This window comes from Clostridium sp. LS3 (genome assembly GCF_055330225.1).
This window is the reverse complement of sequence record NZ_CM143921.1, coordinates 3232099-3462784: the sequence shown is the minus strand read 5'-3', so window position 1 is coordinate 3462784 and position 230686 is coordinate 3232099. Positions and strand designations below refer to the sequence as shown.

Below are 230686 nucleotides of genomic sequence, written 5' to 3'. Positions count from 1 at the left end.
TATGTCGTTTTTTTCTTTTTTTTCAATACATAATATGACATGAGGAAAGTGTTTTAAGTGATAAAATTATTGTAACAAGCTTGTTATAACAATTTAGTTGCCGACTCAATATTAATATAAAAATATTAGTAGAGGTGAGAATGTGAATAGAAGGAAAATATTAAATCAATTAATTTCAACTTCTGTAATTTTTACAATGTGTTTGTCAGCAGTACCCACTATGCATGCTAAAGCTAGTACAAATATATATGTAAATCCAGCAGCTCAATATCAAACTATGGAAGGTTGGGGAACAGCTTTAGCATGGTGGGCAGACATTGTTGGAGGCTGGTCACAACCGAATAAAGATGCAATTATGGATACACTATATGATGCTAATAAAGGACTAGGTTTTAATATTGCAAGGTATAACATAGGAGGAGGGGAGAATCCTAATCACCAGCATATGAGAGCAGGAGGAGAAGTACCTGGTTCTCAACCAGAAAATGGGGTATGGGATTGGAATGCAGATGACAGACAAAAAAGTATTTTATTAGAAGCAAATAAGAGAGGGGCTAACATACTTGAAGCATTTTCTAATTCACCACCATATTGGATGACAAAGAGCGGTTGTACTTCAGGTAAAGGATTAGCACCTATATTTGGAGTTAATAATCTTCAAGATTCTAAGTACACAGACTTCGCTGATTATTTAACAGAAGTTGTAAAGCATTTTAGGGACTATGATGGAATTAATTTTACTACCTTATCACCTATAAATGAGCCTAATTCTCCTGCTTGGTGTTATAATGGTGCACAAGAGGGATGTCATTGGGATAGAAGTAATCAAAATACTATCATGAAAGAAGTTGGAAAAAAGATAGAAGAAAAAAATCTTGATACAATACTTTCTGGACCAGAAGAGAATACTATTGATGAAACTATAGATTCATATAATTATTATGATAATACAGCAAAGTCATATATTTCTCAAATAAATACTCATTCTTATGCTGGTAGTAAACGTTATGAACTTAAAGAACTCGCAGCAAGAGAAAATAAAAATTTATGGATGTCAGAGTATGGATGTGGAGGAGATTGGAGAGAACCTATAAGTTCTCATGATCATTCTTCTATGAAGTGGCCATTGAGGCTTGCAAATACAATAACCAGTGATATAAATGATATGGGAGTTCCTTCATGGGTTTATTGGCAGGCTGTAGAAGGTGAAGAAGGAGCTGTATCAGGAAAACATTCATGGGGACTAATTCACGCAACCTTTGAAGGTGGAAAAGAAGAATATTGGTATACTAATCAATATTACGTAATGGGTAATTACAGCAAGTTTATAAGACCAGGTGCTAAGATTATAAATTCAGGTAATAATAAGACTGTTGCAGCTTATGATGAAAATAATAATACATTAGTGTTAGTTGTGACAAATGATACAACTTCAGCACAAGAATATAATTTTGATTTATCAGCATTTAATACTTTAGGAACAAGTGCTAATGTATACAGAACATCTTTTAGTGAAGCTTTAAGTAAGGTTAATGATGTAAATATTCAAAATAAAGCTTTGAGTGTTACAGCAAACCCTGAGTCAGTTACAACGTATGTAATTTCAAATGTTAATTATAATGGTATGAAAAGTATAAATGATACTATTGTTGGAAATCAGCAAGAAAAATTCAACTATGTGGAAAACTGGAATTACAAAGCAGGTATATCAGCTTTTTCCAATGACTGTCATTGGACTGAGACAGCAGATAGTTATTTTGAAAGCAAATTTACAGGAACTCAAGTATCTCTATATGGAGAAAAGAATACTTACCATGGCATAGCAGCAATATCTATAGATGGTGGGCCAGAGGTTAAAGTAAATTGTTATGCTCCAACTAGGACAGATAACACTTTATTATATACAAGTCCTCTATTAGAATCAGGGGAGCATACTATAAAAGTAAGAGCAACTGGAGAAAAGGATCCTAATTCAACGAGTATAGTATTAACAGCAGATAGATTAGATGTGTATAATGATGGTTTAAGGAACCCGATAAATTTAGCATTAGGAAAACAAGCTACAGCAGATAGTGTAGAAGGCCGAAAAAAACATTACGCTAATAATGCCACTGATGGTCTTACAAATACGGAATGGATTGCTAATGATGGATATTGGACTCACTGGTTACAGGTGGATCTTGGTGATATTTATAGTGTGGATTCAACTGAGATAAATAGAGAATCTAATGGAAGCCCATATAAATATTACATTGAAACATCTACAGATGGAGTTAATTGGGCGATTATAAGTGATAAACGACAAAATATGAATGCAGACAATATGCAAGCTGATAAATTTAATGCTATACAAGCTAGATATGTAAGAATACAATTTACTGAAGTAAATGGATGGGTTAGCTTAAGAGAATTTAAGGTTTTTGGATATTAATAGATAAAGAGAAGTATATTTAATTAATAAAGCTATGTTTTAGGTTAATTTTAAATACGAGTTTAAATTGTAAAACCTAGATAATTACAAAGCTTTTAAAGACATAAACTTTAGATGAAAATCTTAAGTTTATGTCTTTTTATTTTTAAATGATTAGTGACAAAAGAGTACTCATACCTGTTTTAGTTATGGTTGGTGTCAAGAAGTAATATTCACTTAGATGCAACACTAAAAGGAGAATGGTGTTAGTAAGATAATAGAGTTATTGTATATTTAGAAGATGTTGTTGAGGAATTATGGCTTATGTTTAGAAAACAATATATAATAATATATTAAGCGGTGAGAATATGAAAATTAAGTAAATTAAAAGTAGAGCTGTATGCCTTCTATATAGTACAAGAATCTTTTGGATTTTATTTATTTTTAAATTTGATACTTTTTTATTAAAAGTAGATGGACAAGTACTATCTTTAGAGTAACAATATTTGAAAGTACAGTCATTTGCTAATCTATTTAGTATGATATATAATCTTTATTTGAGCTTTTAGTAATCCCAATATAGAATCGATTATTATTAGTTTATAGGTTAGGGTTAATGATGTATAAAGATATAAACATCTATAAATTATTTTTAAGCATTTATTTGTTCGCGAAATATAATTATAAACATAAGATAAAATGATTGGAGGGGAAATATGAATTTACTTAAAGAACTTTTTAGAAGTAATCCGGATAGATATGTATTCGATAATTTTGGATTTATACATATAGTAATTTTGATAATAACATTTAGTGGTTGTTTTATTATTATAAAGAAGAGAAGAGTGTTTAAAGAAAATAGTATTCTCTGTAAAAAAATTAAAAATACTATGATAATAATTATGCTAACACAACAAGTTATTTTATATTTATGGTATATATTATCAAGATATAATACATTAAGCCAGGGGCTACCACTTTATAATTGTAGAGTGGCTATTATATCAATAGCTATAGGGTTATTAATAAATAATAAAGCGTTAAAATCATTAGGAGTATATTGGGGGTCTTTTGGAGCAATTTTTGCACTAGTAATGCCGGGCGTAGATCCATTTAAATTTCCACACTATACTCAAATTTCATATTTTGTAGGTCATATATGTTTATTGTGGTCTATAACGTATATTTTAGTAATTGAAGATTTTAAATTCACAGTTACAAGTTTAAAAGAAATTTTAATATTCACTAATGTTTACCATGGAATAGTTTTTATTATTGATATAGTAATTGGAGCTAATTATTGTTATTTAATAGAGTCACCTATAAGATTATTTATGAACATGCCACAATTATTATATACATTTACTTTTATGATGATATTTAATATAGCTATTTTAGTAAACTATAAAGTTTGTAAATCACTCTTATATAGAATATATAAGAGTGATTTACTCTAATATGAACAACTAAATTCAAATCATTTCTATAATAGCCATTAACAAATATTATGTTTCTATATTTTTTACTAATTATAATAATCTGATTACTATGATACGAAAATACAAATTTATAGTGAGATTCAGAATTTTTTTCATTTTAATTAAACGGTGTAGCTAAAAACTTATCTACAAAATCTAGTTTAAATCTATCTAAATCATATTGAATGTAATAACGCCTTACTCTAGGCCAGGTCTCCTTTTTATTATTTTTATATTTTCCCAATTTACATATTTGATCTTCATGCAATTTAGTAAATATTTAATATGATAAATATAACAATATGTTACAAGAATAAAACAAATTATAAAAAATGATATTTGTTTTATTAATTTATAAAAATAGGTTTTAAATAAAAAAATATTATAAAATTATATTAGGTAAACTAACAAAAATTAATTGATATAGGGGGATTGTTTATGTATAAAGTAGAAATAAATGGAGTTCAAATGAAATTTATAAGAGAATTCTTTGACAATTATGAGGATAACAAGGTTAAGCTTATAGTAAACGATGATAGCAATAGAATAAAAATAGTTTATTCAGCAGAAACAAGCTTAACAGCTAATGAGTTAGAGGCTTACTTAAAATCAGAGTTTAAGACTAAATCAAAATATGGAACAACACTTTATTACACACTTAATGTTAAGTAACATATTAAAATAGAAAATAAGCTTATTTTTATAAATTGGAGGAAAAATAAATGAAGTTTTCAAATGATTTTTTATTTGGAGCAGCATCTGCATCATATCAAATAGAAGGGGCTTGGAATGAGGATGGAAAAGGGCTATCCAATTGGGATGTGTTTTCTAAAATTCCAGGAAAAACTTTTGAAGGTACTAATGGTGATATAGCAATAGATCATTATCATAGATATAAAGAGGATATAAAACTAATGGCAGAAATGGGATTAGAATCTTATAGATTTTCAATTTCATGGCCTAGAATAATACCAAATGGAATAGGAGAAGTAAATCAAAAAGGGATAGAATTTTATAATAATATAATAGATGAATGTTTAAAATATGGGATAGTTCCTTTTGCAACTTTATATCATTGGGATTTGCCACAAGTATTAGAAGAAAAAGGTGGGTGGACAAATAAGGAAACAATTGAATCTTTTGTAAAGTATTCAGAAATTTGTTATAAAGCTTTTGGTGATAGGGTTAAGCATTGGATTACATTTAACGAAACAGTAGTATTTTGTGGATTAGGATATTTGGCAGGGGCACATCCTCCAGCTATAGTAGGGGATATTAATAAGTATTTCCAAGCTACTCACAATGTATTTTTAGCTCATGCAAAATCAGTTGAATTGTACAAAACATTAAAGCAATATGGAGAAATAGGAATTACACATGTATTCTCACCAGCCTTTAGTATAGATGATAAGGAAGAAAATTTATTAGCTGCAGAGCATGTAAATAAAGTAGATATGCATTGGTATTATGATCCAATATTAAAAGGTGAATATCCTAAGTATGTTGTAGATCTTATTAGTAAAAAAGGTATTACTATTGATTGGACCAGTGAAGAATTAGAAATAATAAAAAGAGCAGCAGATAAAAATAATTTTATTGGACTAAATTATTATCAACCTCAAAGAGTAATGAAAAATAATATAGATGAACAGGTTGAAAGAAGTAGGGAAAATTCAACAGGAGCGCCTGGAAATCCGTCTTTCGATGGATTTTATAGAACAGTTAAAATGGATGATAATCAGTACACTAAATGGGGATGGGAAATATCTCCTGAAGCATTTTTAGATGGATTAAGAATGTTAAAAGAAAGATATGGAGATGTGAAGATATATATAACAGAAAATGGATTAGGAGATGAAGATCCTATTATAGAAGGTCAAGTAGTGGATATACCTAGAATTAAGTTTATAGAAACACATTTAAGAGCTGTTAAAAGTGCAATTAAAGAGGGAATAAACTTAAAAGGCTACTATGCATGGTCTGCTATAGATTTGTTAAGTTGGTTAAATGGATTTAAAAAACAATATGGATTTATATATGTTGACCATAAAAATAATTTAAATAGAAAGAAAAAAGCCTCTTTCTACTGGTACAAAAACGTAATAGAGACAAGAGGAGAAGATATTTAGATATAAAATTTAAATATACTTACATTGGCTGAAGTCTTTATTAATATAGATTTCAGCCTTTTATAAATATCTATTTAATAGTATAAAAATTTATTTATATCAAGTTGGTAAGAAGGGTGGAGTAATATGAGTAAATATTTAGGAATTGATATAGGTGGAACGTTTATAAAGTATGCCATTGTTGATGATAACTATAAAATATTAAAGAAGTGGAAAGTTGAATCTATTAAATTTGATACAAAAGAGAAATTTTATGATTATATGTGCCAAAATATCAGCGAATTAGAAATGATAGAAAGCATTGGAGTTAGTGCACCAGGGCTTATAGATGAATATGGAAATGTAAAATCAGATGCTGCTCCAAATGTAAAAATAATGCGTAATTCAAATATTAACGAAGAAATATCAAAAAGAACAGGTAAAAGAGTACTTTCTATAAATGATGCAAAATCAGCAGGGCTTTGTGAACTGAAAATTGGAAATGCAATGGGTAAAAAAAGTTCAGCTTTTCTAATAATAGGTACAGGCACTGGGGGATGCATTTGTGATGAAAATGGTGTTATATATGGAAATGATAGCTTTGCAGGTGAGTTTCATCATTTAACTTATTTTGATAATTTAAATAAAAGGTTTAATAAAATGGGAGATACTGCATCAATAGTTGGATTAATAAATATATATAATGAAAAGGTAAATGAAAGTGATAAAGCTTTATATGGCAGAGATATTATTTTAAAATATCTAAATAAAGAGAAATTAGCTATAGAAAGTATAGAGCAATGGATAAATAATATAGTTGCACAATTAGTGACAATAACAGCATTTTATAACCCTGAAACCATATATATAGGCGGAGGAATATCAGAGGAAGAGTGGCTGATTAATATTATTAATACTAAATATAAAGAAGTGTGCAATAAGAATTTAGGAGAGTATATTAAAACGAAAATAGATAGATGCAAATATAATAACGATGCTAATATACTTGGTGCCATAATAAATGTAAAATGTAATGCTTAAATGAACTTTTATATTGTTAATAGGAATTTTAAGTGGTATAGATATAACTATGTACATTATTTTTAATTTAAGAAAAGGGGACTAGTAATGTTTAGTTATAATAAAATACAAAGTTTGAATGAATTGGAATTATCACTCTATAACTATATAATGAAAAATAGTGAAAAAGTAATTTACATGAGGATAAGAGAATTAGCAAATGAAGCTCACGTATCTACTACAACTATATTAAGATTTTGTAAAAAACTAGATTGTGAGGGCTTTTCTGAATTTAAATTAAAATTCAAAATGTATATAGAAGAAGGTGGAGGAAAGGAATTAACAGATAACACTTCAATGATAATTGACTTTTTAAAAAAAGCACAAACTAAAGACTATAGAGAAAAAATAGATATGGTTTGTGATGAATTAAATAAAGCAAGTACTATAATATTTGTTGGAATAGGCTTTTCAGGAATACTTTCTAAGTATTCAGCAAGGTATATTTCTGCTATAGGAAGAAATGCAATATATATTGATGATCCATTTTATCCGATTAATTTCAAATACACAGAGAATTATGTAACAATTGCCTTTTCTGTTTCGGGAGAAACACCAACTGTAATAGATCATATAAATGGCTTAAAGAGAAAAGGTAGCAAAATAATAAGTATAACTAATAATGAAGATTCAACTTTAGCAAAGATATCTGATATAAATATTGGATATTATGTGCAACAAGAGAAAACAGAAGAAAACGATATTACCACTCAAATTCCAGCATTATATATCATTGAAACTATAGGAAGAAAATTATATAGAAATTATAAGGGTAGATGATTTTTCATCTACCTATTATTTTTTGATAACAATATGTATTTTATAAGATTTTTAAATTTATAGTATTTAATTAAATTATATTATTTTAACTAATACGAGCAGAGAAATAATATAAGAAATATGTTTTGAAGGAAACAATTTGTTACATAAATGTAACAAGTTATAAAGAGTTGAGGTATGTTTTTTTAAGTTTTGAAAATGATTACAAGGGTATTTTTATAAGTTATAATATGAACATCAAGGGAGAAAGGAGGAGGTAATCTTGATTTATGAAAAACTCGATAAATTTAAAGATGGGTTCTTATGGGGAAGCGCTTCTGCAGCATATCAAATTGAAGGATCTTATGATATTGACGGAAAAGGCTTGAGTATTTGGGATAAATTCACTGAGATACCAGGCACAACTTACAAAGGAACTAATGGAAAAGTAGCAGTAGATCACTATCATAGATACAAAGAAGATATAGAATTGATGAAGGAGATGGGATTAAAAGCCTACAGATTTTCAATAGCATGGAGTAGAATTTATCCGAAAGGAAGAGGAGAGGTAAATGAAAAAGGCCTAGAGTTTTATGATAAGTTAATAGATGAACTTATTGCTAATGAAATAAAACCAATTATAACTATATATCATTGGGATCTACCACAACACCTTCAAGAATTATATGGAGGCTGGGAATCTAGAGAAATAATAGAGGATTTTAATAATTATTGCATAACTCTCTATAAAAGATATGGTAAGAAAGTTAAATACTGGATAACTTTAAATGAACAGAATGTATTTATACTTTTAGGATATAAAATTGGAATACATCCTCCTAAGGTACAGGATGATAAAAGGATGCTTAAAGCGAATCACATTGCAAGTTTAGCTAATGCGAAGGCAATAGAATCATTTAGACAATATGTATCAAATGGAATGATAGGACCAAGTTTTGCTTTTACTCCTAATTATGCTTATACATGCAAACCAGAGGATGCTTTAGCTAGAGAAAACGCTGAAGATATGAATTGTCATTGGTGGTTAGATGTATATTGTTTTGGAAACTATCCAGCATTTGCATTAAGTAGATATGAAAAACAAGGGATAGCGCCAGAGATTGAGGATGGAGATTTAGAACTTTTAGAGAGAGGAAAACCTGATTTTATAGGGATAAATTATTATAGAAGTGAAACGGTTGAGGCAAATGCGATAGGTGGACTTAATAATTTTGAAGAAATAAATACATCAGGTAAGAAGGGAACTGCTAAAGATTACGGAATACCTGGTAGCTTTAAGAGTATAAAAAATCCTTATTTAGAGAGAACGAATTGGGATTGGGAAATAGATCCTACAGGACTTAGGATTGGCATTAGAAGGATAAATAGCCGATATAGACTACCTATATTAGTTACAGAAAATGGACTTGGAGAATTTGATAAGCTTGAAGGTGGGGACATAATAAATGATGAATATAGAATAGATTTCATAAGAAATCATATTAAAGCTTGTAAAGAAGCAATAACTGATGGAGTAGAATTATTAGGATATTGTACATGGTCCTTTACAGATTTATTAAGTTGGCTTAATGGATATCAAAAAAGATATGGATTTGTTTATATAAATAGAAATGAAAATGATGAAAAAGACTTAAGGCGTATAAAAAAGAGAAGTTTTTATTGGTATAAAAATGTTATAAGAACTAATGGAGAAGAGCTTTAGTTATATTTTTAAGAATAAATTTTAGGAGGGATTATAATGAAAAATATTTTATTAGTATGTGCAGCAGGAATGTCAACAAGTCTTTTAGTAAATAAAATGAAAGGTGCAGCAAAAGAAAAAGGAATAGAAATAAATATTGAAGCTCTACCAGTTTCAGAATGCTCAAGAGTTATAGATAAGGTAGATATAGTGTTATTAGGACCACAAGTAAGGTTCCAAAAACCACAAGTAGATGCATTAGTTAAAGGAAGAATACCTGTAGAAGTAATAGATATGAGACTATACGGAACTATGAATGGTAAAGCAATTCTAGAAAATGTATTAAAAACACTTGGTTTATAATCAAGATTTTAATAAATAAGTAATATTTATGAGGGGGAATAAATATATGAGCATTATGACGAGATTTGAAAATGGAATAGAAAGATTACTTGTACCTGTAGCAACAAAATTAAATTCACAAAGACATATTTGTGCAATTAGAGACGCATTTATCCTAACATTTCCATTAACAATGGCTGGGTCATTAATGGTATTATTAAACTTTGTTTTATTATCACCAGATGGATTTATAGCTAAATTATTAAAATTAGGCACTTTAATACCTAATTTAGCAGATTATCAAGCAATATTTGCACCTGTATTAAAAGGATCTTTGGATATTTTAGCAATTTTAATAGTGTTTTTAATAGCAAGAAACCTTGCAAGAACCTTAGGTGCAGATGACTTATTAACTGGACTTACTGCTGTTTCAGTTTTCTTTATTATATATCCAGCAGGTAAAGATGGGGCAATTTCAACTCAATATATGGGACCGCAAGGATTATTCGTTGCAATAATTGTTGGCTTATTAGTTGGAGAAATATTATCAAGACTTTCTAAAAGTCCAAAGCTTGAGATAAAAATGCCTGAACAAGTACCACCAGCAGTTGCAAGAACTTTTAAAATATTATTTCCAATAATAATAGTAACAATTAGTTTTTCAGTTGCAAATTTCTTATTATTAAAGGTTACTGATGGTGGTGGAATTCATACATTAGTTTATAATGTATTACAAAAACCATTAACTAAATTAGGAACAAGTGTATTCTCAGTTATTGTATTTGCAGTAGTATCTAACTTGTTATGGATAATGGGAATACATGGACCAAATACAGTTGCAGCTGTAAGAGATACTATGTTTGCTGAAGCTAATGCAGCTAATTTAGCTTATGTACAAGCTAATGGGAGTGCATGGGGAGCGCCTTTTCCAACGACTTGGGCATTAAATGATGCCTTTGCAAATTATGGTGGATCAGGAATGACATTAGGGTTAATAATAGCAATATTTATTTTCTCAAGAATGAAAGATCAAAAAGATATAGCAAAACTATCAATTGCACCTGGATTGTTTAATATTAATGAATCAGTAATATTTGGCTTACCAATAGTATTAAACCCAATATTTATAATTCCATTTCTACTTGTACCAGTAGTAAATATTTTAATTGGTTATGGAGCTATTATGTTAAGAATAATTCCACCAGTAGCATATGGAGTACCGTGGACTACACCAGGACCATTAATTCCATTTTTAGGAACAGGAGCGAATTTTATGGGGCTTGTTGTTGGATTAGTTTGCTTAGCTGTTAGTGTTCTTATATATGCACCATTTGTTATTGCATCTAATAAGGCAGCTGCAAAAATGCAAGGAACTCAGGAGTATTCAGATACAGAAAGTATGTAATAAAAAATAATGCATGCAGAAGACCAATTAATTAGTGCAGAAACTATAAAAGATATAGCGGTAGAACTTGTAGAAATGAGCAAAATATTTAAAAAGAATTAAATATAAATCTTAAATAATAGAGGTAGTATCAGCAAAAAACTGACACTACCTCTAGATTTTTTCTTAATAATTATGAGATAATACTATAGTAATTATATAATAAAATAAAAATGTATATAATTAAAGAATAATAAATCAAAATAAAGAATAAATAACAAATATATTATGTAAAATTTTTAGTGGAGGAAATATGGTATTAAATATAAGTAGCATAGATATAAATATTTTAAGGTTTATAAGTGATAATCTATCAAGTCCAATTATGGATAAAATAATGAGTTTTATAACAGCATTGGGAAATGGTGGGCTTATATGGATAATTATAGGGATAATCTTATTATTTAGTAATAAGTATAGGAAAATAGGAATCACAATGTTAGTAGCCCTTTTGATAACGAGTTTATTTGGAGAGGTAATTATAAAAAATATAGTAAAAAGACCAAGACCTTTTATTACATTTCCTGATATAAAAATTATGATAAAGGCACCACTATCATATTCATTTCCATCAGGACATACAGCGTCTTCATTTGCAGCAGCAGTTGTACTTAGTAATTATATAAAGCAATGGAAATATCTATTTTACTCATTAGCATCACTTATTGCATTTTCTAGACTATATCTTTTGGTGCATTATCCTTCTGATGTGTTAGGAGGAATAATATTAGGAGTTGTATGTGGCTTAATTACTATTAAAATAATTAATAATATTAAATTAGAAAGGCTGTCCAATGAGTGATGGCCTTTTTAAATTATTAATAAATAAGCCTTAAGTAAGCTTTTTGTAAAAAAGTACAAAAAAAATGTTAGCAATTGTGATAAAATACTATTGAATAAAAACGTTTTCAAAAGTATAATTTAAATATAAGATAAAGAAAATATATAAAATAAGAGTTTTAATTTTTAGTTTTTTGGAAACGTTACCTGTTTCATGAATGTTATGAAAACGTTAAAAATTTTATTCGGTGGGTGAAACTTATGTATGAGTTAGAAAACTCTTTTCAAAAAATAAGTGAAGAAATTCAAATTCCCTTCAAAATAAGTAAAAAAGATGGATCTGTAATAGCTGATTTTATGCAAAGAAAAAATTGTAAAGTTATTAGTAGTATTTTAAACATTTCAACTGAAGAATTGCTATTAGAAACATACCATAATTATAGTAATTGTATAAGTTTGTTGAAATACTGTTTAGAACAACAACTAAGCAATGTAGTCAAATCGAAAGAAGAAATAATAGCAGATATAATAAAGGGAAAGGGATTTTCCGACGATGTTCTACAAGAAGTTATTAAGGATAAGCCCTTTAAATTAATACTTATTTATTTGAAGGACAAGCACTTTAAAGCTCTAAAATTAATAGAAAAAAATTATTTAAGAAACGAGAGTATAATTGTACATCATGATGAATATATTCTTATAGTAAGCAAAAATGATATTAGTAAGGAAAAAATTAAAGAATTATACATTGAATTAAAAAAGAATGTAACAGAAGAATGTTGTATAAGTTATTGTAAGATAAATGAATACAATGAATTTAAGGAGAAATTTGAATATCTTAAGGAAAATTTAGAAGTATGTCTAAAGTATAATTTACCATCAGAAATATATACAGAAAATTCATTATTATTAGAAAAAATTATAAAAAATGTAGATGAAAAAGAGATTAACAGAGTATATAAGCAATATAATGAGGTTTTTTCTAAATTGGATGATGGTTTAATAAAAACTATAGAAATATTTTTCAGTGAAGGTCTAAAGATAAGCGAGTCTGCGGACAAGTTATATATTCATAGGAACACTTTATTTTATAGAATTGATAAAATAAAAAAAATAGTTAATTATGATATATCTAATTTTAATGAAGCAATAGAATTTAAAATATTATTTTTACTTTGGAAAGAAGCAAGATTTAAGAATAAAGTTTAAAGTTTTATGGAAACGGTACCGGTAAGGTTACCTATAAATAATATCATTAATTAAGTTAATAAGCCTAAAAAGGTTTATAAATATAAGAGTCTAAAATTAGATTTTGGGAGGAATTTATTATGGTAAAACGTTCAAAATTGTTAGCAGTTTTAATTGCTGGTGTAATTGCAACAACTTCTTTAGTAGGTTGTGGTGGAAAGAGTGGTACAACAGGAAATAAAGGTGGAGAAAAGAAAACATTAACAGTTTGGTCACACTTCACAACTAACGAAGTTAAAGAATTTGAAAAAGTAGCTAAGTCCTGGGGAGAGGAAAACAACGTTGAAGTAAATGTTGTTGAAGACCAAGGAAAATTCCAAGAAATGATCCAAGCTTGCCAAAGTGACAATGGTCCAGATCTTATATTAGGTGTACCACATGATAATTTAGGAACATTCCAGAAGGCGGGAGTTACTGCTGAAGTACCAGCAGGTATGGTTTCTGCTGATAAATATACTTCTCAAGGGATAGTTGATGCTGTAACAATAGGTGGTAAACAATATGCTATACCATTTGCTCAGGAAACAACAGCGATGTTCTATAATAAAGATAAAGTTAAAGAAGTTCCAAAAACAATGGAAGATTTAGTTGCTATGGCAAAAGAAACAGGATTTGAATACAATATAAATGATTTCTTCTTCTCATATGCATTTTTATCTGCTGGTGGAGGATATGTTTATAAGAATAATAACGGAACATTAGACCCAGCAGATATAGGACTTGGAAATGAAGGGTCAGTAGCCGGACTTCAATTTATTTCAGATTTAGTTAGCAAGAATAAGTTAATGGCAGCAGATATAACTGGTGACATAGCTAAAGGAGATTTCACATCAGGTAAAGCTGGATTCTACTTCTCAGGTCCATGGGATGTTGCAGGTGCTAAAGAAGCTGGATTAAACTTTGGTGTAATTCCAATGCCAACTTTAAATGGAAAAGCTCCACAAACATTTTTAGGTGTTCAAACTGCATTTGTTAATGAAAATTCAAAAAACAAAGACATAGCTTGGAAGTTAATGGAGGAATTTGTTAACAAGGGACAAGATATAGTTTATAAAACTGGTAGCAGAATTCCTGTAGCTAAAGGATATACAGTTGATGATGAATATACTAAAGCATTTATGGAACAAGCAAAAGTTGCTATGCCAATGCCAAATATAGTAGAAGTTCAAGCTATGTGGGAACCAGCAGCAAATAATTTAAAGTTATTAACTTCAGGTCAAATAGATGCTAAAACAGCTGGAAAGAATATAGTTGATCAAGTAAAAGAAGGCATTAAACAAATAAAATAGTAGATGCAGATAAATAGAGATAGGTGATTTACCTATCTCTATATAAAATAAAGGGGGATTTAACATGGGCATGAAGAGTAAAAGTCATAAAGCTTACTATTTCTTAGCACCAGCACTTATTTCAATATGTATATTTACGTTACTTCCAGTATTATCAACAATATACTATGCTTTTACTGATTATACTCAGTTTTCAAAAGGCGAAATTAAATTAGTAGGATTAGCTAATTTTATAGAAGTATTAACCGGACCTTTTAAAGAAACATTTTTACCTGTATTTGCATGGACAATGATTTTTGCTATATTATCAACACTTGGATGCTTTTTCTTAGGATTAATAATAGCATTAGTTTTAAATAATCCTAATATAAAAGAAAGAGGATTTTACAAAGGAATACTAATTCTTCCTTGGGCTTTGCCAGCATCTGTTGCAATTTTATCCTTCCAAGGCTTATTTAATGGAAGCTACGGACAAATAAATAATTTACTAATGCAGCTAAATATAATACAAGAACCTATAAAATGGTTAGCAGATCCTAATTTAGCCAGAATGAGTATAATATTAGTTAATATATGGCTTGGGTTTCCATATATGATGAATGTTTGTTTAGGATCATTATCGGCAATACCAGAAGTTTATTATGAAGCAGCTATGGTAGATGGTGCAAGTAAATGGAAGCAATTCACAAGTATTACATTACCATCAATAGCTAAAACTGCTTATCCACTTGTAATATCATCTTTTGCCTTTAATTTTAATAATTTTGGTTCAGCTTTTTTAATAACAGCTGGAGGACCACCAAGATTGACAACGCAATTTGCAGGATATACAGATATATTAGCATCAGTAAATTATAAACTTTCAATGCAATTTGGAAGATTTGATATTGCCTCAGCACTTAGCATAATAATATTTATAATAATTGCATCAATTTCATTTATTCAAATGAAAGCATCTGGCCAGTTTGAGGAGGTTGATTAATAATGCAAACAGAGGTAAATCTAAAGAGTATTTCAACAAAACAAAAAAAGGTAAAATATAAAAAGAAATTAAGACCTGATGAAATTAGAACAGCTTGGTTTGGTAGAATCTTTATATGGATAATGATATTAATAACATTATTTCCTATAGTGGCTGTAGTTTCAGCTTCAATGGCTAAAGGACAAGCGTTTACTCAAACAACATTTTTCCCATCAGAATGGACACTGGAGAATTACAGAAGAGTATTTGAGAAAACAAACTTCTTATTATGGATAAAAAACTCATTAATGATTTGTACAATAGTAGCAACAGTTCAATTGCTATTATCAGTGCCAGCAGCATTTGCTTTTTCAAAATTAAGATTTTGGGGAAGAAAAAATGGATTAATGAGTTTATTAATACTTCAAATGTTTCCAGCAACTATGGCATTACCAGCAATAATGGGAATAGTTTTCACATTAAATTTGACCAATAAACCATGGGTATTAATATTAATACTAGCAGGTGGAAGTGCTTATAATATATGGCTTTTAAAAGGAGCGGTAGATGGAATTCCAGAGGAGTTAGTTGAAGCTGCTTATATAGATGGTGCATCAACATGGAAGGTATTTACTGTAATAATATTACCATTACTTAGAAATATGTTAATAGTTATATTCTTATTTGCCTTTATAGGAGCTTATAGTGAATTTATGTTTACTTCAGCAATATTAAAAAATGCAGAAGTACAAACTATAGTAACAGGACTTCAAAAGTTCATTAAAGATCAATTTTCTGCAAATTGGACAATGTATTCATCAGCAGCAGTAATGGCGGCTTTACCAATAGTAGTAATATTTATGCTTTTACAAAAATATATAGCATCAGGGTTAGTTTCAGGATCAGTAAAAGAGTAAGAAAGTAATCTTAACTTAAGTGTTATGGTACAAAAAATTGAATAATAATGAAGTTTATATCGAATACTTTATCGAAACTTGGAGGGAGTTATGATAAACATAAGAGATATTGCAAGAATAGCAGGGGTAGGGGTTAGTACAGTATCAAGAGTAATTAATGATCATCCAGATGTAAAGGAACAAACTAGAGAACGAGTATTAGAAGTAATAAGAGAAAATAATTATATACCGAACAATAGTGCAAGAAATCTTAAAAAAAATAATACAAATAACATTGGAGTCTTAATAAAAGGAGTTTTTAATCCATTCTTTTCAGAAATGTTAGATTATATAAGTAAAAGGATTTCTAAGGCTGGATACTCTATGATATTAGAACATCATGATTACTTAAGTGATGATGAAATGAATAACCTAATATCTATGATAAAAGAAAAGAGATTACAAGGTGTAATTTGTTTAGGTGGAAACTTTACAGAAGTAAAAAATGATGATTTTAATGATATTGATGTACCTGTAGTATTAACTTCTATAAATCATAAATATGGGAAAGAGTTTTCAAATTTTTCTTCAGTGTCCATAGACAACGAGGAGGCAGCTTATTCTGCTACTAAATATCTAATAGAGTGTGGACATAGGAACATAGCTATAATGCTAGGTGATGAAAATGACTTTGGAATTGGATATCTAAGAGAAGCTGGTTATTTAAAAGCATTAAATGAAAATAGTATTAAGTTTAATGAAGGTTATAGAGTTTTAGGACACTATGATTATAGAGGAGCATACGAAAAAACTAATAGTTTATTAAAATATAATAAAGATATAACAGCTATATTTGCTATATCAGACATAATGGCTGTAGGGTGTGCAAAAGCTATAAAAGATAATGGCTTAGAAGTAGGTAAAGATATTTCAATAATAGGGTTTGATGGGATGGATATTAGCGAATTCTATAATCCTACAATTACAACAGTTGTACAACCTAAAGTAGAGATGGCAAAAATAAGCGTTGATTTATTGTTAGACCTAATAGTAAATAAAACAGATAACAAGCACATAATGCTTAATACTGAACTTGTACAAAGGGAATCAACTAACTTTAATGTGAATAGATAGAAATATTTAGTCAACTCATATAGTAATACCTTTGATGTTATGAGTTGGTTAATATAAATAATATAGATTTAAAATGTATTATTTAAAACTCTCACTAATATTTATAAAAAATCTCTTATGAAAGTAATAAACCTATTATCAAATAACCTTCACGAACATAGTAATTATAATATAGAATAGGCTTTATGAGAAATGAGGTAAAATTTATGGAAAGAAGTAGTGGAATATTAATGCATATTTCATCACTACCAGGAAAATATGGAATAGGAACATTTGGAATAGAAGCCTTTGCCTTTGTAGATTTTTTAAAGAAAAGTAGACAAAAGTATTGGCAGATACTACCTTTAGGACAAACTAGTTATGGTGACTCACCATATCAATGCTTTTCAGCATTTGCAGGTAATCCATATTTTATAGATTTCGAAATATTAGAAGAAGAGGGGTTATTAGAAGAAGAAGATTATTCTAATTTAGATTATGGCTTAGATGAGAATTGTGTAGATTATGCTAAGTTATTTGTAAATAAAAATAAAATACTAAAAAAAGCATACCATAATTCAAAGAATAAATTTAATAATGATATAGAGGATTTCAAAGAAAAAAATAAGCTTTGGTTAAATGATTATTCTCTATATATGGCTGTGAAAAATCATTTTAACTTAGTTAGTTGGCAAAAGTGGGATGATGATATAAGATTAAGAAAAGATGAAGCCATAAATTATTATAAAAAAATGTTAAAAGATGAAATTGATTATTGGGTATTTGTACAATATATGTTTTTTAAACAATGGTATAGTTTGAAGAAATATGCTAATGAAAATGGAATAAAAATAATAGGAGATATTCCAATATATGTTTCAGAAGATAGTGCAGATATTTGGAGCAATCCTAAGTATTTTAAAGTCGATGAAAATATGATTCCAATAACTGTTGCAGGTTGTCCTCCGGATACTTTTTCAGCTACTGGCCAACTATGGGGAAATCCTATTTATAACTGGGATAATTTAGATAGAGATGGATATGGTTGGTGGATTGATAGAGTTAGAGAAAGTTTTAAATTATATGATGTAGTAAGAATAGACCATTTTAGAGGGTTTGAAGCATATTGGGAAATACCATATGGAAACAAAACAGCAGAATTTGGGCAATGGACAAAAGGGCCTGGAATTAAATTATTTAATGCTATAAAAGATAATCTTGGAGACGTGAATATAATAGCAGAAGATTTGGGAATGATGACAGATGACGTAATAGAGCTTAGAGATAAAACAGGATTTCCTGGAATGAAAATTTTACAGTTTGGATTTGGCGGAGAAGATAGTGTAGACTTACCACATAATTATCATGCTAATTGTGTGGCTTACACAGGCACACATGATAACGATACAAATTGTGGATGGTATAATGTAACTGGAAGTAAAAATGAAATAGAAAAAGCTAAAAAATATTTAAATTTAACTTATGATGAAGGAATATCAAGAGGATTAATAAGAGGAGTTTGGGGAAGTCAAGCTTATTTAGCAATAACCACAATGCAAGATTTTTTAGGATTAGGTAATGAAGCTAGAATGAATTTACCTTCTACATTAGGTGGCAATTGGACTTGGAGAGCTTCAAAAAAAGATTTAAACGATAAATTAGCAGAGGAAATATTTGAATTAACTAGATTATATGGTAGATAATTTAATTAAATTATAAATAAATCCCAGATAAAAGTTATAAATAAAGCTCATGGAGAATATTCTCCATGAGCTTTATTTATAATAATATTAAGGTACATAATATTTAAAGAGGTGGTTTAAAATGAGAGTCCTAGTAATGAGTATAAATTTAAGAGCAAGTTGGGTACATTCTTTAAAAGAAAAGAGAATGGTAGTTAGAAGTATAACTCAGAAGTTAAAAAATAAATTCAATATTTCTGTAAGTGAGATAAGTGATCAAGATATTCATCAAAGTATTGTAATTGGAATTTCAGGAATATGTGCAACTAGTGCTCAAGTAGATTCTACTATGGAAAATATAATAAATTTTATAGAAGAAAATACAGATGCAGAGCTTATAAAAATAGATAAAGAAGTAGTAATGTTTTAAAATTTATAAAAATAAATTTTAAAATGTTGTTGACAAATATAATTAATAATCGTATATTAATATCAATATAAAAATTAAATATTTTGATTACGTTTCTTATCAAGAGTGGTGGAGGGACTGGCCCTGTGAAACCCAGCAACCTGTAATAGGATTATAAGATAAGTCTAATTAATGTTGGACTAAAACTATATTCTATTAAGTTTGGTGCTAAATCCTGCAGCTTTAAGCTGATAGATGAGAGAATAAATTAGTATGTGAGTAATTATACGCACTAGAGATTTATTCTCCAGTGCGTTTTTTGTTTTACTTTAAGTTTCTTTAAAGGGGGAATTAATTGTGATAGAAATTAATAACTTAAGTAAAAGCTTTGACAAAGTAGAAGTTATAAAGAATGTTTCGCTTAAGATAGAAGAAGGACAAGTATATGGAATTATAGGACATAGTGGGGCAGGGAAATCAACTTTATTAAGATGTATAAATGGGCTAGAAAGTTATGAAGATGGATCTCTTACAGTAATGGGTAAAGAGGTTAAAGATTTAAGTGGAATTGAACTTAGGGAATTTAGAAAAGATCTTGGTATGATATTTCAAGGGTTCAATTTATTAAATAGAAAAAATGTATTTGAAAATGTAGCATTACCACTAGAGGTTTGGGGATATGAAGAAGAGTATAAGGAATACAAAGAAAAATGCAAGGGAAAAGGGGAGAGTTTTTGTAGTTACAAAAAATTTAGAAAAGAAAAAATATATAATAGAGTAACTGAACTTTTAAAGTTAGTTGGACTTTCAGAAAAAGCAGATGCAAAACCATCTAATTTAAGTGGAGGTCAAAAGCAAAGAGTGGCTATAGCGAGAGCTTTAGCATTAGAGCCTAAAATTTTACTTTGTGATGAAGCTACATCAGCATTAGATCCTAAGATTACAAAGGATATATTAGAACTTCTTTCAAAGATAAATAAAGAGTTAGGAATTACAATAGTTATTGTTACCCACCAAATGGAAGTAGTTAAAGAGGTTTGTGAAAAAGTTGCATTAATAGAAGGGGGCATTTTAAAAGTACAAGGCAATTCAGAAGACTTATTCTTAAAACCAGGAGTATCGCTTAAGAAGTTTTTAGGTGAACAGGATGAAGAGCTACTACCAGCGATAGGGATAAACATAAAATTATTTTTTCCAAGCACATCATCAGAAAATGCACTTATCACGAAAATGTCAAGAGAGTTAAATATAGACTTTTCAATAGTTTGGGGCAAATTAGAAAAGTTTAGAGATGATGTACTTGGAAGCTTAGTAATAAACATAGAAGAGGAAGATAAGGAAAGGGTAATAAATTATTTAGAAAAGAAAAATGTAATATTGGAGGTGCTTAGCTAATGTCAGATATATTATTAAAGGCTCTGGGGCAAACAATTATAATGGTATTTTTCTCAACTGTATTTTCAATAATATTAGGATTTGTACCAGCAATAATCTTAATAGTTACAGAGCCAAATGGATTAAAGCCAAATAAGTTTATTTACAAAATATTAGACACTATAATAAATATCCTAAGAAGTTTTCCATTTATAATATTAATGGTGTTTATGGTACCTTTAACTAGGTTAATAGTAGGAAAATCAACAGGAATACAAGGTGCAATAGTCCCTTTAACTATAGCAGCAGCTCCATTTGTAGCAAGAATAATAGAATCTGCCTTAAAAGAAGTAGATCCAGGTGTAGTAGAAGCAGCAAAATCTTTTGGAGCATCAAATACTCAGCTAATATTTAAGGTTATGCTTAAAGAAGCTGTTCCATCAATAATTTCTGGACTAACTTTAACTGTAATTAGTATAATAGGCTATTCAGCTATGGCAGGAAGTGTAGGTGGTGGCGGACTTGGGGATCTTGCCATAAGATATGGTTATCAAAGATATCAGACAGATGTAATGATTGTAACAGTTTTAATTTTAATAATAATTGTACAAGTGTTGCAATCTTTAGGAAATTACTTATATAAAAAACTATCATAATAAAGTTATGAAAATATAAAAATAAAAGCAATTGATATAGGAGAATAAATTTAATTAAATAAAAATTAAAGAAATTTAAATTGTCTAATTTTAACTGACAATTGTACATTAAAAAAGGGGGCTTTCAATATGAAAAGAAAATCAATATTAACATTATTATTAACAGGGGCTTTAGTAATAAGCTTAGTAGGTTGTGGAGGTAAGGGAAAAGAAACAGGTTCAGCAGCTGAAGATAAAACAATAACAATAGGGGTTACACCGGTTCCTCATAAGGAAATAGTAGAACAAATTGTACCAGATCTTAAAGAAGAGGGGTACACATTAAAAATAGTAGAATTTACAGATTATGTAACGCCAAATACAGCCTTAGCTGAAGGGGAATTAGATGCGAACTATTTTCAACATATTGCATACTTAAATGAGACAAATGAAAGTAAAAAGCTAGATTTAACTTATACTGCAGAAATTCATTTAGAGCCAATAGCAGCATACTCTAAAAAAGTTAAAAGTGTAAATGAAATAAAAGATGGGGCTAGAGTTGCAATTCCAAATGATCCATCAAATGAAGCAAGAGCATTAAGGTTATTAGAAAAACAAGGATTAATTAAACTTAAAGAAGGAGAATTAGTAACGCCTAAGGATATAACAGAAAACAGTAAAAACTTAAAATTTGATGAATTAGAGGCAGCGCAACTACCAAGAGTATTAGAAGAAGTAGATTTAGCTGTTATAAATGGTAACTATGCTATAGAGGCAGGATTAAATCCATCTAAGGATTCATTAGCAATAGAAGATAAAGATGCAGAAGCAGCAAAGGTTTATAGAAACATATTAGCTGTTAAGAAGGGAAATGAAAATAGTGAGAAAATTAAAGCTTTAACAAAAGCTTTAACATCAGATAAAGTTAAGAAATTTATAGAAGAAAAATATAATGGAACAGTAATTCCAACTTTCTAAATTCCATATTCAACTATTAATGTTTAGGTATTAAAGGGATAAGAGTGAGTAGTAGGGTTTTAATAGAAACTCACTACTCACTCTTTAATTTGTATGAAGAATTGATTTAATCCTTTTATGATATAATAGCAAATATATGAAAAGGGATATATTTTATTGTTGAAGAAAAGAATGGATAGGTGAGATAGTATGGAGAAGTTATATTATAAAAATCAATATATAAAGGAGTTTGAAGCAGAGATTATATCTATAAAAAATACAGATAATAAGTATCATGTAGCGCTAGATAAAACAGCATTTTTTCCAGGAGGTGGAGGTCAATCCTGTGATTTAGGAGAGATAGATGGAAAAACTGTAATTGATGTCTATGAAGAAAAAGGAATAGTTTATCATGTTCTTTCAGAAGAAATTATCAATAAAAGATGTATTAAGGGAAAAATAGATTGGAATAGAAGAGAAGATGGTATGCATCAACATTTTGCTCAGCATGTACTTTCGGGTTGCTTCTTTAAATTATTTAATGCAAATACAGTAAGTGTTCATTTAGGAAGAGAAATTAGCACAGTAGATATTTTGGGTTATTTAAATGAAAATCAAATAAGAAAAGCAGAGGAAATAGCAAATGATATCATAAGGCAAAATATATTAGTTGAGTTTATGACACCTGAAGCTAATGAATTAAAAAATCTAAACTTAAGAAGAGACTTACCAAATACTGAAGATGAAATAAGAGTAGTTAAAATAGGAGAGCTTGATATTAATGCTTGTTGTGGAGTACATCCTGCCAAAACATTAGATTTAAGAATGATAAAAATTAAAAAATACGAAAAAAATAAAGGTAATACTAGAATAGAATTTTTAGCAGGAGAAAGAGCAATTAAAGATTCTTTGAGTAAAGATAAAATATTAAGAGATATTTGTGTTTACTTAAGTAGTAGTGAAGAAGAAGCATTAAATAGCATAAAAAACTTAAAAAATAATATAGAAGATTTAATAAAGGAAAAAAAGAAAATAGATGAAGAGCTTATGCAATATGAAATAGATGAGCTACTTTTGAATTCTAATAAACATGGAGAAATCATAATTTTAAAGAAAATATATGAAGAAAGAGATATTAATTATGTTAGAAAGCTTCTTAATAAATTAAATGATAAAGATAATGTAATTAGTTTAATTGCAGTTAAAAATCATAATAAGGTAAATGTATTGTTTGGAGCTTCTAAAAATATAGATTTTGTGAATATGGGTAATTTATTAAAAGAATTAATTAAATTTATAAATGGAAAAGGTGGAGGAAATAAGTTTTTAGCTCAAGGCTATGGAGATAGCATAAATGTAGGTGAATTTTTAAATCATGCCTATGATGAAATAAAAGAAAAGTTAATTTAGTTAAAAAGCTACTTTGAAATATATAAAAATTTCAAAGTAGCTTTTCCTTTTATTAAGATAGTATTACTATATACATAGTAAATGCTATCAATGTATGTGAGATTATTGAATTATAAGTAATATATTAAAGAAGAGACATTGCTAAATTAAACTTTCTAGCATCATCATTATTTGATATAATAAAATTAATAATAAATAATCTTTTTAGTGTTATGCTTTTCGAAATTTTATTATCCCAAAGTTGATGTTTCTTTATTTTATTTATTAAAAGTACAAGCTTTTGCCTTAATATTGATGTGTGAAAGTTGAGTTATATAAATTATAATTTTAAATTGCCATTTTTTTAAAACTTATACAATTTATAATAATGATAATGGGGATATTTTACTTTTTCTATTGTTATTATAATTTCAAAGGAAAGTATTTAGATTCTGTCAAATCTATTATATTTTATTATATCTAGAGTTCAATGTTAATATGACTTAGCAAAACTTTAAATTATACTAGGAGGAATGTAATGAATAATTCTAATATATTATCTTCATTAAAAATTTTATATGTTGAGGATGAGCCAATTACAAGAGATTATGTTTCAAAGTATTTGAAACAACAAGTAGGAAAAGTTATATTAGCAGTGGATGGAAATGACGGTATAAAAAAATTCTCTGAATTTGATCCAGATATAATTATAACAGATTTAGTTCTTCCAGATATGAGTGGAATTGAAATGATGGCAAAAATAAGAGAAAATAAAGTTAAATGTCCTGTTATAATAACTTCAGCATTATGTGATTCACAAACTATTTTAAAGAGTATAGATTTAAAAATAGATAAATATTTAGTAAAACCAATAGACTTGAATATCCTATTGAAAACATTATTAAGTATTTCAGTTCAATTATTAGAGGAGAATCACGGTGTTCTTGTAATAAATGAGGAACTTATTGTTTCAAAGGAAAATAAAGATAAGTTGGAGTTAGATATAAGGAATATATATTCCAAATATTTAAAAAGCGTTACTGGAAAAGGAGCTAAAACCATACAGGTTTTTATAAAAGGAAAAGTAATAGAAATTGTTTCAAAAGAAAATTTAACATTAATTGAAGAAAGTTTACTTAATGCAGGAAGACATAGTAAAGACGTTGAAATTATTAGAAAGGTCATATATGAGAATACAAAGTTACTTATTGAACAGGAATTAGAAAAATTAATTGATAGAAAAGTGGTGATGGATAAAGTCGAAATTTATCCATATGAAAAATACGAAAAGATTAATTTTAATATTAAATAATACAAAAAAGGTTTAATTTAGTTGAAAAGTAATATTTAGTATAAAAAATGCTACTATTAATAGATTAATAGTAGCATTTTTTAGTGTTTTTTTAATTAGGTTTACTTTCAAATTAATTACTACTATAGACAAATTTTTTAAAAAAAGTTAAACAAAATTATAATTTTCATTAAATTTTATTATATAATAAAATTTATAAAAAAATATTTACAAAATATTAACTTATTGATATAATCAAAACATAAAATTAAAGTTTAGAATTATAATTTATATTGCTAAGAAAAGATAGATATATTTTTATAAGCTGTTTTTTTTATATAAATTATAATTGAAATTTAAAATTTAATATTTTATGGACTAGCTTTTTAAAACAATTTTGAAATTGCAATTTATAAAGCCCATAACAAAACTTGAAATAGTTTTTGTTATGGGCTTTTTTTATTAAAAAAATTTATTTTAAAAGGTAGTAAGTATTATAAAGAGAGGATATTACTATGATTAAAAAAATTAATTTATTTGTTCTATTAGCTTTTTTTATGAATATACTTGTTCAGGGTTTAAACTTAAAGAGTGTATCGGCCAATGAAAATGTAAATTTAGAAATTAACCTAAAAAAAGCTATTACAGGAACTGCGCCGTTCAATACTACTGGCATGGGACCGGGGCTACATCCTGGAGATGATTATAGTGATAATGATAATTATGTTCGAACAATGGACATAATTACTTATGAGATTCACTATTCAGTAAATCCAGCAGGAGGAGTAGCAAGCAATACTGTTATAACAAGTACAATACCACTTAATGCTGAAGGAAAAACTGTCGCTGTATGGGAAGATAAGTTAACTACTATGTATCCAGGGCTTATTGTTTCAGATGGCGGAAGAACTTTAACTTATAATATTGGTAATGTGACAGCGGGAAATGCTTATACATTTTCACCTACTGCAAAAGTTTTAACCACTGCAGGAAATGGAGAGGCATTTTCATTATCAGCATCAATCAGTGCTGATAATGCGAATGTAAAAACTACACAACCGTATACAGCTACAGTATCAGCACTCCCGAAGGTTGACTTAAGTAAACAGACAGATGGAAGCTTTGATGCACTAGGGCCTAACGGAGAAAAAGGAAAAGTTTATACCTTTGCCATTGGACTTACGATTGGTGATGGAAAAGGTGGGGAGGCTGTACCAGGTACAATAACTTTTACAGATGATTTGAGTAATTTTGGGTTACCAAATGCAAGATTGTATAACTTTGATGGTAAACCAGCGGTTGGAGTTAATGGAGATGGTAGATGCCTAGTATCTTTACCAAACGGGGGAACTGCTACTACTCAGTACGATGAATTTTCAGTATCAGGAACACCAACAATATCAGCTACTCAATCCTCACCAGGAGCAAATGTAGACATAAGTATTAGAAATATAGATCAAGAAGGGAGATATTTCCCAACAAAAAATGCAAATGGTACGGCTATTTCAGCAGATAAAAAATATATATTTGCAGGATATATATCACTTTGGGTTGATTACAATGATATTCCTGTAGGTTATACCGATGTAATTAACAAATATACAAATTTATCTTTAACTGGAATGAGTGGAACTCAAAATTATGGAGGGCAGCCGGAACCTTTAGACAATAATGTGATTAAATTTAATGTATATAGAGCACCAGAGGGAACAGGAAATTTTTCTGCAAATTACCTTATGTACACCATAAGTGCAGATGAGTATAGGAATTTACCTACTCAAATGGATATTTTATCAGGTGATGGAGTGGTGTATCCAGGGCAGGTATTTGGATTGACTGCAACAAGCGGTAATGGGGGAAATATTCCATTAAATAATTATGAAATGCTTATTAAAATAGATCCAAGCAGGCTTAAGGTTACTGATTTGCAAGGTAAACCAGGTGTTGCATATGTACTTAAAGGTACCCCTGGATTAGATGATATTCTACAAGTACAATATGGAACAGGTACCTATGATAATTTTGATATACAACAAAATGACAATGCTAAAGATGCAACTTGGTATAATAGCACTACAGAAGCTTTAGATTCAGGAAGTGGACCTATAAATAAGGTTAGGCTTATTACAAAGCCAGGAAAAAGCCTACCTGTCGGTGCTGATAATATTATGTTTGGAGTAAATGTTGCAGCTTTAAATAATCCGATTAATACGGTAATACCTTCAGTTATGGCTGTTAGAGCTGACGAAGTAAATAGTGGAAACTGGCAAATGTCGAATTATGACCCAATAAATCATAACAGAAATTTAGGGGATAGGGTATTTATAACAGAAGTATTATCTAGAATACAAAAAGATACAGAGCCATCTGGAATTAAGACTTCTAAAGTTAATAAGGAAGTTACTTTTAAGATAACTCCTACATTAACTACAGATTCTAGATATACAAATGTTACTACAGTAGATAATGTTACTGTAACAGATACATTGCCAAAGGGGCTTACGTATATTCAAGGAAGCGGTAGTTTAGAACCAGACAGCGTAGTTAAAAATCAAGATGGAACCACAACTATTCAATGGACTTTAATAAATGTTAATATAAATGCACCTATTGAACCAATATTATATAAAACCATTGTTGATTTTAATGTTAAAAATGCAACGGTTTTAGAGAATAAAACGGTTATTAGTACACCATTAGACAGCAGTGCAGAAGCATTTAGGACTTCTAAGTATGGATTAAATATTGTAAATTTAAGTGCTTGGGGTATAGGTAAATTTACACCTGAACCTACTGTTGAATTAGGTGATGATTTAACATACACCTTAAAATATGCAGTGTTTAAGGAAGAAGCATTTAGTGATTTTAACCTCATAGATATACTTCCTTATAATGGAGATACAAGAACTCCTGCAAGTAATTTTAACGGCGGATATACAATTAAAGAACTTTCAGGAACTAATGGAGAAACTTTTTATTTTACAACAGATCCTCAAAGTAGTATAAATAGAGATCCTTCATTGAATACAAATACATGGATACCATATACACCTGAGGTAGCTATAGGTAAAAACATTACAGCTATAAAAATTCATGCAAATACTCTTACTTCTACTGATGGAGCAAAAGAAGTTACAGTTAAATTAGCTCCAGCTAATAATAAGGGTGGAGATATATACACAAATAATTTTAGTGGTAGAGTTTCAAATGTAAATGCTATTGTATATTCTAATGATGTTCCTATAACAGTGGTTTCAAGTTCTATAGGCGACTATGTATGGAATGATGCAAATGGTAATGGAGTAAAGGATTCAGGTGAATTAGGAATTCCTAATGTAACAGTACATCTTTTAGATCAACAAGGGAATAAAATAACATCTACTGTAACGAATAGTGAAGGTTATTATAGCTTTAACGAATTACATTCAGGAAGTTATCAAGTGAAAGTTGATGAAAGTACATTACCTAATAATTTGATTCAAACTTATGATTTGGACAAGGTTTTAGATAATTCAACAATAATTCAGCTTGATGCTAATACACAGAATCATGATGTAAATTTTGGATATAAAGAAAAACTAGGAAATCTAGTAGTAAAATACTTGGAGCAGGGAACAAACAAAGAACTTGCACCAGAGGTTATAGATATTCAAAAAGTAGGAACAGATTATACAACAAAAGCAGAAATAATATATGGATATAGCTTAGTAAGCACACCCTCAAATGCAACAGGAAAGTATATAGATGGAACTGTGGAAGTAATATATTATTATACAAAAGCGATACCATGGATACCACTACTGCCAGCTGAAAAATTAGGAGATCTAGTAGTAAAATACTTGGAGCAGGGAACAAACAAGGAACTTGCACCAGAGGTTACAGATAAGGAAAAAGTAGGAACAGATTATACAACAACAGCAGAATCAATAGATGGATATAGTTTAGTAAGCACACCATCAAATGCAGCAGGAAAGTATGTAGATGGAACAGTAGAAGTAATATATTATTATGCAAAAACAATACCATGGACACCGTTAGAGCCAGCTGAAAGGTTAGGAAATCTAGTAGTAAAATACTTGGAGCAGGGAACAAACAAGGAACTTGCACCAGAGGTCACAGGTAAGGAAAAAGTAGGAACAGATTATACAACAAAAGCAGAAGTAATAGATGGATATACTTTAGTAAGCACACCATCAAATACAACAGGACAATATATAGATGGAACAGTAGAAGTAATATATTATTATACAAAAACAATACCATGGACACCATTAGAACCAGCTGAAAAGTTAGGAAATCTAGTAGTAAAATATTTGGAGCAAGGAACGAACAAAGAACTTGCGTTACAAATAGGAGATAAGGGTTTAGTAGGAACAGAATATTTCACAACAGCAAAAGATATTGATGGATATGAGATGGTTGCAGTACCAAGTAATGAAAAAGGAAAGTATATAGATGGAACAGTAGAAGTAATATACTTCTATTCCCCAAAAAAAGTAACTATATCACAAAGTACAGCGCCACAAAACACAGTGCCACAAAAAGTATCACAAGGCATAGTACAACAAGATAAAATTGAAGAAGAAGCACCTTTATTGCCAAAGACTGGTGAAGAAGGTTACATTTTATATTATGTTTTAGGGGCATTGTTTTTAATCGCTGGATTAAGACTAACTTCAAGAAAAAGTAAAAAAATATAGTGTAATTTAATAATTAGGCCTCTATAATGTATTCTATTTAATATATTATAGAGGTTCTTTTTTCAGTTTTAGAGTTTATATAATTTGTATTACATGTTGTATTAAGGAATTGAACTTATACAATAAAAGTAGATTATATGAAATTGTTATTTTATTGAATAATGATATTTCTTTTTGGTATTAGTGAGCTTCAAGAAAGAAGTTTTGTTTGTCTTGTGCTATTAACAATATTTCTATTAAGAAAAATTTTTTCTTAAACTAAATGAATGAATCTAAGTAATTAATTATAAAAAAATTTACTATTTATTAAGATGATATAGCTAAAAAATTTATTGTCGTAAATAGCTAGTACTTTTTTATATTTGTAAAAACAACAGATATAAAAATTAATTTTGTAACCAAGTTTAAATATCTTTAGTATACTAAATTAAGAATTAATATAATAATTGTATATTTATATATCTGCATATTTATATATAAAGAACAGGAGGGATGGAAGTGGCAAAGTGGGTACTAGATGCAGGACATGGTGGCAATGACCCAGGGGCAATAGGTAAACATGGTAGAAGAGAAGCAGACGTAGTTTTAGAAGCAGTGTATGAAGCAAAAAGATTATTAGAAAGAAACGGAGAAATAATATTACTGACTAGAGCATCAGATGTAACGGTAGATTCAAAAGATAGAGCAAGTATAGCTAATAATTGGAATGCAGATTACTTTATTAGCTTCCACATGAATTCCTTTGTTGAAGAGTCAGTAAAGGGAAGTGAAATAGTAATATTCGAAAAAGGCCATAAATCAGAAGAACTAGCAAAATTTATAAAAGATGAGCTACTTGCAAATCTAAAATCTAATGATAGAGGAATAAAAGAAGCTAGCTATACTGTTTTAAGAGAGACAAGTATGCCAGCAGTTATTATAGAAGCTGAATTTATATCTAATGAAGACATAGAAAAAAACTTTAGTAGTATTAAATACGGGTACATGGTAGCCAAAGCTTGTTTAGCTATGGTTGATAAGGTTTTACTAGATGCTCCACCAAAAAAACCTAAAACTCCTACAAGAGAAGGCTGGAGAATTTGTATAGGATATTATCAGGATTATGAAGAGGCAGAAGTAGAATTAATGAAATTAAATAAGAATGGATTAAAAGAAGCTTATATTGTTCCTTATCCAGAAGAAAGTAAATAAGTAGCAGTTTAGAAAATAATTAAGCTGATTTTAATATGTAATTAGTAGAGAGTTTCGAATAGCCTAATTATCTAATTAAATTTTCAAACAAGGATAAGTTTGTTTCATTCTAATATATTTTATTTAAATTTAATTTTAGACATTAATATATAATTTGAAATTAGTATTATAAAAATCAAAAGCTATAATTTCGTATTGATATATGCAAAATTATAGCTTTTTTATATAAGTTTATTCAGAGTAAACAAAAATAAATGATATTAAAAAAATAATGACTCTTAAATGGATTAAAATGTTAATTTTTTATTTTAGTGTGAAATTTTAATTTAGAGAGACTATAAAAATTAACTGTATTATATGGTATAATTTGTATATAAAATAACTTAGGTTAATGAGTAATTGTAATTGACTGTGAAGATAGGTATATTCTAAAAAAGAGTTTTAATGGAGATAATATTTGAATTTTTATGTACTCTATTGATTGAATGATGTTTTGAGGTGATTTCCGGTCAGAAAGTTAATATTGTAAATTAGAAAAATTAATTTAGGTATTATTACACTTTTTTATGTAGGATTAAGTATATTATTTATTATACTTTTGGTTAAAGTTAATAGCATTGTAGCTAAAATGATTTTGGGTTTAGCCATAACATTAATTTTATCAATTCTAATTAAGTTATGGGTAAAGTTATATAAAAACAAAGTATTTTAAGCAATGCATAATTTTAATTTAAGACTAGCTATTTAAATTATTAAAGGTGATGTTTTTGTATTATTAGTTAAAGCAGCTTTTAACTAAATCGATATTATAAAAAATTTTTAATTATTATATGCAGAACATAGGAGTTGATATTATGGAAATTAAATATAAAAATACTATTGAAGACGTTGAAATTTTCTGTAATTACTTTAGTGAGAAGTTCTTAAAAGGATCTTTATATATAGAGAAATTTCTTCTAGTTGCAATACCTTTTTTTAGTGGAATATATTATTCAAATGTAGAAAATACTAGTCTATATTTTTTTACTAATTCTGTAGTAATGACAATAATAGTAATATATATGATATTTAAATTAGAACCTAAATTTAAAAGAAATGTTGCAAAAAAACAAGCAATTAAAATGTTTAATAAGAACAAATATTTTTCTAATGAAAAAACTTTAAGCATAGATAATGAATCAATTATTGTAAAATATGATAATGATAGTTTAGAAATAAAATTAAATAAAGGTATTGTATTAGATGTACTTGATAAATATATAATAATAATAGCTACAAAAAAAATAGGCTATGAAAGAAACTTAATAATTCCTATTAATGTATTTAACAGTGAAGAAGAAAAAAATGAATTTATTGAAAAAATAAAATCAATTATCTATGAAAGGAAATTATTATGAGTATTATAGATGTTATTATTCCTTTAATTTTTATTGTTATAACCCTTGATCAATTTAGATATATAAAGAAATTATTAGTAAGGACAAGAAAAAGCTTTACTGAAATATCTATTGTAGTACTAGGTATATTTATTTTTATAGGTATTACATATTTTTATGCAAGGGCTTGGATTCACTATATAATAGGAGTATTAGGTATTTTTATGTTTATAAGTATGTGGATTAAACAGGGGATTACCTTGAATGGTTTTACATCAATGTACAGGTATAAACCGTGTATACTATGGAGTGAAATTCAAAAAGTTTCGGTGATTTATGGAAAAGATATAAAAGTTAAATTATTTGGTGGCTCTATGGAGCAAGCCTTTCGTTTTAAAAAGGGTGATTATGAGAAAGTTACTGATATTTTAAGAGAAAAGCTACCTACACAAGTACACTTAGATTTGATATATAATGAAGAGTAGTAAAAAAATCCACTGATGTTTCAGTAGATTTTTTTAGAGGAATTTTATAAATTTATCTTTTCTATCATTAAAAGCTTGTATATTTCTTCTTCATCAAGAGTTTCTTCTTCAATAAGATTCATAGCTAACTTATTTAGAGTTTTTTTATTCGCTTTAAGCAATTCTAGTGTTTCTTCATAAAGAGAGTTTACTAGTTCTCTACATTCTTCAACTACTGGATTTCCATAACTATTTGAAAGAGGGCCTAGGCTTGAAAGTTTTAATAGTCCTAAGGTTTTACCCATACCATACTCTGCGATCATAGACATAGCTATTTCTGTAGTTTGGCTTAAGTCACCTTGAGCTCCAGTTGAAATTTTATCAGCTCCAAATATGATTTCTTCAGCTACTCTACCTCCTAAAAGAACCATAATTCTATTTTTAAGGTAATCTAATCTTTGGTAAGAACTATCTTTAGGAATAGTTAGTGTATATCCACCAGCACCCTTAGTAGTTGGAATAATAGTTATTTTTGAAACTTTATCCTCTGGGGTTTTTAATATAGAAACAAGGGCATGTCCAGCTTCGTGATAAGAAGTTAATAGCTTATCTTCTTCAAGATAATGACTTCTTTCTTTTTTTTCATGACCAGCAAGAACAATTGAATAAGCTCTATTTATGTGGTCTTGTCTTAATAATGTTGAATTATCTTTTGCTGCAATTATTGCAGCTTCATTAATCAAATTTTCTAATTTTGCACCAGAGAAATAAGCTGTTTTTCTAGCAATATCCTTTAAGTTCAGTTTATCATGTGGCTTATTTTCTAAGTGTAATGAAATTATTTTTTCTCTTGCACTAATATCAGGTAAGGCTACTTCTATATGCCTATCAAATCTACCGGGTCTTAATAAAGCTGAGTCAAGAGTGTCTAGTCTATTAGTTGCAGCAATAACAACTATACCTTCCTTTTCACTAAAGCCTGACATTTCTGTTAATAAAGCATTTAATGTTTGATCTCTTTCATCATTTCCACTAGAGGAACTTGAGCCACCTCGTTTTTTACCTATTGCATCTATTTCATCTATGAAAATGACAGCTTTACCTTGAGACTTTGCTTTTTTAAATAAATTTCTTATCCTAGCAGCACCAACTCCTACGTAAACTTGTACAAAGTCTGATCCACTTAATGCATAAAATGGGACACTTGCTTCACCTGCAACAGCTTTTGCTAGCAAAGTTTTACCAGTTCCTGGAGAACCATAAAGTATCACACCTTTGGGCATTCTTGCACCATAATTTTTATATTTTTGAGGATTTTTAAGAAAATCAACTATATCCATTAAGCTTTCTTTAGCTTCTTCATTGCCAGCAACTGAATTAAAGTTAAATAAATTATTAGTGTCTTCAGAAAAATCCTTAATATCTAAATTAGTTATACTTGATGCTCCAAGATTTTTTTTCTTTAGAGAAATAAAAACTATTGCAATAACTGATATTAAAAGAATGCTAGAAGAAATTGTTTTAGTAGGACTCATTACATTCGCATCTAGTACTTCTATATTGTTTTTTAATAACTCCTCTTTTAACGTAGGACTATCAGGATTATTAGTTGAATACTTTGATCCATCTTTCAAAAATATAGTTAGATTAGAATTATTATTAATTACTACTTTAGAAATATTATTAAGGGTTATATCTTCTAAAAAGCTTGAATATTGTTTATTATGGTTAGCTTTAGATGCAATGCTTGTATATCCTAAAAATATAGTAGAGAAAATTGCAGTAGCTATTGGTATCCAAATTAAGTTTTTCTTTAGTTTGTTCATCATTACCTCCTAAATAGAAGATGAATTTTCAAGAATATTGTAACACTTTAAAATATTTAGTCTACTTAAAATCATATAATTTTCCAATGTAAGTATTGGTTCATTTGTAAAATCAAAATAAATCTTTTAAGTTTATTATAAATGGAGTATACTTTAAGTAAAATAACTGACTAATTAGACTAATATCTTTAATAAGTAATATAGCAAGGGGAGATTTTATAAAATGATTAACTCAACTGCATTAACATCAGAAGATATTATTGAAATAGTTAATTTAAAATGCAAAGAAAAAGGAATAGAGGTAACCCATATAGAAATAACTAATGGAATAAAATTTTCAGGAAAAATAAATGCTAAAATAAATAGCAGTTTTAATGGTACACTATATATAAGAGAATTTGTTCATAATAAAATAATACTAGAACTAGATAGATTAAATATAACAAGCTTCGGAGTTTTAAAAAAGGCCAGTAATATAATTTTAAAAGCCATGATAAAGCTTCTTGGAGAAGATTATTTAAATATAAAAGGAAACAATATAATTATTAATTTAGAAAAGATAAATAGTGATAGTATTATTTACAATAAATCAAAGATATCAAACACATCAATAACTGATGTATATATTAAGGACAAGTACTTATATATAATTGGTACAAACTTAGATATGTATTTAAATGCATAAATGACTTTTATAATAGGAGGTAATTATGAATATATCAGGAATTAAGGTTTTGTTAACTGGAGATGATTTACTTAGTATAATAAATGATTTTGTAAAAGTAGATGGGTTAAATTTATCAAATATTGAAATTGGAGAAGAAATAAAATTACAGGGAAACTACAAAAAAGGGTTTAACCTAGAATTTATTGCAGGAGTAAAGCTTAAAAGAGTAGAAAATGGAATTATACATGGAGAAGTGTCATCCTTTAAGATAGCAAAAATGAAAATATTCTCTTTAGTAAGAAAAATGGCCTTAAAATATGCACTTAAATCACTAGAAGAAAAAGGTATTCATTATGAAGCTGGTAAGGTAGTAATAAACTTAAAAAGTATATTAAAGAATGTACCATATGTAGATTTAGATATTTCAGATATACATATTAAACAAGATATATTAAATGTAGATGTATCAAATATTAATATTTCCTTAGATGGAAGCATAAAGAAGGAAGAAATAGAAGTTGTAGAAGTAGAAGAAGTAGTTGAAGAAATAAGTGAAGATATAGAAAAAATCAAAGATTGTTATAGTAGTGGTAGAGGATATTTAGAAAATAAATTACCTCAAAAAATAAAGACATATAGTGATTATCTATTTATAATACCTGATATGACAGCTTTGTTATACAGGCTTTTAAAGGATAAGAGGGTACCAGTGAAAACTAAACTAATAATATCAGGTGCAGTTGCATATGTAGCATTCCCAACAGATATTATACCTGACAACATTCCTTTTATAGGTAAAATTGATGAAATAGCAGTAGCATTTTTTGCTTTAGATAGAATTGTAGCTGATGTGTCAATTAATATAATATTAGAAAATTGGGAAGGAAAAAATGATATAATATTAGTTATTAAAAACATACTAGAATATGTAACTAACTTTACTGGAGCAAGAAATGTTGAGAAAGTATATAACTTTGTAGAAGAAGTAATGTCGTTGTAAAATTAGTAGATCTAGTTTTAAGGAGGATAATTTTGAAGTACTATTCAGTTTATAGAGGAAAATCGGAAGTACCTAAAATATTTACAAGCTGGGAAGAATGCAAAAAAGAGGTAATAGGACAAAAAGGAGCCATATATAAAAGTTTTAAAACAGAAAAAGAAGCCATTGAGTTTTTATCTTTAATGGCAAATGGAAGAAGTGGAAGCAAGGAAGTTAGAAAAGAAGAAGAAACTTTAAGTGAAAAGGGTCTTATTATATATGTAGATGGAAGCTTTATGCTTGATAAGGGAAATTTTTCTTATGGATTAGTAGCTATAAATGATGGAGAAGTAATACATAAAGAAAGTGGTGTAGGCTTTGACGAAGAAGCTATACCATTAAGAAATGTTTCTGGAGAAGTTTTAGGTGCTATGAAGGCTGTAGAATTTGCAGATAAAAATAATTTTAAAGAAGTAACAATAGCTTTTGATTATCAAGGTATTGAATGTTGGGCTTTAGGCACATGGAAAAGAAATAATAAGATAACAGCTTCATATCATGAATTTATGAAGGAAAATATGAGAAATATGAAGGTGAAATTTAAAAAAATAAAGGGTCATAGTGGTAATACTTACAATGATATGGCAGATAAGTTAGCAAAGGAAGCACTTATAAAGTAGTTCCATAAATTTCATGGATAAAGACATTAATATTACTAATAATAACTATATCAACTTTAAAATAATTATAGAGGTGATTTATATGTCAAAAATGATGAGAAATATGGCTGCTGGAGCAGTATTAGGTGTGGCAGTAAGTGCAATGATTTTACCACAACTAGATAAAAAGTCTCAAAGAAATATGAAAAGAGCTGGAAGAAGGGCTATGAATATGGCAGGAGACGCATATGACACAATAATGGGTTATATGAAATAAAACATTTAAAAGAGTAGGAAAATCCTGCTCTTTTTTCTTTTAATATTAAAGTTATATTGCAATTTTAAGTAGATTTAATTACAATATTTTTAATTTATTCCATGAATTAAATAAGTTTAATAAATAAAAAATAAAAAAATTATTGCAAAATTTATAATTTGACGAAAAACATCTAATTTATAGAGTGATTTATAATAATAACTATTTAAGTTTGTTAAATTATGATATAATTGAATAAAAACAAGAAAATTATTAATATATAGGAATGAAAAGGAAGAGTATTGATGGAAATTCTTGCATTAGGGGAAAAAATAAAGAGAAGAAGAAAAGAATTAGATATGACTCTTAAGGATTTAGCTGGAGATAGGATTACCCCCGGCCAGATAAGTTTGGTAGAATCAGGTAGATCAAATCCTTCTATGGATTTATTAGAATACTTGGCAGGTGCATTGCAAACTTCAGTAGAGTATTTAATGGAATCTGAAGAAACTCAAGCTGAGAAGATTAGTATTTACTATGAACAAATTGCTCAATCATACATTCTATCAGGAGATTATATAACTGGAGAAAAATATATAGAAAATGCTTTATACTATGTAGAAAAATATAACTTGGAATATAGAAAAGCCAAGATCCTATATCTGCGTGCTCAAATATATGTGGAAAAGAATGAGTTGACTTTGGCTCAGCAATTTTTCTTATCATCAAATGTAATATTCATTAAAAATAATAACTATGAAGAAGTAATAAACACTTTTTTAAATTTGGGAAAAATAACACTACATTTAAAAGCATACTATTCTGCAAGTAGTTATTTAAGACAAGCTGAAAAGGTCTACTTAGATAACAATATAGGAAATGATTCATTACTTGGTGAAATATACTACTATATGGCTAAATCCTATTTTAAGACTGAGAATATAGGAAAGGCTATAGATTATTCTTTTTTAGCAAAAAGTAAGTTTGAACAAGTTCATAATAGAGAAGAATATGCTAAGACACTTCTATTAATATCAGAAGAGTATAATAAAAAAGGTGACTTATCTAATGCTATAAAATATTCTCAAAAGACTTTGGAAGTTTACAAAGAGTTAGAAGAATTAAGCAATATTTCAGAAATAGAAAACAATTTAGGAAAGCTATTTTATGAGTTTGAAAATATAGAAGAATCTTTTAAGCATTATGAAATTTCCAAAGAAATTAGAATAAGAAGAAAAGATACTAAAATAATAGATACATTAATAAATATCTGTGAGAATTATATTAAATTAAAAAACATTCCAAAGTGTGAAGAAGTGTTAGAAGAAATAAGTTATTACTTAGAAGAAGATGATATGGGAAGATTAATAGATTTAAATATATTATGGTACAGAATTTATACTATAAAAGAAATGTCTAAAGAAGCAGAGTATATTTTATTAGATACATATAAATTAGCTAAAGCAAATAATTTGTATAATCAAGCTGGACAATTAGCTATTATGATAGGTAAATTCTATATAGATAATAAAAAAGATTTTGAAGCAGCTAAATATTTAGATGAGGGAGTTAATATTTTTAAGGAAATAGGAATACTTAAAAATTAATTCAAGCGGGGGTTTTAAATGGAAATATTATCAACTGGAGAGAAAATAAAGAGGGCACGAATATATCAGGGGATAACTTTAAAGGAATTATGTGGAGATAAGGTGTCCATATCAAAGATGAGCTGCATTGAAAATGGTAAGATAAAAGCTGATAAAGAGATTTTATACTATATATCTAATAAGCTTGGAATTGATTATGACTATTTAGTTAGAGATGTTGAGGAACAGATAGTTAGCAATCTTGAGTTAATAAGAAACAATTTAGTATCAGAAGATGAAATAGATAATGTAATAAATCATAATTTAAAGTATGCATTAGAATATTCCTATAATGATTTAGCTTTTGAACTTATACATAGACTATTTAATTTTTATGTAGAAAATAATAAGGTTGAAAATATACAGCTAATAATATCACAATATTATGACTTATATCAAAAGAACAATACTCGAGAGAATACAATAATTTATTATATAGATATGGCTACATTTTTTTATAGCATAAAAGAGTACAATGAAGCTGTAAATTATTATAGTAGAACAAAAGATTTTATAAAAGATTCTAAGGATTTTGATAAAATAAAGTACGCTTATATTTGCTATAAAGAAGGAAAGTGTTATGCAAAATTAGCATTTCTAGAAGAAGCATATACTTCATTAAAAGAATCAGTAAAATATATTGATTATGTTACTGATTCTATGGAAAAGGGTGACATATATCATTGTTTTGCTATAGTTAGCATAAGATTAAAGAAAAAAGATGCTGATAAGTATATAAATATGGCTTATGAATATCAAAAAGAAGATTCAATGGTTATGGCAATAGCAAAAGGAAAAAATAGTGAGAGCTATTTTTATGTAAATGAAAGAGAAAAAGCAATTCAAGAAATTAAAGAGGGAATAAGTTTATTTCCATCTAATAATAAGAATAAATATGTTAAGTTTTTAAATAAGTGTATAAGAACACTATATAATAATGAAGAGTATGATTATGCTTATGAAATTTCAGATACAGCCTTAAACTATGCTATTGATACAGATGATATAGTTTTAATAGAAGATGCTTATTACTTAAAGGGAATGATTTTACAAAAAAAAGGCTTATATGTTCAAGCAGAGATGTATATGAACTTGTCTTTAGATTCTCTTTTTAAATTTGGTAATAAAGAAAAGAGATATAAAAGGTACTTGGATATGGCAGAGATGTATTATAAGCTAGGAGAAGTAAAGGATTCATTAAAATACTTTACATTAGCTATGAAGGTAAGTAAAGATTAATAAAAGGTAGTGTAGCACTACCTTTTTAACATTTAAGAATATTTATTTATATGGATGAAAAATTGATGTTAAAATACTTATTAATGAATACTTTGATAAAATACCAGGCATAAAGAATAAGCCTCTCATTGAAAATCAATCCTTTCTAAAATTTGAAAGTTATACTTATAATTAAATTATAATGAAATATAAGTATAAAAGAATTGACTTAAGTGTTAATATTTAAGTACATTTAAGTTATTAAAATTTAAAAAAATAATTTGAAAAAGTACAAAGAAACCATGAAATTTGGTCTCTTTGTACTTTATTTAATATTTTTTATTAAAATTAACTTAGCTGCATATCCTCTAAGTTCTGTTATTATATTTAATATGGTATTTTTCTTTGAGTACTTAAAATCTATTTTAGGGAAAGATGCCTTATGCAAAATTTCTTTTTCTTCCTTGTTTAACCTGTCTGGTGATCCCATAGATAGCCAGTAATTATAAGAAGATCCAACCTTTTCACTAATTTCATAAGTTATTATTCTAGAGGATTTCTTTATATTTTCAATATTTAAAGAAAATTTTCTTTTATATATTTTTCTTTTACCTCTTTTAGTAAATATATCATCATATTTTTGAAGTTCATTTATTTCATCTGTATAAGAATAAAGTAAAATACAGTATTCATCATCTTTTTTTGTAACTATATAGCCGTTTTCCATAGCAACAATTTCATTGCCTAGCTTACTAAGCAAATAATATGCATAATATGAAGGCTTTCTAATTCCCATGTCATTAACAAGTCCTGGAGCACCTATAAATACTTCATTAGTTAAACTAATTTCTTTTTCTAAAACATCAAAAGCTCTTAAAAAGCTTAAGGAGTCTTTATTAAAGATGGTATTATGAATTATATAGGGAAGCATATAAGTTGTATCATAAATTTTGTTTAAATTTTTAGCACATATAAAGTTATCTTCAATTACATCTAAATTACAATCCTCAATAAGGAAGGGTTGTAATGATGTTTTTATATCTGAAGATATAGCAGGAGTAAATTGAAATTTAAATTTAGATATATCAATATAGTCTATTTCTGAGAAATATTCAAAAAAGCTATTTAAAACTTGCTTATATTTATCAGACGTAAAATTAGAGTTATCAATTAATATAATAGGCTTTAAACCTATATAATCTAAAAATTCTATAACACTCTTCGCTTTATTCCAATTATAGAAATCAGCCTTAGGAAAAACCCCCATATCACTATTAAACATATTTTCAAGTCTTGCATAACTAAAATGAAGCTCCTCTTGAATTTCTTCTAGTATATCTTTGTTATCTTCGAGCAATAAATCAAAAGCATCATCTAGATTTATTACTTCACTATAGCTTTTATCAAAGTCTTTTAGGGTTGTATCCATATCTATATGAATTTTCCAAAGTTTATTTTCATAATTAAATCTTTCATAATCTTCTAATTCATATGAAAGATATTCTAGAGCATCTTCTAATTTTAACATTTCAATTGATTTAATTTCTTCAAGTTCAGCATCGGTCAATTTATTTTTTTTCCTAAACTGAAGAGGAGTACAACCGTAATAATTTTTAAAATTTTTATTTAAATATCTAACATGAGAAAACCCAACTTCATCAGATATATCAGAAATACTTAAATCACTATCTAATAATAATTTTACAGATTCCTCAACTCTAGTAAGATTAACTAAGTCAGTAAAGCTATATCCAGTAGCATATTTTATTTCATGTGATAAATAGTGTGGACTTAGAAATTCTTTTTTAGCTATTTCTTGTAATGTAATATTACTATCATAATTATTAAATATATATTTAGAAATTCTATGATATCTAGCAAGTTGTTCTGTTTTTTCTTTTAGCTCTTCTTTTTCATAAGTAAGATAATGAAAATTATTTATAAGATGATAAAGCAAATCAACTAAAATAGATTCTATTTCTTTATCATAATCATCTATTTTTTGAACTGATTCACATAAAAGCTTCACTAGAAAATTTCTAAGTAGGTCGTATTCATCTCCCTCTTGAGCTCCATCATCAGTGGAATTTGTATAAAAGAATATATTATTTATATCTTTATAGTATTTTTCGAAAAAGTAAGGATCTATATGAAATATTAAAACCCTGTTATCCTCATTACTATAGATTCTATGAGATTCATCAACATTTATAATTTCAAGTTCTTTTTCTAATACTTCAAATGAGTCGGTATCTATATTTACATTTATACTTCCTTTTAGAACATATAATATCTCTATTGAGTTGTGCCAATGTATTGGGTATTCTTTGATATTTGCATAGGATATTTTAACTGGAGAATCTAGTGGATAAGTTATATACTCTTTTCTCATAAAATCACCTCTTTTATAACTAAATTAAACTATAATTTAATTATAGCCTATTTTATATAAATAAGAAAATTTTAAGTGGAAAATTCAAAAAATATACTTTGACTTACTTTGACTTTTATATTAATATATAAATATAGAAGGAAATAAAATTAGTAAAAAGGTAAAGATAAGGAGGAGTGAAGCATGAATATTGAGAAAATGACATTAAGAGTACAACAAGCTCTAAATGATGCTAGTTTAGTAGCAGTTAAATATAATCATCAGCAAGTAGAGTTAATACATTTATTTACAGCATTAGTCCAACAAGAAGATGGGCTAATACCTAACATAATAACTAAAATAGGCATTAGAGTTAAATCATTAGAGGAAGATTTAATTAAAATATTAGAAAAGATGCCAAGGGTTTTAGGTGAGGGTGCTAACTCTTCAGGTGTTTATGCAACAAGACAAATAGAAGAAGTTTTAGTAAAAGCAGAAGAGATAGCTAAGAAGTTTGAAGATTCTTATATTAGTGTTGAGCATATAATGCTTTCAATAATTGAAGTAGATAAAGGTGGAGAAGTTAAAAACTTATTAAATAAATATAATATAAATAAAAATACTTTTATGGAAGTTTTAAAAGAAGTTAGAGGCAATCAAAGAGTAGAAACACAAGATCCTGAAGGAACTTATGAGGCTTTAGGAAAGTATGGTACTAACCTTACAGAGCTTGCTAAAAAGCATAAGCTTGATCCTGTTATAGGAAGAGATGATGAAATAAGAAGAACAATAAGAATTCTTTCAAGGAGAACTAAAAATAATCCAGTATTAATTGGAGAACCAGGAGTAGGTAAAACTGCTATAATAGAAGGTTTAGCTGAAAGAATAGTTAAAGGAGATGTACCAGAGGGGTTAAAGAATAAAGTTATTTTCTCTTTAGATATGGGTTCATTAATAGCTGGAGCAAAATATAGAGGTGAGTTTGAAGAAAGACTTAAAGCAGTTTTAAAAGAAGTTCAAAGTAGTGAAGGAAGAATAATATTATTTATAGATGAGATTCATACTATAGTTGGTGCAGGAAAAACTGATGGAGCTATGGATGCTGGTAATTTAATAAAACCATTATTAGCAAGAGGAGAACTTCACTGTATAGGTGCTACAACCTTTGATGAATATAGAAAATATATGGAAAAAGATAAGGCATTAGAAAGAAGATTTCAACCAGTAATTGTAGAAGAACCAACAGTAGAAGATACTATATCTATACTAAGAGGCTTAAAAGAAAGATTTGAAATTCATCATGGGGTAAGAATACATGACTCTTCATTAATAGCAGCTGCAAAGTTATCATATAGATATATTCAAGATAGATATTTACCAGATAAAGCTATAGACTTAATAGATGAAGCTGGAGCTATGATAAGAACAGAAATAGATTCATTACCAACTGAACTTGACAATATAAGGAGAAAACTATTCCAATTAGAGATTGAAAGAGAAGCTCTAACTAAGGAAAGTGATGAAGGTTCTAAGAAAAAACTATCAGTATTAGAAAAAGATATAGCAGAGTTAAAAGCTAAAAATGATGAAATGACAGCAAAATTTGAAAAAGAAAGAGATGCTATAGTAAATCTTAGAGATTTAAAATCTAAACTAGATGGTGCAAGAGGTGATTTAGAAGCAGCTCAAAGAAATTATGATTATAATAAAGCTGCTGAAATACAATATAGTTTAATTCCAGCATTAGAAGAAGAAATAAAGCAAAAGGAAGTAGAAGTAAAAGAAAGCTATGAAGATGCTCTCTTAAAAGAAGAAGTAACAGAAGCAGATGTTTCAAAAATCCTTTCTAGATGGACTGGAATACCTGTTACTAATTTATTAGAAGGTGAAAGAGAAAAGCTATTAAGGTTAGAAAACGAAATGCAAGAAAGAGTAATTGGGCAAGAAGAAGCAATTACAGCAGTGTCTAATGCAATACTAAGAGCTAGAGCAGGATTAAAAGACGCAAATAAACCAATAGGATCATTTATATTTCTAGGACCTACAGGGGTAGGTAAAACAGAACTTGCTAAAACTTTAGCTAGAAATTTATTTGATGCTGAAGAAAATATAATAAGAATTGATATGTCTGAATATATGGAAAAACATTCTGTATCTAGATTAGTTGGAGCTCCTCCAGGATATGTAGGTTATGATGAAGGTGGCCAGCTTACTGAAGCTGTTAGAAGAAATCCGTATAGTGTAATATTATTTGATGAAATAGAAAAAGCACATGAAGATGTATTTAATATTTTCTTGCAAATCTTAGATGATGGTAGATTAACTGATAATAAAGGAAAAACAGTTGACTTTAAGAATGCTATAATAATTATGACATCTAATATAGGAAGTAACTATCTTCTAGAAAATAAAAGCGAAGAAGGCATAGGTGGAAATATAAGAAAACAAGTTATGGATGAAATGAAATTAAGATTTAAGCCAGAGTTCTTAAACAGAGTAGATGACATAATAATGTTTAAGCCTTTATCAGAAAATGGAATTAAAAAGATAATAGATATTTTCTTAAGAGAAGTTTCTAATAAATTAAAAGATAAAAATATTACTTTAGAAGTAACTGATTCTGCGAAGACAATAATGGCAAGAGAAGGCTATGATGTAGTTTACGGAGCAAGACCTTTAAAGAGATATATTCAAAATGCACTTGAAAATAATTTAGCAAGAAAAATTATAAAAGATGAAATAGGTTATGGATCAAATGTTATTGTAGATATTGAGGGTGAAGAAGTAATCATAAAGGCTAATATATAGAAAATTAGAAAAATATAAAAAGTTAAGGATTTCACCTTAACTTTTTATATTTGAATTACTTATATTTAATTTTTAAACAAAAAATTATTGACAAAATACGACTTGATGATGTATCATAAACAACGTAGCAAATTCGCGTGTTTAGCTCAGCTGGATAGAGCAACGCCCTTCTAAGGCGTGGGCCAGGAGTTCGAATCTCTTAACACGCACCATTTAAATTTATGGTTTACTAGCTCAATCGGTAGAGCACTTGACTTTTAATCAAGGTGTACCGGGTTCGATTCCCGGGTAAGCCACCATTTTAAATGATGTTTGTATTAGCGAAAGTGGCTCAATGGTAGAGCGTCACCTTGCAAAGGTGAATGTTTCGGCTTCGAGTCCAGTCTTTCGCTCCATAAAAAAGAGAAGTGTTTATAACTTCTCTTTTTTATTTTATTATTTTATAGTAGACTCATATTGTTGAACCATTCTCTTAACCATTTCTCCACCAACGCTACCGCATTGCTTAGAGCTAAGGTTTCCATTATAGTCAGTGAAAGGTACTCCCATTTCGCCAGCTACTTCATTTTTGAACTTAGCTAATCCATTTTTAGCTTCGGGTACTAATTTCTTTGCCATAATAAATCCCTCCTTAATTTGATACACTGAAATACAGGTTATTTTAATGTAGATTCATATTGTTGAACCATTCTCTTAACCATTTCTCCACCAACGCTACCGCATTGCTTAGAAGAAAGGTTACCGTTGTAATCAGTGAAAGGTACACCCATTTCACTAGCTACTTCGTTTTTAAATTTAGCTAATCCATTCTTAGCTTCAGGTATTAATTTTTTTGCCATAATAAATCCCTCCTTAAAACTTGTAAAAGTTTTGTATTGAGTTTGTTTTACAAAGCTTGTTTAACTTTGTACTATTATATTATGTAAATAAATTCTTAATAAACTATTAAATTTAAGACATTAAAGGGAAATGACTCTTAAGTAAGAAAAAAATGGTACAGACTATAAAAAAGGGTTATTTGAAAGACATTTTCAAATAACCTTTTATAATATTTAATTAGTTCTTTTTTGCATTTTAAATATTGCTATCACAACAGGTATAGAGATTAGAGCTGATAATACTGCTTCTGCAATGCCGTTAGTACCTACTATAGATAATAAGGCAAAGGTGACAGTACCTCTAGAATAGGATGTAATAGAACCTTTTTCCATAAGTATAGAAGCATAATCTTTAAAATAAATTAAGTAAATACTACCAAGAACTCCTATTGTATTAGTTAATGAACCCAAAATAGCAGCAATACCTATAGAGATTTTACGATTTTTAAATTTTGTTTTTAAAAAGCTGTAAATATAATAGGAAACTACTCCTATTAATACTCTAGGAAGTATAGAAACTAATGGGTTATAAAAAAATGGAGACATTGGAGTAGGAGTAGTTATATTTTGATATATTGAAAATAATCCAAAAATAAAACCGATTGCAGCTCCTGCTACAGGTCCTTCTATTATAGCTCCAATTATTACAGGCAAATGTAAAATGGTTAGCTTAAAAAGGGGCAATGGTATAAAGCCAAGTCCTGTTAAGCCTAAAAATAAACAAATACCTGATAGCATTGCAACTACTACCATCTTTCTAACATTTTCACGAGATTTTCCCATCCCTCTGGTGTTTAACATTTTAATTCCTCCGTTCTTATTCCATTTAGGATATAATTCGGCAAAAAATGAATTTTTGCATTAAGTTCAGTTTCCTTAGAATACCGACTACTTTATTTTATCATATATACATAAACTGTAAAGAGAAATATTTAGACTTAAAAAGACTATAAAATAATAAAAGAAAATTTTAAAAGATATTGTAAACTTATTATACTTGTTATAGTATATGTATAACAAGTATAATAAAATTAATGAGAGGGAGAATAGCATGTTAGATATAATAAAATTTTCAAAGTCATATAAAAATGGTAAAAAGGCTGTAAATGATATTTCAATTACTGTAAAGGCTGGAGAGATATTTGGTTTTATAGGTCACAATGGAGCTGGAAAAACAACTACTATTAAATCTGTAGTTGGAATTTTAGAATTTAATGAAGGCGATATATTAATAGATGGAGTATCAATTAAAGAAGAACCGATTAGTTGTAAGAGAAAGATAGCATATATACCAGATAACCCAGATATTTATGAATCTTTAACAGGAATACAATACTTAAATTTTATAGGCGATATATATGAAGTTCCAAAAGAAGAAAGAGAAAATCTAATAAAATTTTATTCGGAAAAATTTGAAATAATGTCAGTATTAGGAGATTTAATATCATCTTATTCACATGGAATGAAGCAAAAATTAGTTATAATTTCTGCTTTAATTCATAAGCCTAAACTTTTAATTTTAGATGAACCATTTGTTGGACTAGACCCGAAAGCATCACATATTTTAAAAGAAGAAATGAGAAAGCTTTGTAATGATGGAGTAGCGATATTTTTCTCTACTCATGTTCTAGAAGTAGCAGAAAAGTTATGCGATAAGGTAGCAATAATAAAAGCTGGAAATATAGTATCTCAAGGTAAGATAGATGAAGTAAAAGGAAATAGTTCATTAGAAGATATATTTATGGAGTTGATAGAGAATGAGTAAATTAGGAAATATTTTAAAAATTAGATTTATTAATTCTAGTGGTATTAATAAGTTTACCAAAGAGAAATCAAAGACAGAAAGAAATAAGGCTATTTTTATAACTGCTACAATTGGATTTTCTATAATTGTATTTTTAGTAATGGCAGTACTATATTCAGAACTTTTAGCTAAGGGATTACAACAATTAGGACTATTAGATATACTTTTAGTTATGGGTTTTATGTTAAGTTCAGCAATGATACTTTTTACATCTATTTATAAGGCTCAAGGAATATTATTTTCATTTAAAGACTATGATTTGCTGATGAGTTTACCAATTAAGAAAAGTGATATTTTAATTTCAAAGATGATGCATCTGCTAGTAATTAATTACTTTTTATTATTATTTACGTTACTACCACCAGCAATAATTTATTTTAAATATACAACAGTATCACCTGTATTCTTTCTAAATTTATTATTAGTATTTTTAGCATTACCACTTATTCCAATAGTTATATCATCTGTGGTTGCTTTCGTGATAAGTTATATTTCATCACGATTAAGGCATAAGAATTTGATTATTACTTTAGGAACTTTAGGTGTTGTATTTATTATATTTATAATATCCTTTAGATCAGGTGACATTATACAAACATTAGTAGCAAATAGTGCATCTATTAGTGATGGAATTTTAAAGATTTATCCACCAGCAATTTTAGCTGTAAAAGGATTAACTAATGGTAGCTTTATAGATATCTTATTATTTTTATTATTATCAATTTTAGTATTTGCATTATTTGTGCTTATATTTAACAAGAGCTTTAAGAGCATAAGTGCAAGACTTCAAGAAAGTTACAAAAGGGCTAATTATAAATTAAAGAAAATGAAAAGTTCTTCTCAATTAATGGCGTTATTTAAAAAAGAAATAAAGAGATATTTTGCTTCACCTATATATGTAGTAAATACCATAATTGGACCATTATTATTATTAGGAGTTTCAATAGCAACTTTATTCTTAGGAGAAGACGTAATTACAACTATATTTGAAGTAGAAGTAATAAAAGAAATTATGCCTTTATTTATTATAGTTATTGTATGTGGAATTTTAGCTATGTCCTGCACAACCAATTCTTCAATATCATTAGAAGGAAAAAACTTATGGATATTGAAGTCAAGTCCTATTAAGCCAGTAGAAATATTTAAGGCTAAGATAATGATGAATTTAATGTTAATTTTACCAAGTGTAGCTATTGCAGATATTATATTTACATTTTCATTAAAACTATCAATAAATCAACTAATATGGCTTATTATTATTTCAACACTATATTCTTTCGTAGTTCCTATACTAGGAATAATAGTTAACTTATATTTCCCCAATTTAAATTGGGTTTCCGAAACTTCTGTAGTAAAGCAAAGCGCAAGTGTTTTAATTCAAATGCTTATATCAGCATCAGTTATAGCAGTTCCTGTAGTTATATTTATATATGGTAATATATCAAATGTTACTATGTTTTTATTAGGTGTTTTAATATATGAAGCATTATTATTAGGAATATTAATGACGCTTTTAAATACTATTTCTGTAAAGTTATTTAATAGACTATAATTAAAAACTGACAATTACTTTTAGTAATTGTCAGTTAAATTTACATTATCTCAGATTTATCAGGCATTATAAGGGCACATCCTAAATAGAATATTAATCCTATAGAAAAAGAACAAAGAATTATTAATAGGGCTAAAACCCTAATTAATGTTACATCAGCATGAATATATTCTGCAAAGCCAGCACATACACCAGCTACTCTTTTTTGAGCAGAAATTTTATAAAGTTTTTTATTCATTATAACCCCTCCTCAATGATTTTATTATAATAAAGGCTATATACTTATATTATACTTTATTATTCTAATATATAATGTAATTATAATACAAATTTTTTCTTAAGTTTTACTTTAGATAAAACTTAAGAAAATCTTAAATTAATTATGGACAAAAGAGGTGATTTAGTGATTTTGAGGATAGACTTCGATTCGGAAGTTCCAATTTATATTCAAATAAAAAATCAAGTCATTGAAGGAATAGCAAGGGGAGAGATTGAAATAGATGAAGAATTACCTTCAGTTAGATCCTTAGCTGAAGATATAGGGGTAAATATGCATACTGTAAATAAGGCTTATACCATGCTTAAAGAAGAAGGATATATAAAGATTGATAGAAGAAAAGGTGCCGTAGTTTCCTTAAGTTTAGAGCAATCCATGGAAAGGTTTAAAGAAGATTTAAATGATAACTTATATTATTATATGGCTCAATGTTTTAATAGAGGTATAAGTAAAGATGAAATTAAAGATTATATATATGAAGTATTTTTAGATTTTAATAAAAAGTAGGTGAGGATTAGTGGAAAAGATAATAATTTTAGGAAGCACTATTTTTGTAAGTATAATTCTATTTTTTTCAACTTTTCTTGTAAATAAGTTTTCTAATAATGGAATCATTTTTGGAGTTAGAGTTCCAAAGGAATATGAAAGAGATGAAGATATAGTTAGTCTAGAAAAAGAGTATAAGAAAAATTATTTAATATTTATTTTACCACTAATTATTATAATTAATATACTTGTATTCTTTACTTCTAAGATTTCTATATTTCTTTTATTAACAATTATTTTAATTATAGTAACTAATATTCCTATATTTATTTATTGGAAAAAAACAATGAGGCTTAAGGAACAAAAAGGCTGGAAAAGCCTTGGTAAGAATGTAGTTCTTGTGGATACTACAATTAGAAAACCAAAAGTAAAAGATGATGATGTTGTAATAAAAACTAAGACTTTTTTATTATTATTAATTATTCCTTTAATAACAGTTATATTAACTCTTATTGCTTATAAAAATGTACCAGATCCTTTTCCAATTCATTATAATGGCGAAGGAATAGCTGATAGTTTTGTAAATAAAGAAGGTTTTAAAGGATTTTTTTACTTAGTTTTATTTCCGACCTTATTTCAAGTTGGAATGATAATTTTTTTAACTGTAATGAACAAATTTGCTATAAATAGTAAAGTTGAAATTAATAGTGGAACATTAGAAGAAATTAAAAAACAAAGAAAAGTTTTTAAAAGAGTTAACTCTATACTTTTATTTATAATTGCTTTAGAAATTTCAATTATGTTTGCATTTATACAATTTTGCACTATTTTTTCTTGGAATGTAAATATTATAAATATAATTTTCTTACCTGTAATATTAATAACGGTAATTATTTTTACAGTTATAAGCTATAAAATAGGCCAAGGTGGAAAAAATGTTAAATTTAATAAAGAAGATAAAGAAATATACAGAGATGATGATAAAAACTGGATATTTGGAAACTTTTATTATAACAAAAAAGATCCAAGCATATTTGTAGAAAAAAGAATAGGTGTTGGATGGGATGTGAATTTAGGAAATCCAATAGGAATGATTTTTATGGGATTACCTATAATTTTAATATTAATAGTAATAATATATTTAGCTGTAAGAGGAATATAATAAAAAGCGAATAAGGGGTGGATTTATTTTGCAAAGCTTTATGATTATATTAACTTCAAATATTATTATAATAACTATGGTTCTTTTATCATATTATTTGAATAGTGCTTCTAATAAGGGGATATATTTTGGAGTTAGAATTCCTAAAAAATATCAGGAGTCAAGTGAAATAAAAGCCTTAGATAAAGACTATAAAAGAAATATACTTTATATATTTGGGGTTTATTTTGTAATAACTAATGTATTTATAATTTCTAATTTCTAATTTGAAAGCTAGTGAGTCTATATTGTCCATAATAATGACAATATCATTAATAGGAGCTCTTTTAATTCACACCATTTTATTTGGTATTTACTATAAAAAAATAAAAGAATTAAAAGAAAATAATAATTTGAATTATAAAACTAATAATGTTGTAGTTGTAGATACGACATTAAGAAAACCAAAGAAAAATGAAAAATATAAAGCACTAAACCAAAAGTTTTTTTTAATTCCAATATTAATTTCTATTATTATTTTAGTATTAACTATATTAAGAAGAGAATATATTTTAAATATGAATCCATATGATATTTATAAGATACCTGTAAATCAAATTATAATGTGTATATCTATATTTGTACTAATTAAGATAACATTAAATTCAAAAGTTGATTTAAATAGTGGAAATATTGAGATAGCAGTAAAAAGAAAAAAGAGGTTTAGAAGACTAATTTCTATATTTATATTTATAACTGAAATTGAAATGTTGTTATTATATTCAACAATACAACTTGGAATAATTTATAAAATTTATACAAAATCATTAGAAGGCGCTATAAATATTGTTATATCAATTAGTATGTTAATATTTATAATTGCATTTATACTAATAGGACAAGGTGGAAGAAATATAAAAGAAGATAATGAGGGAGATGACCTATATAAAGATGATGATGATAAATGGGTATGGGGAATGTTTTATTACAATAAGAATGATCCAGCATTGATGATTGAAAAAAGAGTTGGAATAGGATACACAATTAATTTTGCTAATAAAAAAGCAATAATATTATTAGTTTTACTTATAGTATTAATAATTATTTTTTCTATATATGATTAGAAATTTAATGTTTAAATTTAAGAAGGGGGATTAAATATGGTCAGTATCTTATCAATTACTTTTATGGTATTTAGCTTATTAGTAAGTGTAGGACTACCTATAGGAGGGCTTATATTTTTAAAAAAGAAATATAATGTTAGTATAAAAATATTTTTTATAGGAGCTATAGCATTTTTTGTATCAACACAACTTTTAGAAGCACCAATACATTTTTATTTCTTAAAGTTCAACAATACTACATCAGATTTTTTATTAAATACACCAGTAGCATATATGTTATATGGTGGACTAATGGCTGGAATATTTGAAGAAACAGCAAGGTTTATATCTTTTAAGTTTCTAATAAAAGATAGAGATTTATTAGGAGGAATAACATATGGAGTTGGACATGGTGGAATTGAAGCTATATTGATTGGAGGAATAGGCAGTTTAAACTCAATAGTATACGCTATGTTAATAAATAGAGGTGGATTCGAGTCAATAATGGAAGGAGCATTAGTTCCAAAGGAAGTTATTAGTGCAACTTATAATCAATTTGTAAATAGTAGTCCATTTATATGGGGCGCTCCTGGAATTGAAAGAATATTAGCCATATTAATTCAAATATCATTATCTATTATAGTTTTATATTCAGTAAAAGAAAGAAAATACATTTACTATATAATAGCAATATTATTACATGCAGTAATAAATTTTCCAGCAGTTCTATACCAATTAGGAATAATTAAAAATATATTTATAATTGAAGTTGTTTTGCTAATTGAAGTAATAGCCCTATTAGGATATATATTTAGAATTTTTATAAAAAAGTTTAATAATATTGATGAAATATTATAAAAAAACCGTTATAATATTATTAAATTAGTAAAATTATAGGTGGATTAATAGATTTCTATTTTTATAGGAATCTATTAATTTATATGGAATAATAGGGGGCAAAATTATGAAGGATATTATAATAAGAAAGGCTATAGTTGGAGATGAGCCTAAAATATTGAATTTAGTAAAAGAAGTTTTAAGTTTTTATGGACTAGATTTAAATCCAGAATGTGAAGACTTAGATGTAACAGATATATATAAATATTATTTCAATAATAATGGGGCTTTTGAAGTAATAGAGTTTAAGGGAAACATAATTGGAACATATGGTATTTATAAAATTAATGATGATACTTGTGAATTAAGAAAAATGTATTTAAATCCAAATTTCCAAGGAATGGGATTTGGAAATATAATGATGGAAAATTCTTTTAAATTAGCTAAGGCACTCAATTATAAAAAAATAATACTACAAACAAATTCAGTTTTATATAAAGCGGTAAAGCTTTATATAAAATATGGATTTAAGGACTTTTATGATGATGTATGTTCTAGATGTGATATAGCAATGATAAAGGATATTGTTTAATAAAAAAATTTTTTATGCTATTTAGTTCTATCTAAAAGAAGGGAGAGTTTATGAGATATTACGACACTGATATGGAAAATTTAAAAATAAGAGAGGCTATAGAAGATGATACTCAACTAATATTATCATTAATTAAAGAAATAGCCGAATATGAAAACATGTCTAATGAAGTTATTGCAACAGGGGAAACTTTAAGAGAATCTATTTTTGAAAATAATAGGGCAGAAGTAGTTCTAGTAGATTTAGATAACAAAACTATAGGTTATGCAGTATATTTTTATAATTTCTCAACTTTTATTGGAAGAAACGGATTATATATAGAAGATATATTTATAAAAAAGGAAGCCAGGGGTAAAGGTATAGGTAAGGAAATATTTAAGTTTTTAGGTAAGAAGGCGAAAGAAGAAGGATGTAAAAGAATGGAATGGGCATGTTTAAATTGGAACGAGCCTTCAATAAAATTTTATAAGTCTTTAGGAGCAGTTCCAATGGATGAGTGGACAACTTATAGACTTACTGAAAAAGAAATAGAAAAACTGACTGAACTAAAATAAATATATTAAAAAATTAATAAACGGCTATATTATTGAACAGATAATATAGCTATTTATTTTTTATTATAAATTTAAAATATAATAAGGTTTATATTAAAAGTATTTTAAATTTCTTTTATCAAAATAAACCCCTTTTAAACCAATATGATCCATAAAATTTATTGCAATATCAAAATTTTTAGAGATACTTCTATAATTATGTGCATCTGAGCCAAGAGTAACATATTTGCCGCCTAAATCTTTGTAAAGTTTATATATATCTGTTAAAGAATCTTGTGCTGACTTTATATGAAGTCTACTTGAATTTAACTCTAGAACCTTACCCTTACTTATTAAAGTAGTAAAGATTTCAGAAAGTAAATCTTTAAATTCTGAAACTATAATTTCTTTATTATCAAAGGAACAATATCTACAAGGATAATCTATATGAGATAAGGCATCAAAGTTATTATATAACTTTACACATTTAAGCATATCTTCGAAATAATAAGAAAAAAAATCATGTTTGTTGTAGCCTTGGTTAATAAACTCACCATAAATATCTAAATTTCTAACTGCATGAATAGAGCCTAAAATAAAATCAAAATCATATTTAAAGGCTATAGCTTCATTTTCTAGAAGTTTATTTTCAGTTAATCCAATCTCTATTCCTAATTTAACCTTATCTGATCTATAACTTTCATAATCACTAAAGTATTTAGGTATGTCAAATCTAAACTCATTGTCTAATGGATAATCTAAATCCATATGATCTGTTATTATTATTCCAATATTTTTATTTTCACTAAAAGATATTGCATCTAATATATTCATAGTACTATCTGTAGAAAAACTAGAATGCATATGACTATCAAATATCATAAAATCTCTCCTTCATATTAGCAATTTATTTTAAAATTATAACATATAATTCTTATTGAGTTATTATTATATAAAATCTCCTTGATAAATAGTATTATTAAATATAAAATTAAATCAAAGTAAAAAATATAGATAAAGGTGTGTTATTATGAAGAAATTATTCGAAATAAAAGACTTAGTATTTTACAAAGAAGAATTTTTAGATGATTTAAGTGAATTTGAAGATATAATATCTATAATAGAAGAACTTAGTGGAGAATTAACATATGAGGAAATTGAAGTAGTAGGAATGAATGATTGCTGTGACAAGACAAATAAAAATTATATAGTTGAAATACCAGGATTTTTAGATGAGGATGATGAATTTATAACAAAATCAGAGGCTGAACAATTAATTAATTCTGGTAAAGAGAAAATGTTAGACTTATTTGTAATCAGACTTTATAAATGTGTAAAGTGTAATAAATGGATAATAGATATTTTAGAGTAAAGAGAGTTGAGCGTTTTGGAGAAATTTTATGAATTATTAAAAAAATTAAAAGAGTATGTATCCATTATAAGTAAGGATATTAAAAGTTTAAATTTTAATAATATTAAAGAATTTCTATTTAAAAGAAAAATTTTAATCCTCTTTATTTTTTTGTTTTTTATTCTAATAGGTTTTAGAGTTGGTAGTTACAGAGCATCAAGAGATATAGTACTAAAAAATTTAGAGGTAGCTTTAAAAGAAAACAAGCCCCAAAAAATATATAGAAATATTAGAATTGAAGAGAAAAAGATAAATAAAAAAGACTTAGAGCCATTAACTCAATATTATTCAGAGAATACTACACAAGTTGACAATATAATAAATGAACTAAAAACTAGTGGAAAGAGTGGACTTTTTCTTTTAAAAGAAGATAAAAGGCTATTGGGAAATAATTATATAATAGAAATTGAGTCCGTGGCTATAAAAGTTAATACAAATTTTCATGAAGCTAAAGTTTATTTAGATGATGATATTATAGCTGCAACAAAGATAAAAAGAGGTCTAATTCCCGGGAAATATAAAATAAGAGGAGAGTTAGATACATTGTATGGTAAGATTTCTGAAGAACAAGAAATATTTTTAATAGAAAATAAGGAATTTAATCTAAATTTTAAAGCAGTAAATATAAATTTATCATCAAATTTTGATGATGCAAATGTATTTATAAATGATGTAGATACAAACAAAAAGGTGAAAGATATAAAAAAATATGGGCCTTTACCATTAAATAAAGATATCTATGTACATTTAGAAAGAGAGTTTCCATGGGGATTAATAAAAAGCGAAAAAGTTCCTATAGGGACATTACCTGATATAAAGATAAATATAGATATGGTTAATGATGATTTAATTAAAGATATAGAAAACTTATCAAATAGCTTTTATGAAAGTGTTTTTAATGCTTTAAATTCAAATAATTACTCTTTGATAGAAAATGCAGAAGAAGATGCAAAAAGTAAGATTTATGATAGCATGAGAAGGGAAAGTTTATTCTTAAAAAACAATTATGAGCTTAGTGAGCTAAAAACAGAAATAAAAAGCAGTGAATTTGCTTATGAAAATAATACATATAAAGCTAATATAGTTATAAACCTAAATTATAGTGTAAGTAAAAAGCTTATTCCATTTATTAAAAGTAATGTTGATGAAATGTTTTTAACTCAAATGAAATATGTTAATGGAAAATGGGAAATAACTGATGTACAAAAGTTTAATTTAGAGTAAGGGTAGGTGTAATACTTATGAATAAAAAATTAAGAGCGATAACATTATCAATTGCAATAATTTTTTCTAGTAATACAATTGCATTAGCAGAAAATAGTAGTTCATTACAAGATAAAATAGATCAGAATACAAATGATATTAACAATCTAGAGAACGAAAAGGATAAGGTAAATAGTGAAATAGAAAATCAATCAAATGAGTTACAAGGAATATTAAGCCAAATAAATGAAAAAAGTAAAGATTTAGAAGCAGCAAAGTCTGATGTAAATTCATATCAAGTTAAGATAGATGAAGTTCAAAATGAAATTAATAAAATAAATAATGAAATTGCAATTACTCAGGATGAAATTAAGACTAAAGAAAATCTTATATTACAAAAAGAAGAAGAAGGTAAGAAAATAAAGGAATCATTAGATAAAAGGGTGAGAAGCTATTATAAGATGGATGTAACTTCAAACTACATATATATGTTATTAAAAAGCGAAAGCATAGTGTCTCTTTTTAATAACATAGAAAATATATTTAGAATAATGAATTTAGATAAAGATTTAATAAAGTCAGCTAAAGAACTTCAAAAGCAATTAGAAGAAGAGAAGGTTGAAATTGCAAAAAAATTAGAAAAGATCGAAAGTGATAAGAATGAAGTAGTATTAAAGCAAGAAGAACTAAAAGGTGCACAAAAAGAATTTATAGTTAAAGAAGAATTTCATAAAAATAAAATGGACGAACTCCAAGGCCTAGAATCACAAAAGTCAGGATTAATCTCATCTTTATCAGGTAAGGAAAAGGAAATAGAAGACAAAATTGGAGATTTGGTTTCATATAATAGAGAATTACAACAAGCTTTAGATGATATATTTAATCAAATAAATAATGGAAATAATGGTGGAAATAATTCTGGTGGTAATAACTCGGGAGGAGAGAACTCAGGAGGAGGTAACTCAGGTGGAGATATAACTCCAGGTGATCCAAATAGTGAAAGCTTTTTAAGACCAGGAAATGGTATAGTAACTGATCCATATGGACCAAGAATAAATCCTGTAACAGGTGAATCTGGATTCCATACAGGTGTAGATTTAGGAGATCCTTCTGGAGCACCTGTAGCGGCATCAAAAAGTGGAGTAGTTGCATATTCAGGTTGGATTTCAGGATATGGAAATACAATAATAATAGATCATGGTGGTGGAGTCCAAACTTTATATGGACATAATAATTCATTACTAGTTGATGTTGGACAAACTGTTGCAAGAGGGCAAACTATTGCTTTAGTAGGATCTACAGGAATGAGTACTGGACCTCATATACATTGGGAAATAAGAATTAATGGACAACATACAAATCCAATGGGATATTTATAAAATTAATTTTGAAAAAGACTTCTTTAGTTATTTTTATATACTAAAGAGGTCTTTATTTAAATAAAAATAAAGAACCTGCACAAGAAATTGCACAGGTTAAAGGGTTTTTATGTTCATTTAAGAAAGGGAATAAATGAACATATGTGGGGTTTTATTAAAACTGCTAATAATAAATTACTAACAGTAGTATGGGCTGGTAAATATAATGTTATATAATTAATAAAATAATTGTAAAATTTATATATTTATTATATTATATTTAGTCATAAAATCCAATAGTTTTTATAAAATTTATCGAAAATAAGATTTTTTTAGAAAATATTATCATTTTAGAAAATAAAAATATTTAAAAATATATAAAATATATAGAGATTTACACAAAATAAGTTATATAATATAAATTGAGGTGATTTAAATGATAAGTTTAAAAAATGAAGATATATTAAGGGATACACCTGACTATGAAGATTACACTGAAAATGAAGCTAAGTTATCAGTTGAAGAAATGAGAGAACTTGGCATGCTAAAGTGTGGGGGATGTTGTAGTAGTAAAGGTAGTGGATCAAAATGTGGTTGTAAAAGCAAGAGAAAATAATATCATATAAATGTATTTTATAATAGATAATTGTAAATGCTCTTAATATAAATATAAAGCTATAGGAGGTATTAGGTGTGAGAAAACCTAGCATATTCAGTAGAGATTATGAGAGGAAAATGAGAAAACGAAGAAGAAGAATAGCTATTATTTTAGTAGTAATATTTTTAGTGGTTGGACTTTTATTTATGAGAATAGCTATGAGCAGCATAAATATGGATACACTTAGGAATAAAGTCCAAATGTGGATTGATGAAGATAAAATTTCAGAGTATAAAAACAATACAACTGATAATTTAAATAATAGTGAAAATACTGAAGTAGTTGAAGAAACACCTAAAGAACCGGAAATTAAGCTGATTGAGCTTAAAGTTAATGATAATGCTATACTAAAAGTAGAGTATGAAGAGATAAATGGTGAGTTAAAGTTTAAGGAAGTAAAAGATGTTCCAAATAATATTTATTATTCTATAAGTCAATCTAAAAAACTAATTTTAACTATAGATGAAAAACAAAATATGAAGTTTTTTGATATAAATAAAAAAGAAACAACTTTAACTAAGGATAAGTATATTGCTCCTAATGGAGAAGCATTTAATAAGGATTCAGTATTAGAAACGTATAAAGGATACTTATGGAATGTAGAGGGGAAATTTATAACTGATACAAAAATTGCATATGTAAGTAATGTTCCTTATTTTGGATATGATTTAAATAAATACATATGGGTTATAGACTTAAATAATAATAGTCATACAACATTATGGAACTCTAAAGGAAAAGAACTTAAATTTGGAGATTTAAAAGACAAAGGATTAGAAGTTAAAATTGATGGCAATGTTAAGTATATAAGTCCTAATGGAGAGTTAATTAACTAAAGGAAAAAATTAACCAAACAAATATTTGAAAATAATTAATATTATATGGTATAATAACGTAGTTATATCAATTATGATAGTATCTTACTATTTTAGGAGGAAGAGTACAATGGAAGCTAAAATGGAAAAAATAGAGAAGAATGTTGTTAAATTTGAAGTAAAGGTTGAGGCTGAAAAATTCCAAGAAGCTATAAAAAGAGCTTACAATAAGAATGTTAAAAGTTTTAACATTCCAGGATTTAGAAAAGGAAAGGTTCCTATGGCTATAGTAAAAAAATACTATGGAATAGGAGTTTTAATTGAAGATGCAGTTAATTTTGCTATAGAATCATCATATTCAAAAGCATTAGAAGAAAACAGCATAATTCCTGTTGATTATCCAAAGATAGATGTAATAACAGCAGAAGAAGGAAAAGATTTTGTATATACTGCAGAAGTTACTGTTTATCCAGAAGTTGAATTAGGAGAATACAAGGGATTAAAAGTAGAAAAACCATCATATGAAGTTACAGAAGATGCAATAAACGAAAAGTTAAAAGAAATGCAACAAAAAAATGCTAGAGTAGAAAATAAAGAAAATGGAGAAATTGCTACTGGTGATACAGCAGTTATAGACTTTAAGGGCTTTATTGATGATGTAGCATTTGAAGGTGGAGAAGGTAAAGATTATTCCTTAGAAATAGGATCAGGTACTTTCATAGACACTTTTGAAGATCAATTAATAGGATCTAAAGTAGGAGATAAGGTAGAAGTTAATGTAACTTTCCCTGAAAACTACGGTAGAGAAGAATTAAATAATAAAAAAGCTAGATTTGAAGTATTAGTAAAAGAAATAAAGATAAAAGAGTTACCAGAAATAGATGATGAATTTGCTAAGGAAGTATCAGAGTTTGACACTTTAGTAGAGTTAAAAGAAGATATCACTAAGAAAATGGAAGAATCTAATAAGGTTAAAGAAGAAAAAGAATATGAAGAAGCAGTAATAAAAGCTGTTGTTGAAAATGCAAAAGTAGAAATACCAGTTGTAATGGTTGAAAAAGAAATTGATACAATGGTAAAAAATCTAGAGCAAAGACTTCAATATCAAGGATTAAATCTAGAACAATACTTCCAATTTACTGGAACAGATGCAGCGAAAATGAGAGATTACATGAAAGAAAATGCTGAAGTTAAGGTAAAAACAGATTTAGTTTTAGAAGCTATAGAAAAAGCTGAAAATATAGATGTAACTGAAGAAGAGTTAAAAGAAAAAGCTAAAGAAGTTGCAAAAATGTACTCAGCTGGAGAAGATGAAAAAATGATTGATCTATTAATGAACAGCCAAAAAGCAGCACTTGTAGCTGATGTTAAAGTATCAAAGACTATAAACTTCTTAGTTGAAAATAATAAATAATATATAAAAGTAATTGCCAGAATAAAATTCTGGCAATTATTTCAAATATCCATTAACAAAATAAATAAAATTTTATATAATTTAATATAATTAGTTTTTTATTAATATGGATATATTATAAAAGAAGGTAGAAAATAGAGAAGGAGGGAATAAAGAATGAGTTTAGTTCCTATGGTCGTAGAGCAAACTAGCAGGGGAGAAAGATCTTATGATATTTTTTCAAGATTATTAAAAGATAGAATAATTATGTTAAGTGGAGAAATTAATGATAGCATTTCTAACTTAGTAGTAGCTCAATTATTATTTTTAGAAAGTGAAGATCCAGATAAGGATATATACATTTACATAAATAGTCCAGGAGGATCAATAACAGCAGGAATGGCTATTTATGATACAATGCAATATATTAAGCCGGATGTATCTACTATATGCATAGGCATGGCAGCTTCAATGGGATCATTTTTACTTTCATCTGGAGCAAAAGGAAAAAGATTTGCATTACCTAATAGCGAAATTATGATTCATCAACCTCTAGGTGGATTCCAAGGTCAAGCAACAGACTTTGATATACACGCTAAGAGAATATTAAAAATTAAGGAATCATTAAATAAGATATTAAGTGAAAATACTAATCAGCCTCTAGAGAAAATCAAAGCAGATGTTGAAAGAGATTATTTTATGTCAGCAGAAGAAGCTATGAATTATGGGTTAGTAGATAAAGTGATTACTAAAAATGATAAAGGTAGCAACAAAATATAGTTCTATCTTAACCTAAGTGAGGTGAATTTATGGCTAAATATGATGATAAGAAACAACTGAAATGTTCTTTCTGTGGAAAGAATCAAGAACAAGTTAAAAGATTAATAGCTGGACCTGGTGTATATATATGTGATGAATGTATAGATTTGTGCTCAGAAATAATAGCAGATGAATTTGAAGAAGGTATTGAATTAGATACATCAACAGTTCCAAAGCCAAATGAAATAAAAAACTATTTAGACCAGTATGTAATTGGTCAAGAGAAAGCTAAGAAATCACTATCTGTTGCAGTTTATAATCACTATAAAAGAATAAACTCAAATATGGTAGATGATGATATTGAATTACAAAAGAGTAACATACTTTTATTAGGTCCTACAGGTTCCGGTAAAACTCTTTTAGCTCAAACATTAGCTAAATTTTTAAATGTTCCATTTGCAATTGCAGATGCAACCACATTAACAGAGGCTGGATATGTAGGGGAAGATGTAGAAAATATTCTATTAAAATTAATTCAAAATGCAGACTATGATATAGAAAGAGCAGAAAAAGGAATAATTTATATAGATGAAATAGATAAAATTGCTAGAAAGTCAGAGAATCCATCTATTACTAGAGATGTTTCCGGAGAAGGTGTTCAACAAGCCTTATTAAAGATATTAGAAGGAACTACAGCTTCAGTACCTCCACAAGGAGGAAGAAAGCATCCACATCAAGAGTTTCTTCAAATAAATACAGCAAATATATTATTTATTTGTGGAGGAGCATTTGATGGAGTAGATAAAATAATAGAAAAGAGAACTCAAACAAGTTCTATGGGGTTTGGAGCAAATATAGCATCTAAGCAAACTAAAGATGTAGGTAAGTTACTTAAAGATATAATGCCAAGTGACTTATTGAAATTTGGTCTTATACCGGAGTTTGTAGGTAGATTACCTGTAGTAGTAACTTTAGAATCATTGGATAACAATGCTTTAATAAATATATTAACTCAGCCTAAGAATGCTTTAGTTAAACAGTATAGAAAGTTATTTGAAATAGATAATGTTGAGCTAGATTTTACTGAGGATGCATTAAAGGCAATAGCTAATGAGGCTATTGAAAGAAAGACAGGAGCCAGAGGGTTAAGATCTATAGTAGAGGAAATGATGACAGAAGTTATGTTTGATATTCCTTCTGATGAAACTATATCTAAGGTAATTATAGATGAAGGTTGCATAAAAGATAAAAGACAACCAGAAATAGTTAGATTAGTAGAAGGGGAAGTAAGACCTCAACTAAAAGCTAAGAAAACTAAAAAAAGAAAAGGCATAGAAACTGCCTAATATAAAAACATCTTATTGTTAATAATTAACTTTAAGATGTTTTTTATTTTATATAAAACTTATAAAACATAATATTTTGGGGAAAAATCATGGTAATTAATCCTTTTTTTATAGAATATTAACTTATGATTAAGTTAATAATATGTATATGATTAAGAGAAGGGAGGGACGCATTTACTTTTTAAAAGTTTAATGCAAAATTTATGACCGAAGTATTAGTAGTATTACAAATAACAACAATGCTAGTGTTTATATATTATATGGTTAATAACAATAAAGGACATAGTAATAATAAAGTTGTTATAGAGAAAGAAAACATAAAAGAGATGGATAAGTTAAATAAAATGAGGAGCATTCAGTTAACTCAACCATTAACAGAAAAGAGTAGACCAAGTAAGTTTGAAGAAATAGTTGGTCAAGAAAATGGAATAAAAGCATTGAAAGCTGCTTTATGCGGACAAAATCCGCAACATGTTATAATATATGGGCCACCAGGGGTTGGAAAAACAGCAGCAGCTAGATTGGTATTAGAAGAAGCTAAAAAAATGGAAAAATCTCCTTTTAAGAAGGAAGCAAAGTTTATAGAAATAGATGCAACAACAATAAGGTTTGATGAAAGAGGAATAGCAGATCCTTTAATTGGTTCAGTACATGATCCAATATATCAAGGGGCAGGGTCATTAGGTATTGCAGGAATACCTCAACCAAAGCCTGGGGCAGTTACAAAAGCCCATGGGGGCATCCTATTTATGGATGAAATAGGAGAATTACATCCAATTGAGTTAAATAAGCTATTAAAAGTATTAGAAGATAGAAAAGTATTTTTAGATAGCTCTTATTATAGTAGTGAAAATCCCAATATGCCAGATTACATAAAAGAAATATTTGATAATGGATTACCAGCAGATTTTAGATTAATAGGCGCAACAACAAGAAGTCCGGAAGAAATAGTTCCAGCAATAAGATCAAGATGTGTTGAAATATTTTTTAGATCACTTCATCCAGAAGAAATTAGGACAATAGCAAAAAATGCAGCTAACAAAATAGGATTAGATATAAATGATAAATGTTTAGACTTAATTTCAAAATATTGCACTAACGGTAGAGATGTTGTTAATTTAATACAACTTTCGTCTGGAGTTGCAATGAATGAAAATAGAAATGATATAAATATAGATGATATACAATGGGTTATAGAAAATGGAAACTACACACAGATTCCTGACAAGAAAATAAGGGAAAAACCAGAAGTAGGAGTAGTAAATGGGTTAGCTGTTCACGGTGCTAATATAGGAATATTAATGGAAATAGAAGCAACAGCTAAAAGGGTATCACATAGAATAGGAAATTTAAAGGTTACTGGAATTGTTGAAGAAGAAGAAATAAGTAGTAATAATAGAAAGATTAAAAGAAAAAGTACAGCTTACTCATCCATACAAAATGTTCTTACAGTGTTAAATAATATATTTAATTTAGAATGTGAAAATTATGATATACATATAAATATTCCTGGTGGAATGCCTGTAGATGGTCCATCAGCAGGTGTAACAATAGCAACTGCTATATATAGTGCTGTAAATAAAATTAAAATAGATAATAAGGTTGCAATGACTGGTGAAATAAGTCTTTTAGGAGAAGTTAAACCAATAGGTGGAGCAGGAGCTAAAATATGTGCAGCACAAAAAGCAGGAGCAACTAAAGTAATTATACCAATAGAGAATTGGCAAGATAATTTTAAAGATATAAAAGACATAAAAGTAATACCAGTAAAAAATTTAAATAAGGTAATAGAAGAAGTAATAATAAAAGAATCAATATCAGAAGAGTTAGTAGTTAACAATAATTTAGATATATTATCTGCTAAGGGAGAAAATAATTAAATTTAAAGAAAAAATCTGTTGAAAAAGCAACAGATTTTTTTCTTTAAATTTCTAATAAAAAATACTAAATTTTCATTTAACATTATTGTCCATTGCTAAATTTCAACTATGTATTATAATATTAATAAATCTATAATAATAATTAATATCATTTATTTTAAATAGAAAAGTAAATTATTAGGTATTACTTAGTTCAAATAGATTGAAAAATAATAATTTTATGTGTATACTATAAAAGTTACATAATAATACAAGGAGGATGGGAATAAATGAGTGAACAATTAATAACTCTGCCTTTGATTCCTCTAAGGGGAATTAGTATTTTTCCTAATATGATAATACATTTTGATGTAGGAAGAGAAAAATCTAAAGCAGCTATAGAAGCAGCTATAGAAAATCAAACAGATATATTCTTAGCAACTCAAAAGGATTATGAATTAGAGGAACCGTCTATTGGAGATATTTATAATATAGGAACTATATGTAAGATTAAACAAATAATAAAGTTACCTAACGATATAATAAGAGTGCTAGTAGAGGGTACAGATAGAGGAGAAATTAAAGGATTAGATACAGAGAAACAATACCTACAAGTTTGTGTAGAAAGAATAGAAGAACCTTCTAACGATGAGTATGGAGATATTGAGGCTTATATTAAAACTCTTAAAAAGAGTTTTAATAATTATATGAAGGCTTCAGGAAATATAAAAAATAATGTAATATCTATTTTTGATAGTATAAAAAACTATAGTGAATTAATAGATGTAGTTGCATCTTATGTAATTTTTGATGAAGATAAAAAACAAGATATATTACAAGAAATAGATTGTATTAAGAGAATAGAAAAGTTATTAGTTATAATAGAAAATGAAATTGAAATACTTAATGTTGAGAAGAAAATAGGTAAAAAGCTTAGAGAAAGTGTTGATAAATCACAAAAAGAGTATTATATAAGAGAGCAAATAAGAGTTCTTCAAGAGGAAATTGGAGAAGAAGATGATGATAAGAAGGAAATTTCTAAATATGAAGAAAGAATAAAGAAAGCTAAGCTACCTAAGCATGTAAAAGAAAAGGTTGAAAGTGAATTATCAAGATTAAAAGCTACATCAGGGCAAGGTTCAGAAAGTAATGTTATAAGAACTTATCTAGATTGGATATTAGATATACCTTGGAATAAATCAACAAAGGACAATTTTGATATTAAAGAAGCAGAGAAGATTTTAGATAATGATCATTATGGATTAGAAGAAGTAAAGGAAAGAATAGTAGAGTATTTAGCTGTTAAACAATATACTAATAGCTTAAAAGGACCTATAGTATGTTTGGTTGGACCACCGGGTGTTGGTAAGACATCAATAGCTAAATCAATAGCTAATGCAACAAATAGAAAATTTGCTAGAATGTCCTTAGGTGGAGTTAGAGACGAAGCTGAAATAAGAGGGCATAGAAAAACTTATGTTGGAGCAATTCCAGGAAGATTAGCTTATGTTTTAAAGGAAGCTAAGGTTAACAATCCACTTATTTTATTAGATGAAATAGATAAATTAGGATCAGACCATAGAGGAAATGTTTCAGATGCACTTTTAGAAGTACTAGATAGCGAACAAAACAATACTTTTAGAGACCATTATTTAGAGCTAGATATGGATTTATCTAAAGTATTATTTATAACTACAGCAAATTCACTAGATACAATACCAGCGCCACTTTTAGATAGGATGGAGATTATAGAGGTATCAGGTTACACTTATGAGGAAAAATACTATATAGCCAAAGATTATCTTGTACCTAAGCTACTAAAAGAGCATAAACTAACATCAGAGCAATTTAAAGTATCAGAGAGTGCAATTAAAGAAATTATAAATTGCTATACTAGAGAAGCTGGTGTAAGAAGTTTAGAAAGAGTTTTAGGAAAATTAATTAGAAAAACTCTTACTGAAATGATAAAGAACAATAAAAAAACTATATCTATATCTGCTAATAGAATAGAAAAATATCTAGGAAGTAAAATTTATACATTTGATATAAAAGAAAAAGAAGATAGAGTTGGAGTAGTAAAAGGAATGGCGTGGACTGCAGCTGGTGGTGATACATTGCCAGTTGAATCTGTAATTATGAAAGGAACAGGTAAATTAATACTTACAGGGCAACTAGGTGATGTTATGCAAGAATCAGCAAAAATTGCATTTGGATTTGTAAGAGCTAATTCAGTGAAATATGGAATTGATGAGGAATTCTATAAGAACACGGATATTCATATACATTTCCCAGAAGGCTCTATAAAGAAGGATGGACCTTCAGCAGGTGTTACTATAATTACCTCTATTGTTTCAGCATTAACAAACAAAAAAGTAAGAAGTAATGTAGCTATGACTGGAGAAGTTACTTTAACAGGAAGAGTACTTGCTATAGGTGGATTAAAAGAAAAGTCAATAGCAGCATTTAGAGCTGGAATTGATACTATAATAATTCCAAAAGAAAATGAAAAAGATTTAATTAAAATACCTGCAACAATAAAAAATAAGCTTAATATCATTGCAGTGGATCATGTTAATGATGTATTAAATAAAGCTATAATTGGAGTTGATACTATTGATTAAAATTAAAAACTCAGATTTTGTTATATCTGCAGTTAAAAGAGAGCAATATCCTATAACAGGTTTACCAGAAGTAGCTTTTGTAGGACGTTCTAATGTTGGGAAAAGTTCTATAATAAATGCTATAACTAACAGAAAAAAACTTGCGAAGGTTAGTCAAACACCTGGTAAAACAAGATTAATAAACTTCTTTATAATAAACGGAGATGAATTTTATTTAGTAGATTTACCTGGATATGGGTATGCTAAGGTTTCAAAAACAGAAAAGGCAAGTTGGGGAAAGACTATTGAAACATATTTAAATGGTAGGGATGAATTAAAAAGAGTAGTTCTTTTAGTAGATTCTAGACATAAACCAACAGCAGACGATATACAAATGCATGAGTGGATTAAATTTTATGGGTATGATGAAGTTGTTATAGCTACTAAAAGTGATAAACTTTCTAATAATGATTTAAGAAAAAGCGAAAAAGTAATTAGAGATACATTAAAATTAACAAAAGATGATAAGTTATATTTCTTTTCTTCAGTAAATAAGAAGGGAAAAGATGAGTTAATAGATAATCTTTTTAGAGATATAATTGAGAATAAAGAAATAGAAATTTAGTAATATTATTTAAGGAGCTTATAGATAATTCTATAACTCCTTTTTTATTGTTAAAAATTTAAAATATTACAATAAAAAACAGTGGCAATTATTATTCGAGAGAATAGTATATATTATAAAAATAAAAAACTAAAAATCCCAAGGAGGAGTAAGTTATGGAAATGAATGAAATTCTAAATGGTTTAAATTCATGTGACTTTAGCGATAGTACTACAAGCGGCATATCACCAACAACATGTACTAGTTCAGGATCTAGCTGTAGCGGATTTGGCAACGGATTTGGCGGTGGATTTGGTTGTGGATTCGGAAGTTGGATATGGATTCTTTTAATACTATTCTATAGTGGAGGATTTGGTAGAGGAAATAAAATGATGTGTTGCTGTAAGAAAGAAATGAAACATGAATCTTGTTGTGAGCCATGCTGTTGTGACGGTGGCGGAGGATATGGAGGATATGGCACTGGAAGTGGAAGCTGCTCATCTTATCTATTCTTACTAGTAATTCTATTCCTTTGCAACGGTTGTTCAGGTTTTAACAACTTTGGAAGCTGCGGAAACGGAAATGCATTTAGCGGATGCTGCTAATTTAAATTAGAAAGGAGAGATAGTCATGTCAAAAAAACATCATGGAGAAAAATATGAATGCTGCTGTTGTGAACCAGTATCATGCTGTGGAAGTGGAAATGTATTTAGTGGAGTAAACAGTTGTGTTGCACCTATAATATTTTTATTAATAGCATGTGGTTCAGGTGTTTTAAATAATAATTGTTCATTCTTAATAATTTTATTATTCTTACTATGTGGAGATTGTTTCGGAAACTTATTTGGTGGAGATGGATTCGGCTACTAGTATAGAGGATGGAGGGCACTGCCCTCCAAAAAAATGTTCGAAATCATAAACATATTAGATAGTTTTACATATAATAAATCAATAGAGATTTAATAGGAGGAACCTAGATGTCAAAAAAGAAGAATAGACATAAAGGGGAGAGAATAAATAATGAGAATTCTAGTAATAGAATTAATAATGCTCCATTTGGTATAAATCCTGCTCAACTTATGAGTATGTTAGGTGGCAATATAGATATGGGTCAAATCGGCAATATGCTTTCATCTATGAAGATGGATGGATTAGATTTAAATAATTTTAACCTAGGACAACTAGGAAATAATGCACCAAGTAAAGGAAGCAGTACAAGTAATAGAATTGGATTTGACTTAGGATCACTACAAGGCATGATGAACAATTTAGGTATGGGAGGATTTAACTTAGGAAATAATAATTCTCAAAATCTAAATTATAATAATCTAAATTTAGAAAATGATAATAATTTAAACATAGCAAATGAAGAAAATAATAATTCAATAGAAGAGTCAATAGATTATGATGAGAACATACAAATGTTAGTTGCCATAAAAAGTATAGTTGACTCTAAGAAAGCTATATTTTTAGATAAAGTAATAGAAGCATATAATAATGGGTATTTTAAATGAAGTTTCAAATAATGACTTTAAAGAGTATAAAAAAATAGTATTATGTAAAGAATATTACTGTACCGGAGAAGTATTCTCCTATAGCAAATGAAGAGAAATCTTCATTTAAGCTAAACCCCCCCATCCCCCTTTTAGGCCGCTAATAGCGGCCTTTTAATTTCATAATTTTTTTATTGAGGATATTTTAAGAGAACCATATCCGTCTTCTTGAACAGTTAAATAGAGCACTAACTCTTTAACAGAAGATGAATCATTTGTATTTTTAACACATTCAAATGATAATATCCAATTAATTCCTAAGGAATTCCCGTTAGTATCCCATTTAAAATCAGTAAAATATCCATTTTGAAAAGAGTATCTAAAATTTTCTTTATCTAGCCCCCATAGTGTTGCCAGTTCGGTGCTTTTAATATTTGAAGTAAAAATATTAGGAGCTTCGGAGAGTTCGTAAGGTGCTTCGATTATATCTATAAATCCTTGAATAGATGAAAGACCGGGGACCTTGGGCTTTGAAAATGTTATATCTTTTAAATATTCTCCTAAAAACATAAACCCCTTTGTAGACTCATCTCCTTTACTAGAAGATAAAGACAACAATCTAGGCGTTTTATTGTTGTTAGAGTCTAATATTCCTATTATATTATCATTGGACACAAAAGTATTTATAAACTCGGATCCATTCCATGAAAATACATAATTAATTGGAGTTTTGTCTTTGGATAATCTAGCGATTACCTCAGGTATATTATTTCTAGATAAATCAATAATATCAACTTTCATAGGCCATTTTGAAAGGGAATCTCCAAGTAATTTTGAACCATCTCTATTAACTAATGAATAATTTTTATCTTTAATTTTTATATTTAATATGTAGCTATTACTTTCCTTAGATATTTCAAATTTATCACTTTCACCATCACCATTTAAATCAAAATCAGTATCATTTTTAGAAGTTAATGGAGTTATAGTTTGAATTGAAGCATAATCTTTAACAAAAAAATAAGTAGATGAAACTAATACAAAAAGTATCAGAAAAGTTAGTATATAAGATAATACTTTATTTTTTTTTATAATTATAAACTTTGACATACAATCACCTCATTTTATTATATGAAGGTGATTAGTAATTAATTCAATATAAATAAAAAGCTAGAAATTAATTAAAATTTCCAGCTTAATTACTTATTGGCAATCTTTACATAATCCGTAAAAGAATATTTTGTTTGATAAAACTTTATATTCTGAGCACTCCTCAGCAGTACGATTAAGAGTAGAAAATGATACGTTTTCTAAATCATTTACCTTACTACAGTTTATACACTGAATATGAGCATGTTCATGTGAATTAGCATCATATCTAAAATTACCTTCACCAACATTAATTTCTTGAACTAAGTTAACTTCTACTAAAGTCTTTAATGCTTTATAAACTGTAGCTAAACTCATAGTAGGATATTCAGGTTGAAGTGCTTTGTATATAATTTCTGCAGAAGGATGTTCATTTGTACTCATTAAATATTTATAAACTGCTAATCTTTGGGGAGTAAGTTTAAGTTTCTTTTCTCTAAAGATAGAAGTTATATTCTCCATAATACACCATCCTTTTATATTCTTTCTACAATTATATAATAGAAAATGTTATAAGTCAATATGTATTTTTTAGTAGCAAATACTAATAAATAATAAATATTAATTATTAGAAAATTTCATATTTTATAACAAAATCTTCTTAATAAGTATTGTAATTCTAAATTTAATATGATAATATAATGTTGAGATTGTTAATAAATTAACAACTTGTAGAATTATCATATTTAAAAAGTATGAAATAATAATATCATAAAAATTAGCAATAATATATAATAAATATAAAATATTTATGAGGAGGAATTGGAATGTCAAAATATAAGGTTGGTGACGAATTAATTGTAATTAGTAATGCTTCAGAGGAAAAAGTTAAATTAAGAGAACTAACACAGCTTACAACAGATGGAGATTATGCCCAAATATCATGGGGATTGAAAATAGTTGAAGTTGAATATGACAAACCATATGTAACTTTAACATATAGAAACTTAGATGGTGAATTAAATAAAGTATTTGCAGAATGTAGAGATATAGAAAATTTTGATCAAGAGATGGTTTTAGAAAAAGCACTTCTTAAAGCATTTACAAATGAAATAATAAATATATCAGTAGTTAAAAATAGTAGCCATTGCAAAAGATAAAAAAGGAGAGTAATCTCCTTTTTTAATTTTATAAAAGATGTAATGACATTCTTTAAAATTGAATAGTATTATTATATAATTATTATAAATTAATAATTGAGGATGAGAAAATGGATATTTTTATAGCAAGGCAAGGAATATACGATGTAGAAGAAAAAGTAATAGCTTATGAATTGCTTTATAGAAATTCATTAAAAAATAGCTTTAACGGATTTATAGAGGATGAAGTAGCTACATATAAAGTAATAGAAAATATATCTTCATTTGGACTTGATACATTAACTGACAATAAGAAAGCTTTTGTTAATTTCCCAGAGAAGCTAATAGAAAAAGATATTGCTACATTATTACCGAAGGAAAAAGTAGTAATAGAAATATTAGAAACAGTGTATCCGTCTGAAGAAATAATAGAAAAGCTGTTCTTATTGAAAGAACTTGGATATTATATAGCATTAGATGATGTGGTAGATGAAAATCATGTTACAAATTTTATTGGAGTTATAGATATAGTAAAGGTTGATTTTATACTTTCTTCAAGGGAATCAAGAAAAAAGATAGCATTTATATGTAAAAAAAATAATATTAAGATGTTAGCGGAAAAGATAGAAACATTAGAAGACTTAGAGGAAGCAAAAGAGTTAGGATTTGATTATTTCCAAGGATATTATTATAGTAAACCATCTATATTTTTAGGGAAAGATATTGCAATTAAAAATACTAGTATTTTTAATATATTAGTGGAATTAATAAGGGAAGATTATGATTTAGACAAGGTAGAATATATAATGAAGACTGACATTGCACTTACATATAAGTTTTTAAGATTTATAAATTCATCTTATTTTAATTTTCTTCAGGAAATAAAATCTATAAAGCAAGCTATTATCTTAATAGGGAAAGAAGAGCTTAGAAAGTGGTTATCAATTTTATCAGTTGTAGAGATTTCATCAGGAAAAAATGATGAATATGCAAAAAACATAGTAATACGTGCAAAATTTTGTGAGGGAATAGCTAATATATTATCTCCTAAAGATAGGGCATCAGCATTTATGGTTGGATTATTCTCTAATTTGCATCTAATGATGGAAAAAGATATTGAATATGTTGTAGAAAACCTACCTGTTAATGTAGAAATAAAAAATGCCTTAATGGGAGAAGAAAATTTTTTAAGAAGTATATTAGGATTAGCCTTAGCTTACGAAATATTAGATAATGATAATATAAGAATTCAATGTAATAAATTAAAAATTAAGCAAGGGTTACTATGGGATGTATATTGTGGTTCTATTGAGTGGAGTAAAAATATAGGGAATTAAGTCGATAATTTCTTTTCAAAAATATCCAGAAAACACTTTCTTTTACCAAAAAGATGTACTATAATATAAGAAAATTCTGATTTCGTTTTCACGTATTGGGTATTGGGAGGGGAAGTTATGAGTAAGTGTCCATTTTGGTCAACCAATAAAGAAAAAGTAGGTTGCTACAATGCATGTCCAATGCATTCGGTAAGTAATGAAAGTGAACCATGTCCATTTAAGGAATTTTTATCTTCAAATAATAAAGTAACATTTGTTGATAATATGGATGAAGACTTATTTTATTCACAAGATAGATATTTAAATTATGATATGAATGAAAAAGTTATTAATTATTAAAAAGAGTGCATAAGCACTCTTTTATTTTATACATTTATGAAGTAGGTCTTGTTTTAATGTCCATAATTCACTAGATAAATCAACATAATAAGTATGAGGATTCTCAAATCTTAATATTTCAGGCCACATCCTTAGACTTTCACTTTTTGAAAACTCTTTTATTTCTAAAACAGAAGGACTAGTATAAACTTGAGATCCTTTATCAAAAATTTTAACCATTAAATCTTTAACATAAAAGTTAGTAACTAACTTTCTTTTCCAAGTTTCTATAGGGTGAAATATTTCAAGTGGCTTAGATTCATCAATAGCCTCATGATTTAAAGCTATAAGGTCAGCAATTGCATTATTTGTCTCTTTATCATAAATTCTATATATCTTTTTAAAGCCTGGGTTAGTTATTTTTTCGCTATTTTCACTTATTTTTATTTTAGGAATAATTCTATCATTATTTTCTACGGCTACAAGCTTATAAACGCCACCGAAAACAGGCTCTGATTTAGCAGTAATTAATCTTTCACCAACACCAAATGAATCTATGCAAGCACCTTGATTTAAAACATCTCTTATAATATGTTCATCTAATGAGTTGGATACTATTATTTTACAGTCAGGATATCCAGCTGAATCTAAGAGTTTCCTACATTTCTTAGTTAAATAAGTTATATCTCCAGAATCTATTCTAATTCCCTTAGGTCTTTTACCTATAGGTTTTAATACTTCATCAAATACTTTTATAGCATTTGGTAATCCGGATTTTAATACATTATATGTGTCAATGAGAAGTGAACAATTATCAGGATATACCTCTGCCCAAGCTTTAAAAGCCTCGTACTCTGTATCAAATAGTTGAACCCAACTGTGAGCCATTGTTCCAACTGCAGGTACATCAAAATATTTATCAGCAATTGTACATGCTGTTGAATCACAACCTCCAATTATTGAAGCTCTAGCACCATAAATTGCACCATCATATCCTTGAGCTCTACGAGAACCAAATTCCATAACTGTTCTACCAGCAGCAGCTCTACATATTCTATTAGCTTTAGTAGCTATAAGAGTTTGGTGATTAATAGTAAGTAGTATCATAGTTTCTATAAATTGAGCTTGAACAACAGGACCTTTAACTATTACTAATGGTTGATTTGGAAAAACGAAGTTTCCTTCAGGTATTGCCCAAACATCACATTCGAATTTAAAGTTCTTTAGGTATTTTAAAAATTCTTCTGAAAATAAATTTTTACTTTTTAAATAATCTATATCTGATTCAGTAAATTTTAAATTGTTTAGATATTGTATTAATTGATCTACACCAGCCATTATACAGTATCCACCGCCATCTGGAACTCTTCTAAAATACATATCAAAATATGCAATTTTATTTTGGATCTCTTTATTAAAATATCCATTAGCCATTGTTAGTTCGTAGAAATCTACTAACATAGTAAGATTACGTTCGTTAGTAACATCAAATCTAATTAAGTTTTCCATGTTTTTCTCCTCTTATAATAAATAACATTCAAAATAGTAAATTCATTAATTCATAGAGTACATTAATATATAAATATATTGTACATCTATACATAAATTATTACAATATAGTTATTTGTACTATAAAAAGGTTAATAATATAAGATAAAAAGGAGGCAGTATGAAGATTAGTTTAGATAAATATCAAGATGAAGCCGTATATATAAAAGATAAAAATGTATTAGTAGTTGCTGCACCAGGATCTGGAAAAACTACTGTTATAATTAACAGAGTAAATTATTTAGTAAATCAGTTAAGAGTAAAATTAGGAAATATAATAATAATAACTTTTACAAGAGCTGCAGCTGATAATATGAAAAATAGGTACAAGAACGTATTTAATAGAGAGATTGCACCTTTTTTTGGAACTTTTCATGGATTGTTCTATAAAATCCTTTTAAGGGAAGGTTTTAACATATCAATAGTTGAGGGAGGAGTTTCTCATAGAATAATTAAGTCTGTATTATCTAAGTATTCAGATGATGTAAGTGAAGATAAAATAAAAGAGGCTTTAAATAATATTTCATTTTTTAAAACATCATTAAAAAATATTGAAGACTTTACTCCAACTATGGCTAAAGATATTTTTATTGAATGTCTTAACAAGTATGAAGAATATAAGTCAAAGAATGGATTTTGGGATTTTGATGATTTATCTATAAAGGTTATAAATTTATTTGAAAATGATAATAGAGTACTAAATAAGTATATAAGCGTATTTAAATATATTTTAGTTGATGAATTTCAAGACTGTGATGAGTTACAAATGCGATTTTTAAAGCTTATAAATAAAGGAAACTCTCTATTTGCTGTTGGTGATGAGGATCAATGCATTTATAGTTTTAGAGGATCTAAACCTGAATATATGGTAAGCTTTGATAAAAATTTTCCAAGTGCTAAAAAAATATATTTATCTATTAATTATAGAAGTAATGAAAATATAGTTGAAGCTTCAAAGGAAATAATAAAGCATAATAAAAGTAGAAATAACAAGATTATACATTCGTATAAAAGCTCAATTGGAATAATAAAGTTTAATACTCCATATGATGAAAAAATGCAAGGGGAAGAGATAGGTAATATAATAGAGAAATCTATAGATGGTTTAAGTGAAAATGCAGTATTGTATAGAACTAATATGGAGGCTAGAAGCATGATAGATACATTTACTCGTAGAAAGATTCCATTTGTGCTTTTAGATAAAGGATATAATTTTTTTGATCACTTTATATGTAAAGATATGCTTTCATACTTAAAGCTTGCAATTAATATAAAAGATAAAGAAAATTTTTTAGCAGTAATAAATAAACCCTTTAGATATATTAGCAAATCAAATTTAGAATATATAAGAAGATCCTTTGAAGATAAATCACCATTTGATATTTTAATAGAAAAAAATGATACACCGCCATATCAGGCCAAAAAACTTAACGAATTAAAGAGAGACATAAGTTATCTTAATAAGTTATCTTTATCTGGTGCAATACAGTATATTATTTCTGAATTAAATTATATAGATTACTTAAAAGATTATGGAGAAAGATATAAACAAAGTATAGAGGAATTGGAAGAGATATTAGAGGAATTTAAAAGTGCAGCAGATGGATTTAAAACAATAATGGAATTACTTGGACATGTAGAAAGAGTAAAAGAAAAAATAGAAGAAAGTAAGGAAGTAGAAGAAGGAGTAATTTTAAGTACAATTCATGGTGTTAAAGGCATGGAATTTAAAAATGTTTTTATAATTAATTCAAATGAAGAAACAATACCCCATAAATCATCTATGGAAGATAATATAGAAGAAGAAAGACGACTATTTTATGTTTCTGTAACCAGAGCTATAAATAATTTATATATATTCTCTCCTAAAACTCAAAGGGGAAGATTTAGAGATATATCTAGATTTGTTATTGAAGGTGGTTTTAAGGAGATAAATAAAAATGAGGATTATGGAATAAAGGTTAACGATATAATTCATCATAGAACTTACGGAGATGGTAAGGTTTTATCAATAGAAAAGGATGTAATTAAAATAGATTTTGGTGATTACTTAAGTAAAAGTTTCTCTTTAAAGGTGCTTATGGAAAATAATCTTATTATAATAATAAACTAAGTGTTCACTATTCTTTTTTTAGGATGTATAATCTTATTATGGTAATAAAAGGGGGATTTGTAAGTGGCTTATATTTTAATAGGAATATTATTATTTGTTGTACTTTATTTCGTTATAACATTTGCAGTAGAAAGTGGAGTTTATTATGCCCTACTTAAATTCGAGAAGGTTAGAAAAAAAGATGATATAGATAATTTTTTAAAAGATAATGATAACCTTTAATAGATAATATATGATAGTAAATTATGAGGTGATAGCAAATGAATAATGTAAGTTTAAAGGATATTAAATTTGCACTAGATGTAGGAACAAGATCTATTATTGGAAGTGTAGGAATAGTAGAAGAGAATAAATTTAATGTTATATGTGAAAAGTACTTAGAGCATGAAGAGAGAGCAATGGTAGATGGACAAATTCATGACATAGAATTAGTAGCTAAAGGTGTAAAAAAAATAGTAGATTATATAGAGGCAGAAATAGGAATTCAATTAGAAAATGTTTCTATTGCAGCAGCAGGTAGATTTTTAAAAACAATTAATTCTCAAGAAGAAATGGAATTGGATTCAGAAGAAGAAATAACAAAGGAAGATGTAAGAAAATTAGAGCTAATAGCTCTAAAGAAAGCCGAAAATGAAATAAATAAGACTACAGAAGGAAAGTTATATTGTGTGGGATATTCTGTAAAAAACTACTATTTAAATGGATTTGTAATATCTAATTTAGTTGGACATAAAGGTGAAAAGGTTTCTGTAGAAGTAATAGCAACTTTTTTACCTAGATCAGTAGTTGATTCATTATACACAGTTATGAAAAAGGTTGGACTTAGAGTAAGTAATTTAACTTTAGAACCAATAGCTGCAATAGAAGCAGTTGTTCCTAAAAACTTAAGGCTATTAAATATAGCATTAGTTGATATAGGAGCCGGGACATCAGATATAGCTATAAGCTCCAAAGAAAGTATATCTTCTTATGGGATGGTTCCACAAGCTGGAGATGAAGTGACAGAATCTATAGTTCAAGAGTACTTAGTTGATTTTAATACTGCTGAATACATAAAAAGAAGTTTAGAAAAAGAAGATGAAATAACATATATTGATATACTTGGTTTAGAAAATAAAATAAAATCAGAGGATATAAAGAAACTAATAAAGCCAACAGTTAGAAAAATTGCTGAGGGAATAGCTGCAAAGATAATAGAGTTAAATGCAAATAAATCACCAAGTGCTTTATTTTTAGTTGGTGGTGGAGCACATACTCCTGGAATAATTGACGAGCTTAGTGATAAATTAAATATGCCAAGTCAAAGAATAGCTATAAAGGATAGAAAGTCTGTAGTTGAATGTATTAGTGATAATAATTTAGGCTCAGCAGGAGTTACTGTTTTAGGTATTGCATTAACAGCTTTAAAAAATGGTGAAAATGATTTTATAGATGTAATTCTAAATGGTAGTCCAGTAACTATGTTTAATTCACATAATCACACTATTATGGATGTTATAATTCAAGCAGGTATAAATCCAGTTATGCTTATAGGGAAAAATGGAAAGAATTTAAGATATAAGTTAAATGGTGTGAAAAGAATAGTATTTGGTGAAAAAGGAAGAAATCCAATTATAAAACTTAATGGCAAATTAGAAAGTATGGATAAGAGAGTTAAGGCTGGAGATGATATAGAAATATCTTATGCTATTACAGGAAAAGATGCAAAATCTAAAATAGTAGAACAAATAAAGGAGTTTAATAGTATAAGTATATATATAAATAATAATTTAGTTAGTCTAGAGCCTATAATATTTGCTAACGATAGTATAGTTAATTTAGATTACTTTATAAATGAGGATGATGATATTAAGATAATACTTCCAAAATCAATTTCGGATATAAAAAACTATGTAATAAAAGAAGAGGTAGTTATAGAAAAGAATGGTATTAAATTATTAGAAGATTATGTTGTTAATGAAGGGGATAAGTTAACATTATATTATAATGATTCACTGAGTAATGAAGTTTCTGTTGAAGTAGATAAAACTTTAAGTACAAGTGTTTCAAAAGAAAATGATAAAAAAACTAACGCTAAAAATTATAATGAGATTAAAGTAACAGTTGATAATAAGTTAGTAACACTTAGTGGACAAAAAGATTATATATTTGTGGATATTTTTAACTATATTGATTTTGATTTAAAAGAAGCAAAGGGGATAATAAATTTATTCCTAAATGGAAATAAGGTTGGATATACAGAAAAGTTAAAATCAGGAGACCATATTGAAATATTATGGAGTTAGACTTTATTAAAAATCAAATATTATAGCTATAGGAGTGGTTGGGTGAAATAAATAGGGGGCAAAAACATGAATTTTAAAAATCAAGCAATAAGCCTAAAAGAGGAGCTAATAACTATAAGAAGAACGCTTCACCAATACCCTGAATTAGGTATGGAGGAATTTGAAACATCTAAATTTATAAAAAACTTTTTGAAAAATGAAGGAATAGAATTTATAGAAGTTTCTAATACAGGTGTATGTGGGATAATAAATGGAACTAAAGAAAATATTAAAATTCATAAAAAAACTATAGCTTTAAGAGGAGATATAGATGCACTACCAATTGCAGATAAAAAGCAGTGCAATTATTCATCAAAAATTATAGGAAAGATGCATGCATGTGGACATGATGCTCATACTACAATATTACTTGGAACAGCTAAAATATTAAATGAAAATAAACATTTATTTAGTGGAAATGTAAAATTATTATTTGAACCAGCAGAAGAAACGATAGGTGGAGCTAGGTTTATGATAGAAGAAGGTGTACTTGATAATCCTAAAGTTGATTGTATATGTGGGCTTCATGTTGAAGAAACATTAGAATGCGGAGCAATAATGGTTAAACATGGAGTGGTTAATGCAGCATCTAATCCATTTACAATTAGGATAAAGGGCTCAGGTGGACATGGAGCTTATCCTCATACAACTGTTGATCCAATTGTTATAGCTAGTCATGTAGTATTAGGGATACAAACAATAGCGAGTAGAGAAATCAATACAATGAATCCAACTGTTATAACAGTTGGTAGTATTCATGGTGGAACAGCAAAAAACATAATACCGGAGGAAGTAGAAATAAGTGGTATTATACGAACTATGAGTAAAGAAGATAGAGCTTTTGTTAAAAATAGATTAGTTGAAATTGTTGAAGGAATATGTAAATCTTCAAGGGGAAGCTGTGAAATAGATATAGATGATTCGTATCCTAATTTATATAATGATAACTCTATGGTTGACTTATTTAAATTAGGAGCAAAGAAAATAATAGGAAAAGAAAATATATTACTTCAAAAAAATCCTAAAATGGGAGTAGAGAGTTTTGCTTATTTTGCAAATGAAATACCAGCAGTATTTTATTTTTTAGGTTCAGGAAACAAAAATAAAAATATAATTTATCCTGCACATAGTAGCTTATTTGATATAGATGAAGATTGCTTACCATTGGGGGTTGCAATGCAATGCCAAATAGTATTTGAATATTTGACAAGAAGCTAATTTAATATTAATCTATAACAATGGAGAAAATATAGTTAGAATACTAAAAAACTAGGAGTGATTAGTTTGAGAATAGAAATAGGCACAAATGAAGCAGGTCAAAGATTAGATAAATTTTTAAGAAAATTATTAAAGGATGTTCCTTTAAGCAAAATTTTTAAAGCTTTGAGAAAAGGCGATGTAAGGGTTAATGGTAAGAAGCAAAAAGAAAATTACTCTTTGCAAATAGATGATGTAGTAGAAATAAAATATATACAAAGTAATAAAGAAAAGCCGGAAGAAAAATTTATTAAAGTTAATGCTAGAGGAATGAAAATCACTTATGAAGATGCTAATATACTAATAGTTGAAAAGTGGCCTAATATTTTAGTTCATCCTGATGAAAAAGGAAAAGAACCAAGTTTAACTGATTATGTTTTATCGTATTTAAATGAAAAGGGAGATTACTTACCGGAAAATGAATTAACATTTACTCCTGCACCATGTAATAGATTAGATAGAAATACTTCAGGAATAGTTATATTCGGTAAAAATTTTGAAGCTTTAAGATCAATGAATGAAATGATAAGAGAAGGTAAAGTAGAAAAGTATTACAATACCTTAGTTAAAGGTAAAATAAAAGATGGATTATATAAAGGATATATTCATAAAAATGAAGAAGCTAATATATCAAAAATATATGATGAAAAAATACAAGATTCAAAAGAAATAGCAATGGAAGTTAAAACTATAAAAACAAATGGAGCATATTCATTTTTAGAAATAGATTTAATAACAGGAAGAAGTCATCAAATTAGAGCTCATTTATCACATTTAGGAACTCCTATAATTGGTGATAATAAATATGGAGATAGAAAATTAAATTCATTTTTTGCAAATAAGTTTGGACTTGATTGTCAATTCTTATACGCTTATAAATTGATTTTTAGAGATGCACCAGATAAATTAAGCTATTTAAACAATAAAACTATAATAGAAAGCTTACCACCAGTATTTAAGAAGATTAAAAATGATGTGTTTAAATTCACAATAAAATAAAAGGTGATTAGGTATGGAACAAAAATCAGCCGGACGTGGCTTTTTAATATTATCAATTGCAGGTATTGCTGGTAAATTACTATCAGCAATATATGTTCCTTTATTAACAGCTGTTTTAGGTGAAACAGGTTATGGAATATATACTGCTGGATATGATATATTCGTTTTTTTAATTGCAGTAACTAGTTTAGGGGCACAACCTGCAGTTACAAAGGTTGTAACAGAGCTTAGAGCAATGGGTAACCATAAAGATGCCTTAAGGGCCATGAAGTTAGCTGTAAAATATTTAGCAATTATAAGTATTATAATTGCTGGAATTTTTATGGCTTTGGCATTTCCTCTTTCAAAAGCTATTAATGCAGAGAAATCAGCTTATACTTTTGTATTTTTAGCACCAGCAATAATTTTTGCAGCTATTTTAGCTGCCTATAGAGGATATATGCAAGCTGTTGAAGAAATGGAGACATTAGCTATATCCCAAATTATAGAGCAACTAATAAATGTTATACTTAGTTTAGTATTTGCAGGTATATTAATTACTATAACAAATGAAGATGCATGGGGAAGTGCAGGGGGAACGGTAGGTACATCTTTAGGAGCAATAGTTGCAATAATATATATAATATACATATATGAAAAAAGAAATTATAAAGAAAAAGCTGAAAGAAATCATGACCCAAGTAGAAGAAGAGTATCAGATAAAAGGATAGTTAAAAAGTTATTTATGTATGCACTTCCTATAACATTAGTTGCAGGAGTACAAAATTTTGCAGGTGTTATAGATACTATGACTCTAGGAAGAGGCTTAAGTTCGGCGGGATTTAATCAAGATCAAGTTAATGACTTAAGAGCGGTTTTATCGTATTATAAAACTCTTGTTTATGTTCCTTTAGCTATAGTAACTGCACTTGGAACTTCAATATTTCCTAAGGTGATACAGGCTTTTGTACATAAGAATAAAAAAGATTTAAAGCAACAAACAAGCTATGCATTTAGAATAACATACATAATAATAATGCCAGCTACATTTGGATTAGCTATATTAAGTAAAGAGATATATAACTTTCTATTTAATAACACTTCTACAGGATATACATTACTTATGTATGGATCATCTTTGCTTATATTTATGTCTATAACTACAATACAAAATGTTATTCTTCAAGGAATAAATAAATTGTACTTGATAATAGTATCTGCAAGTGCAGGATTAATAGCAAAAATAGCTATAAATCTTATATTAATTCCAGTTCCAAGCATAAATATAACGGGGGCAGTAGTAGCAACATTTGTATCATTTATTATTCCAGCGGTAATAAATCATAGAAAAATTGAAAGCTTTTTCAAAGTTAAAATACCAATAATAAAACAAGCTATAGTACCAACAATATGTTCTATATTAATGGCTATTGTAATATTCTTAGTAAAATTCCCAGTTATTAAAGTTGCAGATATGATTGGTGGAGGAAGAGTAGTAATAGCTTTAGCAACATTAATTTTAATAGGTATAGGCGGAATAGTTTATTTATACACAATGGTTTACTTTGGAGGAATAAGAAAAAAAGATTTAGATTTAATTTCACCAAAACTTTTTAGATTCTTACCAAGAAGAATAAGGAAAGAATTAATTTAAGAATAAAATAATAAGAAATTAAAATATAATTAAATTAAATTAAGTTAAAAAATAAAGGATAGAAATAAGTTTAATTTCTGTCCTTTATTTTTATAAGCCTAAAAGAAGATTTATATTAGCTATTGTTCTTCAATTCCAAAGAAGCTTAAAAATGTGAATATAATAAATGTTAGGCTAATTATTATTAAGTTTTTAGCTATAAACATATTACCAAGGAAATTGTTTGTAAATACTTTTAGTACCATAAATATTAATATTGATAATAGTAAAAATATACTTATATTACTTTTAGATAAATCTAAGTATATATGTTTTTGAACTTCCCTAAGATTTATAAATAAGCTTACACTAGAGGTTATGAATATACTTATGGCATAGCCCATTATATTTACTCCAGGTATTCCAACAAATATAAATAAGCATATAATTTCTAGTAAGGAAACTATTAAGGAATTTTTTAATATTACACCTTGTTTATTTAATCCATTTAGTATTCCAAACATTGTGCTTGCAGTAAAGAATATAGGGGCACTTAATGAGGCAACTTTTATATATTCTCCTAAGTCATCTCTTCCATAAAACATTTCTCCTAGAGAGTGAGGAATAATATTACAAATTATAGTTGTAGCAAGTCCAAGTAAAAATGCTATTTTCATTACCTTTTTAATTCTTATAGTGGCATTATAGTAGTCACCTCTGCTTAAGGTTTCAGATAAATCAGGAACTATAAGAGAGTTTATAGACATAATAACTATCATTGGAAAGGTAACTATTGTTAAAGCCATTCCAGTAAATTTACCTATCATTCCTAAAGCAGCCACAGAATCAAATCCAGCAGCGACTAACCTTCTTGGTACTAATAATGTTGAAGCTGTACCAAACAAATTACCTAGAAAGCCATTAATACACAAAGGAAGTGCAATTACTAATACATTAAATAATAATTGTGAAGCTCTCTCTGGTTTTTCAACTGATGGAGTTACTTTTCTAGAGATATTTTTATAGTAAATGTACAATAAAATTAAGCTTTGAAGCTCTCCAATTGCTAGGGACAAATAAGCTAAAGTTACTAAAGAAGTAATTGAAGTAGCCTTAAACATATAAATTAATAGTGCAATAGTAATAATACGCATTGCTTTTTCTAAAATATCTATAAATGAAGGAACTACTATTTTAGAAACCCCATAAAAGTAACCTTTTAATATGTTAGATAAAGCTATAAAGACCATAGCTGGACAAGTTATTCTAATAGCATTAACAGTTCTCATGTCATGTATTCCATATTTACTTATGTAAGGAGACAAAAAGAATACCATAATACCTATAGCAATTGCCCATATTACATTAAAGCTAGCAACTGTTTTTATAGTTTTACTTATATTATTATATTGACCTTTAGATTTGTAGATTGCAGATACTTGCGATATGGCAGCTATAATTCCAGCAGTCATTAAACAAATGAAAAGGTTGTATATAGGCATTACTAATCCATATAGTCCCATTCCTACAGGACCTATAAGTTTTGATAAGTAAATTGAAAATATAAATCCTAAAACTCCAGTAGTTATATTAGATGCAGTAAGAAGAAAAGAATTTCTTACAAAACTATCTTTTTCCAAAGTCTATCACCCCCAAATTAGTACATTTATATGTATTCTAAAATAAAAAGAAATATACCATTAGTAACCATTAAGAAAATAAATGGAATAGGAAAAAAATTAAGTAATTCTAAAAGTAATAATTTATATATTTCAAAATATAAATTAAACATAAATAAAAAATTAGGGGGAGCTCATGAAAAGGTTTATTAAATTTTTACTTATTTCAATTATAGTAGTGACTATAGCCTTTGGGATTTTCAAGGTTACAAATAAATATAATTTATATATTTTAAATAAAAATATAGATTGGTCAATAAGCCTTAAAGGATGTGAAGGAGCTAAAAGCTTTGATTTTGATGAAGAGGGGAATTTGTATCTGGCATTTGATGATACAATTAGAATAGTAAATAAGGATGGTAACGATGGGGTTATAATAAGAGAAAGTAAGTTCAACATTTTAGATATAATATACAATGATAAAAAGTTATACATATCTACAGATAACAGGATACTGGAGTATGATATAGATAAAAAATCATATAAAGAGCTTGTAAGTGAAATACCCAATAATGGTATAAATAAAAAAATAAATTTATTACTTCATGAAAATAAACTATATTTCTCAGTTGGAAGTAACACAAATGCTGGAATAGTTAATGAAAAAGGAGAAGCCTTTGACATAGCAACAGGTGAATGGATATTATCTGGGAATAATTATGGAGAAAATAAAACAGGAGCTTTTTCACCGTATGCAGTGACTACAGAAGTTGAAGAAAAAGCGCAATTTCAAAAGTTAGGGAATGCAGCTATATTATCTTATGATTTAAATAATGGAGAAATAAACTTATTTGCTCATGGAATTAGAGATATAAAGGGATGGGATATAGATGATAAGGGAGAAATAAATGGAATCGTGGGGGGGATGGAAGATTTACCTCCAAGAAACATAAAGGATGACAAAGATTATATATATAATCTACAAAAGGAAGATTGGTATGGATGGCCAGATTATAGTGGGGGAGATCCTATAACATCACCCAGATTTACAGATTTAATAAAACAAGAATATCTAATAAAAAATCATCCAGATAAAAATCCAAGTAGGCCTATATATCAAGATAATGATGTTTCAGCACTACAAGGGCTAGCTATAGATAAATATGGAAAATGCTTTGATAAAAATACTATGATATTTGGAAATAATAAAAAAGGTTTTATATATGCATTAAATGAAAATGGTATAGTAAAAGATTTAGTTGATTTAGGTGATAAGAGTAGGATAGAAAAAATATTATTTTACAAGGATAGCTTCTACGTATTAGATAGTAATGCTGGATGCTTATATAGCCTTAAATCAAATGAATCGATAGGGATTTTTAAGTTACCTAAGATATTCTGGATTTTTTCTATAGTATTTGTAATAGTAATAATAATATGTGTATTAATTAAAAATAAAGAACATAAGATAAGTAGTGCTAATAAATAGATAAAAGAGAAGAGTTGAGCTCTTCTTTTTTTATTTATAGGAAAGGATAAAAGCTTAAAGCTTTAAAAATTTAACAAAAAGTATTAATAAATTTTGAGGTTAATAAATATAAATATAATATAACTTATGTAATTGGAGGTAAAGTGATATGGGTAAAACAATAGTACTTAACTTATCAGATGTAAAATTGAATGGAGATATACTAGATGTTGGAGAAAGTTTTGGAGTTATATATAATATATCAAAGGATGTAATGGATGAAATTTCAGTAGATTATGTGGGAGCAGAAAATTCAAACACGCTTAAGGAAGAAGATTATGATACTTGTACAATGTTTTTTCATTTAAGTAAACTATGGAATAATTCCTCTAGATTAAAATTAATTGAAGAAGTAACTAAATATATTAAGATTGGAGGATCAATATATATATGGGACATAAATAAAGAAATTAAGAGTATAGTAAATAACAAGATAATGGCTGTACTACCATCAGGTAAGGTAAGGGAATTTGAATTTAAAAATTTAAATCCTTTAATAAAGTCAGATATGGAAGAAAATAAAAAATTTCTTGAAAAATACTATGAAATAGAAGAAACTAAGTTATGGGAGGATATACATTTTATAAAGGGTATAAAACTTTAATTTTGAAAGGAAGAAGATACTTATGAAAATTTTACTTACAGCTATAAATTCTAAATTTGTTCACAGCAATTTAGCTGTTAGATACTTAAGGGCTTTTACAAAAGATATGAATTATGATTGTAAAATTAGAGAGTTTTCTATAAATGATAGAGAAGAAAAAATATTAGAAGAAATAATAAAAGAAAAACCTAACGTAGTAGCTTTTTCTACTTATATTTGGAATATAGAAATGATAAAAAAATTATCAAATCTTATAAAACTTGTAGATGAAAATATAGAGATATTATATGGAGGTCCAGAAGTATCTTATGACAGTCAAAACATACTAAGAGAGCTAAATGGAGAATATATTATTGAGGGAGAAGGAGAAAAAACATATAGAGAATTTATAGATTATAAGTTAGGGGAAAGAGATATAAATTCAATAAGAGGTTTTTACTACAAAAAGAATGGTGACATAATATCAAATGGAAAAAGACCTCTAATGAATATGAATGAGCTAGTGTTTCCTTATGAAGAAGATGAAATCTTAGATAATAAAATAGTATATTATGAAGCCTCAAGAGGATGTCCTTTTAATTGCAAATATTGTTTATCATCTACAACTCACGGAGTTAGGTTTTTAGATATTGATAGGGTAAAGAAAGAATTAAAATATTTTATTGATAAGGAAGTAAGGCTTGTTAAGTTTGTAGATAGAACTTTTAATTGTAATAATAAATTTACAATGGCTATCTGGGAATTCCTTATAAATCAAGATACAAAAACACAATTTCACTTTGAAATATCTGCAGATATATTAAAAAAATCAGAACTAGATCTTTTAAGAAAGGCACCAAAGGATAGATTCCAATTTGAAGTTGGAGTTCAAACAACAAATGATGATGTACTAAATAGAATAAATAGATTTGTTAATTTTAGTGATATTAAGGAAAAGGTTGAAGAACTTCTTCAAATTAGAAATATAAAACAGCATCTAGATTTAATTGCAGGCTTGCCAGGAGAAGATTATAATTCATTTAAGAAATCATTTAATGATGTTTATAGTATAGAGCCAGAAGAAATTCAATTAGGGTTTTTAAAGCTTTTAAGGGGTTCATCTATGAGAGAAGAAGCAGAGGAATATGGAATGAAGTATTCTCCATATCCACCATATGAAATATTGAAAACTAATAATATAAGTTATGATGAATTAATAAGGCTTAAGAAAGTGGAGGAAATGGTCGATAAATATTATAACTCTCAAAAGTTTAGTAACATAATAAAATATTTAGTAGAGAAGTTTGATAATCCTTTTGATTTTTATTATAAATTGGGTTCTTATTTTGGCTCTAAGGGATATTTCAATAGAAATATAGGAAATAGTGAGTATTATAAAGTATTTTTAGATTTTAATATGGAGATATTAAAAGAGGACAATTTTATATTAAATCAAATTTTAAAATTTGATTATTTAAGATTTAATAAAAAAAGAGGAATACCAGAGTTTATAGAAAAAAATTTAGATAAAGAAAAAGAAAAAAATATAAAAGAACAATTAAGAGACTTATATTCTTTTAAGGATTATCATTTAGAAGTCTTTAGTATAAATATACATAAATTTATGCAAGATTCTATTATAATTATGGAAAAAGATTACTACTTATTTGGACATGGAGGTGATGTTATAAACGTAACTGATAAATTAAAATAAATTCAAAAAATTTTAAAATTTAAGTTAAATAAATAAAGAAAACAATTACAATAATTGAAAAATTGTTCTTATTTAACTAAATGAAGAATAAAAATGTTGAAAAAAATATTAAATCATGTATAATGGATAATAATAAAGAGTAATTAATACTATATAAAGTATTAATTGCTATATTATTATTTTACAATAATAAAGGTGGTGAGATTTTGGCATTAGAAGCAATAAGTGAAATTAAAAGAGCTGAAGAAGAGGCAGAGAAGCTAATTCAAGAGGCTACAATAAGTTCAAAGGAAATATTAAAGAATGCAAATATTAAAGCTGAGGAAGAATATAATAAAATTTTAAATGAAGCAAATTTAAATAAAAGTAAAATAATTTCTGAAGCTGAAGAAACAGGAAAATTAGAATCAGAACCTATATTAAGAAAAGGTGAAGAAGAAGTATTAAGCATTAAAGGTATTTCTGATGAAAAGAAAAATAATGCTATTAATTTAATCGTTGAGAGGATAGTGAAGATTCATGGCAATAGTTAAGATGAACAAATTCACTTTGCTTACCTTTGAATCTAAAAAACAAGATATCTTAAAGAAAATACAAGGGTTATCTAATGTAGAATTTATTAATTTACAGGACGAGGAATTCCTTAAAAAATATGATGAGTTGAAAGGCTTATCTAATGATGATATAGATTTAGAGTGTTCAAAGTATGAAGAAAATTTATCAAAGGCTAAATTTGCCCTAGAATTTCTCGCAAGATATGTTCCTAAAAAATCAGGAATAAAGGCATTAAAGGAGGAAAAGCTAACGTTAACCTTAGAAGAATTAGATAATAAGGTTAAAAGCTCAAATTGGAATAAAGGCTATGAAAAGGCAAAGGAAAGAGAGTCACAGTTAGCAAGTCTAGATTCAAAGGTTACAAAATTACAAACAGAAATAGATACATTAACTCCTTGGCAAGATTTAGATGTAGCTTTTAATGAACTAATACAATTAAAAAATACATCTTATTTTTTAGGTACTATAGCAAAATCTTATGAAGATTCATTAATGGAACAATTATCAAATGTATATGTTGAAATAATATCAAGAAATAACAATGATATTAATCTTTTAATTTTATCTAATAAAGAAGATGGAGAAAATGTAGCAGAAATTCTTAGAGGTTTTGGATTTAGCAGTTTTAAAACAGAACATAAAGATGTTCCTATGAAGCTTATTTTAGATTTTAAGCATCAAATAGAAGAGTTGCAAACAAAAAAGTTCTTTGTTCAAGAAGAAATTGCAAATTTAGAAGAAGATTTAAGAAATTTAGAAATAGCTTATGACTATTTTGTGAGTAAAGTTGAAAGAATTAAAGTTTCAACAAATTTCTTAAAAACAAAAAATATATGTGCAATTCAAGGTTGGATAGCACAAGAAGATACTGAAAAACTAAAATCTATATGTAGCGAGATTCTTAAAGATGATTACTACATAGAATTTGAAGAAGTAAAAGAAGAAGAAATAGATGATGTACCAATAAAACTTAAAAATGGTGAACTTGTATCAGCTTTTGAAAGTGTAACAGGAATGTACAGTTATCCAAAGTATAATGAAATTGATCCAACTCCATTACTTGCACCATTCTATTTAATATTCTTTGGAATGATGGTAGCAGATGCTGGTTATGGATTAATAGTTTTAATAGGATCTGGATTAGCACTTAAGTTTTTAAATCTTGATGATAGCAAAAAAGATTTTGCTAAGTTTTTCTTCTACTTAAGTTTCCCAACAATATTTTTTGGGCTAATTTATGGATCAGCATTTGGAGATGCTATAAAACTGCCAACACAAATTATAGATACTAACAAAGATGTAAATACAATATTAATTTTATCTTTAGCATTAGGTATAATACAAATATTCTTTGGATTATTTATAAAAGTATATAATCTAACAAAACTTGGTAAAGCTAAAGATGCATTTTATGATGCAGGTTCATGGATAATTACATTAATATCAATAGGTGGATTAGCAGCAGTTAAATTTTTAAACTTACCAGCTGTTTTAGGGACTATATTTACAATAACTATGGTATTTGGAATGATTGTTATAGTTTTAACAGGTGGTAGAGACGAAGAAACTAAAGGGGCACAAATAGGTCAAGGTTTATATGCCTTATATGGTATAACAGGATATGTAGGTGACTTAGTATCATATACAAGACTTATGGCTTTAGGTTTAGCAGGCGGATCTATTGCAGGAGCGTTAAATTTATTAATACACACTCTTCCAGGGGTGGCTGCAATAGTAATAGGACCTGTATTGTTTGTACTATTCCATATATTTAACTTAGGATTATCATTACTTGGAGCTTATGTTCATACAGCAAGACTTCAATATGTTGAATATTTCTCAAAGTTTTATGATGGCGGTGGAAAACCATTTAAAGCATTTAAAGGTTCAGAAAAATATATAAAGATCAAAAGAAATTAGGAGGAATTATAAAATGGAAATGTCATGGATTCAATTTTTTGTAGAAAATAATGGTGGATTAATATTTGCAGCTATGGGAATAGCTTTAGCTGTTGGATTATCTGGTATAGGTTCAGCTAAAGGTGTTGGAATAGTTGGTGAAGCTGCAACAGGATTAGTTACAGAAGAACCAGAAAAGTTTGGTAAGGCATTAGTTCTTCAACTATTACCAGGTACACAAGGTTTATATGGTTTCGTTATAGGATTCTTAGTATTTACTAAAATGGCTTCAGGTATGCCACTAGCTCAAGGTTTATACTTATTAGGTGCTTGCTTACCAATAGCATTTGCAGGACTTTGGTCAGGTATAGCTCAAGGTAAAGTTGGAGCAGCAGCTATTCAAATATTAGCTAAAAACCCAGAACACAATACAAAAGGTATTATATTAGCTGCAATGGTTGAAACATACGCATTATTAGGATTCGTTATTTCATTCATGTTAGTAAGCAAAGGATTCTAGGATTGGAGAGAATAGGCTATGGCAAGTGTAAATAATCTAACTTCAAAAATCCTTAGGGATGCTGAAGAAAGAAAGGAAAGTATTTTAGCTTCTGCTGAAGAGGAACAAAGTAAGATTCTTTCTAAAAGAATAGCTAAGTCCAAGGAGCTTGAAAAAGAAATTATACAAAAGGCTGAGCTTGAAGCTAAAACAAAAAAAGAAAGAATTTTATCTTCTGCTTCTCTTAAGGTTAGAAATGATAAATTATCAGCGAAGCAAGAAGTTATAGAGGAAGTTTTTCAAAAAAGCATAGATGCTCTATTATCTATATCAGGAGAGGATTTTTTAAAATTTATAAGAAATTCAATTCTTTCTCTTGGAGTAATAGGAGAACAAAAATTAATTTTAAACAAAGATGGAATGGAATTAGTAGATATTACTTTTATATATGAATTAAATCAGGCACTAGGAGAAAAAGGAAATATAAAATTAAGCTCAAAAGAGGGTAATTTTAAAGGTGGGTTTATTCTTGAAAGTAATGGTATAGAAATTAATAACACATATGAAGCTTTAGTAAGTTCATTAAGAGATGAATTGGAGTTTGAAGTAGCAAGAGTGTTGTTTAGTTAAGGAGGGTAAGAGATGGATGTAATGAAATTTACCCAAGCTGTATCAAGAATATGGGTTTTAGAAACAAGACTCCTTGATAAAGCCAAGATAGACAGAATGATAGAAGCTCCATCAGCAAATGAAGTATTAAGAATACTAAATGAAACAGAATATTCAAATGCTTCAGCTAATGTAAAAAGGTCTGAAGATTATGAAGAAATTTTAACAGCAGAACTTAAAAGGATATATGATTTAGTTTATGAAATAAGTCCAGTTAAAGAAGTTGTTAAACTAATGAGTCTTAAATATGACTATCATAATATCAAAGTACTTTTAAAAGGAAATGTATTAGGAAAAGATTTATCTTCAATGCTTATACAATTAGGTAATTTAGACTTACAAGAAGTTAAACATAAAATAGATGGAGATAATTTTAAAAGCTTAAATGGAAACCTTGGAAAAGGAGTTCAAGAAGCAATGAAAGTTTTTGAGGAAACAAAAGATCCTCAAAAAATAGATATAATAATAGATAAATATATGTTTAAAGAATTAGTAGAAATAAAAAATCAATTAAACTATAAATTCATAGATAATTTAGTTAAAGCAATGATAGATTCTACTAATATAAGAACTTTACTTAGAATAAAGAAACAAAATAAAGGAAGAGACTTTGCACAAGAAGTAATAGTTGATGGTGGAGCAATAGATAGTAGTAGAATTATTTCACTACTTAATGAATCACCAGAAAATATAATGGCTAAGCTTCAAAGTACTATTTATTCAGATTTAATAAAAGAAGGTTTTGAAGGATACATAGCCACTGAATCTGCAAGTCTTTTAGAGAAATTAAGTGATAACTATATAATGGAATTGATGAAAGGTTCTAAGTTAGTTACATTTGGACCAGAAAAAATATTATCTTATATCTATGCAAAAGAAACAGAAATAAAGGTAATAAGAATTATAATGGTTGGCAAGCTTAATAATATTGCTGAGGAAGTAATAAGGGAAAGGCTGCGTGATATATATGTATAAGAAAATTGGAGTCGTTGGAGATAAAGATTCAGTTTTAGCATTTAAAGCTTTAGGAATAGATGTATTTCCTGTTATAGAAGCGGATGAAGCTAGAAGAGCAATTGATAGATGTGCGATGAATGATTACGCAGTAATATTTGTAACTGAGCAAGTAGCTCAGAATATAGAAGAAACTATAGCTCGTTACAATGAACAAATGCTTCCTGCAGTAATATTAATTCCAAGTAATCAAGGGTCATTAAATATAGGGCTAAAGAGAATTAGTGATAGTGTGGAAAAAGCTGTTGGCGTTAATATTTTATAGGAAGGTAGGTTAGTAAGTTGAAGACCGGAAAGATAATTAAGGTTGCAGGTCCTTTAGTTGTTGCTGAAGGAATGGAAGAAGCAAATATATACGATATGGTTAAGGTTGGAGATAATGGACTTATTGGCGAGATTATAGAAATGAGAGCTGATAAGGCATCAATCCAAGTTTATGAAGAAACTACAGGAATCGGTCCTGGGGATCCAGTTGTTACAACAGGAGAACCACTAAGTATAGAGTTAGGACCAGGTCTTATAGAATCAATGTTTGATGGAATTCAAAGACCACTTGATGCAATAGAAAAGGCTGCAAATTCACCGTTCTTAAAGAAGGGTGTATCAGTTAAGTCATTAAATAGAGAAAAGAAATGGGAGTTCAGACCAACTGCTAATATAGGAGATGTTGTAGAATCTGGAGATATAATTGGTACAGTTCAAGAAACTACAGTTGTTCTACATAAAATAATGGTTCCAGTAGGAATAGAAGGAACTATTAAAGAAATTAAAGCAGGTGAATTCACAATAGAGGAAACAGTTTGTATCATAGATACAGTGGCTGGACCAAAGGAAGTAATGATGATGCAAAAATGGCCTGCAAGAAAAGGTAGACCATTTGCAAGAAAAATGAAACCAGAACAACCAATGACGACAGGACAAAGAGTTATAGATACATTCTTCCCAGTAGCTAAAGGTGGAGCTGCCGCAGTACCAGGACCATTTGGAGCTGGTAAAACAGTTGTTCAACATCAGGTTGCTAAGTGGGGAGATACTGAAATAGTTGTTTATGTTGGATGCGGAGAGCGTGGTAACGAAATGACAGACGTTCTTAATGAGTTCCCAGAACTTAAGGATCCAAAAACTGGTCAAAGCTTAATGAAGAGAACAGTTCTTATAGCTAATACTTCTAATATGCCAGTTGCTGCTAGAGAAGCCTGCATATATACAGGAATTACTATAGCTGAATACTTCAGAGATATGGGATACTCAGTTTCAATAATGGCTGACTCAACATCAAGATGGGCAGAAGCATTAAGAGAAATGTCTGGTAGACTTGAAGAAATGCCTGGTGACGAAGGATATCCAGCTTATCTAGGATCAAGACTTGCCGATTATTATGAAAGAGCAGGTAAGGTTGTATGTTTAGGTAAAGATGGCAGAGAAGGTGCTGTAACAGCTATCGGAGCAGTTTCACCTCCAGGAGGAGACCTTTCAGAACCAGTTACACAAGCAACACTTAGAATAGTTAAAGTATTCTGGGGACTTGATGCACAACTTGCATATAAGAGACACTTCCCATCAATTAACTGGTTAAATTCTTATTCATTATATGCAGATACTATTGATACATGGATGAATAATGAAGTTGCTTCAGATTGGGGAAGCTTAAGACAAGAAGCTATGACTATATTACAAGAAGAATCAGGACTTCAAGAAATTGTGAGCCTTGTTGGTATAGATGCATTAAGTGAAAAGGATAGATTAAAGTTAGAAGTTGCTAAATCATTAAGAGAAGATTACTTGCAACAAAATGCTTTCCATGAAATTGACACATATGCTTCATTAGATAAACAATATAAAATGCTTAAGCTAATACTTTTATTTAAAAATGAAGCTGAAAGAGCTTTGCAAGCTGGAGTTTACTTAAATAAAATATTAGGATTAGATGAAGTTAGAGATAAAATTGCTAGAAGTAAATACATTCCAGAAGATCAAATAAATAAAATGGATGATATTGCTTTAGAATTAAAGGTTATTATAGATACATTAATCAACGAAGGAGGGGTTCTAGATGCTTAAGGAATACAGAACAGTAACGGAAGTTGTTGGACCTTTAATGGTAGTTGAAGGTGTAGAAGGTGTTAAATATGATGAACTAGTTGAAGTGGAACTTCAAACTGGTGAGCATAGAAGAGGTAAGGTTCTTGAAATAAACGGATCAAAAGCAATGGTACAGCTTTTTGAAGGTTCTTCGGGAATTAACTTAAGAGGAACTAAGGCTAAGTTCTTAGGAAGACCTCTTGAACTTGGTGTATCAGAAGATATGTTAGGTAGAATATTTGATGGTATGGGTAAGCCAATTGATAATGGACCCAATATAATACCAGAACAAAGAGTAGATATAAATGGAGAAGCTATAAATCCAGTATCTAGAGATTTTCCATCAGAGTTTATCCAAACAGGTATCTCAGCAATTGATGGATTAAACACTCTAGTTAGAGGACAAAAGTTACCTGTTTTCTCAGGTTCAGGGCTTCCACACAAAGAATTAGCTGCTCAAATCGCAAGACAAGCGAGAGTTTTAAATTCAGACTCTAACTTCGCAGTTGTATTTGCAGCTATAGGTATTACATTCGAAGAGTCACAATTCTTCGTTGATGAATTCCAAAAAACTGGTGCTATAGATAATGCAGTATTATTTATGAACTTAGCATCTGACCCAGCTATCGAAAGAATAGCTACACCAAGAATGGCATTAACAACAGCTGAATTCTTGGCTTATGAAAAAGGAATGCAAGTTCTTGTTATAATGACGGATATCACAAACTATGCAGAAGCATTAAGAGAAGTATCTGCAGCTAGAAAAGAAGTTCCAGGAAGAAGAGGATATCCAGGATACCTATATACTGACCTTTCTACATTATATGAAAGAGCAGGAAGAATTAGAGGTAAAGAGGGTTCAATAACTCAAATTCCTATATTAACAATGCCAGAAGATGATAAGACTCACCCAATTCCTGACTTAACTGGATATATTACAGAAGGACAAATAATTCTTTCAAGAGAATTATACAAGAAGGGTATTATGCCTCCAATAGATGTTCTTCCGTCATTATCAAGACTTAAGGATAAAGGTATTGGTAAAAATAAAACAAGAGAAGATCATGCTGATACAATGAACCAATTATTCTCAGCTTATGCTCAAGGTAAGCAAGCAAAAGAATTATCAGCAATATTAGGAGAATCAGCTTTATCAGATATAGATAAGCAATATGCTAAATTTGCAGAAGCTTTTGAGGAGCAATATGTTTCACAAGGCTTTACAGCAAATAGAAGTATAGAAGAAACATTACAATTAGGATGGAAACTTTTGAAGATACTTCCAAGAACAGAGCTTAAGAGAATAAGAGATGAGTATCTTGAAAAGTATATGCCAAAGGGAGATGAAGAATAGCCATGGCAAGATTAAATGTCAATCCTACTAGAATGGAGATGTCTAAGCTAAAAAAGAGATTAGTAACAGCTACAAGAGGACATAAACTTTTAAAGGATAAGCAAGATGAGCTTATGAGACAATTCGTTAATCTTGTTAAATACAATAATGAATTAAGAAAATCTGTAGAAGCAGAGCTTCAAGGGTCTCTTAAGGACTTTGTTATGGCTAGAGCTGTTATGAGCTCAGAATTTCTAGAAGAAGCAGTGTCTTATCCAAAGGAAAGTATATCTGTTGAAGTAGGAACTAAAAATATAATGAGTGTTAATGTTCCAGAAATGAATTTCCATAGACAACTTGAGGGAGATGAAGGAAGTATATTTCCATATGGATTTGCAAGTACATCATCTGAACTAGATGATTCAATAGCGAAGCTTTATGGAATATTACCAAAGTTATTAGAATTAGCAGAAGTAGAAAAATCAACTCAACTTATGGCTGATGAAATAGAAAAGACTAGAAGAAGAGTTAATGCTCTTGAATATATGACTATTCCTTCATTACAAGAAACTATAAAGTATATAAGAATGAAGCTTGATGAAAATGAAAGAGGAGCTTTAACTAGATTAATGAAAGTTAAAGATATGATACAAGCAAGAAATTAAAAGCGTCCCCTATAAATAGGGGCGTTTTTTATTTAGTATGATAAACGTAACTGTTTTGTAATTGATAATCCAGGCTATTAATAGTATAATAAGATAATGATTTAATTAACATAATAAATAAGTAGCATTTGAGAGTTAAGGAGTAAATTATGCAATATATACTATCTTTTATATTAGCATTTTTAATAGTTTATTTAATAACACCATTTTTAATTAAACTATCTTTTAGATATAGTTTTACAGATAAACCGACTAAAAGGAAAAAACATAGGGGCGAAACTCCACTTTGTGGTGGGTTATCTATGTTTATAGGTTTTTTTATAGTATATTTTACAGTTAATAATTATACACCATTAAGAGAAAAAATTTGGATATTAATAGGATCATCATTAATTTTATTAATAGGATTAATAGACGATAGTTTTAAAACCAGAGGAAAAGAGTTTCCTATATATCCAAGATTAATAGTTCAATTATTAGCAGCATTTATTATATTTAAAGCTGGAATAGTTTTTAGGGGGTTTGCAAATCCATTTACAGGAGTGTACATAGAATTATCAGGAGCTATACAATTTTTGCTTACAATTACATGGATATTTGGAGTAACAACAGTTATAAACTGGTCTGATGGTATGGATGGATTAGCTGGAGGATTATCATTAATATCATCTATAACATTTGCTGGGGCAGCAATAATATTAAAACAAAGTGAATCTGTTAGTATGTCATTAATAGTATCTGGAGTAACCTTAGGATTTTTACTATATAATAAGTATCCAGCAAAGATATTTATGGGTGATTCAGGAGCAAATTTCTTAGGGTTTATTTTAAGTATAATAGCACTAGATGGAGCTTTTAAACAAGCTACTTTAATGAGTTTATTTATACCTATTTTAGCACTTGCAATACCTATTTTTGATAATATTTTTGTTATAGTAAAAAGATTTTTAGAGGGAAAGCCTGTATACCAAGCAGATAGAAGTCAAATTCACTATAGGCTAGAAGCAAAGGGGTTTACTCCTAAACAAGTAGTAACATATATTAATATGGTTAGTTTAGCGTTTAGTGCCATATCAATAATATTATTGTTAATAAAAAAGTAATGAAACTTAAAAATAAATATAACATGGAGCTCCATAGGAGTTCTTTTTTTACTCTATAGAAAATTATATTTTTAAAATCTGTGGATAAATTATTTATAGCATATAAGTTATTAAAGGTAGCCCTATAGAGTAAAAATAGAATAAAGCGCGCGTGCAAGATTTTCCTCAGGCAAGCTTCGGAAATGCACATGCACGAAAAAAAGTCGACGGCTCGGCAAGCTCGCCTTGGCGGCTTTTTTTATATAGAAATTTAAAATATAAATTGTAAATAGATTTAAATTAGAAGTTATATAGAGAAAGTTATAAATACGTTGACTCGAAAATATTTAAATGATATTATATTTAGAAATATCTAAAAAGGGGCGGAATATATGTATAGAGGTAAAATGGTTAAATTAAGGGCTTATAAGGAAGAAGATGTAGAAAGAGCAACACAATTTATAAATGATGAAGAAGTTAAAAAGCTTTTGGATTCTAATGTTCCTTTTCCAATTACTAAGTGGCAAGAAGAGGAATGGATAAAAAGTAGAAAAGCAGGAGGAGACTTCACTTATGATTTTGCAATTGAAGATATAAAAAGTGGTAAATATATAGGTGGGTGTAGTATTAATGAGCTGGATATAAAAAATAGAAATTGTGTAATAGGTATAATGATTGGCGATAAAGAGTACTGGAGCAAGGGATATGGAAGTGATGCTTTAAGAACTCTGCTGAAATTTATATTCGAAGAAATAAATATGAATAAAGTAAAGTTAAAAGTATTTTCTTTTAATGATAGGGGTATAGCATGTTATAAGAAGATTGGATTTAAGGAAGAGGGCATATTAAAGAAAGAGCTATATAGAAATGGAAGCTATCATGATGAAGTACTTATGGCTATCTTTAAAGAAGAGTTTTTAAAAACAGTAAATTAATAATAAAACATTTTAATATACATTCAAATAAATAAATTTTAAAGCTGTGTCTTAGGCAAATTGTCATTAAGATATAGCTTTTTTATTTTTTAAAAGGAGAATAAAATAGATATAAAAGAATATAAATTTTTAGTGTGACATAAATAACAATATCTAATCTTATATATTTAAAAATAATAAAAAATATGTTAATATTTAATTAGTTGAAATATTTAGAAAATTTATAAAATTAAGAAAAATGGGGGAGATAATTTGAAAGATATATGTGGCAAATTTAAAGATTTAGAATTATTTATCCAAGAGGGAAATAATGATGAAAGCTCACTAATTGCTGTATTACATCACGCACAAGGATTATATGGATATCTTGGAAGAGAGGTACAGGAATATATAGCAGAGAGATTAAAGATACCGGCATCAAAGGTCTATGGTGTAATAACATTTTATTCTTATTTCTCTACAGAGCCAAAAGGAAAATATGTAATAAGTATTTGTACTGGAACTGCATGCTTCGTAAGAGGTGCTTGTGACATCTTAGAAGACTTTAAAAAAATATTAGGAATAAAAGAAGGAGAAACAACATCAGATGGACTATTTACATTAGATACATTAAGATGTGTTGGATCATGTGCAATTGCACCTGTAGTTCTTGTAAATGATAAGGTATATGGATACTTTACTAAGCCTCAAGTAAATGAATTAATAAATAACTTAAGGGAGCAAGGTTAGTATGGAAAGAGTAGTTAATTATAGTGATTTATTAGAAAAGGTTGAGAAATGTAAAAAGAATATAGAGGTTAGACAAAATCCAGATAAATTTAATAAAGGAAATATAAAAGAAAGGCATATACTTATTTGTGGTGGTCCTGGCTGTAAAGCATCAAATGCAGATAATATTTCAAGAGCTTTTAATGAAGAAATATCTAGATTAAATGTAGAAAATGATATAAAAGTAATAATGACAGGATGTTTTGGATTTTGTGCAAAAGGGCCAGTAATAGAAATTATGCCTGATAGAGTATTTTATATAAAAGTAACAGAGGAAGATGTTAAAGAAATAATAGAAAGCCACATATTAGAAGGCAGAGTTGTTGATAGGTTACTTTATGAAAATGAAGAAACGAAAGAAAGAGTAAAAATAAAAGAAGAAATTCCTTTTTATAAGAAGCAAGTGAAGATAGCATTAAAAAATTGTGGAGTTATAGATCCTGAAAATATGGAAGATGCATTAGCAGTTGGAGCTTACACAGCATTAGGGAAAGTTCTTACTACTATGACTCCAGAAGAAGTTGTAAAAGAGATAAGTGAATCAGGTCTTAGAGGAAGAGGGGGCGGTGGATTCCCAACAGGTAGAAAGTGGGAAACTGCTAGACGAGCTATTGGAGATATAAAATACGTAATTTGTAATGCTGATGAAGGAGATCCAGGAGCTTTTATGGATAGAGCTATTTTGGAAGGAGATCCCAACTTAGTTCTTGAGGCAATGGCTATTTGTGGTTACGCTACTGGATCAAATAATGGATATATATATATAAGAGCAGAATATCCCTTAGCTGTTCATAGATTAAAAATAGCAATAGATCAAGCAAGGAAGCTTGGATTATTGGGGAATAATATATTAGATACAGGCTTTAATTTTGATATTCAAATCAAATATGGAGCAGGTGCTTTTGTATGTGGAGAAGCAACTGCATTAATACATTCAATTGAAGGATTAAGAGGAGAGCCTACAATGAAGCCACCAAGAACATCAGAAAAAGGACTGTGGCAAAGGCCTACATGCGTTAATAATGTAGAAACTTTTGCTAATATTAGTCAAATAATTAACAATGGGGCAAAGTGGTATAGCTCAATAGGAGCTGAAAAATCAACTGGAACAAAGGTATTTGCCTTAGCAGGTAATATTAATAATGTCGGTCTTGTAGAAATCCCAATGGGAATGCCTTTAAGAGACATAGTATACGAAATTGGTGGAGGAATATTAGGAGATAAAGAGCTAAAAGCCATACAGACTGGTGGACCGTCAGGTGGATGTATTCCAAAAGAATATCTAGATTTGCCTATAGAATATGATACTTTAACATCAATTGGTTCAATGATGGGATCTGGTGGAATGATAGTAATGGATGAAGATAACTGCATGGTTGATATAGCAAAATTTTATTTAGAGTTTAGTGTAGATGAATCCTGTGGTAAGTGTACCCCTTGTAGAATAGGAAATAAGAGAATATTAGAATTATTAAAGAAAATTACAGAGGGAAATGCTGTGGAAGAGGATTTAGAAAAACTTAAAGAACTATGTGAAGTAGTTAAGGAATCATCACTTTGTGGATTAGGAGAAGCAGCACCAAATCCAGTTTTAAGCACCTTAAGGTTTTTTAGTGAAGAATATAAAGATCATGTAGTAGAAAATACTTGTATAGCAGGGGTTTGTAAAGGATTAGTTAAATATGAAGTTGCAGATAACTGTATAGGATGTACAAAATGTTTAAGAGCATGTCCTGTATTAGCTATTAAAGGAAAGATTAGAGAAAAGCATGTAATTGATGTTAAGAAGTGTATAAAGTGTGGTTTATGTTATGAAGCATGTCCGACTAAAGCCATAATAAAAACAAGCTTAGGAGGTGAAAATTAAAATGGTAAGTATAAAGGTTAATGGTATAGATTTAGAAGTTGAAAAAGGGACAAGTATGTTAGATGCAGCAAAAAAATTAAATATAAATATTCCAACATTATGTAATATGTATATGGCAGATGGAAACACAAGAAATTGTAAGGGAACTTGCAGAGTATGTTTAGTTGAAGTAGAAGGCTGGGAAAGATTAGTTCCTTCTTGTGCAACAGAAGTAAAAAACGGTATGTCAATTAAAACTAATTCTCTTAAAGCAGTTAAAGCAAGAAGAACTATTACAGAATTATTGTTATCAAATCATTCAAAGGATTGTTTAAATTGTGATAGAAATACAAATTGCGAACTACAAAAATTAGCATCAGATTTAGGTATTAATGATGATAGGTACGAAGGTGAACGTGTAAATTTTGATTTGGACATTTCAGATGGATTTATAAGAGATAGAGAAAAATGTATATTATGTAGAAGGTGTGTAACTACTTGCAATGAGGTGCAAAGAGTACACGCTATAACAGTTGCTGATAGGGGATTTGGAACTAATATTTCAACATTTTCAAATGATCCTATAAGAGATACCAATTGTACTTATTGTGGACAATGTGTAGCAGTATGTCCAACTGGTGCACTAAGAGAAAAGAGTGATTATAAGGATATTTGGAGAGTTTTAGATGATTCTAATAGATATGTTGTTGCTCAAATTGCACCAGCTGTAAGATCAGCTCTTGCAGAGGAATTTGGACTACAATCAGGGGAGTTGTCTACTGGTAAAATTGTAAGTGCATTAAAAATGTTATCATTTGATGAAGTATTTGATACTAATTTTGCAGCTGATTTAACAATAATGGAGGAGGCAAATGAATTTATAGAGAGGTTTACATTAGGAGAAAATTTACCACTTATAACTAGTTGTTGTCCAGCATGGGTGAATTATGCTGAAAATAATTATTCAGATAATATGAACATTGTGTCAAGTTGTAAATCACCTCAACAAATGTTTGGGGCTATAGCTAAAAATTATCTTCCACAAGAGCTTTCAATAAAAAGAGATGATTTATTTGTAGTATCAATCATGCCTTGTATAGCCAAGAAGTTTGAAGCAAATAGACAGGAAATGATTAGTAATGAAGGCATAAAGGATGTAGATTTAGTTATAACTACAAGAGAGCTTGCTAAGATAATAAAAGAAGGTGGAATAGATATAAAAAATTTACCAGATGCAGAATTTGATAATCCATTAGGAGTATCAAGTGGAGCAGGAAGTTTATTTGGAACCAGTGGAGGTGTTATGGAAGCTGCCCTTAGAACATCTTATGAATGGATAACAGGAAAAACATTAGAAAAAATAGATTTTGAAAATGTTAGAGGGTTAGAGGGACTTAAAGAGGCTACAATAAGCTTAAATGGCAGAGATATTAATGTAGCTGTTGTTAGCTCTCTTGGAAATGCTAAAAAAATAATGGACGAAATAAAAAATGGAAAATCAAAATATCATTTTATAGAGGTTATGGCTTGCCCAGGTGGATGTATTGATGGTGGAGGACAACCGTTTATAAAATCTGATAGAGAGATATTAAAAAGAAGGATGAATGCTATATATAATGAAGATAAAAATAAGAAAATAAGGAAAGCTCATGAAAATCCTATGATAGATAAACTGTATAAAGAATATTTACAGAAGCCAAATAGTTATATAGCGCATCATATATTACATGTAAATTATAAAAAATAGGATGATTATTAAATATAGTGAAAGGGTAGAAAGGAAAAAAATAATAATGCTTAAATAAGAAGGAAACTATAGGTTTCCTTTTTTATTACAATAAAATCAATAAAAAATAAAATATGAGTAAAAATATCAAAAAAAGCGGGTTAGTCGAAAAAAAAGTATGGAAGAGAATAACAATTGATAGTATAATTGTTATAGTTAAAAGAATATAGTATTATAACTAATTAAGAATAATTTACAATAAAACTTTATAATTATACATATGGAAAGGGTAAGATATGATAGAAACTATATTAATTTCATTCATATTTTGTAAAATAAAAGGTTTTAAATTAAAACCTTTATTTAAGAATTGGTCCATATATCCAGTGATGGTAATGGAGTTAATTTATTTAATTGTACAAATTAATATTTTTAGGGAAAATTATGTTGTAATAAACTATGTTGGCATATTAAAAACTCTATATTTATGTTCTTACTTACCACTAATATTTACATATAAACAGTATATATCAGCTATACTAGGATCAGTATTTGTTATGATTGGAGGAATATTAAATGATGTAGCAATTTGGGCTAATAATGGATATATGCCGGTATTTCCTACACTTTCATATTTTACTGGATATGCAAAGCCAGACGCCTTTAATAAAGTAAACGATATACATATATTTGGAGACTCTACAACAAAATTAAAACCTTTAACAGATATATTTGATATAGGATATAGTGTACTTAGTATTGGAGATATATTTATTAGGTTATATGTTTTCATAATAATATATAATGTAGTAAAATTATTAAATAAATCAAAAGAAGAAAAAATAAGTGTTTTGTAAAGGAGACAAAAGATGCTAAGATTATATCCAATAGAATTTTTTTTAAGAGCGATACCAGAAAGTTTTATAGTTATATTTGCAGTTTATATTTTCTCGAAAACAGAAATAAATAAGAAAAAATATTTAATAACGAGTATAATGTTTTCGCTAATTATTTATACTGCTAGAATGTTACCAATAAGCTATGGAGTACATATGATTTTATCTGTCTTAATTTTATTATTTATAATAATTTCTTATAATAAGATAGATGTTATTAGTGCGATAAAAAGTATTATATTTACATATTTAGTTCAACTAATATCTGAAGCAATAAATGTTTTAATACTTAATCTTATGGAACTTGATTTAGAAACTTTATTTAAAGATCCAATTAATAAAACTTTATTAGGAATACCATCATTGACAATTACAGCAATTATAATATCAATTTTTTATATTATAAATAAAAAAAGAAGGAAGCTTAAAAAAATATGAATTTAGAATTAATATGTAAAAATATATCAAATAATTTAAAAAATCAATTAAATCTAGATGAAGATAAGACTAGTATTATAGAGTATGGATTATTTGCATTTTTTCATATGAGTATATCAATATTATTAGTTGCAATAATAGGAACAATTTTTAATGTAATGATTGAAGCTTTAATAATTTCCTTTGTTGTAGCTATTTTAAGAAAATTTTCAGGCGGAGCACATGCAAGTACAGCTTTTAATTGTGCAGTAGTTGGAGTATTAGTATCAGTAATCCCAGCTTATATAACTAAAAATATAAGTTTCAATAATAATTATATAATTTTTATAGGAATTCTTTTATATGTTATTTCACTAATAATTATTTATAAGTTAGCACCTGTGGATAGCCCTAATAAGCCAATAAGAAAAGAAGAAAAAATAAAAAGTTTAAAAAAAGGATCTATTATAATATTATCTACTTACATGATTATTGTGGCGTTTAATGTAATTGTATATTACATAGGTAAAAATGAAATTTTCTTGTTATATTCAGCTTGTATATACATAGGATTATTATGGCAAGTATTTACATTAACCAAATATGGGCATATTTTAGTTAATATAATAGATTCTGTATTTATAAAAATCTTTTATATGATAAGGGGGGAAAAGAAATGAAAAGATTAAATAATAAAGTATTAATGGCAGTAGCTGCTTTTGCTACAGTAATCGCATCTGTAGTATCTACATCAGCATGCTTCTGGGCTATGTATCAACCAGAAGAACCAAAGGCTTTAAGAGATGAGTAATTAAATAAAGGTCGGATTTTTCCGATCTTTATTCAAATGATTATGAGGTGAACAATTTGAATAAAATAGATAAAGACAAAAGAAAGCAAATAAATGATATAGTTTCAATAGTAAAATTAGCATCATTAATGTTCACAGCTATTATATTTTTTCAATATTTTTTTAATGATAATGAGTTCTTAGATAATTTAGTGTACCAACAAATTATGTTTATGGCATTAGGGGTTGTGATGCTATTATTATTAGCAATATATGTGTTATGGTCATTTTCATTAAATGATAAGATAAATAAAAAGAAATACAGAAAAATTATCTTTATAGAAAATTTAGTTTTTATTGCGATATTCTTTGGAGCAGTAATCTTTTCAGGAGGTTATCAAAGTGAATATAAGTATATATTTTTATTTATAATAACTAGTTCAACTATACAGTTAGGATTAAGGAATGGATTAATTGTTGCTTCAATATCATCATTTTTAATTTTGGGAATTGATATTTATTATGGCTCTTACTCATCTGTTAATAAGAGTTTTCAAAATGATTTGATATTATCAGGAATATTTTTCCTCACAGCATGGCCTTTGGGCTTTTATGTTAAAATTGAAGGGGAACATATAAGTAAATTAGAAGAGCTGGTAAATAAAGATGGATTAACAGGGGTATTTAATCATAGGTATTTTCATGATGCATTGAAAGAGAAAATAACATTATCAGAGAAATTAAAAGAAAAGGTTTCTATGATATTTGTTGATATAGATTATTTTAAACATTACAATGACCTATACGGACATCAAAAAGGTGATGAAGTTTTAAGATGTATAGGAAGTATATTAAAAGAAAATATAAGGGAACATGATATTGTGGCTAGATATGGGGGAGAAGAATTTGCAATAATATTACCTAATACTACTGAAGAAGATGCAATATTAGTTGCAGATAATATAAGGCATATTATAGAAACTACTAAGTTTTATGGAGAGGAAAACCAACCAAGAGGATCATTAACAGTTTCTATGGGAGTTTCTGTTTATCCAGATAAAGCTAAAAATGATGTAGATCTTATAAAAAGTGCTGATGATGCTCTATATAGAGCTAAATTTTTTAATAAAAATAGAGTTGAAACGTATACATCAATATTAGATGAATTAAAAAATGATATTGATGAAAAAGACATAGAGTTAGTTACATCAATTAAAACACTTATAAGCGTTATTAATGCTAAGGATAAATTTACATATGGTCACTCGGAGAGAGTAGTATTATACAGTAGATTATTAGCAGAAAAATTAAATCTAAACAAAATAGATAAGGATACACTAATATATGGAGCCTATATGCATGATATAGGTAAAATAAATATATCTCAAGAAATATTAATGAAAAAGATGCCACTAACATCTGAAGAGTGGGAGATAATAAAGCAACATTCAGAAAATGGTGTTGAAATTATTAAACCAGTTAAATCATTAGAAAAGATGATACCAATTATACTACATCATCATGAAAAGTATAATGGTATGGGGTATCCAAGAGGGCTAAAAGGTGAAGAGATACCTTATTTAGCAAGAGTACTTACAGTAGTAGATAGTTTTGATGCAATGACATCAAATAGACCTTATAATAAGAGAAAAACTTATGATGAAGCTATTATAGAATTAAGAAAGTGTAGTGGAAGTCAATTTGACTCAATTATTGCAGAAAAGTTTATAGAAGTAATACAAGAAAATAAAGATAAATTAGATAGTTTAATTTAAGTGGGAGGAAAATGCTTCTCACTTTTATTTTATATAATTTAAAAATAGAAAATATATAAGATACTTAATTATAGGATTTATTAATATATGCTAAAATATAATAAGAATATATTTTAAGAGAGGTAATGCTAATGAGAATAGGGATAATTGGTTTGGGAAGCATATGTGAAAAAGCTTATCTTCCTGTTATTACGGCTATAGAGGGAATAGAAATAGTTTTTTGCACTCGTAATAAGGAAAAGTTAAATAGTTTATCAAAGAAATATAGAGTAAGTGAAGCGGTATCTACAGTAGATGAATTAATTAGCAGGAATATTGATGCTGCTTTCGTTCATACATCAACAGAAAGCCATGTTAATATAATAGAAACGCTTTTAAAAAATAATATTCATGTTTATGTTGATAAACCTATAAGTTACAGTTATGAAGACAGTATAAGAGTTTCTAAATTGGCAAAAGATGCAAATAAAATATTAATGGTAGGATTTAATAGAAGATTTGCACCTATGTACTCAAATCTAAAAAACTATGTTAATCCTTCAGTTATTAAACTAGAGAAAAACAGAGTAAATAGTCCGAAGGATTCAATAGTATTTGTTTTAGATGATTTTATTCATGTTATAGACACACTAAGGTTTTTATCAAGTGATGATATAGAAACAATAAATGTAAATGGATCGAAAAAAGATGGATTAATTTATAATTTAGTTGTTACAATGACTACTAAAAATACAACATGTATAGCTATGATGAATAGAGATAGTGGGGCTAATGAAGAAGAACTGGAATATACTTCGTCAGGGAAGAAGGTAATAGTTAAAAATTTAATGGACTCAAAGATATTGATAAATAATGTAGAAGAGAATATAAGATTTAAAGATTGGGATACTATCTTATATAGAAGAGGTTTTGAAAGTATAATAAATGAATTTATAAGGGCTGTAGAATCAGGGATACAGCCAAATCCAACAATAGAAGATGCTTTGAAAACTCATAAAATATGTGATGAAATTTTAAAGAAAATAGATGAAGTTCAATAAGGAAGTGAGAGTTCTCTCACTTCCTTATTGAATTTCTATGTGATTATTTTTCAACCTTTTATTTGTATGTTCTTTCATAAGTTGATAAGCAACACTAAAGGTTGGAATTCCAATCAGCATACCAACTAATCCTAAAGTACTTCCGCCAACTAACATGGCAAGCATAACCCAAATTGCAGATAATCCAACAGAATTACCAACTACTCTAGGGTATATTACATTACCTTCAAATTGTTGTAAACATAATATAAATACGATGAACCAAAGTGCTTGTATAGGATTAATTATAAGAATTAAGAATACAGCAGGAATTGTTCCTATAAATGCACCAAAAACAGGAATTAATGCAGTAACTCCAATAAGTACACTAATTAATAAAGCATAAGGCATAGATAAAATATTCATACCTATAAAGCAAAGACTTCCTAATATAAAGGCTTCAATGCATTGTCCAGTTATAAATTTGGAAAAGGTTATATTTGAAAGCCTACCTATGTTTATTATCTTGTCAGCCAAAGGTTTTTTTGTAAAAGCATATAAAAGTTTTTTGAAATTATATATTAAAGTTTCTTTACTAGCCAGCATATAGATTGTTAATACTATAGAAAGAACAAAATTTATAACTCCGCTAGTTATACTTACAGTAGTATTTAATATTCCTGTAAGAGATGTTGTTAGCAATTGTCCAAAAACCTTAAGTAATTCCCTCCAAGTGCTGACTAAAGTATTATATACATTTTCAAGTATTTCAGTTGATGAAGCATATTGATTAATTAAAGCTTCAAATGATTTTATATAGTCAGGAACAGTTTCAAGTAAAGTTGATATACTGGAAACAAGCTGAGGAATAACGAATAAAGCTAAAGCTATTATTAAGCCTATAACAGTAATAAATGTTGCTAAAATAGATAAAGGTCTTTTTAAGCATTTAACAAAACTAGATTTTTGGTTATCTAAAAAATAGAATACTTTATTCTCAAATAACTTCATTGGTAAATTAAGAACAAATGCCATTGCAAAAGCAATTATAAATGGCTTTATAATTCCTAAAATATTTCCGAATGTAGATGATATATACTTTATATTTAAAAGTATAAAGTAAAGAATAATTAAATATGTTCCGAGTAAAATATTTTGTTTAAGTTTATTATTTACTTCTTTCAAATTTACACACCTTTCAATTGTTTGTTAAGAAATATTATACAGATAATATAATTTTAAAACAATAATGTTTTTGACATTAGATATAGATACTAAATCATTTGTAAAATAAAAATATTATATATATAATATTTTATAGAGCATTAAAAATAATGGAGTTGGTATTATGAGTAAAGTAAGAGTAAATAAATTAACAACACTAGCAGATACAAAATATTTAAAGTTATATAATGCAGAATACATAAACAAAAGTGGTACTTTAAGAAATTGGAGCATAGCATCAAGAAAAAATTTAGAAACAATAAATAATAAATTTTTTAATGGTGGAAATGAAACAATAGATGCTGTAGTAATAATTGCAAAGCATATTAAAGAAGAAAAGCTAGTTATAATAAGACAATTTAGAGTACCTATAAATGATTACGTTATAGAATTGCCAGCAGGTCTTATTGATGGAAAAGAAAGCTTTGAGGAAGCGGTAAAAAGAGAGCTAAAGGAGGAGACAGGATTAGATTTAATAGAAATAGATTATAAAAAGACAAAAGAAAAGGTATATGTTTCAGTAGGTATGACTGACGAATCAGTTGCACTTGTAAATTGTCTTTGTGATGGTATTATGTCAACTGAAAATTTAGAAGAAGATGAGGATATAGAAGTTATGATGCTATCAAAGAATGAAGCAAGGGAACTTTTAAATTCTAATGAAAATATAGATGTAAAAGCATTACTAGCAATACAAAATTTCATAATTAGTTAAAGTTGAAGTTGGGGTGTTTATTACACCCTTTTTATTTTATATAAATTTATAGCCTTTAAAAATGTTCTTAATTATAAGGATATAGGACTTTTCTGGAATAGAATCTAGAAAAAGAGACAAAATATTAAGGATTATTGTATATAGAGGTGCTGGATATGAAAGCTAAAGATATAAACAATAAAAGAGAATATTTCTATAATTTTGGAATGGATGAAGATATAGTTGAAAATGTAAAAAGTCATCTTAAATATATAAGAGAAAAGGGACATTTTAAAGGAGAAAATAACTTAAAAATATATTATGAAAAATTTAAAGTGAAAAATGAAATAGGCAAAATTATTATTTCTCATGGATTTACAGAGTGTATAGAAAAGTACACAGAAATAATATATTACTTTATAAAAGAAGGATATTCTGTTTTTATGATGGAGCATAGGGGACATGGTAGATCAGGAAACTTAGGTAAAAGACATGAAACTCAAGTTAATGTTGAAGATTTTAATTATTATGTTGATGACTTGAAAAAATTTATAGATAATGTAGTGAAAAAAAGTAATAGTATATATTTATATTCTCACTCTATGGGGGGAGCTATAGGTGCAATGTTTTTAGAAAAATACCCAGATTATTTTAAAAAAGCCATATTGTCTTCTCCAATGTTAGAAATATCAATAGGTAGAATACCTAATTTCTTGGCAAGAATAATTAGTAAAATAGTTATTTTAATAGGTAAGGGAGATGAGTTTATATTTGGTAATATGCCATTTGAAAGTACTTATGATTTTTTATTTTCACATACATCTAATGAGAACAGGTATAGGAGTTACTATCAAGAAGTAATATGTAATTCAAATATTCAAAGAGGTGGAGGCTCTTTCGTATGGTTATATGAATCACTTAAGGCAATTAAATCTATATTTAAAAAAGAAAATATATCTAAAATAAATATACCAGTTTTAATTTTTCAGGCAGGGAAAGATTCACTAGTTGGCAAAAAGGGAGAGAATAAATTTTCTAAGAAGTGTAAATCCTGTGAATTAGTTAGATTTGAGAATGGAAAACATGAACTTTATTTAGAAAATGACGATATACTAATTCCATATATAGAAAAAATATTTGATTTTTTAAAAGATAAAACTTATTAATATATGAAATTAGTAAAATAATAAAGCAGTTATATAAATGAAACAGGATATATAAAGAAATAGTCCTGTTTTTATTATAAGGAGTATTATTATTATTAAAATATGATATTATATAATTTGTAAGGAGGTATACTACAATGGATAATATACTAATGTTAAAAAATAAAAGTGGAAGTACAGTAAAAGTAAGTTACAAAGTGCTTGATTTAAGCTATATAGAAGAAATAATGAAATTACAAGACATAATAATGGAAGACCTAGAAGACAAGCAATTATATGCTCCAACTGATAAAGAAGAATTTATAGAGTATTTCGAAAAGGGAGCAAAAGTAATAGGATATTTAGATGAAAAAGATGATTTAATTGCAATGGCAGTTTATATAAAAAAAGGATATGAAAAAGGAAACTATGGTTATGATTTAGACTTAGAAGGTGAAAGTTTGCTTGATGTAGGACAAGTTGAATCAACCGTAGTTAGAAGTGACTATAGAGGTAATGGGCTTCAAAAAATACTTTGTGGGAAGGTTGAAGATATAGCAAGAAATGAAAAAGTTAAGCTATTAACGTCAACAGCATCACCATATAATAAATATAGTGTGAATACCTTTAAAAATTTGGGATATGAAATTAAAAGAGATAAAATTAAATATGGTGGACTAAGAAGATATGTATTAGTAAAAGAATTATAGATAATATGGAGGAGAATATGAAGAGTAAATTTGATTCCTTTGAAATGGCCATGTTAATAAAAGAGATATATGCAAATACAATGAATATAATAAGTAGTAGCCTAAAAGATAGTGGATTAACCCATCAGCAGATAATGGTTATAAAAATAATTGGACATAACAAGGAAGTTACAATTTCACAACTTTGTGAAGAAATGTCTTTAGCAAAAGGAACAGTCTCAGGAATTGTACAGAGGTTAGAGTTAATGGGATATGTTGAGAAAATAAAACATGAAGGAGATAAAAGAAATACTTATGTTAGATTTTCTAGTAAAGGGTTAGAATTTGCTAAAGAATTTAGAAGTAAAATAAACGAAAGCTTTGATAAGGTGTTTGATAGTTTTACTGATGAAGAAGGGCAAAGAGTAATGGAGGAGTTAAGAAGGATAAAAAATAAAATAAAAAATATTCAATAAGATATATTAGTATTTAACTAATTTATCTTATTGACATATTTCTATTTAAAGATTATAATAGTTTGCATACGAACTAAATAGTTTGTGTGCAAACTAAAGTTGGAGGGATGGAAAATGGATTCAAAATTAATTTTGGCTATAGTAACAATAACATTAGCTCTAGTATTTTATACAATAGGAGTATTTGGAGAAAGGAAAGCAAAAAGCTTAGAAAAAAAGCATGTCATAATTTTTTGGCTAGGTCTAATTTTTGATACATTAGGAACATTAACAATGAGTAAAATAGCACAAGAAGGAATAAAAGAGGCATCTAATATTTCTCAAACAATACATGGTATTACTGGAGCATTAGCTATAGTATTAATGTTATTTCATGCTGGATGGGCAACATGGGTTTTATATAAAAATGATGAAAAGAAAAAAGCTACATTTCATAAATTTAGTATTACAGTTTGGTTAGTTTGGTTAGTACCTTATATAGTTGGTATGATAATAGGAATGATGTAAAAGTAAGGCTTATTCGTTTGAATAAGCCTTTATTTTATAAAGAAATAAAATAAAAAGTAGAAAAATTAAGATAATAAAAGTTATTAACTAATAATTAGATATTATAAGTTAAATTAAAAAAAATATTAGTTGATTAAATCTGAGCAGTTTAGTATGATATAATTAATTCAGAGTGAACTAATAAGAATTAAATAAACTTAAATATAAATAAACTTAAAAATAAAATTAAGGAGATGTAAATATGAGTGATGTTTTTTTAAATATAGATGGGTTAAAAACAGCGGTAGAAGGAAAGGAAATATTAAAGGGGTTAAATTTAAAAATAAAAAAAGGTGAAATTCATGTTATTATGGGACCAAATGGTGCTGGTAAATCAACTTTAGCTAATACATTAATGGCTCACCCAAAATATAAACAAGTTGAAGGTGAAGTTACATTTGAAGGTGAAGATATAACAGAACTTAAAACTGATGAAAGAGCAAAGAGAGGCTTATTTTTATCATTTCAACATCCAGAAGAAGTTCCAGGTATAACTGTAGAAAACTTTATAAGAAGTGCTAAAATAGCTAAGGATGGTCAACTAATTAAATTCTTAAAGTTTGATAAGGACTTAAAGAATAATATGAAAGAATTAAAAATGGATAATGAATATGCAAAGAGATATTTAAATGTAGGTTTTTCAGGTGGAGAAAAGAAAAAGAATGAAATATTACAAATGCTTATGTTAAGCCCTAAACTTGCAATACTAGATGAAACTGATTCAGGTCTAGATGTTGATGCTATCAGAGTAGTTTCACAAGGAATAAAGATGTTTGCAAATGAAGAAAATGGAGTTTTAATAATAACACATAATACTAAGATACTTGAAAATTTAAAGGCTGATTACGTTCATGTTTTAGTTAATGGAAAAATAGTTAAAACAGGAGATGCAACATTAGCTAAAGAAATTGAACAAAATGGATATGAAGCTTTTAAAGCAGAAGCAGCAATGTAGTGTGGAGGTGAGCACTTTGGAAATAAAGAAAAAGACATATGTAGATGATATGGATAGAGGTGTCTACGATGTAAAAAATGAAGACAGATTTGACTTTAAAGCTGATAAAGGCTTAACAAGAGAAATCGTGGAAACTATATCAAAAGAGAAAGATGAACCAGAATGGATGAGAGAATTCAGATTAAAATCTCTTGATATATATAATAAAATTAAGCTTCCAACTTGGGGACCATCATTAGATGAACTAGATATGAATAATATAGTTACTTATGTTAGACCAAAATCAAAGCTTAACGAAAACTGGGAAGAAGTTCCAGAAGATATTAAAAAGACATTTGATCTTTTAGGAATACCAGAAGCAGAAAAAAAATCATTAGCTGGAGTTGGAGCACAATATGATTCAGAAGTTGTTTATCACAGTATAAGAGAAGATCTTGTTAAGCAAGGTGTAATCTATACAGATATGGAAACTGCAGTTAAAGAATACGAAGATATAGTTAAAGAATACTTTATGAAATGTGTTGCGCCAAGTGACCATAAGTTTGCTGCACTTCATGGAGCAGTATGGTCAGGGGGATCATTTGTATATGTACCAAAAGGTGTTAATGTGGATATACCACTGCAATCTTATTTTAGATTAAATTCACCAGGTGCAGGACAATTTGAACATACTTTAATAATAGTTGAAGAAGGAGCTACTCTTCACTTCATAGAAGGATGCTCAGCACCTAAATATAATATGACTAACCTTCATGCTGGATGTGTTGAGTTATTTGTAAAAGAAGGAGCTACTCTTAGATATAGTACAATTGAAAACTGGTCAAAGAATATGCTTAATTTAAATACAAAGAGAGCAATAGTTGAAAAGAATGGAAGAATAGAATGGGTATCAGGATCATTTGGATCAAAGATATCAATGCTTTATCCTATGAGTATTTTAAGAGGTGAAGGAGCAAGAGCCGAGTTTACAGGAGTATCTTTTGCTGGTAAAGGACAAAACTTAGACACTGGAGCTAAGATAATTCATGCAGCACCAAATACTTCTTCAACAATAAACTCAAAATCTATTTCTAAAAATGGTGGAGAAGCTACTTATAGAGGTGTAGTTAAGGTAAATGCTAATGCATACAACTCAAAGTCAGTAGTATCCTGTGAATCATTAATGTTAGATAATTTATCTAAATCAGATACGATACCAGTTATAGACTTAATGAATGATGATGTTGAAATAGGACACGAAGCTAAAATAGGTAAAATAAGTGATGAAGCTATTTTCTACTTAATGAGCAGAGGAATAAGTGAAGAAGAAGCTAAGTCAATGATAGTAAGAGGATTTGTTGAACCTATATCAAAAGAACTACCACTTGAGTATGCGGTAGAAATGAATAATTTGATTAAGCTTGAATTAGAAGGGAGCATTGGATAATGGTTAATGATTTAAAATTTAATAACTTAAATAAGACTCCTGTAAGAACAAAAAGCTGGTTAAATGTTAATGATGTAACATTAAGAGATTATAAAGCTCCTGAAATAGGAAACTTTAATAATGTTAAAATAACTGGTGAATATTTAGAAGGAGTAACAATAGAAAAGCTGAATAAGGAAAATGTATTTCCATTAAATAAAAAGTTTATCTATGGAGTTTCAGATGAAATAGTAAGCCAAGGTGAAATGGAATTTAACCAAGGCTATATAATAAATATAGATAAAAAGGCAAAAATAGAAGAGCCAATAGTAATAGAATTTAATATGGATAAAGATAACAATACATTAGTTGATAACATATTACTAGTTGCAGAAGAAGAATCATCTGCAAAAATAATAGTAAAATACAATTCTTTAGATGATAGTGAAGGATACCATAACGGAGTATGTAAGATTTTTAGCAAGAATAATAGCAATATTCAGGTTGTTAAAGTTAATTTATTAAATAACAATACTATGAATTTAGATTCAAATCTTTCGGACGTTGGATACAATGGTAAAGTTGATTTTGTTTCAATAGATTTAGGTGGAAGAAACAGTATTACAAACTATCATGGTGATTTACTTGAGGATAATTCAGAGTCATCACTTAGCTCAATTTATCTAGGCAGAGATAAGAAGACTATAGATATGAATTATGTTATGACTCATAAAGGAAGAAGAAGTAAATCAGAAATAACAACTAAGGGAGCATTAAAAGGAGAAGCAAATAAAATATTCAGAGGAACTCTTGATTTTAAAAGAGGAGCTTCAAGAAGTGTTGGAGTTGAAGATGAATATTGCATGATATTATCTCCAAAGGTAAAGGGAAAAGCACTTCCATTACTACTTTGTGAAGAAGATGATGTATCTGGAGAACACGCAGCAGCTTCAGGTAAAATAGATGAAGGAAAACTATTCTACTTAATGAGTAGGGGATTTAGCTATAATGATGCTAGAAGAGTTATTATAGAAGGAGCATTTAACCCTATAATAGATAAAATAGAAAATAAAAAAACAAGAGAAGAAATTCTTGCTTCTATAAAGGAATGTTTAGATAATGAATAATAAAGATTTTTTTAAGGATTTTCCTACTCTAAATATAGAGAAAAATGGAAAAAGAATAGTTTATTTAGATAGTGCTGCAACTACACAAAAGCCAAAGGAAGTAATAGAGACTATAAAGGAATATTACGAAAAATTTAATGCGAATCCACATAGAGGAGCATATGATTTAAGTGTTGCTGCTACAGAAGCTTATGATGAAGCAAGGGAAAAGGTTAAGAAATTTATAAACTCAAAATATAGAGAAGAAATAATCTTTACTAAAAATGCTACAGAAGCATTCAATCTTTTAGCAATGTCATATGGAATGAACTTTATAAATGAAGGTGATGAGATAGTAATTTCAATTGCAGAACATCACTCTAATTTGATTCCATGGCAACAAGTAGCAAAGGCTAAAGGCGCAATTCTAAAATATATGTACACTGATGAAAATGGTGAACTTACAGAAGAGGAAGTAAAAAGCAAAATTACTGATAAAACTAAATTAGTAAGTATAACACATGTATCTAATGCTTTAGGTACAATTAATCCAGTAAAAGAAATCGCAGAATATGCACATTCAAAAGGAGCTGTAGTTATAGTTGATGGAGCGCAAAGTGTTCCACATATGAAAGTAGACGTAAGAGATATAAATGCAGACTTTTTAGTGATTGCAGGACATAAGTTATTAGCTCCTATGGGTATAGGAGTATTATATGGTAAAAAAGAATTACTAGAAAAAATGCCACCTTTAATGTTTGGTGGAGATATGGTAGAGTATGTATATGAACAAGAAACTACATTTAATGTATTACCATATAAATTTGAAGCAGGAACTCAAAATGTTGAAGGTGCAGTAGGATTATCAAAAGCAATAGATTACTTAAATAATATAGGTATGGAAAATATAGAAAAAATAGAAAAAGAATTAATGTCTTATGCTTTAGAAGAAATGAATAAGCTACCATATGTAAAAGTTTATGGACCAAGAGAAGTTGAAAAAAGAGGTGGAGTTTTATCCTTTGAAATAGAAGGAGTTCATCCTCATGATGTAGCATCAATATTTGATACTTTTGGTGTTTGTATAAGGGCTGGTAATCACTGTGCACAACCTCTGATGAGATATATGGGAATAAATGCAACATCTAGAGCAAGTATATACTTTTATAATACAAAAGAAGATGTTGATAGATTAATAGAAGCAGTAAAGCAAGCATATGATATGTTTGCAAAATGGAGGTAATATTAATGGATTTAAATGCTATATATACAGAACTTATAATGGAACATAGCACTTCAAGACATAATAGAAGAAAGCTAGAGAATCCAGACCTATGTGAAAAAGGCCATAATCCAAGTTGCGGTGATGAAATAACTTTAGAGCTAAAATTAAATGGAGATATTATAGAAGATTTAGCATTTACTGGTCAAGGATGTGCAATATCTCAAGCATCAACATCAATGATGATAGATTTAATAAAAGGAAAAAATAAGGAAGAAGCATTGAGCATTGTAGAGACATTTATTGGAATGATAAAAAGAGAAATAAATGATGAAGATGAGCTTGAAGCTTTAGAAGATGCTATAGTTCTTAAAAATATATCAAATATGCCAGCTAGAGTAAAATGTGCAGTACTTGCTTGGCATACACTAAAGGAAGCTTTTGGAGAAGAAAGCTAATAAAAGGTTAGGAAACTTTTGATTTCCTAACCTTTTATTATAGACATATGTAATAATCATTAGTTTTATAAGATATAGATTAATATATATAAGTATTTTATAATAATTTAAAAAATTAAGACTATTTAATCTGTAGTGTTAAAAATACGTATTTGAAAGAACAAGCTTTTATATGATAGAATTATCTCACTATATTTTAAATTTAAGGAGAATGAATAAATGGAAGGAAGTCCCGGGAGTAGTTTTATTTTAATTTTGATATTAGTAATTATTAATGCATTTTTTGCATCAGCAGAAATGGCAATAGTATCATTAAATAAAACCAAAATAAACATATTAGCAGAGGAAGGAAATAAGAAGGCAGGATTATTAAGAAACATACTAAAAGAGCCGAATAATTTCTTATCTACAATACAGGTTGGAATAACATTTGCAGGTTTCTTTGCATCTGCATCAGCTGCAACATCAATTTCAGTTGGATTTGCAAACATATTAAAGGAAGTTAATATTCCTTATAGTGAAAGTATTGCATTAGTTATAACAACAGTAGTTATTTCATATATAACACTAGTTCTTGGGGAATTAGTACCTAAGAGAATAGCACTTCAAAATTCAGAAAAGGTTGCAATGTTTTCTATAAAAACAATAATTTTAATATCAAAAATAACTAAACCATTTATATGGTTTTTATCATTTTCAACTAACCTTATTCTTAAGATTTTTGGATTTAAAACAGAGGGAATTGAAGAACGAATATCTAGAGAAGAGATTAGAAGCTTAATAGAAATTGGCGAAGAAAATGGTGCTATAAATCAAGTTGAAAGAGAAATGATAGATGGAATAATCGAATTTGATGATACTACAGCTAAAAAAATAATGACACCAAGAACAGAAACGTTTTTATTAGATGTAGATGATGATATTAGAGATTGTATTAAAATTATCTTAGATGAAAACTTCTCAAGAATACCTGTATATGAAGAAGAAATAGATAATATTATAGGTATATTGCACATGAAGGATTTATTTGCAAGTATCGTTGAAAAAGGTATAGATAATGTAAAAATAAGAGATCTAATAAAAGAGCCATGTTTCTTTATTGAAACAAAGAGCATAGATGACGTATTTAAAGAGTTAAAAGATAAAAAGGCCTATATAGCTATTTTAATAGATGAGTATGGTGGATTTTCAGGTATAGTAACAATGGAAGACATCATAGAAGAAGTAATGGGAGAAATACTAGATGAGTATGATGATAATCTAGATGTTGAAAAAATAGATGATGAAAATTATATTGTTAGTGGTCTAATGACTTTATCAGATATTAATAATTATTTAGATATATCATTAGAGTCAGAAGTTGCTGATACAATAGGTGGATTCTTTATCGAAAAACTTGGAGAGATTCCAACTACAACTAAAAATTGTGAAGTAATGGAAGGCGATATAGCATTGAAATTATTAAAATTGGATGAGAGAAGAATAGATAAGGTTCATTTAATTATAAATAATAAAGACAAAAGTAGAGATAGAAGTGAAATTAAGGAATAAATAGTGTTCTTTTAATGTATAATACTTCTTAGTATTATAAAAAATACTATAAATGAGAGTAATATTACGCAAAAATATTTAGTTCAGATGCATTAAAGTTATATATTTAAAATTCAATTAAATGTGCATAAATTTATTTTATTAAAGCAAAATAAACTTAGTAAAGTAAAGGAGTGTATTTAATTATGAATGAAAAAATAATGTCTTTTAACGATGAGAATGGGAAAAAGATAGATTATGCAATATTAGAGCAAAGGTTAATATGTGGTAACGAGTATGTGGCAATGGCTCCAGTTAAAGACAGATCACATATTGAAATATATAAGATAAAATTTGATAAAGATTGGAATGAAAGCTTAAGTGAGGTAGAATCTCAAAGTGAGATAAATATGTTTAAGCAAGCTTCAAAATTAAAGTTTTAGTATAAAAAATAAGTCAGTGTATTCTAGTAATACATTGGCTTATTTTTTAATATTTAGGAAAGTATAAAAGTTTAAAGCTTCGGAAATGTGATTATATAAGACTTTTACAATTCAATGTGAAAAAGTATATTTACACATGTCCACTTTTTTATATAAACAAAGGTAACAAATAAAATTATTTATGAATAACATAAATTAAAACAATAATTGTAGGAGTAATAAATAATGAATGCTTATGACTTAATAAGGAAGATTCAAGGAAGAATGCAAGATCCTTTATTTGCAGAAAGATTTAATAAAATAGTGTCTGACTTCAATGGTATTCCTGGGGTTCAACAAGAAGTAATGAGAATAGCTCAAATAGAAGATGAAAAGAAGAGAGAAAAAGCTATTTCAAAGCTTCCAGATAGAGCTAAGAAATTAGTTAGAGAATTGAACTCATTATTAAACGAATAAATATATTAATATATATTATAAAAATTATTAACAAAAGAATGAAGATCGTCATATTATGTATTATAAATCATATAACAAGGAGATAAAAAAGATGGAAGCGAATTATGAAAATTTAGAAGAACTAATAAAGAAAATGCAGGAATATGATGACGAAAAATACTTTGACGAAGAAAATAATTATGAAGAATATAACGATAAAGAAAATAAATACGATGAATATGATGACTATTATGAAAAAGATAATTATTATGACTATAATCATAAAGATGAAGATGATGAAAAATGCGAGCATCATAAGAAGCATGAAAGATGTGAAAAGCATGAACATCATGAGGAATGCGAACATCATGAGAAATGCGAAGATCATGAGCATAATGAGAATAGGTGTAGTAAAGGAAATTGCAGAGAATGCTTCGAAAAAGGATTTAGAGAAGGATTTAAAAAAGGATTCAAATGTGGATTCATTAAAGGTAAAGAAGAAGGATTTGAAAAAGGATTTAAAAAAGGCTGTAAAGAAGGATTTGAAAAAGGATTTAGAGAAGGATTTAGAAAAGGCTTTAAAGAAGGATTTGAAAAAGGATTTAAAAAAGGCTGCAAAGAAGGTTTTGAAAAAGGATTTAGAGTTGGATTTAAAAAGGGTCGTGAAGATGCAATTAGAGATATAATAAAGTGCATAAAAAAGATGAGTGAAAAAGATAAAGATAAAGATTGTGATAGAAATAAAAATAGAGATAGTCATAGAAATTCTTGCTGGAGAGAATGCTAAAGTAAGAAATATAGCCTAAATATTTGATATAGGTCAGTATAGCTTTTGTTATACTGGCCTATTTTTAGAATTATTTTAATATTTAGTTCATATTCATAAATTAGAGGTGAGAAATTTATGAAAGAATTTTTTATATTACAAAGAGCAAGTAAAGACTATGTTATGAACAATTTCGAACAATTTGTACCTATTATGATAACGATAATAATACTACTAAGTTTAATTATATATAAAAATAAAATAAGAAATAATAGTAAAATTGAAAAGCTAATAAGGTATTCTTTGACCATTATATCTTTAGCTATTTTTATGCTATATTATTTAATAATATGGACAATAATAGGTATAAAATTAGATAACTTACCCTTACATCTATGCTATATATGCAATATATTATGTGTTATTTTAGGATTTACTAAGAATAAAAAAATATTTAATTTTGTCATTATATTAGGAGTAATGGGGGGGATAGGAAGTTTAGTCTCAATGGATACTTCATTATCTAGTATGTATTTTAAATATTATCAATTTATGATATCTCATATTTCAATAATAATTCCTATATATTTCCTTTTAATACATAAATATTATTTATATAAAAGAGAGGTTATAGAAGTATTTATAGTATTAGAAATTTTAGGTATATCTATGGGGTTTTTCAATTTTATATTTGAAACAAATTATTTTTTTGTAAGTTTTAATTCAAATCTAGCTGCAAAGGGAACTATATTAGAAGGGATAGGAGAAGGGTATAATTATTTTATAAATTTAGAATTAATAGCTATAGTATATATGGGTTTCTGTTATTTATTTGTAAAGATACTTGAAGAAAAAAACAATAGAAAGTCAAAAGTTTTAGATAATAAACACGATTATAATTGAAGGGATATAGTATTTAGTGTAATATAAGTATATAAAACAAAATATGGAGGATAAAAATATGAGCAATGTAGCAGTAGCTTTTTTAATAACTTTATTTGCTGGACTTGCAACAGGTATAGGTAGCTTAATTGCTTTCTTAGCAAAGAACACAAATAAGAAATTTTTATCCATAAGTTTAGGTTTCTCAGCTGGAGTTATGATATATGTATCAATGATAGAGATATTTAGTAAAGCTAAAGCTTCATTAGTGCTAGCTTTAGGGGAAAAGGGTGGAAATTACGTAACAGTAATTTCATTTTTTGCAGGTATGTTTTTAATTGCAATAATAGACAAGTTTGTGCCTAGTGGAGAAAATCCCCATGAAGTTAAAGCACTACCATCAGAAGGTAAAGATGAAAAAAATACAGATGCTCTTTTGAGAACAGGAGTATTTACTGCATTAGCAATAGGGATTCATAATTTCCCAGAAGGATTAGCTACTTTTGTATCAGCTTTAGGTGATATGAAAATCGCAATACCAATAGCAGTTGCAATCGCAATTCACAATATTCCAGAAGGAATATCAGTGTCAGTACCAATTTACTATGCGACAGGTGATAAGAAAAAAGCATTTATATATTCTTTTTTATCAGGTATGTCAGAACCAATTGGTGCAATTGTAGGATATGTATTTTTAAGAAATTATTTTAATGATTTAACATTTGGAATAATATTTGCTATGGTAGCAGGTATAATGGTATTTATCTCATTAGATGAATTATTACCAGCAGCTAAGGAATACGGTGAGCATCACCTATCTATATATGGACTAATTTTAGGAATGATAGTAATGGCAGTAAGCCTTTTATTATTTATTTAAAAAATAAGATTGTCAAAATATTTGTTATTTGGACGATCTTTTTTACTCTATAGGAAATCATAAATAATACATAGTAAAGAGAGGAAGAAAATGAAAGTAAATTGGAATAGTAAGTACACAACAATAGCAATTTATTCATTTATAGTTGCAATTTCAGTTATAGTATTTTATTTAGCCATATCACAGGTATCTATTTTTACAGATAAGCTTGATTCTATATTAATAATTATGCAGCCTTTTATTATAGGTTTTTCTATTGCATATATAGTTAATTTTTTATTAGACTTCTATGAAAAAAAAGTTTTTCAATTAAAGTACATAAAAAAATTGAAAATAAAATCAACAAGAGGTTTGGCTATATTATTTTCTTATATAACGGCATTTTTTATAATTGGTATGTTTATTAAGTTTTTATTACCACAGCTTATCGATAGTGTAGTAGGATTGGTAAATGATATACCTACCTACATAATAAATTCTAGAAAATTTTTTAATGAAGTAATAATAGAGCTAGATTTACACGAAGAGAATTCGCAAATATTAATAGATAGCTTTAATAACTTAGTTAACTATGTAATAAGATTTGCAACTAATTTAATACCAGCTTTAGGAGGATTTGTTGCTCGAATTCTTTCAAGTATATGGAATGTAATTTTAGGGATAGTAATATCAGTATATTTATTAATAGATAAAGATAATCTTTGTGCATTAAGTAAAAAGGTTACATTTGGATTATTTCCAGAATCCTATGCAAATGAATTAGTAAAGCTAGTACATAAAAGTAACTATACTTTTGGAAGATTTTTAGTAGGAAAGATCATAGATTCAATGATTATAGGAGTATTAACATTTATAATATTAACAATATTTAAAATGCCATATACTCTTCTAATATCGGTTATAGTTGGAATAACTAATATTATACCTTTCTTTGGACCATTTATAGGTGCTATACCATCCTTTATAATAATATTATTTGTATCACCAGTTCAAGCACTATGGTTTTTATTGATAATATTCCTTATACAACAATTAGATGGAAATGTAATAGGACCAAAGATTTTAGGGGATACAATAGGAATATCAGCATTCTGGATATTATTCTCTATATTAGTAGCAGGAAAATTATTGGGAGTAGTTGGGATGATAATAGGAGTTCCATTATTTGTAATAATATATTCAATAGTTAAAGAATTTATAGAAAATAAATTAAGAAAAAAAGGATTAAAGATAGAAACTAAAGATTATATGAAATAAAAAAAGCTACTGATATATAAAAATATCGGTAGCTTTTCTGTTACCAACCTCCAGAGGAACCACCACCACCAGAAGAACCACCGCCAAAGCCGCCAAAGCCACCACCTCCGCCAGAAGAACCGCCAGGGCCGCCTCTTCTTCCAATATTACTCCAAAATATAATTTTTAGAAGGGTGGAGGAGATTCTGGCACCATTAAAAAACATGTCTAGTGCAAAGAAAACTATTAAAATTCCAATTAAAATACCTCCTGAAAAATCATTAGAAGATTTATTTCCTCCATTTGGAATTTTTATATCTAGTGATTTGTCTAAAGTAACATCATATTCTTTTGCAATTAAATCAGTAAAAGCACTATAACTTTTAATAATTCCAGAACCATAGTCTCCATTCTTAAAATCATCCTTTGCTAAAGACTCCATAACTCTATTACTTAGTGCATCTGGTATAGCTCCTTCTAAGCCTCTTCCAACTTCAACTCTCCAATGTCTATCATTTATCGCAACTAAGATTAATAAGCCATTATCTTTAGACTTTTGACCTATTCCCCAATTACGAAATAAGTCTATGGCATAATCCTCAATAGGAACATCATTTGTAGAATCTATAATTACTACAACCCCTTGAGCTCCAGTTTTATCTTCAAGCTCTTTTCCTAATGATATAATAGTTTCTATTTCTTTAGAACCTAATATACCTACATAATCATTTACATATTTATAATTTGTAGGTGAAGGATAGTTAACACTAGCTAAAGCAATTGAAGAAAAGCAAAATATTATTAAAAGAGAAGATAATGATATTTTTTTTAGTTTATTCAATGTATTCATAGCTATCTAGAAAAATCTACTGAAGGCACTTCACTAGCACTATCACTTGCTTTATAAAGAGGTTTTTCTTGAAAACCAAATATTGAAGAAATTATATTAGTAGGGAATCTTCTCCTCGTAGTATTATAATTAGTTACAGCTGTATTATAATCTTGTCTTGCAACAGCAATTCTATTCTCAGTTCCTTCCAACTGAATACTTAAGTCCTTAAAGTTTTCATTAGACTTTAAATCTGGATACTGTTCAACTATAACTAATAATCTAGAAAGAGCATTAGATAATTGAGTATCTGCATTTGCTTGTTCTGATATATTTGATGCTCCAGATAATTTACTTCTTGCATTAGCTATATCAGTAAATATATCTTTTTCCTGAGAAGCATATCCTTTAACTGTACTAACCAAATTAGGTATTAAGTCAGATCTTCTTTGCAATTGTGTATCTATATTAGACTGGGCGGTATTTACCAGTTGCTCTAAAGATACTAATTTATTGTAGCTAAATATTATAGGTAAAACTAATACAAGAATAACTATAATTACAGTTATTAGCGATTTAGATACATTTTTCATAAAACAATACATCTCCTTTCTACATATAAATTATTATATGTAGAAAGGAGATGTATTATTAATATTCATACTATATAAGGCGAATATATTAGATATATTGAATTTATATAAATTTATTATCTAAGAATTTCGATAGAAGTGTGAAGTTTTTCGTATGGAAATTAATGGACTTGAAAATTATAATTATAAATGTAAACGAAATCAAATGGGTATTAAGTATTTTATAAAAGATGGAGGGTTAATATGAAAAAAGTTAAAAGATTACTTACAATGGTAATGGCTACCGTTATGGTTACAGCTTCATTAGTTGGATGTGGAGGAAATAAGGCTACTACTGAAGGTGGTGGAACTTCAAAGGGAGATAAAGTTAAGGTTGGAGTATGTTTATACAAATTCGATGATACTTATATTTCAACAGTTCGTCAAAACCTAGAAAAGATTCAAAAGGAAAATTCAGATAAAGTTGAATTTACTTTTTATGATGGAAAAGGTGACCAAGCTACTCAAAATGATAGTATAGACACATTACTTCAAAAAGATGTAGATCTTTTATTAGTTAATTTAGTTGATACAGGCGCTGCACCAACAGTAATAGATAAAATTAAAACTGCTAAAAAGCCTGTAGTACTATTCAATAGAGAGCCATCAGCAGATGCAATAAAAGCATATGACAAGGCTATATTTGTAGGAACAAATGCAAAAGAAGCTGGAGTTATGCAAGGAGAGATACTTTCAAAGGTATGGGAAAAAGATACAAAAGCTATAGATAAAAATGGAGATGGAGTATTACAATACGTTATGTTACAAGGTGAGCCAGATAATCCAGAAGCAGTTGCAAGAACTAAATATTCAGTTTCTACTTTAAATGATAAAGGAATAAAAACTGAAGAGTTAGCAAAACAAGTTTGTAACTGGGACCAAGCTTTAGCTCAAAATGCTACTGAAGCATGGTTCTCAAAATTTAGTAATAAGATTGAAGCTGTAATAGCTAACAACGATGGTATGGCTCAAGGTGCTATAGCTGCATTACAAGCTCAAGGATATAATAATGGTGATGCTGCAAAGACTATTCCTGTTTTAGGTGTTGATGCTACAGCAGCAGCTCAAGATTTAATAGCTAAAGGCTTTATGTTAGGATCAGTTCTTCAAGATGCAGAAGGAATGGCTAAAGCTTTATATGAAACTGGAATGAATTTAGCAGCAGGTAAGAGTGCTATAGAAGGAACTTCATATAAGTTTGATGATACAGGTGTTGCTGTACGTATTCCATATCAAGAATATATTAAAAAATAATATATTATATAGAATTAAAAAAACTGCATAGTATTTGTTACTATGCAGTTTAATAAATAATAGAAAAGTGGTGAAGTAAGTTATGGCAGATACAAAATACGTTCTTGAAATGATAGATATATGCAAGGAATTTCCAGGGGTTAAAGCCTTAGATAAAGTTCAATTAAAAGTAAGACCAGGAACTGTACATGCTTTGATGGGTGAAAATGGAGCAGGTAAATCTACTTTAATGAAATGTTTATTCGGGGTTTATATTGAAGATGGTGGAGAAATTTTAATAGACGGTGAAAAAAGCAAATTTTCTAACCCAAAGCAAGCCATGGATAATGGAGTTGCTATGGTTCACCAAGAATTAAATCAAGTTTTACAAAGAAACGTTATGGATAATATATGGCTTGGAAGATATCCAGGAAATGCTGGAATTGTAAGCGAGAAAATAATGTATGAAGAAACTAAAAAAATATTAGATGAACTAGAAATAGAGGTTAATCCTAAAGTTAAGATGGCAAAATTGTCTGTTTCTCAAAGACAAATGGTTGAAATTGCTAAAGCAGTTTCTTATAATGCTAAAATTCTTGTTTTAGATGAGCCGACATCATCATTAACTACAGAAGAGGTTAATCATCTATTTAGAATAATAAATAAATTAAAATCTAAGGGCTGCGGTATTATATATATTTCTCATAAAATGGAGGAAATACTAGAAATTTCTGATGATGTTACAATAATGCGTGATGGTAAATGGATAGATACAATTCCTTCTAAGGATCTTACTACAGATAAAATTATTAAATTAATGGTTGGTCGTGATTTAACAAATAGATTTCCACCAAAGACAAATAAACCAGGAGAATTAATATTAGAAGTTAAAAATCTAACAGGTACATATCAACCTTCAGTACAAAACGTATCCTTTGAACTTAAGAAAGGGGAAATTTTAGGGGTTGCAGGACTTGTTGGATCAAAAAGAACGGAGCTTTTAGAAACTATATTTGGAATTGCTGGGCACAGTGAAGGTGAGATAATATTACATGGTAAAAAGGTAGAAAATACAGATTCAAGAAGAGCAATAAAAAATGGGTTTGCATTATTAACAGAAGAGCGTAGATCTACAGGAATATTTGGACAACTTGATATAAAATTTAATACAATAATTGCTAATATAGATGGATATAGCAAGTTTGGTATATTAGATAATAAAAAGATGACAGAAGATACTAAATGGACAATAGATAGTATGAAGGTAAAAACTCCAAGTCAAAAGACAGCTATTAGAAGTTTATCAGGAGGGAACCAACAAAAAGTAATAATAGGAAGATGGCTTTTAACTAATCCAGAAATACTTCTATTAGATGAGCCAACAAGAGGAATAGACGTTGGAGCTAAATATGAAATTTATCAGCTTATTATAGATTTGGCTAATAAGGGCAAAGGGGTTATAGTTGTATCCTCCGAAATGCCAGAATTATTGGGAATTTGCGACAGAATACTTGTAATGTCAAATGGAAAAGTTGCTGGTGTTGGAGAACCGGACAAGCTATCACAAGAAGATATTATGACTATGGCTGCAAAATATATTTAGAATAGAGGTGTAACTTATGAATAAAGTTAAATTTAATAAAGAGTCTTTACAAAATTTCCTACTAAATTATGCATTATATATAGTACTATTTATGATGATAGTATTCTTTGTTATAAAGGAACCAGGTTTCCTTTCACTAAAGAATTTTACTAATATTTTAAGCCAAGCATCAACACGTGGAATACTTGCCTTAGGAGTTGCAGGATTAATAGTACTGCAAGGTACAGACCTTTCTGCAGGGCGTATATTAGGATTTACAGCTATAATATCTGCATCATTGCTACAATCAACAACTTATGCAGCTAGAATGTATCCAAATTTAAAAGCATTACCATTAATAGTACCAATGTTTATAGCAATAATAATAGGTGGTATATTTGGAGCCATTAATGGATTTGGAGTTGCAAAACTTAAGGTGCATGCTTTCATAATTACATTAGGTACACAACTTATAGCGTATGGTGCATCCTGTTTATATATAGATAGACCGCCATTAGGAGCTCAACCAGTAGCTAACTTAGATGAAAGATACACAAACTTTGTTAATGGTTCTTTAAAATTAGGAAGTATTGAAATACCATATTTAGTTTTTTATCTTGCAATTGTTGCAGCTATTATGTGGTTTGTATGGAATAAAACTAAATTAGGTAAAAATATGTTTGCTATCGGAGGAAATCCAGAAGCAGCAGCAGTTTCAGGTGTTAACTTAGTAAAAAATATAATGATTATATTTATAATTTCAGGTGTGCTTTACGGACTAGCTGGGTTCTTAGAGGCAGCAAGAGCAGGATCTACTACAACAAGTACAGGTTTTAACTATGAACTAGATGCAATATCAGCCTGTGTTGTTGGGGGAGTATCCTTTACTGGAGGTATTGGAACAATACCAGGAGTTTTAATAGGTACAGTTTTACTTCAGGTTATAAATTATGGATTAAACTTTATTGGAGTTAATGCTTACTGGCAATATATAATAAGAGGTTTAATAATAATAGTAGCTGTTTCATTAGATGTAAGAAAATATATAGCTAAAAAATAAATAAAGGACATGATGAACATGGAAAATGAAACTATTAAAGAAAAAGTAGAAGATGTTCCCAAAAAATCTATGAGAGATACACTTTATGGAAATTTAAATGTATCAGTAAAAACAATGGATAAGATTTTAGTAGCGTTATTTGCTTTACTAATCTTATCATTAATAATAGGAATATTAGTTTAAATTTTAATACTGTGAGGATTAATCTGACATATGTACAGTTAATAGCCTTTCAGAACCTTATGTAATGATGATATTCATTATGCTAAGATGTTTGATGTAATTATAAAATAGTAGAAACATTATTACCACTTAGTAAAATAATATTTAATTAAGTAAGGATATGTCTAATACGTGAAAAATAGAAAAAATTTAAGTGTCAGCCGGCAGAAGGAAAGGCTAACTTTGTGGAATGTAACTGTATGAAACAGTAGAAATTATCCAAATTTAACTTTCCTTATGTCGGCTGATAATATTATATTAGAAGCAGAATATGAAGATGTGACATAATTTTCAGGTTTGAAAGAGGCTTTAAGTATTGAATACGATCAATATATCATTAGGTGGATTGAAGAAAAAAGATAATTAGAGTGTTAACTTCAGAGAGAATAATGAAAAGGATAACAACTCTAGATATAAGGGTTGCAATAATAATTCAGAAGAAAAGCCTTACATTCGAATAATTGCAAACACAGGTGATAATATGATGATAGGTTTATATTCAATTATATATGTTATGGATTAGCTATAATTTTAGGATAAAATGTGATGATATACCATAGAAGAAATAAGAAACTTTTAAATCTTAATTAATGAGAACTTATAGTAGAAAGTGATGGAGAATAATTCTTTAAAATTTCAATAGTATGTTTTAGAGAATATTAGGGAGTAAGCGGAGATTATTTTTTCTATATGTATTAAGATGAAGTTTAATTAAATTTTGATGAGTTATGAGAAAATTGTGATATTTTTGAAGGGAGATAACTATAATGAATTTTTTAAAAAGGGTCATTGCATTTGTAAGCAGTATTACACTGGTAGCTGGAATGTTTCTTCAGTGGAATAGTTTGGAGGTTTTGGCTGCAGAGAATTCAAAAATGAAAGATGCAACTAAAAAGGAAGAAAAAACAAGAGAGATATTAAATTTCAATAACGATTGGGGATTCTTCAGAGGAGATGTTGAGGGAGCAGAAGGTATGGAGTTTGACGATAGTGAATTTGTAAATGTTACAATTCCTCATACAATGCGTCTCGAGAAAAAACATAATAACACTACGAACGGGGTTTATAAAGAAATTGGTTGGTATAGACGTTATTTTACGTTAGATAAATCTTATGAAGGTAAAAAACTTCAACTGCAGTTTGAAGGGGTTATGACAGATAGTGATATTTATTTGAATGGAGAGAAAGTGTATACAAGAAACGGTGGATACATTGGCTTTAATGTAGATATCACAGATAAAGTTAAATTCGGAGAAGACAATGTATTAGCAGTACGTGTATCAAATGTAGATAATCCGAATACACCTCCTGGAAAACCTGATTCTAGATTGGATTTTCACTATTATGGTGGGATTTACCGAGATGTAATGCTAACTGTTAGTGAAAAAACATATATAACAGATCCACTTGCAGCTGAAGAAGTTGCAGGAGGCGGTGTATTTGTAAAATATTCAGATGTATCCGATAAAAGTGCAAAAGTTAATATGAAAACACATGTAAAAAATGACAACTTAGAATCTAAAAATGTTTATACAAATCAGGTTTTAAAAGATAAAGAAGGCAATACTGTCGTAGAAATGAAATCAAAAAAAAATAGTATTGAGGCAGGAGAAGGGTATCATTTTGAACAGGAATTTACAGTAGATAATCCAACGCTTTGGGATGTTGATAATCCTTATCTATATTCACTTGTAACAGAGGTATATGAAGATGATGTAAAGGTAGATGAAGTGACGAATAAAATAGGTATTCGTACAATTGCCTATAAACCAGATGGATTTTACCTAAATGGTGAACGTGTATATTTAAGAGGTGCTAACAGACACCAATCTTATCAAAATATAGGAGATGCAGCTCCGAATTCTATGCAGCGAAGAGATGCATTACTTATGAAAGAAAATGGCTTTAATTCAGTTCGTGCTACACATTATCCACAGGATCCAGCTTTTTTAGACGCTTGTGATGAAATTGGATTACTTGTAATTGAATGTCAGCCAGGATGGCAGAATTTTACTAATACAGATATATTTTATCAACGTACATTAAGAGATACAAGAGAGATGATTCGAAGGGATAGAAATAGACCATCTGTAATTTTATGGGAGACATCTTTAAATGAAACACCGTATTCAGAACAATGGGCAAAGGATGCGACAAAAGCAGCGCACGAAGAGTATCCAGGAGATCAATTGTTTACAGCAGCAGATTATGGTTATCATGGATCATTTTATGATGTAGGTTATAAAGTACAGGATACACAATGGAGTGACGATCCTGCTGATTGGGTAGATTATGATCCGAATAAACCGTTCTTTACACGAGAATGGGGAGATTTTGAGGGAGCGAGTAAGGCACTTCGAAAAGATGGAGAAGCTGCAATGAATACACAGGTTCTTACACGACAAAGATATTTAAATGGAAATGGATATTCAGACTGGGGTGGTTTAGATGCATCTGATCGAATCGGCGGATATTTCCTTTGGAGCTGGAATGACTATACACGGGGATCTACTACAGAGACATTGGGAAGTGGTACTGTAGACATAGACCGTTATGAGAAGAATGGTTTCTATTGGTTTCAATCTATGCAGCCTCATGATAATCCGGTTTATGGTCCGATGATATATATTTCTTCTGATTATACAGAAAAATCTTCTTTAAAGATTCCTGTATACAGTAACTGTGAAAGTGTAAAGTTATATCAGAATAATGAGTTAGTAGATGAAATTACAAGAGAAGAAGCAGGGGAAAATATTCCTAATATTATGAAAAAAGGTGGAAGTCCTATTTTTGAATTTTCATTGTCTGAATTCAAAGCAGGAACACTGAGGGTAGAAGGAATTGTTAATGGAAGTGTAGTAACAAGTCATGAAGTAAGTACTCCTGAAGAAACTGTGAAATTGGAAGTGGAGATTCGTGATAGAGGAATTGAGGCAGTTGCAGATGGTTCAGATCTAGTTCCAGTATATGTGAAAGCAGTTGATGAAAATGGTACAGTAGTGCCTGATTTTAATGGAAAGGTGCATATTGAAGTATCAGGGGAAGGGGCATTAGTAGGCGAAAATATACCGAGAATAAAGGTAGAAGATCAGATATTAGAAAAAGGAATTGGATTTGCATTTGTAAGAGCAACAGATGTTGCTGGAGATATTACAATAACTGCAACATCAGAAGGTATAGAAGATGGTGTTAAGACCATTGCTACTAGAGAATGTAATGACACCTTTGTTCCAAATGTAGAAGGTAAAGGATGGAAAAATGGGGAAGATTCACTTGAGGATGAAGTATTAGAGAATATTGCAGTTGACAAACCAGTTACAGTATCCAGTGAACAGTCCCAAAATGGAAATTATGGAAAAAATGTTGTAGATGATAATGAAGGAACAAGATGGTGTGCAGAAAATTCGAAATTTCCACAGTGGGTTGAGATAGATCTTCAAAATGCAAATGCAATAGCGGGATTTCAAATGTTATGGGAAAATCCAGCATCTGTTTATAAATATTCAATTGAGGTATCAAATGATAGAATTAATTGGGATACCGTAGTTGATAAAACGGGAAATACTGAAGTGAATACAAGTCAAGAAACACAGATGGTAAAAACAAAGGGACGTTTTGTACGTTTGAATATAATAAGTGCAACGGAAGGATGGGCTTCACTATATGAATTTAGAGTTGTGCCAGATCGTGATGCTGAACCAGTTGAACCAGGAGAAGTGATTCAAGATGATGTGATAGAAGAGATTATAGCATCAGAAGGTTCGGTAGAAGGAAGAGGAACAGAACTTGTTAGAGATGGGGATACAATAATAGGAAGTGGATGGTTGAGTCCAAGTCCTAATACATTCCCACAGACTTTAGAAGTGAAGTTTAAAAAACCTCAAACTCTTCTTGGAAGTGCGATATATTGGGAGAAAGATAGTACAAAAATTACCTATGATATAGAGGTATCTAAAGATGGTGAAAATTGGATGCCGATTATGACAGACCTAGAAGAAACATGGCATGATGAAGAGCCCGAAACTTTTGAAGAAATACAAGAGAATATTATGGCCATCAGAGTTGTTATGAATGGAAAAGCACCAGTAGAAGCAGCACTTGGTATGGCAGAGTGGATATTATATGGATACGCATATGAGGAAGGGGAAGTAGAACCAGAACCAGAAAAGGAGTTTGAATATGCAAGTGATTTAGAGTGGGAATCTGCACACAGTGATTATGGAAGTGTTAAAAAGGATGAAGCTGCATATAATGGAAAACTTGTGTTAAATACAGAAGAGGGCGAAAGAACATTTGAAAAAGGATTAGGTGCCGATACAAATTCTGAGATTATCTATAACATCGAAGGTAAAAAATATTACAAGTTTGAGTCTTATATTGGAATTAATAAGAATGCATCTAAGCATGGGGGAGAAGCAATATTTAAAGTATACATTGATGATGAATTAATTTATACAAGTCCGGTTAAGATGAGAGACGATAATTGTGAATTTATCAGCTTAGATATTCCTGAAAATGCAAAGAAAATAAAACTTGAGGCAAAATGGAGTGAAAATAAGGATAATCCAGAAGCTAGATATAATACGCATGTAAATTGGGCAGATGCAAAATTTATAATTAATACAAAGAAAATATATCAAGTTACAGCAACTTCAGAGAATGAAGAAATGGGAACTGTTTCTTTGAATAGTGATAGTGGAATTTATGAAGAAGGAGAAAAAGCTATAGTAACAGCAACAGCTAAAGAAGGATATGAATTTGTTGGTTGGATGAAAGAAGGTAGCGAAGAGATTGTATCAGAAAAAGCAAATTATGAATTTATTGTGGAAAGTGATATTCATCTGATTGCAAAATTTAAAGAAATTGAAGAAGACGAAGTTGATAAGACAGAGCTTAATAGACAAATTGAAATAGCTGAAGTTTTAGTTAAAGATAAGTATACTGAAGAAACTTGGTCAAACTTACAAAATGCATTAGAGGAAGCTAAAAAGGTATCAACAGATGAAAATGCTTTAGTTAAAGAAGTTAAAGAGGCTCATGATAAATTAGTTGATGCTATTAGCAAATTAGAAGTTAAGCCAGAACCTGCAAATAAACTTAATCTTAAGAATATGATAGAAAAGGTTGAAGCATTAAATAAGGAAGAATATATACCATCTACATGGGCAAAAGTAGAAGAAGTTTTAGCGCATACTAGGGATATATATGAAAAAGAAAATGCTACCCAGGGTGAAGTAGATGAAGCATATGAAGCTTTATTAGGATCATATCTTGACTTAAGATTAAAACCTGATAAGTCTAAACTTGAGGATTTAATAAATAAAGTTAATGAAATGGATTTATCTAAATATACTGATAAAACAGTTGAAAATTTAAAAACAGCATTAAGTAGAGCTAATGAAGTTTTAAATGATGAGGAAGTTACTAAGCCAGTTGTAGAAAAAGCTGTTAAAGATTTAGAATTAGCAGTATCTAGCTTAGAAGAGAAAAAAGAGGACGAAAGTAACTCAGGTAATAACAATAATAATGATAATAGCAATAACCAAGGAAACAATGGAAGTAATAATTCAGGTAACAAGCCAAATGAAGATAGTGGAAAAGGTGGTAAACTACCAAGTACAGGAGCAGCTGTTTCTTCATCATTAGTACTACTTTTAGGAATTGGAGTAGTAACTGTTGGAGGAGTAACTATAAAGAAAAGAAAAAGAGAATAATGTTTAAAAAGAAAAAATAAATTTAATATTATTATAGCATTAAAAAGCCATCTAAAGTACTTTTGTACTATATAGGTGGCTTTTTTAGTTTAAAAACAGGGAAAAAGGTTTTTTGTTAAATATGACAAATAAACAGAATTGGTACAGTAGTTAGTTTTTGTGTAAAAACGAAACTAACTACTGTTTTATTGTATTCTGAACGCCTCCAAAGTTAAGAGTAGATCAATTTATGGGATATTATGATGATGCAGTGCGAAGAAATCAAAAAATAATAGAGGAATACATAAAGAATTAAATACAAGAATATATAGCATATGAACAACTAAATATTTGTGAAAATTTATAAAGAAGTATGATATAATTAATTTTGAAGATTTGGAATATTTTATGATTTAGTATATATTTATTTTAATATTGCTTACTGGAGGTTATTTATGGGGTTATACAAGTTAATGATTGTAGATGATGAAGAGGAAATCAGGCTTGGAGTTATTAAGAAAATCAATTGGGAAGAGCATGGATTCATAGTCGTAGGAGATGCAGAAAATGGACAAGAAGCTTTAGAAAGGGCTGAAAAACTTCATCCAGATGTAATAATGACAGATATAAAAATGCCTTTTATGGATGGTTTAGAACTTGGAAAAAGAGTAGTTGATTTAATGCCATCAACTAAAATAATTATTTTTTCCGGCTCAGATGATTTAGAATATGCTCATCAAGCTATTAAAATTAATGTTGTTGAGTATGTATTAAAACCAATTAATTCTATGGAACTTATAGAGGTTTTAAAAAGGCTAAAAGGGAAACTGGACAAAGAGTATAATGAAAAAAGAAATATGGAAATTCTACAAAAGCATTATGTAGAAAGTATTCCTGTAATAAGAGAACAGTTTTTAATTGGAGCTTTAGAAGGTAGGATTACTAATGAGGAATGGAAAGAAAATGAAAAACAATTAGGATTAGATTTTATAAATCAGTACTTATGTGTAGTATTGATAAATATTGATGGCCTGCCTGAAGAACAAGATAGTTCGTTAGTTTCTATATCAATTAAGAATATAGTAGATGAGACTATGCAGAATTATTGTAAATTTATAAGCTTTCCTTATTTAGATAAAATAGTAACTTTGTTATCTCTCAATGAAAAGGATAACATTATGAAGATTATAAAGGGATTAAATGAAGTCTGCAAAATTTTTGAATGTGTCTTCGGAAGCACAGTGTCTATAGGAATAGGTAGAATATATAATAATATTAATGAAATAAGATTTTCCTATAGAACGGCGCAAAGTGCTTTAGGATATAGATTAATATTAGGAAATGGTAAAACAATATATATAGATGATGTAGAACCAGATAACTCAATACAGCTTCAATTTGACGAGCAAGATGAAATAAAATTTCTAAATGCTATAAAGTTATCATCACAAGAGGAAATAAAAGAAATCGTAGAAAGTATTTTTAAAAAAGTAGAGGAACATTTTATATCATTAGATAAATATAGAATTTATATAATGGAAACAATGACAGCATTACTTAAATTAACACAAGCTTATAATATAGATATAAGAGATATATTTGGAGAAGACTTTAATTGTTATTCATATTTAGATAAATTAGATTCAATTAAAGAAATAAAAGAATGGTTTATAGAGAAGGCAATAAAATTAAATGAATTTATAAAAAAAGAGCGCGTCAATTCTTCAAAATTATTAGTGGAAAAGGCTAAGGAATATATAAAAAATAATTATAGTGATTATGAAATATCAGTAGAAAAGCTTTGTTCAAAACTACATGTGAGTCCTACATATTTTTCTACTATATTTAAAAAAGAAACTAATATGAGCTTTGTAAATTATCTCACAGATATTCGTTTAGAAGAAGCTATAAAGTTGTTAAATACAACAGATGATAAAACTTACATAATTGCTTTAAAGGTTGGATACCAAGAAGCAAATTATTTTAGCTATGTATTTAAGAAAAAATTTGGTATATCACCATCAAGGTACAGAAAGAATTGAGTGAAATAAAATGCTAAACTCTGTTAGAAGTAAAATAATAAAATATTATAAAAAAGCTAGTATACAATATATAATATCAATATCATTTACAATAGTAGCAGTTGTTGGAATGATAGTAGTTGGTGGAGCTCTTTATTTAAGATTTACAAATTCAACAGAAGAGATGGTATCAAAAAATAATAAATCCATACTAGAGCAAGTAAACTTAAACTTAGATACTTATTTGCGAAAAATGATGAAAATATCAGATACTATATATTATAGAGGAATAAAGAAAAAGGATTTATCCTTTGAAGATATAAATAAGGAAATGGATTTGATTTATGAGGCTAATAAAGACTATCTTATAAGTATAAGTTTATTTTCAGATTATGGTGAAATAATAGCGTCTTATCCATTACAGCAATTAAAAAATAATGTTCATGCAATGGAGAGTGAATGGTTTCAAAGTGCAATAAACAAAAGAGAAAATTTACATTTTTCAACTCCACATGTACAAAATTTATTTTATGATCCTAATTATAAATATACTTGGGTTGTATCCTTAAGCAGAGCTGTTGAATTAACTGAAAGTGGTAAAACAAATGGTGGAGTTCTTTTAGTAGATATGAATTTTAGTGGTATTGAGCAAATATGTAAAAATGTTGATATGGGCAAGAACGGATATGTTTATTTAATAGACAGTACTGGTGAAATAATATATCATCCAAGGCAACAATTAATATATTCAGATTTAATAAAAGAAAATAATTATGATGCAGCAAATTATGAAGATGGAAATCATATAGAAAAATTTCAAGGAAATAAGAGATTAGTGACTGTAAAGACAGTTGGATATACTGGGTGGAAGATAATTGCCATATCTCCAATGTCAGATATTACAGCAGATTATTACGAAATGAAAATATTCGCAATATTTATAATGTTCTTTGCAATTTTTACTTTAATATCAATTAATATGTTTGTATCGTCTCGTATAGCTAATCCAATAAAATCTTTAGAGAAATCAGTTAAGCAGTTTGAAAATGGTATAGCAAATTTAAATATATCAGAAAGTGGCTCTTATGAGATACAACATTTAGGAAAAGCTATAAGATCCATGGTAAATGAAATGAACATATTAATGAATAATGTAATGAGGGAGCAAGAAGAAAAGCGAAAAAGTGAATTAAATGCATTACAAGCACAAATAAACCCCCATTTTTTATATAATACTTTAGATTCTATTATATGGATGATAGAGAATGAAAATTATGATGGAGCTATAGTGATGGTAACAGCTTTAGCTAGGTTTTTTAGAATTAGCTTAAGTAAGGGGAAAAATGTAATAACTGTTAGAGATGAATTGGAACATGCTAGAAATTATTTAACAATTCAAAATATACGTTACAAGAATAAGTTTACTTATGATATAAAATCAGAGGAAGAAACTTTAAATCTTACTAGCATTAAGTTAATAATTCAGCCTTTAATTGAAAATGCAATTTATCATGGAATGGAATATATGAGTGGTGATGGAGATATATTAGTAAAATCTTATATTAAAAATAGTGAGCTATATATAGATATTATTGATAATGGCTTAGGAATGCCTCAAGAGGTAGCAGATAAACTTTTAACCAATGAAAGTAATTCCCAAAAGAAGGGTTCTGGAATAGGGTTAAGGAATGTACATGAAAGAATACAATTGTACTTTGGAAAAGATTATGGACTACAAATATATAGTGAGCCTGATGAGGGCACTACAATAAGAGTTCATATGCCATGTATAGACTTTTACAGTATTAAGGAGAATAAATAGTGAGATTAAAAAAGAAAGCAGTTTTTATATTTCTATTTATCATGCTTATCTCATCTTTTATATTACTTTTAAATAAGGAAAATAAAAAAGAGGTTAAAGTGTATGATGTTTCAGTAATAATAAGAGGAAGAAATAGTGAAAGCTGGAGGATAATAAAAGAAGGAATGGATCAAGCAGCTTCAGAAATGAATGTAAATATAAGATTTCTAACTTTATTAGAAGAAAATAGTGTTGAGGAGCAAATTGAATTAATAGAGAGAGAAATAAGTGATGGAACAGATGCAATATTAATATCACCAGCAGACTACAAGCAGATGGTAGATAAAATAGAGGATGTAAGAAAAAAAGTTCCTATAGTCCTATTTGAATCCAATATAGAAACGAAACAAAATATTCCATATATATCATGTGATAATTACAAGCTAGGAAAAAGTCTTGCAGAAGAAGTTGTTAAAAATGGAAATACAAGAAATAAAATTTATATTGCAAAAAGTGATCTAACTTGCAGTAGTATAGACGAAAGATATATGGGTTTTATGGAGGAGATAAATAAAAGTAAGAATAGCTGTGAACTCTTAGATTTACCAAAAGATGAAGGGGAATTTTATAATAAAATTAGATCTATTATAGACAAAGATGATAAGAAGGTAATAATTGCATTTGAACCTAACCTTCTAGAGCGTATTGGAAAAGCTAAAAAATATATTGAGAATAGTAATGATATAAAATCTAATATTGAGCTATATGGTACTGGAAGTACAAGCTTAATAATTTCTTTAATTGAAGAAAATGTAATAAATTCAATTGCAATGCAAAATGAATTTAATGTAGGTTATTTAAGTGTAAAAACTTCTGTATCAGAAATTGAGGGAAAGGAAATTGATAAGAGTGTGATAACATCGACAATAATTAACAGCAGAAACATGTACTCTAAGGAAAATCAAAGAATGCTATTTCCATTTGTTAGATAAAAAATGTTTTATGGGAGAGGTTAAGGTGAAAAAGGGTAAAAAATTAATTAGTTTATTAAGTATGATCTTAATATCAACTCTTGCTGTAGGCTGTAATAAAGAAACTAACATAAAATCAAAGAAAGAAATAAAAATAGGGGTAACACTTTATAGGCAAGATGATGTCTTTATATCTACAATTACTAAAAATTTAGAAGAAATAGCTAAGGAAAATGAAAATAATAGCAAATCTAAAATAACTCTTGATGTTGTAGATGCAAAGGGGAGTATAATAAATCAAGGTAATCAAGTAGATAAATTTACAAACCAAGATTATGATGTTATATGTGTAAATTTAGTAGACAGAACTGCTGCTGCGACTATAATTGATAAGGCAAAGTCAGCTAACATACCATTGATATTTTTTAATAGAGAACCTGTAGAAGAGGATATGAATAGATGGGATAAAATATATTATGTAGGTGCACAGGCAGAACAATCAGCAAGGATGCAGGCTGATATAATAATAGATCAGTGGCTTTCAAAAAAGGATTTAATAGATAAAAATAAAGATAATAAAATTCAATACGTTATGCTTGAAGGAGAACTAGGACATCAGGATGCTTCTATAAGAACAGAATACTGTATAAGAGCTATTACTGAAAAAGAAATTCAAGTAGAAAAACTAGCAGATGATAGTGCAGATTGGCAAAGTGACCAATCTATATCTAAAATGAATCAGTGGATTAAGAAATTTGGAGATAGTATTGAGGTGGTATTTAGCAACAACGATTCTATGGCACTTGGAGCAATACATGCTATAAACTCTAGTAATGAATTCACTAATAAACCTTTAGTTGTCGGAATAGATGGAATAAAAGAAGCGATGGAGTCGGTTAAGAAAGGTGAAATGACTGGAACTGTAATAAGTGATTCTGAGGCACAAGCTAAAGCAATTTTTGATATCTCTTTAGCAGTATCTACTGGAAAAAATTTAGAAGAAATAGAGGGAATTAAGGATAAAAAATACATTAAAATACCACATACTAAAATAACAAAAGATAATGTAGATTCATATATTGATAATAAATAAGTGTTTTAAGAGAGTAAATTTTTAATTTTACTCTCTTAAAATATACCAAAAAATACCGTTCAAATATATAAATTAAATCTATAATTTATATATTGACAATAGAAAAAATGATGCTATAATTAAATCATAGTAATCCGATATGAATTATAGACGATGAAGAGGGAAAGTAATTAATGATAATTATCACAGAGAAGGTTAAGTTGCTGAGATAACCTATGATTTTATTAATGAAGTGCCCCTTGGAGTTTAAGTCCCGAATTAAGTAGGGGTTTATGGGATCTCCCATTATAGAGATAAGGTATTATTGTACCGAAGAATGAGATAGATATTTTATAATATCTAATCAGAGTGGAACCGTGGAAGTTTGCCTTCTGCCTCTGTATAGTACAGTGGTAGTAGGTTTTTTTATTTATAAAATTGCTTAAAATATTTAAGTGATTTTCTATAAAAGAAGTTGCAGGCCAGCAAAAAAATAATAATAAAATATAAATACTAGGAGGAAATAAAATGAATATTAATTTGATATTAGCTATTATTTTATCAATAGCAGCACTTTATATAATTTATTTAGTAAAAGCAAAAACAGGAAAGTTTTCTTATGCAACATTAACAGCATTAACAATAGGTTTAATACTAGGAGCTGTGTTTAAAGAAAATATAAAATTCCTTGAAGTTGTAGGTAAGGGGTATATATCATTAATTAAAATGATAGTAGTTCCTTTAGTTATGGTATCAATAATAACAAGTATAATTAGACTTAAAAACTTAGATACTTTAAAATCAATCGGTCTTAAAACATTAGCAATATTACTTGGGACAACAGGGGTTGCATCAATAATAGGAATAGTTATGGGTAAGATATTTAAATTAGGAGAAGGAATAAGCTTTGTTGGAGCAGAAGGATTTAAAGCAAGAGAAATACCGGCATTCTCAAAGGTATTATTAGACTTTTTACCATCAAATCCAGTAGCTTCGATAGTTAACAATCAAATAATCCCAATAGTTATATTTTCACTTTTCATAGCAATAGCTTTAGTAATTGAAGATAATAATAATCCAGAAAAGGTTAAACCATTTAAAGATTTTATATTATCAACTTATGAGTTAGTTTTAAGTATAACAAGAATAGTATTAAAATTTATACCATATGGAGTTTTTGCACTAATTGCAACAACTGCAGCAACAAATGGGATGGATACAATAAAATCATTAATCAATGTTATATTAGCAGTATATATAGCTTGTATATTACAAATAGTATTAGTTCATACTCCTTTAATAGCATTTGTTGCAAGAAAAAATCCATTAAAGTTCTTTAAGGATATATTCCCAGCTCAAATTGTAGCTTTTACAAGTCAAAGTAGTTATGGAACATTACCTGTAACAATTAAGAGTTTAGTAGAAAATGCTAAGGTTTCTGAAAATATAGCAAGCTTTGTAGCTCCTCTTGGATCAACTATAGGAATGAATGCTTGTGGTGGATTATATCCAGCAATAGTTGCAATATTTGTAGCAAATGTATTTAATGTTGATATGACAATGTACCATTACTTCTTAATAGTATTAACAACAATTATATCTTCAATAGGTATAGCAGGGGTTCCTGGTGCCGCAACTATGTCAACAACAGTTGTATTATCTACTTTAGGATTACCTATAGAAGGTATGGCAATGGTTATGGCTGTAGATGCAATTATAGATATGATGAGAACAGCAACAAATGTAACTGGATCAGCAGTAGCTGCTTTAGTTGTAGATGAAACAGAAAAAAGAAAAATAGATAAAAAAAGTATAAGCAATAAATAAGGAAATAAAAGGTGATTAGAATAATTTAAATTATTCTAATCACCTTTTTAACATATAGAACTTATTTAATTAAGATACTAAAAATTATTTAAATAATAAGTTTTGTTTATATAATAATTAAATAAAAATTAAGAACTTTATTACATATTGTGTATAGTATATTTTTAGTATAAAATATATGTTAAAAAGTAGATTTTTTTAGGGAGGATAATATTCTTGAATAAGGGTGGAATTAGATTATATTATAAAAATCAAGAGGAACTTAGTTATGCTTTAAGAGACTATATAGATGATTATTTTGAAGGTAATATAGAAGATGAAGCATTAGAAGAAAAGATATTTATGGTCATAGAAGCAAACAAAGCAAAATTTTATAAAGACAATGAAATAGCTAAGAAGCCAAAACAAATTTTGGGGAAAACTAGATTAAATGTATTAGAACAAATAATAAAGAAAAAAGGGGCGAATAACCTAAAAAATTTATAGTAGTATGCAATAATTTATATTTTATAAAACTTTAAATGGTTCCACTAACATTTTGTAAAGTACTTTAATAATAATTGAAAATTATCAAGGAGGAAAAGTATTAAAACTTATCCTCCTTTTACCATTTAGTTTAAGCGTTTTAAAGTTTCTATATTAAACCCAAACATTTCAGGTATTAAGTTTTTCATATTTATATAATCTAAACTAAAATAATAGTTGGAGCCTTTAGTGAATAATTTTAAATATTTTCTAAGGTTTTCTTTAGACTTATCTAAATTACCTATTTTCTCGTAACATATTCCAATTAAAAGATATATTTCTCTAAAAGCATCATACTTATCTAATAACTTCTCACCTATTAAAATTGCGGTATCATATTTTCGCATTTTAAAGTAAGCCTTTATTATTGTAAAAGTAATATAACTATTTATAAAAAAATTATCACTTAGGTAAATTGCTATAATATAATTATCTATAGCCTTTTTTAGATTCTTTAAAAGGAAATACTCATTTGCCAGGTTGTAGTAATACAGATAATCTTTTTCTTCATCTTTGTAGCTTAAGTATATAGAAATATTTCTATTACATCTATCATATAATTTCTTTTGATTTAAATCGTAGCCATAGTTATATAATATAATATCTAGGTTTAGAATATTATTTTCATAAGAATCAGTATATATTGAGTTTTTTATAGTTTCATTAATTTTTCCAGAAAAATAAAATCCACAATTATTCTTAATTAGCCTAAGTAAATATTCACCGCAATAAGGTTTGTTATCAATTATGTTTATAAGTTTTAATCTAAAGCCTATATGAGAAGATTTATCTAATATATTTTTTAGAGTATAAACTTGAGTAATATCTAATGATTCATCACAATCAATGTATAAAATCCAATCTTTAGTTGCATTTTCTAGCGCCTTATTTCTTGCTAAGCTAAAGTCATTATTCCATGGAAACTCTATTATATTAGCATTAAATTTTTGGGCTATAGTAATTGTATTATCAATAGATCCAGTATCAATTAGTATTATTTCATCAGCAATATCTTCTATGCTTTTAAGACATCGTAATATGTTTTCTTCCTCATTTCTAGCTATAATACAAACGCTTAAAGTATCCAAAGAAAATGTACCTCCAACAAAAGCTCTTCTATATATAGAATATGATAATACATAAAATATGCTAACAATAGAAAAATAGATAATATTATTTATTTCTACTTAAAGCTACTTATTAGAGGTTATTTTATTAAAAATAATCATAATATGATAGTTAAAAACAATAATTAAAGATAAACTTTTCTTATATATTTATTTTTTTATATGCAATATATAAGAATGTACATAAGCTAAAAGTTTAGAATTTAAAAGTTTCTATGAAAAATAGAAGTTTTACTATCATCTTCAAAATCTTTTAATGATGTTATATTGAGCTTTTCTAAAACATTATCCATTGTAGAACTATGAGTAGCTACTTTTATAGGAGAATTATAAGCGAAATTATCTACTGATATTTTTCCTTGTTCCCTAGGAATAATTGCTTTAGGTCCACCAACACAACCACCAATACAGCCCATGCCTTCTATAAAGTTTGCTTCTATTTCACCATTTAATGCCTTACTTAATAATTCTTTACATTCCCTAACACCAGAAGCCTTAATAGGTTTAAAGAGTTTATATTTTTCAGGATAGAGTTCACTAACAGCTTCTCCTATAGCTATAGATACACCACCTGTACGAGCATATAATCTACCACCTCTAGAAGCATAGTCTTTAGAAGGAATTCCCTGCAATTCCTCAGGATTAATTTCTAATAATTTGAAGATATTGTCTAGCTCTTGAAAGGTTAATACAAAGTCGATATCACCAACTAAATCAGGTTCCTTTGCTTCAGCTTTTTTTGCTATACATGGTCCTATAAAAACAACTTTAGCCTCTGGATTTAATTTCTTTATCACCCTTCCAGCAGCTATCATTGGTGAAACAGAAGGAGACAAATCGGGAACTAATTCTTTATATACCTTTTTAAGCATACCAACCCACATAGGGCAGCAACAAGAAGTAATCATTAGATCTTTAGGGCCATTAACATGATTGTTAAACTCAACAGCTTCTTTAATTGTAAGCATATCAGCAGTAAAAGCAACTTCAACCATATCCGTAAAGCCTATTTTAATAAATGCCGCACGTAGCTGATCCATTGATACATTGTCTCCAAATTGTCCCATAATTGCAGGAGCAACAGCTGCTATAACCATTTTATTATTTTTTATTAAATCCACAATAGGAATGTAGTCAACTTTATCCAATATCTTACCGTATTTACAAGAATCTACGCATAAACCACAACCAACGCATAAATTGTAATCTATGTATGTTGATTTATTATCTTCATCATATAATATTGCATCAAATGGACAACTTACTTGACAATTAAATTTTTTATTATCATCTTGTTTACAATTAACACTACAACTATCAAGCTTTTCTATAAATCTCTTATTAACCTCATAATTAGTAATTGCTTTTTTTAAGTTATATATATAATTATTATCAAAGTCTATTGATACTCCACAAAGCGATGTAATTATTTTAAAAGTTTCTTGTGGAGAAGTTTCATGGCATACCATAATTCTAGAAAGAGTTTCATCAAAGTTGTCTTCATAGTAAGATCTTATTAAGCTATCAAAAAGATCATTATATTTATTATGCATTAATATACCTCCAAATAATAAATTTTCTATAGTTTAGTATATATAGTTTACTAATTATTAATACTAAGAATTTTACAATATTATAATAATTATAGAATTTAATTAATATCTATATAATTTATAGATATATATAAATACTTTTATTTCATTAATATATATTATTGGTTCTTATTAATATATTTAAAATTTAATTGTATTATAGACTCATTTATCCTTAAAATACAAACTTAATTATAAAATGTTTATTTATATATAGACTGATTTGCTGTTTTGTTTTACTATAAATATATAAGCAATAATTTGGAGGTATAATTATGGATAATGAGTTTTTTTGGAGAGCTTCTATAGATGAAATAGAAAAGGGATTCGTAGAAACAGAAGAATATATAAAATGTATAGTATGTGAAGAAATATTTATTAAAGGAAGAATATATGAAATAGGTGGTAACTTATATGATGCAAAAAAGGCTGCTGAGCTTCATATAAAGGAAAAGCATAAATCTATGTTAAGTTATTTATTAAATATGAATTCACTTTATACAGGGATATCATCATCTCAAAAAGCAGTAATTGAACTAATAGCTTTAGGACTTACAGATAAAGAAATAGCAGTGAAATTAGGTATTGCTAATTCTACTATTAGAAACCATAGATATAAATTAAGAGAAAAGGAAAAACAAGCTAAGTTATTTTTAGCAACTATGAATTTACTTGCTAAAGATACAAATAAGGATATAAATGTGTTAGAAGAAGATGTTATTTGTGATGCACACAAAGGAGCAACAACCTTAGATGATAGATTTAATATAACTAAGGAAGAAAAGATTAAGGTAATAGAAACTTATATAGATGAAAATGGTGCGTTAAAAAGCTATCCAGCTAAAGAAAAGAAGAAAATTATACTATTAGAAGAAATAACTAAAAACTTCAATGTAGGAAAGAAATATTCTGAAAAAGAAATAAATATAGTATTAAAAAGAATATATGAAGATTATGTAACAATAAGAAGAGCTTTAATTCAATATGGATTTTTAGATAGATCTAAAGATTGTAGTGAGTATTGGGTAAAGGAATAATGATAAAGAGTTTTTTAGAATTAAATAATGATGAGAAAATTTTAGCATTAGAGTTTATAAAGAAAAATGAAAATACTGAGATATCTTTAGTTGAAATTGAGGAAGAGATTAAAGGGAAGTTATGCAATTATGGAGAAGGTGTCTTATTTTATTTTGATGACAATATAATATTAGGTAAGATATCAGTTATATTAGAATTAGTAAATAAATTAAAAACAGTTTATATAACTGGATTAATCTGTCCATTAGATAATGAAAAAATATTAAAATCATTAATTAATGAGGCATTAGAATTATCTAATAAATATTATGCTAATAAGGTTTTGCTTGGGATAAGAAATAGTAATTTGCTTAATTTGTCTGAAGATATTGGACTAAAAAGAAGTTATTCATCCTTCAATATGATTTTAAACAATAGAGAAAAATCAAATGATGTGTTAGATAAGATCAAGTTATCAAAAGAAAATATTGAGGAATATGTTGATGTATATAATAAGTCTTTTATGGATATGCCTCATGGAACTTATATAGAAATAGAAGATGCGAAAGGTTATTTAGCAAATAAAAATGACAATGAAGATCATTTTATTGTACTAGATAAAGATAAAAATATAGGTTTTTTAAATACAAGTATTAATGATAAAAAAGCTTTTTTTGATATAGGATTAATAAAAGAGTATAGGGGAAAAGGCTATGGTAAAAAATTATTAGAAACAGCAATACAATTCTTAAATGAAAAGCAAGTAGAAGAAATTTGTTTAACAGTAATAGAAAAGAATAGTATTGCCTATGAAATGTATAAGAGAAGAGGGTTTAAAGTTTATAATAAACTAAGTGATTGGATAGAATTAATGTAAATTCAAAGGGGGTCGCGAAATGAGACTTCCTTTGAAAATTGTGAAAATTAATTTTTAAAATAGTTAAGTTGAGAGGAGTAGTATTCATATCTTAACTAAATAATGAAGCTATTGACAATAGAAAGTGTGGTGTCTATGGTTATATTATTTAGGATTAAGAATGAGGAACCGTACCATAAGTAAATGAGTTTTTTACTAAAATTAGATAATTAAATAAGAGATAAGATGTAGAATATAAAGCTCCTTAATCATAATTTTTAATGTGGTTGAGGAACTTTTTTATTTGAAGGATTTACCTAATAATTTAGGAGAGATATAACTATATATACATTAATTTACAATTAATTAAATGAATGCAAATTAATTAATGAGAAGACTAACTGTTAAATTAGGAATTTTGCTAGTAGCTGTTAGACGGTAGAGCACGAGGTTATGGAAAAGCTTAAGTCAGCACCTGAAATTTAGGTATCGGCTTATTCGTGCTGAACCTCGAATAATTTTCTAATCATTAGTAATGGAGTAAAAAGTTAATATGTTAAAATGAACCTTTTGTATCGCAGAAAACATTTACCGGGATATTGATGTATAAAAAATAGTATTCATTTATTGATAAAATATAATCAGTAGATTACAATAGAAATGTAAACAATGAATTACATTTTGTTAAGGAGGTAATACCTTGATACAGAATCGAATTAAGGTTTTGAGAGCAGAGCGTGATTGGACGCAAGCTGATTTAGCTGAAAAGGTAGGTATTTCCCGCCAAGCGGTTATATCAATTGAGAAGTATAAATATACTCCCTCATTGGAATTAGCTTTCAAAATTGCAGAAGTTTTTAATGTTTCAATCAATGAAGTTTTTGAACACAAGGAGGGTTAAAACGATGAATGAACAAACTATTATTTTATTTTTCCTTATTGTTGGTACTGGAATTACTCTTTTTCTTTATCTGTGGAAAGCTAAAAAGGAGATCGATTACAAAAAAGACGAACGTTGGCAGTTGATCCAGAACAAAGCGAATAATGCGGCGAATTATTTAAACTATATCTTGATAGCATTTTTAGCTGTCGGAGAAGCGGTATCTCTATTTTCTGATATTCACATAACCTTTACCTTGAATCGCATTTTAATTTATGGCGTATTATTCATCGCTTTTCGCAATACGATAGAATTGTTTGCATTAAAATATTTCGATAAGAGACTGTAACTACTGGAAACAGATGGAATGTGGATTATGCTTATTGATCATAGACACACAAAATATAACTAATCCTCATTTACTTATGATACGGAGAAGCGTACCTGTGGAGAACCAAACTTAAAAGAAAGATATAAAACATTAAAATCAAGCCAATAATATAACATAATAGAATTTGCTTATGATATAATTGGTTTAGTGAATTTTTTGAAGTGTAGATAAATAGGACTTTGAGGGAGGGTTTATGAATAAGAAATAAATAACTTTTCTGATTATATTTACATTAATCGCAAAAAAATAAACTTGAAAATATAGATTTTAAAGATTTGATTATTGAATTAAATGAGTGGTTTTTAGATACAGAAAAAGATGAAATATATCCTAACCTTAGGAAGTGGATTAGATATGAATCTTTAGGAGAAGATGCAGATATCAAACGAAGAACCCAAGGTGAAAACCTTAATATTATTTCAAAGCTAAACTGGTATGAAGAGAATACTAAGCCTAAATATGTTTATGCGATTATATGAACAACGTCGAGTAAATCATCTATGGCTTCTAGAAAATATGAATTATGTTTTTTACTATAAATCTCAAACTCATTGGAGTTTGGGATTTATTTTTTTGTAAAAAATGAAGCTGTGCATTAATTACTTAGTGCGACAGATCCTAGTAACCAAATAAATATAAAATCTTGCTGAGAATGGCTTAATAAAAACCTCTAATTAATACAAAAATCTGGGATATTACGGACAATCATTAATGTCCTAAATTTTTCCATTTTTCTTGTGGTTAACAAACTTATATTTACTTATATTATGTAATATTAAGGGTGATTAAAAAAATATTGCAAAATAATCCTTAATATGACATAATAATTGTATATATTAACCATATCGGTATCGAATTTTATAAAATTCAGGAGGTGAGATCTTAAGCATATACTCTTTATAATTAATACTAATGATAAAAGGTTTTCTTATATGGCTTATAGAATATTAACAACTATTTGATAAAGGAAGTGAAGAATAATGAAAAAAAATTTTAAATTTATGGTTGCAATTTTTTTAACATGTATTTTAGTTTTTAGTGGAGGTATATATCTATTAAAAAAAGAAAAAGTTAGTGAAAAGTTTACTCAGGTATTTGCATTTGGAGACAGTTATTCTGACAATGGAGAAGCAAAAAAAATCAGCGCACAAATTATGGTAAGCGCCAATAGACCTGATGATGCATATTTAAAACCTTCTGATGAATTATATTGGAAAGGTAGGTATTCAAATGGTCCTACAGCTGTTGAAGTATTAGCAGAAAATTTAGGTGTACCATTAGTTAACTATGCCACAGGTGGAGCAACTAGTGGAGAAAAAAACTATTCTGAGTGGATGGATCACTTAGGAAATACAGGGGTTCTTGGACAAATTGAAAAATTTGAAAATAGTTTAAAGGAAGGTAAGGCTGATCCTGATGCATTGTATTTTATTTTCGCTTCTGCCAATGATTATTTTTCGTTCATGGATTATTCATTACCAGGTACAGTTGAAGATGTGGCAGATAAAGCTGTTGATAATATAAATAATGCTATTAAAAGATTAGTCACACTTGGAGCAAAAAACTTTTTTGTAGTAAACAGCAGTGATTTATCACTTGTGCCTTATGAAATTACTAACAATAGAACAGAATCTGCTGAAGTTTTTGTAAAACATGTGAATAAAAAACTTCCTGAATCCATAAAAGAATTACAAAAAAACTCAAATATAAAAATAATGATGTTTGATCTCCCTGCAATTAGTGACAATATAATGAAAAATCCAAGCAAATATGGATTAGTTGAACTAGATAAAGAAGCTCAAAGTACTTATCCAGAAGTTAAACCAGCAAGTGCTAATCCAGAACAATATTATTTTTGGGATGAATGGCATTATACTTCTACTGTTCATAAAATATTGGGAGAAAAAATGTATGATAAGGTGAGAATGTTTAAATAAAGAAACATAATGCAAGGGGGCAATTACTTTGATTAAGAAATTTAAAAGTATAAAAACTCAATTTTTAGTTGTTACTATACTTATTATAATACTAGCACTAGCAACTGTTGGTATTAGTGTTAGCTATCAAGTAAATACGCAAGCCAGAAAAGATTATCTTAATAATTCTCAAGAACAGATGAAATTGGCTGGGAATTCTATTCAGATTTTCTATGATCAGATTGATAAAAATATAGATATGCTAGCCACTAATCCGTTAGTAGTTCAAGCAAACAAGAGTAATATTACCAGTTATGTCAATACTACGGAAGATACTAAAATGACACCCTCTAAGAATGGACCAATAGAACGTGAGATTTATAATATATTTGATCAATATGCAGATTCACATCCGGGTACCAGATATGTTTATTTGGCTACTAAAGATGGTGGTTATCTAAATTGGCCAGAAACTAATATATCAAAAAAATATGATCCAACTTCTAGGGATTGGTATCAAAAAGCTATAGAAGGAAATGGGGAAATAATAAGAACAGCTCCATACAAAGACGATACTGGTTCAATGATTATAAGTAATGTACGTTCATTAACTGATTCTAATGGAAATATATTAGGTGCAATAGGAATTGATGTTGAACAATCTGTTATTAGTGACATGTTAAGTAAAATGAAAATAGGTAAAACAGGTTTTTATATGCTTGTACATAATACAGGAATGATTATGGCAGATGGTAATAATGCTGATAATAATTTTAAAAATATAGAAGAAATTAATATACCAGGAATAGAGACAGTATTGTCAAAAGATTTAAAGTCTTTCGATATAAATATTAATCAAGAAAAATATATTGGTAATACATATGAAATAAATGGAACTGACTGGGTTTTAGCATCTTTTATGTCTGAATCTGAATTAATAGCAAGTGCTAAAAAAATATCTCTTATAGTCTTTGCTATTTCAATATTTATGTTAATTCCAACATTTATTTTAATTAATATTAGCACAAAGCGAATTACTAATCCAATAATTAGATCTTCTGAATATTTAAAAATACTTGCAAAGGGTGATTTCTCCCAAGAACTTGATTATGAATTATTATCAAGAAAAGATGAAATAGGGTCCATTACCAATGGTATTAATAATATGAAAAGTTCATTAGTGAATTTAGTGTATAGTATTAAAGCAGAATCTTCCGCCATGGAACAGAAAGTGAATAATATTGTAGATAATGTTCAGATATTAAATAGTGACTTACAAGAAATATCTGCAACTACAGAAGAATTAGCTGCAAGTATGGAAGAAACCTCAGCCGCATCTGAACAAATGTCAGCAACTTCACAAGAAATGGAAATAGGGATTCATTCCATAACGCAAAGATCAGAAAGAGGTGCTATTGCTGCTAATGAAATTAGTAAAAGAGCAACTTCCATTAAAGAAAATACGACTATTTCTCAAAAGAAAACTGCTAACATACTTCTTGATACAAAAACGCAACTTGAGCAAGCAATAGCAGATTCAAAGGTAGTTGGCGAAATCGATATTTTATCTAAATCTATCATGGAGATAAGCGAAAAAACTAATTTACTTGCATTAAATGCTGCTATTGAGGCTGCAAGAGCTGGTGAATCTGGAAAAGGGTTCTCCGTTGTTGCTGATGAAATAAGAAAGCTTGCAGAACAATCAAAAGATACAGTGCTAAAAATACAAGCTGTAACAACAAACGTTATATCTTCAGTAAATAATCTTTCTAATAATTCTAATAATTTATTAACATTTGTATCTACAGATGTTGCTAATGATTATCAGGTGATGTTAGATGTTTCAGAAAAATATAACGAAGATGCTAAGTTTATAGATGAACTAGTAACAGAAGTTAGTGCTACTTCGGAAGAACTTTTTGCTTCAGTTCAAGAAGTTTTAGGAGCTATAAATAACGTGGCCCTGGCCGCTAACGATGGAGCTTGTGGAACTACAACTATAGCAGATAGAGTTGCAAAAGCAACCTACAAATCAACAGATGTTATGCAGGAAGTTTTAAAGTCAAAAGAAAGTACTGATAAATTAGAACAAGAAGTAAATAAATTTAAAATATAATCTATTTTAGATCGTGTAAATAAAAGAGAGTTTTGGTAGATAAGCTAAAAGAGTCTATCTTAATTTTTTATGAAAAAGTAATAGAAGCTTGAAATTGAAAATATATTAATTATATTGTATATGGGAAAGTTTATATTTTTTACCTTAGGGTATGGTGAAGCGTATCTGTGGAGAACCAAAATTCAGAGAAATGTTTAAAAGTGAGAGTTTAAGCCAATGATATTAAATATGTAGTTAATTTATGCTATAATTAGAGCATTATTAATATAGAAATAAAATTAGATTTAATATGGATAAACTGAAGATAATGAAGTAGATAGTGAAGGTCATAAAATTGATTAATGAAAATAGTAAACTTCGAATAAGAAATAGCATAGCTGAATTTTTGCTCTTTACATCATACAATAAAGAAAATTTTATTGAAGTATTAGTAGCAGATGATAACGTGTGGTTAATTCAAAGGATTATATAAATATCGGCTTTTTAATTTAGAGTATATAAAATACTGTGAGAGAATATTAAGATAAAAATCCCACAATTTTAAACAGGATATTGTATGTTATGCTTAACTGTATGGGGATTGAAAGTTTCTCTATTTTGAGATGTTTAAGTAAAAAAAAATTGGAAAATAAAGGTTGACAACAGGTTTTTGTAGCTGTATAATTTTTACTATAGATATGGCTATACAAGATGCGAACTACGAAAACGCTGAGTCGAAGTCATTACCATTACATGATTTTAGGAATACCACCTTTATCAAGTATACGGCGAGAGATTATTGAATTGTATCTGTACATATGTGCAGAATTTTATTTTATAACCTCCTTGTTAAAAGTCATATCTGAATTTTAACAAGGAGGTTTTTTATATGAAAAAACATAATATGACAAAAATTATGCCTAGGGAAGCGCATAAACGTATCAAGTCAGCCCAGTCAATTGTTGTAATAGGTCCAACATCTTCAGGAAAGAGTACTTTGATTTATGCACTTGTTAATCATAAGATTATCAAGTATATATTAGTAGGGGTTGGAGATAAATGCCAAACAACCATAATTCCATGCAATTTCTTATTTGACGAGCGAATTGAAAAGAATGAGTATTTCTCATTGCAGATTAGGGAAAAAGTGTTTTCTTACAAGATGATTCACATAAAGATAATGGAGATGTTGGCTAAACAGTTCGTATTAAATGATTATGATGCCGAAGATACACTTGATGCTATTGATGAAAGTATATTTTCATCAATATTAGAGCCAAAAGATGCTTCGTATCATTTGGAACGAATTGCAGATAATATCTCAATTAAAGAGTTCAAGAAGGTGGTTGGTACAGCCCTTAACTTTATTCAGAATGAGGAAATCTCGTTTATGGAACGTGTAAAGAGTAAAAAGAAGGAACCTGATAAGAGAAAAGTATCCATTGAGGAAATTCGTAATATTGTTATGGAGGATATGTGGGGTGAAGTTTCTCCTTCATTGTTGGAAGAGTATAAGAAGTGGTTAGTTAATATTGGAGAAATTATTAAGTCGCGTTTAAATGCATTCATGGGTGGAACAAATGACATCGAAGGAATTAATGAGTATAGTATAGATTGTGCTGACTTATTACAATATGGTGGTGAAATTTTGCAGAAATTATTCGATCCATATGAGCCATTTAGTTTAATTATTGAGGAGCTAACAATGGCTTGCAGACCAAGAACAGAACTGATAGATATGTTTGATGATAAAATTCCTCTTCGTTTCTGTTTACGTGATACTATGGGGCTTAATCAAATCAGTATGGATAATAACTCAATGAAAGATGCATTGGATATTGCATTAAATTGTAGTCCAGATAGCATTCTGTTGTTAATGAATTTGGAAGAACGAGATGATGTGATTGTAAGTTGTTGTGAAGCAATAAATTCTAAGATTGGAAAAGCGAAGAAATTAGATATTCCAATTAATGTTATTTTTACAAAGGCTGATAGGGTAATAAGTAATATCGTAAATAAAGCAGATAGAGATACAGTTGAATTGATGCAGAGTGATTTTACAAATCATATTCTTACGGCTATAGGTTCTATGGAAGGTGATATTGAAGATTATCTGACCTATTTAGAGCAAGATAGTGCGACTTGGTTATCTATAAGATATATGGAGGAAGATATTGATCCAATTCAGCGTGCACTAAAAGAACTAAAATCTGAAAAGCTTGAAAAGTTCAGAAGAGAAGGTCTTTACAAAAAAATTGATGCAATTCTTCGTGAAACACAGATGAGAATTTTACCAAAAGGAATGACATCACCGTTATTTATTACTGTTAAAGATACTAATTTGCCTGCAGTTGATATTAGAATTGATGATGAAGCGATTAATAATGAGTTTGAACAGATTCAAGGGATGTTAACTGAGGATAAAGCAATTGTCAATGGATATCAGATAACAGATACTAGAAGAATTCATGGACGTAGTGTTGTAAGATATTATGAAAATCTACAGATTGGACTTGGATATACAACCAATGCTTATGTGTATGGCAATTTTAGCATTAATATGAAAGGTATGCTAAAAAAGGTGTTAGAAAGAAGTGTTCCTGATTTCATCACTCTTTATGAGGGAGAAGCAATTAAGACATTAGCTAATAACATTGAAGAAGTTGAACTGGATAAAGTTATTGGTGAATTAGATGCGAATAAGCAAATCACTCAATACGCATTTAAAGATATTAACCCAGCATTATTTGATGGCTTACCATCCAAGGTAAGAAAGATTCAGAAGCTCCACTTGATTTTTAGAAATTATTTTGCTTCTTCAGAAAAGTACCATATGGTTGTAGATAAGGTGGCATATAACTTATCTTATGGAAATTATGAGATTCGTAAAATGGTTGATGAAATTTATAATGAATCATTTATAACTTATGATGAAACTATTAGAAAGATGCAGGAGAGATTCAAGAATTATTTTAGTACAAAAGAATTCTTGAATATGGTTTCGAGTGAAATAGGAAATTCAATGACAGAGCTTGTCAACAAAATGTTTCTTATCATTTAAGAAGTTAAGTATTAGAAAAGAAAAAAAGGAAGATAGCTTATAGTTTTATAAGTTATTTGCCCTTTTTTTGAGCAAAATCCTGTTTAATGCTATCAATGGTATACATTGAAATTATACACATGCTCAATATATTGTGAGGATTATTCATTTAAAATTAGTTGAATCTATATAATAAGGAACGCACAAATTATAATATATGATAATTAACAAGTATAGAACATTGAGTATATAAATATTAAGCATATATTAAAAGAATAAAATTTCATATTAAGGATTTGAATGAATGATTTTGATAAGAGAGTATCTTCATGAGGGAATGTTACACTAACCAAATATAAAATTAGAGTGTCATTTAAAATAGTTGATGAGTTTGAATACAGCAATAGAAAAAGCTGAACAAAAAATCGAATACCTTAGTAGTGATGAAGAAACTATGAGGATTTATTATGAGATAGAAAGATCATTACATGAAAGGGATAACATGATTAGTTCAGCTGAAAAAAGAGGGAAATTAGAAGTTGCTAAAAATCTATTAGATATTTTAGACAATGAAACAATAGCAATAAAGACTGGGTTAGATATAAAAGAAATTAGAGATTTAAGAGATGAAAATTGTTAGGATAGATTAAAAACTATCCTATTTTTTTATAAAAACATAGTTGAAACTTGAATTTGAAAGAATGTTAATTATATTGTATATGGGAAAGTCTAAAGTTTTTTATTTATGGTGCGGTGAACCGTACCATAAATAAATGAGGTTTTATATATTGAATTATTACTAAAGTCTATTTACATTTGAATAGGAAGTAAAAGTTTCAGCATACAGATCACATTGAAAATGTGCAGCATGCTGATTTTTTTATTTCAATCTATTATCAAACATTAGTTGAATTTGAATACCAAAAGGGTCTTCAATAATCCCGTATGCTTTACTAAACACATTATTAGATAATGGAACGACGATTCTAACTCTGCTATCTGTAATCAAGCTATTATAAAAATGTTCAATTTCGTTTAAGTCAGCACTTTGAATACATAATGATGTGTTATTACCAACTTTATATTTTTCATTAGTATCCATTGTATCTTCTGCAATCATTACTCTAGTTTTTCCAATTGATAAAACAGAGTGAGAGATATAATTTTTATTTTCATCAGTAATCTGTATTGTATTATCTCTTTTTGCCATGTCCTGGTATGTTACTAGTAATAATTCCTCTGCATTGAAATGTTTTTTATAGAAATTTATAGCTTCTTGCGCTTTTCCATTCATTGAAAGAAAAATAGCAATTTCTAGTGTTGTACTCATAGTATCAATCTCCTTTTGTATAATATTTTTTAGGCACATATTTTATAGTATTGATATATTTCTTTAGGTTTATTATAATACATAAAGGTAGCAGAATATGACACCTTTTAAAGGGGGATTGTATGAAAAAATCAGAAAGATTAAATGACATGATACGATACTTAAATGGCCGGGAGTTCTTTAATTTGGGTGATTTAATGGATAAATATAATATATCAAAAAGTACAGCTTTGCGTGATATTAGTTCATTAGAGCAATTAGGTATGCCTATTTTTTCGGAGTATGGTAGGCATGGAAGATATGGTATTTTAAAAAACAGGTTATTATCACCTATTATCTTTACACTTGATGAAGTGTACGCTTTATATTTTGCGATGTTGACGTTAGACGCCTATCAATCTACGCCATTTCATTTAAGTGTTAATAAGCTAAATGAAAAATTCGAAAGTTGTCTGTCTAAAGAACAAATAAAACAAATTCATAAAATGAAAAAAGCATTGCAATTTGAAGCATATCAGCACAATAATGTTAGTCAGTTTTTAGATAAAATTCTACATAGTATTCTTAATGAAGTTAGTTGTAAAATTCAGTACTTTAAAAATAATAAACAAGTAAGTTATCATATTCAGTTTTTTAAAATTTCTGCTAAATTTGCACAGTGGTATGCTACTGGAATAGAGCTGAATACAAAAAAACATAAAGTTTTTAGATGTGATAGAATAACTTTGTTAGAATTTCATAATAATAAATCACAATTTTCCGTAGAAGAACTTATCCATAGTTCCTTAGAGCTTTATCAATCTGAAAAAAGTATTCAGTTTGAAGTAGAAATTTTAGAAGAAGCAAAGGATATTTTTTATAAAGAGCGTTATCCATCAATCAACATAGAAAGTGGAACTAAAACAATTATAAAGGGGTTCTATAATTTAGGTGAAGAAGAATTTATATCTAATTACTTTATTAGATATGGTAGTTCTATTACGTCAGTAAAACCTGAATCGCTAAAACACCTTATTCAAGAAAAATTAGAGAATTTATTAAATTATTATCAAAAAATATAAATTAGCATTCAGATCACAATATTGAGAAGTATGCTAATATCTTTATATAAAGAAACTAGAAAGGTTGGAATAAAGATGATAAGACCGGTTGTAAAGGATATATTATTCCTAGGACAGAAATCAGAGCCTGCTACTAAAGCTGATGTAGCAGTTATTGATGATTTAGTGGATACGTTAAGGGCAAATTTAGAGTATTGTGTTGGTATGGCTGCTAATATGATAGGAGTTAAAAAACGCGTACTGGTTTTTAGTATAGGGGATATCATAGTTCCTATGGTTAATCCAGTTATATTAAAGAAAGAGAAAAGTTATGAGACAGAAGAAAGTTGTTTATCTTTAACTGGCTTCAGAAAAACAATGAGATATGAAGCAATTGAGGTAGAATATCTTGATAGAAACTTTAAGAAGCATAAACAAACATTTACTGGATTTACTGCACAGATTATTCAGCATGAAGTAGACCATTTCGAAGGTATAATAATTTAAGAAATATAATTGCTTATGTTGAGATTTTTAAATTAAAAAAATATTTAAGAAAAAGGGGTTATTATGGCTAAAGTACGAAAAATGCTTGGAAAAGCAGATTCACCATATATTGTTTCTCTTATGAGATTAATAGAAACACAAAGCCAAAATACAATTGTAAAATGGTGTAATGAATATGCAAGGGAGAATATTCTACCTATTTATGAAAAAGATTATCCTGAGGATTCTCGTTTAAAAAATGCATTGAATGCAGTTAATGAATGGTTAGAAGGAAATATGAAATTAACAGAGGCAAAGAAAATTATTAAGGAAGTTCAAATAGCTGCTAGAGAAGTAGAGGAAAATCCAGCTGCACAAGCTGCAGCTAGAGCAATCGGAGCAACAACGGCAACAATTAATACTGTAATGAGTTCTTTAGGACTTGCATTTTATGGGGCTGCAGCAATAGCATATTCATCTATTGGTGTTAATGAGAAGAGTGATGTCTATGATGAAATTGCAGCAAGAGAGTGCAAAAACATGGAGGAAGATTTACGTAAAATTTCTATAATAGATGAGCCTAATCCAGCAAAAATAAATTGGAATTGCTAAATATGAAAAATTATTTAAGAATACGCAGCATTGAATCTGCGTATTTTTTTACATTTCTTGATTGTGCTACAGCTACATTGTCTACATTAAGTGTTCAAATAATATCTTAATTCCTATACCTATTAAAATAATTCCACCGATTATTTCAGCATAATTTTGAACATACTGTCCAAGCTTTTTGCCAAGAAAAACTGCCAAGAAGCTTAATACAAAAGTAGTTATTCCTATTATTGTTATAGAAGGAATAATACTAACACTTAGAAATGCAAAACTAACTCCAACTGCTAAAGCATCGATGCTAGTTGCAATAGCTAATATAGTTAGCTTCTTATAAGAGAATTCATCTCTTTCACATTCTAGAGGGACATCATTCTCTCCACCACGCATCTCCCTAATAGATTCTATTAACATTTTTCCACCTATAATTCCAAGTAGTATAAAAGCTATCCAATGATCAAAAGATTTAATATAGCTTTCAAAATATCTACCACACCACCAGCCTAATAAAGGCATAAAGGCTTGAAAGCCACCAAAGAATAAGGCAACTCTAAAAGAGTATTTAAATTCATCTTCTTTTAAGCAAATACCTTTAGCTAAAGAAACAGCGAAGGCATCCATAGATAAGCCTAGTCCTGTCATAAAAATTGAAAAGAAACCCATAATATGTAACTCCTTTATTATAGAATTTATTTCAAAATACTAATTAATATTTAGGATTTTATTGACTTTTATAGATGATAAACAAATAAAAAAGACTTATACGTAGCAAAGCTACGCATAAGTCTCGTTATTCAATACTAAGCCAGAACCAAGTTCAATATGTTGACTTAGTAACTCATTCTAAAATAGAGCTAACTACTCCCCTATACATAAAAAAAGTATTTATTACATCTAAATATGATATCAAATTATAATGAATATATCAATAGCTAAAATGAAATATATAGATGGTTAGTAACAAAAAACATTATAGTAAAAATCTAAGAGAATTTTGTTATAACACCTTTTATTATCATAAGATACAAAATAGAAAATATAATTTAAATAAGAATGTTTAAGAAGGAGTGTTAGTGTGAGTAGGATTAAGATATTTACTGGACACTTTGGTAGTGGTAAGACAGAAATTGCAATTAATTATTCTATCAAGAGGGCTAAAGAAGGTAAAAAGGTAGCATTAGTTGATATGGACATAATTAATCCTTATTTTTGTGTAAGAGATATTAAAGAAACTCTAGAAAATCATTATAAAATAAGGGTTATAAGCTCTAGAAAAGATTTAGTTAATGCAGAACTTATGGTGCTATCAGGAGAAATTTTATCTGTATTTAACGATAAATCTTATGAAGTTATATTTGATATTGGTGGAGATGATGTAGGGGCGAAGGTTCTGGGTGTGTATAGCAAGTACTTTGAAGATGAAGATTACTCAATGTATTATGTTTTAAATAACTCAAGGCTAGAAACCTTAAATTGTAGTATGGCAAGTAAATATCTAAAATCTATAGAATTATCTAGTAAGTTAAGAGTTACTGATATTATATCGAATACTCACATGATGAAGGAAACAGAATATAAACATATATTGAAAGGAGATATAGAATCTTTGAAGTTATCTAAGTTTTTAAGCATTCCTTACAAATATACTGTGTGTACCAAAAACTTTGAGAAGGTAATAGAAGATAAAGTTAATGGAGAAGTGTTACCTATAGAATTATATATGGACATGCCTTGGGAATAATAAGGAGGAATCAAATGGCTAAGGTTATATTTAAAGAGGAAAGATGTAAAGGGTGTGGGCATTGCATAAATATATGTCCTAAAAAAATTATAAGTTTTAAAGAGAATTTTAATAGCAAGGGATATCACCCAGCTGGAATAAAGGAGAATCTTATGAGTGAATGTATAGCTTGTGCATCTTGTGGGAAAATTTGTCCTGATTGTGTAATAACGATTGAAAGGTAGGAGATAACTATGGATGAAAAGTTTCTAATGAAAGGAAATGAAGCTATAGCAGAAGCAGCTATTAGGGCTGGATGCAAATGCTTTTTTGGATACCCTATAACTCCTCAAACTGAATTAATAGCATATATGGCAAAGAACATTCCAAAGGTTAATGGAGTTTTTTTACAAGCGGAAAGTGAAATTGCAGCTATTAACATGGTATATGGTTGTGGAGGGACAGGGGTTAGATGTATGACTTCATCATCTAGTCCTGGAATAAGTTTGATGACAGAAGGGATATCATATTTAGCAGCTGCACAAGTACCTTGTGTAATAGTTGATGTAGTTAGATGTGGTCCAGGTCTTGGTGGAATACAACCTGCTCAATCGGATTATTTATTTGTAAATAAAGGATTAGGACATGGAGATTTTAATATACCAGTTTATGCGCCAGCATCTATTCAAGAAATGATAGATTTAATTTGTGAGGCATTTGATGTAAGCGATTTATATAGAACACCTGTAATGATAATGGCTGATGGTATGCTAGGACAAATGATGGAAGGTGTTGAATTTAAGGATAATAAAAAAAGAGCATTACCAGAAAAGAGTTGGGCTGCAAATGGTTTAGGAAAGAGAAGTAAACATAATATAATAAATTCATTGGAGTTAAATCCAGAGAAGCTTGAAGAACTTAATATGGAGCTTCAAGGAAAGTATAAAATAATAAAAGAAAATGAAGCTAAATATGAATTATATAACTGTGAAAATTGCTGTAATCTAATATTAGTTTCTTATGGGATAACGGCTAGAATATGTAAAAGTGTTATAAGTCTTGCAAAGAAAGATGGAGTGAACTTAGGATTAATAAGACCTATAACAACATGGCCATTTCCTAATGAAGCATTCACTAAAACATTAGGAAAAAGTAAAAATGGTTATTTGTCTGTAGAAATGAATTGTGGGCAGATGGTTGAAGATGTGAAGCTAGCTGTAAATGGAAAAGAAGAAGTTAGATTCTATGGTAGAACAGGTGGAATTGTACCAACAGTAGATGAAATATATAAATATATAAAATCTATTATTGGAGGTATATAAGATGAGCATTGTTTATAAGCCAACAAAGGTACTTTTAGATGTTCCTACACATTATTGTCCAGGATGTACTCATGGAATAATTCATAAGTTAGTAGGCGAAGTAATAGAAGAATTAGAAATATTAGATAAGACTATAGGAGTTGCATCGGTTGGATGCTCTGTACTTGCATATAATTATTTTGCTTGTGATATGTTCCAAGCACCACATGGAAGAGCACCAGCAGTGGCTACAGGTATAAAAAGAGCTAATCCAGATAAAGTAGTTTTTACTTATCAAGGAGATGGGGATTTAATAGCAATAGGTACTGGGGAAGTTATTCATGCAGCAGCAAGAGGAGAGAATATAGTGACTATCTTTGTAAACAATTGTATATATGGCATGACAGGAGGACAAATGGCACCTACAACTTTAGAGGGGCAAGTTACTGAAACATCCCCATATGGAAGAGATATTAAAGTACAAGGATACCCAATAAGAGTATCAGAAATGATAGCAACATTAGATGGCGCATGTTATGTTGAAAGAGTAAGTGTAGATAATATACCTAACCTAACCAAAGCTAAAAAAGCTATAAAAAAAGCTTTTAATAATTCAATTCAAGGATTAGGTTATTCTTTTATAGAGGTATTATCTACATGTCCAACGAATTGGGGCTTATCTCCAGTTGATTCTTTAAAGTGGCTTAGAGAAAATATGATTCCATATTATTCATTAGGTGTTAAAAAGGATTGTAAAAAGGAGGATAAGTAGAATGATTAAAAAAGAAATTATATTTGCAGGCTTTGGAGGACAAGGTATATTGACAATTGGAAAGCTGTTAGCTTATGCAGCTATGGATAAAGGATTAAGCGTTTCGTGGTTACCATCATATGGACCTGAAATGAGAGGTGGAACAGCAAACTGTTCAGTTATTATTTCAAGTGAAGAAGTTGGGTCTCCTGTTATATCAGAAGCAGATGCAGTTGTAGCTATGAATAAGCCTTCTTTAGATAAGTTTGAAAAACTGTTAAAGAAAAATGGAACTTTAATAATAGATTCGGATATGATAAAGGATGAAGTGCTTTTTGACAGTGTAGAAGTATATAAAATTGATGCTGAAACAAAGGCAGAAAGGCTAGGAGATAAGAGAAATGCGAATATGATACTACTTGGATTTTTAATTAAGAAAATAAATATAATTTCAATAGAAGATATTCTAAACTCTATTAAGAAGTATGGAAAAAAAGAAAATTATGAATTAAATAAATTAGCAATAGAACTAGGAGCAAAAATAGCAGAAGAAAAAATTAAAAATATCTAGAAATTATAATAAAAAAACCTCTTTTGAAAATAATAAATATGATAATATTATAAAGAGGTGATTAATATGGATTTAATTTGTCTATGTAAAGGTGTAGAAAAAGATGTAATAGTTAAAGCTATTAAAGATGGTGCTGATACATTTGAAAAAGTTCAAGAGGCAACTGGAGCTGGAACAGGATTTTGCGGAGCAAGTAGATGTAGAGATAAAATAGAAGCTTTAATAGAAGAAAACAAATAAAAATATTACTAAAGAGCTTTGGAGTTAATCTAAAGCTTTTTAATTTCTTAAGATTTAATTAAATATGCTAAAGTTAGAATAATTTGTAACGAAAATGTCAATAAATCATTTTATAATAATAGTATAAGTATAATAAGGAGGTGATTTAATGATGAAAAAAATAGATACTAATAAGCACTGTAGCTTAAATAAATCCATAAGAAACTTATTTTATAAAAAGCAGGATATAAATAATTCAATTTATTATACTGAAGAAGAAAAGAAAGTTTTAACAAGTCAAATAGAAAAAGATATTTATGATACATGGAAAAAGATAAGATATACCTAAAATAAATGAAGAATAAAACATAATGTATCTAAAATATAATAAAGTGATAGTAAAGTTATATAGGAGAATATATTTTAGTGATCAGTAATAGTAAAGTTCATATTAAAATTTTAACAATCGATTACAACTATAAAAACAAGGTTAATAAAATAAGAGGAAATATGGATAAAATTAAATATTATTTTTGAATAAGAAGTTAGAGTTATTATAAATTCTGACTTCTTATTTATTTTAAAGATGATAAAATAAATATAATAAACTAAGTATTATATAAGGAGAATAGCTATGTTTTTTATAGGGATTTTTGGAATAGAAAATAAAGAGAAAGAAATTAAAGTAATAAATAATTTAACATGTAAGAGTTGTAATAGATTAAGTATGGCTAGAGTTATAAAGCATTATGAATTTTTCCATTTCTTTTTTATACCTATTTTCAAATGGAATGAAAAATACTATGTAGAATGTGGAAGTTGTAAGAAGATATTTTCTATTTCAAAGGAAAAGGGAAAGATGATAGAGAGAGGAGAAAATATAGATATAACATATTGGGATTTAAATGAAGTTAATAATGCGTATGGTTATGATTATAATATAAATAGTGTTTGTAAAAGTTGTGGTAAGGTAGTTGATTCAGAATATAAATATTGTCCATATTGCGGACATGAAATTAAATGATAGTTTAAATTAGATATTTAGAATATCTTCATAATACCTTCAAAAGAATTTGATAAAGTTTATATTATTATATATATGACTGAATATTAAAAGAGGGAGGTTTAACATGAGTAATATTTTAATAATTGAAGATGAAGAAAGTGTAGCTAATGTAATAAAGGCATATTTAGAAAAAGATAAATATAATGTAAAGGTATGTAACTCTGGAATTAAAGCATTAGAAGTTTTTAAGGAAATAGATTTCCAGCTTGTTATATTAGATTTAATGCTACCAGATATAGATGGAGAAGAGATTTGTAAAATTATAAGAAGAACTTCTAATGTATATATATTTATGTTAACATCAAAAGCTAGTTTAAATGATAGAATTATTGGCTTAGATATAGGGGCTGATGAATATTTAATTAAACCATTTAGTCCAAGAGAACTTACAGCAAGGGTAAATGCTTTATTTAGAAGAATAAATACAAATAATAAAATAAGTGATATTTTTAATGATGGAATACTAAAAATAGATTATGAAAAGAGAATAGTAGAGCTTAAAGGCAAGGAAATACCATTTACACCAAGTGAATTTGATATTTTATATACTCTATTAATTAATAAAGGAAAAGTTTTATCTAGAGAGCAATTAATTGAAAATGTGTTTGGTATTGATTTTGATGGATATGATAGAACTATAGATGTACATATAAAAAATATAAGAAAGAAAATAGAGGAAGATACTAGAAATCCTAAATATATCTTAACAGTAACAAAGGTTGGATATAAGTTCGGTGGTGATATATAAATGCAGAGCATAAGAAAAAGACTAAGCATATTATTTGTAATATCATCCATTTCAGCAATTATATTAATTATATTATTTGTTAATATGACTATAAATAATAAGTTTAATAAATATATGATAGATGTTCAAAATAAAAGAAATGAAAGAATAGTTTCGTACTTTGAAGAAGCATATAAAAGAGATAAAAGATGGACTAAAAATTCTGGAGTTGAGCTAATGCATGAAGCATATATGGGAAATTATTGCTTAACTTTAAGAGATGCTGATGGAAATGTAGTTTGGGGAATGGATCCAGCTGATATAAAAGATAATAGTCATTTAAAAAATATGAATATAGAGGATAAGGGAGTATATGTTACTAAGAACTTTAACATAGTACTAGACGGAAAAATTGTGGGAAATGTAGAGTTAGGTCAATATTCTTCTATATTATTAACAGAAGAAGATTTAGAGTTTAAGTCATCTATAAATAAAAGTATAGTATTAAGTGGTATAGGTACAATATTAATTATAATTATAATAAGCTTATATATTTCAAAGCAATTATCAATCCCAATAAAAAAGGTAGCAAGTATATCAAAAAGACTTTCAAGAGGAGATTTTGAAGTAAAGTCTAATGCAAAAAGTGATATTGAAGAAATTGAAGAATTAAGGGAAAGTATAAATATATTAGGTGAGAAGTTAAAAAATCAAGATATGTTAAGGAAGAGACTTGTATCTGACATATCCCATGAAATAAGAACTCCACTTAATGTTCTGCAAAATAATCTAGAAGCAATGATAGATGGAATTTTTCCAGTATCTAATCAAAGATTATCGTCCTTAAATGATGAAGTAATAAGATTTGGAAAGTTGTTAAATAACTTAGATGTATTAAAGGAATTTGAAGATGAAAGTATAAATTTAGAGTTTGAAGAAATTTTATTAGATGAATTTATTATTGAGTTAGCTGAAGATTTTTATTTAGAAGCTAAAAGTAAAAACATAAATTTTGATTATAGTATAGAAAAAGATGAAGCTTACATTATTCCAGGAGACAAAGATAAGTTAAGACAAGTATTTATAAATTTAATAACTAATGCAATTAAGTTTACAGGTAGTGATGGAATGGTAAGAATTAATTTATATAAAGAAAATAATAAAGTTATAGTAGAAGTTGTAGATACAGGAGAAGGAATAAAAGAAAAGGATTTACCTTTTATATTTGAAAGATTATATAGAGGAGATAAGAGTCGTCAAAAAGTAGAAGGTGATGGTATAGGCTTAACAATAGTAAAGAAAACACTAAGTTTACATTATGCTAATATAGAAGTAAAATCTAGTGAGGGTAAAGGCACAACATTTAAGATTATTTTTGACAATGTAATAATGTAAATAAGAGAGTGCTTTATAATTTTCCTATTTACTAGCATAATATATTAAAAAAGATTTATATATTGCATATGTTAATAGTAGAAAGTTATTAGAATTAGTAAATTTAGTAAAATATAAAGGGGTGCGCGTTTCGTGCACCCCTTTATATTTATATACTGAGAGAATATATAATTACACAAAATTATATATTTTTCATATTATAATAATTTTGAATTTTAAATTAAGTGGTGTTCTAGTACCAAGATTATTAAGTTAAGACTTATTATATTGGTATCAGAACGCCATTTAAATTTTTATTGATATTGAAATTATTAGCTTAAAAGTATTTAATTAAAACTAATATATTTATTTAGAATTCCATCAAAATCAATATTATCTATATCATCAACTACTTCAATTATACAAAGAATTTCACCGTTTTTAGTTATTGCATATCCACCAGGATTATTGAAATTTAATTTGATTTCAAATATTGATTTTTGCCCAGTAAAGGATTTTACCACACTTCCATCTTTAACATTTGATATTATATATTCACCTTCATAATTAGTATAATTAGTTAAGTCTACAGTCAGTTTTAAGTTAAGATTATTTTTTGAAACTAGTATTAATGGCTGAAATTCATTACCTACACCATTGATAATAGCAGCCTGAAATTTTTCAGTAACTTTTGAAGTTGTAATTAAGCTTTCAGGATAAGTAGAAGATCCAGTTAAAGAACTAGTATGACATCTAGGTCCATTACTAGCACTAGGAAGTGATGGATCATACTTAGATGCATCCACTGAAGATAGGTCATCAACCACCTTAATTACTCCTCTAATCATTCCCATCCAGCAACTAAAATTTATATCTGTATCATTAGGCGTAAACTCTATTACATTTTCACCACTTTTAAGTTTTTGTTGAATATTTAATGAGTTAGCTACTATTGAATTGTTACAATAGTTAAGACTTTCACCATTAATTACCCACTTAACAGGTACTCCTTTCTGAACATAAAATACATTAGGGCTGTAACCATTATTATTAGCAGTCATATTTATAACTTGAACTCCATTTTCTAGAACTGCTTTGGAGGAATCTGTGCTAGCATTTGATGCAAAAGAATTTTTCATCATAAAGCCTGATGGACTTAGATTTATTCCAGAAAGAGCTAAGCCTCTATTACCCATTATTATTCCTAAAACTATAATAAGAACACCACTAAGCTTAACAAGTTTTTTAGTATAGCCTTTGCTTAAGAAACCAGAAATTGCACCAAAAGTAAGCATTAGAGGAACAGTACCTAAAGCAAATATAAACATTGATAAAGCTCCTTTTAATGAACTTCCAGTACCAAGAGCGAAAAGCTGCATAGTTTGAAGTGGACCGCAAGGCATAAATCCATTTAAAAGTCCTACAATGAAAGGAGAATTAAATTTTCTTTTATACTTAGATAAAAAGTTAGGAATTCTTATACTAAACTTTCTAAAAAATTTAAATCCTGATATGTTTAAACCCATTATAACCATAAATATCCCTGCAAATATTTGAATGAATGCTTTTGCAGTAATTGATAATGAAAATACTGATCCTATACCACCGATTATTCCACCTAAAATAGTATAAGAGATAACTCTACCAACATTGTATAATAGAGAAGGAGTTATGGATTCAAGTTTGTATTTACTTTCTTTAGCAAAAGATAAACTTTGAGAAAGCATTATACCTCCACACATTCCCACACAGTGGATGGATGTAAATATACCAACTATAAAAAGAAAAGCATATGAAGCATTACTAAGTTTTGATTCCATATCAAAACCACTAGTTCTGAATCCAAGAATTAATATAATAAATATTATTGCAAGTATTCCTATAAATTCAAAATTGCTTGAAGCTTCAGTAGAGTAACCAGATTTATTTATAGATTTTTTTATTTCATCTAGATTGCATATATTAGTATCATATTCAATTTCTAAAGTTTCTTTAGTATAGTTTGCTTTGGCACTTATTACGCCATTAATTTTTTTCACAGAGTTTTCAATTCTTTTTTCACAAGATGTACAAGTCATTTCATAAACTTTAAATTTTTCTCTTTTAATACTCATAGATATCCTCCTAATTACTAATTAAAAAAAGTATATGAAATAATTGTGTTATTTTTATGAAGATAATAATAGAGCTATTAAATAAAATTAAAAATGAGCTTAAAGTTGCACCTAAATATGAATATGAATCAATGAAGAGATGCTTATGTGAAATAGAAAACTAAAACAATCTAATAAAGTTAGTGGCTTAATATATACATAATAATTGCAGTATATGGGGAAAGTAATAATAGCTTTTAAGTAAAAGATTGAGATAAAGGAGAAATAAGTTATGTATAATAAAATAAACTTACCATATGCATTTAATGCATTAGAGCCCTATATAGATGAAGAAACTGTAAGAACTCATTATGAAAAACATCTACAAACATATGAAACTAATTTAAATAAAGCTTTAGAAGGATATGAAGAATATACAAAAGGAAAAACATTAGATCAATTAATAAAAGATATAGAAGATCTACCAGAGGAAATAAGACCAGGTGTTGTAAACAATGGTGGAGGAGTATCAAATCATAATTTATATTTTTCAATACTTTCACCAACGCCAAGGAAGGCTCCAGAAGGAAAGCTACTTGATGAAATAAATAAAACCTTTGGAAGTGTTGAAAGCTTAAAAGAAGAATTAAGCAATGCAGCTATAACTCAATTCGGATCAGGATATGGTTTTCTAGTTAAGGATAAGGATGGAAAATTATCTATAGTTAAAAGAGTTAATCAAAACTCACCTGTAATGGATAATCTTATACCTATTTTAACAATAGATGTATGGGAGCATGCTTATTACTTAAAATATAAAAACTTAAGAGCTGAGTATGTTAAAAATATATGGAATGTAATAGATTGGGAAAAGGTTGAAGGTCTTTACGAGGATTGTCATAACATCTAAAAGTTAATGAAAAGTACACCAAACTAATAATTTGGTGTACTTTTTTATTAATTAAACTCTATGAGTAAATATTTAAAAGATATAAATATAATTAATGTTATTACTAATCATATAGAGAAAATAATAGACATATTTATTCTAATTAAAAAGTATAGGTTTAGTTAATGTCTATGTGTTATAAAAATTAATAAGATTTTGATAAGCAGTAATTTAGATAAACTATATTTACTATATAAAGAAAGTAAAAATTAATTTATAATATTAATATAATTATTAAAAAAGTAAGGAGCTAGAATGAGCAGTAAATGGGAAGAAAAATGGTTTGAAGATATAGATTATTTGAAGGAAAATTTAATAAAAAGACATAAAAATTTATTTTTTAACACATCAAGAGAAGAATTTGAAGAAAAAATAAATTATTTAAAATCAATTATAAATAATCTAGATTATGATGATATGAAGGTAGAGTTAAGTAGAATTGTTGCATCGGTTAAAGATGCACATACTTCTATTATTTTTCCAGTAAAAAAGTATTTACCTTTTAAGTTTTATTGGTTTCAAGATGGTATTTATATAATAAAAGTAACAGAAAAGTATAAAAGTGTATTATATAAAAAGGTAATTTCAATTGAAGGTGTATTTGTATCTGAAGTAATAGATGAATTAAAAGAAATAATATCATATGAAAATGATTTTTTATTTAAAGAACAAAGTATGAGATATATGCAAGCTGCTGATATACTATATGGATTATTGTTAATAGACTCAGTGGATAGAGTTACGATTCAATTAGAAGATTGTGAAATTAACGTAGAAACTGTATCCTTAGATGAATTAATATATAATGAAGAATATAAATTACCTATGTATGCAAAAAATGAGTTTAAAAATTTTTGGTATGAACATATAGAGAATACAAAAGAAATATATATAAAATATAATTCCTGTAGAGAAGATGGAGTTATGAAATTAAGTGAGAAAATAAATAAGGTCATTGAGTATATTAATAAAAATTCAATTGAAAAGCTAACACTAGATTTAAGTGATAACCTAGGGGGAGATTCCAGATTAATTAGACCACTTATAGATTTTATTAAAAAAAGTACATGCATAAATAGAAAGGAAAATTTAAGTGTTATAATTGGTAGAGGAACTTTTTCTTCAGCACTATTAAATGCCTATGAATTTAAAAATGAAACTAATGCAAAACTTATAGGAGAGCCATCTGGTGGAAAGTCTAATTGTTATGGAGAAATATTAAAATTTCAATTGCCAAATAGTAAATTTGTAGTTACCTATTCAACAAGGTATTATAAGTTAATAGAAGATGATTCTGTTATAGCATTATATCCAGAAGAAATATTTTATAGAAAAATAGAGGATTATACTAAATGATATCATTGAGAGATTTATTTAATAGTAGAGAAAGTAGTTTTATTAGGAAGAGAATAATTTATTTCTTACTTACTTTAGTGGTAATGTGTTTAGGATTGGCATCGAGAAGATACATTGATTATTTGCCTAGTTTTATTGCGAATTATGCAGGGGACACCTTATGGGCGACAATGGTTTACCTTGGAATTGCTTTTCTATTTAATAAGCTTTCCATAAGAAAGGTTACAATAATATCTTTAATCTTTTCTTATACAATAGAAATTTCTCAGCTATATCAAGCAAGTTGGATTAATGAAATAAGAAGCACCTTATTAGGATCATTAATATTAGGACATGGTTTTTTATTCTCTGATTTAATTTGCTATACTGTTGGTATATTTATAGGAATAGTAATAGATAAACTAATATTAAGGATAAAATTTAATTAATGTTAATAAACGTATATCTAATAAATATATATATGAGAGATACAATTTTGTAATATAAATTTAAAAGTATTGTTTTATATAGAGTTAAGGTAAATTAACCTTAAGACAATAAGAGTTTAATTATTTTATATTATAGTATAAATATATTGAATTAATTTTAAGGTATATAGGGAGGAAAATTATGATAAATTTTGCACATAGAGGAGCAAGCTTTGATTATCCAGAAAATACAATGCTTTCTTTAAAAGAAGGAATTAAAGCAGGAGCAAGTGGATTAGAAATAGATGTGCATAAGACTAAAGATAATGAGATTGTAGTTATTCATGATGAGAATATAGAGCGTACTTATATTGGAAGAGGTTTAATTAAGGATTTTACACTTAAAGAATTAAGACAGTTTAAAAACAGAAAAAAACTTTTTAGAGATCATCCAGAATGTTATATCCCTACATTAGAAGAAGTTTTATCACTAGTTAAAAAAAATAATATAATGTTGAATATAGAATTAAAAACAGATGAAATTCATTATAAGGAAATAGAATCAGATGTAATTAGCTTGATAAATGAATATAAATTAAATCAACAAATAATTCTATCAAGCTTTAATCATGAATCTATAAGAATAGCAAGAAAGCTAGACAGTAGCATAAAGACAGCAATACTATATGACAAGCCTATAGAAAATGTAATTAAATATGCAAAAGATTTAAATGTAGATGCAATTCATCCAGCTTTAACTCTTGTATCAGAAGAATTAATTAAAGAAGCTCATAAAAATGATTTAAAAGTAAATATATATACAGTTAATAATCCAATGTACATGAGACTACTTATTAAGAATAAAGTAGATGGACTATTTACAGATTATCCAGAGTTATTAAGTGAAATATTAAAAGAAGAAAAAAATATAATATAAAAAGCTAACTCGTTTTAAAATATGTTCTTAATTAAGTATATATTTAAAACGGGTTAGCTTTTTAACTTAGGCTCTATTAGATATTTTTGCTGATATGGTAGTTACATAATCACATTTCAACGAATTTTATAATATGGTTATTTACTTTATCCATTTCTTCAATAAAAGCACCATGGCCACTTTCAGTTAATGGAACAAGAGTAGAATTCTTAATATTTTTATTCAAATACTGAGCAAATTCGTATGGGCAAATTTTATCATGTGTTCCATGAAGGATTAATGTAGGAATTTTTATATTAGGTATATCATTAAATAATCTTTCATCACGAAGACTCATTAAACATTGAGCAGTAGCCCATCCAGAAGCTGATAGGCATATATCAAAGAACCAGTTTAAAAGAGGTTGGGATACGTATTTATAAAAGAATGAATTAGAAACGTCACTAATGAGTTTAGGTCTATCGCTGAGAGATTGGTCTATAAACATATCAACTTCTTCCTTAGTGTATCCATAAGTCCAATTTTCTGTCTTAATCCAACTAGGTGCAGCAGCACCTATTAAACAAATTTTAGAAACCCCAAAGGAGTTATATTTTGATACATATCTTATTGCGAGGGCTGCACCCATAGAATGTCCAACAAGCGTTATGTTATCTAATTTAAGTACATCTATTATTTTTTTTATATCAGATGCCATTGTATTATAGTCGTAACCAGTATAAGGTCTATCAGATTCACCGAATCCTCTCAAATCAACTCCAATACATCTATATCCTTTTTTAGGTAAAGTATTTAATTGGTATTCATAAATATTGTGATTTAGTGGCCAGCCATGTATAAACAGAAGGGTTTTTTCGGCATCATAGTTTAAATCTTCAATTAATACTCTTGAATTATCTGTTGTCTTAATAAAATATTTCATAGAGGTCTCCTATATAAAATTTATTTATAGTAATATATTCAATTATAAGTAAACATGTTAATAAAGATACTAATATAGTAAAGTAAGCTTTAAATTTCAATAATTACTCTTCAAATAAGTAAAATTTTAATATGAACATAAAGACATACTTAGGAATAGAATATAGTAAAATTTTTATGGAGGAAAACTATGCTAAGTCGTCGAAGATATGTTAGTTTATCTTTAGAGTTGCACCTATTTTTTGCACGAATCATGAAAGAACACTCTCTTTTTTTAGAGGCAGGATTTACACCTAAAAATACTAAACTTTCTAAGGAAGCAGATGATTATAAAGTACAATTTGAAAAGCTTCTATTAGATGTAGTTAAACTAAGTAATGGAAAAGTTAGAGAATGTGTACTAGATTCTGGAGAAATTTTTACTGATTATACATTAAGCACAGAAAGAAAAACAGAGTACTATACAGGAATAGAAATAAACTCCAAAATAACTATTATGGAGTCAAAGCTAGAAGGTAAAGATAATGCAGAATTTGATGATAAAATAATATGTTGTGTAAAAAAAATTAATAATAGAGCTATAAAATTACTAGATGGCCTTATAGATTTAAAGACGAGGGTCTTAAATGGAATGTTATCTTGTAAATTATTTACAGTAAATTATCCTTTGCTTATTGAGCATATAATACGTGAAGCTAATTTATATCGTTCATATATATATGCAATTGAGAATAATGAGGATATTGAAACAGAAAATATCAGAGATACTGAATTATTCTGGGATCAAATTATGATGGAGCATGCCTTGTTTATCAGGGGATTACTTGATCCAAGTGAAGATGAATTGGTAAACACTTCAAATAATTTTGCAAAAGAGTATGCTGATTTAATTGAAAAAGCAAATAATATGACTTATGCAACAATGTCTACTGTTACTGATGCCACATTAATGGAAACAATCAAATTAAGAGATTTTAAGAAGGCGGGTACAGAAGGAATAGATGCCTGTAAAATAAAATCTATAATATTACCACTTCTAGCTGACCATGTACTAAGAGAAGCTAATCACTATATACGCTTATTAAAAAAGTGTGAAGATATGGATTGATATGGGTGAATATATAATTAAAAACAAAACATAGTTGGAAATGCAGTATGAAGTTAAGAAAAAGCTAAGATTTTTAACTTATGGAAAAGTAATAATAACCATCATAAATTAGGTGGTTATTATTATTTTATAAAGATAAAAAAGAAATAGGAAACATTATTACAGTCTCCTATTACATACATTAAAATTAATTTTTAAAGATAGAACTAAATTTATTGAAGGTCTTTTTTATATCAAAGCCATTGATTTCTTGTAACTTTATATTACTTAATTCTTCCTTTAATAATTCTAATTCATTTTCTTTTTCAATATATATCATTTGAAGTTCATTCAATTTTTTTTCCTTGTCTAGGAGATTATCTTCAAGGAGCTTTATACCTTCATTTAATTCATTTTTGTTTTTATTAAACTTTGCTAGGTTTTCATTTACTGCCTTAAATTTACTTTCATAAGACACCAATTTACTTTCTTTTTCTTTTACCATATTATAAAGCTTCTCAATTAAAATATCTCTTTCTGCTATAGCTCTTTCCACTATATCACTTTTATAGTGGTTATCTTCTTTATTAAGTGCTGATATAAAATATTGAAGATAAAATAAATAACTATTATTTTTATTGTTTCTATGAACTATTCCATAAATATCATCAATTACTAAACAGTGAGGATAATCAACATTTTTTAAAAATAATTCGCCTCTGCATATATCCTTATTATTTTCTAAGAAATTTGATAAATAGGTTAATTTAGATATATTTTGTGAATCTATTAATTCAACTTGAGGAGGAGTACTAAATACATTACCTCCATCAATAGAAACAGTACTATAAATTTTATTATCTTGAATCCATAAACACCAAATATGCTTATCTATTATAAAAAAAGCAGAAGAAATAATATTTCTATGACTGCAAATATTATTGTAATTATAAGATGATGAGTTACCTTCACAATGGATTAATGAATATATATCATTGTCATCTTTTTTTATATAAAGTGAGTGTATTTTATCTTTAAGGGATAATAAAGAATATTCTTCGAAGGGAGAAGAACAATCATCAATTACATGAAATTTAGACCAATTTTTAGAAGAATCATCTAATATCCTATAGCCTAGAAGATAATTATTTTCTTGTTTTTGGTACATAATGTATAATATATTTTCAGTTGAAGTATAAATGTAAAATGGAATATCATATTTAAAATTAACATAATCAATTAATTTCGGTGGAGCTAAATTTCCTCTCTCATCAACTAATTGAGAAACTATTGTTAGTATATTAGTGTTTTTATTGTAAATACTGTAAAATAAAAATAATTCATTTTTATAGAAAAGAGTTTTAAAATAAATGTCTATTTTTTCTTTTTCATCATTTTCAATAAGATAGTAGCTATTCCACTTTTTATGGTCGTATAAGTTCATAATTAAGTTTCCATCTAAATCTTCATAAACAAGGCATATATTATCATTTGGTAATAAATTTACTGAAAAATTTCCAGTAGTTGCTCTTGTTAATGTATTATAATTTGCCCACATTTCTCCTTTTAAAATCTTATATACAATACCAAATCTTTTATCGAACAAAAAATTCCATATAGTACCATTAGATTGTTTTAGAATATATACATTTTTTTCTAATGATGCCATGAATTTCACCTCTCTGTATAAATCTCTTTATATAAAGTATGCATATTATATAGAATGTTATAACTTTATTTTATTATTTATGAAATTATAAAAGTTTTTTATTATATACATGATATAAAATAGAACTTTAAAATAAGATAAGTCTCTGCAAAATGCAGAGACTTATTAAAAAAACTTATAATTATGCAGGATTACAATTGTTTCCTAAAGGTGGATTACAATTTGGAAGCGTGAAGCTACCTGTAAATACTAATACACATGCAGAAGCACCAGCACCACGAGTAGCAGTAACAGTTGCAGGTACACAAGCACAGTTTGCTAACTTAGTTTTTATAAGTTCACATGCAATAATAGCTTCTCGTTCAGTACATTTATTACAAACAACGTTATTTACGCATACACTACCTTCGCAGCATATACGTATAGTGCTATTAGGAGGCTGAACACATTGTTGTGGTTGTCCTGTAACAACATCTGCATTAGCAATAAATGGAATTGTACCAGCTATCTTTATATCGAATCTTGGTGTTCCATTACAACAACATTCATCTACGAAACAATTTAAGCAGCTTAAATCATATAATATTCTTGCATTAGGATTATTTTGATTAAAATGAAAATTTGTTGCTAAATCTGTTGAACAACAAAATGGTACATTACGACTTTGAGGATTAGCACATGCTGGGCTATTATCAGTAGTACAAGGAGGTGGATTAGTTGGGGTATCAGTAGTAGTACAAGGAGCTGAATCACCTGACATCTCTACATCTACTATTTCTCCATCTACTATTTCTTCATTATTCAATGTAACTGCAATTTGCTCACTTAAAGTATTCATCTCATTCATTATATCTTGGATATTTTTCATATGGATTCCCCTTCTTTATACATTTTTTTTAATAATTCTTTATAAGATATAGTATGTATTTTGCAAAAAAATGTACCTAATATAAAAATAGATCTCTGTATTTATAATGAAAAACATAGCATGTTGATATAACTAGAATACACAAAAAATAATAGTTAATAGAGCAGTAAAATTTTACTAAAAAATATATTGACAATATTTACAATAAAATATAATATATAATTATAAACGATTACAGAAATAGGATTGTTACTGGAGAAGGCAATACCTAAACAAGGAATAATTTTTGTTGTTCCTTGTTTGGGCGTTGCCTTTTTTAGATATTGTAGTCGTTAACTAAAAAATATTATTAAAGGAGAGGGAAATATGGCTTTTAGACTTAATAAAAAATCAATAGGAGCAATGATATTAGCTGCTACTTTGGTTTTAAATTTATCATCTGTAAACGTTCTTGCTGTTGATAAAAGATCGGAGGTATTAGAATTTAGTAATGTATTAAATGTATCTGCCAATCCAACTAATTTATTATATGGAAGTTATTCTACTAATAAGTATAATAACTTCTCAGATATGGGGGCATGGCATGGATACTATTTACCTGAAAAAGATGCTACAAATCTTTATGGAGGATTTGCTGGTCCTGTAATTATAGCAGAAGAGTACCCAGTTAATTTAGGAGATACTATAAGTAAGGTTAACATTATAAATGCAGATAATGGAGAAGCTTATGATTTAAGTAAAGCAAAAGTATCATTCGATTATTATCCAGGAAAATTAGTACAAACATATGACTTAGAAAATTTTAAATTAACATTAGAATTAATATTTGCGACTAATAGAAGTGCATTAATAGAAACTAAAATAGAAAATAAAACGAATAATGAATTAAATCTTAAATTAGAGTGGACAGGAAATATATTTAATCAATTTATAGAAAAAGAAGGTGGAAAAGTTTACGACCTAGGTCAAACTTTAGAAGCTACTAAAAATGGAGTTCAAGTTAATTTTTCAAATATAAGAGAGACTTGGAGATTTTTTTCAACAGAAGAAACTAAGTTTGTTGTAAACTATAAAGGGAATGTTGAAACAGCTGTAAATGGAAATTCTTATACAACTAAGCTTAAGGATAATGTAAAAATAGGAGCAGGAGAAAAATTTGAAACTTACTCAACTCAAAGCTATACATTTACAAAAGAAGAGTTAAGTGCTGAAAAAGAAAAAGTTGATGATTCAATATTAAATTCTAAGAATCATTTTGTGGCTAATAACACTCGTTGGCAAGGATATTTAGATAAGACATTCGCTAATGCTGAAAAGACTACAGACAAAAGCTATAAAAATGCAGCTGTAAAGTCTATTGAAACATTAACAACTAACTGGAGAAGTTCAGCTGGAGCATTACTACATGATGGAGTAGTTCCTTCAATGTCATACAAGTGGTTTATTGGAATGTGGGCATGGGATTCATGGAAGCAAGCTGTTGCAACAGCTAGATTTGATGGTGAATTAGCTAAAAACAATATAAGAGCTTTATTTGATTATCAAGTAACAGAAGACGATGCTATAAGACCACAAGATTCTGGAGCTATTGTAGATTGTATTTTCTATAATAAAGATGGTGCTAGAGGAGATGATGGTGGAAACTGGAATGAGAGAAATTCAAAGCCAGCATTAGCAGCATGGTCAGTATGGAATGTGTACAAGTCTACAGGAGATACAGCATTCTTACAAGAGATGTATCCAAAATTAGTTGCTTACCATAACTGGTGGTACACAAATAGAGACCATGATAAAAATGGTATAGCTGAATATGGTGGAATGGTGCATCAGGACAATAATAGTAAGGATGAAATAATAGCAGCAGCAGCATGGGAAAGTGGAATGGATAATGCTCCAAGATTTGATGTTCAAGGATATGGAGAAGGAGATACTGGTATAGATGTTTTTGAGAATAAAGATAAAAACGGAACTTTATTAGGATACTCAATAAACCAAGAGTCAGTAGATTTAAATTCATATCTTTATGCTGAAAAAGGATTCTTAAAATCAATGGCTGAAGTATTAGGAAATACAGGAGATGCTAAAAAATATGAAGAAGAAGCTAACAACGTAAGAGAATATGTAAGTGAAAACATGTTTGATGAAGAAACAGGATTCTTCTATGATTTACAAATAAATAATGATGGTTCAGAAAAGAAAATATTAGTTAATAGAGGAAAAGGACCAGAAGGATGGATACCATTATGGGCTAAGATGGCAAAACAAGAAGAGGCAGATAAAGTTGTAGATAATATGCTTGATGAAGGGAAATTTAATACATTTGTACCTTTTGGAACGGCATCACAAGATAATCCAAGCTTTAATGCAAGTAAGTATTGGAGGGGACCAGTTTGGTTAGACCAAGCTTTATATGGAGTTGAAGCACTACAAAACTATGGATACTATGATGATGCTGTAAGAATGTCTAAAAAGATGTTTGATAATGCAGAAGGGTTACTAGGGGATGGACCTATTAGAGAAAACTATAACCCATTAACAGGAGAAGGATTACACACTAAGAACTTTAGTTGGTCAGCATCAGCATATTACCTAATGTATCAAGATACATTAGCTGGTAACTCAACAACGTCACAAGAAGGATTAGCTATTCCGAAAAAAGAAGTGCCAGAAACTAAGCCAGAAGTACCAGAAAAACCAGAAGTGCCAGAAAAGCCAGAAACTAAACCAGAAGTACCAGAGAACCCAGAAACACCTGGTGATACAAACAATGATTCAGGAAAGACAGGAAAACTACCTAAGACAGGAGCTGTTGTTGGAACAGGATTCTTAGCGATGCTAGGAATTGGATCAATTGGAGCAGGAGTGTTACTAAGAAAGAAGAGAAGAAAATAAATATAGAAACAATCTGTTAAAAGAAAAATATAAAAGGTAGTCCCATAGGAAGAATGTATAACTTCTTTCTATGGGACTACTAATTATATTTGTACTCTGTAATATAAATCATAAAATATTGCATTGAGTTTTAAATAGCTGCTATGGGCAAGCTGGAAGTTTAAAAGTACCTGTTATTTTTACAAAGCAATCTCCTGTATTAAATGATAGAGCAAGGTTTGACACAAAAACGCTAGCGCAATCGAAAATAATTTTAGACTGAGAAATTACTGCACCCTCATAGGTACATTTATTACAAATAACTCTATCTACACATACACTATTAGAACAACATGTAGCTATCGTAGAATCACTAGGATCAGGGCAAACTCCAGTATTATCAATATCTATATTTACAATAAATGGAATGCATCCAACTATTCTTATATCCCACTTTGGGACTCCATTACAACAACATGGTTCAATTATAGCTTTTAAACATCTTGGATCTAGTAGAACTTTAGGCCGTTGAGAAAGAACAGGAAGAAAATTTCCAGGTATAGGCACAGAACAACAAAATGGTATATCACGGCTAGTATCAGTAACAGTGCCACATGTGGTTGAATGATCTACACATGAAGGGCTACCTTGAACTGCAGCTTTTAATTCCTCTGGTTCCTTTAATTCATTGTTTATTGTTACTGCAATTTGTTGATTGATATTATTCATTTCTTTCATAATTTCTTTGATTTTTTTCATATAGATTCTCCTCATATATTATCTTTTGAAATAGGAACTTATATAATATATTATGCAAAGCAAATCCGGTTGTTCGTTGATAAGAATATTCTATACCTATGCATTTAATTATGGAGCATTATTTATTAGAAGACTATCAGATATTAGTGAAGATAAATTAATAAATACTGCATATAAATTTGAAAAAGAGTATTTTGATTTAATTGAAAAGGTAAAAATATGACTAGTGCAGCAATTTCAAGTGTTAGTGATGAGACATTAATTGAGACAATTAAATTAATGGGCTTCAAAAATGTAGGAACAGAAGTAAGAGAAGAGTATGAAAAAACTATTACGCAATGTTGTAATAGTTTTTTATTTTAAATAATTATTAATGCTGAAATATATAATATTAAGATATTACTACAGAAATACAAAAAATTTATATATAATAAAATAATATTTGATAAATTTGTTAAAAATAAGAAATTTTTAAGAATTTAATAAGGGAATCTTATACTAATTAGGATATAATTATTACATATTATAAAAATTATGTAATCTAGGGGGAATAATGATGAAATCGTTTTTTAGAAATGGTATTATAACTACTCTTGTAGCTTTAATGATAACTAGTTTATTTTTTACTTCTGTAATAGTTGAAGCTAAAACTAATGATTCTGAGAATTATGAAATAAAAGTTAGTTATGGAATTCAAGGTAAGTATAGAGCTATGAAATATATACCTGTAACTGTTGAAGTTAATAGCTTAGAAAAGGATTTCACAGGTGAAATAGAAATAAGAGTGGCTAGTTCAAATATGGGAACTTATGATGCTTATAGTAAGGAAGTTTCATTAACTAAGGGTGAAATAAGTAAAGTTGTAATACCTGTAAAAGTATTAGAAAATTCAAGCAAGATGACAGTTAATATTGTTGAAAATGGAAAGGTTTTAACTCAAAAGAAAGCATTAGTTTCAAGTGGAAGAGTAACAGAAACAAATATGTTTACAGGGATTCTAACAGATGATGCTACTTCACTTGGATATGTAGGAAGTGTAAAATTTAACACTAATAGAGGCTTTGATGGATTAATTGAAAATGTAACTTTAGATGAAAATATAATAGGCGAAAATAGTTTAAACATAGATGGATTAGATGTAATTATAATAAATAACTATAATATGTCTAATTTAAAAAAGGAGCAGTATGCTGCATTAAATTCATGGATTAGCAAAGGCGGAACTTTAATATTAGGTTCTGGGGCAAATGAAGCTAAAACTATAAGTGGAATAGATAAAGATTTCTTACAAATAAAATCTAATGGAGTTAAAGAAGAAAATGTAACTTTAGTTGAAGATAATCTAAAACTTATAACTTCTAATTTAGAAGTTAAAGGTGCAAAAATTAAAAATGGGACATCAGAAAAACCATTAGTTTATTCTATTGAAAAAGGTAAAGGTGAAATATTAATAACAACTTTTGATTTAGGATTAGAACCATTAATATCGTCAAAGGATGCAAGTAAATTCTTAAGTGTAATGCTTACAGATACAGCAAATGGAATTTTTGATAAGAATATGAATGGTAAATATATGGGACAGGGATATTATAGAGCTACAGAGCTTGTTAGAAGTATCCCAATAAATGAAATAGTAGGAACAAAGCCATTAATTGTAGTATTTAGTTTATATGCTTTAATTATAGGAGTTGTACTTTATATAGTTTTAAAGAAGTTAAATAAAAGAGATTTAACTTGGATAGCTGTTCCAGTAATTTCAATTATATTTGCATTAGTTATTTATTTTATAGGTTCATCAACAAGAGTGAATGATGTAATTTTAAATCAAAATAATATAGTTTCAGTAGATAAAAATGGTAAGGGAGTAGCAAAGGGATATATAGGAATAGGAACAAAGTATAAAGAAGATGTAATTATAGAAAAGCCAGAAGATTTAACGATGAGTTATCTTACAGAGGATATGCATTATTACGGTGATCCAGAAGAAGAAATAAAGGATAGATTAAGGGTAAAAACAACTTATAAAGGAAATAATTCTTACTTTACATTTGCAGATAACGATGCACTAGATATTAAAGCCTTTGAGGTTGTAGGTAAAGAGCAAGTTGTGCCTAGGATTGATTCAAGCTTTAATTTATCTGATGGAAATTTAAATGGAACTATAAAAAATAATTTAGATACAAATATAAGTAAGTTAATTTTAGTTGCAGGACAAAATGTATGGGACTTTGGAGGACTATCTAAAGGAGAAGAAAAGAAAATAGAAGGAGCAACTGCAGCTGGAGGAGCTGGACTTCAAGCTTATTCAGATACTTTGAGGCAAAAGTACTATGATGCAAGATGGAATGATAAAGAAAAGATAAAAACAGAGGAATATAAAAATATTTTAAGAATATCAAGCTTACTAGCAACGATTTTTGAAGAGGTAAATATAAATAAAGAAATAAAGCTTATTGCTATTACTGATTTACCTATAGATTATGGAATGGATTTTGGTAAAAAATCTATATCAAAATTTGATACAACAGCAATACTACAAGAAGTAAATATTGATTTTAAGAGTAAAGATGGTATTTTAAACTTTCCTGATGGATTCTTCGCATATAAAGTTGATACTTCTAAATCATCTGCTAATGTTCATTTAGATGAATACAATGGCTTTATATATGGGCAAGGTGAAATGGTGTTTGACTATAAAATTGATGATAATATTGATGTTACAGAGATCATAGTAAAGTCTGGTGTTGATAGATATGGTTATAATGGTGGAGAAAACGGTGAAAAGTTTATATATAACTACAAAACTAGTGAATATGAAAAGATAACATTATCTCAAGGCTTTGAAAAGATAGAGGATATTGGAAACTACATTGAAAATAACACTGTGAAAATAAAGGTAGTTGTTGATGATATGAAAGGCCAGTCAATGGTTCCAAGAATAACTGTTAAGGGGAGGGAAAAATAATGCTAGTTATAAAGAACCTTGAAAAGTCCTATGGTAAGTTTAAGGCATTAAATGGGTTAAACTTAGAAATAGAAAAAGGTGAGATATTTGGATTTATTGGTCCAAATGGAGCAGGAAAAAGTACTACAATGAAAATAGTTTCTGGATTACTTTCCCCAGACAGTGGTGAAGTTTATGTAGATGGAATAGATGCAATAAAAAATAATAAAGTATTAAAGGATAAAATAGGGTATATGCCAGACTTCTTTGGTGTTTATGATAATTTAAGAGCTATAGAGTACCTAGAATTTTATGCTTCTATATACGGAATTGTTGGTGAAGAAGCTAGAAAGTTATCAATGGATTTATTAGAACTTGTTAACTTACAAGATAAATGGGATGCAAATGTAGATGGTTTATCAAGGGGGATGAAGCAGAGATTATGTTTAGCTAGATGCTTAGTTCATAATCCAGAATTATTAATATTAGATGAACCGGCTTCAGGTATGGATCCAAGAGCAAGATTTGAAATGAAGGGTATATTAAAAAATCTTAAAGAAATGGGGAAGACTGTAATAGTTTCTTCTCATATACTATCTGAACTTGGAGAAATATGTACTAGAATAGGAATAATTAAAAATGGATCTATAGTATGTGAAGGAACTGTTGAAGAAGTTATGCTTAGGGCATCAGGTACAGCCCCTATTAATATAACTGTTATGGAGGACCCTGAAAAAGCAATACAAGTTCTAAAACAGATACCAGATGTTAAAGAGATTTCCTTAGATGGAAATAAAATTACAGCAAGTGTAGCTGGAGGGGATAAAGAAGCTAAGGAAATATTAAAAGCTTTAGTTACACAAGAGATATCAGTTATAGGTTTTGCTAAAGCAGTGGGCAATTTAGAAGATGTATTTATACAAATAACAGAGGAAAATAATTAGAAGGGGGAGATAAAATGAGAGTAAATCCAGTTTTAAGAAATGAAAGTAAATTAACTGTAAGAACACCTAGATTTACAATTATGTTGTTTATTTATATAGCTATATTATCAGTAGGAACACTATTGTTTTACAATTCCTATAGTAATGAGATTTATGCAAGTGGATTGAATATGCAAGGTTCTGTAATGCTTTATATAGGTATGGCAGTAGCTCAAGCTGTACTTTTAATGTTTATAGTGCCATCATTAACATCAACTTCAATATGTTCAGAAAAAGAAAAGCAAACTTTAGATATATTACTTTCCACTAGATTAAGTCCATTTCAAATAATAATTGGTAAGTTATTAGCATCATCCCTTAAGGTAATAATGTTAATAGTATGTACAATACCATTATATGCAGTTTGTGCTTTAATTGGTGGAGTAAGAATAAGTAATATATTAGTGCTTATATTGTCATTTATAATTAACACAATATTTGTTGGAGCAATAGGAGTATTTGTTTCAACATATGTTAAGACATCAAAAGTTGCAACGGCTTTAACTTATGCAATAGTATTATTCTTATTTGTTGGTACTGTAGTAATAGCATATATAATTTGGATGATTACTATGATGAGATTAAATGGAGGCCCAATGTCTACAAGACCCACAATATCACCTATAGCATATTTAAGTCCAGCTATTGGTTTTATAAATATGTTATCAAATCAAGTAGGGTTTGGGGGAAGATTCTTTTATATGATTCCAGAACTAGGAATTTCAAAGTATGCTGAATATATATCAATAGGCATTCAAGGAGTGCTTAGTATTATATTGCTATATTTAGCATCAGTAAGATTAAATCCACTAAATAGAAAGAGAAATAAAAAGGTAAAGATTAAGACAAAGAATAAAGTAAAGGAGTAGAGCTATGAATTCTTTAAATAATGAAATATTAACCTTTATAAAAAAGGCGTCAAAAAGAATTAGAGCTGACTTTATAATAAATTTGAGCATAGTAGGTTTAAAATACCTACTATGCTTAATCTTATGTTTACTATTAATATCTTTATTTATAACATTTCCATATGTTGAAGAAGTTTCACTTAGTGTTTTAGTTGTAGGTTTAATTTCACTAATAATATATGGATTTATAAAATCACCTGATAAAAAGAGGGTTGCTTTAATAGTTGATTCAAAAGGATTAAAAGAAAGAGTTACTACTTCTTTAGAATTAATAAATGAAGAAGATAATATTTCAATTGCTCAAAAGAAGGATACTGTTTCCTTTATCAAAAATTTTAATATAAAAGATAATTTAAAGATAAAAGTAGATAGGAAGCAAGTACTTTTAGTTTTAGGGCTGGTTCTAACGTGTTTAATAACATCTTATATAGACACTACGGCAAAAAGGGCAGCGAATTCAATTAGAGAATTTAATAAATATCAACAAGAATTTATTAAAAAAGTTGAAGAAGAAAAGAAGTTAGTTGAGAAATCAGAAGAGTTAACTGAAGAAGAAAAAGAATCTATAAAAAAGATATTAGAAGATGCAAAAAAGGAATTAAAAGAAAGTGAGAAAAAGCTTGATATAAATAAAACTCTAGAAAGAATGGAAAAAAAGTTAGAGGATAAAAAGAATGAAGCTAAGAGTGATAAAAGTAAAGCTGCCATAGAAAAGACCCAGAAGAATTTATTAGATAAGTTTAATAAAGATAAAGAAGAAGGCGCAAAGAAGGACTTAAATAAATTAGTCAATGAGCTTATGAAAAAGAAAGAGGGAAAAGAGCTTTCAGATGCAGTATTGTCTAAGGATAAGGAAGCTCTAGAGGAGGCTTTAGGAAAGCTAAAAAAATCCCTGGGAAATATGAGCAGTAGTGAATTAAATAATTTATCAAAAGCTCTTGCAAATGCAGCTAATAGTGTAGATGATGAAAACCTTGCAGAAGCCTTAAGTGAAGCTTCAAATTCAGTTTTAGATGGAAAACTTGATGCAGAAAGCCTAAAGGATGCTATTCAAAATTCACAAAATAATAGTAGTGGAAATAAGTCAGGAGATAAAAAGGGTGAGGGTCAAGGTCAGGGAGAAGGTCAAGGTGAAGGCCAAGGGCAAGGAGAAGGAAATGGAGATGGAAGCGGAAACGGAAGTGGAAACGGGAATGGAAATGGAAATGGTCAAGGTGGCGGATGGAATACTGGAAGTAATGAAGGTACCGAAAATGATTTAGACAATAAAAAAGGAGAGCAAATATATATTCCAGGAAGAGAAGTTGGAAATGATGAGAATTTAACTGGAAATAAAAATCAAGACGGAAACTCTCAAACAATAGATACTCAAAATGGATTAAATTTAGATGGAAATAAAATTAATTACGATAAGGTAATAGGAGATTATACTAACAGTGCATTAGATGGGGCTAATAATAGTAATCTTCCAGAGAGCTTAAAGGATCTTATAAAAGATTATTTTGAAGGATTAAACTAAGAGGTGAGAAAGATGGAAATAAGTGAAAAAGAAATAATAGAAGTTTCAGAAAAAATAAGAAGATGTGAAGAAGAAATTTCTAAAGGAATAATTGGACAAAAAGAAATAATAAGAAGTGTTTTAATTGCTATTTTTGCAGATGGTAACGTGCTTTTAGAAGGTATGCCGGGAATGGGAAAAACTCAATTAGTAAAAACAATTGGAAAGGTACTGAACTTGAGTTTTTCTAGAATACAGTTTACACCAGATTTAATGCCAGCAGATGTAGTTGGAACAAACATAGTAGTTAAAGAAAATGATAAAACTTTATTTAAGTTCGAAAAAGGACCGGTATTTACTAACCTTTTACTAGCTGATGAAATAAATAGAGCAACTCCCAAAACTCAATCTGCATTACTTGAAGCCATGGGAGAAAAAACAGTAACAGTGGGTAAGACAACTTATGAAATGGCAAAACCATTTATGGTACTTGCTACTCAAAACCCAATAGAACAAGAAGGAACATATCCGCTTCCAGAAGCACAATTAGATAGATTTTTATTTAAGCTTAATGTAGATTTTCCAAATCTTCAAGAGCTTAAGGAAATTATGGATTTAACATTAACTAATAACAAAGTTGAATTTGATGCTGTTCTTGAAGGTGATGAAATATTAAAGATAAGAGAAACAATTAGAGAAATAAAACTTGCAGAAGCAGTTAAAGAATTTGCATTAAAGCTTATATTAGCAACTCATCCTGAAATTCCAGAAGGATCAGAGTTCGTTAAAAGATATGTAGAAGCGGGAGCTAGTCCAAGAGCTGCACAGGGGATTATAAGTGGTGCAAAAGTAAGAGCTGTTATGGAAGGTAGATTAAATGTATCCTTTGAGGATATAAAAGCATTAGCTTATCCTGTTTTAAGACATAGAATAATACTAAATTTTGATGCGATAACTGAAGGTTTAACAGAAGAAAGTATTATAGATAAGATACTAGAAGATTTAAAGGTTGTGTAGAGAATGAGCGAAAGGGTATTTAATGAAGACTTTTTTAAAAAGCTAAATAAAATAAATATGCATATAAATTTTAAACTTTCCTCAGGTACACAAGGGGGAAGAAAGTCAAAGGCAAAAGGAGTTTCTGTAGAGTTTTCTGATTATAGGGAATATGCTCCAGGTGATGATTTTAGACGAATAGATTGGAATGCATATGGTAGATTTGATAAGTTTTTTATAAAAGTTTTCATGGAAGAAAGAGAAGGAGTTTTTAATTTCTTTGTTGATAAAAGTAAATCAATGGATTATGGAAATGAAAACAAAAAAGATATTGCATTGAAAGTAGTTGCTGCTTTAAGTTATATTGCCTTAAATAATCTAGATAGAGTAAATATAAGCACTATGGATAGTGGTGATATACAAAGTATAAAATCAGCAGCTGGAAACAAAGCCTTTCAAAGAATATTAAGAGATCTAGAAAATATTGAATTTGATGGTAAAACAGATCTTACAAGTAGTATAAAGAAAAGGCCATTAACTCCAAGAGGTGTATCGGTAGTTGTATCTGACTTTTTAAATAATGAAGGATTAAAGGATTTAGAAGAGGCTCTTAAGTATTTAGCATTTAAAAAGCAAGATATAATATTAGTTCAAATACTATCAAATGAAGAAATTAATCCAGAGTTTAATAATGAAATTACCTTTATAGATTCAGAAACAGGAGAAAATGTGAAAATGAGCTTAACTCCAAGTTTAGTGAAAGAATATAAAAACACTTTGAAAGCTTATAAAAAATCTATTGAGGATATTACAAAAAAATATGGTGGTAAATTCATAAGTGTAAATTCATCTATGGAAATAGAGGAGATAATATTAGGTGAGTTTAGTAAGAAAAGAGTATTGTATTAGGGGGACGATGTTATGGGATTCACAAATTTATGGCCCTTATTCTTATTAATAACAATTCCTCTTTTAATAATACTTTATATATTAAAAAGAAAGTATAAAGAAGAGGTTATATCTTCAACACTTTTGTGGAATGAAGTTTATAAAAATACTAGAGCAAACACTCCATGGGAAAAGCTAAGAAAAAATATTATGTTACTTTTACAAATAATAATATTGCTTTTACTTATTTTTAGTTTAATGAGACCTTTTTTAAACTTTGGAGGTAAGAGTTATAAAAATATTATTTTAGTATTAGATAATACTGCAAGTATGAGTGCTGAATATGGCAATGATACTAGGTTAGATGAGAGTAAGGCTTTGGCTAAAGAGTTTTTACAGTCAACCAAAGATGATACTAATACTTTTATAATAAGCTTTGATGGAAGTAGTAACCTACTTCAAAATGGAGACTTTAATAAAGAAGTTTCTAATGAAATAATTGATTCAATACCTCAAAGTTATAACACTGGAGATATAAATGATACTTTATCTTTTATAAAAGCTATAGGTCAAGGTATTGAAGAAGAATATGAAGTTATAGCTTTTACAGATAAAGAACTTTCATTAGGTGATATAAATGGTAAGGTTGTATCATTAGCTAATTCAGGAGTAAATGCCTCTGTAGACAATGTATCTCACAAATTCTTAGAGGATAAAGTAAGAGTAATAGCAACTATAACAAATAGAGGAACAGGAGTTTATGAAGGTGATTTTTCTCTTTACGATGGAGAAGATCTTGCTGCTGTTGAAAGCTTACAATTACAAGAGGGAGAAAATAAAACATTAACTTTTGATTTCCCTAACGTAAAGGGTGAAGTCTTAAAGGGAGAGTTATCTAGAAAAGATATGATTTCTGGAGATAACACTTATAATCATGTTGTAGGAAAGAAAAAAGTAAATAAGGTACTTATAGTTACAGAACAAAATGTATTTTTAGAAAGAGCCTTTGGTAGTATTGAAAATACAGAAGTGTACAAGACAAATAATATATCTAATTTAACAAGTGGAGATAATTATGATTTATATGTATTTGATAATGTTACTCCTGATATAATGCCATCTAAAGGAAGTATATTGTTTATTAATCCAACTTCTAATGAATTCTTTAATGTTGTTTCAGGTGGTGAAGGGGGAGAGGCTAAAGCTGTTATAGGAGAACTTTCAAAGTATCTAGAAGATACAACATTTACTGCAGCTAAGTATAATGCAATAGAAGTTCCTTACTATGGAAGAGGTTTCTTAAATATAGACGATAGTTATATAGGGTTTAAAGGAGAGTTTGATGGAAGAAAAATAGCTGCATTATCCTTTGATCTTCATAATAGCGATTTTGCACTTAAAAAGGAATTTCCTATATTGATGTATGAGCTTGGAGAAAATTTAATATCAAGTGGAATGGTATATAAAAGTAATTTTAAAGCTGGAGAAAAGATAATAGCTAAAGGAGTATCATTAGATAACAATATTACTTTAACATATCCAAGTGGAAGTACATTAGAAATAAAATCAGGTGATGAGATAAAAGAAGAGAGTGAACTTGGGGTTTATAAGCTAAATGTTTTAGAGGAAAAGGAACTATTTTCAGTTAACTTTCCATCAGAAAAGGAAAGTAACACTAATATAAATAATATTGGTGAAAGTGAAAATATAAATAATGCAAAAGCTGATTTAAAAAGAGGTCTAAATATTTCTCCATTACTTATAATATTAGCTATTTCAGTAGTAGCTTTTGAGTGGATTATGTATAAGAGAGGAAATTAGGAGGCAAAGAAGAGATGAAGATAGAAATAGGAAATTTGTGCTTTTTAATATTGATTCCAATTATTTTTGCCTTTATGTATTATAGCTTTAAAAAATATAAACCATGGAGTAAAAATGAAATTGCAATATTTATAAGTAGAGTAGTAATTTTTACACTTTTAATATTAGCATTTGGGAATATAACTATAAATTTAAAGGGTAGAAATATATCAACGGTATTCTTACTAGATGTGTCAGAAAGTGCAAGTGACTTTGAAGAATCAGGGAAGGATTTTATATCTACAGCTATAGAGTCAATGCCAAAAGGAAATAAAGCAGGAGTAGTTTTATTTGGTGATAACTCGAAAGTTGATAAAGTACTAAATAAGAAAAAAGAATATAAATCTATAGATGATAAACCAATAAGGACAGCAACAAATATTCAAGAAGCAGTAGAAAGTGCTTTAGCTTTATTTGAAAGAGGTGGATCTAAAAGAATAGTCTTATTAACTGATGGTGAAGAAAATCAAGGTGATATATTAAAATCTATACCATTAATTAATGAACAAAAAATAGATTTTAAAGTTTATAAAATCACTGGAGAAAAAGGTGATGAAATTTATGTTGATAATGTAAAGGTGCCAGACAATATATCAGTAGGAGAGGAATTTTCAGTTTCTATTGATATAAAATCAAATTATGCAACAAAGGCTAAGCTCACATTATTTTCAGGTAGAAATAAAGTAGGAGAACAACAAGTACAAATACAAAAAGGAAAAAACTCTTTTGTGTTTAAAGATAAGCAAAGTTCAGGAGGCTTTAAGGGGTATAGGGTATTAGTAGAAGCAGAAGGAGATACAAACAAAGTTAATAATGAATTTAGTACTTTTACAAATGTAATGGATAAGCCTAATATTCTTCTTATTAATGGAGTTAAAGGTGACTCCAAAGCTTTAGAAGAAATATTATCAAATTCAGGTGCTAATATTAAGAAAATAGTCCCAGCTTCAGCACCAAGAACACTAAACGAGTTATTAGAATATAAATCAGTAATTTTAAATGATGTTCATAGAGATGATTTAAATAATGGGTTTATGGACAATATAGAAGCTTACGTAAAAGATTATGGCGGAGGATTAATTACCTTTGGTGGTGAAGATTCATATGCTCTCGGAGGGTATAAAGATACTTCACTTGAAAAAGTATTGCCTGTTTATATGGATAAGAGGGGAAAAAATGAAGTTCCTTCAATAAGTATCAATTTAATAATAGATAAATCAGGTAGTATGAGCGCTGAAGGTGGTGGAGTTAGTAAATTAACGTTAGCTAAGGAAGCTGCAATGAAGGCATTAGAAAATTTAAGAGAAGTGGATGAGATATCAGTAATAGCTTTTGATGATACTTATGACGAAGTTGTACCATTACAAAAGGTTGGAGATAAAGAAGCTATAAAGGAGCTTATTTCAGGTATTCAAATAAGAGGAGGAACTTCAATCTATCCTGCACTTGAACAAGGTTATAATATGCAAATGCAAAGTAGTGCAAAGATAAAGCACACAATATTATTAACAGATGGGCAAGATGGATATGGATTTGATAATTATGCTAATCTTCTTAAAAACTTTAATGATAATAATATTACTCTTTCAACAGTAGCAGTTGGGGAAGGAGCTAATGCAGATTTATTAAATCAATTAGCTTCAATAGGAAAAGGAAGAAGTTATTATACAGATATATATACTGATATTCCTAGAATATTTGCAAAGGAAGTTCTTTTATCAGCAGGGACATATATAATAAACGAAGAATTTACTCCTAAGATATTAAGTAACCATGAAATATTAGCAGGAGTAAAAACATCAGATGGAATTCCAAGTTTACTTGGATATATAGGAACCTCTATAAAAGAAAATGCAGTTGAAATATTAAGTTCTAATCATGATGAGCCAATACTTGCAGCGATGCAATATGGAATAGGAAGAACAGTAAGTTTTACATCAGATGTTAGTGGGCAGTGGAGTAAAAATTATTTGACATGGGAGCATGGACCACAACTTATAAAAAACATGGTTTACTTCACTATTCCGAAATACGGAGAAGAGGGAAAACTTAATATTAGCCAAGAAGGAAATGAAGCAAAAGTAGAGTTTTATAATGATAAGATATCTAAGGATGCTAAGGTTAAAGGGATATACAATGGGGAAAATGGAGAAGAAGGGGAATTCGAATTAAGTCAAGTTGAACCAGGAAAATTTCAAGCAAGGATACCTTTAAATTCATTAGGATTCTATAATTTTAATATAAGAGAAGAAGAAAGTGAAGAAATAAAAAATAACTATAAAGGAGCATTTGCACTTCAATATTCAGATGAGTATAAGTTTAATACTAATGGAGAAAAGTTAGATGTAGTAGTTAAGGAAACAAAGGGAAGCTTTATAAATAAGCCAGAAGAAGTTTTTGAAGGAAAGCTTCAAAGGGAATATAAAAAAATAAATTTAACTACTCCATTAATAATAATGAGCATTTTACTATTTATGATTGATATAGCTTACAGAAGGTTAAATATAGACTTAGTTAGATTCTTTAAGAAAAGAAAAGATAAAGTTAAAAAAGAAAAAATATCTAAAGATAATAATAACTCTGTAAAAAATAATGAAATTAATATAAAGGAAGAAAAGAAAGTCACAAAGAAAAATAGTATATCAGAAAATAGTAAAGCAAAAAATAAGATTAATATTAAAACTAGTATTGAAGCTGAGGGGCAAAATCTAACTAAAGAAAACGAAAATAAAGGCAAAATAATTAAAGAAAAAGAAAGTAAAGAATCGAAGAAAAAGGTAGTGAAAGAAGCTCCAAATAAAGAAACATTAGATACAAGTGCTCTTCTTAAGAAAAAGAGTGATAGAAAGAAGATATAAATTAAAAGGATGTATGATTTAGAGATTAAGTTATATATCCTTTAATTTTTTTATTACATCAAACAATAATTAATTTATGAGATTAGTATAAAAATTTTTATTATATGTATCAAAATCAGCTTAGTATAAATACTTATATATTAACAATAATTTAATAGGAGAAAACCATATGCAAATGATGGACATGCTTTTTAAAGGGCTTATGGGAGGCGGAATGCCTAATATGGGTGGAGGAAATCCACTAGGTGGCTTAGGCGGAGGAAACCCACTTATGAATATGCTATTAGGATCTATAATGGGCGGACCTATGGGAGGTCAAAACCAAATGAATGGAGGTAATAACCCATTATCCATGTTAATGAATGGAATGGGAGGAATGAATGGTTCAGGCAATGGTATGAATGGACAAGGTAATGGGATGAATCAATTGTTAGGAATGTTAATGGGTGGAAATGGTATGAATATGCCAAATCAAAATAGAGGGAATATTAATAACAGAAATAATAGCAATAACCCAAATAATATAAATAATAATAATCCTTTAGCAGCGCTTATGAATGGAATGGGTGGAATGAATTCAGCAGGAGCAGGTGCTCAGCAAAGAAATTCAGGCAATGGTAGCGTAGATATGAACCAATTAATGAGTATGCTAATGGGTGGAGGTAGTCCTAATAGTTCCACTTCAAATAATAGTGCTAACAATATGGGTAATAGTGGAAACGGAGCTAATAATATGGGGAATAGTGGGAATTCACAAATGGATCCATTAGCTATGCTTTTTAATGCTATGAATGGTGGCGGTACTAATAATAATGTTAATTCTAATGCAAATAATAGTAAAAGACATTCTTCAAGTAGTAGGCATCATAGAAGTAGAAGATAATTTAATATTCAAGCATTAAAATAAGTATTAGCTCAAATTAGAGTTAATACTTATTTTAATTTACTTAACATAATATAAATAGGTATTAATCTAGGGATTTTATATTAAAATCCTTTTTTCTTAGCGTCAACACCACTTTCATTAAGAGCTGGTTCTTCAACAGTAAAATTATAATGATTATTAGCAAATTGATTTTGAGTTTTAGTACCGTTTTTCAAGTAATTTTCTTTAGAATGAACTTTTTTATTATGGTTTTTCATATTTTTGCCTCCTAAAATATATATGTTTCAATTAATAATTTATATAATTAAAAATAGTAGTATATTAAATAGTTGATATACTTATTTAAGTAAAATAGGAAAATTGAAATCATATATATTATTTAATATTACCTTTATAGTATTAGGAGATTAACAAAAATTATTAGTTAATTAAATTAAGAAGAAATGAACTAATAAAATAGAACTTATAAGTTAAAAAATTTCAATAATAAACTATATAAAGGTTATTTTTATATGAGAATTATTCCATTTACTGTATAATGATTGTATATAATTTTGTTTAGATACACTGGAGGTAAATATGATTAGAATATTATTTTTAGAAGATGAACCTAATATATTAGAAGTTACAACTGAATATATGAAGATGCAAGGATATGAAGTTACCTGTGTATGTAATGGAGAAGAAGCATTAGAAATTTTAAAGAAGGAAGATTTTAATTTAGCGATATTAGATATAATGGTTCCTAAAGTTACTGGTTTAGAAGTGCTTGAATATATAAATAAAAGCAAAAAAAATATGGCAACAATTATGCTAACTGCACTTGGAGATGAACAAACTCAACTTAAAGCCTTTAATCTTAAGACTGATGATTATGTAATTAAACCATTTTCTCCATTATTATTATTAAAGAGAATTGAAGCAGTTTTAAGAAGAAGTTTTACAGAAAATACTACTGATACAGAAAAAAATGGATTTTATATAGATGAGGATACTTATCAAGCTTACTATAATAATGAAAGTTTAAATTTAACATTAAGTGAGTTTTTGTTGCTACAAGCTTTAATGAAAGAGCCTAATAGAGTCTTTAATAGAGAACAATTAATAATGAAAATATTCAATGAGGATTATATTTCAAATGATAGAATAATAGATGCCCATGTTAAGAACTTAAGAAAAAAATTACCACACAATTATATTAAAACAGTAATAGGTATTGGGTATCAGTTTAACAAGGAGGTATTTGATGAATTTATCTAAAAAAACATTTACTTATAGTGCTATACTTTCGGGAATAATTATAACATTAATAATAGTTTATTTTGTACTTATGTTGCCTTCATTATATGTGGATTATATAAAAAAGAGCAATTTTAAATCTATGCAAAAAATTCAGGAAAGCTACATTAAAGATAAAGATTATAATAATGTGTATTCTCCTAATCCATCTGGAACAATGAGTATTAACATTCCTAAAGATGGAAATTATATATATGCATCTAATGGTTTTGGTACAGCAAAGCTTACTATTAAAGATGATGAGTTAGTTAAACTAATAGATAAAGTCAGATACTATTCAAATAATATTGATGAAGCTAAAGAACTTGAAAGTTATGATTTTAAATTTTTTGATGTCATAAAGGAAAGTTTTAATAAAAAAGTTTTTAATGAAGAGTTTCCTATAGAAGTTGAATTTACTAAAAGTAATAATAACAATATATTTAAAGATGGATCATATAAAATGAATGTTGTTTCAGAAGATACTATTATATATGAATTCAATAGCTTTGACGGAATAAATTATTATACAACATATTCTGCTATAAGTCTTAACAGTGGAGATATTGTACTTTCAATATTATCTGTGATGACACCTAAGATAGAGGAAGTTAGAGCTATAGTATTTCAAAGTTTACCAATGATTATATCTGTATCATTATTAATAATATTAGTATCGACTTATTATTTCTCCAGAAAGATTATAATACCTATTAAGAAGCTAGCAAATCATGCTGAATTTATTAAGAACAATAATATAGAGAATGTTTATCCTATAGATATTAAGGGTGAAGATGAGATAGCTATTTTAGGAAATACGTTAAATGAATTATATAGTAAGTTAAATGAAAGCTTTAAAAGTTTAGAGGAAAAAAATAAATTATTAATTGATGAAAATAAAAGACAGGATGTATTTTTAAGAGCTTCATCACATCAACTAAAGACACCGGTTGCAGCAGCATTATTACTAGTAGAAAGTATGATAGATGAAGTTGGTAAATATAAAAATACAAAAGAGCACTTACCAAAGGTTAAGGTTCAGCTTCAATCAATTAGAAAAATTATAGATGAGATATTGAATCTTAATAATAAAGAGATGAATAAGAAAATGATAAATATTAAAGAATTAGTAGATGAGATTTTAAGTCAGAATGAAATTCAAATGAAATCAAAATTTATAAGTATAGAAAAGGATATTAAAAACATTACTTTAGAGACAGATTATCATTTAATTTATAAGATTATAGACAATTTAATTACCAATGCTATAAATTATACAAATGAAAAAAATGCTATAGAAATAATATTAAATGAAAATAATATTAAAATTATAAATTATGGATCTCATATAGACGAAGAACTTTTACCTAATATATTTGATGCTTTTGTATCAAGTAATTCAGAAAGTAGGGGAAGTGGCTTAGGGCTTTATATAGCATATTATTACTCAAACTTATTAGGATATAAGATAGAAATTAATAATATAAGTAATGGAGTAGAGGCAATAGTAAGTTTTATTTTCTAGGAATTTATAAAAAAATTACCCTTTGAATAATTTTTTATAAATTCCTTCCTTCAGCTTTGGAGGAGACAAATCTTATACGACGGCGACTTGGAGCTTGCGACGGAGCAAGGAATATAAGATTTCTCTCCTTTTCATTTAAATATGAATTAAAGCTACAAAACATTTGCATATTAAATTCACAGGAAATTCATACCAAGATAATATACTTATAGTATAGAAGTCAGGAAAAAGGGGGAGCGATAATGCTTACTATAAATAATTTAGAAGTTAAATATGGAAAAGAGGTAGCTTTGTTAATAAAATCTCCTATAAAATTTGAAGAAGGAGATAGAATAGGAATAATAGGTTCAAATGGAGCTGGAAAAACTACTTTAGTAAAATCTATATTAGGGCTTATAAACTATAACGGAACTATTCATACAAGTATAAAACCAGAAGAAATGTCTGCACATATGCAAAGTAATAATTATGTAGATACAATGCCAGTTAAGCATATTATTGAAGCTATTTTAGATACAAAAATTAAGAATAATAAAAAGTTGCAGGACTTAATTGACTTCTTCAATTTTAATGAGTGCTTAAATAAAAAGTATAGCGTACTTTCTGGAGGACAAAAGCAAAGGCTTACTATAATATTAGTTTTAATTCAAGATTCACCTTTAGTTTTCTTTGATGAAGTTACATCAGGCCTTGATTTTGAGACAAGACAGCAATTAATGAATAAAATTGAAGAATGGTATAGAAATAAAAAAACAACAATTTGTGTAGTATCTCATTATTATGAGGAACTAGAACAATTAACTAATAAAATATTAATATTAGAAAAAGGACGAGTTATTGATTTCGGAAGTAAAGAAGAATTGTTTAAAAAGTATTGTGGTAAATCAATAATAATTTTGGCTAATACAAGAGAAAATATTGAGATTACAAAAGATTTTAGAAAAATAAAATCACCAAAGCATTTAATAGCAATTTCTTGTTTAAGTGTAGAAGAAGAATTAGAAGTATCAAAGCTTTTAATTGAAAAAGATATAAGCTTTAAAAGAAGTAATTCAGATATAGAAATAATGAGTATTAATGCAAAGAATAAAAATGAGGTTTATAGTGAGGAGGATGAAAAACTTGAAAGCAAAATTAGTTAGATATAATTTAGTTAAATATGAATTTAGAAATTTAGTAGGAAATATATTTGCAGTAATATTTGGAGTTATCTTTCCAATATTTATGTCTATTTTTTTAGGAAATATAATTGGTGGAAAAGCTCCAGAAGAATTTAGAGAAATTATAATGACTAATATTTTTATAAGTAATAGTTTAATGATTCCTTTAGCTACTGTATTTATAGGATATTCAGCAACATTTTCACAAGAGCTTGAAAAAAGTATTCCTCTTCGTTTTAGGTTGTTTGGATATAGTGAAAAAAGCTTAGTTGCTTCCAAAGTATTGGCGTATTTAATTTTTATGACTATAGCATTAGCCATATATACAATAGCAACATTTTCAGCATTAAAAATACAATTTCCATCATTAAGTTCAGCATTGATTTTAATAGTTTCATTATATTTTCTTGCTACAGTGTTTTTTGCATTGGCACATGGAATATCTTTATTTTTTAAAAAGTTTGGTCCAACCTATGCTATAACTATGATACTTTATTTTGCAATAATGATACTAAGTGGAATGTTTGGAGTTCAAGCAAAGGATTTTCCAGCTCCATTAATGAAAGTAGCATATTTATTTCCAACAACTTATATATGTGGTGAGTTCATAGATTTTTGGCAAAAGGGTAGTTATAATTTCATGCCATATATACAATCATTAGTATTATTTACTGCTATAGCTTTAATAATTTTATTTTTAGCTATAAATCATGATTCAAGATATAGCCATGGAGATAAAGTTTCAGTTAGTAAATAATGATGACTTTATTTTATAGTATGAAAATTTAAATGAAAATAAAAAGGTTTTATTTATTAGATAAATATATAAAGATATAAGATATAAAGATAATTTATGTTAATAAAGTTTGAAGAGAAGTGGATAATTGTTTTAATTACTCACTTCTCTTTAGTTTATTTAATTATATATAAAAATATAAATGTTAATTCTCTAGTAATATTATGTAATTTGATAAAATGCAAAAAAATAAATGATTTAATTGTTTTAAAATGTTATAATCATTAGACGTAATGTTAATATTGATATGTAGGGGATTAATACGAAGATTTCAAGTATCAATTGTCAATTTTTAAAAAGTGGGTGTTTAAATGTCAAATAACAGATTTTTACCAATCAGTAAAGAAGATATGCAAGAACGTGGATGGGAACAATGTGATTTCATTATAGTTACAGGGGATGCCTATATAGATCATCATAGTTTTGGAACAGCAATTATTTCAAGAGTATTAGAAGATGCAGGATATAAAGTTGGTATAATCCCACAGCCAGATTGGCATAGTACAGACGATTTTATGAAGCTTGGAAGACCAAGGCTTGCTTTCTTAGTTAATGGTGGAAATATGGATCCTATGGTTAACCACTATACTGTAAGTAAGAGAAGAAGGGAAAAAGATCTTTATACTCCTGGTGGAAAAATGGGAGCAAGACCAGATAGAGCGACAATAGTTTATTGTAATAAAATAAAAGAAGCTTATAAAAATATAGATATTGTTATAGGTGGATTAGAAGCAAGTTTAAGAAGAGTAGCTCACTATGATTATTGGGATAATAATGTAAGAAATTCAATGCTTATAGATAGTGGTGCTGACCTTTTAATATATGGAATGAGTGAAAAGCAAATTGTAGAAGTTGCAAATGCTTTAAATGACGGATTTGAGGCAAAATACATAAGGCATATAAATGGAACTACATATACTATAGATTCACTAGATGAAATTTATGGTGATTATAAATTATTACCTTCAAGAGATGAAGTTACAAAAGATAAAATGAAATATGCGGAAGCTTTTAAAATACAATATGAAGAACAGGATCCTGTAAGAGGAAAAGTTCTTGTACAAAAGCATGGGGATAGATATGTAGTTTGTAATACTCCAGAAATGCCTCTTACAAGAGAAGAGTTAGACAAGGTTTATGCTCTTCCATATACTAAAGAATGCCATCCTATATATGATGAATTTGGTGGAATTGCAGCTTTAGAAGAAGTTAAATTTAGTATAGTAAGCTCAAGAGGATGCTTTGGTAACTGTTCATTTTGTGCGATTACTTTCCATCAGGGAAGAGCTGTTCAAAGTAGAAGTGAATCATCTATATTAGATGAGGCTGTTGAAATAACTAATCTTAAGGATTTTAAGGGATATATACATGATGTTGGAGGCCCAACTGCAAATTTTAGAAAGCCAGCTTGTAAAACTCAGCTTACTATAGGTGCATGTAAGAGTAAACAATGTTTAACTCCAAAGCCATGTAAGAACTTAATAGTTGATCATAGTGAATTCTTAGGACTACTAAGAAAAATAAGAAAACTTCCTAAAGTAAAGAAGGCCTTTGTTCGTTCAGGATTAAGATATGATTACATAATGGCAGATAAAAATGATACATTCTTTAGAGAGCTTGTTGAACATCATGTTAGTGGACAGTTAAAAGTTGCACCAGAGCATGTTGCAGATAACGCTTTAAAATATATGGGTAAGCCTTCAGGTGATACTTATGATAGGTTTAGAGAAAAGTTCTTTAAGATTAACAAACAGTTAGGTAAAGAGCAATATTTAATTCCTTACCTAATGTCAAGCCATCCAGGTAGTGGATTAAATGAAGCTATAGAATTAGCTGAATATTTAAGAGATACAAAATATCAGCCAGAACAAGTTCAAGATTTTTATCCGACACCAGGAACATTATCAACTGCCATGTTCTATACAGGTATAAATCCGATAACTGGTGAAGACGTGTATGTTCCAAAAACAAGAGAAGAAAAAGCTATGCAAAGAGCCCTTCTTCAATTTAAAAATCCTAAGAACTATAACTTAGTTTATGATGCTTTAGTAAAAGCAGGTAGAGAAGACTTAATAGGAAATGGTCCTAAGTGCTTAATAAAATCAAAAGCTGATAGATATATGGCTAAAATGAAAAAAGAAGAAGCAATATCTAGAGGAAATTCAAAATCAAGAAATTCAAATTCAAAACAAAATACAAAATCGAATTCAAAATCAAGTTCATCTTCAAAACCAAACTCAAAAGCTAAGTATGGAGATTTTAAAGGAAAAGGATCAAAGTCAAGAAGTAGCAATAGCAATAGTAGAAAAGGAAGATAAAAATTAAAACATATTATAATAATCCTATAGCCAAAGGAGAATAAGTAAATGAAGAAGAGTTTTAGAATAGATGAATTTATATTGAAATATCCACATGTAGAGGAAAAAATTAAAGATAATAATATAGATGTTGAAGTTTTAAAAGATATTTATAATGACTTTGTAGATTATGAGATGTCTTATGAGAATCAAGCAGATTTTATATCTAATATTTTACGTTCTCAGCCAATGATTCATTCAGTAAAATCAAGAATAAAGGAACCAGATAGATTAATAGAAAAAATTATAAGAAAAACTGAAGATAGAAAATTAAAATATGGTGAAGACTTCCAATTTGCTTTAGAGAATTATAAAAATCAAATAAATGATTTAATTGGGATTAGAGTTATACATATATTTAAAGATCAGTGGCAGGATATTCATGAATTTATAACTAAGACTTGGAAGGTTATTGAGGTTACTGCAAATGTTAGAGAAGGAGATAATACTAAGAAGTTTGAAGAACTTAATATTGAGGTTAGATCAAGAATATCAGGATATAGATCAGTTCATTATTTAGTTGAGTTTTATCCAACTAACGAAAAAGTTATAGCTGAAATTCAAGTTAGAACAATATTTGAAGAGGGATACGGGGAAATAGATCATAGACTTAGATATTCTCATGTGGAGATACCAGAAATATTAAAATCGAATCTTCTTTTATTTAATAGAATTGCAGGAAGTGCTGATGAAATGGCATCTTTAATTAATGATCTTAGTAAAGAATGGTTTAATAAAGAAGAAGAATTTTTAAAAATAATAAAAAAGCAAAAAGAAGAGATAGATAAACTAAAAAGTTTAAAGTAAAAAAATAAGCAGATTTGAATTATCAAATCTGCTTATTTTTTAATAATATATTACTATGTTATGAAAGAAGTGTATGAAGTTTATTTAATATTAAATAGGTATTTTTTCATTTATTACAAATTATATATTGACTAAATATAGATAATAATCTATATTAAAATGTGTTATAAATAGATAACTATCTATATAATTTATGTTTCATATATAGACAATTATCTATATAAGGAGGGTGTTATGATTAAGAACTATGAGAAGAATATAAAAATATTTAAAGCATTAGGGGAAATAAATAGAGTAAAAATAGTTGATATGTTAGCTACAGGGGAAAAATGTGCTTGTTTAATATTAGAAAGTTTTCATTTTACTCAGCCAACACTTTCTCACCATATGAAGGTCTTAATGGATTGTGGGTTAGTAAAGTGTAGAAAAGAAGGTACTTGGATCTATTATAGTTTAGATATTGATTTAGCTGATGAACTAATGAGGTTTTTAAATAGTATTTTAACTAATGAGAAAAAATGTATATGTAGTTCAAAATGTATAGATAAAAATAATGACTTTCAAATAGGGGAGTATAAATGAAGAAGGTAGATTTAACTCAAGGTAATGTACTAAAGGTGTTAATAACTCTAGCATTACCAATAATGGGAAGTTCTTTTTTACAATTTACTTATAACTTAGTAGATATGTTATGGGTTGGAGGATTAGGAAGTAATGCTGTAGCAAGCATAGGATCTTCTAGCTTTTTTATAGGATTAGGTTATTCAATTGGTTCCTTAGTAGTTATAGGAACAGGAATAAAGGTTGCCCACTCTATAGGAAGAAAAGATGATAAAGCTGTAGAAGAATATATAGCATCAGGAGTTATATTAAATGCAATTATAGGTGGAGTATACTGTTTAGTATTAATATTTTTTGGTAAGAACTTTATACAGTTCTTAAACTTAGATAATGCTATAGTTGAAAAAGAATCTTATATATATTTAGCTATAAGCGCACCAATGCTTTTCTTTTCATTTTTTAATACATTATTTATTAGAATTTTTAATAGCTTTGGTAATAATAAAAGTGCTCTTAAGATAAGTGCTATTGGAATAATAATAAATATAATTTTAGATCCTATATTTATATATACTTTAAAACTTGGAGTTACAGGGGCAGCACTTGCAACATTATTAGCAAACACAATAATGTTTTTACTATTTATTATAAAAGCAAAGTCTATATTTAATTTTAACTTTAAAAGTGGTATAGATTATATTAAGATTAAGGAAATTACAATACTAGGTCTTCCTATGACCTTTCAAAGAGTTTTGTTTACTTTAGTTAATATAATATTAGCTAGAATAATAGGTGGATTTGGATCAGATGCTATAGCAGCACAAAAAATAGGTTTGCAGATAGAATCTGTAGTTTATATGGTGGTAGGTGGATTAAATGGTGCTATTGCTGGCTTTGTTGGACAGAATTATGGAGCTAAAAGATATGATAGAATAAATAAGGGTTATAATACAGCTGTTGGAATAGGTATGGTTTATGCTTCAATTATAAGTATTATATTTATATTTATGCCTGAAATATTAGTTAAAATGTTTATTAGAGAATATAATACTATATTTATTGCAAGTAATTATTTAAGAATAATAGGATTTTCTCAAATTTTTGCCACTATGGAAATGGTATCTAACGGAGTGTTTACAGGAATGGGATATCCTAAGATACCTGCACTTATAAGTATTATTTTTACTATACTTAGAATTCCAATAGCATTAGTGCTTATAAATTATTTAAATGAAGATGGAATATGGTGGAGCATATCAATTTCAAGTATTTTGAAGGGAACTACAGCATATTTGATTTATAAATTGAAAATATGGAAGGAGTATAAAGATGTTAGATGTGATTAAATCACTTGAATATAAAAAGAGATTATTGAGAGGGAACTTCGGAGTTGAGAGGGAGACCTTAAGAGTAATAGAAAATGGAGAACTAGCTTTAACAAAACATCCTGAAGTATTTGAATGTAAAATTAGTCATCCATATATAACAACTGACTTTTCAGAAAGTCAAATAGAACTTATAACACCAACATTAAATACATTAGAGGAAGTTTATAGTTTTTTGAATTCTCTTTATGATATAACAGCATTAGAGCTTAAAGATGAATATCTTTGGCCACAATCAATGCCTTGTAGCATACCAGAAGATGATTTAATTCCTATTGCAGATTACGGAAAATGTGATAGTGGTGCAGGAGCAAGTGATTATAGAAAAAAGCTATTGAAAAAGTATGGTGGTAAAAAGCAACTAATATCAGGAATACATTATAACTTTTCATTTAATGAAGAACTAATAATGGACTTGTACAAATTAATTGGAAATGGTAAGGAATATAGAGAGTTTAGAGATGGAATATATTTAAAAGTAGTTAGAAATTACTTAAGATATAGATGGTTACTTATATACCTTTTAGGTGGCACAACTATAATGCATGAGACATTTGGTGAAAAGTGTGTAGTAAATTTAGATAAAATATCAAATGATAGCTTTACTAATGATGGAGCTATATCTTATAGGAATAGCGAATGTGGGTATAAGAATCCAATAGATTTATATCCAGATTACAATTCGGTTAAGGATTATGTTTCAAGTGTGTATAGATTTATAGATGATAGGCTAATAGATAGTCATAAGGAACTATATACACAAATAAGATTAAAAGCAATAGATAATAATAGATTTTTAGAATCTTTATTAGAGGATGGAATAAATTATCTTGAAATAAGAAGTATTGATATAAATCCATTTAGTAAAGCTGGAATATCATTAGATGATTTAAACTTTATAAATATATTTACTATATACTTACTTGCTAAAGAAGAAAGCGATTATAAGAACTGGCAAGAAGAAGCTCAAAATAATCAAAATATAATTTCTATGTATGGTCAAATGGATGTAACTTTATATAAAGACGGAAAAACTATATCTAAAAATGATTGGGCTATGAAAATATTAAATGAAATTAAGAACATGAATGATGATCTGTGTTTAGGAAAAGAAGAAATAATAAATAATATGATAGAAAAAATATTAAATCCTAAATTAACTTACGCAAATAGAATATCAGAAATGGTGAAAGAAGAAGAATTTATTGAAAGTCACATTAAGCTAGCTAAAAAGTATCGTGAAGATGCTTATAAAAATAGATTTAAATTAGAAGGTTTCGAAGATTTAGAGCTTTCAACACAAATATTAATGAAGGAAGCTATAAAAAGAGGAGTTAAGGTAGATATAATAGATAGAAGTGAGAATTTTATTTCTCTTAAGAAGAATAATCATATAGAGTATGTAAAGCAGGCTACTAAAACATCTAAAGATAGTTATATATCTGTTTTAATGATGGAGAATAAAGTTGTCACAAAAGAAATTTTAAATAAAAATAAAATAAATGTTCCTAATGGATTTGAGTTCTTTTCTTTAGAAGATGCTTTAGAAAACATCCATAAATTTATTGATACACCTATAGTAGTAAAGCCAAAATCAACTAATTTTGGAATTGGTATATCTATATTTAAAGAGGGAGCAAAGGAAGAAGATATTAAAGAGGCTTTTGAAATAGCTTTTGCAAATGACAACACAGTTTTAGTCGAAGAGTTTATTAAAGGAAAAGAATATAGATTTTTAGTTGTAGGAGATAAGGTGCCAGGAATTCTTCATAGAGTTCCAGCTAATGTTATAGGTGATGGAAATAGTACAATTAAAGAACTAGTAGAAATAAAAAACACTAGCTCTCTTAGAGGAAAAGGATACAAAACCCCATTAGAAAAAATAAATTTAGATAATAATGCTAAGTTATTCTTAAAGCAAGAAAATAAAGACTTTGATTATATTCCTAAGCAATATGAAATAGTATATCTTAGAGAAAATTCAAATATTAGTACTGGCGGAGATAGTATAGATTATACGGATTTAATTCCACAAAGATTTAAAGACATAGCTGTTGAATCAGCTAAAGCAGTAGGAGCTAATATTTGTGGAGTTGATATGATGATTGAAGATTACAATGATGAAAATTCAAATTATTCAATAATAGAATTAAATTTTAATCCTGCAATTCATATACATTCATACCCATACAAAGGTGCTGAAAGAGAAATTGCCAAGGAAATATTAAGTTTATTAGAATTAATAGAGTAAATAATATTAATTTATTTTAAATAGTAAAAGTATCTTATTATGTTAAAATTATAATAATAACATAATAAGGTATTTTTATTTTATGCAAATACTATACCTAAAATATATCTATAGAAATGTTATTAGTAAATATAGTAAAATAATCAATATGTAAAATAAAAAATATATAAATTTTTTATAAAAGGAGTGAAAAAAATGAAATATAAAGTTAATAAAGAATTTGTATTAAGTACTGCTAAAAGAATATTAGAATTTGATAGTCCAACAGGATTTTGCTTTGATATTATTAAAGTAATAGAAGAAATCTCAACTAATTTTGGTTATAAGTTTGAAACTACAAACAAAGGGTGTGGAATAATAACAATTCCAGGAGAAAAAGATGAAAAGGTTATAGGTCTTTCAGCCCATGTTGATACATTAGGTGCAATGGTTAGGTCAATAACTAATTCAGGAACATTGAAGTTCACATTATTAGGAGGGCCAATTCCAGCAACTTTAGATAGTGAATATTGTAAAATAAGAACTAGGGACGGAAAAATATATACAGGGACTTTTTTAAGCACTAGCCCAGCAGCACATGTTTATCCTGATAGTAAGGAAAAAAAGCGTGATCCAGAAAATATGGAAGTAAGGATTGATGAAAAAGTACTTTCAAAGAAGGATGTTGAAAATCTTGGGATATGTCCAGGGGACTTTATATTTATTGATCCGAAGACCACTATAACAGAAAGTGGATTTGTAAAATCAAGATTTATAGATGATAAAGGTAGTGTAGCAGCTTTAATGGGGCTATTAGAAATTTTTAATAGAGAAAATATAATACCTAACTATACAACGAAAATATTTATATCTACATATGAAGAAGTTGGACATGGAGCATCATATATTCCAAAAGATATAACTGAAATGATAGCTGTAGATATGGGATGTATTGGTGATGATTTAAGTTGCACAGAATATGATGTTTCAATTTGTGCTAAGGATTCAGGTGGACCTTATGATTATAATATGGTAACAAAGCTTATAGATCTAGCAAAGAATAATGATATAAAGTATGCAGTAGATATTTATCCTATGTATGGATCTGACGTTGGAGCAGCATTAAGAGGTGGCAATGATATAAGAGGAGCTCTTATAGGGCCAGGAGTTCATGCATCACATGGAATGGAAAGAACTCATTATGAAGCATTAGAAAATACAATAAAATTACTAATAGAATATTTAAGAGATTAGTATATTTTAGAATATAATAAAGTTTTCTATATATTCAACTATAGGTATAGCAATTTGGAACGCTGTTTTCATATATGCAGGATATGACTTTGGAAATTTATTTATTTAAAAACTATCATTAATAATGTGGATTTTTCATATCTTGACTTTAAATATATAAAAATGTTAACAAATAATACAGGGGAGCAGAGAATTTATGTATAAAAATATAATATTTGATATTGGGAATGTATTGTTAAGCTTTAATCCCAAAGAATATCTTAAAGAAAAAATTCAAGAAGAGAAATTAGAAAATTTATATAAGGAAATTTTTCAGAGTGAAGAATGGGTTATGTTGGATAGAGGTACAATTAAAGAAGAAGAGGCAATTAATAATATAATAAAAAGAAATACAGATTATAGTAATGATATAAAGTTAGCCTTTAAGGATTGGTATGATATATTAAAGCCAATTGATAAAACTATAGAAATTTTGCAGGATTTAAAAAATAATGGGTACAATATATTTTACTTATCTAATTTTCATGATTTAGCCTTTAATCATGTGAAAATGAAAAATGAATTTTTTAATCTTTTTGATGGAGGAGTAGTTTCCTTTGAAGAAAAGATTATTAAACCAGAAGAAGATATATATAATTTGATTTTAAGTAGATATAAATTAATAGCAAAGGAATCAATTTTTATTGATGATACTAAAATAAATCTAGAGGGAGCAGAAAAGGTAGGTATAAACACCTTATTATTCAGTACACCAGAGAATTTAAAGAATGATTTAAGAGAATTAAATATAAATATTTAATAAATTACTTAGAGATTGTATTTAAATACAATCTCTATTTTTAATGTTAATTGTTAAATACAATGTCATAGGGTAAAATAATATTACTATAATATAAGTTTTCATGCTTTAGTAGATGATATTTTGAAGAAACGAGGTAAACTAATGAATATAAATAAATTTGAAAATATGAATTTAAGCAAAGAAATTCTTAAGGCTTTAAATAACTTAGGTTTTGAAAATCCTTCAGAGGTTCAAGAAGAGGTTATTCCACATATATTAGATAGAAAAAATTTAGTTGTAAAATCACAAACTGGTAGTGGAAAAACTGCAAGTTTTGGTATTCCATTATGTGAATTAACAAATGTTGAGGAAAATAAAATTAAGGCATTAATACTAGTTCCAACTAGAGAACTTGCAATGCAAGTAAAGGAAGATATATCTGATATAGGGAGATTAAAAAAAGTAAGATGTGCAGCTATATTTGGTAAGCAACCATTTAATGAACAGATAAGAGAGCTTAAACAGAGAGTCCATATAGTATGTGGAACTCCAGGAAGAGTAATAGATCATATAGAAAGAGGAAACCTGAATATAGACAATATAGAGTTTGTGGTAATAGATGAAGCAGATAAAATGTTGAATATGGGATTCATAGATCAAATATCAGAGGTTTTAAGTAAGCTACCAAAGTCTAAAAATACATCATTATTTTCAGCAACGATACCTAAGGAAATAGAAGAATTATATTTAAATTATATGAGTAATCCAACTGTACTTGATATAAAATCTAAGGTGTTTAATAGAGATAAAATATCTGAAAGATATCTGAGAGTAGAAAAAGAAGATAAATTTAAATATTTATTAAAAACCCTTTATTCTTGGACTGATGAATCCGCAATAATATTTTGCAATACTAAGGATTCAGTAAGAAGCTTAAGCTCATTATTAAAAAAAGAAAAAATTAATGTTAAAGAATTGCATGGAGATATGGAGCAAAAAGAAAGACTAACAACTATGAACGACTTTAAAAATAAGGAGTTTAAGGTTTTAGTTGCTACTGACATAGCAGCAAGGGGAATTCATATAAGCCATATAACAAATGTTTTTAATTATGATATTCCTATGGAAAAAGAGAGCTATGTACATAGAATAGGAAGAAGTGGGAGAGGGGAAAAAAAAGGTCTTGCAATATCTTTAGTTTCAAATTCTGAAAAGAGATTTTTAGATGAAATAGAAGAATATATAAATTATAAAATAGAAGAAGCAAAACTTCCTTCTTATGATGAAACGATAAATGGTAGAAAAGAGTTCTTTGAAAATCAAAAAAATGATTATGGAAACAAAATAAAATCTAAAAAGAATATTCATAATGAAGTAACTAAGATTCATATAACGGCTGGGAAAAAGAAAAAAATTAGAAATATTGATATCCTTGGAGCTCTAAGTAATTTAGATGAATTAAGTGGAGAAGACATAGGAATAATAGATGTTCAAGATGGACATTCATTTGTTGATATTCTTAATGGAAAGGGAAATTTAATATTAAAGAAATATAAAGAGATAAAATTAAAAGGAAAATCAGTTAAAATAAGCAAGGCAAAGAATAATTAAAATAGGTATTTAAATTACTTGAATGATATGTTGAAAAGAATGTATAATTATGATAAGGAAAATCTTTATAAATGTGGGGATGGTGAGCAATTTGAAGCTTTCAAAAAAAATAGCTACACTTTTACTATATTCCACGGTAACAATATCTATTATTATTAGCATGATGTTTATATTCATAACATATCATTTTAAAAATAACTCAAACCAGGTTATTATAAACTATAAGTTAATACTTTTCGCTATTATTAGTTTGATATCTTTTGCTAATATAGGAGTTTATATATTTATAAATGAAAAAATTATAAAAAGATTAGGATTAATAGAAAAATCCATAAAAAAGCTAATAACCTCTACAGATATACATGATGAAAGCTTAGAAGTAGATGAAATAAGTAAACTTTATAATGAAATGAATACAGTAATGAATAAACTTATACATACAGAAAGTTATTTGCAGCAAGAAGAAAAAAATTATACAAATATATTAGATGCAATGTCAAATTCCTTTTTCCATTTAAAAGCAATAGTTGATGATGATGGGGAATATATAGATGGAATAATTGTTGATGTTAACTTAGCAGGGGTAGAGCTTTTAGGGCTTTCAAAAAAGGAAATTATAAATAATAAGTTTTCAGAAGTATATAAAAACTTCTCTAGGTATAAAATGCAGATATTGCAAATATTAAAAAGAATAAAAGAATCAAAATCTGAATGTGTTGCAAAAGAAATAAATATTGGAAATGATAAGTGGGGAGTAGTATCGATATACTCACTTAAAAAGGGATATTTTTCTATAATAATAAATAATGTAACGGAAATAAAAAAGTATGCTGAAGATATGACTTATTTAGCGAACTATGATACTTTAACAAAGTTATTAAATAGACATAATTTATTAGAATATTTAATGGGGTTAGTAAGTCAAGAAGAAGAGTTTAGTATATATTTTATAGATTTGGATAACTTTAAAAACATAAATGATACTTTAGGTCATAATACAGGAGATGAAGTTTTAAGGATTGCTGCTGATAGATTAACAGAATTATATTCAGATAATATAAAGGTTGGAAGATTAGGTGGAGATGAGTTTATAATAGTTAAAAAAGGACAAAATGATATAAATAATATAGAAAATTTAGCTAGAAATACACTAGACCTTTTAAATAAACCTTTTCAATTTAGTAGATATAGTTTTAATTTAAAAGCAAGCATAGGTATAAGCAATTATCCTAATCATGCAAAAGATGTATTTACTTTATTAAAATATGCAGATATATCTATGTATGAGGGTAAAGAAGAAGGCGGAAATACATTCAAAATATTTTCAGAGGAAATGTTAGAGAAGCTAAACCTTGAGAGTAGATTAAGCTTAGCAATAGATAATAATGAGTTTGAAGTTTATTATCAACCTATTTATGATGTGAAAAAAGACAAAATAGTAGGTGCTGAAGCCTTGATTAGATGGATGAGTCCAAGTGGTATAATTCCCCCTATTAAGTTTATACCTATAGCAAAGAAGAATGGAGATATAGTAAGAATAGATGAATTTGTATTAAAGGAAGCTTGTAAATATTGCAATAAAATAATAAGCCTTGGAGAAAAAGACTTCAAAATGTCAGTGAATATTTCCCATGGATTGTTAAATAAAACTGATTTTGTAGATAAAATTATTAGTATAGTAAATGAAGCCAATGTAAACCCTACATCTATAAAATTAGAAATTACTGAGGATGAAATAATAGATGATACTGAATTTACAGTTAATATCTTAAATAAACTTAGAAAGCTAGGTTTTAGGATAGCTTTAGATGATTTTGGAATTGGATATTCTTCATTTAATCACATAAAAACATTACCATTAGATACAATAAAAATAGATAGAAGTTTATTAATTAGCTTAGAGAAAGATGCTAAAACATTTTCTATTATAGAAACTTTAATTAATTTAGCGCATAGTTTAGATTTAGATATAGTATGTGAAGGAGTAGAACTGAAAAGTCAAATAGATTTACTTAAAAATATAAATTGCGATAGGATACAAGGGTTTTATATAAGTAGACCTTTGAATTTAAAGGATTTCGATGAATTTTTACTGGAATTTAATAATATAGATATAAAAGATATAGATGTTAATAAGCAAACTAGTATAAATTTTTAAGATTTAAATAAAGTTAAAATAATCTAGATAGAAAGAAGGGTTTTTTATGAAGATAATAAAAAAAGATGGAAGACTAGAAGAATTTAATGTTAAAAAGATAAAAACCAGCATAGAAAATGCGGCAAGAGATTCAGGAACAATGTTAAATGAATCAGATTTGAAAATACTAGTTAATGATGCTGAAAAAACTTTACTAAAAACAAGGAAGGATTCTTTAATTACTTCAAGTTATGAAGTAATAGGAGTAATTTTTGACATATTAAAAAGAGACGGATTTAATTCTATTTTAAGATCTTATTTAGAATTTGATAAATAGAGTAACTAATTTGATACATTAACACAATAAATTCATTTATAATTAATGTTATGTTATAATCTAATTAGCTTTAATTATAAACGGAGGATTAAGAATGTATAAGTTAGTAGCAATAGATATGGATGGGACTTTACTTAGAGAAGATAAGAGTATATCAGAAAGAACTAAGAAAGCCATTCAAGGAGCAAGAGAAAAAGGTGTTACAGTAGTTTTAGCTACAGGAAGACCAATAGAAGGTGTTTTGAGATATTTAGAAGAATTAGAAATGTTTACAGATAATGATTACGTACTTAGTTATAATGGAGCTTTAGTTCAAAAGACGAAAAGTAAAGAAATAATAACTAAGGTTGCATTAAGAGGAGCCGATTTACATTATTTAAAGAAGCTTAGTGATGAATTAGGTGTAAATATTCATGCATTTTGGGAGAATAAGGGCTTGATTACTCCTAAGAATAGTAAATATACAGAAGTTGAGGCACAAATTAATAATATAAATATTCATGAAATTGATATAGATCCTATAGCAGATGATGAAGTTATGATAAAAATAATGATGATAGATGAAGCTGAAATATTAGGACCAGCTATAGAAAAATTACCTAAAGATGTATATGAAAAGTACACAGTTGTAAGAAGTACACCATACTTTTTAGAATTTTTAAATAAAGACGCTAATAAAGGTGTAGGAGTAGAATTATTAGCTAAACATTTAGGAATAAAAAGAGAAGAAGTAATAACTTTAGGTGATGCAGGGAATGATTTGCATATGATAGAATATGCAGGGCTTGGAGTTGCAATGGGTAATGCCTTCGATGAAATAAAAGAAATTGCTGATTATATTACTGATACCAATGAAAATGATGGTGTTGCAAAAGTAATAGAAAAATTTATCTTAGAATAAAATAATTAGTATTAAAGGAGCTGTCGACCAATGATTTTTAAATCGTTGGTCGACGGCTCCGTTTTTGTTTTATTTAAATTTATATGAATTTTCTCTCAAAGTGTCATTTTTGAATATTTCTAGTTTCTCAATAATATAAACCTCTCTTTATAAATTATTATTTTTCTATTTTCAAAGGACCTCACGAAACGTTAGCCCCTTGTAAATCCTTGATTTTACTAGGTTTATTAAGGGTTTTATCAGATAAAAAATATCTATCTACTGTTTAAATATGCAGAAATCTATAGTTTTTAAAAAAATTTTACGTAAATTGAACTATAATATAACCTATTTCATTTTTCTAATTGCTTTTAAGTATTTTTAATGAACTATTGTCAAAATATAATCATATAAGTATATATAATAGATAAATACAGAAAGAAGGATGATTATGTGTGGAATAACAGGATTTGTGAATTTTAAGGAAAACATTAAAGATAATATTGGAATATTAAAATCTATGACTGATACACTAATTAATAGAGGACCAAATGCAGAAGGAACTTATATATCTAATAATGTAATGTTTGGACATAGAAGATTAGTTGTAGTTGATCCAGAAGGTGGAAAACAGCCTATGAAGAAGGTTGTTAATGGTAAAGAATATGTAATTGTATATAATGGAGAATTATATAATACTGAAGATTTAAGAAAAGAGCTTATCAAAGATGGATTTATTTTTGAGGCATATTCTGATACTGAGGTGTTATTACTTTCATATATTAGATGGGGAATGGATTGTATTAAGAAATTTAATGGTATTTTTGCATTTGCTATATATGATGAGAAGGAAAAGAGAGTTGTACTAGCAAGAGATGCAATGGGAGTTAAACCATTATTTTATACAATAAAAAATGGAACATTTATATTCGGATCAGAAATAAAAGCTTTATTTAAACATCCATATGTAGAACCAATAGTAGATAAAGATGGATTAACAGAATTATTTGCATTAGGACCAGCAGTTATTCCAGGAACAACAGTATATAAAGGAATAGAGGAAGTTAAACCAGCTCAGTATATACTTGTTAGGGAAGATGGTATAACTAAAGATATGTATTGGGAACTTAAAGCAGAAGAGTTTAATGAAAGTAAAGAGGAAGCGGTAGAGCATGTAAGAGATTTGCTTATTGATTCTATAAAAAGACAATTAGTTGGAGATGTTCCATTATGTACATTTTTATCAGGAGGATTAGATTCATCAGCTATATCAGCTATTGCAGCAGAGGAATATAGAAAGAAAAATAAAATTTTGACTACTTATTCAATAGATTATGAGGATAATGAAAAGTACTTTAAATCATCATTATTTCAACCAACTTCTGATCAACACTTTGCAGAAATTATGGCAGAATATATAGGTAGCAATCATAAAAATGTTGTATTAAATCATAGGGATTTAGTAAATTCATTAAATAATGCAGTTTTAGGAAGAGATTTACCAGGGATGGGAGATGTAGACTCCTCTTTATATTTATTTTGTAGAGAAGTAAAAAAAGACTTTGTTATAGCTCTATCTGGAGAATGTGCAGATGAGTTATTTGCTGGATATCCATGGTTTACTAATGAAGATATGATAAATGCTAATACATTTCCTTGGTCTAGATTTATAGGTGAAAGAAAAGCAATATTAAGTCCACAGCTTAAAGATTTAAAGATAGAAGAAGTTGCAAATCAAGCTTATTCAGATACTTTAAAAGAAGTTCCTCATTTAAGTGGAGAAAATAAACTAGAGCATAGAATGAGAGAATTATTTTACTTAAATTTAAGATGGTTTATGGTTAATTTATTAAACAGAAAAGATAGAATGAGTATGGCAAATAGTTTAGAAGTTAGAGTGCCATTTGCTGATTATAGATTAGTAGAGTATGCATTTAATATACCATCAAATATAAAGCTATTAGATGGAAGAGAGAAGGGACTATTAAGAAAATCATTAGAAGGAATATTACCTGATAATATAATATATAGAAAAAAGAGTCCATATCCAAAGACACATAATCCTATATATACAGATATGGTTTGTAATATAATGACTAAAGTTTTAAATGATAAGTCATCTCCAATATTAAATATAATAGATGAAAATAAAGTAAGAGAAATAGTTAATACAAAGGGAGAGTCATATAAGACCCCTTGGTATGGACAATTAATGACTGGACCACAAATGATTGCTTATTTAATACAAGTAAATAACTGGTTAGAGACTTATAATGTAAAATTGATATAGTTTTTTATAGGATCATGTAATTTATTTTAATTATATGATCTTATTTAATTGGTTCTGTTAGACATTTTCCTATAATAGAGACATTTAATTAAATCTACATATAAAAGGCCTATTTTTTGGATACTTTGCCAATTTATTTATATTTATATAAGGAGTAAAATTTAATAAGGAATAAAGGGGGAAAGACTTATGGGAAAAGAATTAGATTTAATTTTACAAGAAATAATAAATGATTTTAAAAGTATAGATGAGGTAGCTGGAATAAGTTTCGCAGGTTCATCAACTTCAAAAAGGGATGATAAACTGTCAGATGTGGATATAGATATCTTTACTTATTCAGATATTTCAGTGGAAGTGAGAGAAAAAATAATTAGTAAATATGCTGGTTACAAAGAAGTGGGCAATGATTATTGGGGACAAGGAGATGAATTTATATTAAGAGATAAAAATACTCCTATTGATATAGCTTATTTTGAAATTGATTGGATAGAAGATACAATAGAAAATATCTTAGTAAAATATAATGCTTCAACAGGATATACAACATGTTTTTGGCATAATATAAAAAATGCAAAAATTATTTTTGATAGAGAAGGAAGATTGAATAAATTAAAGGATATGACAAATATTAATTATCCTAAGATACTTAAGGAAAATATTATTAAAAAGAATTATCCATTATTAAAGAAAAATATTTCTTCTTATTATAATCAAATAAGTAAAGCAGTAAGTAGAGAAGATTTAAATAGTGTTAATCATAGATTAGCAGGATTTTTAGCAAGTTATTTTGATATAATATTTGCTATTAATGAAATGCCTCATCCTGGTGAGAAGAGACTAGTGAGTATTATAAAAAATTCCTGTACTAAAATACCAATGAACTTTGAAGAAGATATAAATAATATTTTAAAAGCTTCAAGTAGTTTAAATAAAGATTTATTATTGAACTTGGATTCATTAATAATTAATTTAGAGGAAATTTTATAATTAAAATTCAGTTGTTGTATGTTTAATTTATCAGAATTATAATATAGATAAATAATTTAGTTAGGATGATATTATGGCAACAGCAATTTATAGAAATGGAAATATAAAAGAAAATATAGATATAAATGAAAAATCAGAGGATGTAGTTGGTTATTTATATAATTCAAATAATTTTAAAAGAATAAGTGAAGAAGTTTTAACAAATATTCATAAAGATATAATAATAAAAAGTAAGGATATGATATTTTTAAAAATACCATTTATAGTGGAAGGAAATAAGGTTTTAATAGATGCAGTTATAGAAAATGATGAGTTTATAGTAAATTATGAAGATGATACCTTAATAGAGTTTTTAAATGAAAAAATATCTTTACATAAAAAGGTCGACAAGAATATGCTTTGCTTATTTTTATTTCAATATTTTTCATATGCATATACAGAAGAATTATTAAGTATAGAAGAGAGAATAGATAATTTATTTGAAGAAGCAGTTTATAAAGGAAATGTAGATAATAAAGAAATACTAGAAATGAAACGAATAGTTTCATTAATAAAAAGATTTACTTTATATTACAAATCTATGATAACTTATTTAGATGATGAGTTTAGTGGATTAGATCTTTATGATAAAGTTTTATTAGTTTTAAATAATACATTAAGCTTAGTTGATAATATTCAAAGCTCTATATATTCTTGTATAGATATATATAACTCAGAATTATCAAATAAGATGAATAAAACTATGCAATTATTAACTGTAATAACAGTATCAACTTTACCACTAACAGTAGTGTCAGGAATATTTGGAATGAATTTTTCAAATATGCCATTGCTATATAATAATAATGGTTTTTATATTTCTATGGGACTTACATTAGTGATTATAATTTCAGAAATAATATATTTTAAAGGAAAGAAATATCTATAGTTAGTTATTAAAGAAATAATAATTAAAAATAATTATACGAAAAATAAAATAAAAGAATAAGCATATACAAAATTGTATATGCTTATTTTTTACATCAAGTATCTGATTCCTAGTGTTTTATAATCTTTAATATATATTCTTGGAGCTCTTCTTCCTATAAGACAAAGAACTTCATAGCTAATTGTATTTAATAAACTTGCCATATCCTCAGCATCAAACTTAACATCACCATCTGATCCTAATAATATAACTTCATCTCCAAGAGAAACATTTTCTATATCAGTTATATCCACCATAAATTGATCCATGCAAACATTTCCTATAATAGGAGCAAGTTTTCCATTTATAATAACTTTTCCTTTATTAGAAAGATCTCTTGAATATCCATCAGCATAACCAACAGGCAAAGTTGCAACTGTAGTTTTTCTTTTAGTTTTAAAAGCCTGACCATATCCTATATATTCATTTTCCTCAACTTCTTTAATATGAATAATTTTTGTTTTCCATGTTAAAACAGGCTTTATATTAAAGTGTTCTTTATCTACATCATTTGAAGGGTAGTAACCATATTGAATTATTCCAGGTCTTACACAATCATAATGACTTTGAGGTAAATCAATTATTGCTGCGCTATTAGATAAATTTTTCTTATTAATATTAACACCATTTTCAAATAACTTATCTAAGAATGAGTTATAAATTTCAATTTGATTTAATGAATAACTTTTATCTTTAGAATCAGCAGTAGAGAAATGAGAAAAAATACTTTCAATTTTTAAATTGCTTAAATTAGAAATATTTAGTATATCATTTATACTAGCATCATTTTTTCTAAAACCAATTCTACCCATTCCAGAATCTATGGCTATGTGTATAGGTATTATTTTGTTTAAGGCTTTTGCTTTATTATTAAGGTTTATAGCAAATTCATAGGATGATACAGTTGGTTCTACATCATATTCAAGTAAAGCGTCTATAGCATAATTTTCGCTAATTCCAAGTAGCATTATAGGAGATTTTATATCATTTTCTCTAAGCTCTATAGCTTCAACTATATTTGCAACAGCAAGCCTTTTAATACCATTATTAATTAAAACTTTAGATATTTCTACAGCTCCATGACCATAGGCATTAGCTTTAACAACTCCAATTATTTCACTACCATGTGATTTATTTTTTATTTGCTCTATATTATATATAAAATTATTTAAATTAATTTCTGCCCAAATTGGATGTAATAAATTCATATCTAAAACTCCTCACTATTATTTGACTTATTAGCAATACTGTTGATATTATTATATCACAGACTGATTCTTTGGTAAGTATCAGTTTTTGTATAATTAATAGTATCAGATGGAGAATGAAAATGGATATTTTAACTATAGCTTTAGATAACAATAATAGTGTTCCTTTATATATACAATTATATAATTTTATAAAAAACGAAATACAAAATGGGAATATAGAATCTAAAAGTAAGCTACCTTCAAAAAGAAAGTTATCTAAGCATTTAGAAATTAGTCAAAATACAATAGAATCAGCCTATGAGCAGCTTATTGCAGAAGGGTATATCATATCTATTCCAAAGAAGGGTTATTATGTATCAGAATTGCAAGGAGTTATTAATATAAATAATAATATTAAAAGAAAAGATAACAAAAGTACATTTAGAAAAAAATATAAGTATGAATTTTTTTCAAGTAGAGTAGATTTAGAAAGCTTTCCTTATACGATATGGAGAAAAATAAATAAGGATATTATTAATGAAGAAAACAGAAATTTATTACAAATAGGTCATTCTCAAGGAGATAGAAACTTACGAGAAGTTATTTCTAATTATTTGAGATTTTCTAGAGGAGTTAATTCAACTGCAGATAATATAGTTATTGGGGCTGGAACTGAATATTTAGTACAACTTTTAATAAATATTTTAGGAAATAGCAAAATATATGGAATGGAAGAACCAGGATATTATAAAATAAGAAAAATATTAAATAGTCATAATATAGATGCTAAAGCTATAAAAATAGATAATCAAGGAATTAATGTAGAAGAACTATGTAATAGTAAAGCTGATATAGTTCATATAACGCCTTCTCATCAGTTTCCAACAGGGGTTATTATGCCTATAAGTAGAAGGATGCAAGTATTAGCTTGGGCTAAAGGAAAAGAAAATAGATATATTATAGAAGATGATTATGATAGTGAGTTTAGGTTTGAAGGAAAACCAATTCCTGCACTTCAAAGTTTAGATACAGACGGAAAAGTTATATATTTAGGTACTTTTTCAAAATCCTTTGCTCCTTCTATTAGAATAGGGTATATGGTATTGCCAGATGAGTTAATAAAAATATATAGAGAAAATTTTAGTTTTTATGCTTGCACAGTTTCTAGAATAAATCAACAAGCATTATATAGGTTTATAGAAGAAGGGCATTTTGAAAGACATTTAAATAAAATGAGAAATATATATAAGAAAAAAAGAGAGTTTTTAGTAGCATCAATAAAAAGATATTTATTAGGAACAGAAATAATAGGAACAAACTCTGGGCTACATTTACTATTAAGAGTTAATAATGGTATGAATGAAGAAGAATTAATAAAAAGAGCAGAAGAAAAGGGAATTAATATTTTAGGTTTATCAAGGTCGTATTTTAATGTTAAAGTTGATACGGCTACAGTTTTTTTAGGATACGCAAGTTTAACTTGTGAGGAAATAAAAGAAGCTATAATCCAATTAAAAGAAGCATGGAATTTATAATATATATATATGTTTAATTAAAATATAATTAGGAATAATAATATAAGTAATAATAGCAACTAGAAGGAGTTTATATTATGTCTTATATTAACTTTAAAGAAGAAGTAAATGTTTCAAATATACAACTAGAAAAAAGAATTAAAAATAATGAAAAATTGTTTAATGAAATTAGATTAAACAAAAACTTACCAAAAGAATATGTTCCAAATGAAAAGTACAGTTATAAGGATTTTAATGAATCAGTTTTTGGTGGTGGACATCCAAAATCGGAAGATGAATTTGAAGAAATAAGTAATACTGATATAGTGTGTTCTAAATTTATTAATTGTAGATTTTCTAATATAAAATTTAAATCCTGTAGATTTATTGGATGTCAATTTATTAATTGTGATTTTATTGGTGGAGGGGCAGTTTTTGAAGAATGTATTTTTATCAAAGAGGAAAGTGATGTAATACCAAATCTTAATAAAGAAGATAATTTTTCATGTGAGTTTAATCAATGTAAAATATATGCAAAATTCTTAAGTTGCAACTTAAGCCATTTAGTGTTTAACAAATGTGATTTAAATGATACTAATTTTGAATTAAGTGATATGACAGGTGTTATGATTTTCTATTCAGATTTAAAAATGATAATAATTATAGATGTCGATCTATCAGGAGCCAAAATAGTAGATTCATATATAGAGGATTTAGAGTTTAGAGATAAATATAAAAGTAAATTAGATGAAAAATCTTTTATAGACAAGATACGACCAAAAAAGAAAACAAGAGATGAATATGAAGGAATTTATACTGTATATGAAACTATAGCAAATAAATTTAAAGAAAATACTTTAAATAATAACTTTGGTGAGTATTATTATCTATGTAAAAAAACACAGATGAAGACTTTAAAGCCATTACCTAAAATAGGTTCATTTATTAGCTTAGTATCATGTGGATATGGTGAAAGACCTTCATATGCTGCATATTTTTCGTTATTTATAATATTTGTATTTTCAATTTTATACTTAATATTTGGAATTAAAGTAGATGAAGAAATAATAAGATATAGCTTAGGAAATAAACCTACATTAACAGAGTTTTTAAAAGACTATAACGAATCCTTAAATTTAAGTACTGGAATGTTTGCAGGAGTAGGACTTAACGAAGCACAGCCAGCTCCTATGTCCTATATGCTTAGCAATATAGAAATGTTATTGGGCGTACTTATGATGGGAATTGGAATAGGGGCATTAGTTAAAAAATTAGTAAGATAAAAGTTAAAATATAAAAAGGGGTGTATCAAGCACCTCTTTTTATATTCTAACTTTTATTCAATCTAGCTCCCCATTAATTAAATTTTTCTTATATACATAATTAATAATAATTCTTCGAAATTTTTATGTAAAATAATTGAATAAAAGTATTATAATGAAATGTTTCATTAATAAAGAATAAAAAAATATTGTTTTTCAATAAGAAACTCTTGATAAATAAATTTTGAAATGATAATATATATTTAATTGAGGAAGGAGAGATTAAAGTGGAATTAAAAGAAGAGAAATTTTTATCTAAGATATTATCAATAGTTCTTAATATTAGTATTTTATTTGGAATAATCCTTACAATTATTTTGTTTTATACAATTTTTTATAAAGGAGGAATACAAGATTCTATTATAAATAAGGGATTAATAATAGCACTATTAGTGATAGGAATAAGTAGTTTATTTTATATAGTCTTTCAACTTAGAGGTATAATAAAAACTTTAATAAAAGGAGATCCATTTGTTAGATCAAATGCAGCAGCTTTCAAAAGAATTTCATTAGCATCATTAATTATATCATTATGTTATTTTTTAAATTTATTTATAAATTCTAAACTTAAAGAATTTAAGTTTATATATGTTGATAATATGGGGATTCATACAGATATGGAAGTTTTCATATTCTTATTTGCATCAGCATTTATATTTATATTAGCAAAGGTTTTTGATAAAGCAGTTACTTTTAAAGAAGAAAATGATTTAACAATATGATGAAGGAGAAGAGTATGGCTATAATTGTGAACTTAGATGTTATGATGGCAAAGAGAAAAATATCCTTAAATGAATTAGCTGAAAAGGTTGGAATAACAAATGCAAATCTTTCTATATTAAAAAACAATAAAGCTAAAGCAATTAGGTTTTCAACTTTAGAAGCTATTTGCAAGGAACTTAATTGTCAGCCAGGAGATATCTTAGAATATATAGATGAATAAAAAGGAGGAGCATAGATGGTCAATGCTGTTTGTTTAGTTTTAATGAAGGATGAAAAGATTCTTTTATTAAAAAGGTCAAAAAATAGATTACCAGTTATAATAATGAAAGGAGAAGAAACTCCAGAAGAGTGCGTAAATAGGTGGAAAAAAGGAACTATTGAAGTAGAAGATGCACAAATTATTAATTATAACAAAAAAATTAATGTAGATGAGTATAATATTAGTTTAATATTTATGGATGCTACTAATTTAGATGTGAATTTAGTAGATGAAAATTTAACTTTTGAAGAATGTAGATGGGCAAATAATATCAACAAAATTGAAAATGAATTTTTAAAATATATAGTATTACAGTGTAATCTAAATAATTATACTTCTATTGCAGTAGAAGCATTAAAAGATTCTATTAACATGAAAAAAAATTACAAGATAAAAAATTCCATACTAAATATTGAAAAAGAGAATATGGATACAAAAAAGGCATTAATGCTTATAGCACTTTCTTTATTGTTTGGAATATTATTTTCTAAATTTATTTTTGGATATTTAGGTATTTCTTTAGTAATTTTAAATATTTTGATGATAGCAATTTTCTTTGTTACAGTTGGAGCAAAAAATAGAAATTTATTAGGATATTTTTTCATATTATCAAGCTTTCTTCTGTCTTGTAGTTACGCAATTTTTACAAATGATTTATTTAGAACATTAAATTTATTTGTAGTTCCAATATCATTATTTTCAGGATTTCTATTATTAAGTTATAACAATATTCCCTTTAAGCTATTAAGTTTTGGAACTGTTTTTCTTGAAATAATAGTAGGGCAATCTGTAGAGAATTCATTTAAACTTCCTAAAGTGGTTAAAGCTTCCTTGAAGAAAGATACTTCGAAAAAAGAAAATAATAATATTAAATCAATATTAACAGGTATATTAATATCAGTACCTTTAATTATAGTATTGGGAAGCTTACTAGCTGGAGCAGATGAAATTTTTAATTATTATTTAAAAAATATATGGACATATATAAATATACAGAATTTTTATGAATTAATATATAAAATTATCGTAGCACTAATAGTAATGTTTTTAATCTTTGGTTTATATTATAGTTTAAATTCTACTAAAATAAAGGAAATAGATAACAATACTACAAATAAGCCTTTTAATTCAGTTACTGTAATAACAGTCTTGATATGCATAATTGCTTTATATTTAATATTTACTAAAATACAAATTTCTTATTTATATTTAAATAAGGAGTTGCCAAATGGATTTGACTTTGCAAATTATGCAAGAAAAGGTTTCTTTCAATTAGGTACTTTAGTAATAATAAATTTAGCTATAATAACATTAATGATTTTTAAAACATCTACTAACAGTAGTATTATGAAAAAATCTTTAAATTCTTTATATAGCATAATAACATTGTTAACTATAAACATGGGAGCTTCAGCTATATACAAAATGAATTTATATATAGAAGCATTTGGTTACACTAGATTAAGAATTTTAGTGCAAGTTTTTACAGTGTTTTTATGTCTAGTGTTAATAATATTAATGATATTTATATGGAGCAAAAAAAGTTTGTTTAAACCAATATCTATTGTTGGGTTATCTATGTATTTATGTTTAAATTATTTTAATATAGATAATTATATAGCAAAAAAGAATATGGAAATTATGAATTCAAATAATGAAATAGACGTATGGTATCTTATTACATTATCACAAGATGCATATGATTCTATAACAGAAGGATATAAGCAAGGAACGATAGAAGATAAAGATTATAAATATTGGAAGAATAGAAGGATTGATAAAAAATTAAAGTGGTATGAATACAACTATTTTAACAGTAAAGGAAAATAAAGAAGAATAAAATAAGTAAATTATAAAAAGGAGTTCTATAAAAATAATCTTTCTATTATTTTTATAGAACTCCTTTATTTTGTTTAAAGTATTCCTAAATCAAATTTCCAATTAAGAATTCTTAATACAGATTCATTTATACGATCTTCTGTAATTACTCCATTTTTTAAAGCTTCTAATACAGAGGGAATTTGAATATGAAAATCTGATGCAATTATTAAATCATTGCCAGCAGTTATTGCAAGTACTGCCGAAGTAGAATCTCCTATATACTCCTTTATAGCATCCATTTGTAAATCATCAGTCATAATAATTCCATCATAATTCAATTCATTTCTAATAATTTTATGAACATTAGGTGAAAGAGATGCTGGAAGATTTTCATCCATAGATTTTACTATATTATGAGAAACTAATATACTTTCAGATCCTGCTTCTATGCCTGCTTCAAATGGTAGAAAATCAGAATTTTTGAATGTATCATAGCTTCTTTCGTCAATAGATATACCTGTATGAGTATCTATATTATTACCGTAACCAGGAAAATGCTTTAAAGTAGAACCTATTTTATTTTCTTTCATAGTACTAACTACTGTTTTTGTATATTGAGATGTTTCTAATGCATTTTTACCAAAGGTTCTTGGATAAATATAATCATCTGGATTTATAGATACATCACAAACAGGAGCTAGATTAACGTTGATTCCTAAACTTTTTAGTAAAGTGGCTTTTTCTTTTGTGTCACTAATTATTAAAGGGTATCCTCCTTCATTATATAAATCCTGAGGAGAATAGAAGGGAATAGCTCTAAACTCAGAGTATCTGCTTAATCTATTAACTATTCCACCTTCCTCGTCTATTCCAATAAGTAGCTTTATTTTAGATGAATTTTGATATTCTTTTATAGTATTAGTTAAAGATTCTTTTGTTTCGTTATTTATGTTAGCATCAAATAAAATATATCCACCAATATAATATTTTTTTAAATCTTCTAATGCACTATCTTTTCTACATCTAACGAAAAACATTTGTCCAACTTTCTCTTCTAAGGACATTGTTTTAAGTAAATTAGAAGCTTTTTCTCTATTTGATAATGGATTTTTTTCAGGTATAGAATAAGGATTTGACTCATTGTTAGAATCTTCATTTATTATATTATAATTATTATTTAAGAATTTATTTATTAAAAATCCTGATAAAATTGATAAGATTATAAACATTAGAACTAATAAAAATTTTTTCATAATTAAATTCTCCAAGTGTTATTTTAATATATTATAAATAAGAATTTTATTAATATATTTCTCTGTATACTATGATTATAACCCAAATTAATTGCTTTATATTCAATGTAGTAAGCTTTAAATCTGAATATGAGTCTTAGAAAGTTATTTATAAGATTATTAACTATATGAAATGGTAAAGAACTTCCAAATTGAAACGATAGTATAATTAAAGCTAAGGGGGAGATTTTATGCAAATTCAAAGACTAAATAATTGGAACAATCCAATATATAATAAGCTTAAAGAAGCTTCAGAAAATCAAAAGAAAGAAAAATTAGAGGATGGAAAAAGTATCACTATAGAAAAATCCTCAAATCAAATAATAAAAAACTTACAGAGACTAAAAGAAGATTTTAAAGAACAAAAAAGAGAGCTTCAAGAAACTGAAATGGACCCTAAAGAAAAAAGAATGAAGCTTGAAGAACTAAATAAAAAAATTGCTGAAATAGAAGCAGAAATACAACAAATGAGATTAATAGAAAAAGAAAAAGAGGCCTTAGAGAAACAACATAAGCTAGAAGAAAAAAGTAAAAAGGATGAAATTATTAATTCTAAAAACAAAATGAACTTTAATGAAAATATTGATGGAATAATAATTGAAGACAGCCTAAAGAAGTTAATAGCAGCTAAACATAAATTAAGAAATGCAAATGATTTTGGTAAAACTAAAGCAGCACTAGAAGTAGAAAGAGGGTACTTAAAGCTTACAGGAGATGAAAATTCTTTTGTTGATAAGCAATATGGTAAATTAACTAAAGGAATAAGAGGTATAGAAAATAGGATTTTAAATGAAGTAGGAAAAGTTAATAAAGAGGTTAGTGAGATAAACAAAGATAAAAAGGATAAGAAAGAAGAAAATAGCAAAGAATAAAGTATAAAATATTTACAAAGGGGAAATGTAAAGTTATAATGTTACTGGTAACAAATTAATAAATGGCATTGAAAGAGAAGAGTATATAGAAATTTAATTTAAAGAGATCTAGGGATGGTGTAATCCTAGAAGTTAAATCTATAGAAAGAAGCTCTTGAGCTATAAACTGAAAAAGCATATATTTGCAAGTAGGTTTATGGGATTCTCCCCTTACAGAGAATGAGTGGATTAATTTTTAATTAATCAATTTAGGTGGTAACGCGGAATTTTGTCTTTCGTCCTAAGGTTTTTAGGATGGAAGACTTTTTTATTTATATAAAATTTTAAACTACGGAAGGAAGATAAATATGAGTTTTGAAAAATTAGCAGAATTAATATTTCCAAATGTTGATAAGACAATAGAAGATTATACTTCACAATATCCAAAAAGAAATTTAAAAGAAGGTGCTGTTGTTTCAAGATATGCACCATCACCAACAGGTTTCCAACATATTGGAGGAGTTTTCGCAGCATTAATTAATGAAAGATTAGCAAGTCAAACAGAAGGTGTTTTTTATTTAAGAATAGAAGATACTGATCAAAAAAGAGAAGTAGAAGGTGCAATATTAGATACAATTCAAACAATGCATAACTTTGGAATGGATTTTAATGAAGGAATGACTGGAGATAATACATCTAAAGGAGAATATGGTCCATATAGACAAAGTGAAAGAGCTGAAATCTATAAAGCTTTTGCAAAAGATTTAATTAAAAAAGGTTTAGCATATCCTTCTTTCGATGCACCAGAAGAATTAGCAGAACTTAGAGAAAAACAAATTGCAGCTAAAATAACTCCAGGATACTATGGAGAATTTGCTAAAGATAGAAACTTAAGTCCAGAAGAATATATAGAAAAAATTAAAAATGGTGAAAGTTATATAATTAGATTTAAGTCACCTGGAAATATCGAAAACAGAGTAGAGTTCCATGACTTGATAAAGGGAGATATAAGCTTCCCAGAAAATAATCAAGATATAGTTATAATAAAGGGAGATGGACTTCCTACATATCATTTTGCACATGCTGTAGATGATGCTTTAATGAGAACTACTCATGTTATTAGAGGAGAAGAATGGCTATCATCTTTACCTATACATGTTCAATTATTTGATGTATTAGGATTAGATAGACCTAATTATGCACATATACCAACAATAATGAAAAATGATAATGGATCAAAGAGAAAATTATCAAAGAGAAAAGATGCGGAAGCAGCAGTTTCATATTACAAAGAAGTTGGATATCCAATGGTATCAGTAATTGAATATTTATTAAACATAATAAATTCGACATTTGAAGATTGGAGAGCTGAAAATCCAAGCTTAGATTATCATGAATTCCAAGTTGCTTTAGATAAGATGAGTAAATCAGGAGCTTTATTTGATATAGTTAAATTAAATGATGTAAGCAAAGAAGTTATCTGTAAAATGAAAGCTGATGTAGTTTACGATTATTATACAGCTTGGGCTAAAGAGTACGATAAAGAAATGTATGATTTAGTAACATCAAATGAAAAGATGTCAAAAGAAATCTTCAATATAGATA

At 27.8% G+C, this 230686-nt stretch carries 206 protein-coding genes, 3 tRNA genes, 1 riboswitch and 2 other annotated features (1 of these 212 cut by a window edge); of the genes, 183 read left to right on the top strand and 26 right to left on the bottom strand.

All coding sequences use genetic code 11. The annotated features are described in order from the left end of the window. Positions 1-142 precede the first annotated feature (142 nt). From ACZJV1_RS16270 to ACZJV1_RS16145, 26 genes are all read left to right on the top strand, one after another. Positions 143-2431, top strand: coding sequence for a glycoside hydrolase (locus tag ACZJV1_RS16270; protein ID WP_463650818.1), 2289 nt, complete (start codon positions 143-145; stop codon positions 2429-2431). A 695-nt stretch (positions 2432-3126) separates the two neighbouring features. After that, positions 3127-3867: a TMEM164-related integral membrane acyltransferase gene (locus ACZJV1_RS16265; RefSeq protein ID WP_460286594.1), complete on the top strand. Its 741-nt coding sequence runs from the start codon at positions 3127-3129 to the stop codon at positions 3865-3867. A gap of 459 nt (positions 3868-4326) precedes the next feature. Then, on the top strand, positions 4327-4560 hold the full coding sequence (locus tag ACZJV1_RS16260; protein ID WP_322390298.1) for a hypothetical protein: 234 nt from the start codon (positions 4327-4329) through the stop codon (positions 4558-4560). 50 nt (positions 4561-4610) lie between these two features. Then, the gene (locus ACZJV1_RS16255) at positions 4611-6017 is read left to right on the top strand and encodes a GH1 family beta-glucosidase (RefSeq protein WP_463650817.1); all 1407 of its coding nucleotides are present in this window, start codon (positions 4611-4613) and stop codon (positions 6015-6017) included. A 126-nt stretch (positions 6018-6143) separates the two neighbouring features. Further along, positions 6144-7037 (top strand): ROK family protein, encoded by an 894-nt coding sequence (locus tag ACZJV1_RS16250; protein WP_463650816.1) that lies wholly within the window; start codon positions 6144-6146, stop codon positions 7035-7037. 87 nt (positions 7038-7124) lie between these two features. Then, complete coding sequence (locus tag ACZJV1_RS16245) at positions 7125-7856, top strand: MurR/RpiR family transcriptional regulator (protein WP_460286598.1); 732 nt, start codon at positions 7125-7127, stop codon at positions 7854-7856. A 262-nt stretch (positions 7857-8118) separates the two neighbouring features. Next, a complete protein-coding gene (locus tag ACZJV1_RS16240) occupies positions 8119-9558 on the top strand; it encodes a glycoside hydrolase family 1 protein (protein ID WP_463650815.1) in 1440 nt (479 codons plus the stop codon). A gap of 36 nt (positions 9559-9594) precedes the next feature. Next, positions 9595-9900 (top strand): PTS sugar transporter subunit IIB, encoded by a 306-nt coding sequence (locus ACZJV1_RS16235; protein ID WP_322459296.1) that lies wholly within the window; start codon positions 9595-9597, stop codon positions 9898-9900. A 46-nt stretch (positions 9901-9946) separates the two neighbouring features. Then, a complete protein-coding gene (locus tag ACZJV1_RS16230; protein ID WP_463650814.1) occupies positions 9947-11284 on the top strand; it encodes a PTS sugar transporter subunit IIC in 1338 nt (445 codons plus the stop codon). Positions 11285-11576: 292 nt separating this feature from the next. After that, positions 11577-12125 (top strand): phosphatase PAP2 family protein, encoded by a 549-nt coding sequence (locus tag ACZJV1_RS16225; RefSeq protein ID WP_463650813.1) that lies wholly within the window; start codon positions 11577-11579, stop codon positions 12123-12125. Positions 12126-12364: 239 nt separating this feature from the next. Next, positions 12365-13312 (top strand): PucR family transcriptional regulator, encoded by a 948-nt coding sequence (locus ACZJV1_RS16220; RefSeq protein ID WP_463650812.1) that lies wholly within the window; start codon positions 12365-12367, stop codon positions 13310-13312. Positions 13313-13431: 119 nt separating this feature from the next. Further along, a complete protein-coding gene (locus ACZJV1_RS16215) occupies positions 13432-14640 on the top strand; it encodes a sugar ABC transporter substrate-binding protein (RefSeq protein WP_463650811.1) in 1209 nt (402 codons plus the stop codon). Positions 14641-14704: 64 nt separating this feature from the next. Further along, positions 14705-15622, top strand: coding sequence for an ABC transporter permease subunit (locus ACZJV1_RS16210; RefSeq protein WP_463650810.1), 918 nt, complete (start codon positions 14705-14707; stop codon positions 15620-15622). Positions 15623-15624: 2 nt separating this feature from the next. Beyond that, positions 15625-16518 carry a sugar ABC transporter permease gene (locus tag ACZJV1_RS16205; protein WP_463650809.1) on the top strand — a complete coding sequence of 298 codons (894 nt, stop codon included), beginning with the start codon at positions 15625-15627 and terminating at the stop codon, positions 16516-16518. 93 nt (positions 16519-16611) lie between these two features. Beyond that, on the top strand, positions 16612-17631 hold the full coding sequence (locus ACZJV1_RS16200; protein ID WP_463652172.1) for a LacI family DNA-binding transcriptional regulator: 1020 nt from the start codon (positions 16612-16614) through the stop codon (positions 17629-17631). 206 nt (positions 17632-17837) lie between these two features. Continuing rightward, complete coding sequence (malQ, locus tag ACZJV1_RS16195; RefSeq protein ID WP_463650808.1) at positions 17838-19313, top strand: 4-alpha-glucanotransferase; 1476 nt, start codon at positions 17838-17840, stop codon at positions 19311-19313. Positions 19314-19434: 121 nt separating this feature from the next. After that, the gene (locus ACZJV1_RS16190) at positions 19435-19722 is read left to right on the top strand and encodes a DUF503 domain-containing protein (protein ID WP_463650807.1); all 288 of its coding nucleotides are present in this window, start codon (positions 19435-19437) and stop codon (positions 19720-19722) included. Positions 19723-19815: 93 nt separating this feature from the next. Next, positions 19816-19963: riboswitch (SAM riboswitch) on the top strand. 95 nt (positions 19964-20058) lie between these two features. Beyond that, a complete protein-coding gene (locus tag ACZJV1_RS16185; RefSeq protein ID WP_463650806.1) occupies positions 20059-21096 on the top strand; it encodes a methionine ABC transporter ATP-binding protein in 1038 nt (345 codons plus the stop codon). Continuing rightward, complete coding sequence (locus ACZJV1_RS16180; RefSeq protein ID WP_411168899.1) at positions 21096-21731, top strand: methionine ABC transporter permease; 636 nt, start codon at positions 21096-21098, stop codon at positions 21729-21731. The genes ACZJV1_RS16185 and ACZJV1_RS16180 overlap by 1 nt, the downstream gene beginning before the upstream one ends. 129 nt (positions 21732-21860) lie before the next feature. After that, a complete protein-coding gene (locus tag ACZJV1_RS16175) occupies positions 21861-22688 on the top strand; it encodes a MetQ/NlpA family ABC transporter substrate-binding protein (protein WP_463650805.1) in 828 nt (275 codons plus the stop codon). Between the two features lie 189 nt (positions 22689-22877). Continuing rightward, on the top strand, positions 22878-24077 hold the full coding sequence (locus tag ACZJV1_RS16170; RefSeq protein WP_463650804.1) for an alanyl-tRNA editing protein: 1200 nt from the start codon (positions 22878-22880) through the stop codon (positions 24075-24077). 517 nt (positions 24078-24594) lie between these two features. Then, positions 24595-25368, top strand: a complete 774-nt coding sequence (locus ACZJV1_RS16165; RefSeq protein WP_463650803.1) for a Na-translocating system protein MpsC family protein — start codon at positions 24595-24597, stop codon at positions 25366-25368. Between the two features lie 494 nt (positions 25369-25862). Then, entirely contained in the window at positions 25863-30047 is a 4185-nt protein-coding gene (locus ACZJV1_RS16160; RefSeq protein WP_463650802.1) for a MucBP domain-containing protein, read from the top strand. A 492-nt stretch (positions 30048-30539) separates the two neighbouring features. Beyond that, positions 30540-31238: an N-acetylmuramoyl-L-alanine amidase family protein gene (locus tag ACZJV1_RS16155; protein ID WP_411168894.1), complete on the top strand. Its 699-nt coding sequence runs from the start codon at positions 30540-30542 to the stop codon at positions 31236-31238. Positions 31239-32092: 854 nt separating this feature from the next. Further along, complete coding sequence (locus tag ACZJV1_RS16150) at positions 32093-32635, top strand: hypothetical protein (RefSeq protein ID WP_411168893.1); 543 nt, start codon at positions 32093-32095, stop codon at positions 32633-32635. After that, a complete protein-coding gene (locus tag ACZJV1_RS16145; protein WP_463650801.1) occupies positions 32632-33099 on the top strand; it encodes a hypothetical protein in 468 nt (155 codons plus the stop codon). The genes ACZJV1_RS16150 and ACZJV1_RS16145 overlap by 4 nt, the downstream gene beginning before the upstream one ends. A 44-nt stretch (positions 33100-33143) precedes the next feature. Here the strand turns inward: ACZJV1_RS16145 and ACZJV1_RS16140 are convergent, their stop codons facing one another. Then, positions 33144-34904, bottom strand: a complete 1761-nt coding sequence (locus ACZJV1_RS16140; protein ID WP_463650800.1) for an ATP-dependent metallopeptidase FtsH/Yme1/Tma family protein — start codon at positions 34902-34904, stop codon at positions 33144-33146. Positions 34905-35127: 223 nt separating this feature from the next. Here ACZJV1_RS16140 and ACZJV1_RS16135 point away from each other — a divergent pair, with 223 nt between their 5' ends. The 6 genes from ACZJV1_RS16135 (at position 35128) to ACZJV1_RS16110 (ending at position 40350) form a co-directional block, all read left to right on the top strand. After that, positions 35128-35589: a hypothetical protein gene (locus ACZJV1_RS16135; protein WP_463650799.1), complete on the top strand. Its 462-nt coding sequence runs from the start codon at positions 35128-35130 to the stop codon at positions 35587-35589. A 25-nt stretch (positions 35590-35614) separates the two neighbouring features. Continuing rightward, entirely contained in the window at positions 35615-36571 is a 957-nt protein-coding gene (locus ACZJV1_RS16130) for a YkvA family protein (protein WP_463650798.1), read from the top strand. Positions 36572-36603: 32 nt separating this feature from the next. Beyond that, positions 36604-37230, top strand: a complete 627-nt coding sequence (locus ACZJV1_RS16125; RefSeq protein ID WP_460286618.1) for a ribonuclease H1 domain-containing protein — start codon at positions 36604-36606, stop codon at positions 37228-37230. Positions 37231-37312: 82 nt separating this feature from the next. After that, positions 37313-37486, top strand: a complete 174-nt coding sequence (locus ACZJV1_RS16120) for a YtxH domain-containing protein (RefSeq protein ID WP_411168887.1) — start codon at positions 37313-37315, stop codon at positions 37484-37486. A gap of 284 nt (positions 37487-37770) precedes the next feature. Next, on the top strand, positions 37771-39072 hold the full coding sequence (locus tag ACZJV1_RS16115; RefSeq protein WP_411168886.1) for a helix-turn-helix domain-containing protein: 1302 nt from the start codon (positions 37771-37773) through the stop codon (positions 39070-39072). 18 nt (positions 39073-39090) lie between these two features. After that, positions 39091-40350, top strand: coding sequence for a helix-turn-helix domain-containing protein (locus ACZJV1_RS16110; RefSeq protein ID WP_463650797.1), 1260 nt, complete (start codon positions 39091-39093; stop codon positions 40348-40350). Between the two features lie 304 nt (positions 40351-40654). On the opposite strand, the gene ACZJV1_RS16105 is transcribed toward ACZJV1_RS16110, so the two are convergent. Then, positions 40655-42721: a helix-turn-helix domain-containing protein gene (locus ACZJV1_RS16105; protein WP_463650796.1), complete on the bottom strand. Its 2067-nt coding sequence runs from the start codon at positions 42719-42721 to the stop codon at positions 40655-40657. Between the two features lie 183 nt (positions 42722-42904). Between ACZJV1_RS16105 and clpB the strand changes: the two genes are divergently transcribed. The 4 genes from clpB (at position 42905) to ACZJV1_RS16085 (ending at position 45903) form a co-directional block, all read left to right on the top strand. Then, on the top strand, positions 42905-45508 hold the full coding sequence (clpB, locus tag ACZJV1_RS16100; RefSeq protein WP_463650795.1) for an ATP-dependent chaperone ClpB: 2604 nt from the start codon (positions 42905-42907) through the stop codon (positions 45506-45508). Between the two features lie 135 nt (positions 45509-45643). Continuing rightward, positions 45644-45720 (top strand) — tRNA-Arg (locus tag ACZJV1_RS16095). Between the two features lie 11 nt (positions 45721-45731). Continuing rightward, a tRNA-Lys gene (locus ACZJV1_RS16090) sits at positions 45732-45807 on the top strand. Between the two features lie 21 nt (positions 45808-45828). Then, positions 45829-45903 (top strand) — tRNA-Cys (locus tag ACZJV1_RS16085). Positions 45904-45943: 40 nt separating this feature from the next. Here the strand turns inward: ACZJV1_RS16085 and ACZJV1_RS16080 are convergent. The 3 genes from ACZJV1_RS16080 to ACZJV1_RS16070 form a co-directional block, all read right to left on the bottom strand. Continuing rightward, positions 45944-46126 (bottom strand): alpha/beta-type small acid-soluble spore protein, encoded by a 183-nt coding sequence (locus tag ACZJV1_RS16080; RefSeq protein WP_411168882.1) that lies wholly within the window; start codon positions 46124-46126, stop codon positions 45944-45946. A 38-nt stretch (positions 46127-46164) separates the two neighbouring features. Next, positions 46165-46347, bottom strand: coding sequence for an alpha/beta-type small acid-soluble spore protein (locus tag ACZJV1_RS16075; RefSeq protein WP_411168881.1), 183 nt, complete (start codon positions 46345-46347; stop codon positions 46165-46167). 213 nt (positions 46348-46560) lie between these two features. Further along, the gene (locus ACZJV1_RS16070) at positions 46561-47187 is read right to left on the bottom strand and encodes an ECF transporter S component (RefSeq protein ID WP_463650794.1); all 627 of its coding nucleotides are present in this window, start codon (positions 47185-47187) and stop codon (positions 46561-46563) included. Between the two features lie 250 nt (positions 47188-47437). Between ACZJV1_RS16070 and ACZJV1_RS16065 the strand changes: the two genes are divergently transcribed. After that, complete coding sequence (locus ACZJV1_RS16065) at positions 47438-48151, top strand: ABC transporter ATP-binding protein (protein WP_463650793.1); 714 nt, start codon at positions 47438-47440, stop codon at positions 48149-48151. Then, a complete protein-coding gene (locus ACZJV1_RS16060) occupies positions 48144-49742 on the top strand; it encodes a putative ABC transporter permease subunit (RefSeq protein ID WP_463650792.1) in 1599 nt (532 codons plus the stop codon). The genes ACZJV1_RS16065 and ACZJV1_RS16060 overlap by 8 nt, the downstream gene beginning before the upstream one ends. 40 nt (positions 49743-49782) lie before the next feature. Here ACZJV1_RS16060 and ACZJV1_RS16055 read toward each other — a convergent pair whose 3' ends face one another. Beyond that, positions 49783-49980, bottom strand: coding sequence for a PspC domain-containing protein (locus ACZJV1_RS16055; protein WP_463650791.1), 198 nt, complete (start codon positions 49978-49980; stop codon positions 49783-49785). Positions 49981-50145: 165 nt separating this feature from the next. Between ACZJV1_RS16055 and ACZJV1_RS16050 the strand changes: the two genes are divergently transcribed. The 7 genes from ACZJV1_RS16050 to ACZJV1_RS16020 all read left to right on the top strand — a co-directional run bounded on the left by ACZJV1_RS16050 (position 50146) and on the right by ACZJV1_RS16020 (position 54732). After that, the gene (locus ACZJV1_RS16050; protein ID WP_463650790.1) at positions 50146-50526 is read left to right on the top strand and encodes a GntR family transcriptional regulator; all 381 of its coding nucleotides are present in this window, start codon (positions 50146-50148) and stop codon (positions 50524-50526) included. Positions 50527-50536: 10 nt separating this feature from the next. Continuing rightward, positions 50537-51667, top strand: a complete 1131-nt coding sequence (locus tag ACZJV1_RS16045; RefSeq protein WP_463650789.1) for a DUF5808 domain-containing protein — start codon at positions 50537-50539, stop codon at positions 51665-51667. Positions 51668-51695: 28 nt separating this feature from the next. Then, positions 51696-51932, top strand: a complete 237-nt coding sequence (locus ACZJV1_RS16040; protein WP_463650788.1) for a hypothetical protein — start codon at positions 51696-51698, stop codon at positions 51930-51932. 22 nt (positions 51933-51954) lie between these two features. Next, positions 51955-52770: a DUF5808 domain-containing protein gene (locus ACZJV1_RS16035; RefSeq protein ID WP_463650787.1), complete on the top strand. Its 816-nt coding sequence runs from the start codon at positions 51955-51957 to the stop codon at positions 52768-52770. A 36-nt stretch (positions 52771-52806) separates the two neighbouring features. Next, complete coding sequence (locus ACZJV1_RS16030; RefSeq protein WP_463650786.1) at positions 52807-53607, top strand: YhfC family intramembrane metalloprotease; 801 nt, start codon at positions 52807-52809, stop codon at positions 53605-53607. A gap of 106 nt (positions 53608-53713) precedes the next feature. After that, positions 53714-54178, top strand: a complete 465-nt coding sequence (locus ACZJV1_RS16025; protein ID WP_463650785.1) for a GNAT family N-acetyltransferase — start codon at positions 53714-53716, stop codon at positions 54176-54178. 50 nt (positions 54179-54228) lie between these two features. Then, positions 54229-54732: a GNAT family N-acetyltransferase gene (locus ACZJV1_RS16020; RefSeq protein ID WP_463650783.1), complete on the top strand. Its 504-nt coding sequence runs from the start codon at positions 54229-54231 to the stop codon at positions 54730-54732. Positions 54733-54825: 93 nt separating this feature from the next. On the opposite strand, the gene ACZJV1_RS16015 is transcribed toward ACZJV1_RS16020, so the two are convergent. After that, a complete protein-coding gene (locus ACZJV1_RS16015; protein WP_463650782.1) occupies positions 54826-55593 on the bottom strand; it encodes a PHP domain-containing protein in 768 nt (255 codons plus the stop codon). A 148-nt stretch (positions 55594-55741) separates the two neighbouring features. On the opposite strand from ACZJV1_RS16015, the gene ACZJV1_RS16010 reads away from it, so the two are divergent. From ACZJV1_RS16010 to ACZJV1_RS15945, 14 genes are all read left to right on the top strand, one after another. Continuing rightward, positions 55742-56083, top strand: a complete 342-nt coding sequence (locus ACZJV1_RS16010; RefSeq protein ID WP_463650781.1) for a hypothetical protein — start codon at positions 55742-55744, stop codon at positions 56081-56083. A gap of 15 nt (positions 56084-56098) precedes the next feature. Beyond that, positions 56099-57346 (top strand): TcaA 3rd/4th domain-containing protein, encoded by a 1248-nt coding sequence (locus ACZJV1_RS16005; protein WP_463650780.1) that lies wholly within the window; start codon positions 56099-56101, stop codon positions 57344-57346. Between the two features lie 17 nt (positions 57347-57363). Beyond that, positions 57364-58704, top strand: coding sequence for a murein hydrolase activator EnvC family protein (locus tag ACZJV1_RS16000; RefSeq protein ID WP_463650779.1), 1341 nt, complete (start codon positions 57364-57366; stop codon positions 58702-58704). Positions 58705-59119: 415 nt separating this feature from the next. Further along, a complete protein-coding gene (locus ACZJV1_RS15995; RefSeq protein WP_463650778.1) occupies positions 59120-59299 on the top strand; it encodes a hypothetical protein in 180 nt (59 codons plus the stop codon). A 77-nt stretch (positions 59300-59376) separates the two neighbouring features. Continuing rightward, positions 59377-60177, top strand: coding sequence for a hypothetical protein (locus tag ACZJV1_RS15990; protein WP_463650777.1), 801 nt, complete (start codon positions 59377-59379; stop codon positions 60175-60177). Positions 60178-60286: 109 nt separating this feature from the next. Beyond that, complete coding sequence (gene tig, locus ACZJV1_RS15985) at positions 60287-61570, top strand: trigger factor (protein WP_463650776.1); 1284 nt, start codon at positions 60287-60289, stop codon at positions 61568-61570. Between the two features lie 156 nt (positions 61571-61726). Continuing rightward, on the top strand, positions 61727-62329 hold the full coding sequence (gene clpP / locus ACZJV1_RS15980) for an ATP-dependent Clp endopeptidase proteolytic subunit ClpP (RefSeq protein ID WP_411168863.1): 603 nt from the start codon (positions 61727-61729) through the stop codon (positions 62327-62329). A gap of 29 nt (positions 62330-62358) precedes the next feature. Further along, entirely contained in the window at positions 62359-63654 is a 1296-nt protein-coding gene (gene clpX / locus ACZJV1_RS15975) for an ATP-dependent Clp protease ATP-binding subunit ClpX (RefSeq protein WP_411168862.1), read from the top strand. Between the two features lie 203 nt (positions 63655-63857). Further along, positions 63858-65534: an ATP-dependent protease LonB gene (gene lonB, locus ACZJV1_RS15970; protein ID WP_460286636.1), complete on the top strand. Its 1677-nt coding sequence runs from the start codon at positions 63858-63860 to the stop codon at positions 65532-65534. A 269-nt stretch (positions 65535-65803) separates the two neighbouring features. Then, positions 65804-68134: an endopeptidase La gene (gene lon / locus ACZJV1_RS15965; RefSeq protein WP_463650775.1), complete on the top strand. Its 2331-nt coding sequence runs from the start codon at positions 65804-65806 to the stop codon at positions 68132-68134. Then, positions 68130-68738: a ribosome biogenesis GTP-binding protein YihA/YsxC gene (gene yihA, locus ACZJV1_RS15960; RefSeq protein ID WP_411170726.1), complete on the top strand. Its 609-nt coding sequence runs from the start codon at positions 68130-68132 to the stop codon at positions 68736-68738. Before lon ends, yihA begins: the two co-directional genes overlap by 5 nt. A 155-nt stretch (positions 68739-68893) precedes the next feature. Beyond that, the gene (locus tag ACZJV1_RS15955) at positions 68894-69322 is read left to right on the top strand and encodes a hypothetical protein (protein ID WP_460286638.1); all 429 of its coding nucleotides are present in this window, start codon (positions 68894-68896) and stop codon (positions 69320-69322) included. 25 nt (positions 69323-69347) lie between these two features. Then, positions 69348-69587, top strand: coding sequence for a hypothetical protein (locus tag ACZJV1_RS15950; protein WP_411168858.1), 240 nt, complete (start codon positions 69348-69350; stop codon positions 69585-69587). Between the two features lie 107 nt (positions 69588-69694). Next, on the top strand, positions 69695-70231 hold the full coding sequence (locus ACZJV1_RS15945; protein WP_463650774.1) for a hypothetical protein: 537 nt from the start codon (positions 69695-69697) through the stop codon (positions 70229-70231). A 159-nt stretch (positions 70232-70390) separates the two neighbouring features. On the opposite strand, the gene ACZJV1_RS15940 is transcribed toward ACZJV1_RS15945, so the two are convergent. Both ACZJV1_RS15940 and perR read right to left on the bottom strand, forming a co-directional pair. Beyond that, positions 70391-71320, bottom strand: coding sequence for a hypothetical protein (locus tag ACZJV1_RS15940; RefSeq protein WP_463650773.1), 930 nt, complete (start codon positions 71318-71320; stop codon positions 70391-70393). Positions 71321-71413: 93 nt separating this feature from the next. Beyond that, positions 71414-71821 (bottom strand): transcriptional regulator PerR, encoded by a 408-nt coding sequence (gene perR / locus ACZJV1_RS15935; RefSeq protein ID WP_411168855.1) that lies wholly within the window; start codon positions 71819-71821, stop codon positions 71414-71416. Between the two features lie 305 nt (positions 71822-72126). Between perR and ACZJV1_RS15930 the strand changes: the two genes are divergently transcribed. The 3 genes from ACZJV1_RS15930 to ACZJV1_RS15920 all read left to right on the top strand — a co-directional run bounded on the left by ACZJV1_RS15930 (position 72127) and on the right by ACZJV1_RS15920 (position 74114). Further along, a complete protein-coding gene (locus tag ACZJV1_RS15930; RefSeq protein ID WP_463650772.1) occupies positions 72127-72459 on the top strand; it encodes a hypothetical protein in 333 nt (110 codons plus the stop codon). A gap of 110 nt (positions 72460-72569) precedes the next feature. Further along, positions 72570-73775: an EAL and HDOD domain-containing protein gene (locus ACZJV1_RS15925; RefSeq protein WP_463650771.1), complete on the top strand. Its 1206-nt coding sequence runs from the start codon at positions 72570-72572 to the stop codon at positions 73773-73775. A gap of 117 nt (positions 73776-73892) precedes the next feature. Beyond that, positions 73893-74114 (top strand): hypothetical protein, encoded by a 222-nt coding sequence (locus ACZJV1_RS15920; protein WP_322379512.1) that lies wholly within the window; start codon positions 73893-73895, stop codon positions 74112-74114. 21 nt (positions 74115-74135) lie between these two features. On the opposite strand, the gene ACZJV1_RS15915 is transcribed toward ACZJV1_RS15920, so the two are convergent. Beyond that, positions 74136-75602 (bottom strand): nicotinate phosphoribosyltransferase, encoded by a 1467-nt coding sequence (locus ACZJV1_RS15915; protein ID WP_463650770.1) that lies wholly within the window; start codon positions 75600-75602, stop codon positions 74136-74138. 160 nt (positions 75603-75762) lie between these two features. Between ACZJV1_RS15915 and ACZJV1_RS15910 the strand changes: the two genes are divergently transcribed. The 6 genes from ACZJV1_RS15910 (at position 75763) to ACZJV1_RS15885 (ending at position 83967) form a co-directional block, all read left to right on the top strand. Then, a complete protein-coding gene (locus ACZJV1_RS15910) occupies positions 75763-77754 on the top strand; it encodes an ATP-dependent helicase (RefSeq protein ID WP_463650768.1) in 1992 nt (663 codons plus the stop codon). 63 nt (positions 77755-77817) lie between these two features. Next, a complete protein-coding gene (locus ACZJV1_RS15905) occupies positions 77818-77976 on the top strand; it encodes a hypothetical protein (RefSeq protein WP_411168850.1) in 159 nt (52 codons plus the stop codon). Between the two features lie 38 nt (positions 77977-78014). Beyond that, positions 78015-80039 (top strand): cell division protein FtsA, encoded by a 2025-nt coding sequence (locus ACZJV1_RS15900; RefSeq protein WP_463650767.1) that lies wholly within the window; start codon positions 78015-78017, stop codon positions 80037-80039. 66 nt (positions 80040-80105) lie between these two features. After that, entirely contained in the window at positions 80106-81296 is a 1191-nt protein-coding gene (locus ACZJV1_RS15895; protein WP_463650766.1) for a M20 metallopeptidase family protein, read from the top strand. 66 nt (positions 81297-81362) lie between these two features. Further along, positions 81363-82334: an RluA family pseudouridine synthase gene (locus ACZJV1_RS15890; RefSeq protein WP_463650765.1), complete on the top strand. Its 972-nt coding sequence runs from the start codon at positions 81363-81365 to the stop codon at positions 82332-82334. Between the two features lie 13 nt (positions 82335-82347). Beyond that, on the top strand, positions 82348-83967 hold the full coding sequence (locus ACZJV1_RS15885) for a putative polysaccharide biosynthesis protein (RefSeq protein WP_463650764.1): 1620 nt from the start codon (positions 82348-82350) through the stop codon (positions 83965-83967). Between the two features lie 119 nt (positions 83968-84086). Here ACZJV1_RS15885 and spoVB read toward each other — a convergent pair whose 3' ends face one another. Beyond that, the gene (gene spoVB / locus ACZJV1_RS15880) at positions 84087-85586 is read right to left on the bottom strand and encodes a stage V sporulation protein B (protein WP_463650763.1); all 1500 of its coding nucleotides are present in this window, start codon (positions 85584-85586) and stop codon (positions 84087-84089) included. A gap of 175 nt (positions 85587-85761) precedes the next feature. On the opposite strand from spoVB, the gene ACZJV1_RS15875 reads away from it, so the two are divergent. The 23 genes from ACZJV1_RS15875 to ACZJV1_RS15765 all read left to right on the top strand — a co-directional run bounded on the left by ACZJV1_RS15875 (position 85762) and on the right by ACZJV1_RS15765 (position 109381). Continuing rightward, positions 85762-87054 carry a PQQ-dependent sugar dehydrogenase family protein gene (locus ACZJV1_RS15875; RefSeq protein ID WP_463650762.1) on the top strand — a complete coding sequence of 431 codons (1293 nt, stop codon included), beginning with the start codon at positions 85762-85764 and terminating at the stop codon, positions 87052-87054. 148 nt (positions 87055-87202) lie between these two features. Beyond that, entirely contained in the window at positions 87203-87697 is a 495-nt protein-coding gene (locus tag ACZJV1_RS15870; RefSeq protein WP_463650761.1) for a hypothetical protein, read from the top strand. 22 nt (positions 87698-87719) lie between these two features. Continuing rightward, complete coding sequence (locus tag ACZJV1_RS15865) at positions 87720-89390, top strand: B12-binding domain-containing radical SAM protein (protein ID WP_463650760.1); 1671 nt, start codon at positions 87720-87722, stop codon at positions 89388-89390. Between the two features lie 206 nt (positions 89391-89596). Further along, the gene (locus ACZJV1_RS15860) at positions 89597-89923 is read left to right on the top strand and encodes an ATPase (RefSeq protein WP_411168841.1); all 327 of its coding nucleotides are present in this window, start codon (positions 89597-89599) and stop codon (positions 89921-89923) included. Then, a complete protein-coding gene (locus ACZJV1_RS15855; RefSeq protein WP_463650759.1) occupies positions 89910-91865 on the top strand; it encodes a V-type ATP synthase subunit I in 1956 nt (651 codons plus the stop codon). The genes ACZJV1_RS15860 and ACZJV1_RS15855 overlap by 14 nt, the downstream gene beginning before the upstream one ends. A 13-nt stretch (positions 91866-91878) precedes the next feature. Further along, positions 91879-92364, top strand: coding sequence for a V-type ATP synthase subunit K (locus ACZJV1_RS15850; RefSeq protein WP_411168839.1), 486 nt, complete (start codon positions 91879-91881; stop codon positions 92362-92364). 18 nt (positions 92365-92382) lie between these two features. After that, on the top strand, positions 92383-92973 hold the full coding sequence (locus ACZJV1_RS15845) for a V-type ATP synthase subunit E (protein ID WP_463650758.1): 591 nt from the start codon (positions 92383-92385) through the stop codon (positions 92971-92973). A gap of 12 nt (positions 92974-92985) precedes the next feature. Continuing rightward, positions 92986-93987 (top strand): V-type ATP synthase subunit C, encoded by a 1002-nt coding sequence (locus ACZJV1_RS15840; RefSeq protein WP_411168837.1) that lies wholly within the window; start codon positions 92986-92988, stop codon positions 93985-93987. Further along, entirely contained in the window at positions 93980-94291 is a 312-nt protein-coding gene (locus ACZJV1_RS15835) for a V-type ATP synthase subunit F (protein ID WP_460286652.1), read from the top strand. Before ACZJV1_RS15840 ends, ACZJV1_RS15835 begins: the two co-directional genes overlap by 8 nt. Positions 94292-94308: 17 nt before the next feature. Next, the gene (locus ACZJV1_RS15830; protein ID WP_460286653.1) at positions 94309-96087 is read left to right on the top strand and encodes a V-type ATP synthase subunit A; all 1779 of its coding nucleotides are present in this window, start codon (positions 94309-94311) and stop codon (positions 96085-96087) included. Further along, positions 96080-97462 (top strand): V-type ATP synthase subunit B, encoded by a 1383-nt coding sequence (locus ACZJV1_RS15825; protein WP_411168834.1) that lies wholly within the window; start codon positions 96080-96082, stop codon positions 97460-97462. Before ACZJV1_RS15830 ends, ACZJV1_RS15825 begins: the two co-directional genes overlap by 8 nt. 2 nt (positions 97463-97464) lie before the next feature. Further along, entirely contained in the window at positions 97465-98106 is a 642-nt protein-coding gene (locus tag ACZJV1_RS15820) for a V-type ATP synthase subunit D (protein WP_411168833.1), read from the top strand. A gap of 149 nt (positions 98107-98255) precedes the next feature. Further along, a complete protein-coding gene (locus tag ACZJV1_RS15815; RefSeq protein WP_463650757.1) occupies positions 98256-99209 on the top strand; it encodes an MraY family glycosyltransferase in 954 nt (317 codons plus the stop codon). Between the two features lie 371 nt (positions 99210-99580). Continuing rightward, positions 99581-100123 (top strand): GNAT family N-acetyltransferase, encoded by a 543-nt coding sequence (locus tag ACZJV1_RS15810; protein WP_463650756.1) that lies wholly within the window; start codon positions 99581-99583, stop codon positions 100121-100123. A 252-nt stretch (positions 100124-100375) separates the two neighbouring features. Then, entirely contained in the window at positions 100376-100852 is a 477-nt protein-coding gene (locus ACZJV1_RS15805; protein WP_463650755.1) for an NADH-quinone oxidoreductase subunit NuoE family protein, read from the top strand. A gap of 1 nt (position 100853) precedes the next feature. Continuing rightward, positions 100854-102758 (top strand): NADH-ubiquinone oxidoreductase-F iron-sulfur binding region domain-containing protein, encoded by a 1905-nt coding sequence (locus tag ACZJV1_RS15800; RefSeq protein ID WP_463650754.1) that lies wholly within the window; start codon positions 100854-100856, stop codon positions 102756-102758. Continuing rightward, entirely contained in the window at positions 102754-104484 is a 1731-nt protein-coding gene (locus ACZJV1_RS15795) for an NADH-dependent [FeFe] hydrogenase, group A6 (protein WP_463652171.1), read from the top strand. Before ACZJV1_RS15800 ends, ACZJV1_RS15795 begins: the two co-directional genes overlap by 5 nt. Before the next feature lie 275 nt (positions 104485-104759). Then, positions 104760-105320 carry a DUF5317 family protein gene (locus tag ACZJV1_RS15790; protein WP_411168828.1) on the top strand — a complete coding sequence of 187 codons (561 nt, stop codon included), beginning with the start codon at positions 104760-104762 and terminating at the stop codon, positions 105318-105320. Between the two features lie 12 nt (positions 105321-105332). Further along, complete coding sequence (locus ACZJV1_RS15785; protein ID WP_411168827.1) at positions 105333-105797, top strand: hypothetical protein; 465 nt, start codon at positions 105333-105335, stop codon at positions 105795-105797. Continuing rightward, the gene (locus tag ACZJV1_RS15780; RefSeq protein WP_463650753.1) at positions 105794-106456 is read left to right on the top strand and encodes an accessory gene regulator ArgB-like protein; all 663 of its coding nucleotides are present in this window, start codon (positions 105794-105796) and stop codon (positions 106454-106456) included. Before ACZJV1_RS15785 ends, ACZJV1_RS15780 begins: the two co-directional genes overlap by 4 nt. Beyond that, the gene (locus ACZJV1_RS15775) at positions 106453-106587 is read left to right on the top strand and encodes a cyclic lactone autoinducer peptide (protein WP_047000973.1); all 135 of its coding nucleotides are present in this window, start codon (positions 106453-106455) and stop codon (positions 106585-106587) included. The genes ACZJV1_RS15780 and ACZJV1_RS15775 overlap by 4 nt, the downstream gene beginning before the upstream one ends. A 56-nt stretch (positions 106588-106643) precedes the next feature. After that, complete coding sequence (locus ACZJV1_RS15770) at positions 106644-108341, top strand: bifunctional diguanylate cyclase/phosphohydrolase (RefSeq protein ID WP_463650752.1); 1698 nt, start codon at positions 106644-106646, stop codon at positions 108339-108341. Between the two features lie 131 nt (positions 108342-108472). Continuing rightward, a complete protein-coding gene (locus ACZJV1_RS15765; RefSeq protein WP_463650751.1) occupies positions 108473-109381 on the top strand; it encodes a Gfo/Idh/MocA family protein in 909 nt (302 codons plus the stop codon). Positions 109382-109405: 24 nt separating this feature from the next. On the opposite strand, the gene ACZJV1_RS15760 is transcribed toward ACZJV1_RS15765, so the two are convergent. Then, a complete protein-coding gene (locus ACZJV1_RS15760; protein ID WP_460286664.1) occupies positions 109406-110545 on the bottom strand; it encodes an AI-2E family transporter in 1140 nt (379 codons plus the stop codon). 163 nt (positions 110546-110708) lie between these two features. Here ACZJV1_RS15760 and ACZJV1_RS15755 point away from each other — a divergent pair, with 163 nt between their 5' ends. The 17 genes from ACZJV1_RS15755 (at position 110709) to ACZJV1_RS15675 (ending at position 125473) form a co-directional block, all read left to right on the top strand. Further along, on the top strand, positions 110709-111299 hold the full coding sequence (locus ACZJV1_RS15755) for an NUDIX hydrolase (protein ID WP_463650750.1): 591 nt from the start codon (positions 110709-110711) through the stop codon (positions 111297-111299). A gap of 155 nt (positions 111300-111454) precedes the next feature. After that, on the top strand, positions 111455-112444 hold the full coding sequence (locus tag ACZJV1_RS15750) for an alpha/beta fold hydrolase (RefSeq protein ID WP_463650749.1): 990 nt from the start codon (positions 111455-111457) through the stop codon (positions 112442-112444). 137 nt (positions 112445-112581) lie between these two features. Then, a complete protein-coding gene (locus tag ACZJV1_RS15745; protein ID WP_463650748.1) occupies positions 112582-113133 on the top strand; it encodes a GNAT family N-acetyltransferase in 552 nt (183 codons plus the stop codon). A 17-nt stretch (positions 113134-113150) separates the two neighbouring features. Then, complete coding sequence (locus tag ACZJV1_RS15740) at positions 113151-113588, top strand: MarR family winged helix-turn-helix transcriptional regulator (protein WP_411168819.1); 438 nt, start codon at positions 113151-113153, stop codon at positions 113586-113588. A gap of 114 nt (positions 113589-113702) precedes the next feature. Continuing rightward, complete coding sequence (locus ACZJV1_RS15735; RefSeq protein ID WP_463650747.1) at positions 113703-114095, top strand: HsmA family protein; 393 nt, start codon at positions 113703-113705, stop codon at positions 114093-114095. 241 nt (positions 114096-114336) lie between these two features. Continuing rightward, a complete protein-coding gene (gene sufC, locus ACZJV1_RS15730; RefSeq protein ID WP_463650746.1) occupies positions 114337-115089 on the top strand; it encodes a Fe-S cluster assembly ATPase SufC in 753 nt (250 codons plus the stop codon). A gap of 16 nt (positions 115090-115105) precedes the next feature. Then, positions 115106-116515 (top strand): Fe-S cluster assembly protein SufB, encoded by a 1410-nt coding sequence (gene sufB / locus ACZJV1_RS15725; RefSeq protein ID WP_463650745.1) that lies wholly within the window; start codon positions 115106-115108, stop codon positions 116513-116515. Beyond that, positions 116515-117621 (top strand): Fe-S cluster assembly protein SufD, encoded by a 1107-nt coding sequence (sufD, locus tag ACZJV1_RS15720; RefSeq protein ID WP_463650744.1) that lies wholly within the window; start codon positions 116515-116517, stop codon positions 117619-117621. The genes sufB and sufD overlap by 1 nt, the downstream gene beginning before the upstream one ends. Continuing rightward, on the top strand, positions 117614-118843 hold the full coding sequence (locus ACZJV1_RS15715) for a cysteine desulfurase (protein ID WP_463650743.1): 1230 nt from the start codon (positions 117614-117616) through the stop codon (positions 118841-118843). Before sufD ends, ACZJV1_RS15715 begins: the two co-directional genes overlap by 8 nt. A 5-nt stretch (positions 118844-118848) precedes the next feature. Then, positions 118849-119280: a Fe-S cluster assembly sulfur transfer protein SufU gene (gene sufU, locus ACZJV1_RS15710; protein WP_411168813.1), complete on the top strand. Its 432-nt coding sequence runs from the start codon at positions 118849-118851 to the stop codon at positions 119278-119280. A 219-nt stretch (positions 119281-119499) separates the two neighbouring features. After that, entirely contained in the window at positions 119500-120831 is a 1332-nt protein-coding gene (locus ACZJV1_RS15705; RefSeq protein ID WP_463650742.1) for a hemolysin family protein, read from the top strand. A 185-nt stretch (positions 120832-121016) separates the two neighbouring features. Then, positions 121017-121253 carry a DUF1292 domain-containing protein gene (locus tag ACZJV1_RS15700; protein ID WP_322545524.1) on the top strand — a complete coding sequence of 79 codons (237 nt, stop codon included), beginning with the start codon at positions 121017-121019 and terminating at the stop codon, positions 121251-121253. A gap of 225 nt (positions 121254-121478) precedes the next feature. After that, positions 121479-121709, top strand: coding sequence for a hypothetical protein (locus tag ACZJV1_RS15695; protein ID WP_460286674.1), 231 nt, complete (start codon positions 121479-121481; stop codon positions 121707-121709). Positions 121710-121800: 91 nt separating this feature from the next. Next, positions 121801-122475: a hypothetical protein gene (locus ACZJV1_RS15690; RefSeq protein ID WP_460286675.1), complete on the top strand. Its 675-nt coding sequence runs from the start codon at positions 121801-121803 to the stop codon at positions 122473-122475. Positions 122476-122592: 117 nt separating this feature from the next. Beyond that, positions 122593-123357, top strand: a complete 765-nt coding sequence (locus ACZJV1_RS15685) for a TMEM164 family acyltransferase (RefSeq protein WP_463650741.1) — start codon at positions 122593-122595, stop codon at positions 123355-123357. Between the two features lie 58 nt (positions 123358-123415). After that, complete coding sequence (zupT, locus tag ACZJV1_RS15680; protein WP_463650740.1) at positions 123416-124216, top strand: zinc transporter ZupT; 801 nt, start codon at positions 123416-123418, stop codon at positions 124214-124216. Positions 124217-124306: 90 nt separating this feature from the next. Next, entirely contained in the window at positions 124307-125473 is a 1167-nt protein-coding gene (locus tag ACZJV1_RS15675; protein ID WP_463650739.1) for an AI-2E family transporter, read from the top strand. Between the two features lie 40 nt (positions 125474-125513). On the opposite strand, the gene ACZJV1_RS15670 is transcribed toward ACZJV1_RS15675, so the two are convergent. Next, a complete protein-coding gene (locus tag ACZJV1_RS15670; protein ID WP_463650738.1) occupies positions 125514-126302 on the bottom strand; it encodes a TPM domain-containing protein in 789 nt (262 codons plus the stop codon). A 2-nt stretch (positions 126303-126304) separates the two neighbouring features. Continuing rightward, positions 126305-126874 carry a LemA family protein gene (locus tag ACZJV1_RS15665; protein WP_460286679.1) on the bottom strand — a complete coding sequence of 190 codons (570 nt, stop codon included), beginning with the start codon at positions 126872-126874 and terminating at the stop codon, positions 126305-126307. Between the two features lie 243 nt (positions 126875-127117). Between ACZJV1_RS15665 and ACZJV1_RS15660 the strand changes: the two genes are divergently transcribed. From ACZJV1_RS15660 to ACZJV1_RS15610, 11 genes are all read left to right on the top strand, one after another. Continuing rightward, a complete protein-coding gene (locus tag ACZJV1_RS15660) occupies positions 127118-128167 on the top strand; it encodes a galactose ABC transporter substrate-binding protein (RefSeq protein ID WP_463650737.1) in 1050 nt (349 codons plus the stop codon). A gap of 82 nt (positions 128168-128249) precedes the next feature. Continuing rightward, entirely contained in the window at positions 128250-129749 is a 1500-nt protein-coding gene (gene mglA, locus ACZJV1_RS15655) for a galactose/methyl galactoside ABC transporter ATP-binding protein MglA (RefSeq protein ID WP_411168803.1), read from the top strand. A 16-nt stretch (positions 129750-129765) separates the two neighbouring features. Further along, positions 129766-130788: a galactose/methyl galactoside ABC transporter permease MglC gene (mglC, locus tag ACZJV1_RS15650; RefSeq protein WP_411168802.1), complete on the top strand. Its 1023-nt coding sequence runs from the start codon at positions 129766-129768 to the stop codon at positions 130786-130788. Between the two features lie 18 nt (positions 130789-130806). After that, positions 130807-130971 (top strand): hypothetical protein, encoded by a 165-nt coding sequence (locus ACZJV1_RS15645; RefSeq protein ID WP_463650736.1) that lies wholly within the window; start codon positions 130807-130809, stop codon positions 130969-130971. Between the two features lie 806 nt (positions 130972-131777). Beyond that, a complete protein-coding gene (locus ACZJV1_RS15640) occupies positions 131778-136724 on the top strand; it encodes a discoidin domain-containing protein (protein WP_463650735.1) in 4947 nt (1648 codons plus the stop codon). A gap of 434 nt (positions 136725-137158) precedes the next feature. Continuing rightward, a complete protein-coding gene (locus ACZJV1_RS15635; protein ID WP_463650734.1) occupies positions 137159-138745 on the top strand; it encodes a response regulator in 1587 nt (528 codons plus the stop codon). Between the two features lie 10 nt (positions 138746-138755). Beyond that, positions 138756-140546 carry a sensor histidine kinase gene (locus ACZJV1_RS15630; protein WP_463650733.1) on the top strand — a complete coding sequence of 597 codons (1791 nt, stop codon included), beginning with the start codon at positions 138756-138758 and terminating at the stop codon, positions 140544-140546. Further along, positions 140546-141517, top strand: a complete 972-nt coding sequence (locus ACZJV1_RS15625) for a geranylgeranylglyceryl/heptaprenylglyceryl phosphate synthase (protein ID WP_411168798.1) — start codon at positions 140546-140548, stop codon at positions 141515-141517. The genes ACZJV1_RS15630 and ACZJV1_RS15625 overlap by 1 nt, the downstream gene beginning before the upstream one ends. A 25-nt stretch (positions 141518-141542) precedes the next feature. Continuing rightward, positions 141543-142589, top strand: a complete 1047-nt coding sequence (locus ACZJV1_RS15620; protein ID WP_463650732.1) for a galactose ABC transporter substrate-binding protein — start codon at positions 141543-141545, stop codon at positions 142587-142589. Between the two features lie 144 nt (positions 142590-142733). After that, positions 142734-142971, top strand: a binding site (T-box leader). A 125-nt stretch (positions 142972-143096) separates the two neighbouring features. Next, the gene (locus tag ACZJV1_RS15615; protein ID WP_460286687.1) at positions 143097-144395 is read left to right on the top strand and encodes a dicarboxylate/amino acid:cation symporter; all 1299 of its coding nucleotides are present in this window, start codon (positions 143097-143099) and stop codon (positions 144393-144395) included. Between the two features lie 216 nt (positions 144396-144611). Continuing rightward, complete coding sequence (locus ACZJV1_RS15610; protein WP_411168795.1) at positions 144612-144881, top strand: TIGR04540 family protein; 270 nt, start codon at positions 144612-144614, stop codon at positions 144879-144881. A 125-nt stretch (positions 144882-145006) separates the two neighbouring features. Here the strand turns inward: ACZJV1_RS15610 and ACZJV1_RS15605 are convergent, their stop codons facing one another. Together ACZJV1_RS15605 and ACZJV1_RS15600 are read right to left on the bottom strand one after the other, a co-directional pair. Next, positions 145007-146008: a glycosyltransferase gene (locus ACZJV1_RS15605; RefSeq protein ID WP_463650731.1), complete on the bottom strand. Its 1002-nt coding sequence runs from the start codon at positions 146006-146008 to the stop codon at positions 145007-145009. 242 nt (positions 146009-146250) lie between these two features. Further along, positions 146251-147600, bottom strand: coding sequence for a [Fe-Fe] hydrogenase large subunit C-terminal domain-containing protein (locus ACZJV1_RS15600; RefSeq protein WP_463650730.1), 1350 nt, complete (start codon positions 147598-147600; stop codon positions 146251-146253). Between the two features lie 314 nt (positions 147601-147914). On the opposite strand from ACZJV1_RS15600, the gene ACZJV1_RS15595 reads away from it, so the two are divergent. The 9 genes from ACZJV1_RS15595 (at position 147915) to ACZJV1_RS15555 (ending at position 158474) form a co-directional block, all read left to right on the top strand. Beyond that, entirely contained in the window at positions 147915-148676 is a 762-nt protein-coding gene (locus ACZJV1_RS15595; protein ID WP_463650729.1) for a DUF2087 domain-containing protein, read from the top strand. Next, entirely contained in the window at positions 148676-149533 is an 858-nt protein-coding gene (locus ACZJV1_RS15590) for a GNAT family N-acetyltransferase (RefSeq protein WP_463650728.1), read from the top strand. Before ACZJV1_RS15595 ends, ACZJV1_RS15590 begins: the two co-directional genes overlap by 1 nt. Before the next feature lie 679 nt (positions 149534-150212). Continuing rightward, the gene (locus ACZJV1_RS15585; RefSeq protein ID WP_053468303.1) at positions 150213-150413 is read left to right on the top strand and encodes a helix-turn-helix transcriptional regulator; all 201 of its coding nucleotides are present in this window, start codon (positions 150213-150215) and stop codon (positions 150411-150413) included. 4 nt (positions 150414-150417) lie between these two features. Then, complete coding sequence (locus ACZJV1_RS15580; protein ID WP_463650727.1) at positions 150418-150741, top strand: hypothetical protein; 324 nt, start codon at positions 150418-150420, stop codon at positions 150739-150741. Positions 150742-151058: 317 nt separating this feature from the next. Further along, a complete protein-coding gene (locus ACZJV1_RS15575; protein ID WP_463650726.1) occupies positions 151059-151262 on the top strand; it encodes a hypothetical protein in 204 nt (67 codons plus the stop codon). A 501-nt stretch (positions 151263-151763) separates the two neighbouring features. Next, the gene (locus ACZJV1_RS15570; RefSeq protein ID WP_463650725.1) at positions 151764-152720 is read left to right on the top strand and encodes an SGNH/GDSL hydrolase family protein; all 957 of its coding nucleotides are present in this window, start codon (positions 151764-151766) and stop codon (positions 152718-152720) included. Between the two features lie 28 nt (positions 152721-152748). Beyond that, positions 152749-154815, top strand: a complete 2067-nt coding sequence (locus ACZJV1_RS15565) for a methyl-accepting chemotaxis protein (protein ID WP_463650724.1) — start codon at positions 152749-152751, stop codon at positions 154813-154815. Between the two features lie 868 nt (positions 154816-155683). Beyond that, entirely contained in the window at positions 155684-157855 is a 2172-nt protein-coding gene (locus tag ACZJV1_RS15560; RefSeq protein ID WP_463650723.1) for a hypothetical protein, read from the top strand. Between the two features lie 364 nt (positions 157856-158219). Then, positions 158220-158474, top strand: coding sequence for a hypothetical protein (locus ACZJV1_RS15555; protein WP_463652170.1), 255 nt, complete (start codon positions 158220-158222; stop codon positions 158472-158474). Between the two features lie 240 nt (positions 158475-158714). Here ACZJV1_RS15555 and ACZJV1_RS15550 read toward each other — a convergent pair whose 3' ends face one another. Beyond that, positions 158715-159164, bottom strand: coding sequence for a VOC family protein (locus ACZJV1_RS15550; RefSeq protein WP_463650722.1), 450 nt, complete (start codon positions 159162-159164; stop codon positions 158715-158717). Positions 159165-159286: 122 nt separating this feature from the next. On the opposite strand from ACZJV1_RS15550, the gene ACZJV1_RS15545 reads away from it, so the two are divergent. The 3 genes from ACZJV1_RS15545 to ACZJV1_RS15535 all read left to right on the top strand — a co-directional run bounded on the left by ACZJV1_RS15545 (position 159287) and on the right by ACZJV1_RS15535 (position 161302). Then, entirely contained in the window at positions 159287-160225 is a 939-nt protein-coding gene (locus ACZJV1_RS15545) for a helix-turn-helix transcriptional regulator (protein ID WP_463650721.1), read from the top strand. A 75-nt stretch (positions 160226-160300) separates the two neighbouring features. Next, positions 160301-160711, top strand: coding sequence for a peptide deformylase (locus ACZJV1_RS15540; protein ID WP_463652169.1), 411 nt, complete (start codon positions 160301-160303; stop codon positions 160709-160711). 63 nt (positions 160712-160774) lie between these two features. After that, positions 160775-161302, top strand: coding sequence for a putative immunity protein (locus ACZJV1_RS15535; RefSeq protein ID WP_463650720.1), 528 nt, complete (start codon positions 160775-160777; stop codon positions 161300-161302). Between the two features lie 81 nt (positions 161303-161383). On the opposite strand, the gene ACZJV1_RS15530 is transcribed toward ACZJV1_RS15535, so the two are convergent. Beyond that, positions 161384-161962, bottom strand: coding sequence for a manganese efflux pump MntP (locus ACZJV1_RS15530; RefSeq protein ID WP_463650719.1), 579 nt, complete (start codon positions 161960-161962; stop codon positions 161384-161386). A gap of 412 nt (positions 161963-162374) precedes the next feature. Here ACZJV1_RS15530 and ACZJV1_RS15525 point away from each other — a divergent pair, with 412 nt between their 5' ends. The 10 genes from ACZJV1_RS15525 to ACZJV1_RS15480 all read left to right on the top strand — a co-directional run bounded on the left by ACZJV1_RS15525 (position 162375) and on the right by ACZJV1_RS15480 (position 169049). Next, the gene (locus ACZJV1_RS15525) at positions 162375-163040 is read left to right on the top strand and encodes an ATP-binding protein (protein WP_463650718.1); all 666 of its coding nucleotides are present in this window, start codon (positions 162375-162377) and stop codon (positions 163038-163040) included. A gap of 14 nt (positions 163041-163054) precedes the next feature. Beyond that, a complete protein-coding gene (locus tag ACZJV1_RS15520) occupies positions 163055-163264 on the top strand; it encodes a 4Fe-4S dicluster domain-containing protein (protein ID WP_463650717.1) in 210 nt (69 codons plus the stop codon). 9 nt (positions 163265-163273) lie between these two features. Next, a complete protein-coding gene (vorB, locus tag ACZJV1_RS15515) occupies positions 163274-164341 on the top strand; it encodes a 3-methyl-2-oxobutanoate dehydrogenase subunit VorB (RefSeq protein ID WP_463650716.1) in 1068 nt (355 codons plus the stop codon). A 1-nt stretch (position 164342) separates the two neighbouring features. Next, positions 164343-165092, top strand: coding sequence for a thiamine pyrophosphate-dependent enzyme (locus ACZJV1_RS15510; protein ID WP_411168781.1), 750 nt, complete (start codon positions 164343-164345; stop codon positions 165090-165092). A 1-nt stretch (position 165093) separates the two neighbouring features. After that, positions 165094-165642 (top strand): 2-oxoacid:acceptor oxidoreductase family protein, encoded by a 549-nt coding sequence (locus tag ACZJV1_RS15505; RefSeq protein WP_460286705.1) that lies wholly within the window; start codon positions 165094-165096, stop codon positions 165640-165642. Between the two features lie 66 nt (positions 165643-165708). Next, the gene (locus tag ACZJV1_RS15500; protein ID WP_411168779.1) at positions 165709-165882 is read left to right on the top strand and encodes a (2Fe-2S)-binding protein; all 174 of its coding nucleotides are present in this window, start codon (positions 165709-165711) and stop codon (positions 165880-165882) included. 148 nt (positions 165883-166030) lie between these two features. Further along, positions 166031-166210: a hypothetical protein gene (locus ACZJV1_RS15495; protein ID WP_411168778.1), complete on the top strand. Its 180-nt coding sequence runs from the start codon at positions 166031-166033 to the stop codon at positions 166208-166210. Positions 166211-166495: 285 nt separating this feature from the next. Beyond that, positions 166496-166885, top strand: coding sequence for a zinc-ribbon domain-containing protein (locus ACZJV1_RS15490; protein WP_460286706.1), 390 nt, complete (start codon positions 166496-166498; stop codon positions 166883-166885). Between the two features lie 106 nt (positions 166886-166991). Then, positions 166992-167675, top strand: coding sequence for a response regulator transcription factor (locus ACZJV1_RS15485; protein WP_463650715.1), 684 nt, complete (start codon positions 166992-166994; stop codon positions 167673-167675). Further along, positions 167676-169049 carry a HAMP domain-containing sensor histidine kinase gene (locus ACZJV1_RS15480; RefSeq protein ID WP_463650714.1) on the top strand — a complete coding sequence of 458 codons (1374 nt, stop codon included), beginning with the start codon at positions 167676-167678 and terminating at the stop codon, positions 169047-169049. A gap of 326 nt (positions 169050-169375) precedes the next feature. On the opposite strand, the gene ACZJV1_RS15475 is transcribed toward ACZJV1_RS15480, so the two are convergent. Continuing rightward, positions 169376-171142 (bottom strand): urease accessory protein UreH domain-containing protein, encoded by a 1767-nt coding sequence (locus ACZJV1_RS15475; protein ID WP_463650713.1) that lies wholly within the window; start codon positions 171140-171142, stop codon positions 169376-169378. A gap of 271 nt (positions 171143-171413) precedes the next feature. Between ACZJV1_RS15475 and ACZJV1_RS15470 the strand changes: the two genes are divergently transcribed. From ACZJV1_RS15470 to ACZJV1_RS15455, 4 genes are all read left to right on the top strand, one after another. After that, positions 171414-172031, top strand: coding sequence for a superoxide dismutase (locus ACZJV1_RS15470; protein WP_463650712.1), 618 nt, complete (start codon positions 171414-171416; stop codon positions 172029-172031). A 294-nt stretch (positions 172032-172325) separates the two neighbouring features. After that, on the top strand, positions 172326-173426 hold the full coding sequence (locus ACZJV1_RS15465; protein ID WP_463650711.1) for a S41 family peptidase: 1101 nt from the start codon (positions 172326-172328) through the stop codon (positions 173424-173426). Beyond that, on the top strand, positions 173423-173854 hold the full coding sequence (locus tag ACZJV1_RS15460) for a ribosomal maturation YjgA family protein (protein WP_460286712.1): 432 nt from the start codon (positions 173423-173425) through the stop codon (positions 173852-173854). The genes ACZJV1_RS15465 and ACZJV1_RS15460 overlap by 4 nt, the downstream gene beginning before the upstream one ends. Before the next feature lie 181 nt (positions 173855-174035). Beyond that, entirely contained in the window at positions 174036-174770 is a 735-nt protein-coding gene (locus ACZJV1_RS15455; RefSeq protein ID WP_463650710.1) for a glycerophosphodiester phosphodiesterase, read from the top strand. Between the two features lie 109 nt (positions 174771-174879). Here ACZJV1_RS15455 and ACZJV1_RS15450 read toward each other — a convergent pair whose 3' ends face one another. Beyond that, complete coding sequence (locus tag ACZJV1_RS15450) at positions 174880-175692, bottom strand: alpha/beta fold hydrolase (RefSeq protein ID WP_463650709.1); 813 nt, start codon at positions 175690-175692, stop codon at positions 174880-174882. 189 nt (positions 175693-175881) lie between these two features. Between ACZJV1_RS15450 and ACZJV1_RS15445 the strand changes: the two genes are divergently transcribed. Beyond that, the gene (locus tag ACZJV1_RS15445) at positions 175882-176799 is read left to right on the top strand and encodes a DUF2935 domain-containing protein (RefSeq protein ID WP_460286715.1); all 918 of its coding nucleotides are present in this window, start codon (positions 175882-175884) and stop codon (positions 176797-176799) included. Between the two features lie 187 nt (positions 176800-176986). On the opposite strand, the gene ACZJV1_RS15440 is transcribed toward ACZJV1_RS15445, so the two are convergent. Both ACZJV1_RS15440 and ACZJV1_RS15435 read right to left on the bottom strand, forming a co-directional pair. Further along, positions 176987-178447: a hypothetical protein gene (locus ACZJV1_RS15440; protein WP_463650708.1), complete on the bottom strand. Its 1461-nt coding sequence runs from the start codon at positions 178445-178447 to the stop codon at positions 176987-176989. Positions 178448-178628: 181 nt separating this feature from the next. Further along, positions 178629-179315, bottom strand: coding sequence for a hypothetical protein (locus ACZJV1_RS15435; RefSeq protein WP_460286717.1), 687 nt, complete (start codon positions 179313-179315; stop codon positions 178629-178631). 366 nt (positions 179316-179681) lie between these two features. On the opposite strand from ACZJV1_RS15435, the gene ACZJV1_RS15430 reads away from it, so the two are divergent. Beyond that, entirely contained in the window at positions 179682-182207 is a 2526-nt protein-coding gene (locus ACZJV1_RS15430) for an MGH1-like glycoside hydrolase domain-containing protein (RefSeq protein ID WP_463650707.1), read from the top strand. Between the two features lie 141 nt (positions 182208-182348). Here the strand turns inward: ACZJV1_RS15430 and ACZJV1_RS15425 are convergent, their stop codons facing one another. Beyond that, the gene (locus ACZJV1_RS15425; RefSeq protein ID WP_460286719.1) at positions 182349-182945 is read right to left on the bottom strand and encodes a hypothetical protein; all 597 of its coding nucleotides are present in this window, start codon (positions 182943-182945) and stop codon (positions 182349-182351) included. Positions 182946-182997: 52 nt separating this feature from the next. Between ACZJV1_RS15425 and ACZJV1_RS15420 the strand changes: the two genes are divergently transcribed. The 11 genes from ACZJV1_RS15420 to ACZJV1_RS15370 all read left to right on the top strand — a co-directional run bounded on the left by ACZJV1_RS15420 (position 182998) and on the right by ACZJV1_RS15370 (position 196763). After that, the gene (locus ACZJV1_RS15420; protein WP_460286720.1) at positions 182998-183168 is read left to right on the top strand and encodes a hypothetical protein; all 171 of its coding nucleotides are present in this window, start codon (positions 182998-183000) and stop codon (positions 183166-183168) included. After that, positions 183165-183308, top strand: a complete 144-nt coding sequence (locus tag ACZJV1_RS15415; RefSeq protein WP_460286721.1) for a hypothetical protein — start codon at positions 183165-183167, stop codon at positions 183306-183308. Before ACZJV1_RS15420 ends, ACZJV1_RS15415 begins: the two co-directional genes overlap by 4 nt. Before the next feature lie 193 nt (positions 183309-183501). Next, positions 183502-185910 carry a hypothetical protein gene (locus ACZJV1_RS15410; protein WP_463650706.1) on the top strand — a complete coding sequence of 803 codons (2409 nt, stop codon included), beginning with the start codon at positions 183502-183504 and terminating at the stop codon, positions 185908-185910. Beyond that, positions 185910-186833: an ABC transporter ATP-binding protein gene (locus tag ACZJV1_RS15405; protein WP_463650705.1), complete on the top strand. Its 924-nt coding sequence runs from the start codon at positions 185910-185912 to the stop codon at positions 186831-186833. The genes ACZJV1_RS15410 and ACZJV1_RS15405 overlap by 1 nt, the downstream gene beginning before the upstream one ends. A gap of 14 nt (positions 186834-186847) precedes the next feature. Continuing rightward, positions 186848-187741: an ABC transporter permease gene (locus ACZJV1_RS15400; protein WP_460286724.1), complete on the top strand. Its 894-nt coding sequence runs from the start codon at positions 186848-186850 to the stop codon at positions 187739-187741. 4 nt (positions 187742-187745) lie between these two features. Beyond that, on the top strand, positions 187746-189299 hold the full coding sequence (locus tag ACZJV1_RS15395) for a pectinesterase (protein ID WP_463650704.1): 1554 nt from the start codon (positions 187746-187748) through the stop codon (positions 189297-189299). Between the two features lie 12 nt (positions 189300-189311). Beyond that, positions 189312-190295, top strand: a complete 984-nt coding sequence (locus tag ACZJV1_RS15390) for an AAA family ATPase (RefSeq protein WP_460286726.1) — start codon at positions 189312-189314, stop codon at positions 190293-190295. A gap of 3 nt (positions 190296-190298) precedes the next feature. Next, positions 190299-191183 carry a DUF58 domain-containing protein gene (locus ACZJV1_RS15385; RefSeq protein ID WP_460286727.1) on the top strand — a complete coding sequence of 295 codons (885 nt, stop codon included), beginning with the start codon at positions 190299-190301 and terminating at the stop codon, positions 191181-191183. Between the two features lie 12 nt (positions 191184-191195). Then, a complete protein-coding gene (locus ACZJV1_RS15380) occupies positions 191196-192983 on the top strand; it encodes a BatA domain-containing protein (protein ID WP_463650703.1) in 1788 nt (595 codons plus the stop codon). A 14-nt stretch (positions 192984-192997) separates the two neighbouring features. Next, entirely contained in the window at positions 192998-195880 is a 2883-nt protein-coding gene (locus tag ACZJV1_RS15375) for a VWA domain-containing protein (RefSeq protein ID WP_463650702.1), read from the top strand. Between the two features lie 169 nt (positions 195881-196049). After that, entirely contained in the window at positions 196050-196763 is a 714-nt protein-coding gene (locus tag ACZJV1_RS15370) for a hypothetical protein (RefSeq protein WP_463650701.1), read from the top strand. 104 nt (positions 196764-196867) lie between these two features. Here ACZJV1_RS15370 and ACZJV1_RS15365 read toward each other — a convergent pair whose 3' ends face one another. Beyond that, positions 196868-197023, bottom strand: a complete 156-nt coding sequence (locus tag ACZJV1_RS15365) for a hypothetical protein (RefSeq protein ID WP_460286732.1) — start codon at positions 197021-197023, stop codon at positions 196868-196870. A gap of 322 nt (positions 197024-197345) precedes the next feature. On the opposite strand from ACZJV1_RS15365, the gene ACZJV1_RS15360 reads away from it, so the two are divergent. The 18 genes from ACZJV1_RS15360 (at position 197346) to ACZJV1_RS15275 (ending at position 220070) form a co-directional block, all read left to right on the top strand. Next, the gene (locus tag ACZJV1_RS15360) at positions 197346-198026 is read left to right on the top strand and encodes a response regulator transcription factor (protein ID WP_463650700.1); all 681 of its coding nucleotides are present in this window, start codon (positions 197346-197348) and stop codon (positions 198024-198026) included. After that, entirely contained in the window at positions 198013-199569 is a 1557-nt protein-coding gene (locus ACZJV1_RS15355) for a HAMP domain-containing sensor histidine kinase (protein ID WP_463650699.1), read from the top strand. The genes ACZJV1_RS15360 and ACZJV1_RS15355 overlap by 14 nt, the downstream gene beginning before the upstream one ends. 242 nt (positions 199570-199811) lie before the next feature. Beyond that, positions 199812-200711, top strand: coding sequence for an ATP-binding cassette domain-containing protein (locus ACZJV1_RS15350; protein WP_411168749.1), 900 nt, complete (start codon positions 199812-199814; stop codon positions 200709-200711). Next, a complete protein-coding gene (locus ACZJV1_RS15345; protein WP_463650698.1) occupies positions 200683-201486 on the top strand; it encodes an ABC transporter permease in 804 nt (267 codons plus the stop codon). Before ACZJV1_RS15350 ends, ACZJV1_RS15345 begins: the two co-directional genes overlap by 29 nt. 350 nt (positions 201487-201836) lie before the next feature. After that, the gene (locus ACZJV1_RS15340) at positions 201837-203843 is read left to right on the top strand and encodes a YgiQ family radical SAM protein (protein ID WP_463650697.1); all 2007 of its coding nucleotides are present in this window, start codon (positions 201837-201839) and stop codon (positions 203841-203843) included. A gap of 48 nt (positions 203844-203891) precedes the next feature. Further along, positions 203892-204689 carry a RelA/SpoT domain-containing protein gene (locus ACZJV1_RS15335; protein WP_460286737.1) on the top strand — a complete coding sequence of 266 codons (798 nt, stop codon included), beginning with the start codon at positions 203892-203894 and terminating at the stop codon, positions 204687-204689. Positions 204690-204923: 234 nt separating this feature from the next. Beyond that, entirely contained in the window at positions 204924-205271 is a 348-nt protein-coding gene (locus tag ACZJV1_RS15330; RefSeq protein WP_460286738.1) for an ArsR/SmtB family transcription factor, read from the top strand. After that, positions 205268-206596: an MATE family efflux transporter gene (locus ACZJV1_RS15325; RefSeq protein WP_463650696.1), complete on the top strand. Its 1329-nt coding sequence runs from the start codon at positions 205268-205270 to the stop codon at positions 206594-206596. Before ACZJV1_RS15330 ends, ACZJV1_RS15325 begins: the two co-directional genes overlap by 4 nt. After that, positions 206580-208886: a bifunctional glutamate--cysteine ligase GshA/glutathione synthetase GshB gene (gene gshAB / locus ACZJV1_RS15320; RefSeq protein ID WP_463650695.1), complete on the top strand. Its 2307-nt coding sequence runs from the start codon at positions 206580-206582 to the stop codon at positions 208884-208886. Before ACZJV1_RS15325 ends, gshAB begins: the two co-directional genes overlap by 17 nt. Positions 208887-209081: 195 nt before the next feature. Next, a complete protein-coding gene (locus ACZJV1_RS15315) occupies positions 209082-210119 on the top strand; it encodes a M42 family metallopeptidase (RefSeq protein WP_460286741.1) in 1038 nt (345 codons plus the stop codon). A gap of 196 nt (positions 210120-210315) precedes the next feature. Beyond that, a complete protein-coding gene (locus tag ACZJV1_RS15310) occupies positions 210316-210918 on the top strand; it encodes an HAD family hydrolase (protein WP_460286742.1) in 603 nt (200 codons plus the stop codon). Between the two features lie 144 nt (positions 210919-211062). Then, positions 211063-212511 carry a DEAD/DEAH box helicase gene (locus ACZJV1_RS15305; protein ID WP_460286743.1) on the top strand — a complete coding sequence of 483 codons (1449 nt, stop codon included), beginning with the start codon at positions 211063-211065 and terminating at the stop codon, positions 212509-212511. 91 nt (positions 212512-212602) lie between these two features. Continuing rightward, positions 212603-214669, top strand: a complete 2067-nt coding sequence (locus ACZJV1_RS15300) for a putative bifunctional diguanylate cyclase/phosphodiesterase (protein ID WP_463650694.1) — start codon at positions 212603-212605, stop codon at positions 214667-214669. Between the two features lie 46 nt (positions 214670-214715). Then, on the top strand, positions 214716-214985 hold the full coding sequence (locus ACZJV1_RS15295) for an ATP cone domain-containing protein (RefSeq protein WP_411168738.1): 270 nt from the start codon (positions 214716-214718) through the stop codon (positions 214983-214985). Positions 214986-215079: 94 nt separating this feature from the next. Then, a complete protein-coding gene (gene yidA, locus ACZJV1_RS15290) occupies positions 215080-215886 on the top strand; it encodes a sugar-phosphatase (protein ID WP_463650693.1) in 807 nt (268 codons plus the stop codon). Between the two features lie 430 nt (positions 215887-216316). Then, entirely contained in the window at positions 216317-218155 is a 1839-nt protein-coding gene (gene asnB, locus ACZJV1_RS15285; protein WP_463650692.1) for an asparagine synthase (glutamine-hydrolyzing), read from the top strand. A 189-nt stretch (positions 218156-218344) separates the two neighbouring features. Further along, entirely contained in the window at positions 218345-219142 is a 798-nt protein-coding gene (locus ACZJV1_RS15280) for a DUF4037 domain-containing protein (RefSeq protein ID WP_463650691.1), read from the top strand. A 73-nt stretch (positions 219143-219215) separates the two neighbouring features. Beyond that, positions 219216-220070 carry a CorA family divalent cation transporter gene (locus ACZJV1_RS15275; RefSeq protein WP_463650690.1) on the top strand — a complete coding sequence of 285 codons (855 nt, stop codon included), beginning with the start codon at positions 219216-219218 and terminating at the stop codon, positions 220068-220070. 89 nt (positions 220071-220159) lie between these two features. Here the strand turns inward: ACZJV1_RS15275 and alr are convergent, their stop codons facing one another. After that, a complete protein-coding gene (gene alr, locus ACZJV1_RS15270; RefSeq protein WP_463650689.1) occupies positions 220160-221317 on the bottom strand; it encodes an alanine racemase in 1158 nt (385 codons plus the stop codon). Positions 221318-221439: 122 nt separating this feature from the next. Between alr and pdxR the strand changes: the two genes are divergently transcribed. The 5 genes from pdxR (at position 221440) to ACZJV1_RS15245 (ending at position 226947) form a co-directional block, all read left to right on the top strand. Further along, entirely contained in the window at positions 221440-222834 is a 1395-nt protein-coding gene (gene pdxR / locus ACZJV1_RS15265) for a MocR-like pyridoxine biosynthesis transcription factor PdxR (protein ID WP_463650688.1), read from the top strand. A gap of 77 nt (positions 222835-222911) precedes the next feature. Beyond that, the gene (locus ACZJV1_RS15260; protein ID WP_460286751.1) at positions 222912-224096 is read left to right on the top strand and encodes a pentapeptide repeat-containing protein; all 1185 of its coding nucleotides are present in this window, start codon (positions 222912-222914) and stop codon (positions 224094-224096) included. Positions 224097-224362: 266 nt separating this feature from the next. Beyond that, positions 224363-224857, top strand: a complete 495-nt coding sequence (locus ACZJV1_RS15255) for a DUF2975 domain-containing protein (protein ID WP_463650687.1) — start codon at positions 224363-224365, stop codon at positions 224855-224857. A 14-nt stretch (positions 224858-224871) separates the two neighbouring features. Next, a complete protein-coding gene (locus ACZJV1_RS15250) occupies positions 224872-225078 on the top strand; it encodes a helix-turn-helix domain-containing protein (RefSeq protein WP_411170722.1) in 207 nt (68 codons plus the stop codon). A 15-nt stretch (positions 225079-225093) separates the two neighbouring features. Beyond that, positions 225094-226947: a DUF4153 domain-containing protein gene (locus ACZJV1_RS15245; RefSeq protein ID WP_463650686.1), complete on the top strand. Its 1854-nt coding sequence runs from the start codon at positions 225094-225096 to the stop codon at positions 226945-226947. 83 nt (positions 226948-227030) lie between these two features. Here the strand turns inward: ACZJV1_RS15245 and ACZJV1_RS15240 are convergent, their stop codons facing one another. Further along, positions 227031-228191: a glycoside hydrolase family 3 protein gene (locus tag ACZJV1_RS15240; RefSeq protein WP_463650685.1), complete on the bottom strand. Its 1161-nt coding sequence runs from the start codon at positions 228189-228191 to the stop codon at positions 227031-227033. Positions 228192-228421: 230 nt separating this feature from the next. On the opposite strand from ACZJV1_RS15240, the gene ACZJV1_RS15235 reads away from it, so the two are divergent. After that, positions 228422-229102, top strand: coding sequence for a hypothetical protein (locus ACZJV1_RS15235; protein WP_463650684.1), 681 nt, complete (start codon positions 228422-228424; stop codon positions 229100-229102). 59 nt (positions 229103-229161) lie between these two features. Further along, positions 229162-229388: a binding site (T-box leader), on the top strand. A 61-nt stretch (positions 229389-229449) separates the two neighbouring features. Next, positions 229450-230686, top strand: partial view of a glutamate--tRNA ligase gene (gene gltX / locus ACZJV1_RS15230; protein ID WP_463650683.1) — the 5' portion only. 425 nt of this gene lie beyond the right edge of the window; 1237 of the gene's 1662 nt are visible here — the first part of the coding sequence; the start codon lies at positions 229450-229452; its stop codon lies off the right edge, out of view.

What these genes read in the sequence shown, in the direction of transcription:
- ACZJV1_RS16265 (WP_460286594.1), top strand. Translation starts at nt 3,127, where the DNA reads ATGAATTTACTTAAAGAACTTTTTAGAAGTAATCCGGATAGATATGTA.
- ACZJV1_RS16260 (WP_322390298.1), top strand. Translation starts at nt 4,327, where the DNA reads ATGTATAAAGTAGAAATAAATGGAGTTCAAATGAAATTTATAAGAGAA.
- ACZJV1_RS16255 (WP_463650817.1), top strand. Translation starts at nt 4,611, where the DNA reads ATGAAGTTTTCAAATGATTTTTTATTTGGAGCAGCATCTGCATCATAT.
- ACZJV1_RS16250 (WP_463650816.1), top strand. Translation starts at nt 6,144, where the DNA reads ATGAGTAAATATTTAGGAATTGATATAGGTGGAACGTTTATAAAGTAT.
- ACZJV1_RS16245 (WP_460286598.1), top strand. Translation starts at nt 7,125, where the DNA reads ATGTTTAGTTATAATAAAATACAAAGTTTGAATGAATTGGAATTATCA.
- ACZJV1_RS16235 (WP_322459296.1), top strand. Translation starts at nt 9,595, where the DNA reads ATGAAAAATATTTTATTAGTATGTGCAGCAGGAATGTCAACAAGTCTT.
- ACZJV1_RS16230 (WP_463650814.1), top strand. Translation starts at nt 9,947, where the DNA reads ATGAGCATTATGACGAGATTTGAAAATGGAATAGAAAGATTACTTGTA.
- ACZJV1_RS16225 (WP_463650813.1), top strand. Translation starts at nt 11,577, where the DNA reads ATGGTATTAAATATAAGTAGCATAGATATAAATATTTTAAGGTTTATA.
- ACZJV1_RS16220 (WP_463650812.1), top strand. Translation starts at nt 12,365, where the DNA reads ATGTATGAGTTAGAAAACTCTTTTCAAAAAATAAGTGAAGAAATTCAA.
- ACZJV1_RS16215 (WP_463650811.1), top strand. Translation starts at nt 13,432, where the DNA reads ATGGTAAAACGTTCAAAATTGTTAGCAGTTTTAATTGCTGGTGTAATT.
- ACZJV1_RS16210 (WP_463650810.1), top strand. Translation starts at nt 14,705, where the DNA reads ATGGGCATGAAGAGTAAAAGTCATAAAGCTTACTATTTCTTAGCACCA.
- ACZJV1_RS16205 (WP_463650809.1), top strand. Translation starts at nt 15,625, where the DNA reads ATGCAAACAGAGGTAAATCTAAAGAGTATTTCAACAAAACAAAAAAAG.
- malQ (WP_463650808.1), top strand. Translation starts at nt 17,838, where the DNA reads ATGGAAAGAAGTAGTGGAATATTAATGCATATTTCATCACTACCAGGA.
- ACZJV1_RS16190 (WP_463650807.1), top strand. Translation starts at nt 19,435, where the DNA reads ATGAGAGTCCTAGTAATGAGTATAAATTTAAGAGCAAGTTGGGTACAT.
- ACZJV1_RS16180 (WP_411168899.1), top strand. Translation starts at nt 21,096, where the DNA reads ATGTCAGATATATTATTAAAGGCTCTGGGGCAAACAATTATAATGGTA.
- ACZJV1_RS16175 (WP_463650805.1), top strand. Translation starts at nt 21,861, where the DNA reads ATGAAAAGAAAATCAATATTAACATTATTATTAACAGGGGCTTTAGTA.
- ACZJV1_RS16170 (WP_463650804.1), top strand. Translation starts at nt 22,878, where the DNA reads ATGGAGAAGTTATATTATAAAAATCAATATATAAAGGAGTTTGAAGCA.
- ACZJV1_RS16165 (WP_463650803.1), top strand. Translation starts at nt 24,595, where the DNA reads ATGAATAATTCTAATATATTATCTTCATTAAAAATTTTATATGTTGAG.
- ACZJV1_RS16160 (WP_463650802.1), top strand. Translation starts at nt 25,863, where the DNA reads ATGATTAAAAAAATTAATTTATTTGTTCTATTAGCTTTTTTTATGAAT.
- ACZJV1_RS16155 (WP_411168894.1), top strand. Translation starts at nt 30,540, where the DNA reads ATGGAAGTGGCAAAGTGGGTACTAGATGCAGGACATGGTGGCAATGAC.
- ACZJV1_RS16150 (WP_411168893.1), top strand. Translation starts at nt 32,093, where the DNA reads ATGGAAATTAAATATAAAAATACTATTGAAGACGTTGAAATTTTCTGT.
- ACZJV1_RS16145 (WP_463650801.1), top strand. Translation starts at nt 32,632, where the DNA reads ATGAGTATTATAGATGTTATTATTCCTTTAATTTTTATTGTTATAACC.
- ACZJV1_RS16140 (WP_463650800.1), bottom strand. Translation starts at nt 34,904, where the DNA reads ATGAACAAACTAAAGAAAAACTTAATTTGGATACCAATAGCTACTGCA.
- ACZJV1_RS16135 (WP_463650799.1), top strand. Translation starts at nt 35,128, where the DNA reads ATGATTAACTCAACTGCATTAACATCAGAAGATATTATTGAAATAGTT.
- ACZJV1_RS16130 (WP_463650798.1), top strand. Translation starts at nt 35,615, where the DNA reads ATGAATATATCAGGAATTAAGGTTTTGTTAACTGGAGATGATTTACTT.
- ACZJV1_RS16120 (WP_411168887.1), top strand. Translation starts at nt 37,313, where the DNA reads ATGTCAAAAATGATGAGAAATATGGCTGCTGGAGCAGTATTAGGTGTG.
- ACZJV1_RS16115 (WP_411168886.1), top strand. Translation starts at nt 37,771, where the DNA reads ATGGAAATTCTTGCATTAGGGGAAAAAATAAAGAGAAGAAGAAAAGAA.
- ACZJV1_RS16110 (WP_463650797.1), top strand. Translation starts at nt 39,091, where the DNA reads ATGGAAATATTATCAACTGGAGAGAAAATAAAGAGGGCACGAATATAT.
- ACZJV1_RS16105 (WP_463650796.1), bottom strand. Translation starts at nt 42,721, where the DNA reads ATGAGAAAAGAGTATATAACTTATCCACTAGATTCTCCAGTTAAAATA.
- clpB (WP_463650795.1), top strand. Translation starts at nt 42,905, where the DNA reads ATGAATATTGAGAAAATGACATTAAGAGTACAACAAGCTCTAAATGAT.
- ACZJV1_RS16080 (WP_411168882.1), bottom strand. Translation starts at nt 46,126, where the DNA reads ATGGCAAAGAAATTAGTACCCGAAGCTAAAAATGGATTAGCTAAGTTC.
- ACZJV1_RS16075 (WP_411168881.1), bottom strand. Translation starts at nt 46,347, where the DNA reads ATGGCAAAAAAATTAATACCTGAAGCTAAGAATGGATTAGCTAAATTT.
- ACZJV1_RS16070 (WP_463650794.1), bottom strand. Translation starts at nt 47,187, where the DNA reads ATGTTAAACACCAGAGGGATGGGAAAATCTCGTGAAAATGTTAGAAAG.
- ACZJV1_RS16065 (WP_463650793.1), top strand. Translation starts at nt 47,438, where the DNA reads ATGTTAGATATAATAAAATTTTCAAAGTCATATAAAAATGGTAAAAAG.
- ACZJV1_RS16060 (WP_463650792.1), top strand. Translation starts at nt 48,144, where the DNA reads ATGAGTAAATTAGGAAATATTTTAAAAATTAGATTTATTAATTCTAGT.
- ACZJV1_RS16055 (WP_463650791.1), bottom strand. Translation starts at nt 49,980, where the DNA reads ATGAATAAAAAACTTTATAAAATTTCTGCTCAAAAAAGAGTAGCTGGT.
- ACZJV1_RS16030 (WP_463650786.1), top strand. Translation starts at nt 52,807, where the DNA reads ATGGTCAGTATCTTATCAATTACTTTTATGGTATTTAGCTTATTAGTA.
- ACZJV1_RS16025 (WP_463650785.1), top strand. Translation starts at nt 53,714, where the DNA reads ATGAAGGATATTATAATAAGAAAGGCTATAGTTGGAGATGAGCCTAAA.
- ACZJV1_RS16020 (WP_463650783.1), top strand. Translation starts at nt 54,229, where the DNA reads ATGAGATATTACGACACTGATATGGAAAATTTAAAAATAAGAGAGGCT.
- ACZJV1_RS16015 (WP_463650782.1), bottom strand. Translation starts at nt 55,593, where the DNA reads ATGATATTTGATAGTCATATGCATTCTAGTTTTTCTACAGATAGTACT.
- ACZJV1_RS16010 (WP_463650781.1), top strand. Translation starts at nt 55,742, where the DNA reads ATGAAGAAATTATTCGAAATAAAAGACTTAGTATTTTACAAAGAAGAA.
- ACZJV1_RS16000 (WP_463650779.1), top strand. Translation starts at nt 57,364, where the DNA reads ATGAATAAAAAATTAAGAGCGATAACATTATCAATTGCAATAATTTTT.
- ACZJV1_RS15995 (WP_463650778.1), top strand. Translation starts at nt 59,120, where the DNA reads ATGATAAGTTTAAAAAATGAAGATATATTAAGGGATACACCTGACTAT.
- tig (WP_463650776.1), top strand. Translation starts at nt 60,287, where the DNA reads ATGGAAGCTAAAATGGAAAAAATAGAGAAGAATGTTGTTAAATTTGAA.
- clpP (WP_411168863.1), top strand. Translation starts at nt 61,727, where the DNA reads ATGAGTTTAGTTCCTATGGTCGTAGAGCAAACTAGCAGGGGAGAAAGA.
- clpX (WP_411168862.1), top strand. Translation starts at nt 62,359, where the DNA reads ATGGCTAAATATGATGATAAGAAACAACTGAAATGTTCTTTCTGTGGA.
- lonB (WP_460286636.1), top strand. Translation starts at nt 63,858, where the DNA reads ATGACCGAAGTATTAGTAGTATTACAAATAACAACAATGCTAGTGTTT.
- lon (WP_463650775.1), top strand. Translation starts at nt 65,804, where the DNA reads ATGAGTGAACAATTAATAACTCTGCCTTTGATTCCTCTAAGGGGAATT.
- ACZJV1_RS15955 (WP_460286638.1), top strand. Translation starts at nt 68,894, where the DNA reads ATGGAAATGAATGAAATTCTAAATGGTTTAAATTCATGTGACTTTAGC.
- ACZJV1_RS15950 (WP_411168858.1), top strand. Translation starts at nt 69,348, where the DNA reads ATGTCAAAAAAACATCATGGAGAAAAATATGAATGCTGCTGTTGTGAA.
- ACZJV1_RS15945 (WP_463650774.1), top strand. Translation starts at nt 69,695, where the DNA reads ATGTCAAAAAAGAAGAATAGACATAAAGGGGAGAGAATAAATAATGAG.
- ACZJV1_RS15940 (WP_463650773.1), bottom strand. Translation starts at nt 71,320, where the DNA reads ATGTCAAAGTTTATAATTATAAAAAAAAATAAAGTATTATCTTATATA.
- perR (WP_411168855.1), bottom strand. Translation starts at nt 71,821, where the DNA reads ATGGAGAATATAACTTCTATCTTTAGAGAAAAGAAACTTAAACTTACT.
- ACZJV1_RS15930 (WP_463650772.1), top strand. Translation starts at nt 72,127, where the DNA reads ATGTCAAAATATAAGGTTGGTGACGAATTAATTGTAATTAGTAATGCT.
- ACZJV1_RS15925 (WP_463650771.1), top strand. Translation starts at nt 72,570, where the DNA reads ATGGATATTTTTATAGCAAGGCAAGGAATATACGATGTAGAAGAAAAA.
- ACZJV1_RS15920 (WP_322379512.1), top strand. Translation starts at nt 73,893, where the DNA reads ATGAGTAAGTGTCCATTTTGGTCAACCAATAAAGAAAAAGTAGGTTGC.
- ACZJV1_RS15915 (WP_463650770.1), bottom strand. Translation starts at nt 75,602, where the DNA reads ATGGAAAACTTAATTAGATTTGATGTTACTAACGAACGTAATCTTACT.
- ACZJV1_RS15910 (WP_463650768.1), top strand. Translation starts at nt 75,763, where the DNA reads ATGAAGATTAGTTTAGATAAATATCAAGATGAAGCCGTATATATAAAA.
- ACZJV1_RS15900 (WP_463650767.1), top strand. Translation starts at nt 78,015, where the DNA reads ATGAATAATGTAAGTTTAAAGGATATTAAATTTGCACTAGATGTAGGA.
- ACZJV1_RS15895 (WP_463650766.1), top strand. Translation starts at nt 80,106, where the DNA reads ATGAATTTTAAAAATCAAGCAATAAGCCTAAAAGAGGAGCTAATAACT.
- ACZJV1_RS15885 (WP_463650764.1), top strand. Translation starts at nt 82,348, where the DNA reads ATGGAACAAAAATCAGCCGGACGTGGCTTTTTAATATTATCAATTGCA.
- ACZJV1_RS15875 (WP_463650762.1), top strand. Translation starts at nt 85,762, where the DNA reads ATGAAAAGGTTTATTAAATTTTTACTTATTTCAATTATAGTAGTGACT.
- ACZJV1_RS15870 (WP_463650761.1), top strand. Translation starts at nt 87,203, where the DNA reads ATGGGTAAAACAATAGTACTTAACTTATCAGATGTAAAATTGAATGGA.
- ACZJV1_RS15865 (WP_463650760.1), top strand. Translation starts at nt 87,720, where the DNA reads ATGAAAATTTTACTTACAGCTATAAATTCTAAATTTGTTCACAGCAAT.
- ACZJV1_RS15855 (WP_463650759.1), top strand. Translation starts at nt 89,910, where the DNA reads ATGGCAATAGTTAAGATGAACAAATTCACTTTGCTTACCTTTGAATCT.
- ACZJV1_RS15850 (WP_411168839.1), top strand. Translation starts at nt 91,879, where the DNA reads ATGGAAATGTCATGGATTCAATTTTTTGTAGAAAATAATGGTGGATTA.
- ACZJV1_RS15845 (WP_463650758.1), top strand. Translation starts at nt 92,383, where the DNA reads ATGGCAAGTGTAAATAATCTAACTTCAAAAATCCTTAGGGATGCTGAA.
- ACZJV1_RS15840 (WP_411168837.1), top strand. Translation starts at nt 92,986, where the DNA reads ATGGATGTAATGAAATTTACCCAAGCTGTATCAAGAATATGGGTTTTA.
- ACZJV1_RS15835 (WP_460286652.1), top strand. Translation starts at nt 93,980, where the DNA reads ATGTATAAGAAAATTGGAGTCGTTGGAGATAAAGATTCAGTTTTAGCA.
- ACZJV1_RS15825 (WP_411168834.1), top strand. Translation starts at nt 96,080, where the DNA reads ATGCTTAAGGAATACAGAACAGTAACGGAAGTTGTTGGACCTTTAATG.
- ACZJV1_RS15820 (WP_411168833.1), top strand. Translation starts at nt 97,465, where the DNA reads ATGGCAAGATTAAATGTCAATCCTACTAGAATGGAGATGTCTAAGCTA.
- ACZJV1_RS15815 (WP_463650757.1), top strand. Translation starts at nt 98,256, where the DNA reads ATGCAATATATACTATCTTTTATATTAGCATTTTTAATAGTTTATTTA.
- ACZJV1_RS15810 (WP_463650756.1), top strand. Translation starts at nt 99,581, where the DNA reads ATGTATAGAGGTAAAATGGTTAAATTAAGGGCTTATAAGGAAGAAGAT.
- ACZJV1_RS15800 (WP_463650754.1), top strand. Translation starts at nt 100,854, where the DNA reads ATGGAAAGAGTAGTTAATTATAGTGATTTATTAGAAAAGGTTGAGAAA.
- ACZJV1_RS15790 (WP_411168828.1), top strand. Translation starts at nt 104,760, where the DNA reads ATGATAGAAACTATATTAATTTCATTCATATTTTGTAAAATAAAAGGT.
- ACZJV1_RS15785 (WP_411168827.1), top strand. Translation starts at nt 105,333, where the DNA reads ATGCTAAGATTATATCCAATAGAATTTTTTTTAAGAGCGATACCAGAA.
- ACZJV1_RS15780 (WP_463650753.1), top strand. Translation starts at nt 105,794, where the DNA reads ATGAATTTAGAATTAATATGTAAAAATATATCAAATAATTTAAAAAAT.
- ACZJV1_RS15775 (WP_047000973.1), top strand. Translation starts at nt 106,453, where the DNA reads ATGAAAAGATTAAATAATAAAGTATTAATGGCAGTAGCTGCTTTTGCT.
- ACZJV1_RS15765 (WP_463650751.1), top strand. Translation starts at nt 108,473, where the DNA reads ATGAGAATAGGGATAATTGGTTTGGGAAGCATATGTGAAAAAGCTTAT.
- ACZJV1_RS15755 (WP_463650750.1), top strand. Translation starts at nt 110,709, where the DNA reads ATGAGTAAAGTAAGAGTAAATAAATTAACAACACTAGCAGATACAAAA.
- ACZJV1_RS15750 (WP_463650749.1), top strand. Translation starts at nt 111,455, where the DNA reads ATGAAAGCTAAAGATATAAACAATAAAAGAGAATATTTCTATAATTTT.
- ACZJV1_RS15745 (WP_463650748.1), top strand. Translation starts at nt 112,582, where the DNA reads ATGGATAATATACTAATGTTAAAAAATAAAAGTGGAAGTACAGTAAAA.
- ACZJV1_RS15740 (WP_411168819.1), top strand. Translation starts at nt 113,151, where the DNA reads ATGAAGAGTAAATTTGATTCCTTTGAAATGGCCATGTTAATAAAAGAG.
- ACZJV1_RS15735 (WP_463650747.1), top strand. Translation starts at nt 113,703, where the DNA reads ATGGATTCAAAATTAATTTTGGCTATAGTAACAATAACATTAGCTCTA.
- sufC (WP_463650746.1), top strand. Translation starts at nt 114,337, where the DNA reads ATGAGTGATGTTTTTTTAAATATAGATGGGTTAAAAACAGCGGTAGAA.
- sufD (WP_463650744.1), top strand. Translation starts at nt 116,515, where the DNA reads ATGGTTAATGATTTAAAATTTAATAACTTAAATAAGACTCCTGTAAGA.
- ACZJV1_RS15715 (WP_463650743.1), top strand. Translation starts at nt 117,614, where the DNA reads ATGAATAATAAAGATTTTTTTAAGGATTTTCCTACTCTAAATATAGAG.
- sufU (WP_411168813.1), top strand. Translation starts at nt 118,849, where the DNA reads ATGGATTTAAATGCTATATATACAGAACTTATAATGGAACATAGCACT.
- ACZJV1_RS15705 (WP_463650742.1), top strand. Translation starts at nt 119,500, where the DNA reads ATGGAAGGAAGTCCCGGGAGTAGTTTTATTTTAATTTTGATATTAGTA.
- ACZJV1_RS15700 (WP_322545524.1), top strand. Translation starts at nt 121,017, where the DNA reads ATGAATGAAAAAATAATGTCTTTTAACGATGAGAATGGGAAAAAGATA.
- ACZJV1_RS15695 (WP_460286674.1), top strand. Translation starts at nt 121,479, where the DNA reads ATGAATGCTTATGACTTAATAAGGAAGATTCAAGGAAGAATGCAAGAT.
- ACZJV1_RS15690 (WP_460286675.1), top strand. Translation starts at nt 121,801, where the DNA reads ATGGAAGCGAATTATGAAAATTTAGAAGAACTAATAAAGAAAATGCAG.
- ACZJV1_RS15685 (WP_463650741.1), top strand. Translation starts at nt 122,593, where the DNA reads ATGAAAGAATTTTTTATATTACAAAGAGCAAGTAAAGACTATGTTATG.
- zupT (WP_463650740.1), top strand. Translation starts at nt 123,416, where the DNA reads ATGAGCAATGTAGCAGTAGCTTTTTTAATAACTTTATTTGCTGGACTT.
- ACZJV1_RS15675 (WP_463650739.1), top strand. Translation starts at nt 124,307, where the DNA reads ATGAAAGTAAATTGGAATAGTAAGTACACAACAATAGCAATTTATTCA.
- ACZJV1_RS15670 (WP_463650738.1), bottom strand. Translation starts at nt 126,302, where the DNA reads ATGAATACATTGAATAAACTAAAAAAAATATCATTATCTTCTCTTTTA.
- ACZJV1_RS15665 (WP_460286679.1), bottom strand. Translation starts at nt 126,874, where the DNA reads ATGAAAAATGTATCTAAATCGCTAATAACTGTAATTATAGTTATTCTT.
- ACZJV1_RS15660 (WP_463650737.1), top strand. Translation starts at nt 127,118, where the DNA reads ATGAAAAAAGTTAAAAGATTACTTACAATGGTAATGGCTACCGTTATG.
- mglA (WP_411168803.1), top strand. Translation starts at nt 128,250, where the DNA reads ATGGCAGATACAAAATACGTTCTTGAAATGATAGATATATGCAAGGAA.
- mglC (WP_411168802.1), top strand. Translation starts at nt 129,766, where the DNA reads ATGAATAAAGTTAAATTTAATAAAGAGTCTTTACAAAATTTCCTACTA.
- ACZJV1_RS15645 (WP_463650736.1), top strand. Translation starts at nt 130,807, where the DNA reads ATGGAAAATGAAACTATTAAAGAAAAAGTAGAAGATGTTCCCAAAAAA.
- ACZJV1_RS15640 (WP_463650735.1), top strand. Translation starts at nt 131,778, where the DNA reads ATGAATTTTTTAAAAAGGGTCATTGCATTTGTAAGCAGTATTACACTG.
- ACZJV1_RS15635 (WP_463650734.1), top strand. Translation starts at nt 137,159, where the DNA reads ATGGGGTTATACAAGTTAATGATTGTAGATGATGAAGAGGAAATCAGG.
- ACZJV1_RS15630 (WP_463650733.1), top strand. Translation starts at nt 138,756, where the DNA reads ATGCTAAACTCTGTTAGAAGTAAAATAATAAAATATTATAAAAAAGCT.
- ACZJV1_RS15615 (WP_460286687.1), top strand. Translation starts at nt 143,097, where the DNA reads ATGAATATTAATTTGATATTAGCTATTATTTTATCAATAGCAGCACTT.
- ACZJV1_RS15600 (WP_463650730.1), bottom strand. Translation starts at nt 147,600, where the DNA reads ATGCATAATAAATATAATGATCTTTTTGATAGCTTAATAAGATCTTAC.
- ACZJV1_RS15595 (WP_463650729.1), top strand. Translation starts at nt 147,915, where the DNA reads ATGGATAATGAGTTTTTTTGGAGAGCTTCTATAGATGAAATAGAAAAG.
- ACZJV1_RS15590 (WP_463650728.1), top strand. Translation starts at nt 148,676, where the DNA reads ATGATAAAGAGTTTTTTAGAATTAAATAATGATGAGAAAATTTTAGCA.
- ACZJV1_RS15580 (WP_463650727.1), top strand. Translation starts at nt 150,418, where the DNA reads ATGAATGAACAAACTATTATTTTATTTTTCCTTATTGTTGGTACTGGA.
- ACZJV1_RS15570 (WP_463650725.1), top strand. Translation starts at nt 151,764, where the DNA reads ATGAAAAAAAATTTTAAATTTATGGTTGCAATTTTTTTAACATGTATT.
- ACZJV1_RS15560 (WP_463650723.1), top strand. Translation starts at nt 155,684, where the DNA reads ATGAAAAAACATAATATGACAAAAATTATGCCTAGGGAAGCGCATAAA.
- ACZJV1_RS15555 (WP_463652170.1), top strand. Translation starts at nt 158,220, where the DNA reads ATGAGTTTGAATACAGCAATAGAAAAAGCTGAACAAAAAATCGAATAC.
- ACZJV1_RS15550 (WP_463650722.1), bottom strand. Translation starts at nt 159,164, where the DNA reads ATGAGTACAACACTAGAAATTGCTATTTTTCTTTCAATGAATGGAAAA.
- ACZJV1_RS15545 (WP_463650721.1), top strand. Translation starts at nt 159,287, where the DNA reads ATGAAAAAATCAGAAAGATTAAATGACATGATACGATACTTAAATGGC.
- ACZJV1_RS15540 (WP_463652169.1), top strand. Translation starts at nt 160,301, where the DNA reads ATGATAAGACCGGTTGTAAAGGATATATTATTCCTAGGACAGAAATCA.
- ACZJV1_RS15535 (WP_463650720.1), top strand. Translation starts at nt 160,775, where the DNA reads ATGGCTAAAGTACGAAAAATGCTTGGAAAAGCAGATTCACCATATATT.
- ACZJV1_RS15530 (WP_463650719.1), bottom strand. Translation starts at nt 161,962, where the DNA reads ATGGGTTTCTTTTCAATTTTTATGACAGGACTAGGCTTATCTATGGAT.
- ACZJV1_RS15520 (WP_463650717.1), top strand. Translation starts at nt 163,055, where the DNA reads ATGGCTAAGGTTATATTTAAAGAGGAAAGATGTAAAGGGTGTGGGCAT.
- vorB (WP_463650716.1), top strand. Translation starts at nt 163,274, where the DNA reads ATGGATGAAAAGTTTCTAATGAAAGGAAATGAAGCTATAGCAGAAGCA.
- ACZJV1_RS15510 (WP_411168781.1), top strand. Translation starts at nt 164,343, where the DNA reads ATGAGCATTGTTTATAAGCCAACAAAGGTACTTTTAGATGTTCCTACA.
- ACZJV1_RS15505 (WP_460286705.1), top strand. Translation starts at nt 165,094, where the DNA reads ATGATTAAAAAAGAAATTATATTTGCAGGCTTTGGAGGACAAGGTATA.
- ACZJV1_RS15500 (WP_411168779.1), top strand. Translation starts at nt 165,709, where the DNA reads ATGGATTTAATTTGTCTATGTAAAGGTGTAGAAAAAGATGTAATAGTT.
- ACZJV1_RS15495 (WP_411168778.1), top strand. Translation starts at nt 166,031, where the DNA reads ATGATGAAAAAAATAGATACTAATAAGCACTGTAGCTTAAATAAATCC.
- ACZJV1_RS15490 (WP_460286706.1), top strand. Translation starts at nt 166,496, where the DNA reads ATGTTTTTTATAGGGATTTTTGGAATAGAAAATAAAGAGAAAGAAATT.
- ACZJV1_RS15485 (WP_463650715.1), top strand. Translation starts at nt 166,992, where the DNA reads ATGAGTAATATTTTAATAATTGAAGATGAAGAAAGTGTAGCTAATGTA.
- ACZJV1_RS15480 (WP_463650714.1), top strand. Translation starts at nt 167,676, where the DNA reads ATGCAGAGCATAAGAAAAAGACTAAGCATATTATTTGTAATATCATCC.
- ACZJV1_RS15475 (WP_463650713.1), bottom strand. Translation starts at nt 171,142, where the DNA reads ATGAGTATTAAAAGAGAAAAATTTAAAGTTTATGAAATGACTTGTACA.
- ACZJV1_RS15470 (WP_463650712.1), top strand. Translation starts at nt 171,414, where the DNA reads ATGTATAATAAAATAAACTTACCATATGCATTTAATGCATTAGAGCCC.
- ACZJV1_RS15465 (WP_463650711.1), top strand. Translation starts at nt 172,326, where the DNA reads ATGAGCAGTAAATGGGAAGAAAAATGGTTTGAAGATATAGATTATTTG.
- ACZJV1_RS15460 (WP_460286712.1), top strand. Translation starts at nt 173,423, where the DNA reads ATGATATCATTGAGAGATTTATTTAATAGTAGAGAAAGTAGTTTTATT.
- ACZJV1_RS15455 (WP_463650710.1), top strand. Translation starts at nt 174,036, where the DNA reads ATGATAAATTTTGCACATAGAGGAGCAAGCTTTGATTATCCAGAAAAT.
- ACZJV1_RS15450 (WP_463650709.1), bottom strand. Translation starts at nt 175,692, where the DNA reads ATGAAATATTTTATTAAGACAACAGATAATTCAAGAGTATTAATTGAA.
- ACZJV1_RS15445 (WP_460286715.1), top strand. Translation starts at nt 175,882, where the DNA reads ATGCTAAGTCGTCGAAGATATGTTAGTTTATCTTTAGAGTTGCACCTA.
- ACZJV1_RS15440 (WP_463650708.1), bottom strand. Translation starts at nt 178,447, where the DNA reads ATGGCATCATTAGAAAAAAATGTATATATTCTAAAACAATCTAATGGT.
- ACZJV1_RS15435 (WP_460286717.1), bottom strand. Translation starts at nt 179,315, where the DNA reads ATGAAAAATATCCAAGATATAATGAATGAGATGAATACTTTAAGTGAG.
- ACZJV1_RS15430 (WP_463650707.1), top strand. Translation starts at nt 179,682, where the DNA reads ATGGCTTTTAGACTTAATAAAAAATCAATAGGAGCAATGATATTAGCT.
- ACZJV1_RS15425 (WP_460286719.1), bottom strand. Translation starts at nt 182,945, where the DNA reads ATGAAAAAAATCAAAGAAATTATGAAAGAAATGAATAATATCAATCAA.
- ACZJV1_RS15420 (WP_460286720.1), top strand. Translation starts at nt 182,998, where the DNA reads ATGCAAAGCAAATCCGGTTGTTCGTTGATAAGAATATTCTATACCTAT.
- ACZJV1_RS15415 (WP_460286721.1), top strand. Translation starts at nt 183,165, where the DNA reads ATGACTAGTGCAGCAATTTCAAGTGTTAGTGATGAGACATTAATTGAG.
- ACZJV1_RS15410 (WP_463650706.1), top strand. Translation starts at nt 183,502, where the DNA reads ATGAAATCGTTTTTTAGAAATGGTATTATAACTACTCTTGTAGCTTTA.
- ACZJV1_RS15405 (WP_463650705.1), top strand. Translation starts at nt 185,910, where the DNA reads ATGCTAGTTATAAAGAACCTTGAAAAGTCCTATGGTAAGTTTAAGGCA.
- ACZJV1_RS15400 (WP_460286724.1), top strand. Translation starts at nt 186,848, where the DNA reads ATGAGAGTAAATCCAGTTTTAAGAAATGAAAGTAAATTAACTGTAAGA.
- ACZJV1_RS15395 (WP_463650704.1), top strand. Translation starts at nt 187,746, where the DNA reads ATGAATTCTTTAAATAATGAAATATTAACCTTTATAAAAAAGGCGTCA.
- ACZJV1_RS15390 (WP_460286726.1), top strand. Translation starts at nt 189,312, where the DNA reads ATGGAAATAAGTGAAAAAGAAATAATAGAAGTTTCAGAAAAAATAAGA.
- ACZJV1_RS15385 (WP_460286727.1), top strand. Translation starts at nt 190,299, where the DNA reads ATGAGCGAAAGGGTATTTAATGAAGACTTTTTTAAAAAGCTAAATAAA.
- ACZJV1_RS15380 (WP_463650703.1), top strand. Translation starts at nt 191,196, where the DNA reads ATGGGATTCACAAATTTATGGCCCTTATTCTTATTAATAACAATTCCT.
- ACZJV1_RS15375 (WP_463650702.1), top strand. Translation starts at nt 192,998, where the DNA reads ATGAAGATAGAAATAGGAAATTTGTGCTTTTTAATATTGATTCCAATT.
- ACZJV1_RS15370 (WP_463650701.1), top strand. Translation starts at nt 196,050, where the DNA reads ATGCAAATGATGGACATGCTTTTTAAAGGGCTTATGGGAGGCGGAATG.
- ACZJV1_RS15365 (WP_460286732.1), bottom strand. Translation starts at nt 197,023, where the DNA reads ATGAAAAACCATAATAAAAAAGTTCATTCTAAAGAAAATTACTTGAAA.
- ACZJV1_RS15360 (WP_463650700.1), top strand. Translation starts at nt 197,346, where the DNA reads ATGATTAGAATATTATTTTTAGAAGATGAACCTAATATATTAGAAGTT.
- ACZJV1_RS15355 (WP_463650699.1), top strand. Translation starts at nt 198,013, where the DNA reads ATGAATTTATCTAAAAAAACATTTACTTATAGTGCTATACTTTCGGGA.
- ACZJV1_RS15350 (WP_411168749.1), top strand. Translation starts at nt 199,812, where the DNA reads ATGCTTACTATAAATAATTTAGAAGTTAAATATGGAAAAGAGGTAGCT.
- ACZJV1_RS15345 (WP_463650698.1), top strand. Translation starts at nt 200,683, where the DNA reads ATGAAAAACTTGAAAGCAAAATTAGTTAGATATAATTTAGTTAAATAT.
- ACZJV1_RS15340 (WP_463650697.1), top strand. Translation starts at nt 201,837, where the DNA reads ATGTCAAATAACAGATTTTTACCAATCAGTAAAGAAGATATGCAAGAA.
- ACZJV1_RS15335 (WP_460286737.1), top strand. Translation starts at nt 203,892, where the DNA reads ATGAAGAAGAGTTTTAGAATAGATGAATTTATATTGAAATATCCACAT.
- ACZJV1_RS15330 (WP_460286738.1), top strand. Translation starts at nt 204,924, where the DNA reads ATGATTAAGAACTATGAGAAGAATATAAAAATATTTAAAGCATTAGGG.
- ACZJV1_RS15325 (WP_463650696.1), top strand. Translation starts at nt 205,268, where the DNA reads ATGAAGAAGGTAGATTTAACTCAAGGTAATGTACTAAAGGTGTTAATA.
- gshAB (WP_463650695.1), top strand. Translation starts at nt 206,580, where the DNA reads ATGTTAGATGTGATTAAATCACTTGAATATAAAAAGAGATTATTGAGA.
- ACZJV1_RS15315 (WP_460286741.1), top strand. Translation starts at nt 209,082, where the DNA reads ATGAAATATAAAGTTAATAAAGAATTTGTATTAAGTACTGCTAAAAGA.
- ACZJV1_RS15310 (WP_460286742.1), top strand. Translation starts at nt 210,316, where the DNA reads ATGTATAAAAATATAATATTTGATATTGGGAATGTATTGTTAAGCTTT.
- ACZJV1_RS15305 (WP_460286743.1), top strand. Translation starts at nt 211,063, where the DNA reads ATGAATATAAATAAATTTGAAAATATGAATTTAAGCAAAGAAATTCTT.
- ACZJV1_RS15295 (WP_411168738.1), top strand. Translation starts at nt 214,716, where the DNA reads ATGAAGATAATAAAAAAAGATGGAAGACTAGAAGAATTTAATGTTAAA.
- yidA (WP_463650693.1), top strand. Translation starts at nt 215,080, where the DNA reads ATGTATAAGTTAGTAGCAATAGATATGGATGGGACTTTACTTAGAGAA.
- asnB (WP_463650692.1), top strand. Translation starts at nt 216,317, where the DNA reads ATGTGTGGAATAACAGGATTTGTGAATTTTAAGGAAAACATTAAAGAT.
- ACZJV1_RS15280 (WP_463650691.1), top strand. Translation starts at nt 218,345, where the DNA reads ATGGGAAAAGAATTAGATTTAATTTTACAAGAAATAATAAATGATTTT.
- ACZJV1_RS15275 (WP_463650690.1), top strand. Translation starts at nt 219,216, where the DNA reads ATGGCAACAGCAATTTATAGAAATGGAAATATAAAAGAAAATATAGAT.
- alr (WP_463650689.1), bottom strand. Translation starts at nt 221,317, where the DNA reads ATGAATTTATTACATCCAATTTGGGCAGAAATTAATTTAAATAATTTT.
- pdxR (WP_463650688.1), top strand. Translation starts at nt 221,440, where the DNA reads ATGGATATTTTAACTATAGCTTTAGATAACAATAATAGTGTTCCTTTA.
- ACZJV1_RS15260 (WP_460286751.1), top strand. Translation starts at nt 222,912, where the DNA reads ATGTCTTATATTAACTTTAAAGAAGAAGTAAATGTTTCAAATATACAA.
- ACZJV1_RS15250 (WP_411170722.1), top strand. Translation starts at nt 224,872, where the DNA reads ATGGCTATAATTGTGAACTTAGATGTTATGATGGCAAAGAGAAAAATA.
- ACZJV1_RS15245 (WP_463650686.1), top strand. Translation starts at nt 225,094, where the DNA reads ATGGTCAATGCTGTTTGTTTAGTTTTAATGAAGGATGAAAAGATTCTT.
- ACZJV1_RS15240 (WP_463650685.1), bottom strand. Translation starts at nt 228,191, where the DNA reads ATGAAAAAATTTTTATTAGTTCTAATGTTTATAATCTTATCAATTTTA.
- ACZJV1_RS15235 (WP_463650684.1), top strand. Translation starts at nt 228,422, where the DNA reads ATGCAAATTCAAAGACTAAATAATTGGAACAATCCAATATATAATAAG.